This window comes from Paenibacillus canaveralius, assembly GCF_047238265.1.
Classification (GTDB): domain Bacteria; phylum Bacillota; class Bacilli; order Paenibacillales; family NBRC-103111; genus Paenibacillus_F.
Genome location: NZ_JBDFMM010000001.1, coordinates 4,675,001 through 4,905,686, shown reverse-complemented (window position 1 = coordinate 4,905,686; position 230,686 = coordinate 4,675,001). Strand labels below are relative to the sequence as shown.

The 230,686-nt window shown below is 53.7% G+C and carries 191 protein-coding genes, 1 rRNA gene and 6 pseudogenes (2 of these 198 cut by a window edge); 140 read left to right on the top strand and 58 right to left on the bottom strand.

Translation table 11 applies throughout. The features are described from left to right. The 15 genes from ABC395_RS22195 to ABC395_RS22125 all read left to right on the top strand — a co-directional run. Positions 1-1,151 carry the 3' portion of an amino acid permease gene (locus ABC395_RS22195; protein ID WP_413006013.1) on the top strand. Its footprint begins 229 nt before the window's first position, so the window shows 1,151 of its 1,380 coding nt (coding positions 230-1,380); its start codon lies off the left edge, out of view; the stop codon is at positions 1,149-1,151. 210 nt (positions 1,152-1,361) lie between these two features. Continuing rightward, positions 1,362-1,793, top strand: a complete 432-nt coding sequence (locus ABC395_RS22190; protein ID WP_413006785.1) for a hypothetical protein — start codon at positions 1,362-1,364, stop codon at positions 1,791-1,793. A 176-nt stretch (positions 1,794-1,969) separates the two neighbouring features. Next, complete coding sequence (locus tag ABC395_RS22185) at positions 1,970-2,632, top strand: TetR/AcrR family transcriptional regulator (protein WP_413006012.1); 663 nt, start codon at positions 1,970-1,972, stop codon at positions 2,630-2,632. Further along, entirely contained in the window at positions 2,622-3,158 is a 537-nt protein-coding gene (locus ABC395_RS22180; RefSeq protein WP_413006011.1) for a GNAT family N-acetyltransferase, read from the top strand. The genes ABC395_RS22185 and ABC395_RS22180 overlap by 11 nt, the downstream gene beginning before the upstream one ends. A 92-nt stretch (positions 3,159-3,250) precedes the next feature. Then, positions 3,251-3,517 (top strand): YxiJ family protein, encoded by a 267-nt coding sequence (locus tag ABC395_RS22175; protein ID WP_413006010.1) that lies wholly within the window; start codon positions 3,251-3,253, stop codon positions 3,515-3,517. Between the two features lie 99 nt (positions 3,518-3,616). After that, positions 3,617-4,066, top strand: a complete 450-nt coding sequence (locus tag ABC395_RS22170; protein ID WP_413006009.1) for a hypothetical protein — start codon at positions 3,617-3,619, stop codon at positions 4,064-4,066. 24 nt (positions 4,067-4,090) lie between these two features. Next, positions 4,091-4,654, top strand: a complete 564-nt coding sequence (locus tag ABC395_RS22165; RefSeq protein ID WP_413006008.1) for a shikimate kinase — start codon at positions 4,091-4,093, stop codon at positions 4,652-4,654. Positions 4,655-4,683: 29 nt separating this feature from the next. Further along, positions 4,684-5,049, top strand: coding sequence for a DUF4180 domain-containing protein (locus ABC395_RS22160; RefSeq protein WP_413006007.1), 366 nt, complete (start codon positions 4,684-4,686; stop codon positions 5,047-5,049). Beyond that, on the top strand, positions 5,046-5,564 hold the full coding sequence (locus ABC395_RS22155; protein ID WP_413006006.1) for a hypothetical protein: 519 nt from the start codon (positions 5,046-5,048) through the stop codon (positions 5,562-5,564). The genes ABC395_RS22160 and ABC395_RS22155 overlap by 4 nt, the downstream gene beginning before the upstream one ends. 619 nt (positions 5,565-6,183) lie before the next feature. After that, positions 6,184-7,158: a MarR family winged helix-turn-helix transcriptional regulator gene (locus tag ABC395_RS22150; RefSeq protein ID WP_413006005.1), complete on the top strand. Its 975-nt coding sequence runs from the start codon at positions 6,184-6,186 to the stop codon at positions 7,156-7,158. A 77-nt stretch (positions 7,159-7,235) separates the two neighbouring features. After that, positions 7,236-8,684, top strand: a complete 1,449-nt coding sequence (locus ABC395_RS22145; RefSeq protein WP_413006004.1) for an aryl-sulfate sulfotransferase — start codon at positions 7,236-7,238, stop codon at positions 8,682-8,684. A gap of 342 nt (positions 8,685-9,026) precedes the next feature. After that, positions 9,027-9,992 carry an ABC transporter substrate-binding protein gene (locus ABC395_RS22140; protein ID WP_413006784.1) on the top strand — a complete coding sequence of 322 codons (966 nt, stop codon included), beginning with the start codon at positions 9,027-9,029 and terminating at the stop codon, positions 9,990-9,992. A 268-nt stretch (positions 9,993-10,260) separates the two neighbouring features. After that, positions 10,261-11,043, top strand: coding sequence for an ABC transporter ATP-binding protein (locus tag ABC395_RS22135; protein ID WP_413006003.1), 783 nt, complete (start codon positions 10,261-10,263; stop codon positions 11,041-11,043). Positions 11,044-11,058: 15 nt separating this feature from the next. Then, a complete protein-coding gene (locus ABC395_RS22130) occupies positions 11,059-11,919 on the top strand; it encodes an ABC transporter permease (RefSeq protein ID WP_413006002.1) in 861 nt (286 codons plus the stop codon). 175 nt (positions 11,920-12,094) lie between these two features. After that, on the top strand, positions 12,095-13,066 hold the full coding sequence (locus ABC395_RS22125; protein ID WP_413006001.1) for a hypothetical protein: 972 nt from the start codon (positions 12,095-12,097) through the stop codon (positions 13,064-13,066). Between the two features lie 1,436 nt (positions 13,067-14,502). Here the strand turns inward: ABC395_RS22125 and ABC395_RS22120 are convergent. The 3 genes from ABC395_RS22120 to ABC395_RS22110 all read right to left on the bottom strand — a co-directional run bounded on the left by ABC395_RS22120 (position 14,503) and on the right by ABC395_RS22110 (position 15,761). Continuing rightward, complete coding sequence (locus ABC395_RS22120) at positions 14,503-14,997, bottom strand: hypothetical protein (RefSeq protein ID WP_413006000.1); 495 nt, start codon at positions 14,995-14,997, stop codon at positions 14,503-14,505. 99 nt (positions 14,998-15,096) lie between these two features. Beyond that, on the bottom strand, positions 15,097-15,501 hold the full coding sequence (locus ABC395_RS22115; protein ID WP_413005999.1) for a type II toxin-antitoxin system death-on-curing family toxin: 405 nt from the start codon (positions 15,499-15,501) through the stop codon (positions 15,097-15,099). Next, on the bottom strand, positions 15,498-15,761 hold the full coding sequence (locus tag ABC395_RS22110; protein ID WP_413005998.1) for an AbrB/MazE/SpoVT family DNA-binding domain-containing protein: 264 nt from the start codon (positions 15,759-15,761) through the stop codon (positions 15,498-15,500). Before ABC395_RS22110 ends, ABC395_RS22115 begins: the two co-directional genes overlap by 4 nt. 215 nt (positions 15,762-15,976) lie before the next feature. On the opposite strand from ABC395_RS22110, the gene ABC395_RS22105 reads away from it, so the two are divergent. The 4 genes from ABC395_RS22105 to ABC395_RS22090 all read left to right on the top strand — a co-directional run bounded on the left by ABC395_RS22105 (position 15,977) and on the right by ABC395_RS22090 (position 21,740). Then, complete coding sequence (locus ABC395_RS22105) at positions 15,977-16,402, top strand: hypothetical protein (RefSeq protein WP_413005997.1); 426 nt, start codon at positions 15,977-15,979, stop codon at positions 16,400-16,402. Between the two features lie 140 nt (positions 16,403-16,542). Further along, positions 16,543-16,710, top strand: a complete 168-nt coding sequence (locus ABC395_RS22100) for a hypothetical protein (RefSeq protein WP_413005996.1) — start codon at positions 16,543-16,545, stop codon at positions 16,708-16,710. A 322-nt stretch (positions 16,711-17,032) separates the two neighbouring features. After that, on the top strand, positions 17,033-20,788 hold the full coding sequence (locus ABC395_RS22095) for an nSTAND3 domain-containing NTPase (RefSeq protein WP_413005995.1): 3,756 nt from the start codon (positions 17,033-17,035) through the stop codon (positions 20,786-20,788). 133 nt (positions 20,789-20,921) lie between these two features. Then, positions 20,922-21,740, top strand: coding sequence for a hypothetical protein (locus ABC395_RS22090; RefSeq protein WP_413005994.1), 819 nt, complete (start codon positions 20,922-20,924; stop codon positions 21,738-21,740). Positions 21,741-21,885: 145 nt separating this feature from the next. Here ABC395_RS22090 and ABC395_RS22085 read toward each other — a convergent pair whose 3' ends face one another. Then, positions 21,886-22,110: a helix-turn-helix domain-containing protein gene (locus ABC395_RS22085; protein WP_413005993.1), complete on the bottom strand. Its 225-nt coding sequence runs from the start codon at positions 22,108-22,110 to the stop codon at positions 21,886-21,888. A gap of 106 nt (positions 22,111-22,216) precedes the next feature. Here ABC395_RS22085 and ABC395_RS22080 point away from each other — a divergent pair, with 106 nt between their 5' ends. Continuing rightward, positions 22,217-22,489 (top strand): hypothetical protein, encoded by a 273-nt coding sequence (locus tag ABC395_RS22080; RefSeq protein WP_413005992.1) that lies wholly within the window; start codon positions 22,217-22,219, stop codon positions 22,487-22,489. Positions 22,490-22,498: 9 nt separating this feature from the next. Here the strand turns inward: ABC395_RS22080 and ABC395_RS22075 are convergent, their stop codons facing one another. Further along, positions 22,499-22,726, bottom strand: coding sequence for a helix-turn-helix domain-containing protein (locus ABC395_RS22075; protein ID WP_413005991.1), 228 nt, complete (start codon positions 22,724-22,726; stop codon positions 22,499-22,501). A gap of 278 nt (positions 22,727-23,004) precedes the next feature. On the opposite strand from ABC395_RS22075, the gene ABC395_RS22070 reads away from it, so the two are divergent. The 5 genes from ABC395_RS22070 to ABC395_RS22050 all read left to right on the top strand — a co-directional run bounded on the left by ABC395_RS22070 (position 23,005) and on the right by ABC395_RS22050 (position 30,435). Beyond that, positions 23,005-23,502, top strand: coding sequence for a nuclease-related domain-containing protein (locus tag ABC395_RS22070; RefSeq protein ID WP_413005990.1), 498 nt, complete (start codon positions 23,005-23,007; stop codon positions 23,500-23,502). A 349-nt stretch (positions 23,503-23,851) separates the two neighbouring features. After that, positions 23,852-25,327: a GIY-YIG nuclease family protein gene (locus ABC395_RS22065; protein WP_413005989.1), complete on the top strand. Its 1,476-nt coding sequence runs from the start codon at positions 23,852-23,854 to the stop codon at positions 25,325-25,327. A gap of 73 nt (positions 25,328-25,400) precedes the next feature. Next, positions 25,401-27,707 (top strand): MrcB family domain-containing protein, encoded by a 2,307-nt coding sequence (locus ABC395_RS22060; protein ID WP_413005988.1) that lies wholly within the window; start codon positions 25,401-25,403, stop codon positions 27,705-27,707. After that, positions 27,679-30,105, top strand: a complete 2,427-nt coding sequence (locus tag ABC395_RS22055; RefSeq protein WP_413005987.1) for a DUF2357 domain-containing protein — start codon at positions 27,679-27,681, stop codon at positions 30,103-30,105. The genes ABC395_RS22060 and ABC395_RS22055 overlap by 29 nt, the downstream gene beginning before the upstream one ends. A 48-nt stretch (positions 30,106-30,153) precedes the next feature. Further along, a complete protein-coding gene (locus ABC395_RS22050; RefSeq protein ID WP_413005986.1) occupies positions 30,154-30,435 on the top strand; it encodes a hypothetical protein in 282 nt (93 codons plus the stop codon). 104 nt (positions 30,436-30,539) lie between these two features. On the opposite strand, the gene ABC395_RS22045 is transcribed toward ABC395_RS22050, so the two are convergent. Both ABC395_RS22045 and ABC395_RS22040 read right to left on the bottom strand, forming a co-directional pair. Next, positions 30,540-30,956, bottom strand: a complete 417-nt coding sequence (locus ABC395_RS22045; protein ID WP_413005985.1) for a hypothetical protein — start codon at positions 30,954-30,956, stop codon at positions 30,540-30,542. 60 nt (positions 30,957-31,016) lie between these two features. Further along, positions 31,017-31,256 (bottom strand): hypothetical protein, encoded by a 240-nt coding sequence (locus ABC395_RS22040; protein ID WP_413005984.1) that lies wholly within the window; start codon positions 31,254-31,256, stop codon positions 31,017-31,019. Positions 31,257-31,515: 259 nt separating this feature from the next. Between ABC395_RS22040 and ABC395_RS22035 the strand changes: the two genes are divergently transcribed. Then, positions 31,516-34,920, top strand: coding sequence for an FG-GAP-like repeat-containing protein (locus ABC395_RS22035; protein WP_413005983.1), 3,405 nt, complete (start codon positions 31,516-31,518; stop codon positions 34,918-34,920). Positions 34,921-35,220: 300 nt separating this feature from the next. On the opposite strand, the gene ABC395_RS22030 is transcribed toward ABC395_RS22035, so the two are convergent. The 3 genes from ABC395_RS22030 to ABC395_RS22020 all read right to left on the bottom strand — a co-directional run bounded on the left by ABC395_RS22030 (position 35,221) and on the right by ABC395_RS22020 (position 42,760). After that, entirely contained in the window at positions 35,221-36,114 is an 894-nt protein-coding gene (locus tag ABC395_RS22030; protein ID WP_413005982.1) for an IS3 family transposase, read from the bottom strand. Further along, positions 36,051-36,395, bottom strand: coding sequence for a transposase (locus tag ABC395_RS22025; RefSeq protein WP_413005981.1), 345 nt, complete (start codon positions 36,393-36,395; stop codon positions 36,051-36,053). Before ABC395_RS22025 ends, ABC395_RS22030 begins: the two co-directional genes overlap by 64 nt. Before the next feature lie 155 nt (positions 36,396-36,550). Beyond that, positions 36,551-42,760: an OmpL47-type beta-barrel domain-containing protein gene (locus ABC395_RS22020; protein ID WP_413005980.1), complete on the bottom strand. Its 6,210-nt coding sequence runs from the start codon at positions 42,758-42,760 to the stop codon at positions 36,551-36,553. Positions 42,761-43,110: 350 nt separating this feature from the next. On the opposite strand from ABC395_RS22020, the gene ABC395_RS22015 reads away from it, so the two are divergent. From ABC395_RS22015 to htpG, 7 genes are all read left to right on the top strand, one after another. After that, positions 43,111-43,926: a GNAT family N-acetyltransferase gene (locus ABC395_RS22015; protein WP_413005979.1), complete on the top strand. Its 816-nt coding sequence runs from the start codon at positions 43,111-43,113 to the stop codon at positions 43,924-43,926. A gap of 265 nt (positions 43,927-44,191) precedes the next feature. Then, positions 44,192-44,575 (top strand): response regulator, encoded by a 384-nt coding sequence (locus ABC395_RS22010; protein ID WP_413005978.1) that lies wholly within the window; start codon positions 44,192-44,194, stop codon positions 44,573-44,575. 158 nt (positions 44,576-44,733) lie between these two features. Then, entirely contained in the window at positions 44,734-45,090 is a 357-nt protein-coding gene (locus ABC395_RS22005) for a hypothetical protein (protein WP_413005977.1), read from the top strand. Positions 45,091-45,578: 488 nt separating this feature from the next. Then, positions 45,579-48,716 carry a hybrid sensor histidine kinase/response regulator gene (locus tag ABC395_RS22000; protein ID WP_413005976.1) on the top strand — a complete coding sequence of 1,046 codons (3,138 nt, stop codon included), beginning with the start codon at positions 45,579-45,581 and terminating at the stop codon, positions 48,714-48,716. Beyond that, positions 48,697-49,830 (top strand): response regulator, encoded by a 1,134-nt coding sequence (locus tag ABC395_RS21995; RefSeq protein ID WP_413005975.1) that lies wholly within the window; start codon positions 48,697-48,699, stop codon positions 49,828-49,830. Before ABC395_RS22000 ends, ABC395_RS21995 begins: the two co-directional genes overlap by 20 nt. A 290-nt stretch (positions 49,831-50,120) precedes the next feature. After that, positions 50,121-54,587 carry an S-layer homology domain-containing protein gene (locus ABC395_RS21990; RefSeq protein ID WP_413005974.1) on the top strand — a complete coding sequence of 1,489 codons (4,467 nt, stop codon included), beginning with the start codon at positions 50,121-50,123 and terminating at the stop codon, positions 54,585-54,587. Between the two features lie 200 nt (positions 54,588-54,787). Further along, positions 54,788-56,668, top strand: coding sequence for a molecular chaperone HtpG (htpG, locus tag ABC395_RS21985; protein ID WP_413005973.1), 1,881 nt, complete (start codon positions 54,788-54,790; stop codon positions 56,666-56,668). Between the two features lie 537 nt (positions 56,669-57,205). On the opposite strand, the gene ABC395_RS21980 is transcribed toward htpG, so the two are convergent. Next, positions 57,206-57,739 (bottom strand): LURP-one-related/scramblase family protein, encoded by a 534-nt coding sequence (locus ABC395_RS21980; RefSeq protein ID WP_413005972.1) that lies wholly within the window; start codon positions 57,737-57,739, stop codon positions 57,206-57,208. A 208-nt stretch (positions 57,740-57,947) separates the two neighbouring features. On the opposite strand from ABC395_RS21980, the gene ABC395_RS21975 reads away from it, so the two are divergent. Continuing rightward, positions 57,948-66,860 (top strand): GH36-type glycosyl hydrolase domain-containing protein, encoded by an 8,913-nt coding sequence (locus tag ABC395_RS21975; RefSeq protein ID WP_413005971.1) that lies wholly within the window; start codon positions 57,948-57,950, stop codon positions 66,858-66,860. 91 nt (positions 66,861-66,951) lie between these two features. Beyond that, complete coding sequence (locus tag ABC395_RS21970; protein ID WP_413005970.1) at positions 66,952-67,608, top strand: spore coat protein; 657 nt, start codon at positions 66,952-66,954, stop codon at positions 67,606-67,608. 56 nt (positions 67,609-67,664) lie between these two features. Here the strand turns inward: ABC395_RS21970 and ABC395_RS21965 are convergent, their stop codons facing one another. The 3 genes from ABC395_RS21965 to ABC395_RS21955 all read right to left on the bottom strand — a co-directional run bounded on the left by ABC395_RS21965 (position 67,665) and on the right by ABC395_RS21955 (position 69,823). Continuing rightward, entirely contained in the window at positions 67,665-68,429 is a 765-nt protein-coding gene (locus ABC395_RS21965) for a YqcI/YcgG family protein (RefSeq protein WP_413005969.1), read from the bottom strand. Between the two features lie 94 nt (positions 68,430-68,523). Next, complete coding sequence (locus ABC395_RS21960) at positions 68,524-69,150, bottom strand: LysE family transporter (protein ID WP_413005968.1); 627 nt, start codon at positions 69,148-69,150, stop codon at positions 68,524-68,526. A gap of 82 nt (positions 69,151-69,232) precedes the next feature. Then, on the bottom strand, positions 69,233-69,823 hold the full coding sequence (locus ABC395_RS21955; RefSeq protein ID WP_413005967.1) for a DUF1989 domain-containing protein: 591 nt from the start codon (positions 69,821-69,823) through the stop codon (positions 69,233-69,235). Positions 69,824-70,395: 572 nt separating this feature from the next. On the opposite strand from ABC395_RS21955, the gene ABC395_RS21950 reads away from it, so the two are divergent. From ABC395_RS21950 to ABC395_RS21940, 3 genes are read left to right on the top strand one after another with little or no spacing between them, the layout of a single operon-like run. Further along, positions 70,396-71,775 carry a glycosyltransferase family 2 protein gene (locus ABC395_RS21950; RefSeq protein ID WP_413005966.1) on the top strand — a complete coding sequence of 460 codons (1,380 nt, stop codon included), beginning with the start codon at positions 70,396-70,398 and terminating at the stop codon, positions 71,773-71,775. Between the two features lie 15 nt (positions 71,776-71,790). Continuing rightward, complete coding sequence (locus tag ABC395_RS21945; protein ID WP_413005965.1) at positions 71,791-72,894, top strand: acyltransferase; 1,104 nt, start codon at positions 71,791-71,793, stop codon at positions 72,892-72,894. 2 nt (positions 72,895-72,896) lie between these two features. Beyond that, positions 72,897-74,036: a glycoside hydrolase family 18 protein gene (locus ABC395_RS21940; protein ID WP_413005964.1), complete on the top strand. Its 1,140-nt coding sequence runs from the start codon at positions 72,897-72,899 to the stop codon at positions 74,034-74,036. Positions 74,037-74,313: 277 nt separating this feature from the next. Here the strand turns inward: ABC395_RS21940 and ABC395_RS21935 are convergent, their stop codons facing one another. From ABC395_RS21935 to ABC395_RS21925, 3 genes are all read right to left on the bottom strand, one after another. After that, entirely contained in the window at positions 74,314-75,045 is a 732-nt protein-coding gene (locus ABC395_RS21935) for a class I SAM-dependent methyltransferase (protein ID WP_413005963.1), read from the bottom strand. Between the two features lie 289 nt (positions 75,046-75,334). Beyond that, positions 75,335-76,216, bottom strand: coding sequence for a WYL domain-containing protein (locus ABC395_RS21930; RefSeq protein ID WP_413005962.1), 882 nt, complete (start codon positions 76,214-76,216; stop codon positions 75,335-75,337). After that, a complete protein-coding gene (locus ABC395_RS21925) occupies positions 76,191-77,522 on the bottom strand; it encodes a helix-turn-helix transcriptional regulator (RefSeq protein WP_413005961.1) in 1,332 nt (443 codons plus the stop codon). Before ABC395_RS21925 ends, ABC395_RS21930 begins: the two co-directional genes overlap by 26 nt. A gap of 172 nt (positions 77,523-77,694) precedes the next feature. On the opposite strand from ABC395_RS21925, the pseudogene ABC395_RS21920 reads away from it, so the two are divergent. The 3 genes and pseudogenes from ABC395_RS21920 to ABC395_RS21910 all read left to right on the top strand — a co-directional run bounded on the left by ABC395_RS21920 (position 77,695) and on the right by ABC395_RS21910 (position 83,080). After that, a pseudogene (locus ABC395_RS21920) lies at positions 77,695-78,960 on the top strand (class I SAM-dependent methyltransferase). 3 nt (positions 78,961-78,963) lie between these two features. Beyond that, positions 78,964-81,549 carry a metallophosphoesterase gene (locus ABC395_RS21915; protein WP_413005960.1) on the top strand — a complete coding sequence of 862 codons (2,586 nt, stop codon included), beginning with the start codon at positions 78,964-78,966 and terminating at the stop codon, positions 81,547-81,549. A 262-nt stretch (positions 81,550-81,811) separates the two neighbouring features. Continuing rightward, positions 81,812-83,080, top strand: coding sequence for a hypothetical protein (locus ABC395_RS21910; protein ID WP_413005959.1), 1,269 nt, complete (start codon positions 81,812-81,814; stop codon positions 83,078-83,080). Between the two features lie 36 nt (positions 83,081-83,116). Here ABC395_RS21910 and ABC395_RS21905 read toward each other — a convergent pair whose 3' ends face one another. Further along, entirely contained in the window at positions 83,117-84,172 is a 1,056-nt protein-coding gene (locus ABC395_RS21905) for a hypothetical protein (RefSeq protein ID WP_413005958.1), read from the bottom strand. Beyond that, on the bottom strand, positions 84,169-84,690 hold the full coding sequence (locus ABC395_RS21900; RefSeq protein ID WP_413005957.1) for an RNA polymerase sigma factor: 522 nt from the start codon (positions 84,688-84,690) through the stop codon (positions 84,169-84,171). Before ABC395_RS21900 ends, ABC395_RS21905 begins: the two co-directional genes overlap by 4 nt. Positions 84,691-84,883: 193 nt before the next feature. Between ABC395_RS21900 and ABC395_RS21895 the strand changes: the two are divergent. The 6 genes and pseudogenes from ABC395_RS21895 to ABC395_RS21870 all read left to right on the top strand — a co-directional run bounded on the left by ABC395_RS21895 (position 84,884) and on the right by ABC395_RS21870 (position 90,614). Continuing rightward, a pseudogene (locus ABC395_RS21895) lies at positions 84,884-85,739 on the top strand (manganese catalase family protein). Between the two features lie 219 nt (positions 85,740-85,958). After that, positions 85,959-86,837, top strand: coding sequence for an alpha/beta fold hydrolase (locus tag ABC395_RS21890; protein ID WP_413005956.1), 879 nt, complete (start codon positions 85,959-85,961; stop codon positions 86,835-86,837). Between the two features lie 80 nt (positions 86,838-86,917). Beyond that, positions 86,918-87,475, top strand: coding sequence for an SLOG family protein (locus tag ABC395_RS21885; RefSeq protein ID WP_103997007.1), 558 nt, complete (start codon positions 86,918-86,920; stop codon positions 87,473-87,475). A 285-nt stretch (positions 87,476-87,760) separates the two neighbouring features. Then, positions 87,761-88,816: a Delta(5) desaturase DesA gene (gene desA / locus ABC395_RS21880; protein ID WP_413005955.1), complete on the top strand. Its 1,056-nt coding sequence runs from the start codon at positions 87,761-87,763 to the stop codon at positions 88,814-88,816. A gap of 65 nt (positions 88,817-88,881) precedes the next feature. After that, the gene (locus ABC395_RS21875; protein WP_413005954.1) at positions 88,882-90,018 is read left to right on the top strand and encodes a histidine kinase; all 1,137 of its coding nucleotides are present in this window, start codon (positions 88,882-88,884) and stop codon (positions 90,016-90,018) included. Next, positions 90,015-90,614 carry a response regulator gene (locus ABC395_RS21870; RefSeq protein WP_413005953.1) on the top strand — a complete coding sequence of 200 codons (600 nt, stop codon included), beginning with the start codon at positions 90,015-90,017 and terminating at the stop codon, positions 90,612-90,614. The genes ABC395_RS21875 and ABC395_RS21870 overlap by 4 nt, the downstream gene beginning before the upstream one ends. Before the next feature lie 311 nt (positions 90,615-90,925). On the opposite strand, the gene ABC395_RS21865 is transcribed toward ABC395_RS21870, so the two are convergent. Then, the gene (locus tag ABC395_RS21865; protein WP_413005952.1) at positions 90,926-92,005 is read right to left on the bottom strand and encodes a DNA alkylation repair protein; all 1,080 of its coding nucleotides are present in this window, start codon (positions 92,003-92,005) and stop codon (positions 90,926-90,928) included. Between the two features lie 153 nt (positions 92,006-92,158). Between ABC395_RS21865 and ABC395_RS21860 the strand changes: the two genes are divergently transcribed. The 4 genes from ABC395_RS21860 (at position 92,159) to ABC395_RS21845 (ending at position 96,255) form a co-directional block, all read left to right on the top strand. Then, entirely contained in the window at positions 92,159-93,112 is a 954-nt protein-coding gene (locus tag ABC395_RS21860; RefSeq protein ID WP_413005951.1) for a helix-turn-helix transcriptional regulator, read from the top strand. A 662-nt stretch (positions 93,113-93,774) separates the two neighbouring features. Then, positions 93,775-94,737: an ABC transporter ATP-binding protein gene (locus ABC395_RS21855; protein WP_413005950.1), complete on the top strand. Its 963-nt coding sequence runs from the start codon at positions 93,775-93,777 to the stop codon at positions 94,735-94,737. Continuing rightward, positions 94,734-96,167, top strand: a complete 1,434-nt coding sequence (opuFB, locus tag ABC395_RS21850) for an osmoprotectant update ABC transporter permease/substrate-binding subunit OpuFB (RefSeq protein WP_413005949.1) — start codon at positions 94,734-94,736, stop codon at positions 96,165-96,167. Before ABC395_RS21855 ends, opuFB begins: the two co-directional genes overlap by 4 nt. Further along, complete coding sequence (locus ABC395_RS21845; protein ID WP_413005948.1) at positions 96,160-96,255, top strand: hypothetical protein; 96 nt, start codon at positions 96,160-96,162, stop codon at positions 96,253-96,255. The genes opuFB and ABC395_RS21845 overlap by 8 nt, the downstream gene beginning before the upstream one ends. Positions 96,256-96,405: 150 nt before the next feature. Here the strand turns inward: ABC395_RS21845 and ABC395_RS21840 are convergent, their stop codons facing one another. After that, positions 96,406-96,963, bottom strand: coding sequence for a DJ-1/PfpI family protein (locus ABC395_RS21840; RefSeq protein ID WP_413005947.1), 558 nt, complete (start codon positions 96,961-96,963; stop codon positions 96,406-96,408). Between the two features lie 197 nt (positions 96,964-97,160). Here ABC395_RS21840 and rbsK point away from each other — a divergent pair, with 197 nt between their 5' ends. From rbsK to speD, 5 genes are all read left to right on the top strand, one after another. Further along, positions 97,161-98,123 carry a ribokinase gene (gene rbsK / locus ABC395_RS21835; protein WP_413005946.1) on the top strand — a complete coding sequence of 321 codons (963 nt, stop codon included), beginning with the start codon at positions 97,161-97,163 and terminating at the stop codon, positions 98,121-98,123. Between the two features lie 240 nt (positions 98,124-98,363). Continuing rightward, complete coding sequence (locus ABC395_RS21830; protein ID WP_413005945.1) at positions 98,364-99,281, top strand: AraC family transcriptional regulator; 918 nt, start codon at positions 98,364-98,366, stop codon at positions 99,279-99,281. Between the two features lie 28 nt (positions 99,282-99,309). Next, entirely contained in the window at positions 99,310-99,897 is a 588-nt protein-coding gene (locus ABC395_RS21825) for a GNAT family N-acetyltransferase (protein WP_413005944.1), read from the top strand. A 158-nt stretch (positions 99,898-100,055) separates the two neighbouring features. After that, positions 100,056-101,114, top strand: a complete 1,059-nt coding sequence (locus ABC395_RS21820; RefSeq protein WP_413005943.1) for a site-2 protease family protein — start codon at positions 100,056-100,058, stop codon at positions 101,112-101,114. A gap of 160 nt (positions 101,115-101,274) precedes the next feature. Further along, positions 101,275-102,114 (top strand): adenosylmethionine decarboxylase, encoded by an 840-nt coding sequence (gene speD, locus ABC395_RS21815; protein ID WP_413005942.1) that lies wholly within the window; start codon positions 101,275-101,277, stop codon positions 102,112-102,114. A 327-nt stretch (positions 102,115-102,441) separates the two neighbouring features. On the opposite strand, the gene ABC395_RS21810 is transcribed toward speD, so the two are convergent. Next, entirely contained in the window at positions 102,442-103,167 is a 726-nt protein-coding gene (locus ABC395_RS21810; protein ID WP_413005941.1) for a DsbA family oxidoreductase, read from the bottom strand. Between the two features lie 437 nt (positions 103,168-103,604). On the opposite strand from ABC395_RS21810, the gene ABC395_RS21805 reads away from it, so the two are divergent. Next, entirely contained in the window at positions 103,605-104,723 is a 1,119-nt protein-coding gene (locus tag ABC395_RS21805) for an NADH-dependent flavin oxidoreductase (RefSeq protein ID WP_413005940.1), read from the top strand. A gap of 393 nt (positions 104,724-105,116) precedes the next feature. On the opposite strand, the gene ABC395_RS21800 is transcribed toward ABC395_RS21805, so the two are convergent. The 4 genes from ABC395_RS21800 to ABC395_RS21785 all read right to left on the bottom strand — a co-directional run bounded on the left by ABC395_RS21800 (position 105,117) and on the right by ABC395_RS21785 (position 108,449). Further along, positions 105,117-105,965, bottom strand: coding sequence for a hypothetical protein (locus ABC395_RS21800; RefSeq protein WP_413005939.1), 849 nt, complete (start codon positions 105,963-105,965; stop codon positions 105,117-105,119). Beyond that, a complete protein-coding gene (locus ABC395_RS21795) occupies positions 105,958-106,539 on the bottom strand; it encodes a sigma-70 family RNA polymerase sigma factor (RefSeq protein WP_413005938.1) in 582 nt (193 codons plus the stop codon). Before ABC395_RS21795 ends, ABC395_RS21800 begins: the two co-directional genes overlap by 8 nt. A 381-nt stretch (positions 106,540-106,920) precedes the next feature. Further along, positions 106,921-107,751: a 1,4-dihydroxy-6-naphtoate synthase gene (locus ABC395_RS21790; RefSeq protein WP_413005937.1), complete on the bottom strand. Its 831-nt coding sequence runs from the start codon at positions 107,749-107,751 to the stop codon at positions 106,921-106,923. Further along, positions 107,748-108,449, bottom strand: coding sequence for a futalosine hydrolase (locus ABC395_RS21785; protein WP_413006783.1), 702 nt, complete (start codon positions 108,447-108,449; stop codon positions 107,748-107,750). The genes ABC395_RS21790 and ABC395_RS21785 overlap by 4 nt, the downstream gene beginning before the upstream one ends. 262 nt (positions 108,450-108,711) lie before the next feature. On the opposite strand from ABC395_RS21785, the gene ABC395_RS21780 reads away from it, so the two are divergent. From ABC395_RS21780 to ABC395_RS21740, 9 genes are all read left to right on the top strand, one after another. Then, a complete protein-coding gene (locus tag ABC395_RS21780) occupies positions 108,712-112,251 on the top strand; it encodes a PAS domain-containing sensor histidine kinase (RefSeq protein ID WP_413005936.1) in 3,540 nt (1,179 codons plus the stop codon). After that, a complete protein-coding gene (locus tag ABC395_RS21775; protein WP_103997027.1) occupies positions 112,244-112,912 on the top strand; it encodes a response regulator transcription factor in 669 nt (222 codons plus the stop codon). Before ABC395_RS21780 ends, ABC395_RS21775 begins: the two co-directional genes overlap by 8 nt. Positions 112,913-113,248: 336 nt before the next feature. Next, complete coding sequence (locus ABC395_RS21770) at positions 113,249-113,713, top strand: chemotaxis protein CheX (protein WP_413005935.1); 465 nt, start codon at positions 113,249-113,251, stop codon at positions 113,711-113,713. Positions 113,714-113,757: 44 nt separating this feature from the next. Next, positions 113,758-113,934, top strand: coding sequence for a hypothetical protein (locus ABC395_RS21765; RefSeq protein ID WP_413005934.1), 177 nt, complete (start codon positions 113,758-113,760; stop codon positions 113,932-113,934). Beyond that, a complete protein-coding gene (locus ABC395_RS21760; protein ID WP_413005933.1) occupies positions 113,931-115,535 on the top strand; it encodes a methyl-accepting chemotaxis protein in 1,605 nt (534 codons plus the stop codon). Before ABC395_RS21765 ends, ABC395_RS21760 begins: the two co-directional genes overlap by 4 nt. Positions 115,536-115,599: 64 nt before the next feature. Further along, positions 115,600-116,052: a chemotaxis protein CheW gene (locus ABC395_RS21755; RefSeq protein WP_413005932.1), complete on the top strand. Its 453-nt coding sequence runs from the start codon at positions 115,600-115,602 to the stop codon at positions 116,050-116,052. A gap of 12 nt (positions 116,053-116,064) precedes the next feature. After that, positions 116,065-118,524 (top strand): chemotaxis protein CheW, encoded by a 2,460-nt coding sequence (locus ABC395_RS21750; protein ID WP_413005931.1) that lies wholly within the window; start codon positions 116,065-116,067, stop codon positions 118,522-118,524. Positions 118,525-118,848: 324 nt separating this feature from the next. Further along, positions 118,849-120,825 carry a tetratricopeptide repeat protein gene (locus ABC395_RS21745; protein WP_413005930.1) on the top strand — a complete coding sequence of 659 codons (1,977 nt, stop codon included), beginning with the start codon at positions 118,849-118,851 and terminating at the stop codon, positions 120,823-120,825. Between the two features lie 71 nt (positions 120,826-120,896). Beyond that, positions 120,897-121,463 (top strand): STM3941 family protein, encoded by a 567-nt coding sequence (locus ABC395_RS21740; RefSeq protein ID WP_413005929.1) that lies wholly within the window; start codon positions 120,897-120,899, stop codon positions 121,461-121,463. Positions 121,464-121,554: 91 nt separating this feature from the next. Here ABC395_RS21740 and ABC395_RS21735 read toward each other — a convergent pair whose 3' ends face one another. From ABC395_RS21735 to ABC395_RS21720, 4 genes are all read right to left on the bottom strand, one after another. Then, a complete protein-coding gene (locus tag ABC395_RS21735) occupies positions 121,555-122,346 on the bottom strand; it encodes an SDR family oxidoreductase (RefSeq protein ID WP_413005928.1) in 792 nt (263 codons plus the stop codon). Positions 122,347-122,459: 113 nt separating this feature from the next. Next, a complete protein-coding gene (gene uxuA, locus ABC395_RS21730; protein WP_413005927.1) occupies positions 122,460-123,497 on the bottom strand; it encodes a mannonate dehydratase in 1,038 nt (345 codons plus the stop codon). Between the two features lie 22 nt (positions 123,498-123,519). Further along, positions 123,520-124,227, bottom strand: a complete 708-nt coding sequence (locus ABC395_RS21725; RefSeq protein ID WP_413005926.1) for a GntR family transcriptional regulator — start codon at positions 124,225-124,227, stop codon at positions 123,520-123,522. Positions 124,228-124,455: 228 nt separating this feature from the next. Further along, entirely contained in the window at positions 124,456-125,421 is a 966-nt protein-coding gene (locus ABC395_RS21720) for an acetylxylan esterase (RefSeq protein ID WP_413005925.1), read from the bottom strand. 199 nt (positions 125,422-125,620) lie between these two features. On the opposite strand from ABC395_RS21720, the gene ABC395_RS21715 reads away from it, so the two are divergent. Beyond that, positions 125,621-126,082 (top strand): GNAT family N-acetyltransferase, encoded by a 462-nt coding sequence (locus tag ABC395_RS21715; protein ID WP_413005924.1) that lies wholly within the window; start codon positions 125,621-125,623, stop codon positions 126,080-126,082. Positions 126,083-126,143: 61 nt separating this feature from the next. Here the strand turns inward: ABC395_RS21715 and ABC395_RS21710 are convergent, their stop codons facing one another. Continuing rightward, entirely contained in the window at positions 126,144-127,304 is a 1,161-nt protein-coding gene (locus ABC395_RS21710; RefSeq protein WP_413005923.1) for a Gfo/Idh/MocA family protein, read from the bottom strand. Between the two features lie 141 nt (positions 127,305-127,445). On the opposite strand from ABC395_RS21710, the gene ABC395_RS21705 reads away from it, so the two are divergent. Both ABC395_RS21705 and ybaK read left to right on the top strand, forming a co-directional pair. After that, the gene (locus ABC395_RS21705) at positions 127,446-128,639 is read left to right on the top strand and encodes an AraC family transcriptional regulator (RefSeq protein WP_413005922.1); all 1,194 of its coding nucleotides are present in this window, start codon (positions 127,446-127,448) and stop codon (positions 128,637-128,639) included. A gap of 32 nt (positions 128,640-128,671) precedes the next feature. Continuing rightward, positions 128,672-129,151, top strand: a complete 480-nt coding sequence (ybaK, locus tag ABC395_RS21700; RefSeq protein ID WP_413005921.1) for a Cys-tRNA(Pro) deacylase — start codon at positions 128,672-128,674, stop codon at positions 129,149-129,151. A gap of 155 nt (positions 129,152-129,306) precedes the next feature. On the opposite strand, the gene ABC395_RS21695 is transcribed toward ybaK, so the two are convergent. Next, positions 129,307-130,005 carry a peptidylprolyl isomerase gene (locus ABC395_RS21695; RefSeq protein ID WP_413005920.1) on the bottom strand — a complete coding sequence of 233 codons (699 nt, stop codon included), beginning with the start codon at positions 130,003-130,005 and terminating at the stop codon, positions 129,307-129,309. A gap of 254 nt (positions 130,006-130,259) precedes the next feature. Between ABC395_RS21695 and ABC395_RS21690 the strand changes: the two genes are divergently transcribed. Further along, a complete protein-coding gene (locus ABC395_RS21690; RefSeq protein ID WP_413005919.1) occupies positions 130,260-130,805 on the top strand; it encodes a glutathione peroxidase in 546 nt (181 codons plus the stop codon). Between the two features lie 64 nt (positions 130,806-130,869). Here ABC395_RS21690 and ABC395_RS21685 read toward each other — a convergent pair whose 3' ends face one another. Next, positions 130,870-131,538: a 3'-5' exonuclease gene (locus ABC395_RS21685; protein WP_413005918.1), complete on the bottom strand. Its 669-nt coding sequence runs from the start codon at positions 131,536-131,538 to the stop codon at positions 130,870-130,872. A gap of 13 nt (positions 131,539-131,551) precedes the next feature. Beyond that, complete coding sequence (locus tag ABC395_RS21680; RefSeq protein WP_413005917.1) at positions 131,552-132,301, bottom strand: MBL fold metallo-hydrolase; 750 nt, start codon at positions 132,299-132,301, stop codon at positions 131,552-131,554. 219 nt (positions 132,302-132,520) lie between these two features. Between ABC395_RS21680 and ABC395_RS21675 the strand changes: the two genes are divergently transcribed. Both ABC395_RS21675 and ABC395_RS21670 read left to right on the top strand, forming a co-directional pair. Continuing rightward, positions 132,521-132,853 (top strand): pyrophosphohydrolase domain-containing protein, encoded by a 333-nt coding sequence (locus tag ABC395_RS21675; protein WP_413005916.1) that lies wholly within the window; start codon positions 132,521-132,523, stop codon positions 132,851-132,853. Positions 132,854-133,010: 157 nt separating this feature from the next. Then, a complete protein-coding gene (locus tag ABC395_RS21670) occupies positions 133,011-134,915 on the top strand; it encodes an ATP-binding protein (RefSeq protein ID WP_413005915.1) in 1,905 nt (634 codons plus the stop codon). 16 nt (positions 134,916-134,931) lie between these two features. On the opposite strand, the gene ABC395_RS21665 is transcribed toward ABC395_RS21670, so the two are convergent. Together ABC395_RS21665 and ABC395_RS21660 are read right to left on the bottom strand one after the other, a co-directional pair. Then, entirely contained in the window at positions 134,932-135,180 is a 249-nt protein-coding gene (locus ABC395_RS21665) for an NHLP leader peptide family RiPP precursor (protein ID WP_413005914.1), read from the bottom strand. 62 nt (positions 135,181-135,242) lie between these two features. Further along, positions 135,243-136,187 carry a hypothetical protein gene (locus ABC395_RS21660; protein ID WP_413005913.1) on the bottom strand — a complete coding sequence of 315 codons (945 nt, stop codon included), beginning with the start codon at positions 136,185-136,187 and terminating at the stop codon, positions 135,243-135,245. A 160-nt stretch (positions 136,188-136,347) separates the two neighbouring features. Between ABC395_RS21660 and ABC395_RS21655 the strand changes: the two genes are divergently transcribed. From ABC395_RS21655 to ABC395_RS21615, 9 genes are all read left to right on the top strand, one after another. After that, positions 136,348-138,351: a methyl-accepting chemotaxis protein gene (locus tag ABC395_RS21655; RefSeq protein ID WP_413005912.1), complete on the top strand. Its 2,004-nt coding sequence runs from the start codon at positions 136,348-136,350 to the stop codon at positions 138,349-138,351. 200 nt (positions 138,352-138,551) lie between these two features. Then, a complete protein-coding gene (locus ABC395_RS21650) occupies positions 138,552-140,015 on the top strand; it encodes a sigma-54 interaction domain-containing protein (protein ID WP_413005911.1) in 1,464 nt (487 codons plus the stop codon). Then, on the top strand, positions 139,990-140,265 hold the full coding sequence (locus ABC395_RS21645) for a helix-turn-helix domain-containing protein (protein WP_413005910.1): 276 nt from the start codon (positions 139,990-139,992) through the stop codon (positions 140,263-140,265). The genes ABC395_RS21650 and ABC395_RS21645 overlap by 26 nt, the downstream gene beginning before the upstream one ends. A gap of 205 nt (positions 140,266-140,470) precedes the next feature. Then, entirely contained in the window at positions 140,471-141,385 is a 915-nt protein-coding gene (locus ABC395_RS21640; RefSeq protein ID WP_413005909.1) for a proline dehydrogenase family protein, read from the top strand. 44 nt (positions 141,386-141,429) lie between these two features. Further along, positions 141,430-143,001: an L-glutamate gamma-semialdehyde dehydrogenase gene (gene pruA, locus ABC395_RS21635; protein ID WP_413005908.1), complete on the top strand. Its 1,572-nt coding sequence runs from the start codon at positions 141,430-141,432 to the stop codon at positions 142,999-143,001. A gap of 245 nt (positions 143,002-143,246) precedes the next feature. After that, on the top strand, positions 143,247-145,589 hold the full coding sequence (locus ABC395_RS21630) for a class I SAM-dependent methyltransferase (protein ID WP_413005907.1): 2,343 nt from the start codon (positions 143,247-143,249) through the stop codon (positions 145,587-145,589). A 71-nt stretch (positions 145,590-145,660) separates the two neighbouring features. Further along, positions 145,661-146,431 (top strand): NUDIX domain-containing protein, encoded by a 771-nt coding sequence (locus ABC395_RS21625; protein ID WP_413005906.1) that lies wholly within the window; start codon positions 145,661-145,663, stop codon positions 146,429-146,431. A gap of 66 nt (positions 146,432-146,497) precedes the next feature. Continuing rightward, a complete protein-coding gene (pnuC, locus tag ABC395_RS21620; protein ID WP_413005905.1) occupies positions 146,498-147,196 on the top strand; it encodes a nicotinamide riboside transporter PnuC in 699 nt (232 codons plus the stop codon). Next, positions 147,193-148,251 carry an AAA family ATPase gene (locus tag ABC395_RS21615; RefSeq protein ID WP_413005904.1) on the top strand — a complete coding sequence of 353 codons (1,059 nt, stop codon included), beginning with the start codon at positions 147,193-147,195 and terminating at the stop codon, positions 148,249-148,251. The genes pnuC and ABC395_RS21615 overlap by 4 nt, the downstream gene beginning before the upstream one ends. 159 nt (positions 148,252-148,410) lie before the next feature. Here the strand turns inward: ABC395_RS21615 and ABC395_RS21610 are convergent, their stop codons facing one another. Beyond that, positions 148,411-148,800: a VOC family protein gene (locus tag ABC395_RS21610; RefSeq protein ID WP_413005903.1), complete on the bottom strand. Its 390-nt coding sequence runs from the start codon at positions 148,798-148,800 to the stop codon at positions 148,411-148,413. Positions 148,801-149,043: 243 nt separating this feature from the next. Here ABC395_RS21610 and efeO point away from each other — a divergent pair, with 243 nt between their 5' ends. The 3 genes from efeO to ABC395_RS21595 are packed head-to-tail and all read left to right on the top strand — an operon-like array spanning position 149,044 to position 153,057. Then, a complete protein-coding gene (gene efeO, locus ABC395_RS21605) occupies positions 149,044-149,931 on the top strand; it encodes an iron uptake system protein EfeO (RefSeq protein ID WP_413005902.1) in 888 nt (295 codons plus the stop codon). Further along, positions 149,928-151,226 (top strand): iron uptake transporter deferrochelatase/peroxidase subunit, encoded by a 1,299-nt coding sequence (gene efeB / locus ABC395_RS21600; RefSeq protein ID WP_413005901.1) that lies wholly within the window; start codon positions 149,928-149,930, stop codon positions 151,224-151,226. Before efeO ends, efeB begins: the two co-directional genes overlap by 4 nt. Next, positions 151,207-153,057 carry an FTR1 family iron permease gene (locus ABC395_RS21595; RefSeq protein WP_413005900.1) on the top strand — a complete coding sequence of 617 codons (1,851 nt, stop codon included), beginning with the start codon at positions 151,207-151,209 and terminating at the stop codon, positions 153,055-153,057. Before efeB ends, ABC395_RS21595 begins: the two co-directional genes overlap by 20 nt. 277 nt (positions 153,058-153,334) lie before the next feature. Here ABC395_RS21595 and ABC395_RS21590 read toward each other — a convergent pair whose 3' ends face one another. Next, positions 153,335-154,330 carry an ABC transporter substrate-binding protein gene (locus tag ABC395_RS21590; RefSeq protein WP_413005899.1) on the bottom strand — a complete coding sequence of 332 codons (996 nt, stop codon included), beginning with the start codon at positions 154,328-154,330 and terminating at the stop codon, positions 153,335-153,337. Between the two features lie 249 nt (positions 154,331-154,579). Here ABC395_RS21590 and ABC395_RS21585 point away from each other — a divergent pair, with 249 nt between their 5' ends. From ABC395_RS21585 to deoD, 7 genes are all read left to right on the top strand, one after another. Continuing rightward, positions 154,580-155,968: a phytase gene (locus ABC395_RS21585; protein WP_413005898.1), complete on the top strand. Its 1,389-nt coding sequence runs from the start codon at positions 154,580-154,582 to the stop codon at positions 155,966-155,968. Between the two features lie 49 nt (positions 155,969-156,017). Beyond that, positions 156,018-156,173, top strand: a complete 156-nt coding sequence (locus ABC395_RS21580) for a hypothetical protein (protein WP_413005897.1) — start codon at positions 156,018-156,020, stop codon at positions 156,171-156,173. A 62-nt stretch (positions 156,174-156,235) separates the two neighbouring features. Beyond that, complete coding sequence (locus ABC395_RS21575) at positions 156,236-157,009, top strand: SDR family NAD(P)-dependent oxidoreductase (protein WP_413005896.1); 774 nt, start codon at positions 156,236-156,238, stop codon at positions 157,007-157,009. 25 nt (positions 157,010-157,034) lie between these two features. Continuing rightward, complete coding sequence (locus tag ABC395_RS21570) at positions 157,035-158,087, top strand: LLM class flavin-dependent oxidoreductase (protein ID WP_413005895.1); 1,053 nt, start codon at positions 157,035-157,037, stop codon at positions 158,085-158,087. A gap of 166 nt (positions 158,088-158,253) precedes the next feature. Further along, on the top strand, positions 158,254-158,565 hold the full coding sequence (locus ABC395_RS21565) for a hypothetical protein (RefSeq protein WP_413005894.1): 312 nt from the start codon (positions 158,254-158,256) through the stop codon (positions 158,563-158,565). Between the two features lie 177 nt (positions 158,566-158,742). Continuing rightward, complete coding sequence (gene msrA, locus ABC395_RS21560) at positions 158,743-159,288, top strand: peptide-methionine (S)-S-oxide reductase MsrA (protein ID WP_413005893.1); 546 nt, start codon at positions 158,743-158,745, stop codon at positions 159,286-159,288. 99 nt (positions 159,289-159,387) lie between these two features. Further along, a complete protein-coding gene (deoD, locus tag ABC395_RS21555; protein ID WP_413005892.1) occupies positions 159,388-160,098 on the top strand; it encodes a purine-nucleoside phosphorylase in 711 nt (236 codons plus the stop codon). Between the two features lie 225 nt (positions 160,099-160,323). On the opposite strand, the gene ABC395_RS21550 is transcribed toward deoD, so the two are convergent. The 3 genes from ABC395_RS21550 to ABC395_RS21540 are packed head-to-tail and all read right to left on the bottom strand — an operon-like array spanning position 160,324 to position 162,056. Continuing rightward, complete coding sequence (locus ABC395_RS21550; RefSeq protein ID WP_413005891.1) at positions 160,324-160,830, bottom strand: MarR family winged helix-turn-helix transcriptional regulator; 507 nt, start codon at positions 160,828-160,830, stop codon at positions 160,324-160,326. Between the two features lie 18 nt (positions 160,831-160,848). Beyond that, the gene (locus ABC395_RS21545) at positions 160,849-161,277 is read right to left on the bottom strand and encodes an MFS transporter (protein WP_413005890.1); all 429 of its coding nucleotides are present in this window, start codon (positions 161,275-161,277) and stop codon (positions 160,849-160,851) included. Continuing rightward, complete coding sequence (locus ABC395_RS21540; protein WP_413005889.1) at positions 161,214-162,056, bottom strand: MFS transporter; 843 nt, start codon at positions 162,054-162,056, stop codon at positions 161,214-161,216. Before ABC395_RS21540 ends, ABC395_RS21545 begins: the two co-directional genes overlap by 64 nt. Before the next feature lie 281 nt (positions 162,057-162,337). Between ABC395_RS21540 and ABC395_RS21535 the strand changes: the two genes are divergently transcribed. The 3 genes and pseudogenes from ABC395_RS21535 to map all read left to right on the top strand — a co-directional run bounded on the left by ABC395_RS21535 (position 162,338) and on the right by map (position 165,457). Beyond that, positions 162,338-163,333 (top strand): TRM11 family SAM-dependent methyltransferase, encoded by a 996-nt coding sequence (locus ABC395_RS21535; protein WP_413005888.1) that lies wholly within the window; start codon positions 162,338-162,340, stop codon positions 163,331-163,333. A 478-nt stretch (positions 163,334-163,811) separates the two neighbouring features. Next, complete coding sequence (locus tag ABC395_RS21530; RefSeq protein ID WP_413005887.1) at positions 163,812-164,687, top strand: TetR/AcrR family transcriptional regulator; 876 nt, start codon at positions 163,812-163,814, stop codon at positions 164,685-164,687. A gap of 22 nt (positions 164,688-164,709) precedes the next feature. Then, positions 164,710-165,457, top strand: a pseudogene (map, locus tag ABC395_RS21525) (type I methionyl aminopeptidase). A 128-nt stretch (positions 165,458-165,585) separates the two neighbouring features. Here map and ABC395_RS21520 read toward each other — a convergent pair. After that, the gene (locus ABC395_RS21520) at positions 165,586-165,837 is read right to left on the bottom strand and encodes a glycine zipper domain-containing protein (protein ID WP_413005886.1); all 252 of its coding nucleotides are present in this window, start codon (positions 165,835-165,837) and stop codon (positions 165,586-165,588) included. A gap of 362 nt (positions 165,838-166,199) precedes the next feature. Between ABC395_RS21520 and ABC395_RS21515 the strand changes: the two genes are divergently transcribed. From ABC395_RS21515 to ABC395_RS21495, 5 genes are all read left to right on the top strand, one after another. Next, entirely contained in the window at positions 166,200-167,027 is an 828-nt protein-coding gene (locus tag ABC395_RS21515) for a TIM barrel protein (RefSeq protein ID WP_413005885.1), read from the top strand. Positions 167,028-167,043: 16 nt separating this feature from the next. After that, positions 167,044-168,387 carry an amino acid permease gene (locus ABC395_RS21510; RefSeq protein ID WP_413005884.1) on the top strand — a complete coding sequence of 448 codons (1,344 nt, stop codon included), beginning with the start codon at positions 167,044-167,046 and terminating at the stop codon, positions 168,385-168,387. A 105-nt stretch (positions 168,388-168,492) separates the two neighbouring features. Next, a complete protein-coding gene (locus tag ABC395_RS21505) occupies positions 168,493-169,506 on the top strand; it encodes an SIS domain-containing protein (protein WP_413005883.1) in 1,014 nt (337 codons plus the stop codon). A 60-nt stretch (positions 169,507-169,566) separates the two neighbouring features. Beyond that, positions 169,567-170,349 carry a fructoselysine 6-kinase gene (frlD, locus tag ABC395_RS21500; RefSeq protein WP_413005882.1) on the top strand — a complete coding sequence of 261 codons (783 nt, stop codon included), beginning with the start codon at positions 169,567-169,569 and terminating at the stop codon, positions 170,347-170,349. Between the two features lie 65 nt (positions 170,350-170,414). Beyond that, a complete protein-coding gene (locus tag ABC395_RS21495; protein ID WP_413005881.1) occupies positions 170,415-171,143 on the top strand; it encodes a GntR family transcriptional regulator in 729 nt (242 codons plus the stop codon). Between the two features lie 65 nt (positions 171,144-171,208). On the opposite strand, the gene nfsA is transcribed toward ABC395_RS21495, so the two are convergent. Next, a complete protein-coding gene (gene nfsA, locus ABC395_RS21490) occupies positions 171,209-171,943 on the bottom strand; it encodes an oxygen-insensitive NADPH nitroreductase (RefSeq protein ID WP_413005880.1) in 735 nt (244 codons plus the stop codon). 228 nt (positions 171,944-172,171) lie between these two features. Between nfsA and ABC395_RS21485 the strand changes: the two genes are divergently transcribed. The 3 genes from ABC395_RS21485 (at position 172,172) to ABC395_RS21475 (ending at position 174,910) form a co-directional block, all read left to right on the top strand. Continuing rightward, positions 172,172-172,762, top strand: coding sequence for a hypothetical protein (locus ABC395_RS21485; RefSeq protein ID WP_413005879.1), 591 nt, complete (start codon positions 172,172-172,174; stop codon positions 172,760-172,762). Positions 172,763-172,962: 200 nt separating this feature from the next. Beyond that, on the top strand, positions 172,963-173,508 hold the full coding sequence (locus ABC395_RS21480) for an RNA polymerase sigma factor (RefSeq protein WP_413005878.1): 546 nt from the start codon (positions 172,963-172,965) through the stop codon (positions 173,506-173,508). 247 nt (positions 173,509-173,755) lie between these two features. Further along, entirely contained in the window at positions 173,756-174,910 is a 1,155-nt protein-coding gene (locus ABC395_RS21475) for a hypothetical protein (RefSeq protein WP_413005877.1), read from the top strand. A gap of 104 nt (positions 174,911-175,014) precedes the next feature. Here the strand turns inward: ABC395_RS21475 and ABC395_RS21470 are convergent, their stop codons facing one another. Then, positions 175,015-175,656 (bottom strand): cell wall hydrolase, encoded by a 642-nt coding sequence (locus ABC395_RS21470; protein ID WP_413005876.1) that lies wholly within the window; start codon positions 175,654-175,656, stop codon positions 175,015-175,017. 472 nt (positions 175,657-176,128) lie between these two features. On the opposite strand from ABC395_RS21470, the gene ABC395_RS21465 reads away from it, so the two are divergent. After that, positions 176,129-178,468, top strand: a complete 2,340-nt coding sequence (locus ABC395_RS21465) for a UvrD-helicase domain-containing protein (RefSeq protein ID WP_413005875.1) — start codon at positions 176,129-176,131, stop codon at positions 178,466-178,468. 384 nt (positions 178,469-178,852) lie between these two features. Here ABC395_RS21465 and ABC395_RS21460 read toward each other — a convergent pair whose 3' ends face one another. After that, positions 178,853-179,359 carry a cupin domain-containing protein gene (locus tag ABC395_RS21460; protein ID WP_413005874.1) on the bottom strand — a complete coding sequence of 169 codons (507 nt, stop codon included), beginning with the start codon at positions 179,357-179,359 and terminating at the stop codon, positions 178,853-178,855. 213 nt (positions 179,360-179,572) lie between these two features. Then, positions 179,573-180,292 carry a 3-ketoacyl-ACP reductase gene (locus ABC395_RS21455; RefSeq protein ID WP_413005873.1) on the bottom strand — a complete coding sequence of 240 codons (720 nt, stop codon included), beginning with the start codon at positions 180,290-180,292 and terminating at the stop codon, positions 179,573-179,575. 216 nt (positions 180,293-180,508) lie between these two features. On the opposite strand from ABC395_RS21455, the gene ABC395_RS21450 reads away from it, so the two are divergent. Both ABC395_RS21450 and ABC395_RS21445 read left to right on the top strand, forming a co-directional pair. Next, positions 180,509-181,354, top strand: coding sequence for a glycosyltransferase family 2 protein (locus ABC395_RS21450; protein ID WP_413005872.1), 846 nt, complete (start codon positions 180,509-180,511; stop codon positions 181,352-181,354). Positions 181,355-181,432: 78 nt separating this feature from the next. Next, positions 181,433-185,977 carry an NTTRR-F1 domain gene (locus tag ABC395_RS21445; protein ID WP_413005871.1) on the top strand — a complete coding sequence of 1,515 codons (4,545 nt, stop codon included), beginning with the start codon at positions 181,433-181,435 and terminating at the stop codon, positions 185,975-185,977. A 135-nt stretch (positions 185,978-186,112) separates the two neighbouring features. Here the strand turns inward: ABC395_RS21445 and ABC395_RS21440 are convergent, their stop codons facing one another. Further along, a complete protein-coding gene (locus ABC395_RS21440; protein ID WP_413005870.1) occupies positions 186,113-187,510 on the bottom strand; it encodes a hypothetical protein in 1,398 nt (465 codons plus the stop codon). A gap of 187 nt (positions 187,511-187,697) precedes the next feature. On the opposite strand from ABC395_RS21440, the gene gcvH reads away from it, so the two are divergent. Further along, positions 187,698-188,090 (top strand): glycine cleavage system protein GcvH, encoded by a 393-nt coding sequence (gene gcvH, locus ABC395_RS21435; RefSeq protein ID WP_413005869.1) that lies wholly within the window; start codon positions 187,698-187,700, stop codon positions 188,088-188,090. A 432-nt stretch (positions 188,091-188,522) separates the two neighbouring features. On the opposite strand, the gene ABC395_RS21430 is transcribed toward gcvH, so the two are convergent. Beyond that, complete coding sequence (locus tag ABC395_RS21430) at positions 188,523-189,683, bottom strand: glycosyltransferase (RefSeq protein WP_413005868.1); 1,161 nt, start codon at positions 189,681-189,683, stop codon at positions 188,523-188,525. A 533-nt stretch (positions 189,684-190,216) separates the two neighbouring features. Between ABC395_RS21430 and ABC395_RS21425 the strand changes: the two genes are divergently transcribed. Continuing rightward, positions 190,217-190,960, top strand: coding sequence for a YheC/YheD family protein (locus ABC395_RS21425; RefSeq protein WP_413005867.1), 744 nt, complete (start codon positions 190,217-190,219; stop codon positions 190,958-190,960). Between the two features lie 25 nt (positions 190,961-190,985). Then, complete coding sequence (gene panD / locus ABC395_RS21420) at positions 190,986-191,378, top strand: aspartate 1-decarboxylase (protein ID WP_413005866.1); 393 nt, start codon at positions 190,986-190,988, stop codon at positions 191,376-191,378. A gap of 81 nt (positions 191,379-191,459) precedes the next feature. Here the strand turns inward: panD and ABC395_RS21415 are convergent. Further along, positions 191,460-192,360: pseudogene (locus tag ABC395_RS21415) on the bottom strand (manganese catalase family protein). Between the two features lie 275 nt (positions 192,361-192,635). Between ABC395_RS21415 and ABC395_RS21410 the strand changes: the two are divergent. The 3 genes from ABC395_RS21410 (at position 192,636) to hisJ (ending at position 194,597) form a co-directional block, all read left to right on the top strand. Continuing rightward, positions 192,636-192,821 (top strand): KGG domain-containing protein, encoded by a 186-nt coding sequence (locus ABC395_RS21410; protein ID WP_103998073.1) that lies wholly within the window; start codon positions 192,636-192,638, stop codon positions 192,819-192,821. Positions 192,822-193,053: 232 nt separating this feature from the next. Then, the gene (locus ABC395_RS21405) at positions 193,054-193,542 is read left to right on the top strand and encodes a FixH family protein (protein ID WP_413005865.1); all 489 of its coding nucleotides are present in this window, start codon (positions 193,054-193,056) and stop codon (positions 193,540-193,542) included. A 218-nt stretch (positions 193,543-193,760) separates the two neighbouring features. Continuing rightward, positions 193,761-194,597, top strand: coding sequence for a histidinol-phosphatase HisJ (gene hisJ / locus ABC395_RS21400; protein ID WP_413005864.1), 837 nt, complete (start codon positions 193,761-193,763; stop codon positions 194,595-194,597). A 256-nt stretch (positions 194,598-194,853) separates the two neighbouring features. Here hisJ and ABC395_RS21395 read toward each other — a convergent pair whose 3' ends face one another. Further along, positions 194,854-195,282, bottom strand: coding sequence for an LSm family protein (locus ABC395_RS21395; protein ID WP_413005863.1), 429 nt, complete (start codon positions 195,280-195,282; stop codon positions 194,854-194,856). 307 nt (positions 195,283-195,589) lie between these two features. Here ABC395_RS21395 and ABC395_RS21390 point away from each other — a divergent pair, with 307 nt between their 5' ends. Both ABC395_RS21390 and ABC395_RS21385 read left to right on the top strand, forming a co-directional pair. Continuing rightward, on the top strand, positions 195,590-196,135 hold the full coding sequence (locus tag ABC395_RS21390) for a GNAT family N-acetyltransferase (RefSeq protein ID WP_413005862.1): 546 nt from the start codon (positions 195,590-195,592) through the stop codon (positions 196,133-196,135). 102 nt (positions 196,136-196,237) lie between these two features. Further along, the gene (locus tag ABC395_RS21385) at positions 196,238-196,927 is read left to right on the top strand and encodes a copper homeostasis protein CutC (protein ID WP_413005861.1); all 690 of its coding nucleotides are present in this window, start codon (positions 196,238-196,240) and stop codon (positions 196,925-196,927) included. 675 nt (positions 196,928-197,602) lie between these two features. Here the strand turns inward: ABC395_RS21385 and ABC395_RS21380 are convergent. Beyond that, on the bottom strand, positions 197,603-198,775 hold the full coding sequence (locus ABC395_RS21380; RefSeq protein ID WP_413005860.1) for a glycosyltransferase family 2 protein: 1,173 nt from the start codon (positions 198,773-198,775) through the stop codon (positions 197,603-197,605). Positions 198,776-199,138: 363 nt separating this feature from the next. On the opposite strand from ABC395_RS21380, the gene yyaC reads away from it, so the two are divergent. The 6 genes from yyaC to ABC395_RS21350 all read left to right on the top strand — a co-directional run bounded on the left by yyaC (position 199,139) and on the right by ABC395_RS21350 (position 205,037). Further along, the gene (yyaC, locus tag ABC395_RS21375) at positions 199,139-199,720 is read left to right on the top strand and encodes a spore protease YyaC (protein ID WP_413005859.1); all 582 of its coding nucleotides are present in this window, start codon (positions 199,139-199,141) and stop codon (positions 199,718-199,720) included. A 353-nt stretch (positions 199,721-200,073) separates the two neighbouring features. After that, entirely contained in the window at positions 200,074-201,894 is a 1,821-nt protein-coding gene (locus tag ABC395_RS21370; RefSeq protein ID WP_413005858.1) for an ABC transporter ATP-binding protein, read from the top strand. A 91-nt stretch (positions 201,895-201,985) separates the two neighbouring features. Next, positions 201,986-202,441, top strand: a complete 456-nt coding sequence (locus ABC395_RS21365; protein WP_103998063.1) for a hypothetical protein — start codon at positions 201,986-201,988, stop codon at positions 202,439-202,441. A gap of 113 nt (positions 202,442-202,554) precedes the next feature. Then, complete coding sequence (locus ABC395_RS21360) at positions 202,555-202,839, top strand: hypothetical protein (protein WP_413005857.1); 285 nt, start codon at positions 202,555-202,557, stop codon at positions 202,837-202,839. Between the two features lie 169 nt (positions 202,840-203,008). Beyond that, positions 203,009-204,070: a copper amine oxidase N-terminal domain-containing protein gene (locus tag ABC395_RS21355; RefSeq protein ID WP_413005856.1), complete on the top strand. Its 1,062-nt coding sequence runs from the start codon at positions 203,009-203,011 to the stop codon at positions 204,068-204,070. Positions 204,071-204,323: 253 nt separating this feature from the next. Further along, positions 204,324-205,037: a winged helix-turn-helix domain-containing protein gene (locus ABC395_RS21350; protein WP_413005855.1), complete on the top strand. Its 714-nt coding sequence runs from the start codon at positions 204,324-204,326 to the stop codon at positions 205,035-205,037. 79 nt (positions 205,038-205,116) lie between these two features. Here ABC395_RS21350 and ABC395_RS21345 read toward each other — a convergent pair whose 3' ends face one another. Both ABC395_RS21345 and ABC395_RS21340 read right to left on the bottom strand, forming a co-directional pair. After that, entirely contained in the window at positions 205,117-206,250 is a 1,134-nt protein-coding gene (locus ABC395_RS21345) for an amidase domain-containing protein (protein ID WP_413005854.1), read from the bottom strand. Positions 206,251-206,717: 467 nt separating this feature from the next. Further along, complete coding sequence (locus ABC395_RS21340) at positions 206,718-207,953, bottom strand: DUF2167 domain-containing protein (protein ID WP_413005853.1); 1,236 nt, start codon at positions 207,951-207,953, stop codon at positions 206,718-206,720. 178 nt (positions 207,954-208,131) lie between these two features. On the opposite strand from ABC395_RS21340, the gene ABC395_RS21335 reads away from it, so the two are divergent. Continuing rightward, on the top strand, positions 208,132-208,413 hold the full coding sequence (locus ABC395_RS21335; protein ID WP_413005852.1) for an antibiotic biosynthesis monooxygenase family protein: 282 nt from the start codon (positions 208,132-208,134) through the stop codon (positions 208,411-208,413). 193 nt (positions 208,414-208,606) lie between these two features. Next, on the top strand, positions 208,607-209,266 hold the full coding sequence (locus ABC395_RS21330; protein WP_413005851.1) for an NAD(P)H-binding protein: 660 nt from the start codon (positions 208,607-208,609) through the stop codon (positions 209,264-209,266). Positions 209,267-209,341: 75 nt separating this feature from the next. On the opposite strand, the gene ABC395_RS21325 is transcribed toward ABC395_RS21330, so the two are convergent. The 4 genes from ABC395_RS21325 to ABC395_RS21310 all read right to left on the bottom strand — a co-directional run bounded on the left by ABC395_RS21325 (position 209,342) and on the right by ABC395_RS21310 (position 212,208). Next, positions 209,342-210,109 (bottom strand): TSUP family transporter, encoded by a 768-nt coding sequence (locus ABC395_RS21325; protein ID WP_413005850.1) that lies wholly within the window; start codon positions 210,107-210,109, stop codon positions 209,342-209,344. 87 nt (positions 210,110-210,196) lie between these two features. After that, on the bottom strand, positions 210,197-211,126 hold the full coding sequence (locus tag ABC395_RS21320; protein ID WP_413005849.1) for a polysaccharide deacetylase family protein: 930 nt from the start codon (positions 211,124-211,126) through the stop codon (positions 210,197-210,199). A gap of 130 nt (positions 211,127-211,256) precedes the next feature. Then, positions 211,257-211,571, bottom strand: coding sequence for a dehydrogenase (locus tag ABC395_RS21315; RefSeq protein WP_413005848.1), 315 nt, complete (start codon positions 211,569-211,571; stop codon positions 211,257-211,259). Between the two features lie 181 nt (positions 211,572-211,752). Further along, complete coding sequence (locus ABC395_RS21310; RefSeq protein ID WP_413005847.1) at positions 211,753-212,208, bottom strand: cupredoxin domain-containing protein; 456 nt, start codon at positions 212,206-212,208, stop codon at positions 211,753-211,755. A 342-nt stretch (positions 212,209-212,550) separates the two neighbouring features. Here ABC395_RS21310 and uptA point away from each other — a divergent pair, with 342 nt between their 5' ends. The 17 genes and pseudogenes from uptA (at position 212,551) to ABC395_RS21225 (ending at position 227,836) form a co-directional block, all read left to right on the top strand. Further along, positions 212,551-213,144: an undecaprenyl phosphate transporter UptA gene (gene uptA / locus ABC395_RS21305; protein ID WP_413005846.1), complete on the top strand. Its 594-nt coding sequence runs from the start codon at positions 212,551-212,553 to the stop codon at positions 213,142-213,144. A gap of 32 nt (positions 213,145-213,176) precedes the next feature. Continuing rightward, positions 213,177-213,743, top strand: a complete 567-nt coding sequence (locus ABC395_RS21300; protein WP_413005845.1) for a thioredoxin family protein — start codon at positions 213,177-213,179, stop codon at positions 213,741-213,743. 14 nt (positions 213,744-213,757) lie between these two features. Next, on the top strand, positions 213,758-214,381 hold the full coding sequence (locus tag ABC395_RS21295) for an MBL fold metallo-hydrolase (RefSeq protein WP_413005844.1): 624 nt from the start codon (positions 213,758-213,760) through the stop codon (positions 214,379-214,381). Between the two features lie 290 nt (positions 214,382-214,671). Continuing rightward, positions 214,672-215,049 carry a hypothetical protein gene (locus ABC395_RS21290; protein ID WP_413005843.1) on the top strand — a complete coding sequence of 126 codons (378 nt, stop codon included), beginning with the start codon at positions 214,672-214,674 and terminating at the stop codon, positions 215,047-215,049. Positions 215,050-215,847: 798 nt separating this feature from the next. Next, a pseudogene (locus tag ABC395_RS21285) lies at positions 215,848-217,045 on the top strand (M24 family metallopeptidase). Positions 217,046-217,271: 226 nt separating this feature from the next. Beyond that, positions 217,272-217,649 (top strand): hypothetical protein, encoded by a 378-nt coding sequence (locus tag ABC395_RS21280; RefSeq protein ID WP_009671386.1) that lies wholly within the window; start codon positions 217,272-217,274, stop codon positions 217,647-217,649. Positions 217,650-217,892: 243 nt separating this feature from the next. Beyond that, on the top strand, positions 217,893-218,180 hold the full coding sequence (gene gatC, locus ABC395_RS21275; protein ID WP_413005842.1) for an Asp-tRNA(Asn)/Glu-tRNA(Gln) amidotransferase subunit GatC: 288 nt from the start codon (positions 217,893-217,895) through the stop codon (positions 218,178-218,180). Positions 218,181-218,247: 67 nt separating this feature from the next. Then, positions 218,248-219,706 (top strand): annotated as a pseudogene (gene gatA, locus ABC395_RS21270) (Asp-tRNA(Asn)/Glu-tRNA(Gln) amidotransferase subunit GatA). Between the two features lie 22 nt (positions 219,707-219,728). Beyond that, positions 219,729-221,177, top strand: a complete 1,449-nt coding sequence (gene gatB / locus ABC395_RS21265; RefSeq protein ID WP_413005841.1) for an Asp-tRNA(Asn)/Glu-tRNA(Gln) amidotransferase subunit GatB — start codon at positions 219,729-219,731, stop codon at positions 221,175-221,177. 106 nt (positions 221,178-221,283) lie between these two features. Continuing rightward, positions 221,284-221,760: a GNAT family N-acetyltransferase gene (locus tag ABC395_RS21260; RefSeq protein ID WP_413005840.1), complete on the top strand. Its 477-nt coding sequence runs from the start codon at positions 221,284-221,286 to the stop codon at positions 221,758-221,760. A gap of 48 nt (positions 221,761-221,808) precedes the next feature. Then, positions 221,809-222,510, top strand: a complete 702-nt coding sequence (locus ABC395_RS21255; RefSeq protein WP_413005839.1) for an MgtC/SapB family protein — start codon at positions 221,809-221,811, stop codon at positions 222,508-222,510. Between the two features lie 154 nt (positions 222,511-222,664). Beyond that, positions 222,665-223,276 (top strand): RNA polymerase sigma factor, encoded by a 612-nt coding sequence (locus tag ABC395_RS21250; protein WP_413005838.1) that lies wholly within the window; start codon positions 222,665-222,667, stop codon positions 223,274-223,276. 320 nt (positions 223,277-223,596) lie between these two features. Next, entirely contained in the window at positions 223,597-224,226 is a 630-nt protein-coding gene (locus ABC395_RS21245) for a hypothetical protein (RefSeq protein WP_413005837.1), read from the top strand. A gap of 5 nt (positions 224,227-224,231) precedes the next feature. Further along, a complete protein-coding gene (locus ABC395_RS21240) occupies positions 224,232-225,458 on the top strand; it encodes a DUF4097 family beta strand repeat-containing protein (protein ID WP_413005836.1) in 1,227 nt (408 codons plus the stop codon). Positions 225,459-225,579: 121 nt separating this feature from the next. Further along, on the top strand, positions 225,580-226,014 hold the full coding sequence (locus ABC395_RS21235) for a Fur family transcriptional regulator (RefSeq protein WP_009671384.1): 435 nt from the start codon (positions 225,580-225,582) through the stop codon (positions 226,012-226,014). A 111-nt stretch (positions 226,015-226,125) separates the two neighbouring features. Next, positions 226,126-226,812, top strand: coding sequence for a stalk domain-containing protein (locus ABC395_RS21230; protein WP_413005835.1), 687 nt, complete (start codon positions 226,126-226,128; stop codon positions 226,810-226,812). Continuing rightward, entirely contained in the window at positions 226,790-227,836 is a 1,047-nt protein-coding gene (locus ABC395_RS21225) for a glycosyl hydrolase family 18 protein (RefSeq protein ID WP_413005834.1), read from the top strand. The genes ABC395_RS21230 and ABC395_RS21225 overlap by 23 nt, the downstream gene beginning before the upstream one ends. Positions 227,837-227,965: 129 nt before the next feature. Here the strand turns inward: ABC395_RS21225 and ABC395_RS21220 are convergent, their stop codons facing one another. Continuing rightward, entirely contained in the window at positions 227,966-228,379 is a 414-nt protein-coding gene (locus tag ABC395_RS21220) for a DUF2614 family zinc ribbon-containing protein (protein WP_413005833.1), read from the bottom strand. A 411-nt stretch (positions 228,380-228,790) separates the two neighbouring features. Between ABC395_RS21220 and ABC395_RS21215 the strand changes: the two genes are divergently transcribed. Next, positions 228,791-229,378 (top strand): hypothetical protein, encoded by a 588-nt coding sequence (locus tag ABC395_RS21215; protein WP_413005832.1) that lies wholly within the window; start codon positions 228,791-228,793, stop codon positions 229,376-229,378. Between the two features lie 460 nt (positions 229,379-229,838). After that, positions 229,839-230,686 (top strand): 16S ribosomal RNA (locus tag ABC395_RS21210); it runs 706 nt beyond the window's last position.

The window sequence follows — 230,686 nt, the reverse complement described above, 5'->3', positions numbered from 1 at the left end:
TTGCCCACCGGTATATCGGCCCGCTCGCCGGTTATGTGACCGCCTGGAGCTACTGGTTCTTATGGGTCACGGTCGGCATGGCCGAGGTTACGGCGATCGGAATTTACACGGGATACTGGTTCCCGGACATTCCCCAGTGGATTCCGGCCTTGATAGGCGTGGGAATCATTGCGGCGGCTAATCTGGCGGCGGTAAAATTTTACGGAGAATTCGAGTTCTGGTTTGCCATGATCAAGGTTGTCGCCATCGTGTTCATGCTGGTGATCGGCACGGCCATGATTTTCTTCGGGTTCGGGAACGGCGGGCAGCCTATCGGTCTGTCGCATCTGTACAGCCATGGGGGCTTTTTTGCCGGGGGGCTGAAAGGGTTCCTGTTTGCGCTCTGCATCGTAACGGCCGCCTACCAGGGCATCGAGATGGTCGGTATTACGGCGGGCGAAGCCGAAAATCCGAAACATACGCTGCGCAAAGCGATCAAAAACATCATCTGGCGCATTCTGATCTTTTATGTGGGCGCTATTTTCGTGATCGTGACGATCTATCCGTGGAACCAGGTCGGTGAAATCGGCAGTCCGTTCGTCATGACCTTCGCCAAAGTGGGCATTGTCGCCGCAGCGGGCATTATCAATTTCGTCGTTCTCACAGCGGCGATGTCGGGCTGCAACAGCGGGATATACAGTGCGGGCAGAATGTTGTACACGCTGGCTCAGAACGGGCAGGCCCCCAAATTTTTCGGCAAGGTATCCAAAAGCGGCGTCCCGAGAAACAGCATTATCACGACCATTTCTTTGCTGCTGATCGGTGTGCTTTTCAATTACTTGGCGCCGGATTCCAAGCTGTTCCTGTACATTTACAGCGCCAGCGTTCTGCCGGGGATGATTCCCTGGTTTGCGCTTGCCTTCAGCCAGTTTAAATTCCGGAAAAAGTGGAAGCACGAGATGGCGGATCATCCGTTCAAATCGCGTTTTTTCCCGGTCAGCAACTATATCACCATCGTGTTCCTGTTCCTCGTCATCATCGGCATGTGGTTCAACCCGGATACCCGGGTGTCCCTGATCGTCGGAGCCGTGTTCATTGCGGTCGTCATCGTGGGGTTCTATGTTTTTGGTATCGGGAAGCGGCAGATAGCCGGAGAAAATGAGGAAGCGTAATCGGCTAAAAGAGCCGGGCGAATTCGGGCGAAAGCCTGGATTTGGCCCGGTTTTTTTTGATGTGTACAGTTCATTCTGATCTCATGTGTTATATTCTCTGAATAGTATATATTAATCCACTATCATGGATTTCATATTATATAAATGGTATATTATAGGTGTTTATATAAACATAAACCAAATAATGGAGGATGATCAACTGTGTTCAAAATGAAGAAAATTGTCCCGGCCTTAGTGATAACCGCGTCTCTATTATTGTCGTCCCAGTCCGCGTTAGCCATTTCGGGGTTAGCGGATACAAGAAGCGAGGCCCTAAATGTATACCCAAATACAGACTATGCGTGGACGCTGGATACGGCGGGGGATGAAGATTGGTTCTATTGGACCAATTCTACCAGCAGCACTCAAAGTTTATCCGGCTCTCTACTATCTCCATCAGGAAAAAATTTTAATTTGCAGCTTGTTCTTGTAACTTCGGGAGGATGGGAGCATGTTATCAACACCAACGATAACGGTCCGGGTCAATATGATGGCTTCAGTTCGACTCTTCAACCCGGAGATACAATTTACTTTAAAATTAGAGCGAGCGGTTATGATTACGATAAATCTAACCCGTATAAATTTAATTTTAAAGTAAGTTAACTTGATGAATATTTCCAATATCTGGATCATTTATAGTAACTGAATTTAACAATACAGCACGCTTCCATCTGGTTGCGTGCTGTTTAATTTTGGAATAACTATTGAAAAACGACATGAATGTCGTTTATAATCGAGCTAGCATCATACACACATTTCTTTGAACGGAGCTATAAAAAATGTCTCCCAAAGTGAACGAGGAATACAAAAAGCAAAAGAAAACCGCCTTGCTGCAATCGGCCAAACAGGTGTTTATCCGCAAAGGGTATAACGGAGCGACCATGCAGGACATCATGGAAGAGGCTGGCGTGTCGAGGGGAGCCTTATACGCCTACTTCGATAACATTGAGCATGTTTATCTGGAACTGCTGCGGCATGAGGACCGGAAGCATGAGAACTATTTTCGCAGTGACGACACGGAGAACAGCTGGCAGCAGGTAAAGAATTGGCTTAAAAATCAGCAGGCCGAAATCGGGAGCATGGAGGAGAATTTAGTACTGGCGAACTCGCAGTTTTTCTCATCGGCCCAATACCGGAACAACAAAGACGCCTATCCTTACATCGCGGCACGCTATGAGGGGACCCTGGAAGTGCTGACCGGATTTTTTGAAAAAGGGGCAGCGCTGGGCGAATTTGCACCGCGTCTTCCGGCCGAAACCATTGCACGGTATCTGATTTCGTTTATGGATGGGTTAATCATGGATACGGCCCATATGGGTCCCGGAAAAACGAAAGTGAAGGAGCAGCTGGATGCTCTGCTTTTTACACTGGAAGCTATGCTCGGTCCGGTTGGGAATAAGGCGGAGGCGACGGAAAAGGAGAACAAAGAGGATGATATTTGAATCTTCGAGAGTAGCTTTTCGAAAAATGACAGAAGATGACGCAGTCGTTTACCATACTTGGAGAAACGACATGGAAGTGATGAGAACGACCAATCCTTCCCTGGATTTGGTTACATTTGCGGATACCCGGCAGTTTGTGGAGCAGGTGATTTTGGGATCGGGCACGTCCAAAAGCTATATGATCCTGGATAAGCCGTCCGGGCGGCCCATCGGAATCACCTCTTTGACTGGGCTTGATTTTAAAAATCGCAGCGCAGAGTGCATTCTCGACATCGGTGAGAAAGAATTTTGGGGCAAAGGCTACGGAACCGAATCGTTAAGACTGCTGCTTGATTACGCGTTTCTTGAATTGAATCTGCACCGGGTATCCTTGCGGGTGTTTGCTTTTAACGATAAAGCCGTGGCTTTGTACGAAAAGATAGGGTTCAAACGGGAGGGAATCTCCCGGCAGGCGCTATTCAGGGAGGGGCAGTGGCACGACATTTTACATATGGGGATCCTTCAAGAGGAGTATAAGTGTGGTTGACGGAATGAGGGTGGCCTGGAGGCTGCTAACTCTGCTGAAATATCAGGTCCAATATGAATAAAAGGTGATCGAACATAAAAAGAGAAAAAATCATGGATCGATTGATGCTTTTGTATACGATGGATTTGTCCAGACCTTTTCCCTATAAAGATCTTGAGCTAATCAAGCAAGACTTTGCGCTTGAACTGTCCTTACTTTCTGAGGAAGTTTGTTTAAATGCCGATTTTAATGATTATTGTGCGACTGTCGCGGGAACGATTAGTTCTGTCTTAAGCGGGAGTGAGGAAAGTATTCCTTCACGGCAGATGCATTTAATGAAGATGAACTTTTTTGAAAGATTCCCCACTTATAATTTATAGAAAATAAGGTCTCTGACTATCCAGCCTTTCAGAAAGAACTCAATAGTTTTGAAGAAGCAAGAGTGCTGGTGCTGCGGTATTTTATTAGGTGAGCGGTGAATGAACATGAAATTATGGAAAAAGTCCTCTACGGATGCACATTTTGATGACATAGATTTTCATGACGCGCTAGTGGAGCGGATTGAGGTAAAAGAACGGGAGATTATTGTTGAACTTGAATCAGTTAACATTTTGCCGGGGCACCCGCTCAATCCCTACGATGTTGCTAAAAACACGGACAGATGCAGATTAATTTTCCGGCAGGTCCTTTCAAATCAAGCTGTCATCTACTCCCCAGAGGAGAATGTTTCGCAGCCAATTCCGTGCACAGACTTTAAAAGATTAGAGATTCTTAAATTCGAACATTTCCAATCGGGTGAGTCTCAAATCTTCAAAATTTTTGGAGCAGACGAACAGTTTTGCGAGTGGGAAGTGAGGGCGGAAGGTTTTGTCCTCCAGTGGAACGAGTTTAGGGAAGATGCCTGGTTTGTAGGATGGGAAAAAGATTAATAAATTTGCCAAGCGGTGGTCTAAATGAAGAGAATTCATATTATCGGGTCGGTCGGGAGCGGCAAAACGACTTTGGCCAGAAGGCTGTCATCGGAGATGGGGCTTCCTTTTTATGAGCTGGACAACGTGGTCTGGAAAAGAACGTCAACGGGAGACGTAAGACGAACGGACGAGGAACGCGATGCCTGTCTGGCCGAAATTGTCCAAACTGGCGCTTGGATCACGGAAGGTGCTCATCAAGCCGGCTGGGTCGGACCTTGCCTGGAACGCGCGGAAGTGATCGTTTTTCTGGATACGCCGTATTCCACGCGGCTTAGACGCATCAGCCGGTTTATCCGGCAGAAGACCGGGCGGGAGCAGGCGAATTATAAGCCGACGTGGACCATCCTGTGGAGGATGTTCTGCTGGAATCACCGATTCCAGAGAGAAGGCAGGCTGGAAGCGATGGAGCTGCTACAGCCGTATGAGCACAAACTGCTGATTTTAAAAGACAACTGTTTGCCGTATTCGTCGATTTTAGCTGATGTCAGGAAGGGCAAGCAGATCGACGTTCAGACAGAACGTTCTTCCACGACCCACCATCCATAAAAAATCAATCGAACGAAGGAGAAATGAACATGAATATCACCGTCGATCAGCGGCAGAATTCGAAAATCGCCGTAGTTTCAAGCGAGGACGTGATCATTAGCAGCGTAAACGATGCGCTCGACTTAATGGCCGACATTCGTTACAACTACGAAAGCGATAAAATGCTTCTCAAAAAGGAACAGCTTACGGAAGATTTTTTTGAGCTGAAAACGAAATTGGCCGGAGACATTTTGCAGAAATATATTAACTACCAGTTTAAGATTGCCATCGTGGGGGATTTCAGCGGGTACGACAGCAAGAGCCTTAACGATTTTATTTACGAGTGTAACCAGGGGAACAACGTGTTTTTCAAAGGAACCGAAGCGGAGGCGCTGGATGCGCTGCATGGGGTATGATCGATTTTCTGAAAACAAAAAATAGTGAGGCTTACGCCGAGATTGTGGAGATAGCGGAGCGTCCGGATATGCTTTTCTCCAATGATCCGCTCCAGATGGAAGCGGAAGCCCTTTACAACATGCGCACCATTCAGCGGTTGAACAAAATCATTAAGAATAACAAATTGTCCCTGGGTGAGCTGGAAGATATATTCGCTTTTGTAGAGTCGGCGTGGGCCGCTTACTTGGTGAAATTTTATCGAGAAAAAACATTTATCTTTTACCTGTGGGGAGATTACCAAATTCCTGCGATTCGGTTTTCCGTCATCTCCTATAAGGTGGGGCGGGGGCTGCCTTTCGCAAGTAAGGTGAATCAGGTCAGCGATCGTAAAGAAGTTTTGCTGGCCTATCGGGAGAAAGTTTGTTTCGACGGCATACAAATTTTGCGGCATGAAGAAGATTCGGACACGACTAACGCAAAGGAAGAAGAAGCGGTGTATACGCCCACGGTATACACTAGGATGATCGAATGTTAAGGTGACGACTCCATGAAAAAAAGAATTCGAAAAAAACTGCACAAGCGGTATTTAGGAGAGCTTGTTTATCGTATTAGTACATCCGCGCACTGGCGGAAGAAGCTTATGGAAGAGACAGAGACGAGAATGCTCGTAAACAGCAGCACGTTAAAAATCCCCTGTGAGTTGAGCAGCTTAATTAGACGGTATGATTTAAGCTATTATGTTTCAACCGTTCCGCACTCCAAGACAATCGGATGGGAAGATTGGGGACGGGATTTCATTTATTATAAATTCGAGGCATCCGAATTTCCTTCTGTTCAGTCCTACTCGGTTAATAACCGGAGAGCATAACTAGTCTTTGAAAAGAATCCTTCCACAGGGGTTCTTTTTTTGTGAGCTAAAAAGAAAATTTAAAACCTACTTGACAGGTATGATTAATTGGTTTAATCTTACTTCAAGATTACTAGATGAATTTTAAGCAAATGAATATTCATTAAACGAGTATTCATTATTTTATAACTAAAATAATGAGGACAGCCGATTGGACCGCCAAAGGCTCCTGTAATCTCTTGCCGACACACGGAGGAGATTTCGGGAGCTTTTCTGTTTCCATGGGCCTCATGAAGAAAGGAATGGCATGCACGAAAAAGACTGGGCGTTATACGAAGAGGCTGACTGGCTCTTCCGCAGACTGGTACGCAAATTTGTGAAGGAACGAGACAAAATTTCCGTCGAAGGCATCGCCTTACCGGGCATGCTCATCCTGAACTCGATTCACAGTCAAGGGGAGCAGCGACTGGGTGAGCTGGCGGAGCAGCTGGATTTTACATCTGGCGCCGTAACGGCACTGTGCGACAAGCTGGAGGCGGGCGGCTACGCGGTTCGTAAACGAAGCGAGTCGGACCGGAGATCTATCGCGCTGGATATTACGGACAAAGGCCGGGAGCTGCTTCAGCGCAACGCCGGACTCAGTGCGCATATGATCGGTATTTTGTTCGGCGGGTTTACGCCGGAGGAGCTGGGGCGTCAGATCGTATTTCTCCGGAGCCTGCTGGAAAAGCTGGATGGCTTTGCGGAAGCGGTGCTGGCTTACCCAGGAGAAGACGCGGAGAACACGGAAGTGGCAGGAGTAGCACAAGCAGGGGAAGACGCGGAGAACACGGAAGTGGCGGAAGCAGCGGAGGCAGGAGAGCGTGACATGGTTGCGACAGCTCCGCTAACGGCCGTGAGTGTGGGAGCTGATGCGCTGCGGGTTGCGGCGTCGCATTCGCCGGTGCAACCGGCAGACGCAGCGGTAGCAGCCCCGAGAGTGAAAGGCGATGCATTTGCTGCTTCGCCGTCCCATCCGCCAGCGCAACCGGCAGCCGTAGAGGTGCCGTCTCATTCGCCGGGACTGACGGCAAAGAGAACCGCAGCCGACCAGGTGCCTGCACCCGCAAGCCTGCCCGGCGGGTCCGGGGATGAAAGCCTGGCTGCCGCTTTTACAAACGATGCTGCAACCGACCCGTCAGCGGAATTACGGCCGAAAACGTCATCACAGCCTCCGGCGGATCAGCCGCCTGCTCCAAAATCAAGCAAGACCACGCGCAAGAAAAATTTCATTTCTTATTAGAGGCGGTATCGCACAGGGGTGCCGGCGTTTTTTTACAAACCAAAACATAATCCAAAAAGAGAGAGGACGTTGTACATATGGGACATCCGACGATTTATCCGACAGGAACGACGGTTTATAAACCGGGCAAAAGCTGGAGCGGCTACACGCTGTATCAGGCGGCAGAGACGGGGGCGCTGCTGATCGATATGAACGGGCGGGAGGTTCACCTGTGGAAAGGCCTGCGGGGGTTCCCGAACAAGCTGCTCCCGGGCGGGTACGTTTTTGGCAGTACGGCGGAGCGCGATCCGAAGTACGGGTTTCAAGATGAGGTGAATCTGGTGCAGGTCGACTGGGACGGCAATATCGTGTGGAAGTTTGACCGCTACCAGCACATCGAGGACCCCGGGCATGAGCCCCAGTGGATGGCACGCCAGCACCACGATTACCAGCGAGAAGGCAATCCGGTCGGGTACTATGCGCCGGGGCAGGAGCCGAAAGTCCACTCCGGGAACACAATCGTGCTCGCGCACAAGAACGTGAAACGTCCCGAAATTTCGGATAAAGAGCTGTTGGACGATACGATCCTGGAAGTCGATTGGGAAGGGAATGTCGTCTGGGAGTGGACAACGAGCGATCATTTCGAGGAGCTGGGCTTTGACGAGGATGCCCGGAAGGCGCTGTACAACGATCCGAACACGCGGTTTTTCGGTGCCAATGCCGGCGACTGGATGCACATCAACTCCGCTTCGGTCCTCGGACCCAACAAGCACTACGATGCGGGGGACGAAAGATTCCACCCGGACAACATCATTTGGGACGCGCGGGAGACGAACATCATTGCCATCACGGATAAAAAGACCGGTAAAATCGTCTGGAAGTTCGGTCCCAACTATAATACCGAAGAGACGAAGCATATCGGATGGATCATCGGCCAGCACCACGCGCACCTTATTCCGAGAGGATTGCCGGGTGAAGGCAACATCCTTATTTTCGATAACGGCGGCTGGGGCGGCTACGGCGCACCGAATCCGGAATCGCCCGACGGCATTAAAAATGCCCGCCGTGATCACTCCCGCATCCTGGAGATCAACCCGGTCACGCTCGAAATCGAGTGGCAGTACACGCCGACGGAAGCGGGTTTCCAGGCTCCGCTCGATTCGTACCGTTTCTACAGCCCATACATCAGCTCCGCCCAGCGTCTGCCGAACGGCAACACGCTGATTACCGAAGGCGCGGACGGCCGGATTTTTGAAGTGACGCGTGAGCATGAGCTGGTGTGGGAGTACATATCTCCTTACAAAAACAAGCGCAACTCCAACATGGTCTACCGCGCCTATCGTGTGCCTTACGAGTGGGTGCCGCAACTGGAACTGCCGGAAGAAGTCGAAATCGCACCGATCGACGTAGCGGACTTCCGTCTGCCGGGGGCGGCTGCCCGCGGAGCGGTCACGACAGTGGAAGTGGAAGGAACCGTTTCCTACGGCGAGGGCGCGCTGTGCGTGGCACGGACGGACGAAGGACAGCCGGAACCGGAGAAGGGGTAGGTGGGGATGATGAGAGAGACTGCAGATAAAAGTAAAAAGGCTGCGAGCCATGCTGGTTCCCGGCAGGCTGAATCCTTAGGGATCGCGGCTACACTAAGTCAGGCAACCGCAGGCGACAATGATGCCGCCCACGAGGCACGAGGTGAGAGTGCGCGCGAAGCCTCGCGCAGACAAGGCGAGGGGAGCGGTGCCAATGACGCGATCGCAGACGATCGCGGCCTAAAAGCCCGCAGACTTGCCAACGAGCCCAGCCATGCAGCAACCTACCCGGCAGCTAGCCGACGCCATGTCCATCCCCACCGCTACGCCCGCACGCTGCTCGCGCTGGTGCTTACCGCCGCGATGCTGGCCGTACTGGCCGGCTGCGGCAAAGCGGCCGCCGACCCCAAACAGGGCGGCGCGGCCAAGCTGAAGCTGAAAATCGCAGACATTTCCACCAACTCGATTTTCCGCGTCGCCAAAAGCAAAGGCATCTTCGACAAGCACGGCATCGACGCCGAACTCGTCTCGTTCGCCACACCGGCCGAAGGCGTCAACTCCCTGTTTATTAAACAGGTGGACGTCGCGTTCGGCGCGGATTTTCCACTGCTAAACGCCGTGAGCAAAGGCGATTACGCCATTTTCGCCTCGTCGGGTACGGCAACGGATCTGAGCGCCAGCGAGTGGAAGCTGTTTGTCCGCAAGGACATCAAGAGCGCAGCCGATCTCAAAGGCAAGAAGCTGAGCTTTTCCCGCGGCACTTTTGTCCCTTACCTGTGGGATGTGTATCTGGGTCAGAACGGCGTCAAATTGTCCGAGGTGAAGCTGATCGGCCAAGGCGGTTTTGATGAAGCGTATGTCGCGCTCAAAAAAGGCGAAATCGACGGCGCATGGGTATACGGCGCGGTGCTCAACGAAAAATTCGGCGCGCTGGCCGAAGCCCACGAGCTGACCGACATGTCCAAAACGCCGGTGCGCCTCGGCAACGGCCTCATCGCTCCCACCGAGCTGCTCAAAGCGAACAAAGCCGGGTTCGTCAACTTCCTGAAAGCGATCGACGAGGCTTCCGCTTACGTACAGGCGCACCATGAGGAGACCGCGGACATCATGTACAAGGAAGTCAAGCAGCCGAAAGAGGCGACCCTCAAGGACCTGCCCAAAAACCCGTGGAAAGTCGGATTCACGGATAAAGCGTACAACGGCTACAAGGAGCAGAAAAAATACATGGTCGACAACGCCATCATCGAAAAGGATTTCGACCTGAAAAGCAAGCTGTACCTGGACATTTTGCGGGAAGCCTTCCCGGACCGGGTTATTGAAGTGAAGTAGTATGGATATCGGAAAAAGGGGCGGGGGCTGCGCCGGTCACCACGCAGTATCGCAGCGCAAGCCTGGTAGCTGTCGGTCAAACGCCATCTTGCACCGGCATATGGATCGCTGTCATGCAGCGTGACACCGATCGTAACACCGACCACCGTTATAAACCGAAACACCCAACGTACACCGGTCACTATTTACGCAGCAATGCACCAACCGTTGTCACACAGCGAAACACGGCAAGAACATAACGCAACAAAACTGAACTGGGGGATGAAATATGAGCACTGAGGCAGCGCCGAAACGCAACGAAATCCACATCGAACGCCTGGACAAAAGCTACATGCAGCCTTCCGCGGGCGAGCTGCACTACATCATTCAGGACGTAAATCTGGCGGTCCGGGGCGGCGAGTTTTTCGTCCTGCTGGGGCCGAGCGGCTGCGGCAAATCGACGCTGCTCAGTCTCATCGCGGGCTTCGTCTCCAAGACATCCGGCCAGGTGCGCGTCGGTGACCGCGAGGTCGACCGGCCCGGCCAGGACCGCGCCGTCGTCTTCCAGCAGGCCGATTCGTCCCTGTTCCCCTGGCTAACGGTCAGGGAGAACGTGGAATTCGGCCTGCGCATGAAGCGTGTCCCGGCGGCCGAGCGCCGCGAAATTTCCGACCAGTACATCGAACTGGTCGGTCTCAAGGGACACGAGAGCAAGTTCCCGCGCGAGCTGTCCGGGGGTATGAAGCAGCGCGTGCAGCTGGCCCGCGTGCTGTCGAACGATCCGGCCATCCTGCTTATGGATGAGCCGTTCGGCGCGCTCGACGCGATGACGCGCCGCACCATGCAGAAAGAGCTTCAGCGGATTTGGCAGGAAACCGACAAAACCGTCATTTTTGTCACCCACGATATCCAGGAAGCGCTGCTGCTCGGGGGCCGCATCGGCATAATGTCCGCCGGCCCGTCGTCCAACATCTCGCACATCTACGACGTGCCCCTCGCGTATCCGCGGGACCTCGGGTCGCCGGAGTTTTACGAGCTCTACAACCGCATCCAGGCGCATTTCGACGAATAGGGAGGAGAAGCCGATATGAACACGAACGCCATTACCGCAAAAAAACCGATCACGACTAAGCCGTCCATACCGGCTGTTTCAGCCCGCAAACCGCTCATCCGCAAGCCTTGGTTCAAAAAAACGCTGCTCACCCTCGTCTTCTGGGTCGCGGGACTGCTTCTGTGGCACGGGCTGTCGCTCGTTTACGGTCCGGAAATTCTGCCCGGTCCGATCCTGACCGCCCAGGGCGGCTATGAGCTGCTCGCTGACGGCACCCTGCTGCAGTACATCGGCATCAGCTCGTATCGCGTCCTGCTCGGTTGGACCCTCGGCAGTCTGATCGCCATCCCGGTCGGCCTCGTCATCGGCAAAGTCGACGCCATTCGCGCTTTTGCGGAGCCGTTTTTGAACTTCATCCGCTTCATTCCGCCGATCGCGTTTATTACGCTGTTTCTCGTTTGGTTCGGTATCGGGGAAACGTCGAAAGTTGTGCTCATCCTTTACGCCACTTTCTTCATCGTCGTGCTGAACACCTTGACCGGCGTGCTTGCCGTGGAGGAGGACAAAATCCGCTCCGCCCGCAGCATGGGCGCCTCCGAATGGCAGATCGTCCTGCACGTCATCATCCCGTCTACCGTACCGTACATGTTCACGGGCATCCGTCTCGCCATGGGCACCTCCTTCATGGCCATCATCGGCGCCGAAATGATCGCCTCCAACGAAGGCGTCGGCTATCTCATCTGGAACTCGCGGCTGTTCTTCCGCACGGACTGGATTTTTGTGGGGTTGATCTGCCTCGGGCTGATGGGCTTCATAACAGATCGCGCCGTGGCGCTGCTGGGGCGTAAGCTTTTGGCGCGGTATGGAGTTGTGGGGACAGTGGGGGGACGGCGGTAGGGGAGACAACTAATGTAATAAATTATAGCCTCGCAGAACTAGATTCTGACGAGGTTTTTATATGAAAACTTTATCGAACAAATGAATCAATTTCATTAAATTCCAATTTATTGAAACATTTTAACTAATTGGTTCGTCTGATATACTGAAGTAAAATTTTGGGAGGTATTTTTTTATGTTTAAAAGAAAGATGGCAACACTGATCACGTGTAGTAGTCTTGCTGTAACTTTATTCGGTCCTCTGTCGGTAAATGCATCGGAAAGTGAAATTAATGAGCATATAGTTGATCCTAAAACTATGGTAGTGAAAACGGATAAAGCTATGACAAAAGAAGAAGTCGATCAAATTTTAAAGAGTCTGAATGAGAAGACTAAAAGTAGTCTTTCGAAGTCCCTTGCAAATAATAAAGATGAGTCTGTTGAAGAAAAATCTAAGAAAGGGAAAGAATTCATTGAAAGATACAATAAAATATACAATTCAAATGACAGAGGAATAACTATACAAGGAACCCATGATGATAATACAGCTAAACTTCGCCAAGGAAATTTCATAGAAACAATATTAGATTTAAATGAAGGTATGAATGATCTCCAAATATCCAAAGTTGTTCTTAATGGAAACACTGCAAAATCGGCAGCTAAACAACAATATCCTAACGATTCACAGCTAGAAGATGCTTTTCGTCACTATAGTTGGAATTTCATATCTACTAAAGATTCCATAGTGGGAAAGATCAAAACGAGAACAGCAACAATTAATCATGAATGGGGACTCCGGTTGGTAAATCCTGCGCTAAGTGTTTTTAATGAGGGTTACGAAAAGTACGTGAAGCAAGGTAAACCGTCAGATACAGCAAGTAACGCGGCAATGAATGATGTAATTCAATGGGCTCCCGGCTTCAAAGAAAACTGTATTACAGCCGCTAAATCAAGCTACAGCTTTTTTAAAGGATTTTTCAGTGTTGCAAATATCATGGATTTGAGCAACAATGTATGGGGAAGATCTGGCCCTACTGATTATCCTGGAGCAAGCTATACAAGTGCTTTTTTACAAGACAAGGGGAAAAATAACCTTATTTTAAATGAAGCATATGTAGGAGACTATCAATACAACATGGTATGGCAGAATCAATGGTATACTTACTAAGCAAAAATTTCTTATACCCTAGCTATGCTGGGGTTTTTTTGTTGGGATTCTAATTTGTGTTAAAATAGAGGCGTGTTATCTGCAAAAAGTTTAGAAAGGAGGAAGGACTTTGTCCCTGAAGTTAAAAAAAATTCTCTATTATATCTGGTTAATTGTACCGTCTATTGGAATTATTTATTTATATTTTAAATATGGACGATACTTGGATCCTTCAGACGATGAGTTTCCCTTATTTAATGACGCTATGCTGATTGGAATATATATACCTTTATTATTCGTACTTTTTTATGGGGTCTTAATGCATATCCTATATAAACTCGTTAAACATAGTTACTGGCGTATTTTTCTTTTTGCGGTACTCATTATAACGGTTTTTATTTATTCAGTTTCAATTATAGAGCAGAACTTGACTATTCGTATAGTAGTTAGTGTAATTGGGACTTTTATAGGGTTTGCTTACTTTTTTATAACTACCTATTTCATAGATCCTAAGAAAAGAGTTCGATGACAATTCGAAAGGGTTAGCTAATATCTTTATAAGTCTGAGCATGCAAACTGATAAGCGGTTAATTACATCATAAATCATATTAATGACGATATTTATAAAAAGGTGATCTGACAAAGTCAGATGAGGGGATAGATCGCTTTTTGCTTGAAGAATATTTTGCATAGTGTAGACGACACTGTGGCGCTGCTCGGGCGTAAGCTTTTGGCGCGGTATGGGGTTGTGGGGACAGTGGGGGGAAGGCGGTAGGTTACAGGCTTCCTAACGGAACCGAAAAAAGCAGTCGCACGGGTAAACAATACCCCAATGCGGCTGCTTTGCTATGTCGGTTGAGAAACGCTATGTATGAGTATGGCAAAAGTTAAGTCGCAAGCTGACTCTTGTTTCTTTCCTTTACAATAGTTAAGATCCATACGGCATAATTAAATGTGGTCAAAATAGAAGCCGCGTAAATCCAGTAGGGATATATATTTAAATTCCCATACAATATCAGCGTATATAGAACCCAAATGTAGCATAGAAGTCGGATAACATTTAATATAACGGAATCTTTTCGAATATAAATGATGGATAGTTCTATGAAGCTGAATCTTGCATTCGCCACTACATAATAATACAAAAAAGCATGCAGGGCTAAATGTAAGATGGCGGTTACAAAAAAAACGATAATCAGTACGATAAGCACTCCTAAGCCAGGTGCGAAAGTATTGTCGGTTCCGGCTGTTGTGAACAGACCCGCATCAAGCTTCCCCATATATTTGGAATAAACAGATAGGACGGACAAAACGGAAACAAGCAGGCTGCATACAAAATAAACCTTTTTGGACATATAAAAAGTATCCCCTATCCGTTTATTGTGATAACTAAATCTTGATGTACAATCAAGATCTAAATTATGCTCATTGTACAAGTTTGGAATCACAAACTTATATTACTCCTCCAAAATAACACGATCTATCATTTTATCTTCCCAATCCAGTGTCATTTCGATCTTTGTTCCCTCTTGTTTTACAATATAATTCGTGCATGTAGCTGTTTCGTAACAATCCACTTTCTCAATGGTGTATTTTCCGGTATAGTTTTTTTCTATATCCTTTTTAGTTTTAGGTATGGCGGCTTTACCATCATAAACGGATGGATACCAGGTTGCCTTTACTAGGCCATTTTTTCCTACTAAAAAAGTGGCATTAGGGCCTTTTTCCCCTTTGTAAAAAATCTCCTTAAGGTCATCCTTTGCTTCTTCTGATGTAGGTTTTCCCATCTGACTAATGATCTCTTCTTTTGACATTTTTATTGAAAAAGGACCGAAAGCTAAAGAAGAATTGTTATTCGTAGTCGCAGCAGGACTGCTATCGTTAATAACCGTGTCCGATGTTTTAGAACATCCGCCTATAAGGAGCAAGCTTATCATCAAAGTTAAAACCACAGTTTTATTCAGCTTATAATCCTCCTAACAAAAAAGAGAAGATGAATAGCAAAGCAAGGTTACTCGCTGCTTATTTTTGAAAGTTCTACTGAAAGGTTTTTAATTAATTTTCACCGAATGCCGTTCGATAAGTGAAGCAAGTTCCTCAAAAGTATACTTGTGATTGACCATATCTACAGTAAAATCTTCAGCAGTTTTAGGATTCATTTTGAAATGGTATCCGTTATAGCGCAGGAAAATAAGGAGTGCCGTAAACGCGGTTCTTTTATTGGCGTTCTGAAAAGGATGGTTTTGGCCGAGAGACTCGAACAGCGCGGCAGCTTTATTCCAAATTGCCGGATACGCATCTTCGCCAAATGCCGATGACAAGGGGCGATGTATGGCCGATTCGAGAAGACTGGAGGTCTTGACTCCGATTTGTTCTCCTGGGCTGTACCTCTGAATCATCGCGACGTTGATAGCGATAACCTCTTGGGCGGTTAAATAACGGGTTTTTGTGCTCATCTATCTTTAAGGCCTTTGAGGGTCTCGTCGTACTCACTGATTACCTCGGTCAAATTATCCAAAAAATCTGCGCTGATGCCCTCGGGCAGCGTAACTTTAGTCGCTTTCTTAATGACAATTTCCCCGCTGGCGTGTTTAACATCAATTTGTACCGTGTCCCCTTGGTCCAGGCCAATCTGCTTTAAAGCATCTGTCATGGTAATCCCGAGACTGTTCCCAAACTTCGTCACTTTTCTCTCCATATCGTTCACCTTACCCATCTTGTTTCCTCCTTCATAAGGATATTCAACTGTTATAACAATTATACGTAAATACCTTCTGTGGGGATAGGATAAAAAGGCCCAAAATGACAGCAGGTTCTATAAAAGTTAGAACTACATTTTACACAGGCCGTCAAATACAATTGCTCTATCAGCCAGGTCGGCGCCAGGTCAGCAGATTGACTTCAAATCAACATACAAGGAGCGGCGATAGAATGAAAGTTCTTAAATACCTCTTTCTATCCTTGAATAGTTTGTTGTCTTTTTACGCAGGTTTTTGGGCTTACGAAAAAGTTCTATGGTTAGTTTGGGAGCAAACCGTTAGCGAAGGGGACTTACGAGCCGTTCAGTATTGGGCGGGAATCGCGTATCTCATCATCTTGGTTCCCTCTTATCTGTTGATATGCTCCTATGTTGCATCCAAAATAAAATCGGGAATTATGCGTCTGCTGCTTTATCCTATCGGGTGCGCACTCGTGTTTGTTATTCCCACCTTATTTATATTTGCTGCTTTTGGCGGCGGGAATCTCTTTTCGGCGGAGGCGTTTCTGTTTTATGTGTTTTTTATTTCCTCCGGAGTAGTATTTGGTCTGGGGTATGCTTTAAGTATGTTTTTGACATCAAATGGGTTTGGAAAATAATTCGTAGGTGCACTCCCTTTAATGGCAAAAGAGGGTGCTTTTTTGTTTTAACTTAATGAAGAGAATGAAAATATCGTTTACAATGGAATTATTAACCACCCTTAGCAGTGCATGATTAATTTAGATCAGGAGGGTTTAGAATGGCTATGAAATTAATGCTGTCGGGAATTTTCGTATTCCTTTTGACCGATTTTATGGGAAATACAATGGGGATCAAGCTGTATCTGCTGGAAGCTATTCTTCCTCTGTTAGGGATCGTTTTGTTTGTTTCAGGGCTCTTTGTGAAAAGTGGCCGTGATTCGCGGTGATTTGTATAGCTGAGTTCGTGTTTTTAATAAAAAAATCCAGGGGAGCCTATTAGGCCACCCTGGATTTGTGTTAGTTAAAAAGTTCATAAATGAGCAGTAGCAACATGATAATAACCCGTGGTTGTACTTTTAAAGAAAAAGTTTTGTTTTTATTGTCGTACTCAACTTCCATATCAATTCCTCCTAGTTTAGATGATCGAGGAAGAGTTAATTTTCTCCCCTCATTCTTTAGCGGGGAGGCAGAAGAATTTAGCTTTTTTGTGAGTTTTATTTAATAGATATATAGAGATTATGAGTAAATTCATACACTGGAGGTGTTGACATGTCCAAACTAACCGATATCAAGCAAAAAATCCTGCAGTTCGATGGTGGTGCTTTTCAGGAACTTTGTGATGCATATCTATATAAACTGGGTTACAGAGATGTAACATCGTTAGGTACGAAATCGGGCACTTTAAAAACAACAAAGGGCATTCCAGATACATATTTTCTGGATTCAAACGATAAATATATCTTTGTTATGTATACAGCCCAGCAGACAGAAGTCCCTAAAAAGCTGAAAGAAGATATCTTTGACTGTCTTAACTCCCAGAAAACAGGAATCGAAGTGTCAGATATAAGCGAAATCATTCTCTGTCACACATCTTCTAACATCCCAGCAGGCAAGACTAACAATTTATATGAGGTATGCTCGAACAAAGGAGTATTACTGAAAATATTGGGGATCGATGAGCTTGCTAGTGATATTTATAACCGATTCCATGGAATCGCGCGTGACTTTTTAGGGGTTCCAATTAGCACGGAGCAAATTTTTGATCTTCGTGAATTTGTAATGGCTTATGACTCTAACGGTATGGCAACTCCACTCTCTACCACTTTTCAAATGAGAAAACAAGAAACCGTTGATATTTTAGAAAAGATTGAACAGAGCAAGGTTACAATTCTCACAGGTCCTGCGGGAGTAGGAAAAACACGGCTAGCCTTGGAGTGTTGCGAAAAGTATGCAGAAGAGAATAATTACAGATTGTTTTGTATCCAGAGTAATCGTCTTCCCATTTATGAAGATTTGAAAATCTTTTTAAATAAACCTGATAATTATCTACTATTTATTGATGATGGAAATCAAATCTCTGGCCTCAACCACGTTCTTCAGTACTTAACGAAAGCCAAGCAAGGCTATGAAATAAAAATTGTTATAACGGTCAGAGACTATGCGAAATATAGTATTGTGCAGGAGGCAAGAAATTTCACAAAACCAGAAGTTTATGGGATTGGTGTGTTTAAAGATGATGAAATAAAAGAACTATTAAAAGAAAACTTACAGATCCTAAATACTAATTATTTGGATAAAATTGTGCGTATTGCTGAAGGAAATGCCCGGCTTGCTGTACTTGCAGGAAAATTGGCTGTTGATAAACAAAGACTTGATAGCATCAATGATGCCACTGAACTATACGAAAGCTATTATGGAAATGTTATAAGCCGCTATATTTTGAGTGAGAATAAAGAATTATGCGCTGTAGCGGGTATACTCGCTTTTGTATCTGCTATCCATCTTGAGCATTTAAAAGGATTAGCTTCATTGCTAGAAAGTTTAGACATATCCGAAAGGTCCTTTATTAAATATGTCTATCAGCTCCATGAATTAGAAATAGTAGATATTTATCATGATAAAGCGGCTAAGATCTCTGATCAGTGCTTTGGTAATTATCTGCTGAATTATGTATTCGTTCAAAAGAAGATTGTGCCATTGGCCGTTATGATCAAAGCTTGTTTTATTAGTTACCGACCTCGTGTTGTTAATGCGGTTAGTACGTTAGCTAATATTTTTGCCTCGAATGAAATGCACCAGCAGCTAGAAAAAGAAATCGGTATTGTATGGGATGATTTTCAAAAATCTGGGGAGACGTATTTTTTGGAATATGTCAAAGTTTTTCATAGTATACGGCCAACTGAAACTTTATTACTTGTAAAAGAAAAAATAGATAGTTTACCTTATGAAGCATATGATGTTAGTTCCATTAATTTTGAAGAGGAAAAAAGGCGAGGAAGAAGCGAAGATGACTTTATTCTCCATATTCTCCGTGATTTTTGTGATACAACTGACCTTCCAGATGCACTAGATTTGATGTTCAATTATTACAAAAGGCAACCGAAAAATTTCGTGAGCGTATATCAAGCTATTTGCAATGCTTTTGTAGTGAAGAAAGATTCATATCGTTATGGCTTTTGGACTCAGAAACAACTGATTACTAAATTTGTTGAACACTCGGATATTTGGAGAAACGAAGCAGTAAACATACTATTTTTAAAAATCGCGGCAGAGTTTCTAAAGCTCGTTTCTTCACCAACCGAGGCAGGGAGAGGTAACTCCTTCACATTCTATACGATCCCGATTGAATTAAGCGAAGGATCTGAACAATACCGGGGTTTGATTTGGAACGGCCTTTTGGAGCTATACAGGAATGAGAGTCATCAGCTGGAGATCGAAAAAATACTGAAAGGTTACGGAGAGGGGGAAGGCCAAAAGGTCAGCCATGAGTTAGTACATTATGACTTCAAATATATCCTTAAATTTTTTGATGAGTTCTTTTCGACGCAAAACCTTTTCCATTGTATTATCGCGCAGAAATTGTTGGACCGTTTGAAATTTTTGAACATGCATCCCTTTGATTGTTTATCTCACTATACAAACTCTATGAATTATAAATGGTATAGGATTTTAAAGGGGGAATGCCATCTAGAAGAATACGTTTATTACAAAGAAAAGAAACTAAAGGAAGCAGATATTGAAACATTAGTACAAGATTGCACTGAAACCACAATTCAGACAATCATGGAAATATGCTTATTTAGTGAGACGTACGATACCCATCAAGACCGGGAACTCAGAGAAGGGGTCCAATATGCATTCGAAGTGCTTTCGCGAAATAAGGGAGGATTTTCGAATGCTGTAAATATGTATTTAGTTAACAATACCCCTCTTGATATATTCCCTGACCCGATAGTAGCTAAAATGTTCGAGTTATTTGGGGATCAAGAAACCTATAGCATCATTACTAAAAGGACTTACGATAAAAAGGGAGATTGGCAGTTCTCCTTCTTCAAAAAGTTGCCGCAACATCTAGTTACAGAGCATTATGTGCAGGAATTTTATGATTTTTTGGCTAACGGGGAGACATCTGAGAAAGCAATCTTTTACAGGGATCTAGATTTCTTAGATCATTATGTACCCCATGATCAGGATATTTATATATCAACTTTTAAGCTAATAGCAGCAATATATGAGCACTCGCCTTATACATTTTCCCTTTATACAACCCTACTGTTTATGAACAATAAAATTGAATTTAACGATCTGCTTAAACGTTTTGATAGTGACCCTCCTCTCTTAAAGGATATCTATTTTAAGTTGATTTCTTATAGCGAGAATGTAGATCGTAGTGGTGAATTTCTTATCAATTTAAATAAAGTGGATCCGACCTTCTTGCAAGATTATATCCAGTTTGTTATGAGCAAAAGCAATGATATATGGGCATCTAAGAAAGATGAAGAACGCCTTTCCGCGATATGGGAATGTGATAATTATATTGAACTGGCCAATGAAATTATGGAAACCTACTATTTGGACAGAGAAACTTCAACCTGGTCAATGGTGAGACATCTCACGAATGCACTAGTTTATTCAGATCGAAAAAAGCTTATCGAGAAACGACAAGATGAATGGATCGCGCATTTCGTGGATGAAAATCATCAAAAAGTAAATGTGATGCTTATCATTTATTCGGCTATTGCAGAACTTCCATCTGAAAGAAGGAAGAAGCATGTTCTCTACTTAATTCGTTTGAATCAAAACTATGAGTTATTTGATGAACTTCAATTAGTTCCGAGTATTGTAGGTGGAAGTGGAGATATGATTGCTGACATGGAGAAAAGGATTTCTTTCCTGGAATCCTTGCTTCCTTCTCTTACTGGAATAGCTTTTCTAAAGCACAAGCAAAAAATAGCGAGAGATATTGAATATTGGAAGAAACTGATTGAGAGAGAGCAGGTTGAGGAGGTATTTGAGAGGTTGTAACTAAAACGTTCAACGTTTTAAAGCAGACTCTGTTGAATTTAGAATGCTATCAAGATGCTTTATCAAAAGGCAATACAAAATTTACTAAAAACGTAGCTTCATTACTATAAACTTATTAGACATGGGTGTGAATATGGAAATTAATTATTCAACTTATTTACCGTTTGCTGTTGCAGTTGTATCTGCGACGCTTGGTTATTTTTTTGGATCAAGAACAAAAAAGAACGATAGGATAATTCTCTACACGCAAGAAAATCTAAAAGACGTGGTGAGCCCATTTTATCACGAAATGATACGTATTATGAATCGGTCGTTACAACCTAAACAGAGAGAAGATTTACTGGATAATTTTTTTGAAATGTATATGTCTAACAATACCTTTGTGTATAAATTAGGAAATTTAAACGTATTAGATTCATTTTATGATTTAAATTTGAAGTACTTAGAATTTAAGCAAAATCGTGATGTGACAAAGTGGAATGAGTTCTGGCATTCTTTAGAAGAAAATTTCTTTAATACTATAAAGAAAGAATATAGAGGTTCAATAAGTCTTGTTTATCATCAATTTAAATGGCAGCAATATATACATGTACAAACGTATTGGAAGAGAATATATTTTGAACTTGTTAAATTCTTGTACGATACTGCAATAGGAATGATCGCCGTTTCACTGATATTGATTTATTTCTCTGGTCTATTTAAATTTTTTGGTTTGGGTGTTTTTGCAAAAGAATTTTTAGTAGATAGTTTACTTTTTTTTGGATTTAGTGTTGTGTTGGCTGCTTTTTTAACAATTATAAATACTCAATACTCAAATATGTCATCTAATACTAAACAAATCGATTGGTTGGACAAAAAGTTATCAAAAATTTTAAATTGGAGAAAGTTCTCGGTTGAAAAAAAAGATTTCAGCGATGTACCAAATATGTATGAAAAAAAATTGCTAGATTAAATCGAGATTTTTTATCAAATAAGAATCTGATAACTTATAGGAAGCTGATCATTAAAATTGTAGGGGGATTATACCTATGATTATCTAAAGTAGTAATGCTCGAAAAATTTAAGAGACAATAGATAAAAGCCAATTTCACAATGTTTTATTTATCGTCTATACAATCCAAATCAATAATCTCCCGTATATCGCTGATGCCAAGTGCATCGGCGATTCTTTCTATATGACTAAAATTAATGTTTGTACGTTTGCCGTTGGAAAGTTCGCTTAGCGCGGCATGTCTTATATCCGATAAACGGGACAGTTCTCGTAAAGAGATGCCTCTTTTCTGGATGAGTTCAGGAATCTTTATCACAATTTTCTTAGACAAAAAAATCCCTCCTTAAAGCCTTGCTATACGCAAAAACGTAACATATAATAAAAATTGAACTGGTACGCTATTGCGTATAATATGAGCTACTGGAGGTAATTTATTCATGTCCTCACTTCACTGGCGTAATAACTCTCTAATTCACCGTTTCGATAAGCTTTCGGATGAGGCCGATACCTCAATGGTTTTTCAACCTATGACGGAGCAGCTTAGTGTCTTAGAAGTGGAATTGCTGCAATCTCTTGAGCCTGATCAGCAAATGCTTTTCCGGGAGTGGCAGGACAAGGAACTGGCTCTGGAATACATGAAAAAAGAATGGATTTACGTCAGAGGTGTGCAGGACGGCATCAAGATTTTATCCCAGCTTTACAGCGAATGATTGTCGAATTTAATCTTTGTCGGATGTTTCAACCAAATCAATAATTTCCCGTATATCGCTGATGCCAAGTGCGTCGGCGATTCTTTCTATATGACTGAAGTTAATGTTGGTACGTTTGCCGTTGGAAAGTTCACTTAGCGCGGCATGTCTTACATCGGACAAACGAGACAATTCTCGTAAAGAAATGCCTCTTTTCTTGGTGAGTGAGGCAATTTTGATCACGACTTTCTTAGACATAAAAAGTCCCTCCTTAAAGCCTGTGTATACGCAAAAACGTAACATAAAATAAATCTTGATCTGGCACGCTATCGCGTATAGTTTGAGGTGAAGGAGGTAATTATTCATGATCTACTTGTGCAACAACTCCCTAATCTATCGTTTCGATAAGCCTCGTTCTCATTACCTTATAGGTATCGAGACCTAGGCTTTTTTTGTTTTGTGCCCTCCAAGAAAGGAAATCCATGGAATTTTAGCGAATGATGTCTTATATCGTTTTATGAATGAGGAGAAGACGTATGTTTGCTAAATTACGGGCGCTTTTTGCCAAGCCCGCATCAGAACCACCCCAACAGAAAGCTAAACAGGCACCTGCCGCGAGACGCCCCAAAGTGGAAGCCACCCGGATTGGGGAACTGGGGGAGCACAAAATCAACATTCAATTGGATCAGCTTCCAAAGGAATGCCGTTATCTGAGCGATCTGCTGATTCCGAATCCAAAGTCACGGTCAGGATACTCTCAAATTGATCATTTGGTCATTTCCCCCTTTGGGCTTTTTGTCATTGAAACGAAGAATTACAACGGGGAAATCAAGGGTGCGCGTAAGGACCGCTACTGGCGTGTAAGCAACCGGTTCAACATGTACAATCCGCTGATGCAGAACTACGGGCATATCAAAGCGGTAGAGCTGCAAATTCCGGCTTACAAGCGGGTCAAATTCATTTCGATGATTTCGTTTACGATGCGGTGCCGTTTTAGCATAGATCCGGAGACTGCGGAAAATTCAGTCCGATGAACTTATCGTGTACGATGTCGAGCTTTCGGAATTTATCGGGCGCAAGATGGTTCGCATGCAGGCAGAAAATCCGGAACCATCGCTTTCGGAAAAGGATATTAGGGGGATTTACGAGCTGATCGCGGCAGCGAATATTACAGACACTAGGATCAGAGCCGAGCATATCGCGAAAAGCAAAAAAGCGTAGCGTTCGTTACATGCGAGAGGCTGCATTTTACAAAAGGCGGTATAGGGTGTAACGAGACAGGATGAAGAAACGAGCCTTTTTTTGGGCGACATGACACTAAGGACAGAAATTGACGCTGCTTAAATGATCTACTCACTTTTTTATGCTAAAGGAGACTTACCCATGTTTAAAAAGATTTTGGAAATGTTGAATTTGAATAAGTCGATTGCGGAGAAAACCTTGCACTTGGAAAGAATCAATAAGCAGATCCAGGGGAAAGAGGATGTAATCCAGGCTACGATACACCAAGCGAGAGAGTCCGTCAGGCAGGAAGCTGAACACATCCTGAGAGAGGCTAGAAGGGAAGCGGACGCGAGTCTGGCTATCGCAAAGGGGCACCTGGCAGACATTCAAACCAAGATGGAGCAAGAACTCAGACAATCGGAAAGCGTCTCTGCCGAGCTGGAGTCCAGGCAGAAAGCTCTAACCAAACTAGAGAAGACTCTTGCCAAAACGAAAAGCGAATCTCTCGGAATTAAAAATTTATTGGAGAAGTTTCCGGCCGCCGTTAAGTTTGAAGTGATCGAAGAAGAACTGGCGGTACTTGAAGAGAGTTTGGGTGAGGGCGCTCTAAAGCCGATCGTCGAGCTTCATTTGCATCATCATGATTCCAAGAAGCTCCGGCAGGAGATGTCCGGCATTAATAAAGAGATTAAGGCTTTGCTCAAATCCTATGAAGACCGCTATACGACGAAAGCGAACAAAACAATTTATCACTTGATGGTGATCGGTTTGCAGGCCGAGCTTCAAAATATTTTGCATACCCTGATCTATACGAATTTGGAAAAGGCAGTTACAAACGCAAGCGAACTGATTAACAAGTACCAGGTGATCTGTGCAGGCGGAAACTCGCAAATTTTGCCGACCATTACGAGATTTTTATCTGAGATTGAGCCGCTGTTCAAAAATGCTATTTTAGTGGAATATCAGTATTACATCCAAAAGGAAAAAGAGAAGGAAGAGCAAAAGCTGATCCGGGAGCAAATGCGCCAAGAAGCAGAAGAGCAGCGCTTGCTTAATGAGGAACGGAAGAAGATCGAGCAGGAAGAACAGAAATATTTTAAAGAGATGGAGAAAAACAAAGAAATGCTCAGCAAGGAAACTGATTTGGGTAAAATCGCCGCTCTGGAAGCCAGGTTACGTGAATTGGAAGAACAGGTCCAACGGGTGGAAGAGCAGAAAGAAGAAATTACAAAGCGGGCTAACGGAAGAGCCGGATATGTGTATGTGATTTCGAATTTGGGTTCCTTCGGCGACCGGATGTTCAAAATCGGCATGACGCGTCGCTTGAATCCGCTGGACCGTATCGAAGAACTGGGGGACGCCTCCGTACCGTTTAAATTCGATATTCATGCCATGGTGTTTAGCGAAAATGCGGTCCAGTTGGAGCAGGATTTACACCGAATTTTATCGGATAACCGGGTGAATAAAGTGAACCTGCGGAAGGAATTTTTCTATTCCGATATTGAGGGCCTTCAAGCTACGGTAGAGGAGATTGACCCGACTGTTGAATTTATTACAACCATGGTTGCACAGGAATATCGTCAGAGCCAAAGCCTGGATCTTATAGAGGAGCAAGAGATCGTGGAGGCGGTTTGAGGTACGGGTTAAGTTAGAGCTTAAAAAGTGAAAGCACTCTAAAGGAGTGCTTTCTTTTACGGATATGGGATGCATGAGACTTTCAATCGAAGGAAAACCATGGAACTTATCGAATACTGTCATTACATCTAAATTTAGTTTTCTTTTTGGAGGAACCATCGTGACTTTACCAAGTGAATTGTCCTCGATTTTTCGTCATAAACAAAAGTCTTATAAAATGGTCCTCATTCTCTCTATGTTAGGGGAGTACCGAAATTCTAAACAACGACTCCTACCGTTTGGCCAGGTGGTTGAAAGGTTTTTGAGCTATTACCAAACGAACGAAGACAGAGGGAATAAGGTAGATATTCCTCCTGGCGGTGCTGCGGCGAGATGGAGTAATTTATCGCTGACCCAGACGAATTCTCTGTTGAATACACCTTTGAATGCTCTATCTGCCATTCTAGATTTTAATAACGAGCAGCAGACGATCACGTTCAAGGAATCAGTCTGGGATAAGTTAAACGAGCAAGAGCTGGCGGAGCTTGAGCAATATGCGGAACAAGAACTTGAACAGTACAACCTTCAACTGAGGACAGTTTTTTCGCTAAGACAAGCTTTGGAGGATACGCTTAACACCTATGCAGTGGCTAAAAACGAACCTTTCGCGAATCACGCTTTAGGGACTTTGTTTCGACGAACGATTCCGCAGTATATAAAAGGCCAACCTTTTATGAATGAGAACTACATGGTGGAGGGGTCAATTGGTAAGGGAAAGTGGGTTACGATTCCTTGGATTGCCATATTGGACAAGCGTATTACAGAAAAAATACAATGTGGAGAGTATATTACGTACTTATTTTCCGCTGATATGAGTTCTGTTTATTTGACCTTGATGCAGGGTGTCGATAATCCCCTTAAAGAACGAGGTAGGAAGGAAGGCCATCGTTACTTAGCACAAAAAGTAAAAGAGTTACGGGAGCTACTGCCTTTAGAAGGGATGCAGAAAGACAATAACATGTTTTTAGCCCCAAGCGGATTGGGGCGGGATTACCAGGTTTCAACCGTGGCTTACATTCGCTACGACAAAGATCATTTGCCGGAAGAGGGTCAACTATTAGCTGATCTAGAAAATGTCATGAACAACTATAAGCTATACGTCGATCATGTCGTCGGGCAGACGGCCGAGGTGGGTGAAGAACTAGTGGAAGAGATTGAAAGGCCGATCCCTACGGATACGCTTACGGTTCCTGAGAGAATCGAGCAGATCAAATCTTACATTGAGCAGAAGGGCTTTCACTACCCAGGAGCGCTCATTGAGAATTTGTATTTGTCTTTTAAAACAAAACCATTCGTCATCCTGGCAGGGGTGTCGGGGACAGGGAAGACGAAGCTCGTTAAGTTATTCGCGGAGGCGATTGGGGCTATAAGAGAGAATAACCAGTACACGTTGATTCCGGTACGACCGGATTGGAGCGATCCTTCAGATCTGCTGGGGTATAAAGATCTATCTGGGGCTTTTCGGCCGGGACGTATAGCGAAGGTGTTGGTGGAGGCTTCGAAAGAAGAGAATCGACACAAACCGTACTTCATCTGTTTGGACGAAATGAATCTGGCTCGGGTGGAGCATTATTTCAGCGACCTGCTCAGTATCATAGAGACGCAGAAATGGCAGGAGGAACGGATTGTCACATCGCCTTTAATCCATGCGGAAGAACTAGGCACGGAGGATCAGTCTGTGTACGGTGGCTTGGCTCTACCGGATAATGTGTATCTGGTCGGGACAGTGAATATGGACGAGACGACGCATCCTTTTAGCAAAAAGGTGCTGGACCGCGCCAATACGATCGAATTTAACTACATTAATCTGATGCAGTATCCGGATTATGAGGAGCTGGATGAAGCGGCGTCAGTTGTGCCAGCTTCGAATGGTTTTCTGCGGGCGGATTATTTGCAGTTGGTAGATGCGTATGGGTATTATTCGGAACTGATCCAGAGGACTACGGAGAAACTGGTAACCATCAATGAAATTCTGGAAGACATTCATTCGCATGTTGGATTTAGGATCCGGGATGCCGTGTGTTTTTATATGGTTTATAATCAACGCTTCGAATTGCTTTCCGAGAATGAAGCGTTTGATTGGCAGCTTTTACAAAAGCTTCTGCCTCGGGTTCAGGGAAGTAGCTCATCTGTGAAACGAGCGTTACTAGGTCTCATGCAGGTGGCGGTAGGTAAGCCGCTGAACATAGGGGCGCTGATGGACGACGCGTCGGAGTTGACCCGCAAATGGGGATCGAGGCAGTCGACAGAAGTGGCCCTATATCCGCAAAGCGCGCGGAAGATTGCTTTTATGATCAGGAGGTTAGAGGAAGATGGGTTTACCTCCTTCTGGCTCTCTTAATCAAAGCGCGGTGCTGCTGCATGTGGAGACGAATTGGTTTAATTTCTATATCCGAGGGAAGCCGTTTCATCCGACGGTTGAATCGCTCCAATTGCACCGGGAAGGGCAGGGGGTGGATGCGCATCTCCTGGTGTCGGCTCTGGGTTCATCTGTGACCATTGAAAAGGTGTCTGTGTTTGATTCCGAGATGGGAGAGCTGGCGGAATGGCAGCAGGGAGAGTGGAGAAACCCCTTATTCTATGAAACTCAGGCTTACCAAGTCGTGGTGGAAAAGAAAGAGGATCTTGCCCTGACATTCCATCATGAGAATGTGCATTTGCGTGGGGCAGTGGAGCCACTGGGACAAATGATTTTGGCGGGAGAACTGAACTTTCAGAATGAAGTCGGTTTGACGGAGCTTCAGCTTAGGTTACACGGTGAACCGATTTTCCAGATACAGCTTGAAATCTTTCCAGCTAAAATGGATTACCAAAACGACTACCGACAAATTCTTCTTGATGTGAATCAGCAAATTTATAATTTGTCTTTTGATTTTCTGCGGAAGACATATCACAAGACGGGGCTCAGGGAGACGGGGAACCAGAGCTTGACGGAGTTTTTTACGATTCTGCAAGTGGTATTTGGGCAGCTTGTGCAGGCTGTAGAGCGGATTCAGGCTTCGCCCCATGCCAGCATGAGGATAGAGAACCGCGTCGTGGACGCAGCCCGGGTGCGGAAAGCAGGGAGAGAAACAGCTGCGTACTTGACCAAACGCCCACATCTGCTGGTAGAGGATAAGAAGCAAGGTTTTATCTCGATGAACGAGAGGATGTACACACCGAGTCATGCGCTGGAGGCGAGGCGGCAGGTGGATTACAACACCCAGGAGAACCGTTTTGTCCGGTGGGTGCTGGTACGTGTATCGAAAAAGCTAAACGAGCTGAAAACTCGTCTGACGCAGGGCGGCCGAATGCAGGATCCGCTTCTTGCGAAACGGATTCAAGGAATGCAGGGGCAGCTGCAGCGGCTGCTGGGACTTGATTTTTTGCAGGTGGGGGAGATGAGACAACTCACTGTGACGTTGGTGCTTCAAATGGCACCGGGTTACCGGGAGGTACACCGCCATTATCTGATGCTGATGAAGGGTCTGTCGGTTCAGAGCGATCTGTTTAAGCTGTCGATGAAGGACGTGGCGCAGCTATATGAGTACTGGTGTTTCTTGAAAATTCACGAGCTGCTTCGTCGCAAATACGAATTAGTGTCGCAGGATCTGGTACGGGTGAACCGGACCGGACTGTTCGTGACACTGGACCGGACGCAGAAAGCGAAAATGACCTACCGGAATCCAGCCAGTGGCGAAGTGTTCACGCTCTATTACAACGCACTGCCTCCCCGTGACCATAGCAAGACCCTCGGACAGAAGCCGGATAATGTACTGACACTTAAGAAGAACGATTCGCCTGTGGAGTATAAGTATATTTTTGACGCAAAATACCGCATGAACCCGGCTGTAGAGGGCACCCCTTACTACAATGCCTACAAGTCTCCTGGTCCGGTCGAGGACGATATCAACACGATGCATCGCTATCGAGACGCCATAGTGTATGCCGAGGGATCGGGGCAAGAGCTGGAGCGAGAGTACGAACGGAGCATGTTCGGCGCGTATGTGCTATTCCCATACGGAGACGAGGAGAAGTTTCGTGAGCACAAGTTCTACCGGAGCATCGGGTTAGTCAACGTTGGTGCGTTTCCTTTCTTGCCTAATGCGACTTCTTTGATGGAAGCGTTCTTGGACGAGATCATTCTGGATAGTCCCGAAAAAGCCTACGAGCGTTCTATCCGTCCTCGTGGTACAAAGGATTACTACCGGAACAAGCTTACGGGCAAGAACGTAATCGTCGGGTCCATGAGGAGTGGGCCTGTACAATTGGAAGCCGCGCTAAAGCATGGCTTTTATCATTTGCCTCTTAAAAATTTGACGGAGCAAAAAATATTGACGCAGTTGGAGTACGTCGCACTTTACCAATCGATCAAAGGGTTTGGCAGGAACGGGAAAGTGGGCGTGCATTGGTACGGCCGTATTTCAGCTTGGAAGGTGGTGCGGCGCTGTGAAATTACAGAAATTCCTTATAGACCGGGCACAGCGGATGACCTCTACGTTAAGCTTACCGTCGAAGAGTGGAAGCGGATGGAGCGGCCCATTATGCCTGGCGGTCGGGGAATTCACACCTTATTGCTCACGTCAAAATACATGTTGGATCGTGCTGTAGAAATTGCCGAGCTTAAATTAGAGTCGGAGGCAGATCTTGCGCAGTGGCGCGAGAAACGACGGCAGGGGTCTGTGAGGGTAGAGTTGGACCATCAGGATGTGGATTTGGCGAAACGAGTGTTGGGGGTCGAGATTGAGATTAGTTGGTGATAAGGTGAAATAAACTTTCAATGTAAATAAAAGAAAACGAGGAATTATATGAAGAAGTGGTTTTTTCCAGGTGTTATCTTGATTTTTATTCTTATGGCCCTTACTGTGCCGTCTAAACAAGATTATTTCGATTGGATTAAAGATAAAGTTAAAGAAGAGGCAAACAGCGTTATGGTCAATATAGGTGTGAATTTAGTCGGGGATAGTATACTGGACAATTCATCAAGATGCACGAAGCTACTTGTATATTCCTACTGTAATACTTACATTTCCCAAGAAAATAAAGTTAGGGCTATCGGTATTTTCAATACTTTTATTGCTCTTGAATAGATAAGAAAGCTATGCTATTTCACCCACAAGGGTGATTTTTTTATTCTCCTTTAAATGGACGCCTTTTCAAAAATGGACCGTTATGGACTTGCAAGCAAGCCACCCTACACACTCCGCTCCGACGGACTGACAAGCGCCCTCGAGGAAAACATGGCATAAAGCATGAACCCGATAAAAAGCAGATGTGCCGCAGCCAAAACAACCCCATCTAGGCTTAAAATGGAAGTGCTGGACCAGAAGAAAAAAGGAACCAGATGGACGGTAACCAGCAGAAGGAGTATACATTTTTGCAAGTGAATCGCGAATCTGTTTTTTTGAATGAAATAAAATAAACCGACGAGCGCAAAACAAACAGCTAACACTAGGTTGGTGTTCGACCACTGCTGCAGACTTTTCCGCATGAATTCGATTTCATTGGCCAGAGCACCGATAAGAGGTATTTTCTCCAGAAGGACGGGACTATAGATCAATGAAAATCCCAACAACAACAAGGTTAACAAGAGGGTAAAAGAAAATTTCATAAGAAACCTCCGTGTTTCTTTATTGTCATGTAACTCTGCAAACGCTTGGGCGGGCGGTTTTTAATTGTCTTTTGCCTTATGATCCATATACGTTTTTATCGCGACGATCAGATTCAGGATGCCGGTGAGAAAGGTCATAATCATGACGATCAGTTGAGGGAAGGTGGGACCGATTTTGACGCCGTTTCCGATTGGACCGATTTTGGGCCGGTTCATGTCCCATAACCCGTAAAGTAAGCCGATAACAGGAATGAGAATGACGATGATACTGACCACAATATAGGCGACATATTTGTTCATCAATAGTCTCCTTTCGATAAATGATCCCCTTGGATCGGTCTAAATTCGTTTTGGATGGAATATATTATTAATTTCTCTAAATAAAAGGAAAACCCTTGTTTTATTCCGGTTTATTTGATTTACTTGCTGATTACTCGTTGAAGCTGCGCTGCTTTCCCATTAAGCACTTTTAACCCGAATTCACCCGCAAGGGTGATTTTTTTATGCCCAAAATCCGATATACTTAGTTAGTTAGCAGTTACTAGGGAGCGTGAGAGAGTTGATTCGATCTGCAAAAAAAGGTCATGCGCAAAAATGGCTGGCCCTTGTATTGGGCGCGTCGTTAGTCGCAGTGCCGGTTGGGCCGGTAAAAGCGAACGGGGCGAATCCGGTTTTTGAAAAGGCGGTAGCTTACGAAGCGGGCGGCTGGGCTTATGACGTAACGACCGGAGATGTGAACGGGGACGGGCTGGATGATCTGGTGTCGCTGAATTTTCAAAACAATCAGGTGGCCGTGCTTCTCGGCAAGGGGGACGGAACGTTTGGAGCGCCGGCAGCTTTTGCGGTAGGTAGGAACCCGCGTGCGGTTGCAATTGCGGATTTAGACGGGGATCATCACCCGGATTTGGCAGTGGCCAATTTTATGGAGAGTACGGTGAGTATTCTTAAAGGCAGCGGGGATGGGACGTTCCTTCCATGGGGGAACGTTGCGGGCGTAGGCGGAGAACCTATGGAGATTGCTGTGTCGGATTTGAATGGAGACGGTTATCCGGATTTGGCAGTGGTCAACAACGTATCCGCTACAGTTTCGGTTCTGTTTAATATCGGCGGGAGCGGGAATTTTGTGCTTGGAGCTTCCATCCCTGTCGGGACTTACCCGAGAAGTCTTGCAGCGTGGGATATGGATGGCGATGGAAAAGTGGACCTTGCCGTCGCAAATTCCGGAAGCCATACGGTCAGTATATTGAAAAATGACGGTACCGGCACTCAATTCAGCCGGGTTGATTATGCGGCGGGCTCGTCCCCCAACAAAATGAAAGCAGCCGATCTCAACGGGGACGGCTTGAAGGATATGGTGTTTGCCGCCAACGGAGATCACGGTGTTGCGGTGCTGCTCGGTGCGGCAGGCGGAGGATTTGGGCAAGCGGCCCTGTATCCGGCTGGAAATTACCCGCTTGATGTTGCGCTTGGGGATTTCGACGGCGACGGGCACATAGATATTCTTGGACAAACGCAAGCCCAAGATTTTGCCATTCTAATGGGCAACGGAGACGGGACGTTTCAATCTGCGATAAGTTATCCGTATCCCCCTTATGCGTTTTCTGTGGAGACGGGAGAGTTTAACGGGGACGGCCGATCGGATATTGTTCTGGCGAGCAGTTCTCCTTCCAATACGTCGGTAAACGTGATGAACAGTAGAGTGGAAGGGGCTTTCTCTCTTGCTTCGAATACGTTCGAAACGGCAGAGAACAGCGGAACCGTCAGCGTGACGATACAACGGACAGGCTCCGGCACAGGTCAGACTGCAGTCCGGATCAGGACGGCGGATGGAACGGCGGTGGCGGGAAAAGATTATGCCGCGATCAACGAGGTTGTCGTGCTCCAGGACGGTGAAAAGAGCCGGGATTATCCGGTCACGGTCATGGACAACGGGGTCTATGAAGGGGACAGGACCTTTACGGTCAAGCTGAGCGATCCGGCGAATGGATACGTAATCGGGTCGCCGGACGAAGCGGTCGTGACGATCCGGGAAGACGATACCGTGCCGGATACAACACCGCCTACGGTGGATGCAGCTAAATTTGGAGTGGTAGATAGTTTCGCGGGTACGCAGGATCGCCTGTATGGATCTCCCGGGGCTGTAGGTGAAGCGGGGGCGGCTGTAAAAGCGTATCCGTGGGCGGACACGGACAAGGACGGCAACGTGAGCGCCGGCGAGCTTGGGACGCCGATAGCGCTGGGCAGCAGTGCGGCTGACGGGTCCGTCCCGGAGTCGGACATCGGCGACCTCATCCCGGGCAGCTACGTTTACGTGATAACGGCGATGGATGCGGCCGGGAACGAATCGGTGAAGGGGGGCTCGGCTGCGCTGACGGTGACGCTGGCGAAAGGAGTGTCGCCGGATACGGAAGCGCCGGTTTGGCCTGCGGGCGCAGCACTGGCCTTCTCGGGCGTTACCACTTCCGGCGTGGATGTAAGCTGGCCGGAAGCGGCGGACAACAGAGCCGTTGTTGGATACGACATCTATAGGAACGGTACGCTGCTGACAACGGTCAGCGGGGATACGTACAGCTATAGAGCGGCAGGTCTGACGAGCGACACACTGTACTCGTTTGCTGTGAAGGGCAAGGACGGGGCGGGTAATGCCAGCGTGGAGCTCGCCGGAACGGTCTGGACTCTTGCTGTACCTGCTTCGGGCGGGTCGTCAGGGTCTTCACCGTCGCTGTCGGCGGAGAGCAGGCTGCAGGAGCTGCGTTTTATGACGGGAGAAAAGGAAGCTGCGATGATGCCGAGTTTTCAGCCGGGAGTAAGCGATTATGCGGCCGAGACGAATGTGGACCGTGGCGTTATCCGGTACAAGACGATGGATTCCGCAGCGAGAGCCGGAGTGAACGGGCAGACCACTAGCGCATCTAGTGGGGAATATCCGATTTCGCTGAATGAAGGCGTCAATGTGTTTAAAATAGCCGTTCAGGCGGAAGACGGTTCCACCCGGGAGTATAAGCTGACGGTTACGCGCAAGGCCGCAGAGGGCGGAACAGGTTCCGGAACGAAACCCGATTCCGGGTCAGGTAATGGCACGGGGACAACGCCGAGTCCGGGTACAAAGCCTGAGCCGGGAACGGAGCCTGGAGGGGCCGGCACCAGCCGGTTCGCCGATGTTTCCGGGCACTGGGCGGAAGCGGATATCGGTCGGGCCGTTGCTCTCGGTCTCGTTGACGGCTATGAAGACGGCACATTTCACCCGGAGGCGACAATTAACCGGGCAGAGTGGGTTGTTATGCTGGAGCGGCTGCTGAAAGATGAGGAAGCGGGGAGTGCGGCATCTACGGATGCGGCAGCTGAAACGGCGGTCAGAAGCGGGGCAGAACCAGCGGAGGAAGCGAAAGCGGCAAGCCTGACCGCTAATGTGGCGGAGGTAGCGGGATTGCAATCAGCCTCAGAGATAGTCGTAAAAGCGCCCGCAGCGACATCGGTAAGCGTATCTGCAACTGCCGTCGCGGAAACGACGATGCGATCAAATTCGGAAGAAGAGGCAAAAACACCGGCTGCGACAGCGGCAAGAATTGCAAGGGAGTCTGCGACAAACACCGAGCCGCTTTCCTTCGCCGATGAAGGTGCCATCTCTGCCTGGGCTGCCGGGGCGGTAGCGGAAGTCTCCGCCAAAGGCATCGTAAGCGGCTACGAGGACGGAACGTTCCGTCCCGGGGCGTCCGTCACGCGTGCAGAGTTGGCCGTGATGCTGGCCAAAGCCGTGAACGGCTCTGCGGCCGGAGCCGGGGAAAACGTGGCTTTCGCGGATGAGGCCGATATCCCGGCGTGGGCCCGGCCTTACGTGCAGGCGGCGGCCGAACGCGGCTTGATCGACGGCCGGGGCGGGAACCGCTTCGCGCCGAACGATCAGGCGACACGGGCCGAAGCGGCCGTGTTGCTGGTTCGTTTGGCGAAGCAACTCGGCGTGTAGGTGTGCTGCCAACCGAGACAGCTGATCTGCACGTAGGCAGGCTGCCGCCCAATCGAGGAAACTGACCAAGCACCTTGGCGGTCTTGCTCAATCGAGGCACAGCTGCTGAACTTGTAGCCGTGCTGATACAGCAGTTTTGCGGTGTGTAGGTCGCCTAGTTGAGGCGGCTGTCCGGTACGCAGCCAAGCCGCTCAACAAAGGTATAATTGCAAGAAGCCAAATGACCCACGAATAAACAAAAAAAAGCAGCCTGTGAAGTGAAGTTACCCCCGTCAAGTAGACAGCCTTAAAAAAGCGTCCTTAAGCAACCTTAGTTCGGTATTCTATCGGACTAAGGTTGTTTAGTTTTCCTTGAAAACGTTCGTGGTTGTAAAAATGGATGTACTGTTCTACAGCTTTTACCAGCTGGCCTTCGTTCGAAAAAGTGTGGAGCCGAAGACATTCCGACTTGAAGTGCCCAAAAAAGCTCTCGATACAGGCGTTATCCCAGCAGTTTCCTTTACGCGACATGCTTGCTTTCATCTTCTTGCGCTTCAACAGGGCATGGTACTGCTTATGGGTATATTGAAAGCCCTGGTCGCTGTGAAGCAGCAGATTCGTTACGCGGCGTTTGTGTACGGCTGCTTCTACCGTTTCCAGCACAAGCTTTAGGTTGTTGTGGCGCCCAATTCGGAAGGAAACGACTTCGTTGTTGTACAAGTCATAAATGACCGACAAGTATAGAAAACGAGAGCCGATCGGCAGGTAGGTCACATCCGTAGCCCATTTCGTATTCGGCGCTGTCGCCCCGAACGCCCGGTTCAGTACATTGGCGGATACGACCGTGGCCTCCCGACGACCAAAATACGGTTTTCTGCGTCTGATCCGTGAACGAATCCCTAACTCATTCATCAACCGGTACACACGTTTGTGATTGACGTTTAGTCCGTAGGTTTTTTTCAGCCATACCCGAATCCGGCGATACCCGTAGATTCCTTTGAGCCGTGTGTGACACTCCAAGATTTTTTCCTTCATTGTGTGCTCTTCTGTACGTTTGGGTGAAGGCTTCCGTTTTGCGGTTCTCCACTTGTAGTAGCTACTCCGGACAACGCCTGCCAGCTCACATAGCAGGACGACCGGATAATCGACAGCTAGCGCTTCGATAGCTTGGTAGGTTTGACGCCGCTTTTCTTTTGCCCCCTTTGCAGTTCCCATAGCTTTTTTAGCAGCGCATTTTCTGCTCTTAGCCGCACCAATTCTTCCTCTTGGGACATTGCCTTTTTAGGCCTTCCTTTTCTGGAACCGACCGCGGTTCCTCTTTTTTCTTTGAGCCCTTCCATTCCTTCTTGCTCGTAGTGAGCGACCCATCTTCTCACCATTCTGTCGTTAATACCAAGTTTCTTGGCTATTGTTTTATAGCCAAGTCCCTCTTCCAGGAACATGATGACGGCCCGGCGTTTAAAATCTATATCGTAGGTCTTTCGTATTTGTCCCATAAAAAAATCCCCTCCAAGTTAGACTTTAGTGTGCTTTTTACACTGTGTCTACTTAAAGGGGATCATATCACAAACTCGGCAACCTTTTTTTGTAACTGCCTGCGGCTAGGCGAACATCAAAGCGTCAAACCGCTTTGACGGACAAGCGCCGCCGCTCACTTCGCCTCCAGCATCCGAAGAAGCAGCGTGACCGCTTCCGCACGCGTCGTGTAGCCCTGCGGAGCGAAGACGCCGGGACCGCGTCCCTGCACGAGTCCCTTCTGCTGGGCGGCGGCGATATAGCCTGCGGCCCAGCCGGGGATCTCGTCCGCGTCGGCGTACAGCCCGCGGAGCTCATCGCTCGCAACCGGCTGCAGCTTGGCGGCTTTGGCCGCCAAGGTGAGCATCTCGGCGCGGGTGACCGGCGCATCGGGCCGGAACGTGCCGTCCTCGTATCCGGAGGCGATGCCTGCACGCTGCGCAAGCGCCACGGCTTCGGCGGCCCAGGCCGGGATGTCGCCGCTATCCGCAAAGCCCGAGGCGGAAGCTGGCTTCTCCGGCTGCTTCAGCGCCTCCGCGTAAGCTTGCGTCAGCATCACGGTGAACTGGGCGCGCGTGACCTGCTCTTGAGGACGGAATGTTCCGTTCTCGAAGCCGCTGACGATGCCGCAGTCCGCCGCTTGCGCGACTTCTTTCTCCGCCCAGTGGCCCTTCATATCTGTGAAGGCGGCATGATGCGGAGCAGGGGAAGGACACCCCGGTCCTCCCGGAACTTCCGGCTTACCGGGAACCCCCGGCTCGCCCGGATTACCGGTGCCGACGGGTTCTCCCGGCTGCTGCGGCTTGCCGGGGTCAACCGGCGTCTTGGGCTCCTCGGTGGGAGAAGTTCCTCCGGGTGAAGTGCCCGTATTATCGCCGCCGGAATCCTGCCGGGGCTGACGGGTGATCTGGACGTCGTACGTCCGTACTGTCTGCCGGTCCGGCGCCGTGACGACGATCTGCACCGGGTTGACTCCGACACGTAGCGCAAGCGGCGCCGAAGGTTTTCCGCTGATGAGCGGAATTCCGTTGACCGTCACAAGCGCGTCGGGATCATAGACGGATGCGGTCACGGTCGTCCGGTCGGTCCCGTAATCGACGCTCATTTCGTAGCGGACGGTATCCGTGTCGAAAGCCGGGTTCAACCGGCCGGCCGACAGATCAAGACCGGCCAGACCGGCATTCGTGCTCAGCCTGCGGGTCACGTCCACCACGTATGACTGGGTAGAGACGCCGTCCTGCGCCGTCACGACAATCGTGATCGGATTCACGCCCGGCTTGAGATGGATGACTGTGGATGGCTGTCCGCTGACAACGGTCAAGCCGTTGACGGTGAGCGTCGCGTTCGGCTCGTAGACGGAAGCCGTCACGGACAGACTGGACGTCTCGGGATCGACAGCCGCCCGGTAACGCACCATGCCGCTGTCGAAAGCGGGCTCCAGGCTGCCTTCCGAAAGCGTCAGCCCGCCAAGCAGGACATTGCTGCTCGGAGCGCGGCTCACTTCCAGCTGATAGCTCTGTGTCGTGACGCCATCCTGTGCGGTTACCGTGACGGTGACCGGATTGGAGCCGACCTTCAACTGAAGAGGCAGACTGCCGGCATTTCCGCTAAAAACAGTGCCGTTGATCGTCAAGGTCGCCACGGAACTCGAAGCTTTGGCTCCGACGGTAACGGCATATACATCGTTGGCAACCGTGGTCGAATAAACGGTAGTCGCGCCGTTAAAACTCGGAGTGAGTTCACCCGGCGTCACCGTTAGTTCACTCAGGGTCGCTTCACTAGAAGCCGCCCTTGTTACGGTGACCGTATAGGGAGTAACGGTTACTCCGTCCTGGGCGGTGATCTCAACCGTAAAAGTCTGATCGCCCACTTCCAGGGCAACCGGGTTGGTCACCGGCTGCCCGTTTTGCAGCACGCGTATGAACGCCTGCGCATCTTCCGCCGCCGCCTGGATAGAGGTAACCGTTACCGAATAAGGCACTTGAGCCGTGTACCGGTAAGTGGAGCCGGTTACCGTTTCGTTCAGAACGGCTCCACTAAGGCTCAGCGAATGAAGAGCAGTGTTGGACGAAACAATGGTAATGGCCGTTTCTATCGACAAGGGACTTTCGTTGCCTGCGGCGTCGACCGCAGAAGCGGTGAGCCGGTGCGTCCCGGTGGATAAAGCGGTGCCGGGAGTGAGGCTCCAATCGCCGCCCGAACCGGCTGTTGCCGTGCCGGCCGAAACGCCGTCCACATATACGTTGACGGTTACGCTAGCTTCAGCCGTTCCTTTGATAACAGGCCGGCTGCTGTTCGTGACGGTTCCTGCCGCCGGCTCGGTGATGACCGGCGCGGAAGGCGCCGTGGCGTCGATCCGGAAGGCCGTTTCGGCCGAGTACGGACCGGTGTTGCCTGCGGCGTCGGCCGCAGAGGCTTTCACGGTGTGCGGTCCGTCCGCAAGCGCGGAAGCCGGGATGTACACCCAACTGCCGTCCGGGCCGGCGGTAACGGTTTGAACGATACCTCCGTCAAGCACGATGCGGATGGATGCGTCGGGTTCGGCCTGACCTTCCACTTTAGGTCTCGTTATATTCAAAAGCGCGTCCGCAAGCGGCTTCCGGATAACCGGAGCCGCAGGGGCCTGTGTATCTACAGTGAACTTTAGCGGACCGGAATACGGGCCGACGTTGCCCGCCTTGTCTTCGGCGCTGACCCGGAGGGAATGGACGCCGTCGGCAAGCGGCGCTGCCGGGGTAAAAGTCCACTTTCCGGCTCCATCCGCCGTCACGGGCCCTGCCGCCGGGATGCCGTCCAGCTCGATCCGGATTAAGGCATCGGCTTCGCTTAGGCCGCTAAACACCGGCTGATTCCGGTTCGTGTGCTCACCGCCGGTCGGGGCCGTCACGACAGGCGCGGCAGGCGGCGTGGCGTCGATTGTCCAGGCAAGCGCCTTCGTCGAAGCGCTGCTGTTGCCTGCCCCATCGCTTGCGTATGCCCGGAGGCTGTGCTTGCCGTCCTGCAGCGCTGTGGGACTCGTATAGCTCCAGCGTCCGCTGCCGTCCGCTTTTACGCTTGGTTTCGGCGCCCCGTCCACAAAAAGATAAAGGGTCGAAAAGGGTTCCGCCATCCCCGAGAAAACCGTTCTGACGTCTTTTACAAGCGATCCGTCCGCCGGAGTCAAAATAACAGGCACCGGTGGGGCGGCCGTATCCAGGGTGAAGCTTACCGCACCGCCGGCCGGGCTCGTATTGCCTGCCGCATCCGATGCGGATGCCGTAACGGTGTGCGTTCCGTCCGCCAGCTGGGCGGGCAAGTTGAAAGTAAACTTGCCTGCAGTGTCCGCTTGTACGGCGGGAGATGCCTTACCGTCTACGGTAACGATGACGGAGGAAGAAGGCTCCGCCGTGCCTGTAACGGACGGAACGGTTTTCAACAGCGCCGCGTCCGCAGGCGATGTAATCACCGGAGCGTCCGGAGGCGTACGGTCGATCTTGACAACGGACGAGGACTGCGGACCGGTGTTGCCCGCTTTATCGACCGTTCTGGCCGTGACGGTGGTCTGTCCTTCGGCCTTGACGGCCAGCGGCCCGGCATAAGCGGTCCAGCTGAGCGTTTCCGCTCCGGAAAGGCTGTACTCCGTCCGGTTTACACCCGCACCGCCGCTGTCCGCGCCGTCCGTGATCGTGACCGAAACGGCGACCGCCGACGTCCAGCCTGCCGCGGAAGGCGTGATGCCCGGAGCGGCCGGAGGAGTCCGGTCGATGGAAACGGAAGCCGCTCCGAGTCCGCTGACGTTTCCGGCTCCGTCCTTCGTCCGGGCGGTGACCGCCGTTAGTCCCGGCGCCGTAATGTTGAGCGGCCCGGTGTAGGCGGTCCAGCCGAGCGTCGTCGCGCCGGACAGACTGTACTCCGTGACCTGGACGCCCGACCCGCCCGTATCGGTGCCCGGCTGAATCTCGACCGGTACGCTTGCCGCAGCCGTCCAGCCTATCGTCCCGGGCGTGACCGAAGGAACGGAGGGAGCCGTTTTATCGATTCGAACCGTTGCCGTCGCCGTCTGGCTTACGTTTCCGGCGTTATCGATGCTTCTGGCGTTGAGTGTAGTTTGCCCCTCGGCCGTTACGGACACAGGTCCGGTGTAGGTTTTCCAGCCGGAAGTGACCGCCCCGGACAAGCTGTACTCCATCCGGTTTACGCCCGAACCGCCGTCGGCGGCTGCCGTAAGCGTCACGGAGACGTCCGAGGGTAGCCAGGAGTTTCCGGACGGAGAAATCGAGGGGGCTCCGGGAGCCGTCCGGTCTATTTTCACGTCTGCCGAAATTTCCTGGCTCATATTCCCGACCCGGTCGACGACGCGGGTGTGAATCGTGGTGATTCCTTCCGCAGTGATGGTGAGCGGGCCGGAATACGTAGTCCAGCCGAGCGTCGTCGCACCGGAGAAACTGAATTCGGTCCGGCTCACGCCCGAACCCGTGTCGGTTCCCGGCTTCAGGGTAACCCCGACGCCGCCGGCCGCCGTCCAGGATGAGGACGCCGGCGTCACGGTCGCCGCTCCGGGAGCTGTCTTGTCTATGCTTACGGAAGCCGTCGCGACGAGGCCGATGTTGCCGGCTTCGTCCACGCTTCGCGCGCTGACGGTGGTTTGCCCCTCCGCGCTGACCGTGATCGGATCGGTATAAGCGGTCCAGCCGAGCGTGCTTGCTCCGGACAGGCTGTACTCGGTCCGCTTGACGCCGGACCCGGCGTCCGTGCCCGGAACGACCGTAACGGCCACGTTGTCTTTGCTCCAGCCGGCCGAGGCAGGCTGGACCGAGGGAACGGTCGGCGGTGCTTTATCGATGGACACGTCGGCCGTGCTTTCCGCACTGACGTGGCCTACGTTATCGACCGTCCGCGCGTGCACCGTTGTCAGCCCTTCGCTGCCGACGGCGATCGCTCCCGTGTACGGAGTCCAGTCCTGCACGGTGCTGCCGGTAAGTTTGTACTCGGTCCGCTGTACGCCCGACCCGCCTTTGTCCGTACCGGGAGTAAGCGTAACCGACGCGCTTTGGTTGGTCCACGCCGAACCCGCTCCTTTGATAACGGGAGAAGTCGGGGGCGTTTTGTCGACCTTGGCAACGGCGGTCGTGACGCTGCTCGCGTTGCCCGCTTTGTCCACCGTTCTGGCGCTGATCGTGGTCTCTCCGGAATTCGTGACGGTGATCTGATCACCCGCCGTATACGGAGTCCAGTCCTGCACGGTGGCCCCGGACAAGCTGTATTCCGTCTGCTTGACGCCCGAATCCGTGTCCGTTCCGCCCGTCAGGGTCGCGGTGACATCAGCGGCAGACCAGTCTGCCGCTGACATGGCGATAGCGGGAGCGGTCGGAGCCGTGAAATCAAAAGACAGCTTGTATACGGTCTTGTTAAGCTCGTAGTTGTTATCGTACCCGCCTATCACGTACACCCTGCCGCCGGACAGCGACATTTCGGCGTTCACCAGCCCTTTGAGCAAGGGGGTGTCCTGGGTCCAAGTGTTGCTGACCGGATCGTACAAATAGAAATTGTAATTGCCCATGACCAGCACTTTGCCATTGGGCAAAGTCATTTGAGCATGCCGGAAAAAAATATCCCTGTCTTTATAGGGCATGTTCGCCGCTTTCGTCCAGGTGTCGGAGGCAGGGTCATAAATGTAGGAGGAAAACGAGTACACATATCCGCTCAAGCCTCCCGTTACGAAAATGCGCCCGTCAGTTAAAGTACTCTGCGCGGCCCCGTAAATGCCGATCGGCAGGGGAGCCTTCTCCGTCCATGTGTTGGCTCCCGGATCGTAGATGTACGTATTGTTGTACAGCGTGCTGGTGCTCGGCGAAAAAATGGAATCGGCTCCGCCGACACTGACGACTCTGCCGTCGGGCAGTGTGCTCTGCGAGTTGCCGAGCATATTTTTGGGCAGATTGGACGCCTGGGTCCACGTGTTGGTGTAAGGACTGTAGATGCGCGTCAAATTGTTATAAACGTAGCCGGTCCCGTTTAGAAAAACGTTGCCTCCCGTTACTATAACCTTACCGTCCTTGAGCTCGGACTGGGTATGATAAGCCACGTTCAGCGGAGGCGCATAGGCCGACCAGGTCTGGGACGAGGGCGTGAAGGTGTACGAATTGTTGGCGAACGTATTGTTCCGGGGGTTTTGGCCTCCGGTTACGAGAATATTGCCGCCGTTCACTACTCCGCTTGACGTAACCCCCGACAGATCCCCCGGCAAATCGGCCGAAGCGGGCAGAGCTTCCATGATGACGGCCGCACGTGTATTTTGAGACCAGCCGGCCAATATTCCTCCTATCAGGACTGTCGTCCCCAATAATTTGCGCAGCTTGTTAGACATGATAGAGGTCATTCCTCCTTTGAAAAGTACGGTTGCCGCCGGTCAAGATGGAGCATCTTTTATCCGGAGCAAACAATTGGCAGGGTCCAGTGTAGCAGAAACTTTAGGACTTGAGAATTAACTTTGGTTAATCCCGTGAAATTTCGGTGGGTGGAGGAAGTCCGGGTAACCGGTAGGCCTATTTTTTTAACTTGAGCGAAAAAATGAAGATTGGAAATAGGGGCTTTAGTTGCAAGATGGGAGGAATTTGATTACCTTGGGACTTAGGACCGATACAAAGACAATCGCCTGCACGATCTAGAAACGGTAACGCCGCACAAAAACATGTAAGCGCAAGGAGGGTGTTCTACATGAGTTCCACACTAGGCACGACAGCCCGTTTAACCCGGGAAAATTTCATCGCGAAGGCCGCCTGGTTCGCCGGACGGGCAGATGGCTGCACGCTCAAGCAAACAACCGATTACGTAAGAGCGGATAGCGGCCTCCCTTCGGATACGTTTAACGTGACGGTTCTGCTCAAGCCCCGCCTCTCTGCGGAGAACGAAGCTATTCTCGAAGAGGCGGTTCGTTATTTTACAGACAAAAAATACCCGATGGCGATATGGGCTTGGGAAGACAAGAACAGTGTCACTTTTGAGACTTTAAGGAAGGCGGGGTTGGAAGAGGCGGAAACGAACATCGCGATGTACGCGGATTTGGATGCCTGGAAGCCCGAAAAGCAATTTCCGCCGGATTTTTGTATCCGGGAAGTTACATCTCTCGCGGAAACGGAGCAGTTCGGAGACGTACTGGCTTCGTTATTCGGAGAGTCGGAGGAGGGAGCTAACGTCAGGGCCTTTTACCGGAAAATAGCCCGTCTGCCGCTGAGCGGGCCTTCTCCATTGAAGATGTACACCGGCTTGTACCGGGGACGGCCGGTCAGCACGGGTACGCTGATGTTCACGGACGACAGCGTCGGCGTCTACGATATCGCGACCCTGACAGACTTCCGGGGAAGAGGCTTCGGTTCTGCCATGTTTCACTTTCTGCTGGAGGAAGCACGGAAAGGAAAGTCCCGGCTGTGCGTTCTGCAGGCATCGCCGGACGGAATCGGGATCTACAAGCGCGCGGGATTCGACCCGGTCTGCGAGGTTACGGTTTACGAGAATCGGCACTTGATTGAGTAAATCGGGGTTATTTTGCGTAAGGGGATGAGGCCCCGACCGGCCGCCAGGCAAAGAGAGCGGTGAATACCGTCATGGGACGCTTTCACGCCGGGAAACATGCGATTGTCAGAGACCGCATGCATAAGAATACAAAGCCGCCCGCCGGTTTGCGGAGCCGGCTTTTTTTGTGCTTTTCCGGTCAGTCAATGATCCTTTCCCGGGCATGTTTAGTTTTTGTTCAGTTTGTTTTGATACATTTGGAGAACAGACAGAAGGAGGGGGCACTTTGAACGTACTGATTGCGGATGACGCCGCGTTTATGAGAACGCTGATCCGTTTGTTTCTGGAGCAGATGGGGTATACCGTTATCGGTGAAGCCCGGAACGGGAAGGAAGCGGTCGAGTTATACGGCCTTTTAAAACCGGATCTTGTGACAATGGATATTACCATGCCCGAGATGGACGGGATCGAAGCCGTTAAATCCATCAGGTCCGCGAATCCCGATGCCAAGATCATTATGTGTTCCGCCATGGGACAGCAGCAGGTTGTGATGGAAGCGATCCGGTGCGGAGCGAACGATTTCGTGGTCAAACCGATCCAGAAGGAACGGCTGCAGGAGGCCGTCGAGAAGATTTTTGCCGGGCAGGGGCTGAAGATCGGCCTTTTGTAAAGCGTTTAGCCTTTTTGACAGTAGCAACGAAATAATCAAAGCAAAGGCTTGGCTAAATTAGGCTGAGTCTTTTTTGGCAGGAAGCGGGACTTCACAGGAGTTGTTAATCATGTAAGGTATGGTATATATTTGCATTAAATGCCGAATGGAGATCCGCCATGAAAAAGAATTTGATTCTGCTTATGATCGTTGTGCTGTTAATGAGCTGTTCAGCTGCCGGAATTCCCTACGACGATAAAATATCGGACCGGTTGAAGGCAAGTATCAGTGAGATTGAAGCCGGACAAACCGTCGAACCGGACCATTTCGAAGAATACGATTGGGTTTATATCATTCCGCCCTACACGGCTGGAGATGCGCTCGATAGTTTGGAAGTGGATGAGCAAAGCAAGACATATATTTATAAGCAAGCTTCATCCTATGAAAATTATTTCTGGTCACCTCCAAGGATGGAAAAGCCGTTTCTTACGCCATGCTGGATAAAAATTTTAGCACAGAGGGCGGCAAGCTTTTGACGTATAAAGGTTCCGGTAAGTTGTTGGTCAGAAAGGAAGAGACGGGAGGAAGGCCGTTTTTGTTTTTGCCGAGATAAACGGGCGTATTTTTTTCGGATCCTATCATGCACGCTCAATAATCAGGGCTTTTAATATTAAATGAGGTGAACAAGTCCGCTCTATGACGGGCTTTTTTATTTTTTTGTCGTAGGAAAACAGGCGTCTACCCGAGGCGCTGCCCTCGTATCGTGGAGAAAAGGACGCGGTTTAATTGTTGCGTTGAATCCCTATAAACCAAAGAAAACCCGGCGGGGGCTGTGGTACAATACAACAGCATCGCTACTTTTTTCCGGCAGGTGAAAATCAATGAGGATTTTATATCATAGAAGTTTACAGGAGCGCTATTTGTTTACGGTGGTGTGCACGGATGGCGGCCATAAGCGGTACAGAAGCCGAACGGATGGCTTACAGAGGTTTTGCAAACGGTTTCATGGGTTGTGGAAAAGCCTATGAAAAAACAGGGACTGTTTTTTATTCTCGGGGCTGCGCTTATCCTGCTGCTGCCGGTGTATTCCGTTTTCCAGCACGTTGTGTCGGTCGGCCGGAATCCCGAAGCGGTCCGGGGGGAGCTTGATCTCAGGGGCTGGAACTTTGCGGAACGGGGCACGGTCCGGCTGAGCGGCGAGTGGGAGTTTTACAGGGGGAAGCTGCTCGTTCCCGGAGATTTTCGGTCTTCCGCTGAAGCGGAAAGGACGCCTCCCGTGCCGACCGGCATGGCGCAAATTCCGGGGAAATGGAATGCGTATATGGGCACGGAAGGGGATTCCGGCGCGGAAGGGTACGCCACGTTCCGGCTTAAAGTGCGGCTTGACGAAACCGGCGGGGCTCTGTACGGCATCCGTACCGGCAATATCCGCACGGCTAACCGGGTATTCGTGAACGGCCGGGAAGTGGGAGCGAGCGGAACGCCGGGCCGTACGGCCGCCGAAGAAAGTCCCGACAACGTTCCGTATACGGGGTTTTCTTATCTGCAGGGCAGTGAGGCCGAAATCGTGGTTCAGATTTCCAATCACAGTTATTCCTCCGGCGGTATGTTCACTCCGATTTTGTTCGGAGACGAAAAGTCCGTCATGAAAAGCCGGGAAGCGGCCTTATTTTCCGAGTGGATGACGATGGCGGGTTTTCTGATTCCGGGACTTTATTTTCTGGTTTTGTACAGGATGCGGAGAAAAGATCCAGCTTCGCTGTATTTGGGGCTGTTCTGTCTCGTGGGGCTGTTGTTTGTGCTTACGCACGGGGAGAAGCTGCTTGCCGCCGCCTGGCCGGGGTTTTCCTACACCTGGCTGCTTAAGGTGCAGCTCATGGTGTCTTCATTCGTGTACTTTTTCCTGCTCCGTTATGTAGCCGTTGCCGTACCGGGGGGCGTTCATCCGCTGGCAATGCGTCTGAGCTCCGCCGTGACGGCGGCCGGTCTGCTCGCGGGCCTGCTGCTGCCGCCGGCTGTTTTCTCGCGGCTGGAAGGGCTGATTCTGGCGGTTTCTTTCCTCAGCATGTGCTATATGGCGTTCGTTCTGCTCAGAGACGTGCGCAAGCGCTCCGAGGACACCTTGCTCATGATCGCGGGTGTGATGAGCATTCTGATGGTCATAGCGGCGTATGTGCTGAACCTGGTCGGCTTGTACGAAGGGTTGCTGCTCGTTCCGGCCGAAATGCTGCTGTTCGTGCTTACCCAGGCCGTCCTGCTTGCGCAGCGGTTTAACCGGACTTTCGTGGAAGTGGAACAGCTGTCGCGCAGGCTGCTTTCCCTGGACGGGTTGAAGGATGAATTCATGGCGAACACGTCCCATGAACTCCGCACGCCTCTTCACGGTATGGTCAACATGGCGCAGTCTATGCTGGAGGGCGCATCGGGCGATCTGAACGGCAAGCAGAGGAACGATTTAACCATGATTGTATCGACGGGCCGGAGGCTGACTTATCTCATTAACGATATTCTGGATTTCAGCAAGCTTAAAAACGGCGAAATTGTGCTGAAGCGCCAGCCGGTCGATCTTAAAGCCGCAACGAATGCGGTGCTGGAAGTCATGACGCATGTCGCGAGGCATAAAGAAATCACGTTCCAGCAAAATTGGCCGGACCGGCTTCCCTGGCTGCTTACGGACGAAGACCGGCTCCAGCAGATTTTGTACAATTTGCTCGGAAACGCCGTGAAGTTCACATCCCGTGGCAGCATCACGATCGGTGCGGAAACGAAGAACGGCCATGTGCTGGTCTTCGTCCAAGACACGGGGATCGGGATTGCGGGGGATCGTTTGGAAGACATCTTCCATGCGTATGACCAGGCCGCAGGACCCGAAGACCGTGATTACGAGGGAACCGGTCTCGGACTGAGTATTACGAAAAAGCTGGTCGAGCTGGGGGGAGGGGAAATCGGAGCGGAGTCCCGGCTCGGGGAAGGCTCCGTTTTCCGGTTTACCGTTCCTTCGACTACGGATGTCCCCGTAGCGGCACGGTTGTCGGGCGGGAGTTCCCGGACCCGGACGGCAAGAGACGAAACGGCGGCCGCCGCCCTGCCCGCAAGCCGGGAGGACCGGACGTCCCGCAAGATGGATGCGACCGTCCTGCTCGTCGACGACGATCCGGTCAACCTGCAGGTGCTGTACAACCTGCTGTCGGTTGAAGGATACCGGCTCATTGCGGTGGACGGCGGAGCCAAAGCGATGGCCCATATCGTCTCGGGGCAGTCTATCGACCTGGTCATCGCCGACTGGATGATGCCGGGCATGTCCGGCCTGGAGCTGTGCCGGGCGATCCGCGCCCGTGTCTCGCTGGCCGAACTGCCGGTTCTGTTGCTGACGGCGCGGAGCCTGCCGGAGGATGTGCGTACCGGTTTCCAGGCCGGCGCCAACGATTTTCTGCGCAAGCCGGTCGATGCCGACGAGCTGAGAGCCCGGGTGCGTACCCTGCTTGAGATGCGCAAGTCCGTGCGGAACGCGGTTTCGGCGGAGATGGCGTTTTTGCAGGCGCAGATCAAGCCGCATTTTTTATACAATGCGCTCAATACGATTATCGCGCTCCTGCCCTCCGACCCGGACAAGACGACCAAGCTTCTGCTGGAGCTAAGCCGCTACCTCCGCGGCAGCTTCGATTTTCAGAATCGTGACCAGTTGGTACCTTTACAGAAGGAAATGGCTCTTGTGCAGTCGTATTTATTTCTGGAGAAGGCACGTTTCGAAGAACGGCTGCAGGTAGATTACCATATTCGGGCCGAGCCGAACCGGCTGATCCCCCCGCTCAGCATTCAGCCTGTCGTTGAGAATGCGGTTCGCCACGGCATTATGAGGCGTGCGGAAGGCGGAACGATCGGCATTACCGTTGAAGAGCGGGATGATGGCCTCCTTGTGGAAATCACGGACAACGGAGTCGGGATGGAACCCGGACGCGCGGCTTCCCTTTTGTCCGCGGAAACCGGGAAAGGGGTAGGGTTGATCAATATCCATACCCGTCTCCTGACGATGTTCGGGGAGGGGCTGGACATCCGCACCGAGGAGGGACAGGGAACGACCGTCCGCTTCCGTGTACCGAATAGCGGGGGAGCCGGGGCCTTGCGGGAGGAGAAGAATAACAGTGAAGGCGATTCTGATTGACGATGAAAAGCCCGCTCTGATTCAGATGGAGCGGCTGCTCCTGACGGACGGGCGCATGGAGGTCGGGGGCCTGTATACCCAGGCCCGGCACGGGATTGAGCATATGGCTTCCGAGAAGGCGGATATCGTCTTCCTGGACATAGAGATGCCTGAAATGAACGGTCTCGAAGCGGCGGAGCATTTGTACCGGCTGAACCCGGAAGTTCAGATCGTTTACGTGACCGCCTATAATGACTACGCGATCGAAGCATTCGAGCTTGGCGCGCTCGATTATCTGCTCAAACCCGTCGATCCGGAACGGTTCGCCAAGACCGTCAGCCGCCTGGAAGCGCGTCTTAGCCAGCTTCAGGCCATCCGCCGGGAGGCGGTGCCGTCGGGCGAACCGGCCGTACGGTGTTTCAAGCAGTTATCGCTGGCCGGAAGCGGCGGGGCAGGGGGCGGCTTGAGATGGCGCACGCAGAAAGCGCAGGAGCTGTTCGCCCTCCTCGTTCACCACCGGAGCAAAAGGGTGGCCAAAGACGTCATTCTGGAAACGCTGTGGCCGGAGCTTTCTCTGGACAAAGCCGTAACCCAGCTTCACACCTCGGTCTACCAGGTGCGCAAAATGCTCAAAGCTTGGGGAATGAGCGCAGGCATCGATTACTCTCACGACAGCTACCGCTTCACGGCGGACGATGCCCGCATTGATGTGGACATGTTCTTGGCCGATACCTCCGTCAGCGAGATTACGTCGCGGGAGCAGTGGCGGCGGCTCGACCGCGCGCTGCTTCTGTACCGGGGAGATTATCTGGAAGAGCACGATTATTTCTGGGCCAGGTCGTACCGTACGCAGCTTCTTCAACAGTATGTCCAGGCCAGTATTCTGGCATCTGCTTACGAAGTGTGGGCAGGCCAACCCCAATCCGCTCTCCGGCGGCTGGAGCTGCTTCAGAAAAAGGAACCGTTCTCGGAAGAAATTTGCCGGGCGGGGATGAATGTTTATGCCGGTATGGGAGATAAACTTTCGCTGAAGAAGTATTACGAGGCGTTCGCAAACGCTCTCCGCGATGAGCTGGAATCCGAGCCCGGCCGTGAAACGACCAACCTGTATAAACACTTGATGCAGAGCATCTGAGCGATTCCGGTTGTCCCGGACGAAGCCTTTGCCGCTGTTGGGCGGCGGGGGCTTTTTTTGCGATGTGGAATGACGAGGGAGGGAGATTTGCGGACGGCGAATCCGAAACAGATCTTTTTGGCGAAAAATGACGAATTTTGTCCAGAATCCGTTCAGCGGCGTTTGATACAATTTTCCATGTTAAAAACAGGGGGAAGGGACTGGATTAAGCTCAGATAAAGAGAAAAAATTGTGTGGATAGCCGCTTTGTCAGTACGTGAAAAGTTTTCTACAAATTATGAGGTGAATGTATGCATCAGAGAAAATCCTCTTTCCGATGGATTTCGGTATTGTTGATGAGCGTGATTGTTCTTAATGTTTTGTTCGGTGCGGCGGGGCCGGTTATGGCGACGTCTCCCGGGCTTTCTGCCTATAACGCCGCGGCAACGGCTGCGGAAATGCATCAGGCTATTCTTGATTATCCGGATGATATTTTCGCAACTCAACAGGATAAAGACAGTTTTTACGCGAACAGGAAAGCGGATAACGACTTTATCGTGGATGACCTGATCAGCAAGCGTCCTTTTGCGACGGTTACGGATCTGCGCGATGCTTACGGCAGCGCTTTGGATAACCGGAATTTCTTTTTGTTTCTTCATGAAGCAACGGATAATTCGGGAGTAAGTGCCGCACTTGGCTGGGTTATCGACGGAACCTTCCTCAATCCCGGATTGGATTTGAGTAAGTATTCCGTTCTCGACTATACGGAACAAGCGGTCGTGGACCAGGCGATACTTGACGGCATACCTGCTAACGGGTTTGTCGCCGCGTTCGGGATTCAAGCCATCATAGACTCGACGATCGGCCAGATTGTGTCCGGAGCCCTCCAGGATGACAAAACGGCTCTGGAAATCGGTTATGCCGTCGGAGACAGCGACGCACATGTTACCCAGAACCTATACCTTCCGAATGCGGGTACGCATTTTACACAGATCACTTGGACCGGAGGAAACGGGGTCATCGATCCCGCGACGGGCACAGTGACGCCTTCGGCCGGCGGAGATGTGGTGGCTGTTCTGCAAGCGAAGATCAGCCGAAATAACGAAAGTTTGATCAAGGACTTTACTTTGACCGTTAAAAGCTCGGCGCCGCCTGCGACGCCTCCGGCGATTACGGCGCATCCGCAAAGCACCCCGCCGGTGCTTGAGGGAACGCCCGCTTCTTTTAGCATTACGGCTACGGGAACGGGGCTGACGTACCAGTGGCAGGAAAACAGAGGCATGGGCTACGTCAATATGTCCGGCGAGACGAATGCCACGCTGACCATTCCGGCGGTTTCGCCGAGTATGAACGGCTACATGTACCGTGTAATCGTGTCGGGTACGGGCGGCCAGCCGGTCAAGTCGATGGGAGCGGTGCTAAACGTGATGCCGATGGCTCCGACGTTCCCTCCGGCGATTACGGTACAACCGCAACACGTGTTACCGCCGGTACCGCAAGGAATGCCCGCTTCCTTTAGCGTTACGGCTACGGGCACGGGTTTGACGTATCAGTGGCAGGTAAACATCGGTTCAGGCTACCTGAACCTTCCCGGCGAGACGAACGCCACGCTGACCATTCCGGCCGTTTCGACAAGTATGAACGGCTACATGTACCGTGTCGTCGTGTCGGGCACGGGCGGCCAGCCGGTCACGTCGATCGGAGCGGTGCTGAACGTAATGCCGGTTCCTACATTCCCTCCGGCGATTACGGTACAACCGCAACACGTATTACCGCCGGTACCGCAAGGAATGCCCGCTTCCTTTAGCGTTACGGCTACGGGCACGGGTTTGACGTATCAGTGGCAGGAAGACAGCGGCATGGGCTACCTGAATATGCCCGGCGAGACGAACGCCACGTTGACCATTCCGGCGGTTTCGTCAAGTATGAACGGCTACATGTACCGTGTTGTCGTGTCGGGCACGGGCGGCCAGCCGGTCACGTCGTTCGGCGCGGTGCTGAACGTGCAGGCGCCGATTCCAACACTACCTCCGGCGATTACGGCGCAACCGCAAAACACGCCGCCGCTGCTGCAGGGAATGCCGGCTTCCTTTAGCGTTACGGCCACGGGAACGGGACTGACGTACCAGTGGCAGGTAAACACCGGTTTAGGCTTCCAGAACCTTCCCGGCGAGACGAACGCCACGCTGACCATTCCGGCGATTTCGTCGAGTATGAACGGCTACATGTACCGTGTCGTCGTGTCGGGCACAGGCGGCCAGCCTGTAACGTCGAACGGGGCGGCGCTGAACGTGATGATGGTTCCGACGTTCCCTACGATGATTACGCTGCATCCGCAAAGCCCGCTGCCGGTGTTTGAAGGAAGCCCCGCTTCTTTCAGCGTTATGGCTACAGGAATGGGGCTGACGTATCAGTGGCAGGTGGACACGCAATCAGGCTTCCAAAACCTGCCTGGCGAGACGAACGCCACGCTGAGCATTCCGGCCGTGTCGCTGGGCATGAACGGCTACAAATACCGCGTCGTCGTATCAGGCATGGGCGGCCAGCCGGTGACGTCGAATGAGGCGGTGTTGAACGTGCTGCCGATGATTCCAATCCTGCCGACTGTAATTGTCAGTCCTCCTCTTAACACCTTCGCGGCGGATGGAGGCACAGCAAACTTTGTTGTCGGTGCCTCCGGTACGGCTCTGACCTATCAATGGCAAGTGGATAGTGGAGACGGCAACGGATTCCAGAATATTAGCAGCGCAACAAGCATGACACTCAATCTGCCGGGCGTTTCTTATTCGATGAACGGCTACAAATACCGTGTTATTGTGACAGGCCAATTGGGCCTGCCGGTAACGTCCGCGGAAGCAGTATTGACCGTGCTGCCGACATTCCGGCCACCGGTCATTAAGGAACAGCCTGCGGGCGATGCAGTGGCCGAAGGCGGCAACTTCAAGCTCTCGGTCGAAGCTTCGGGACTCAGCCTGACCTATCAATGGCAGGTGGATACGGGTTCGGGTTTTGTGGGAATCCCTCACGAAACTAACCGCTCTCTCAGTGTGTCTCCCGTAACGAAAGCGATGAACGGCTTTAAGTACCGCGTCGTCATAGCGAATCCGGGGAACCAGCCGGTAACGTCCAAGGAAGCGGTTCTGACGGTGTACACCGTTCCGTCCGCTCCTGTGAACGTAAGCGCCGCAGCGGGCAACGGACAAGCCGTCGTTTCCTTCACGGCACCGGCTACCGACGGCGGCAGCGCCATCACCGGCTACGAAGTCACCGCTTCGCCCGGCGGCAAAGTCGTGAGCGGCACGGAAAGTCCGATCACGGTAACCGGGCTTGCAAACGGAACCGCGTACACGTTTACCGTTAAAGCTCTTAACGCGGCAGGCGGCAGCGCGGCTTCGGCTCCATCGGATTCCGTCACGCCTTATGCTCCGTCAAGCGGCGGAGGCGGTGGTGGTGGCGGAGGTTCCTCGGAACCGAGCACGTCAACGCCGACCGTACCGCCCGTTACGGAAGTACCGGCTAACGAAGGAGCCGATATCCTCGTTAACGGGAAGACGGAACGTGCAGGAACCTTGAAGTCGTCCGAAGTAAACGGTCAATCTGTTCTGACGATCGTAGTCGATCCGAAGAAACTGGACGAGAGACTGGCGTCCGAAGGCCGGCATGCCGTCGTGACCATCCCGCTTGCGAAAGACAAGAAAGCGGATGTGCTCATCGGCGAACTGACGGGCCAAATGGTGAAAGCCATGGAGCAGAAGCAGGCTGTCGTTAAAATCTCCGCCGGAGATATTACGTACACGATTCCCGCGGAGCAGATCAATGTCGGCGCCCTGTCGGGTCAACTCGGCAATCCGGCTTCCCTGGACGATATCAAGGTGCGCATCGAAGTTGCCGCTCCGTCCAAGGAAACGCTGAAAATCGTCGAAAATTCGGCGTCCGCAGGGAATTTCACACTTGTAGCGCCGGCCCTCAACTTTGCGGTTACCGGAACTTACGGCGGCGCAACGGTTGAAGTATCCCGCTTCAACGCTTACGTGGAGCGCACCATTGCCATCCCGGATGGCGTGGATCCCGGTAAGATTACAACCGGCGTTGTCGTGGAAGCGGACGGTACCGTCCGTCACGTGCCGACCCGGATCGTAAACGTGGACGGGCACTATTTTGCGAAAATCAACAGTTTGACGAACAGCACGTACTCCGTGATCTGGCATCCGCTCGAATTCAAGGACGTTGCCGGACACTGGGCTCAGAATGCGGTTAACGATATGGGCTCGCGCATGGTTATCAATGGCGTCGAAGACGGCACGTTTAACCCCGATACGGCGATTACGCGTGCGGAGTTTGCGGCCATCATGGTACGTGCGCTGGGACTTAAACAGGAAAAAGCGTCCGCGCCTTTCTCGGACGTGAAAGCAGCGGATTGGTACAGCTCTGCGGTACAGACCGCTTACGCGTACAAGCTTATCGGCGGTTTTGAAGACGGAACGTTCCGTCCGTCCGACAAGATCACCCGTGAACAAGCTATGGTCATCATGGCAAAAGCGATGAAGACTACCGGCCTCCGGGACAAGCTGCCGACTAAAGAAGCGGCGGAATCGCTGGCTCCTTATGCGGATGCCGCAGCGACTGCCGAATGGGCGAAAAGCGGCGTGGCCGATTGCCTGCAGGGCGCAATCTTTGCGGGCAGAACCGCCACGGAGCTGGCTCCGAAAGCTTCGATTACAAGAGCGGAAGTCGCCGCCATCGTGCAGAGACTTCTTCAGAAATCCGAACTGATTTAAGAAGAGGAGAGTTATTCCTTCGGCGGTCTTGCAGACAGCCGGGGGATGGCTCTTTTTTTTATGCAAAAAGATAGAAGACAAGGACAGGTATTTTTAACGGAGCGGTTGACTTCAAAAAATGGAATAGGTACTATAAAACTAGGAATTAGCACTCAAGTCAACGGAGTGCTAACTATGATCTTACGGAAGGGGATTCACTCATGGCCAAGAAGCAGTTTAAAGCGGAATCCAAGCGTTTGCTGGAAATGATGATTAACTCGATCTACACCCAGAGGGAAATCTTTTTAAGAGAGCTGATTTCGAATGCCAGTGACGCGATCGACAAAATTTACTACAAAGCTCTCACGGACGACAGTCTGGAGTTTAACGCCGACCATTACTTCATTAAATTGAATGCTGACAAGGCGAGCCGCACGCTGACGATTACCGATACGGGAATCGGCATGACCAAAGAGGATCTTGAAAATAACCTGGGCGTAATCGCCAAAAGCGGGTCGCTTGCGTTCAAGAAAGAAAACGAAGCCAAAGACGGCCATAACATTATCGGGCAGTTCGGCGTCGGGTTTTATTCGGCTTTCATGGTGGCGGACGTCGTTACGGTGATTTCCCGGGCGCTGGGCAGCGAGGAAGCGTTCAAATGGGAGTCCAAAGGCGCGGACGGCTATACGATTGTGCCTGCCGACAAAGAATCGGTCGGAACCGAAATCATTTTGAAGATTAAAGAAAACACCGAAGATGACAGCTACGACGAGTATTTGGAAGAGTACCGTCTCAAGGCGATTATCAAAAAATACTCCGATTTTATCCGCTATCCAATCAAGATGGACGTATCCGGACGCAGGCCCAAAGAAGGCAGCGACGACGAATTCGAAGAATATCAGGAAGAGCAAACGATCAACAGCATGGTTCCGATCTGGCGCAAAAACAAAAATGAGCTGACGACGGAAGACTATGAAAACTTTTATACGGAAAAACGGTACGGATTCGACAAGCCGCTCAAACATATTCATATCAGCGCGGACGGGGCCGTCGTATACAAGGCAATCCTGTTTATCCCGGAAAGTACCCCTTTCGATTATTACACGAAGGAGTATGAGAAGGGCCTGGAGCTGTATTCCAACGGCGTGCTGATTATGAACAAGTGCGGGGATCTGCTGCCGGATTATTTCGGTTTCGTAAAAGGGATGGTCGATTCGGAGGATCTGTCCCTGAACATTTCCAGGGAAATGCTTCAGCATGACCGCCAGCTTACGCTGATCGCCAAAAATATCAAAAACAAAATCAAGAGCCAACTGCAAAGCATGCTCAAGGATGAGAGAGAGAAGTACGAGCAGTTTTACAATTCTTTCGGCCGCCAGCTCAAGTTCGGTGTCTACAACGACTATGGCACCCATAAGGACGATCTTCAGGACCTGCTCATGTTCACCTCTTCCAAAGAGAAAAAGCTCGTCACACTCGATGAGTACGTATCGGCCATGCCGGAAGACCAGAAGTACATTTACTACGCGTCCGGGGAGTCGATTGAGCGCATCGAGAAGCTTCCGCAAACCGAGATGGTCCTTGACAAAGGCTACGAAATTCTGTACTTCACCGACGATGTCGACGAATTTGCCATTAAAATGCTGATGGCCTACAAGGAGAAAGAATTCAAATCCGTTTCCAGCGGCGACCTCGGAATCGAGCCGGACGCGGCGGACAAGCAGACGGAAGAAGAGGAAAACGACAGCAAAGATCTGTTCGAGGCGATGAAAACGATCCTGTCGGATAAAGTGAAGAACGTTAAAGCGTCCAAACGTCTGAAATCCCACCCGGTCTGCCTGTCCACCGAAGGCGAGTTGACGATCGAAATGGAGAAAATTTTGAAGGCCATGCCGAACGGACAAGAAGTCCAGGCCGACAAAGTGCTGGAAATCAACGTTAACCACGACGTTTTCCGCTCCCTTAAAGAGGCGTATGCGAACGATAAAGACAAGCTGAACCTGTACACGAATCTGCTGTACAACCAGGCTCTTCTTATCGAAGGTCTTCAAGTGAACGACCCGGTCGAATTTACGAACAATATTTGCAAAATCATGGTCTAAGCCGCATCCGGTTTAGACAAAAAGGCCCGTTCAAACCGGAACGAGGCCTTTTTTTGTGCGTTTTGAGCGGGAGGGAAACGGTACAGGTAAACGCAAGAATAAAGACAAGTGCCAAGTACAGGCAAGTGAAAGCATAAATGCAGGTATAAGCATAAGTCCAAACGTGAGTTCAAGTACAAGCGTGAGTACAAGTACCAGTGCAAGTACAAGTACAAGTGCAAGTACAAGTGAAAGTGCAAGTGCAGGTGCAAGTGCAGGTGCAAGTGCAAGTACAAGTGAAAGTGCAAGTGCAGGTGCAAGTGCAGGTGCAAGTGCAAGTGCAAGTGCAAGTGCAAGTACCAGTGCAAGTGCAAGTACCAGTGCAAGTACCAGTGCAGGTGTAGGTGCAGGTACAAGTACAAGTACAAGTACAAGTACAAGTGCAATTACCAGTGCAAAGATAAGTATGTCTAAGCATGGGGTAACGCAAGCTGCCCGTATCTTTGAAGTGTAAAAAAGGGGGGGCGCGTCTGCCTGAGGTTTCCGGTACCTTGCCCGTTAAAATTGATTCGGCGTGTATGTCTGGCTCTCTGTCGTGCTGCCCGTCATATGATTCCTGCGTTGGAACTCGTGGACGCCCATTACGACGGCGATCAGCTCGAAGCCGTCCAGCAAGGGCGAGTCGCAGCTCAGACGGAAAGCGCCGGATTGGAGCCATCCGTTCACCTGGCGGAACTCGGCAGCGAGAGCGCCCGATGCGTCCCGGATCGTGTACTGTTTGGACAGGAGCGGCGATTCAATGTGAAATAATCCGCGCCTCCCGGCATCGTATTCGTATTTCTTGGCCAGCAGCGTAAAACGCGGACGCAGAACACCGAGCATGTTTCCTTGGCTGTCCGTAACTTCCCATTTGCGTCCCAGGGATAAGAAGCGGAATGAGCCGGAACATACCTTGCGCCCGCTGTTATCCAGCACGGATAGAGACGAACTTAACATGTGCTTCAAGTCCAGCGTACCGGTAGGAAGACCGCTTGCCTCCAGAATAGGGCTTTTACCCGAACTGAAAAAATTGTCTTTGAAGTAAAGTTCCATTTTTCATTCACTCCTTCCAAAAACAAGAATTTCCTTTATTTACTGCATACGGCATGAAGGCGAAAAGGTTCCGTTCAAGGCCGATCCTTCGAAGGAGGCTTACGGCTCATAAAACGAGCCAAAGCTGGGAATAATTTAGTTGTCCCGGACTGTTTAGTTACACCGGACGAACAGTACACCTTTGAATAACTGATCTCCGGAGGAACCGATGACCTATACGAACGAACAACTTTGCCAGAAAGCGCGGGAGCTTGCGCTGCAGCACGTAACGACTCTGCCGCGTACACGGCCTGCTTATATCGAAGAACATTTTACGAAAGACATAGAAAGCTTGAGGGAATTTGTACGTTCCCTCCAGAGGGTTCATGCGGGCTGTACCCAACCGGCCGAGCAATGGCTGCTGGATAACGCCGAATTTATCGAAGAGCAGGCCCAGGAAGTCAGGGCTCTGCTGCTTGAGGATGCGCCGGGCCGGATGCCAAGACTTCGCGGGAACGGAATTCTCCGAATTCAGTCCATGATGGAAGATTATTTGACGCATGTCGAAGGGATTTTGAGTGAGGAAACGATTCTCGCTTATATCCACGCATACCAGGAAGTGAGCGCCCTAACGCTGACCGAAGCCCGTTCGGTTCCGCTCATTCTGCGCGTGGTTCTGGTGAAAAAGCTGGCGGAGACGATGGCTTTCGTCCGGGAACGCCGTGAAGTCTGCATAGACGTCGGACGTGTCCTCTCCCGGATCGAGCCAGCCGACTTAAGCCCCGAAACGGTTCATGCCGGCTTGGAGACAACGGGATTAACGCTTCCTCTGCCGGGCCCGTGGATTGTCCATTTAATCGGCCACCTGCGGGAATGGGCCGGAGATACCGCTTCCGTCCGGGAATGGCTGATTTGCAGCTATGAGAACGGGGCGGAGGACCTGGACCGCGTCGTTTCTTACGAGCATCAGCTTCAAGCGGCCTACCAGGTCCGGGCGGGTAGTGTCATCACGAGCCTGCGCAAAAACGAGCGCTGGGACTGGAACGATCTGTTCGAGCGGATCAGCTTGCCTGACCGGACGCTCCGGCTTGAGTATACGGGCGTGTACCCGCTGCTCGACGCATACAGCCGGAACCGGATTCTCACCGAAGTGGAGCGGCTCGCCCGCCGTCTCCGGGTGCCTGAGAATCTGGTTGCCGGCCAGGCGGTAGCGCTGGCCAGGGAAGCGGCGGCAAAGGCCGAAGCCGCACTCGCCGGTTCCGGCGGGCCGCATACGCCGGGGCCGGGCGCCGCATCGCCTGAGGCGGACCGGCGGGCTGCGGGGGCTGGCTCTGCGCCCATAGAGGCGTCTGCGCCGGCACGAGAAGCCGCCGGGCCGCATACGCCGGGGCCGGGCGTCGCATCGCCTGAGGTGGACCGCCCGACTGCGGGGGCTGGCTCTGCGCCCGTGGAGCAGTCTGCTCAGGCACGAGCAGCCGATGCGGCAGCCTCAGGCGTTACGGACGCAAAGGCAGCCGCGTTCCTCCGGCAGCCGCAAGCCGCCGGACCAGCGGGTGCTTCCGCCTCAAGCGGAGTCCTTATTCTCCATGAGAATGGAGAAGTTACAGCGCCTCTGGCCGCGGGGGAGCGTTCCCGCCCGCAGTTTCCTTCCTATTATTTGTTCGAAGCGGAAGGCGTACAAAAGCTGATTGCCTCGCTGCGGACATGCAGTTCCCCCCGGACAATGCCGGAGAAGGCCCTGGCCAAGCGCCCGGCCGGCACTTATTTCGCCTCGATGCTCGGCTTGTTCGCCGTTCTCTGGCTTATCGCGGCCGCGTGGATCGGAAGCGGGTACGGTTTATCCGCTCCCGCCTGGGCAGCCGTTCTAGCCGCATTGCTCTTGCCCGTGAGCGAATGGGGAATGACCTGGCTGCATTTCGGCATCGAGCGGATTTGCCGGCCGCGTCCTCTGCTCCGGTACGATTTCTCCGCCGGTGTGCCGGCGGAAGCCGCCACGATGGTGGTTATACCGGCCATCTGGTCCTCGCCCGATGAGGTGGCCGAGCTTGCCGACCGCCTGGAAGTTCATTATCTGGCAAACCGCGATCCCAATATTCACTACGCTCTGTTGGGCGATTTTACGGATGCACCGGAAGAAAAGCTTCCCGGGGATGACCGGCTGGTCCGTTTTGCCCAGGATAAAATTCGTGCGCTTAACGAAAAGTACTCCCCGTCAGGCGGAACGACGTTTCATTTGTACCAGCGCCGCAGGCTTTGGAACCCCCGTGAGGGTGTGTATATGGGCTGGGAGCGAAAACGCGGCAAACTGGTGGAATTCGTGGAGCTGCTGAAAGGCAGCGGTGAGACCAGTTATGAGGTGAAAGCCGGCGATGCGTCCGTTCTTCCGCATATCCGGTATCTGATTACGCTGGATGCGGATACGCAGCTTCCGATGGGCAGCGCGCAGCGGATGATCGGCACTCTGCATCTGCCGTACAACCGTCCGCGCTTGAACGAGGCCCGGACACGGGTCGTGGAAGGCTACGGGGTACTTCAGCCCCGCATCGGGATCAGCCACGATTCGGCGATGCGCTCGCGGCTCGCGTATTTCTGGTCGGAGCCGGGCATGGACCCCTATGCGTTCGCGGCTTCCGACCCTTACCAGGATGCGCTGGGCCAAGGCATTTTTACGGGAAAAGGCATCTTCGATGTGGATGTATTCGCCGAACTTCTGTGCGAACGGATTCCGGACAACACTGTACTCAGCCACGATCTGCTGGAAGGCGGTTTTATGCGTGCCGCATTGTTGTCTGATATCGAGCTGATCGATGATCATCCGGCCAAGTTTGTTTCCTACCAGAAGCGGCTGCACCGGTGGGTACGCGGGGACTGGCAGCTGTTGTGCTGGCTTTTCGCAAGCATATGCGACCGCCGTGGAGTGCTGCGGCCCATTGATTTATCTTTTCTGACCCGCTGGCAAATGCTCGATAACTTGAGACGAAGCCTGCTTCCGCCCGCGATTTTCATCCTGTTCGTTCTTGCCTGGACCGTTCTCCCGGGTTCTCCGTGGCGCTGGGCCGCCGTACTGCTGGCGACGATGTTTTTGCCGCTGCTGCGGCAGCTGTTTATGCTTCACCGGGTTTACGGGCAGCGGAGGCGGCTGCTGGCAACGGCCCTGCATGTCCTTGTACAGATTTGGACGCTGCCTTTTCAAGCGGCTGTTCTGCTGGACGCGATCGGCCGGACGCTGTATCGGATGTTCGTCAGCAAGCGCAGGCTTCTGGAATGGACAAGCTCGTCCCACATCGAGCGAAAAAGCCGGGAACAGCAGCGCACACCGCTTCTTCAAGCGGGCTGGGGCTATGCGTTCATTATCGTGTTTGCGCTTGCTTCGGCTGTGCAGGACTCGGCCTCCCTGCTGTGGGCGGGCCTTGCGCTAAGCCTGTTCTGGGCGCTGGCTCCTCTTGCCGTTTCGTGGCTGGACCGGCCTGTGGCGCGGGAGGAAGCACCGCTGGGAGCGGAGGAACAAGAGAAGCTCCGGGTGCTGGCGAGACAAATCTGGTCTTTTTATGAAGACTATGCCGGCCCCAAAGACCATTACCTGCCTCCGGATAATGTCCAGGTAGACCCGCCGAACGGAGTGGCTCACAGGACGTCCCCGACCAATATCGGCTTTTTGCTGACTTCGGTACTTGCGGCACGCGAATTCGGTTTTATCGATACACCGACGCTGGTTGAAAAGCTGGAAAATACGATCGGCACGGTCGAAAACCTCGATAAATGGCACGGTCATTTATACAACTGGTACGATACGCTGACGCTCCAAACTCTGCCGCCGGCCTATGTATCCACCGTCGATTCCGGGAATTTCGTCGCAAGCCTCATGACCGTTAAGCAGGGGCTGGCAAGCTGGCTGAAGCAAGAAGCGGAAAAGCAAGGCGGTTTTCCGGGGATTAAGCCGTCTGCCGCAGGAGCTTACGGCACGGAATTTGCCGTTGATCTGGAGCAGACTCCGTCGGGAGAATCCCCACTAAATTGCAGCCGCCAGGCAGTTCTCGCGGCTGGCGGAAGCAAGCCCGGGCATGCTGTTCATGCGGCTCCGGTGAACCTTCCGAATTGGCTGCAACGCGGGGAGCAGCTCCTCCGGCGAATCGAAACGCTCATAACGGCGACCGATTTTACGCAGCTTTACGATCACAAAGCGAAGTTGTTTGTTCTCGGTTACCATGCCGCGACAGGGGAGCGGGACAGCATTTTGTACGATCTGCTGGCGTCTGAAGCGAGGCAGACGAGTTTTGTCGCTATCGCGCTGGGTCAGGTGTCTGTATCCCACTGGATGGCGCTGGGCCGCACGGTGAAGCTCCAGGGAAACAACACTACGCTGATTTCGTGGTCCGGCACGATGTTTGAATACATGATGCCGTGGCTCATTATGCGGACTTACCGCAATACGCTCTGGGACAGCACCTACCGGGGCGTCGTCAAGCGCCAGATGGAATACGCCCATGAGCGGGGCGTCCCGTTCGGAATTTCGGAATCGGGCTATTACGCGTTCGATTACCAGATGAACTACCAGTACCGGGCTTTCGGCGTGCCGGGCCTCGGCTTCAAGCGGGGGCTGGAAGAGGATCTGGTCGTCGCGCCTTATGCGGCGGTTATGGCGCTTCCGTTTGCCCTCCGGGAAGGACTGAAGGACCTGGACCGGATGGAAGAGCTCGGAGCGAGGGGGAAGTACGGCTTCTACGAAGCGATCGATTTTACGGCGGACAGAATGCCGCAGGGAGAGGACTGCAAAATTATCCGCAGTTTTATGGCCCATCACCAAGGCATGAGCCTGCTGACGATCGCGAACCTGCTGCTTCCCGTTAAAATATTCGACTATTTTCACAGCGACAAACGCGTGCAGGCGGCCGAGCTGCTCCTGATTGAGCGCATTCCGCCGCGCGAGTCGGTACTGTCCCGGGAACTGACCGGAAAGTCGCGGATTCAAAAGCCGGAAGCGGAACGCGCCCATTCCTCATCGGAGAGCGTAGCGGCCGACACGCCGGCCCCGGAAGTGGGCATCCACTCCAACGGGACGTTCACGACGGCCGTTACCAACAGCGGAAGCGGATTTATCCGCTGGAACGGACTGGCCGTTTCCCGCTGGCGGGAAGATCCGGTGGGGGACCCGTGGGGCGTATACCTCTACGTCCGCGACGTTACCCGGGAGAAAGTATGGTCCCCGACTTTCCAGCCCTGCCGCGTTCCTTCGGCCTCTCAGAGCATACGCTTCTCGCAGGAGCGGACAACCTTCCGGCGCGAAGATGACGGCGTGGAGACCGTTCTTGAAATTACGGTCTCGCCCGAAATGAACGCCGAGGTGCGGCGTCTGACGCTGGAGAATAAAAGCAGCGAGGCCCGCATCGTCGAAGTGACGACGTTTCTTGAAATCGCTCTGGCCCTGCCCGATGCGGATAAAGCTCACCCGGCTTTCACGAAGCTGTTTGTCGAAACGCAGCTCGAGGAGGAAACGGGCTGCCTGCTTGCCCGCAAACGCCCGCGGAATGCGGGGGACAAGTCGCTTTGGGCCTTTCACAACTTGGCGGCCTTCGGCGCTGACTTGGGCCCGGCCGAATTCGAGACGGACCGGGCGGCTTTTATCGGCCGCGGCCATTCTCTTGCAAGGCCGAAAGGGCTCTCCGCACGTCTGGAGGGCACGGTCGGTTCCGTCGCCGATCCGGCCTTCGTCATGCGCCGCCGCCTTCGGCTTAACCCTGGCGAGAGCGTCCGGCTCTGCGCGGTTACGGGTGTCGCGGATTCCAGGGAACAGAGCCTGGAGACGGTCCGGCGGCTTTCCGATGTCCGGCAGGTCGACAGAACCTTCCAGCTCGCCTGGACCCGCAGCCAGATCGATTTGCAGCATCTGCATATCACGCAGGCGGAGGCCTCTGTCTACCGGGCGCTGGCGGGCCGGGTACTCTACACGGGGCCGCTCCGGCCCGAACAGGCGGAGAGCATAGCGGCCAACGGCAAAGGACAGCAGGGCCTCTGGGCTTACGGAGTTTCCGGGGACAGGCCCATCGTGCTGGCGAGAATTGCCGAAAGCGCAAATCTGCCGTTTGTGCAGAAGCTGCTCGGAGGCTTTGAGTATTTGCGGCGGCACGGGCTGTTTTTCGATCTCGTGCTGTTTAACGAATCACCGGGCGGGTATCAGCAGGAGTTGAGGGATGCCCTCGTCCGCCTGTCGGAGCAGGCAGCCGGGAACCCGGGCGCCGCCGGCCAGGGCGGCATTCACGTCGTTCCCGCTTCCACCATGCCCGAAGAGGATAAGACGCTTCTGCTTGCGGCGGCGCGGGTCGTCCTCCGTGCGGACGGGCCGAGCCTGCGGGCTCAGCTGAAGATCTGGCCGCGCAAGGAAGCCTACGATGTGCCGCTGCCGGTTTCGGCTGAAACGGTGCCGAATCCGCTCATTCCGGATGTGTCAGCAGACTACGGTTCGGCTGAGGCCGTCGGCACAGCGGGCACAACCGCCGTCTCCGGTGCGGACGGAGTTTCGGCGGAAGCTGCCGGCATAGACCCGGGTACCGCCGCTTCGGGCACAACCGGTAATCCCGGCACGGCAACCGCAACCGGCGCGGAATCAACTACAGCGACCGGTAAAGCCGCGTCGTCCGATGAAACGAAAGGTAGCGCAGCGGACACAACCGGAGTCTCCGGCATTATCGGAAAGGCCGCCGGGGCGGAAGCTGCCGCCGACACCGTGTTTTTCAACGGGTGGGGAGGCTTTTCTCCGGATGGCCGGGAGTACCGGATCACGCTTAAAAACGGGGAGCATCTTCCGGCTCCGTGGATTAACGTGATGGCGAATCCGCGCTTCGGCTGTCTGGCCTCCGAGCTGTATACGGGATACACGTGGTGGCGCAACAGCCGGGAATGCAAGCTGACCCCGTGGTCGAACGATCCCGCCCTGGATCCGCCGGGCGAAGTCTTTTATATGCGCGATGAAAAAAACGGCGACTATTGGCAGATGACGCCTTCCCGGCGAAAAGACGACCCGTCCGTATACCGGGTGGCTCACGGCAGGGGATATTCGCGTTATGAGCATGAAAGCCGGGGAATACGGCAGCAAATGACGGTGTTCGTTCCTCTGGAGGATCCCGTCAAGATTATCGAAGTGAAGCTGCGCAACACAACCTCCCATAGTAAATCTTTATCCGCTACCTACTATGCGGAATGGGTGCTGGGCGTCCAGAGGGAAGGGAACGCCTCCTTCGTTTTGACCGGCTGGGACGACGAGGCGGTCAGTCTGATCGCCCGCAACGCGTATCAGGAAAACTTCCGGAATGCCACCGCCTTCCTTACGGTGCATGCCGGGGGAAGCCATGTATCCTGGACGGGAGACAGGCTCGAATTTATCGGCCGCAACCGGACGATAGAAGATCCGGCCGCGATGAGCCGGCTCGATCTGTCGGGCGTGACCGGTCCCGTTTATGACGGATGCGGCGCCGTGCGGACGAAGTTTGAGCTGGAACCGGGCGCCGAGCGGACGGTCTATATTCTTCTGGGCTGCGGGGATTCCCGCGCAGAAGCGGTGAGGCTGGCCCGCAAGTACGGGGAGCCTGAGGCTTGCAGGGCCGCATATGAGGAGGTTCATGCGTTCTGGGACGATCTGCTTGGAACCGTGACCGTTTCCACTCCCGTGCCGGAAATGGATATGATGCTGAACAACTGGCTCCTGTACCAGACTTTGGCCTGCCGCATGTGGGCCCGTACCGCATTCTATCAGGCGGGCGGAGCTTACGGGTTCCGGGATCAGCTTCAGGATTCGCTGGCCCTGCTCAACAGCCGGCCGGACTTGACCCGGGCCCAGATTCTGCTTCACGCGTCCCATCAGTACGAAGAAGGGGACGTCCAGCACTGGTGGCACGAGGAGACGCACCGCGGTATCCGCACCCGTTTTTCGGATGACCTGCTCTGGCTGCCTTACGCCGTATCCCGGTATATCGATCATACGGAGGACCGGAGTATTCTCGATGAAACGGTGCCGTTCCTGACCAGCCAGCTTTTGGGACCGGAGGAACACGAACGCTACGAGGAAACCGTCCTGTCCGCCAGCAGCGGCACGATCTTCGATCACTGCCTGCGGGCGGTGGACCGGGCTCTGAAGTTCGGGGAGCACGGGCTGCCTCTGATCGGCATCGGCGACTGGAACGACGGCATGAGCATGATCGGTCCCGAGGGCCGGGGAGAGAGCGTCTGGCTCGGCTGGTTCCTTGGAGATGTGCTCCAGGGCATGGCCGAAATTTGCATAATCCGCGGAGAAAAAGAGCTTGCCGAACGTTTCCGGAGCGGACGGGAGAAACTGGCCGCGGCGCTGAACAAAAGCGCCTGGGACGGCCAGTGGTACCGCCGCGCCTTCACGGATGCCGGCCAGTGGCTGGGGTCGATCCACAATGCGGAATGCCGCATTGACTCTATCGCCCAGTCATGGTCGGTTATCTCCGGCATGGCTCCGGACGACAGAGCCCGGCAGGCGATGAATTCATTCGACCGGGAACTGGTTGACCGGAACCTGTCCGTCGCTCATATTTTGACCCCTCCTTTCGATAAGACCGATCCGAGTCCCGGCTATATTCAGGGCTATCCTCCGGGTATACGGGAAAATGGCGGACAGTACACGCACGGCGTGATCTGGAGCATTGTCGCCTGGTGCGGACTGGGGAACGGGGAGAAGGCGCTGGAACTGTTCCAGATGTTCAACCCTATCATGCATACCAAGACGGCGGCGGAGGTCCGGAAGTATGTCGGCGAACCGTATGCCATGGCCGCCGACGTATACACGGAGCCGCCGCATCGAGGTCATGCGGGCTGGACCTGGTATACGGGCGCTTCCGGATGGATGTATCAGGCGGGGCTGGAGTGGATTCTCGGCATCCGGCGCCGGGGAGCGAAGCTGTATATCCGCCCCTGTATTCCTCCGGAATGGCCGGAGTTCAGGGCCGTCTATCGTTTCGGGAAATCCGAATACCGGATTACGGTCCTTAATCCGTCGCGGAAATCAAGCGGGTATACGCGGCTGACGCTTGACGGACAGGAAGCGGACGGAGATTTTTCGGCCGGCGGCCCGTTCGTTCCGCTGGCGGACGACAATCGTATCCACGAGGCTGTCTTGACTTTGTGAACGTCGGGGGAGAAAGTCCTCCTCATAAAAAGACGATTCGAAACCTAAACTATTCAAGTTGTTAACCATCAACCTAGTGGAGGGATTTCACATGCAGCAGCAAAATTATTTCAACAATCAAAACCAGCAAGGATTGCCTAACTTTAATCACGGCGGCCACGAATTTTTCGACATGCATGAGGTGCTTTCCGGCACGATCAACGTCCTCGACCAGTTTATGCTGTTCCGGACTTTCGTCAAAGATCCGGAGCTTCTGGACATCATTGACCGCCAGTACAGCTTTATCCTTTCCCAGTACAACCTCACCGCGGAATGTTTCGCGACAGGCCGCAAGCCGAGCCACGAGACGTCCACGTATATGATGCAGCAGCCGACCAACATTCAGTACGGCATCAAGCCGAGCCAGCCCAAGAAGCCGAACCAGTCTCTGGCGGACGTGAAGGACGCGGGAATCAGCGGCCATATGCTCGGACTGATCAAAACGCATGCGGCACTTCTGACCATGTCCGCTCTGGAGGTCACGAACCCGGTCGTCCGCCGCGTGCTTGCTTCCCAGGTTCAGAATTTCGTCGAACTGGCTTACGAGATTTTCCTGTATCAAAACAAGCATGCGTACTATCAGGTGCCTCAGCTTCAACAAAACGATATGCAGAGTATGCTGAACACGTTCGTACCGACGCCGGGCTACCCGCAATCGCCTATCGGCAATCAAGGCATTCCGGCGAATTTCGCTCCGCGCTACCAGTAAAAATACAGAAGAAACCCGGTTGCGGTTCTTTGAACCTTACCGGGTTTCTTTTTTGTTCAGGAGGGGTCATTTTTTTGGAGCTTATTTTTCATCGCCATAAACGGGCACCGGGAAGGGGACGTCTCATCGTCCCGCAGGAAATACTGTTTCCACTCCTGATTGTCCGGCTGGCCGTACCATTTTAAGGAAGCATGCACAGGTACATCGTCGTAGGCCGCAAGTTTTTGGCGGATCATTTTGCTGATATTCCGGCCAAATGCGGTCGTTTCGTTAATTTCGTCGAAAATCCAGCGGGGCTGGAAAGCGATGAGGAAAGAAGAAAAATGCCGGCTTCTGCGTCGTCCGTGCGCAGGTGTCGCGCAGAAGGCGAAATAAGGCTGACCCGCGAAACAAAATTCCCACGTGGACATTCGGGGGTCCTGCGGGATATCTCCGGGCCAAGGGGCCGGATCTTTGTCATGCAGCCGGTTGAGTAGGGACCAGAAAAGGAGCTCATACTCCCGGACGTCCGCCGTATTCTTCAAGTCCTCGGACGTCTCATAGAAGATAACGAGCGAGGCATATCTCCCCGTTTCACGCGCACATTCTCCGTATGCGTTAAGAAGCTCAGCCGTATCCGAAACGGCCCGGTCGGACCGGGGATCGGGTGCAAAGCCGTACCGGAGATTGTTCGAGACGAAGCCTCTGTGTCCGGGTACACACGGATACTCGCTGCCGGGCCCGGCAATCATCGCGGCGAATTCCCCGAACGCCGTCCGCTGCCATTCCGGAAGCTCCGCCCCGTGTTCCTCGAACCAGATCTTGCTGCGAAGCTCTGCCATCTTCACACCCTCCCTCTTTACACAAACCAGTGTATGAAGACAGACGGGAATAGGTGTATGCCCTCCGGACCGTGTTATCCGAGACGGCTTGAGGTCAGCCCGCAAGCATCAGAAGAGCCTGATAGCCGAAATAAAGTCCGAACAGGATGAGCGAGATCCCTGCGAGCAGGGAAATGATCTGAAGAATCAGGCGGTTGCCGAACCGGTGGAAAGAACTTGCGATGAGGGCCATCGAGACGTCCCAGACCATAATGCCGACAAATATGCCGAGGCTGTGCCAAAGCGCTTGTCCGGCGCCGTGGCTCTGGGAGCTCTGGGCAAGGATGGAGCCGTATATACCCAGCCAGAAAAGAATGGTCAGCGGGCTCGTAAGCGCCATAAAAAAACCGGACCGGAAAGAACTCATTTCGGAAGGAGACTCGCGCATCTCGCTGTTTTCCCTGATTTTGAGGTTTTTGAGGGTAACGATTCCCGTATAGAGAAGAACAAAACAGCCGAACAGCCAGAGGAAGGTTTTCATAAAGGGGGTATCGAGGAAATGGGCAACGCCGAAATAAATTAGCAGCATGTAAAAAAGATCGGCAAACATCGCGCCCACTCCGACCAGCCAGGCGTGAAGAAAGCCGAAACGGACCCCTTTTTCGAGCTGGGCGGCATTGATGGGGCCTACGGGCGCGGACAGCGATATGCCAAGCACGATGTAGGTCAAGAAGGCATTCAAAAAGCAACACTCCCCTTAGAAATGGATGACAGGTACAAGCGTACAAGTCATTGTATTCAGGGGATGTCCCGCTTAGAAGAATTTACAAAATTTCCACATCGATCGGCGTGCAGACGTAACCGTTGCAGACGCTTTCCGACGCCGGACAAGCCGACATTGCGACAAATAGGTCGGTTTCCGCGCGCAGGTCGATGTAATCGCCGGGCTTGGAGAGCGGCCGTTTAACCTCGATGGAGCCGTCCGGCTGAATCACCGTGTGCATAAACAAATTAAACGGATAATGCTGTTCCGGAGGTTCGATGCCGAACCGGGCGATGGCCCCGTTCAAGTTGTGGTAACAGCACGCATGATCTTTTTTCTGATACGTGAATTCGTACATTTCCGGCCGGCAGGCGGAATTGATAAAATCATGCTGGCCTACGGTATCGGCCACAATGGTGAGCAGCGGCGTATACCGGGTGGAATACAGAATATCGCCGGGGGCCACTTTCATTTTGCGCAGGGCATCCATTGTGACGGTCGGGTCAAACTTCTCCGCGGGATCGTCCGCACGGAAGGCTACGATATCGGCCACCTGCTCGCCTTCAACGTCCGTAATCCGCACGGTCTGGCCTTTGCGCATCCGGAACCCGAGCCCTTCGGTTGCGGGAATCCGCCATTTTTGCGTGGACAAAACAGATCCTCCTCCTTTGTATGGAAAGATTTTATTAGTATGGCTTAGGTCCCGCGGAGGTATTCGCCGTTTTTTCCCCAATCTGCGGTATGAAAAAGCCGCCTGAAGGTTGAAACGGGCCCCTTTTTTCGCCTATAGAGCGAGGGGGCGCGCCCCGTTTATCAGATGGTCGCTTTGAGGAGTTGACATATATGTAGATTTTTTGAACGTCCGAACAGAATACTAAATTTTATTTATAATTATAATAAAAAATCCAATAAATACCTTAAAAGACTCAAAGTAAGCGCTTTTGAGTCTTTTTTTCTTTACAAATAGCGAAAATTTTAAAACATCGTCTTATTAGGGTTAGAAAATCGAAGCAAAACGGAGGAAAATTTTAGTAAACGTGTGATGTATTCGCTTTATCGGTTCTTGTAAGAGTTTTACACTACTACTAGATTAGACTAAATTAGATAAAAAGAACTACATTTCCAGAAGAAAGGAGATTATCGGATAAATCCTTTAACGCTGTAATGCGTGCCTTAACCGGAGGAAACCTATAGACAAAGAGAAAAGATAGGAGGAGTAGAGAGATGCAGATACTGTTATACGTAACGACCCTCGTTTTTCTGGCGTTTCAGCTCTTGTATACCTTTATTCCGCTGCTGTTCAGCAAGGTAAAGAAGCTGGAGGAAGGTCTGGAGGAAAAATCGATTTCCGTCCTTGTGCCGGCCTACAACGAGGAACTGACGATCCGCAATTGTATCGAAGCGATGGAGGGCCTGAAGTACCGGAACCATGAAATCATCATTATCAACGACGGGTCGAAAGACGCCACTCTCCGGAAGCTGCACGAGCTGCTGGATCTGCAGGAAGACGACCGCCAGGTCATGCAGGAATTAACCTATCAGCCGGTCAGAGCCTTCTACCGTTCCCGGCAGTATCCCCATATGTATGTCATCGATAAGCACAACGGCGGCAAAGCCGACTCTCTCAACGCCGGAATCGATTACGCTCTTTCGGATATCGTCATTACACTGGATGCCGATTCGATGCTGGAAGCGAGCTCCCTTCAATACGTCAACCAGTATTTCCACGATCCCGACGTGATGGCGCTTGGCGGTACCGTCAAGATTGTCCAGGGCGCGGAAAGAAAAGACGGGCAAATCCAGGAGAGATTCACCGGCAAAGGTCTCATCAAGAGTCAGATCATCTCTTATATTCACGGTTTTTACGTCAGAAAACTTACCCAATCCGCGCTTAACTCGATCGTGGTCATCTCCGGCGCTTTCGGCGCTTTTTACAAAGAAGTGCTCATCCAGGTGGACGGGTTCAGGAGCACAGTCGGCGAGGATATCGACATCACGCTGAAAATCCACGAATACATCAAAGCGAACGGGCTTTCGAAGAAGCTCGTGTACGCCCCCGAGGCCGTTTGTTATACGGAATGCCCCGAGAATATGCCGAACTTTTACAAACAGCGGATCCGCTGGCAGAAAGCTTTTGTCGACTGCATCCTCATTTATTGGTCGGACCTGCCCCGCAAGTTCAATCTGGGCGTCCGGCTGTTTTTCGCCATTGACGGTTTTGTGCTGGGAACGCTGACGGCGTTCACGACGTTCGTGTATTTGTTCCAGCTCCTTATAGCGGGGGACGGTATATGGATGGCGCTGCTTATCCTGTCGGCGACGCTGCTCATTAACGCCGTTCAGATTGTCATCGCGCTTGCGCTATGCAAGAAATACGGGAGCACCTACACGCTCAAAGACTACATCCGCATGTTTATTTTCAGCCAGCTCGAACTGCTGACGTACCGGAACGTGCTGCTCTATATCAACATTGTGGGGACATTCAAATACTTCGATAACGACGAAGGCTGGGGGTATGTCGAGAGAAAAGGAATCGCGTCTATCTCCCGCAACGTAACCGCCGCGCCTGCCGCACCCGCTGCAGCCCCACTATCCCAGAGCTAACGGAGGAAACCTTATATGAACAACGCAGTGCTCAAAACGAACCGGATCATTTACATCGATCTCCTGCGGATTCTTTCGATTCTCGCCGTGATCATTTTACATATTACCGCCACCCTGCTGACCAGCACGAACGATTTCGATACCGCCTCCTGGTGGGTGAGCAACTTGTTTAATTCCGCCGCGCGTTTCGCGGTGCCCGTCTTTTTTATGATCAGCGGAGCGATGATTCTGCGGTCGGAAGTCAAATCCTACAAAACTTTCTTCCTGAAGCGCATCATGCCGCTTGTCGTCTCGCTCGTAAGCTGGTCCCTCATTTACAGCATTTTCACCCAGTATTATTTGCAGAAAAGCACGATGGGAGCGGGGGAATTCCTGCTCAGCTTCGCTTACAAATTCATGCTGGACCGCAACTATATCCACCTGTGGTTTCTTTATGCGATCATCGCCATCTACCTGACGGTGCCGCTCATCAGCCGCTTGGTCAAGGCATGCACCGAGAAGGAGCTGCGGTATTACCTGCTGCTCTGGTTTACCGTCAGCATCGCGTACCGCTTCATTACGGACAGCGTGCTGCGGATTACATCGGAAAGCCTGTACGTGCCCATCATGAACATTCCGTTGTTTATGGGGTACCTCGGCTATTTTATCCTCGGCTATTATTTGTTCCATTACGAAATATCGCCCAAGCTGAAAAACATCCTGTTCAATCTGGGAATCGTCTCCTTCTTTCTCACGCCGGTGGCCACGTATTTCGCTTCCGTGTACAGCGGGGTGCTGGACGAAATGTTCTACGGCAATTACTCCGTCACGACTTTCTTTATGGCGGCCGGTCTCTTTATTCTTTTCAAAGAAAAGGATGCCGCAATCAACGCGAGAGTCAACGATAAAGTCAAGCGGCTCGTGGGCTCCATTTCCAAAGCGAGCTTCAGCATCTACCTGATTCACCTGCTTATCGAAATTATGGTCTCCCGGAGAACGGAGGTCGAAGGAAGTCTGGTCGAGACGACCGTCACGCTTTTGTTTAACCTCGGCGCGGTTTTTGTGGTCAGCTATCTGCTCGTCAAAATCCTCAATCTTAACAAACTGGTGACGAATGTCTTATTCGGAGGGAAAGGGTAACGATGAAAATACACCTGTATACGAAGCTGTTCGTCGCGCTGCTGATTTCCGGAATGGGCCTTTACTTTTATAACACCACTCAGGCCAAAGACCATAAAATCAATTCCGTCTACGTCATCCCGACGGGGGACAATATGGCCGAAATCAACTTTGAGGAGAAAAAGATCGACATCGCGTTCCTGGCTTTCGCCCAAATAGGGGACAAGTACAAGGTAGCGTTCCACAAAGACGAAGCCGCGGATGCCGAAATCAAGGAGAATATCAAAAAACTCAAAAAAAACAACCCCAAAACGAGCCTAGTGCTCGCGGTAGGAGGATACGGGGCGGACGGTTTTTCCGACGCCAGCCTGCAGGAGAACCGCCAGACGTTTACCGACAACATAGTCGCCCTGGTCAAAGAGCTTGGTCTGGACGGCGTCGATATCGACTGGGAATATCCGGCCTCCGATGCCTGGGGCACGCAGAAATCCCGCAGCGAAGATACACAGAACTTCACCTACCTGATGAAGGAACTGAGAGAGAAGCTGAACCGGCTTCCGCATAAGAACAAGAAGTATATCCTCACCTTCGCGTCGGGGACGCAGGACTGGTACTTCAAGAACGTCGAGGTTAAGAAAGTGGAAAAATACGTCGATTACATCAACGTCATGAGCTATGACCTGACCGGCAAATGGTCGGATACGACGGGGCTCAACTCCAATCTGTACAAAGATGCGGAGAACAAATCCATAGACAGCGTGGACAGCATTGTCCAGCTCTATCTCAGCCACCATATCGATCCGGCCAAGCTGCTGCTCGGCGTTCCCGCGTATTCGTACGGATGGGAAGACGTCAAGAGCGACAGCGACGGGGCGTTCTCGCCCGGCAAGCCGATCGACATCGACAAGACCGATCTCAGCTACAAGACCATCGAGGAGAAATACATGGACAAGAACGGGTTCAAACGGTATTTCGACGAGAAGGCCAAGGCCGCTTATTTGTACGACGGCAAAACGTTCATCTCTTACGAGGATAAAGAAGCGCTCCGGGAAAAAATCGCCTATATCAAGGCGCATAATCTGGGCGGCGCCATGGTCTGGGAATATTCCCAGGATGCGGACGACGGGCTTGTGAAGTTCCTGGGCGACCATTTGAACGAGTAGGGAAAGTGGGAACAACGGGGCTTCCGGGCGGCTGCGTTCCATTAAGAGGACATGGACCGCCGTCATGGCCGGGCACCGCACGCTGGGAGACTGCGCGTGGCGCGGAATCTCCCGTGCGGCAAGTCCGTACGGCGGGTAAGGCAGGCTCCTTCGCTATAGCGATCAGAAACACCCGCCGGGGCGGATCGGAGTTCCGCCCGCCAGGCTAAGGCTGTCTCTTAGGAGGCAGCCTTTTTTTGTGCGGGAGCCCGTGCTGAGGGTGAAGGGAAACCGGAGGCTATATCCGGGGAGTAAATTTCCGGCCGGTAATACAGCCGTCCTTGTACCCGTCGTCTCCGAAGAAATCTTTTGCCAGATACATGTACAAGCGGGGATGAACAAGCGATAACTGATCCGATTTTGAAGGGCGGTAATCTTGAAGGGAAGCATACCGGCTCAGAGCTTCTTCTCTCACGTAGAGCAGCGTGTTTTGCGCGTACCACCACTGGACGTGAGCGTTTTCCCAGATGCGCCCGCGGATACAGTCGATGGCGGCAAATCCTTTTTTGTGGAAAAGCCCGGCCCAGTAGTCCGGCCACTGCTCGTTGATATGATTCTTGCCTCCCTGGTAAGGAATGGCGGCCGAGAACAAGACGGCATCGCCGTGGGTAACGAGCGTATTGACGAAGGTTTCGGCGCAAGCGGGAGGCAGATGCTCACCCACCTCCAGGGAAACGACAAGATCAAACTGCTTCCCGGAAGAGAAAAACGTGGTAAGATCATGTTTTCTAAAATTCTCTTTAGGTATTTGGAGCATGTCCTCGTTCACATAATCACCGTCTACCCCCAGGATTTCCCGGACTCCGCCGTCTTTAAATACGGAAAGCCAGGCGCCCGTGCCGCATCCGATGTCGATGACGGATTCCGGATTAATAAGGTCCAAGAGAATAGGAACTACCTCCATGGCCGATTTTCTTGACCCGTCCTGCTGTGATTTGAAAAAGTCCGGGTTGTATACGGTTTCGTTCATTTTCTCACCTATCCTTTTATCGCTTGGAATCATGTCGGCCGTCCTCGATGAATCCCTACTTTTTTCAACTTTTTGCGTATAATTGAATCGGTAAAAGTATTTTATGGTAAATTATACCTTAAATTGTTCTTTGCTTACAATCGTTTAAAAAAAGTTACTTGGGAGGGGGGATGCATGGCACTCCGTTCGGAGAAATAGGCTTTTTTCTAAAGCGGCAGGTAGTCGATGAGATTCTCTTCTTGACCGGCTGCCGAAAGGAATAACCGCAATAGCGCACACAAAAAAAGCGTCAGCTCCCAGGAGCCGGCGCTTTTGGCGCTTCGGTATGCTGTTCCGTCGTTTCGGGGGGCGCTATTCCGCCGGGTTCCGCCGGTTCATCCGCGTAGCGTGCGAGCGCCCGCGCGGCCGAATCGGCCATCCGCCACCGCAGATGCCGCCCTTCCACGACTTTTACTCTCATTCCGAGAAATCGGATTTTCGATAAAATGTACTCCGCGTCTTCGCTCATATAGGTCAGCCGGATCCGGTACAAATCGTTCTCGTCATCGTAGTTCACTTCTTTCTCGAAGCAGGAGAAAGCGTACAAAATCCGGGACAGCTCACGGTTATACGTGCGGACGACCTCGATGACCGAGCTTTCTTTGCGCAGCAGGGTGTTTTGATCCAGCTTGGCGGTAATCTCCTCATACACGCCGTCCGCCGGAGCCTCAGCCTCCAGCTCAAGGATGCTGCCGAGCTTGGTCGCCATATACATGCGGTTCCGCAATTGGTACCAGAGCAGGTACCATTCTTTCTTCACCATGGAGTATTCCAGCTTGTAAGGGATGCCAGACTGGCTTTCCATCGTGCGGCCGTTCCGGATCCGGTAGCTGAGCCGGATTCCCTGCCGTTCCCGCATCAGGCGGCGCAGAGGGCGCAGAAGCGTATGGTACACCTGCCTGTCGGGGCTTTTGGCCTTCTCCGTAACGAGGGAAGCCGTCCCCAGATCCGGCTCCTCTTCGAGAAGGCTGCGCAGCTTCGCCAGCGTTTCGGCTGCAAAAGCTTCTTCCGCAGCGGGATGCTTCAGAGCGGACTTTAACCAGGTGCGCTCATGGGAGGTCAGCGCCACGACACCGGATTCCTCCAGCCGGGAAATCATCTGGTAGTTAAAGATTTTCTCGAACAGGTTCATAGTAGGCTTGAATCTCCTTCCATTCCGCGATGAATTCCTTTCTAAGCTGCCGGGGTGCCAGCACTTCACAGCTGGACCCGAAGCTGCGGAGCCAGGGTTTGATCTCGGTGCATCCGTTGACTGTGATTTCGTAGACGAACGATTCCTCGTTCTCTTCGGTAATCGTTCCCCACTGTCCCTGAAGCAGCACCCTCTCCTTGATAAAATCGGCCGGCGCATCCAGGGGCCTGTAGAAACGCGCCCGGACCTTGACGGGTTCGGAAGTATCGATGAGCCAGCTGTAGCGCGTTTTCTCCTCCAGTTCCGCGAGCTTGCGCCTGAACTCTTCTTCCGGGACGGGGTTCTGTTCCTCGATCTGGGTGAGCCCTTCGATCCGGAACTTCATGATCCCCTGCCGGGCGTCACTTGCAAGCAGATACCATCTGCCGTATTGATGGTCATATACAACCTTTAGCGGGAGCACATGCGACTGCTTCCCGTTCGTTTCCCGTTCAAAGAGCGGATTCGTGTTGCGGGAGGCATAGCTTTTGTGCGTTTTCGGCGAAAAATACAGAAACCGCAGCTTCCTCCGCTGCCGGATAGCCTGAAAGAGGGGGAACAGATGCGCTTCGTCCAGAATGCGCGAGTAATAGTGATATTTGTATAAAAAAGGCTCGGCAATCGCCGCTTCCAGCCCCTGCTGCCGGATCGCTTTTTTGAGGCTGTCCCGGAGGAGATAGCCCTGTACGGAGGGGAGCCGTGTATTGGCCATCACGTCGGCGAAATCGTACAGATCCAGAAGCTCCTCCGGGCTCAGCCGCCGGATCAGATCGTTGTGCAGGCGGTACCGGTAAGGTCGGCTTCCGCCTTCTTTGCGGATCACGCCGACTTCCTCCAAATATTTGAGGTCGGAGCGGATCGTTTTCTCGTCGGGGAGAGGAACATCGTCCGGCATTCCTCCGCAGCATGCGTCGATCAGCTCCCCGGCCGACATGGCCCCGTCCCGATCCTGCATGGCCGCCAGCAGGAAGGGCAGACGCCGGCTCTCGGATTCCTTCATCGATTTCGCCCGGTAGAGGAAGAGGAGCAGAGGATCGGAAGACTCGTAGTAATTGAAGCGGAGCATCTCCGCGAATTCCCGGTCCTGTCCTTCGGCCAGGGGATAAGAGACGGTACTCGCTATTTCTTTCAGCCGCCGTAACGTTTTATCGAAAGTATGTACGGAAATGCCCAGCCGCTCGGCAAACTGCTGCCGGCTGTAGGCGCCGCTTGTCAGAACAAGCAGGCGAAGGAATTGGATCTCTTTATCGAAGCTTTCGCGGGCCATGGTCTTCCCCCGTTTCTATGCCCTAAAATCTGTCATCTTTTCATTGTATCAAAGGCGCGAGGCGGGGGGAACGGAAAACTTTTCTCCGGCGTCGTAATACTTTCGCCATGTTCCGAGGCCGCCGGATGAGCGATAATGAAGGTATAAAGAATCAGGCAGGGAGAAGATGGTTATGGCTATCGTACAGCTGAGCTCGACAAATCCGCAGTTTTCATATCTCATCCGTAAAAACCCCTAATCCGGGATGCTGATTAGACCGGTCCGCAAAGGCACGGCTTACGGCTGGTACACCGGCGAATCCGCCTTTAACGTGTATTTCAAGGACGCCGACAACGAAATCTCGTACAAACAGCATGACAAAGAAGAGTTTGAATATCTCAACGTTTCCCGCTACAATACGCCGCTGTTTCCGCTGAACGCGTGGAACGAATTTTTTACGGCACCGCTTAAAATCAGAGACGAACGGGATTCAGCAGGATATACGCATACCGTCCGGATTCCGATGATTCATATCGAGCTGGTCCGTTACATTCATTTTTTTGAAAAGCATTTGCCGGATTTTTCATTCGAAATCGTCCATCAGGCACACAAAACCTACTCCCTGACGGTGACGACCGGTCTCAGCCTGTATCACCTGCTGCATGCCGTCAGCGTGCTCTGCCTCTTTCTGTCCACCTTCGGCAACGAATATATCGATATTTCCGATCTTCTGCTCGAGAAATATATCCGGAGTGTTCAAGTGATCGACGCGCCGTTTTATATCCGGAGCCTGTTTGTGCGGAATTTCCTGAATTCGCGTGAGCGTTTTAAGAAGTATAAGGGAGAACTGGAAAAAACGGACCGCTACGCCATCGATTTCGATTTCGGAGGGACCGGTCACCAGAGACGGTCCTTTATCCGCGGGCGGCTTCCTTTTGATAAAGCGATTCTCGATATCGGGTGCGGGGAAGGTTTCTATGCCATTCCTTTCGCGGCCAAACTGGAGGACACTTACTACGCGGTGGATATTCATGAAGAAACGCTGGAAACGGTCCGCCGCAAGGCCCGGGCCAAGGAGCTGGATAATCTCGTTACCCTGCCTTCGATCGGGCATTTCCTCGACCAGTACAACGGAGAAAAAGTCGATGTGATTATGACGGAGGTCATTGAGCACATGAGTCGCGAGGAAGCGCGGGAGCTGATTTTGCAAGTTTGTACGGAAGTGGATTTCGACCGGTTTATCATTACGACGCCTAATGCCGATTTCAATCCCTTCTATGAACTGGACGGTTACAGGCATCCCGATCATAAATGGGAGATGGGCGAGAAAGAATTCGGGCAGTGGATCGGCGGTTTTATCGGGACGACAGGCTGTCAGGCCGAACCGGCAGCTATCGGGGACGGAGTCAATTCGATCCGTACGACACAGGGCGTTATTTTAACGAAAAAGGAGGCATAACCCGTGCACATTCAAACCCGCATCCATACCATTTTCATGCTGGTCGGTTCGACCGAGTGCGGCAAGACGACTTTTGCCAAAGAAGTTCTCATTCCCGGGCTTCAATTCGAAGCTTCCGGCAAAGCCGTGAGAGCCAACATCCAATATTTGTCCTCGGACCGTATCCGGCAGGAAATTCTCGGATTCGATTACGATAAATACGACCAGATTATGCTGGAATCCAGCGGCCAGGCTTTTCAGTTTTTGTTCGAACGGCTGAAGATGGCGACCTCTTTTCCCGTCAATGCCGAATTTGTGGTGGTCGATACGACGGGGCTGGCCGAGGATTTCCGCGAGAAAGTCCGCGCGGTGGCGAAGGAGAACAACTACAACCTGGAAGTCATCCTCTTCGATTACCGGAAACGGCACGATTATTACGCCTCGGAACGCTCCAAAAAGCTGATTACATCTCATATCAACCGGTTGAAACAAGACGTGATGGGCTCGCTCTCCCGTGAAGGGTATACGAAAATCCATAAGGTGCGCGCCAAAGACTTCTACTTTCCGGAGGAAGGGAAGGCTAACGAAGCCTACACGGTTGAAATTGCGGACCTTGAGGAATATTTAGCCGCCGTACTTCCGCAGGAAGACGACTACATCATTGTCGGGGATGTGCACGAATGCGTGGACGATTTGAAAGGACTCCTGCTTGATTACGGCTTCAAGTTCAGCGGCAATTCACTGGAACTCCCGGATAAGCTGGGTCATACGAAAATCGTGCTGACGGGAGACTGGATCGATAAAGGCCGTCAGACGAGAGCCACCGTGGAGTTCCTTTATGAAAACCGCGAACACTTCTTGTTTGTCCTCGGCAACCACGAAAACTTCGTGTACAAGTATTTGAAGGGCGAAATCGGCGGCGTCGAGGAAGAGCTTTTTCAATCGTACTTCACGTCCGTGGAGACGTTGAGAAAGGATACCGAGCTGCTGCGGAAATTCAATGAGCTCGTCGAAATGTCGAAGCCGTTTTACCGGAAGGTAGGTACCCGGGGTCCCTCTTTCTATGTGACACATTCGCCTTGCCGCAATAAATATATCGGGAAGCTGGACGGGAATTCGGCACGTCATCAGCGCAATTTCAGGCTGGACCGTGGAGAGCCTTTCGAGGAGCAGCTCGCTTTCCTCAAAGAAGAGGCCGTGAAGAATCATCCGTTTCACGTGTTCGGACACGTTGCGGCGAAGAACGCGTTCTGGATCGGAAACAAGGTCCATGTGGACACCGGCTGCGTAAACGGCAATAAGCTGACGGCGGTAAGCCTTTCGTTCAAGCCGTTTTTCAAATCGCGCGCCGCCGGAGAGGCGGTCCTGCCGGAGGAGCTGCCGGTTCTGTTCCGGGAAGAGCGCAAAGTGACTCTCGGGGACTTGGACGCCGAGGAACTGAGAAGGCTGCATTACTGCTCCAGGAACCGGATCAACACCATTTCCGGAACCATGTCTCCCGCGGACAAAGACGAAGCTGCCGGCGAACTGGAATCACTGAGGCAGGGTCTGCGCTACTTTGCGGATCATGGAGTGGATGAAGTGGTGCTTCAGCCCAAATATATGGGCTCCCGATGCCAGATCTACTTGCACCGCGACCCCGATCATTGCTATGGCGTCAGTCGGAACGGCTACAAGATCAAGGGAGCCGATTTAAGCGGTATTTTCAGAAGCTTGCTGGACAAATTCGGTTCTTATATGGAAGAAAATAAAATAGCCGTGCTTCTGCTGGACGGCGAGCTGCTTCCTTGGCATGCGCTGGGCGAAGGGCTTATCGAGCGCCAGTTCAGACCGATCGAGAAGGCGCTGGAAGCGGAGCTGGATTTTTTGAAGGCGAACGGATTCGAGGAGGCGTTTGGCAAACTAGCGGAAACCTATGCGGCAAGCGGCTTTGAAAAAGACCAGTTCACGATGCCAAAGGCCCGCTTAAGCGAAAAATACGGGGCGAGCGTCTACCAGAACTACAAGCACATGCGCGGTCTTCTGGAGAAGAGAGTCCCGCTGGAGGAGCACGAGGCTGCATACCGCACGTATAAAAGGCAGTTGGAGCTTTACGGAGAACCCGGCGAGCCGGAATACAAGCCGTTTGCGATCCTCAAAATAATCCACGAAAACGGCGAGGAGGAAATCCCGCAGCTTGCGACGTCGGAGATGTACGCCTTTTTGTCCGAAGATAAATTTCTGCTGCTGAATTTGAGTGATCCGGAAAGCTATCCGAAAGCGGAAGCGTACTTCGAGAGCCTGACGACCGGTCTTCATATGGAAGGAGTCGTCATCAAACCGGAGCTGCCCGGCACTGAGACCGTGCCTTACATGAAAGTGCGCAGCCGGGATTATTTGACCCTAGTTTACGGATACGACTACCGCTTTCCGCACAAATACGCCAAACTTATGAAGCAGAAAAACATCAGGCTTAAGCTGCGGACTTCGCTGAACGAATACCTGCTGGGTCAGAAGATGCTTGCCGTGAAATACGGCGATATCGCACCGGACCATGAGGGATATAAGGAAGCGGCGGCCAATGTGCTGTTTGAGGTAGCGAAGGAGAAAGAGATCGACCCGAGGCTGTAGAGCGCCTGCTCGGCGCCCAGAGCACCGGTAGCGCACATAGGCACTTAAACCGTCCTGACATTTACGTTAGGGCGGTTTTTGGTATGGGGGGAAGGGGCATGAGAAACCAAATTAAAGCGACCAAATCAACTTACGTCTAGAAAGACTAGCTAGAAATAAGGATTCAAAGAATAGGAGAAGAGTGTGTTTTATTTGACAAAAATGTAAAATATTACTATATTATTTGTGTGGTCTACTTTTAAAATATTGGAGGGTGTAATTGATGAAAAAACAATTAATTAGTCTAGCTAGCATTTGTATGATAGCAGGAGCTTCTGGTACTAGTGTATCAGCCAATTCGTATTACTGTGATAATGATGCTTCTTCCACTTACAGTTGTACAAATAATTTTAATGGATCTTGGGTTAGAAATACAGGGGCTGGTAATTGGAATAATGACTATAGAATTATTTCTGCCAATGGCGATAGTGGATATTATGATTGGAACTTTACTACCGATTTGAATGATCAATATCCGTCTGTTTATGTATGGCTTGCGAATTCCAAATTTACCAATACTAATGCGCGATATTATATTGGCTATACAAATTATTCAACCCTCGAGATAGTTGGCTCTATTAATCAAAATACTGCTAGTAGCGGTTGGAATTATGTTGGAGGCGGAAAAAAGGTCTTTTTAAATAATGCAACGTTGAGTATAAATCAAAAAGACTACAATGGTAATACTAATACATCTACAGGAGCAGATTACATTCGTTTTGACACTTCAGTGAATACGTTAGCATCTCAAGAAATTACTGACTCCCAAGTTGCAGCTGATGAAACGTATCATACTAATCCTGAAATCCAAAAGATTCAAGAAAAAATGCTTAATGCTACTGATAATTTTCAAAATGCCAAAGGTTCATTTGATATTGTTTTTTCAAATATTAAACAAGAACAAAATGTTCAATTTGATGTACAACTGGGCAATCAACCTAATAGCTATGTTAAAATCAACTCTAAAAATGGACTTGTGAATGAAACAATTTCAGATGGTAAAAGTATTTTGGATTTAGATCATAATAAAAAGCAATATGAAAAAAGTCTTTTACCAATAGATAAAGTGACAAAGATAGAAGGGGCGAGACATTTTAAAAATAAGGACAAAGAAAATGTTTACCTCCACCGGCAAGATCTTATATCGGCTCATGCAGCAAGTGAAGTACTATTGCCGCAGAATTATGCATTTTGGCTAAAAAATGAAAATACGAAAATAACTGGTTATGATAAATATTTAGGTCGAGATGCCACTATTATTAGTGGTACACATGATCAATACGTGGCAGATAAACTTCTTTCAAAAACATTTACTTTATGGATTGATTCAAAAACAGGTATTCTGCTTAAACTTTTGGATAATGACCAAAATGGAAAATTGGTTAACAGTATAGTAGTCAAAGATATACAGTTAGATAAAGAAAGTGACAAAAAAATGATAAAACTCAATATACCAAGCGGTTGGAATGAAGTTTCACCAAAAAAATTTTAATAACAGGATAAGAGAGGGAGGCGAGGCGCCTCTCTCTTATTTTTGAGGTTTAAAATACTGAAGCAAATCTTTCAAAAGCTGTTCGGAAAAATTCCCCTGAGTTTGAACCTCATAAAAAGTATCTTCCTTTGTTCCCCTTAATAATTGATCCGAATAGTAATTCCATTCGATACCATTCATCACAAATGTCTCAGTCGCCTTAGGCGGGATATACTTCGGATCATCCATAGTTTGGATTTTGTTTCCTCCATCAAGCGGTACTTTAATTTGACTGGGATTAAACTTCGACTGAGAGATTTTGGTTTGGTTTTGCTTTCCATATTGATAAATAAACAAGCTTCCTTCTACATGGATATTGTTTATTGAAGTGTCTGCTTCAGGGACCAAATAATAAGTAATGTTTCCAACATCCTTAATAAGGTCTGCTTTATTAACCTTTATCCGTGAATCGATACCTTGAAAGGTATAAAACAAAGGTGATGTTTTCGTTATATTATCTACGACTGTACCTACTTCGTCCGGGCTATTTTTAGAGGAGAGAATCTTGTCGGGAGCTTGTGTCTGAACGGCTTCCCCTTGCTGAAGCTCAATATATGCGGAAAGATAATCCATATTTTTGATGGAAGTTTTAACAAGTAATTTGTTCTCATTTTCTTTCATCTCAAAAACGGGAGAAGAGGGGACAAACTCGTTGGAATCTCCTGTTTGTTTAACAGTCCAATCACCTACCCGCTTAACTTCTCCAATCCGGTTTCCGATCAAAGACGGATCTACATGTTTTCCTGTTGAGTAGTAATAATGATCGTTCCAAATAATGTAGGCCTTGTGATTTACCGCTTGCTGAGCCAGATAGGACGCGGCCAAGGCTGGTGAAGAAACAACTACAGTAACGGCCACGGCAGCGGCGGCAATCCCTGAAATCCATCTTTTTGAGTAAGAGGAATTTCTATTTTTAAGAGGTGTTGATTCATAAACGGTTGAACCAGCTTTAAGTAATTCTAAGGTTTCATCCAAGCGTTCACTAACAATAGAAGGAACTATAGTAGGATGTTGCTCTACGAATGTTCGTATTTTCGCATCTAATTCATTCATTTTACTTTTCTCCCTTCCATGGGCTTTATTGATTTAGATAATTTTTCTCGTCCCCTGTACAATCTCGATTTAACTGTACCTTCCGGCAGGTCCAATAAATTTGCAATTTCTTTTATTGAGATGTTTTCGACATAGAAGAGGGTGAGCGGAATCTTTAAATCATCCTCTAAAATATTAAAAAGCTCGATCCATTCAAAACGTTCCTGTTCTCCTTCCACATAAAGTAAATGTTCAGGCAAATCATGAAATAGAATAACTTGTTTTTTTCTGGACTTGATTCGCTTGCTCTCGTTTATGACAATCCGGATTATCCATGTTTTGAAATAGCTTGGTTCACGCAGGTCATGTATGGATTTAAAAGCTTTTAGGATAGATTCCTGAATAGCATCGGCACAATCCGCGTCATCCTGCAGAATGGCCTTGGCTGTATAATACATAGTGGTTTCGCTGGCCTTTACGATTCGAACGAATGCATCTTTATTACCTGATATGGCCAGTTTGGCATCTTCTATAAGCATTTTTTACTCCTCTCTCCAACACTTTCTCATACATTAGACCTTCGGGAGGCAGGAAAGGTTCACAACCTTATAAAATTAATTTTATAATCGGAAGCTCTTTTGGCGATTGACTGGATAGCGGCAGAGTGGAATAAATCTCCTTCCTCCGAACCAAACTAAACCGTACCTACTTATCTGGACCAGGAGGCAGACGATGTACTTCTATAAAGAAGATTTAATCAATATGATCGTTCCCGACAAGCCCGACCCGGCGGCTGCCAAAGTGATCCAGGAAATTCTGGGCGGCCGTTTCGGTGAAATGCGCACGATGATGCAGTTCTTTTTCCAGAGCAACAATTTCCGCGGAAAGGCAACTCAGTTCCGCGATTTGATCCGCGGCGTTTTCCTGGAGGAGCTCAGCCACGTGGAACTCGTCCAGCATACGATCAATCAAGCTGCTCACGGGATCGGGCGAAGAAATGCCCGGTGATTCCGGCGTGGACGGGGCTCCGCTGAACGAAGCGGTCAAGCATGCCAATCCGCACCATTTTATTATCGGCGCCCAAAGTTCGCTCCCCGTCGATGCGGCAGGAAACCCGTGGATGGGCAATTACGTTTACGATCACGGAAATCTGATCAGCGACCTGCTGGATAATCTGGTGCTGGAATCGACCGGCGTTCTCCAGAAATCCCGGATTTACGAGATGAGCTCGAACAAAACGTTCCGTGAAACGCTGGCGTTCCTGATCGTCCGCGACAATGCCCATCAGAACGCTTTCGCCAAAGCGCTGGAGTCGCTCGGCGTGAACTGGGGCAAGCTGTTCCCGGTCCCGAATTATGACATCAACAAATATCCGGAATGCCGCAAATATGTCGATATGGGCTTCCATAACGCCCAGTTTAACTTCCGGCTGGATAACACCCGGATCGGCGAGATTTACAGCGGCCAGTCGCCGAGCCGAAACGGAGGCACCCTGGAAGTTGTACCGCCGCCGGAAGGGTTCCCGCTGCCCTATCTGCCGGAACTGCCCAACGAGCACAGCCCCGGCCTGTACGATCTTAACGCGTAAGTCCGTCAGACCGGAGGCCGCTTGCTCCGCCTCGATCCCGTACTGTTTACAGGATTAGGGGGATGCATTATGATGAAGGTAACACGCGTTACGGAAGATTCATAATAACCTGTATGACCCCGGAGGAGCCTGTCATCAAGGGTTAACTGTGTCTGCACACGGTTGCCGTTGATGGCGGGTTCTTTTTCTTATTTAGGATTCGGAGGCGGGAGAGGCGGAATGCTTGTGAACACCATCTATCAAAGCAACCGAGGGAAAAATATATTGCTCAACAGCTACGAGCTTTACCTGTCGCTCCTTCAAACAGAGACGAAGCGGACCTATGTCCCGACACGCTACGGTTCAACGCATGTTCTGGAAATAGGATCTTCCGAGTTGAAGCCTCTGGTAATATTGCAGGGCGGGAACTGTATCAACCCGATGACGCTGGCCTGGTTCCGTCCTTTGTTTGAGGAATACCGAATTATTGCTCCGGATACAATAGGGCACCCGGGTTTAAGCGACGAGACGCGAATATCGGCTCAGGATGACAGCTTCGCTCACTGGATAGCGGATTTGTTACAGCATTTTGGTCTTGAAAAATGTGCGTTTATCGGTCCCTCGTACGGGGGCGGGATTATTTTGCGTTTGGCCGCCTATATACCGGAGCGGATCGCCTGTGCGGTTCTCGTAAACCCCGCAGGAATAAAAACGGGACCCAAAATGCCCATGATTCTCAAAGTACTGCTTCCGCTCCTCGACTTTAAGCTGCGTGCTTCGTCCGGAGCACTGCGGCGGGTAGCGGATGCCTTATCGTCAGGCTCCATGGATGAAGAAGATAGGCGGATACTTGGGGAAATTTTTCGATATGTCAAGCTTGAACGAAATATGCCTAAAATCGCGGAGAAGGAAGAGTTAGAGGGTTATTCCGCGCCTACCCTGATCTTGGCGGGCAAGCGGGATATCTTTTTTCCGGGTGAAGAAGTCGTGCATCGGGCACGAGAGATCCTTCCGCATCTTACCTTTGCCCATGTATATAACTGCGGACACTTTCCGGCAGCGGAAGAAAAGAAAAAAATGAACGGTGATATCCGGCGGTTTTTATCCGAATTCTATTAACGAACGGATGTCCGCCCATCCGCCATTTCGTGTATATTGGAAGATGTATGTCATCACCAGCATCAAAGGAGTGTCCGCAGTTGAAAAACCTTCTCGTGACCGGCTACCGGGCGCATGAGTTGAACATTTTTAACGAAAAGCACGAAGGCATTGAATATATCAAAAAAGCGATAGCGGGCCGTTTGATCCCGCTCATCGAAGACGGGCTGGAGTGGGTGATCACGCCGGGGCAGTACGGGGTCGATCTCTGGGCATGCGAGGTTGTGATTGAACTCAAGAAGCAGTATCCGCAGCTGAAGCTGTCGATTCTGACCGCCTATGCCAATCCGGAAGAGAAGTGGAAGGAAGACAAGCAGGAGTTTTACCGCGGCATCCTGAAGGACGTGGATTTCTACGGAGCCGTCAGCAAACAGCCGTATGCCGGCGTGTGGCAGCTTCAGGCCCGGGACGACCTTCTCCTGCGCAAAACGGACGGCCTTCTTCTTTTTTATGACGAAGAAGCGGGCGAGGGGAGTCCCCGTTTTATGAAAGAGCGGGCTCTCAAAAAGCAGAACGAAGACGGATACGCCGTCATGATTATCACGCCCGAAGAGGTTCAGGACATAGCGGATGAAGAGAACCGGGCCGATTTTTACTGACCGCATCGCTCCGTAATTTCCGCCCGTTTCGCCACTTATTCCGCTGAAATCCCAGGCATCCCTGGCGGCATCTTCCGCCTCTTGCCGAATCGGCGACTTTTCCCTGAGACCGGCTGTCAGGCCGGTTCCGCCGACCTTTTTCCCTCCGTCCTATATGACATTTGTCATGTGCTCTCATGACGTTTATGACTACTGCGCCCAAACGGTTCTCTCTATAATGGAGTTAGAATAGCGCGCTGATGCCCGGAATCTAACCCCGCGTCAGAACGAGGAGGACACATACTAATGTCTCAGACGAAAGTTATGAATTTGAAAAAAGATGTCGCCCCCTACGAAAAAACCGATACAAGATCAAGCATCCGGCAGGTTTTCAACACGATTGTGCCTCTCCTCCTGCTGTGGTACGCGGCTTATGCAAGCCTTGCCGTCTCGTACTGGCTCACGCTCCCTCTCGCTTTAATCACAGCCGGATTTGTTATCCGGACGTTCATTATATTCCACGACTGCTGTCACCAGTCTTTCTTTAAAAGCCGCCGGGCCAACGATATTCTCGGCACCATCACCGGCATTCTGACGCTGTGTCCTTACGAGCAGTGGAAATACAGCCACTCCGTTCATCACGCGACCAGCAGCAATCTCGACAAGCGCGGCACCGGGGACATGTGGGTGCTGACCGTAGAAGAATATGCCGCGGCTCCATGGTTCCGCAAGGCCGCTTACCGCATCTACCGCAATCCGCTGGTCATGTTCGGCCTCGGGCCGATCGCCGTCTTCCTGATCCAGTACCGTTTCAACCGCAAGAAAGCGAAGCGCAAGGAACGCATCAACACGTATGTGATCAACGTATCCATCGTCCTGTTGTACGCGCTGATGTGCTGGCTGATCGGCTGGCAGGCGTTCGTGCTTGTGCAGGCGCCGGTATTCTTCGTATCGGGACTGCTGGGCATCTGGCTCTTCTATGTGCAGCATCAGTTCGAGGATTCCTACTTCGAGAAAGAAGACGAGTGGAGCTACGTGAAAGCGGCCGTTGACGGCAGCTCTTACTACCAGCTTCCGAAAGTTTTGCAGTGGATCACAGGCAACATCGGCTACCATCATGTTCATCATCTGAGCCCGAGAGTGCCGAATTACAACTTGGAGAAGGCTCATAACTCTACGCCTCCTTTGCAAAAAGCGACGACCATTACGCTCCGCACGAGCCTGCAGTCTCTCCGTTTCCGTCTGTGGGACGAAAAAGGGAAGACATTTGTAAGCTTTAAAGATGTCAAACATGTGCTCCGCAGGCCGGGAGCCGCAAGCGATGTCCTGAAAAATCCGAAACCGGGTTTCCAGGGCGAATAGTCCCAAACTTAACGGTTTATGCTAAAATGGATGTAAAACGGCTCCGCAGAAAAGGTGAAGAGACCATGCAGAATTGGATTCGAATTTTTCAGAAAAACACCGGTCTCAGTCCTTACGTGTGGGTAGTCTTTTACATCCTTCCTTTTTATTTCATATTCAGTTCGGGCTCCACCCTCAAGAACGTCTTCGGCATCGGCATGATTATTATATTTTTCTGCTGTTATGTGCTGTCCGTCGTATCGAAGGGGTGGCTTGTGTATTTCTGGACAAGCGTGCAGATCGTCGTTTCGATCGCGATGACGCTGCTGTTCGGGTATGTGTACTTCTCGCTGTTTCTCGCTTTTTTTATCGGGAATATCCATAATAAGATCGGCTTCTTTACCTTCTATACCATTCATCTGGTAAGTACGATCGCCACGATCAATTTCGGCTTCGTCACGCAAAATCCGATCTTCATTACGCAGCTTCCGTTCGTGCTGATTTCCCTGATCGGGGTCATTCTGCTTCCGGTCAATACGTACACGAAGAACAAGCGGGATAAGCTGCAGGAGCAGCTGGAAGACGCAAACAAACGGATTGACGAGCTGGTCAAACTGGAGGAGCGCCAGCGCATCGCCCGGGATCTGCACGACACGCTCGGGCAGAAGCTTTCCCTCATCGGACTCAAGAGCGATCTTGCGGGCAAGCTTATCGCCAAGAATCCGAACCAGGCGCGGGCCGAGATTAACGATGTCCGGCAGACGGCACGGAGCGCGCTGAAGGAAGTGCGTGAAATGGTGACCAACATGCGCAGCACGCGGGTCGCCGAGGAAATGTTCCGGGTCAAGCAGATTTTGAAAGCGGCGCAGATAACGTTCAAGCTCGAGGGCGACCCGAAGCAGATCGATACTTCGCTGATGACGGAGAATGTCGTCAGCATGTGCCTCAAAGAAGCGGTCACGAACGTGGTTAAGCACAGCGGCGCAACGGCCTGCACGGTCGTGATCGAACCGTCGCGGACGGACCTCGTCGTCAAGGTGAAGGACAACGGGAACGGCCGGGCGGAGCAGTTCGATTATTTCCGCGGGAACGGGCTGCGCGGTATGAAGGAGCGCCTGGAATTTATTAACGGCACGCTGGATATCGTCTCCGACGGAGGGACCACGGTCGTTATTAAAATTCCGATCGTCTTGAAACAACCGGCAAAGGAGGCGGGAGAATGATTCGCATTGTGATCGCCGAGGATCAGCGGATGCTGCTGGGCGCGCTTGCTTCCCTGCTGAATCTGGAAGAAGATATGACCGTTGTCGGCGTTGCGGGCAACGGGGAAGACGCGCTTAAGCTTGTGCAGGAGCACAAGCCGGACGTCTGCATCATGGATATCGAGATGCCGGCCAAAAGCGGGCTGGACGCGGCCGAGGAGCTGAAAGGCTCCGGCTGCAAGGTCATCATCCTGACGACGTTCGCCCGCTCCGGTTATTTCGAGCGCGCCTTGAAAGCCGGGGTTAACGGCTATCTGCTCAAGGACAGCCCCAGCGAGGAGCTGGCGGCTTCCATCCGCAGTGTGATGGCAGGCCGGCGGCTCTACGCCTCGGAGCTGGTGGACGAAGCCTACAGCGAGGAGAATCCGCTGACGGAGCGGGAGAAGGAAGTGCTGCTTCTCATCGCCGACGGCAAGAATACGAAAGAGATCGCCAGCCAAATGTACATTACGACCGGGACGGTCCGCAATTACATCTCGGTGATCCTCGACAAACTCGACGTGAGCAACCGGATCGAAGCCATCACCCGCTTCAAGGAGAAGGGCTGGTTCAAATAAACAGGAACGCAGAGCCGCAGCCGTTCCGATTCCGGAGCAGCACCATTCATGTGTGCCGGGACGCGCTCATCCACTACCCATACAAAACGATCCTTTCCGTAACGTGTGCCTCGTGAAAATGGCGCAAATGCCGCGGAAAGGTTTTTTGCATTCCGGCGCCAAAGCGGAAATAAAGGCTCAAGCCGCCTACGGAGGAGAGGGCCCGGGTCTTTTTGCTAATCGGAATAACTACCGGCAAACGGCAGCACAGACCGGCCGGAAAAGGAAAAAGCGGACTGCAGGCGAATCAGGCGGGAAGCAGCCGTATCGCGTTACCCTGTAAATTCAAACGATACGGCGGCCATAGGGGTCCCGTTCACGAGAATGCGGACCTCATGTTGTCCGGCGTAATAGGTGCGGGTAGTAAGAAGCTTGAACGAGTGCCGTTTGACGAGGGGGCGGGTCCCCGGTCCAAACGGTTTCTCGGTCAGCTTGAAGCGTTTCGGCGCAAGCGTCCCGTTTTTCTTCCGGTACCCGATTTCATAATCCACCCGCAGGGCCTGTACGTCTTCCGATTCGTTCACAAGCCGGAAAGAAAATTCAAGATTTTCTCCCGCCGCTATGCTTCCGGTTTTCACGTCCAGACCATGAACCGAGACGCTTCGGATCTCTTCGTAACCGAACAGGGAGAGCGCGCGGGAATCGCCTTTTCTTAGCAATGAACGGCACCCGTGCTTCACGATCCAGTTGGTGGCCGCGGTTTTACCGTACCATCCCTTGGCAAGCTCCAGCACGAGCTCGGGGTGGTCCTTGGATATGTCGTTGAGGTTGTTCGCCACGCTCTTTCTGACGTATTCCGACGGGTCTTCCTTTAGAGTTTCAAGGATCGGAAGAATCGGACGGGGATCTTTCCGCAGAGCCGGCAGATTGGAAGCCCACGGAAGACGGGGTCTGCAGCCTTCGCTGGCCAGACGCCGGATATGCTCGTTCTCATGGCGCGCCCACTGCTTCATATGTTCCAGGGTACGCCCGAGTTCTTGCAGAAGAAAAGGACGGACGGCATATTCGGAGCTGGAGTACGGAGTGAACAACTGCAAAAACTGCATAGACAACTCGTATGAACCGAGGCCGTTAAGCTCTATGAAGTCGGGGAAGAACAAATACTCCACTCCCCGGCACTGTGGCGCGACTGCGGCCAAAACTTCCAACGCTTCGGGATAAGAGGAAGGCAGCGTCTCCGTAAGCGAACGGGTAATATGCCGCATCCGCTGTTTGAATGCCTCCTGATCCCAGTTGTCGTCATAAATGGAGGAACGGAAACGTTCCCCGTCAAATGCGGGATACTTCTCATTAACGTAGTGAATAAAACGTTCGAAAAAAGTCGGACTATATAAATCTTTAAGCAGCTCCATGACTTGCCCCTTTCCTGAATCAGCGGTTGTAAACAACTTATCATGGAATGGTGACAAGGATTGTCAACGTTTGTGAGGTATACTGGAAGCAGTTCCGGAAGCAATTATTAAAGCAGTGCCTGAAATCAAATCGACGGCAAGGAGCCCCTGACATTGTCCAAATCCCGAAGACAGATTGAACTGATGATTACGCTCAATACGAAGCGGAGGTTTACGGCAGGCGAACTGGCACAGGAGTTCGGTGTTTCCAAAAGAACTATCCTCCGGGACTTGCAGGAACTGGCTGAAGCCGGTCTTCCCTTATATTCCGAGCCGGGGGCGGCCGGAGGATATCAGATGCTGAGAGAGAAGACACTGCCGCCTATTTTATTTTCGGAAAATGAAGCGGTCGCGATGTTTTTCGCTTACCAGTCGCTGCGCGACTATCCCGACCTGCCTTTTCAGCCGGAGTCGATCTCCGCGCTTAAAAAGTTTTACCACTATCTCCCGGAGGAAACCCGACAGCGGATTAACGGGCTCCAAACGCGTTTTACGTTCTGGACCCCGCAGCGCCATGTGGAAGCTCCCCATCTGGCCGGTTTGCTGGAGCAGGCGCTTGAACAGCGGATCATCCGGATCGGATATGACGCGAATACGAATGTCGTCTCTAGAAAAATCCAGCCCATCGGCATCTATGCGACGAACGGGTTATGGTACTGCCCGGCCTACTGCTTCGAACGCTCCGCGGTCCGTGTGTTCCGCGTGGACCGGATTACCTCCATCGAGCCGGTGGAGGATCAGAGCGGCAGACGGAACTATGACAAGTTTACCGTTCAGGATTATTTGGAGGTATCCGATGAAGAGGGGGCCTCGCCTCTGCACGTGAAGCTGGATAAGGAAGGTGTCCGGCGGTGCAGGACGGAAACCTGGATGGCCGAAGGGCTGACCGTTTACGGGGACGGCACCGGGACGATCAGCCGGATGATCCGGCCGGACTTCATTCCCTGGGCAGCCCGCTTTTTTGTGAGCTTCGGCAGGGAAGCGCGCGTGGAGCAGCCGGCGGCTCTGGTAGCCGCCATCCGGGAGCTCATTGCGGAACTAAGCGTGCAGTACCCCGGTCCCGTCTGATGGCGGCCGCACGTCGCAGGCCGTCGGCAGCGGAACGCGGCAGCCGTTTTCGCTGCGTCTGCATTCGGCGCCATCGCGAGGGCTATGCAGGAGCTGAACGGCAGTCTCGCGAGCCTGGAGCGCTCGTGCAGGCAGATGCTGTCCGACGTGGCGCATGAGCTGAAAACGCTTCTTATGATTAATTAGAAGACAACGGAAGCGGAGTAGCGCCCGAAGATCTTCGGCACATTTTTAACCGGTTCTATACCATGCCGACCATTCCAGAACCCGTCCGAGCGGCGACTCGGGTCTCGGTCTTGCTATCGCCCGCAGAATGTTCCGCTGCACGGAGGAAGCATCCGGGTGCGGGTGAGCTCGGTCTGGGCACCGTCTTCACCGTTCTTCTTCCCATGTAAAAATCGTCCGTTTCTCTTGTGAAAAGAGGGCGGCGATTTTTCGTTTTTGGGGGAATAAACAGCCTGCGCCGTAAGCCGGAGGATGTCCGAGCCCTGGCTCAAGACGTGAAGTCTTAACTGTCTGCCGGATAGCCTCTTTTAAAACCTTGACGGGTCTCCGCGCCTATCAAGGTTTTTTCGCAGATTCATTTTTTGCCCGTAAGGCTATTATAAAGAGAGATAGGTACACAAGGGCCAATAAAAGTCAGTGCCGCAGAGGAGAAAAATATGATCCGTTTCGAGAACGTCTCTAAACGTTACGCGGACGATACGGTAGCCGTAAACGATCTGAATCTGGAAATCAGCGAAGGGGAATTTTTCGTCTTTATCGGGCCCAGCGGGTGCGGAAAAACGACGACGCTGAAAATGATCAACCGGCTTATCCCGCTGTCCGGGGGAACGCTGTGGATCAACGGGCGCAAAGTGAGCGAGTACGACATCCACGAGCTGCGCTGGAATATCGGCTATGTGCTCCAGCAGATCGCGCTCTTTCCGCATATGACGATCGAAGAGAACATTGCCGTCGTGCCGGAAATGCGCAAATGGGACCGCGCGAAAATACGGGCGCGTGTGGACGAACTGCTCGATATGGTGGGACTCGAGCCGAAGACCTACCGATCCCGCAAGCCGCAGGAGCTGTCCGGCGGACAGCAGCAGCGGGTAGGGGTTGTCCGCGCTCTGGCTGCGGACCCGCAGATCGTGCTGATGGACGAACCGTTCAGCGCGCTCGATCCGCTCAGCCGGGAGAAGCTGCAGAACGAGCTTCTGGAGCTTCAGCAGCGGATCAAGAAGACCATCGTGTTCGTCACGCACGATATGCAGGAAGCGATGAAGCTGGGGGACCGGATCTGCCTCATGAACGAAGGCGGAATCGTCCAGCTGGACACCCCGCAGGGGTTTCTACAAAATCCCGCCAGCGAGTTCGTGGAACAGTTCGTCGGCGGGCAGAAGCCGCTCTTCGGCGGACGGCTGACGCTGGAAGACGTGCTGCTGGAAATCGGCCCGTCCGATTTCCCTCCACGTCCCGCGGCCATCGCCAAGGCGGAAGTGCCGCTGGAAGCGGCCCTGCAGCTGCTTGCCGATGAAGAAGTGCTCGCCGTCGAGAAGGCGGGCGTGATCGTGGGCTCCGTCTCGCGGCAAGCCTTGCTTAAGTTCATGGCCGGGCGGCTGAAGGAGGGGGCGCGGACATGAATACGCTGGCCGAAGTTTTCCGCGAGAGGCAGTCCCAGCTTCTCGGCGCCGTGGCGGACCATATTCTGTTGTCCGTCATCGCCTTGTTCTTCGCCGTTCTCATTTCGGTCCCGCTCGGCATTTACCTGACCCGGAAGACACGCGGAGCGGAAGGCATTATCGGCATCGCGGCCGTCCTGCAGACGATTCCGTCGCTGGCGCTGCTCGGCATGCTCATTCCGCTGTTCGGGATCGGGCGGCTGCCGGCGGTCATCGCGCTCGTCATCTACGCGCTGCTTCCCATTCTGCGCAACACGTACACGGGGATCAAAGAGGTCGACGCCTCGCTGATCGAAGCGTCCAGAGCGATGGGCATGAATAGCCGCAGGCGTCTGTTCAAGGTGGAACTGCCGCTCGCGCTGCCCGTCATTCTGGCCGGCATCCGCACGGCCACCGTGCTTATCATCAGTACGGCGACGCTGGCCGCTCTCATCGGAGCGGGCGGTCTCGGCGATCTCATCCTGCTCGGTATCGACCGCAACGATTCCGCGCTCATCATTCTAGGCGCGGTTCCGGCGGCGCTGCTCGCGATCTTGTTCGACCTGCTGCTGAGGGCGTTCGAGCGGATGTCTTTCCGTCGCTTCGTGCCTGCAGCCGGGGCGGCCGTCCTGGTTGTGCTTCTGCTTCTGCTTGTCCCGTACTTTACGGGCGGCAAGGACAAAAATCTCGTGATCGCGGGCAAGCTCGGTTCCGAACCGGAAATTCTGATCCAGATGTACAAGCAGCTCATCGAGCAGGACACGGATTTGAAGGTCGAGCTTAAGCCGGGCTTAGGGAAAACGTCGTTCGTTTTCAACGCGCTGAAGGCCGGCGAAATCGACATTTATCCCGAGTTTACGGGTACCGCCATCTCCGAGTTTCTGAAGGAGACGCCGGTCAGCACCGACCGCACGCAGGTGTACGAACAGGCGAAAACCGGCATGCTGAACAAATTCGGCATGGAGATGCTGACGCCGATGGCGTACAACAACACCTATGCGCTGGCGGTGCCCGCGCAGCTTGCCGGAGAGCGGGGGCTGAAGACCATTTCCGATCTGAAAAACGTGCGGCAGACGATTAAGCCCGGCTTTACGCTGGAATTTTCCGACCGCGAAGACGGGTATAGAGGCATCCAGAAGCTGTACGGTCTCCAGTTTGCGGACGTCAAAAAGATGGAGCCGAAAATCCGCTATCAGGCCGTACAGTCCGGCGATATTAATCTTGTGGACGCCTACTCCACCGACAGTGAACTGAAGCAGTATAATTTGACGATGCTGGAGGACGACAAGCATTTGTTCCCGCCGTATCAGGGCGCGCCCGTGCTGCTCGCAAAGACGCTGGAAGAGCATCCGGGGACTGCGGGAAATCCTGAACAAGCTGGGCGGCAAGATTACCGACGACGAGATGCGTGAAATGAACTATAAGGTAAACGTTCAGGGAGTTTCGGCCGAACAGACCGCAAAGGATTATTTGATGCAGGCGGGACTGCTGCGGAAATAAGCGGAGGACTGCCGAGTCGAAGCCGCTTTCCGCCTGCCTTCCCGCTGTCTGTAGGAACGTCCCTCCATACCTAAAAAAACCTGCCGGAGCTGAAGCTTCGGCAGGTTTTTGTTATATCACATAAATGATAAGAGTTGTTACTAAGTCCGGTCAGCTTCTCACCAGCTTCAAAAATTCACGCATAAAACCCGGCAGGTCCGGCCAGGCATGCCCCGAGACGAGGTTTCCGTCCACGTGCAGCGTTTCTTCCGTATAGGTCGCTCCAAGGCTTTCCACGTCGTACCGGCAGGCTGTGTAAGCGGTCAGAGTGCGTCCTTCGAAGTATTTGTTGGTTTTCAGCGCGGCAAGCACGAGAGCGGCATGACAGATAGCGCCGACAGGTTTGCCTTCCTCGAAAAAGTGCCCCACGATGCGGGGGATGTCGGGATCGAGCCGGATATATTCGGGCGCACGGCCGCCGGGAATGATCAGGGCGTCGAATTCGGCCGGATTTACGTCGGCGAACGAAACGTGGGATTCGAGAAGGTATCCGGGCTTCTCCGTATAGGTGTCCCAGCCTTCGAAGTCGTGAATGACGGTTTTAAGCACTTTTTGCTTGGGAGACGCGAGAACCGCTTCATAGCCTTCCTCCAGCACGCGGTAGTATGGGTAGTACACTTCTAAAGCCTCGACTGCATCGCCTGTAATGATCAGGATCTTCTTGGACATTCGATCACTCCTACAAGGATTTTAGGCTTGGATCACCTATATCCATATTTTGCATCGGGGGCAACTATATGTAAAGAGGATGGACTTCGGTTTTTGCGGGAGCGGGGGTGGAAAACGCCGTAATACCGTTAAGCAGAACTTCGGGCAGACATGTTACACTGTACCTGATAAGTCTTGTGAGAAAGGGGAGCTTTAACGTGAACAGTCACAAACAGGCCAAAATAGCGGTAGTAGGAAGCATCAATATGGATTTGGTCGTGACGGCCGAGCGTGCCCCCGTTCCAGGTGAAACCGTAATGGGCCGCGAGTTTCGGACGATTCCGGGCGGAAAAGGGGCCAATCAGGCGGTGGCCGCAGCGAGACTTGGCGCGCAGGTGTCGATGATCGGCTGTGTGGGCGGCGACACGTTCGGCGCCCAGATGCTTGAAGGCTTGCGCCGGGAAGGCATCGATACCGCCTTCGTCAGTACGGCGGAGGAGACTTCATCGGGCGTCGCGCTGATCCAGGTGCAGGGCGGCGGAGACAACAGCATTGTCGTTGTGCCCGGAGCCAATGCCGCTCTGACCCCTGAGCGTGTATCGCAGGCCGAAGAAGCGATCCGCCGTGCGGACGTTCTGCTCGTCCAGCTGGAGATTCCGCCGGAAGCCGTCCGCAGAGCGGTAGAAATCGCGCGCCTTCACGGCGTGAAAGTCATTCTCAATCCGGCGCCCGCCACGGAGCTTCCGCTCTCTCTTCTGCGGCAGATCGATCTCATCACGCCTAACGAGACGGAAGCGCTTATTCTGACCGGCGGTACTGCCGATGACTCGGGACAGGACGGGACGTCCGTCTTTGACAGCATGAGGCGGCTTAAAGAGATGACGGACGGGGCGGACATCGTCGTAACGTACGGCGGGAAGGGCGTGCTCTACGACTTGCACGGGAAGCAGGGGGCACATCCGGCCTACCGGGTGGATGTGGCCGATACGACCGCTGCGGGCGACTCGTTCAACGCGGGACTGGCTGTCCGGTGGAGCGAGGGGGCACCGCTGGAGGAAGCGGTCCGGTTCGCCTCGAAGGTGGGGGCTCTGACGGTGACGCGGTTCGGCGCGCAGACCTCTCTTCCCGCCCGAGACGAAGTCGAGGCGTTCGAGGCGCCGTTCCGGGACGGCACGGACTGATACGTTGCGGGCCTTGTCCGTGTGGCCCGGCTGACGCGAAGCGGGCCTTGTGCCGTCAATCCCGTGCTGACACGGGCGCGTCCCGTGCCGGACAGTGCATTCTTGGCGGGGCGGCTCGCCGTGCGGGGACGGCTCACCCGGCGGGATGGTCCTGCCTGACGGTCGCCCTGCCGCATCGAGACGGCCCTGCCGAACCGCACGCGTATGCCAAGATTCCCGCCCGAAAGGACGAACTCTACCATGAAGCACGAATATGCCGACCGCATCGGCAAAGTAAAGGCCTACATCGAGGAAAACAGCTCGCGCAAGCTCGATCTGGACACGCTGGCGGGCGTATCGAACTTTTCCAAATATCATTTTTCCCGTATTTTTGCCGCCGTGACAGGCGTTACTCCGGCGGCTTACGTGACCCGAAAGCGGCTGGAGAACGCCGTCCGGCTTCTGGAAGATACCGACAGGACGGTACTGGATATCGCAAATTCCTGCGGGTTCGAATCGTTATCGACATTTAACGGTGTTTTTAAAAGGCAGTACGGAAAGTCTCCGAGCGAACTCCGCAAAGAGTTACACAACCGCAATTTTTCGTTAGGAGACCGCAAGATGCGGGAAGAATCCTCTTCCTCCGGAGCGTATGATGAAAGTGCCGGTAACGTAAATCACTTTCTGAGGAGGATTTGGAGTATGAATGTCACGCTAAAGGAACTGCCGGATTTGGAAGCAGCCTTCGTTCGCCATACGGGAAGCTATCTGGAAACGGGCCGGGCCTGGGAGAAGCTCGGGAGCTGGGCCGCCCGGAACGGCATCACCCCGGAGCGCCAGCAATTCATCGGGATTTCACTGGACGACCCGTCTCTCGTGGGCGAATTTTCCTGCCGCTACGACGCCTGCGTCACGCTGCCGCCCGGTTTCGACCGGGAAGGCCACACCGAGGTGAGCTTCAAAACGCTGGAGGGCGGTCTGTACGGCCGGTACGCTTTTTACGATACCGTGGACAAGCTGGCCCTCGCTTACGCAAACTTGTACGGTAACTGGCTGCCGGGAAGCGGGTACGAAGCGGACGACAGGTACGGTCTGGAGTTCTGCATGAACGACCCGCTCCGGGACCCGGAAGGCAAAGCGAAGGTGGATCTGTATATTCCCGTTCGGCCCAAAGACTGACTTATTCCGCTGCGAGAAGGTGCAACATTTGAACATTGAAGCTGTTTTTGCACAAGTTCCTGTTCTGGAGTCATCCGGGATCGTGCTGAAAAAAATCGGAGAAGACAACCTCGACGAGGTGTTCGACATATACGACAACGAGGAAGTATTCCGGTATTGCGGCATTATCCCCAAGCATAACAAAGAGACGGTCCGCTCGATGATCGGCCACTTCGACAGAGATTTCGGCAAAAAATCGAGAATCAAGTGGGGGATCTTCCGGAAAGAGGACGGCAGGATGACGGGAATCGCCGAGGCTTTCGATTTCAACCGGAAAGTCGATATGGTGACGATCGGCTATTTCCTGGCCGAAGATTACTGGGGCATGGGAATTGCCTCCGAAGCCGTCCGGACTTTGACTTCCTATCTGTTCGAGACAGCGGAGGTAAACCGGATTCAGGCCGAGGTGATGCCGGCGAACGAAGCTTCCAAGAAGGTGCTTCTCAAGAACGGCTTCCGCAAAGAAGGAACGCTCCGTCAGGCCGCATTGTGGTCGGGCAAAGGAATCGTGGACCTGGAAATCTACGGGATGCTAAAAGAAGATTACTACCACGCACCGGATAAACCGGATAAGTAGAGGCCATTCCGGCATGTCAGGCACATTCGCTCAGGCGGATGTGCCTCTTTAATATTTTTAACTTTTTATTTTATGAGGTAAAATAAACCTGACACGACTTTTTAACAAACGGCAGGGAGCGTTCGGCGCAAATCTGCCGGTCTTCAAAGGAGAGAGAAATGAAGGGAAAAGTAAAGTTTCTGATCGGCTGTTTGGTTGTGCTGACGGCAGTTGCCGTTGCGAGCCCCGGGATGGCTCTGAATATCGTCATTTTCCTCCTGTCTTTCGCGGCCGCGGGCGGAGCCGCCCTTTTTGTCCACGAGCTGGGTCATGTTCTGGGAGCGTTTATTACGCGGAGGAAAGTAATCAAATTCAGTCTGGGGCCGGTAACCCTGTCCGTTCCGCAGAAAAAATTGTTTTTTTCGTGGAAAAACTTCTATTACGTCGGGAATGTACTTGTAGATGTGGCCGATTTCCGGGACGAGGCTTCCTACGAAAGAAATAATAAGAAGCAGTCGGTCATTTTTATTCTGGGACCTGTGATGAGCCTGGCGACGGGCATTCTGGCCTTGACGCTGCTTAAAAGCAGCTTTGACTACCTCGTGGTGACGCTGTTCGGCATTTTATCGCTGGCGATGGGGCTGGGAACGCTGATCTTCTCGGACGGCAGGCTCGCCAAAACGATTTCCGATCCGTACGAATCGCTCTATTATTACTGGAATATTTTATTCACGATCCCGAACGTTAAAGAAGAAAGCCTCAAATTTCTGCTGCTGAAGTCGGAAACGTATTTGTTCGATAAATATATCGGCAACAAGAAAGGGATTACGGAAAAGTTTACGGATCTGTTTGTGCTCTATTACGCGAAATATTTCAGTCAGGTAATCGGCAGGGACCGGATCAACGCGATAGATTTTATGCCGTTTCTTATGGATGCCCTCAGCAGTGAAACCGGGAGCAGACACAACAAAATGATTATTTCCCACATCTTGTGCGAAGAAGCGATGGGCTGGAGTATGGCGGGCAGGCAGGAAGAAGCGGAGTCTCTGTACGCGTTTGTCCAGGAACACGGCGTTACGGAGCCGATCACTAGGCTTAAAGTCGAATCGGTTCTGAAACGGTCCGTGGAGCTGGGCCGTGAATATGCCGCACAGCGGAGAGCGCTCGCCCAGAATAACGTGTTTGATTATTACGAGGAAAAATGGTTAAAGGAACGGGGTCTTCCCGGGTTCAAATAGGCTGTATAAAGCTTGTGACAGAGGCTGCCCGCAAGGGCGGTCTTTTTGTATTCCGATGTTTACACTTTCCTTATTTTTCGACATGTTTTTTATTGGGCTGAGTGGGTAAAAATAAAAATAGTCTTTTTTTAACCTGAACTGGGATAGGGGGAAATCAAACATGGCACTGACACCCGAGCAGCGGATCACCCTTCATGGCTTTAATAATCTTACAAAGTCATTGAGTTTTAATATGTACGATATTTGCTACACCCGTACCCGGGAAGAGCGGCAGGCGTATCTCGAATATATCGACGAGCAGTATAACGCGGAGAGGCTGACGAAGATTTTAAATACCGTCTCCGACATCATCGGCGCCCATGTTCTGAATGTCGCCAAGCAGGACTACGAGCCGCAGGGCTCCAGCGTTACGATGCTCGTATCGGAAGGGCCGGTCGATACGGCGTCCACGGAATCTTTCGAGGAATCCCCGGGGCCTCTGCCGGAGGTTGTCGTCGCTCATCTCGACAAAAGCCATATCACGGTCCATACGTATCCGGAATACCACCCTGACGAGGGCATTTCCACGTTCCGGGCCGATATCGACGTCTCCACCTGCGGCGAAATTTCCCCGCTGAAGGCGCTCAACTACTTGATCCATTCGTTCGATACGGATATCTTTACGATGGATTACCGGGTCCGCGGCTTTACGCGGGACATTCATGGGCATAAATTATTTATCGACCATGAAATCAGCTCCATTCAGAATTACATTCCCCAGTCCGTCAAGGATAAGTACCATATGATCGACGTGAACGTGTATCAGGAAAATATTTTCCACACGAAATGTAAACTGCGTGAATTCGATTTGAACAACTATTTGTTCGGGTATACGAAGGACAAGCTGACAGCCGAAGAGCAGGAAGAAATTACGGAAAGCCTGACGCTGGAAATGGACGAAATTTTTTACGGCAAAAATATTTATTCGGCGACGATTGAAGAGGAAGACCGGAAAGATTGAGACAGGCGGAAGGGGAAAAGAGGCACAAAAAACAGGCACGGAAAACAGTCGTTCCGTGCCTCTTTTGTGTGAAAGCGGGAGGCGGGAGCCGGTCTTCTTCTTCTCGCGCTTGCTTCCGCGCTGCTAAGCATACGGCCTTCCTGCTGTAAAGGAAGGCCCGGCGCGGTTTGCGTACCCGGTGAGAACAGGGTGCGTTGTCTCCCGTGTTTAGCCAGGACCGGTCCGCTGCGGGCCGAGAGCGGCCGCCGCGGACCGCAGCGGCAATAACGCCAAAAGGCCGTCCCTTGCGGGACAGCCTTTTGGCGTTCAATCTGAAGCGGGGCAGCGTTACTTGTCCCGCGAAGGAGGCGTACATACGCCGTCGGCGCAGGCTCCGTCAGCCGGACCGTCTTCCGCACCGTTCAAAATCGTAAGAGGCTTGGATTCGCCGTATGCTTTCTCCAGAGACTGCACGAAAACTTCAAGAGGCTGGGCGCCCGAAATGCCGTACTTGCGGTCGATCACGAAGAACGGAACGCCGGTAATGCCCAGCTCTGCGCCCTCCTGCTCGTCGGCACGCACTTCGCTTGCATAGGCGTCACCCGCAAGAATCCGTTCGGCCTCGGCTTTATCCAAGCCGATTTCTTCGGCAAGAGAAGCCAGCACGGCATGATCGCCGAGATGGAGGGAATCGGTGAAATAAGCCTTCAGCAGCCGCTCGGTCATCTCGTGCATTTTGCCGTGTGTGCCTGCGAAATGAGCCAGACGGTGCGCGTCGAACGTGTTGGTCAGGACTATCGTATCCATACGATAGTCGAGCCCGACGGATTCCGCCTGCGCGACCACGTTGGCATTCATCGTTTTGGCCTGCTCCACGCTCATGCCGTATTTCCGGGAAAGCATTTCATGGACGCCGTGGCCGATATCCCGGGGAGAATTCGGGTCCAGCTCGAAACTGCGGTACACGATCTCAAGCTCGTCCTTGCGCGGAAATTGTTCAAGCGCCTGCTCGAACCGGCGTTTGCCGATATAACAGAACGGACAGGCGAAGTCGGACCAAATCTCAATTTTCATCTTAATAAACCTCCACATTTCTATTTCGGGCCGTTTGTTAGAAGCAAACAGAAAGTTTTTTCATGTTATCTTGTAATCATTATAGTTACAGTTTCTCCGGAAAGCAAGGCTGCTTTGGAAAAGCCGGCATACCAGGTTCTATGCGGCAATAAAATTTCCGCCGCCAAATTCCTAGAGAAACAGGCGGAATAGACAGAAAAAAACGGTCGAGTCGGGATGTACCGATGCATCGGCGCTTGACAACGAGTAACTGTTACCAATAAAATAACAGTCAGGCGCCGGAAAGCCTCCTGAACTAGTCGGCTTTTACAGGCGTCAGAACATAGGCTGGAGAAGTCGACGGGCAGAGTTACGCCGCAAGACGTTTTATATCTCCGGACAAATTGGAGCAAGCTAATTGTGTACGTGTGAACGGATATAGAGGAGGAAGAAACCAGATGAACAGCAAGTATAAAGCTATGTTTGAACCTTTTACGTTCCCGAGCGGTGTGGAACTGGATAACCGGATCGTGCTGGCTCCGATGACGAACTATTCGTCTAACGAGGACGGAACCGTCTCGGATGCGGAAATCGCGTACTATGAACGCCGTTCCAATGGAGCGGGTCTCGTAATTACCGCTTGTACGTACGTGACGCCTAACGGCAAAGGGTTCCCTGGGGAGTTCGCCGGAGACCGTGATGAAATGATTCCGAGCCTTGCCCGCCTAGCCTTGGCAATCAAGGGGCAGGGAGCCAAAGCCATTCTGCAGATCTTCCATGGCGGCCGCAGCTGCCCGCCGGAACTGGTGCCGAACGGTGAAACCGTCAGCGCAAGCGCAGTAGCGGAGGAGAAAGCGGGAAGCGTCGTGCCCAGAGCGCTGACGGATGCCGAAATCGAAGACATTATCCGCGGCTTCGGCGAAACGACCCGCCGTGCCATCGAAGCGGGGTATGATGGTGTGGAGATCCACGGAGCGAACGGGTATCTCATTCAGCAGTTCTTCTCCCCGCATTCCAACCGCCGCGATGACCGGTGGGGCGGAGACGTGAACAAGCGGATGACTTTCCCCCTTGCGATCGTGGACGAAGTGCAGCGTGTCGTGGCGGAGCATGCGAAGCAGCCGTTTGCCGTCGGCTACCGCTTCTCGCCGGAAGAGCCGGAGACACCCGGAATCACCATGGACGATTCCGTTCAGCTCGTAAATACGCTGGCCGACAAAGGACTGGACTATATCCACGTCTCCCTGATGGATTTCTGGTCGGCTCCGAGAACGCAGGACGATAATCGTCCGCGGATCGAGATTATTCTCGAGACCGTCGGCGGCAGAACGCCCGTAATGGGAGTAGGCTCCATTCATACGGCCGACGACGCCCTGAAGGCGCTGGAAACCGGCGTGCCTCTGATTGCCCTGGGCCGCGAGCTGATCGTGGAACCGGACTGGGTCGGTAAAGTCGCGGACGGACGTGAATCCGAAATCAAGACGACCTTGACCCGGAACGATCAGGAGCGTCTGGTCATTCCCGACCCGCTGTGGAACGCGATCATAAATACACCGGGCTGGTTCCCGGTCGTCTAAACCGCGTCCGCACCTGCTTCTCGGCGACAACGGCGGGCAAGCTGCCGCATCGCGGCAGCGGGGCAGGTAAGCTGAAAGCCGAATGGCGTTAGCCTAATGTCACGTTGTGCGGACCGTGCCTGTTACCACCGTCATGTGAAGCCGGGCATCACGCGCCGGAAGCTTCGCGTTAGAAGGAAGAAGAAAGAAGAAGCCCGTGTATAATGCGGGCTTCTTCTTTTTGAATCATGTTGACGGAATGACAAACGAGTCCGCACCTCGCAGCCCGCACTGGATTCAGCCGCCGTAATTCCGGACTTCACGGTATAAAAGAGAAAAGAAAGACGCCCCGCAACCCGTAAGGGTTGTGGAGCGTCACTTGTCCCGGAGAAGCTGCTGCGATTGAATTCCCTGTCAGTTCGAAGCCGGAGCCGGAGCGGGTCCCGTTTTTTCCGAGTTCAAGCCCTTGTCCAAGACGGATTTCGCTTTGTCGATTTCGTCCTGCGTCAACGGCTTTCCGACGGCAAAGCTTTTGATGATTTTTTCGAGCGAGGCCGTGTCGAAATCTTCCTGTGCGTACAGCTCTACGGTGAAGCCATTATCTTCCCAGAGTACAATCCCGTTCGCAAAATAGACTTTCTTCCCGGCGATAACCTCCGTTTTAACCTCGCCAGTTGTCTCAATGCCGTTCTCGCCTCCCTTAGAGATCAGGAAGTTAACGGTTTTTTCGCCTTGGCTGTACTGCACTTCTACCATGGTTTTAGCTTGAATAACCGTGTTGGAGTATTCAAATCCGGCTGTCCAGGCAGGCACAGGGAAATTCATGCCTGTTGCGGCACGGGCTTCCTGCACAGTCAGCTTCGGCTGCTCCGGAAGCTTGATCTCTCCGGATTCGGCGGCTTTATCCTGCCGGGCCGGTACGTTAGTTTCAGGAGCCGGCCGTTCCTTGTCGGTTTGGACAATTTTCATATTGCCCACTTGGAAACGTGCAAGGATGGATTCGAACATCCCCTGTGCGTACGAGGTGGTCGAAAGAGCGCCTCCAATGATAATTACAGCAGCCGCCGTCGCGGCAGCGGTTTTCCATTTTTTATTCAACATAGCGATCGCATCCTTTTTCGTGTTTTCGGGTTGAATGGTTCCCGTCTCCATTTTGTTTGCCACACGCTTGAAAATACGTTCTTTGGTCAAGGGATCGACCTCCATGTTTTCAAGCAGATCAACGACTTTTTCATATGCTTCCGGATTCTGTTTTTCACTCATTCCTGAACCTACCCGCCTCCAAAATTTTTTGCAGCTTTTTTAAACTTCTGAAGACTACGACGCCGATATTGGACTCGCTAACCCCCATCAATTCGGCGATTTCCGAATTTTTCAGACCGGCCGCGAACTTCATTGCGATGATATTGCGTTCCTTGTCACGCAGTTTTTCCAGCGCTTTAAACAGGGCCTGATGTTCATCGCCCCGGATAGCGAGCTCTTCGGGTGACGGCTTAGGCAGGATGTGGCCGGTAATGGAATCCAGTGAGAAATGGAATCTTTTTTTCCGGGCGCGAAAGTAATCGGTCACCGCGTTTCTTACAATCGCGAACAGCCACACATCAAATTTGGCTTTTTCTTCCGAAAAGCTGTTGTACTTGGAAATGACCGTCTCAAAAACCTTACTGCAAATATCTTCCGTCTCGTAAGAATTGTGAATCCGGTAGTAGATGTACTTGTAAACGCGGTCGATGTACATTTCATACAGCTCTGAAAATTGTTCGGAGGTTAAAATAGTTTCACGCGTTGTCTCATCTTGATTGCGGTAAATTTCCCTATTTATTGAAACGCTCTCCAACTCCTTTCCTCCTTTCTTTCTTCGGGTAAGTATTCTGGTCGAGGAAATTTACGTATGTTAATACGCGGATAAGGGAAAAGCATTAACAAAACGGTTTGAAAATTGTTGATACCAGCATAGAACAAGGACCCGCGGCAGAAAAGCAAATCAATGAAAAAAGTCCGGGGACGGCGGAACGGCCGGGAAATTCCCGGGACTTGGAGAACTTTTGTTTATAAAAAACAAAACAGCCTTGGTCCGGTCAACTACCGAATCAAGGCTGTTTTTGGGCTGTCTTATTAAGAAGGAAAACTTTCATGTACCGGCTTCATATCGGCATGCTCCACCGTCAGCCGGTGAAACCTTTGGACGCGTTCCGATGAGGGAGGAGCAGCCCGAAGGCTAGGCGCGAAGCAGCTTCAGATCGAATTCGGGCACAAGCCCTTCCTTCGCGGCCCGTCCGAGCAGCGCTTCGACCGCTCCGTAGCCGTCCTCGCCGAGATCGGCAGTGAACGAATTCACGTACAGGTCGATATGCGCCTTGGCAACCTCGGGAGACATCTCCTGCGCATGCTGGAGCACGTATGCCTGGGACGCTTCGGGATGGGCCCACGCATACTCCACGGAAGAGCGGATCCATCCCGCCACCGCTTTCAGGTCCATCGAACGCCTTGCGATAATGGCGCCGAGCGGAATGGGGAGTCCCGTGTCGGACTCCCACCAGCTGCCGAGATCGGCCAGCAGGCTGAGCCCGTAGGACGGGTAGGTGAAGCGCGCCTCGTGAATGACGAGGCCCGCGTCAATCTTCCCGTCCCGGACGGCCGGCATGATCTCGTGAAAAGGCATCACGACGATCTCGCCGACGCCCCCGGGGATCTGCTGGGCGGCCCACAGCCGGAACAGCAGGTACGCGGTCGAGCGCTCGCTCGGAACGGCGACGCGCTTACCCGAGAGGGACGCCGGATCGGCGGAGCCGTTCGACAGCACGAGCGGTCCGCAACCTCTGCCCAGAGCGCCGCCGCAAGGGAGCAGGGCATAGTCGCGGAGAACCCACGGCAGAGCCGCGTAGGAGATTTTCATTACTTCGGGACCGCCGGAACCGGCGGCCAGGCCGTTGGTAATATCGATGTCGGCATACAGGACATCAAGCTCGGGAGCGACGGGGATAAGCCCGTGCACCCAGGCATGGAAGACGAACGTGTCGTTCGGACACGGGGAAAACGCGATGTTCATAACAGCACCTCCGGTAAGACTGAACTGGCTTTCTCCAGCATGGCGAGCGCTTCGGGAATTCGCCATGCCGCTTTGTTGCGCGGACCTACCGCGTTGGAGACCGAGCGGAGCTCCAGGCACGGGATGCCGCGGGCGAGGGCGGCGCTAGCCGCGCCGAAGCCCTCCATGCCCTCGGCGGCGGCGCCGGGCACCCGCCGGGCAAGCTCCAGGGCATGCTCCGCCGTGCCGGTCACGGTGGAGACCGTAAGCACAGGACCTGTGCTTACGGGCAGCCCGGCGGCCGCCAGGGCTTCGGCGACGCGGCCGGCAAGCGCCGCGTCGACAGGCACGCGGGCCGAGCCGAAGCCGAGCTCGTCCAGGCTGAGGAAGCCCCCGGGCGTCTCGGCGCCCAGATCGGCGGCGAGTATTTCGCTCGACACGACGAGCGAGCCGACCTCGGCCCGGCCTTCGAAGCCGCCTGCGATTCCGGCGGCCAGGACGAGGTCGTATTCCGCAGCGGCGAGCGCCGCCGTCGTGGAGACAGCCGCGGCCACGGGACCGACGCCCGCTAGCTCCACCCGGAAGCCGGGCGCTCCGGCGAGACCGCGGAGCACGGCGTCCCGCTCGGCTTCGACAGGCGTCATGATCAGGACGCGCTTGATGGGAGGCGTTTCACCCGCAGGAAGCGGGGAAGAGGCCGAATAAAAATCAGGGCTCATTTGTAAGATCTCCTTTAAATGCTGATCCGGATAAGCTATATTATAAACCAATGCTTCGCAGTATAAAAACTTTAGGGCTAAACAAATTTTCCCCATTGTCAAATTTATCCGCCTATACGCACGGATCGGGAAGGACTGGAACGCGCTTTTTCCGAACTAATAGCTATCTGAATCCATTTCGTGCCTTTCTTGTTCCGCGGCAGCCTCATCTGCCGCACAGCATCCCCGGGCTCACTCTTCACGCATAAAGGAGACACACACCTTGAATGAATTTATCATCGGCGCTGCTGTATGCATCCTTCTTCTGACCGTCCAAATCCTTCTTATTGTTTACAAAAGAAATCTGGAAAAATGGAAACATCATGAACAGCTCGTCAAAAAGCACGGCCTGCTGGTCAATATTATGCATACCGTGGATGTGGGCACCTGGTCGTACGATTATTCGTCCCGGCGCGTTCCTTTTACATCGGAAGCCCTGCTCAAGATTACCGGCTACCGGCCCGAATATTTCGCTACCCGGGAAGCCTGGGAAAGAATTATCCACCCGGACGATTTTCAGCGGTACCGGGCATCGGGCGTTAACGTCAAAGAGGGGATTTCCGATTTCAGCGAATACCGGATCGTTCACGCCTGCGGCGATGTCCGGTGGGTGCAGGTCCGGATGATTCCCACGCGGGATGAGACGAGCGGCGCGTTACTCCGTCTGGACGGGGTGGTGCTGGACATTACGGCCCGGAAAGCGGCGGAGGAGGCTCTGCAGAGAAGCGAACAGCGCTACCGTTCTCTCTTCGAACATCATTCGGATGTGATCGTGGAGCTGGATCTGCACGGGAAGGCAGTGGATATCAATTCGGCCGCCCTGGAAATTACGGGAAGCCGGCACAGTATCGTGAACCCGCTGTCGCTTATCGAACTGTTCGGCGTGGACAGTCTGAAACGGATGTCGGTGTATTTCGACGAAGTGGTGCAGGGTACGACCCAGACGTTCGAGATGACTTCTTACCATAATGAAGGCCGCCTGTATCACTGGGATATAAAAATGGTGCCCGTGTATGTAAACGGCGCGGTGACGGGAGTTTTCGTGCTGTGCAGGGACATTACTTCGAAGAAACTGACGGAGCGGTCGTTACAAAAAAGCGAGGCCACCTACCGTCTGATCGCGGAAAATATGACGGACCTCGTGGCCGTGGTAGGCAGGGACGGAAAGTTCCAATACACGTCCCCTTCCTATAAAGCGAGGCTGGGATTGGACGATTCCACCGCGGCCGGCCTGTCGCTGTACGATATGATGCATCCCGAAGACGGGAAGCTGATCCGGCTCAAGCTGGAAGGAATGCCGGAATCGGCTTGCGTATGGACGGCGCGCTGCCGGCTTATCCATGCGAACGGCTCCCAGCTGCATTTCGATTGTGTAGCCAACCCTGTCCGGGGAGCCGACGGGAAAACGGAGAGCATCATCATCGTATCCCGGAACATCACGGAGAAAGTACTGATCGAGCGGGAGCTGATGGAGAGTGAAGAGCGGTACAGGCATCTGATCGAGCTGCTGCCCCAGCCTTTGACGATGATCCGCGACGAGCGGTTTATTTACGCGAACCCCGCGGGGCTGGAACTGTTCGGCGCCGCGCTGCCCTGCGATGTCATCGGCCGGAGCATCTACGAGTTCATGCATCCGGATTATGTGGAGCAGGCCCGGGGCCGCGCTCTTGCGGTGGCCCAGGAGAGGTATGCTCCCCCGCTGGAGTACAAGATGGTCCGTACCGACGGGAGCGTCATCGACGTGGAAGTGACGGGCATCTACGACAGGCTGTCGCTTTCCTCCCTTCATGTGCATACGGACATTACGGTACGCAAGCAGATGGAGCAGGCGCTCCGGGACAGTGAAGAACGCTACCGCAGTCTTGTGGAGCTGTCCCCGGTTTCGATCGCGCTCTATAAAGACGGGCAGGTCATCTACGCGAATCCAGCCGCGGTGCGGGTGCTGGGTGCGGGAAGCGCGGAGGAAATCATCGGGACGACGCCGCAGGACTGGATTCAGCCGGATGCGCGGTTCGAAGGAGAGCAGGCTATCCGTGAACGCGGAGCCAGCGCCCCTATCGATCTGGCCATTACCCGGCGCGACGGCAATGTGGTCGATATGCTGGCGACGGCGATCTATGACGCGCGTTCCGAAGCGTTCCTCGTTTTCTTCGAGGATATTACGACGCGTAAACAGGCCGAAACCGCCCTGCTGGAAAGCGAGAGGCTGAGCCGCCACCTGGTGGAGCTGTCGCCGATTCCGACGATTCTGACCCGGGACCACAAATTCGATTACGTCAATCCGGCGGGCCTGGATCTGTTCGGAGCGGGAACGACCTGCAGCCTGATCGGCCGCTCGATCTATGACACGGTTCACCCGAATTCCAAGGACAAGGTGCGCGCCCGTCTGAACGCGGTTTACGAGAACAAGGAAGCCACCCGCATCGCCGAACACAAAATCGTCCGGCTGGACGGCCGGATCATCGACGCCGAAGTCGTTTCCATTCCCATTCCGTATATCGGCAGGGATGTCGCCATGACCATCATCCGGGATATAAGCGAACAGAAGAAGGCGGAGAAGGACCGGGACTATGCGGAACAGATCGTCCGCGAGAGCAAGGACCGCTACTATGTGCTCCAGACAAGCCTGGACCGCTTCTCAAGCGATTTATTCGGGCTGATGAACGTGCAGGAGCTGGACCGGAGGCTTATTCAGGAAGTGCGGGAAATGATCCGCACGGAGAAAATCAGTCTCGTTGAGGTGGACAAGCAGAACAAGATTACCGTTAAAAACGGCAGTTCGGATATTCCCCAGCACGTCTGGGAGGAAATTGTGGAGGGCTGTTCCGACCCGCTGCCCGTCTGCGAAATTATCGATACGCCGGACGGCCATCTGATCCGCATCGGGGATATTAAAGGGAAAAGCTACCTGCTGTGCATCGGAGAGAAGTCCCCTTCTCTCGTGTTACAATCCAAAAGGGTATGGATTAAAACGATCGCCCGCTACGCGAGTGTCCTGTACGATAATTTCAGAGTCATCGAAGATCTGACTCAGGAGCTGCGTGAGCTGGCGACCCGGCAAAAGACGCCTTCCTGGCTGATCCGGCTTTTATTCGCTCTATCCGAGAATGAAAGCAAGCGTCTTTCCCAGGATCTGCACGACGGGGCTCTGCAGGAGCAGATTATCTGGTACCGCAAGCTTGACGAGATATCATCCGATGACGAGGTTCCGCCGGATCTGCGGGAGAAACTGGCCCAGATCACGCAGGGGCTGCTCGATGTCATCTACCAGATCCGCATCACGTGCAACGAGCTGAGGCCGCCGATGCTCAAGGAAGAGGGCCTGGTGGCTTCTCTGGAGGCCCTGTTCGAATTTACGCAGCTGCGGACCGACTATTCCATTGCTTTTGACTACACAGACTTTCACGGCTCCCTGCACGACGACGATTTGTTGATCGGCTTATATCGAATTGTACAGGAGCTTCTGGCCAACGCGACGAAACATTCTAACGCAGCGAAAGTTCAATTCAAGTTGTCGGCTCACTCCGACCGGATTCATTTGAGTTATGAGGACAACGGAATCGGTATGGATGTTAGTGGAATGGTGGAGTCCTTTAACAGTATGGGAGTTTATGGCATTAAAGAAAGGGTTCGCAGTATGGATGGCGACGTTGAGTTTTACTCCTCCCCGAACAATGGGCTCGCCGTTTTCATTAACGTACCGGTGAAACAGAATCAGAAATTCGAAATCAGAAATTGGAGTGTTAGGGATAACGATGATTGAGATCTTATTGGTCGACGACCATCCTTCCGTCATGGAGGGGACGAAAATGCTGCTGGAGCAGGATACCAATATGAAAGTTTCCTTGGCCCATACGGCCAAAGAAGCGCTGGAGCTGGCGGTTGCCCAGCATTTTGACGTGATGCTGATCGATCTGCATATGCCTACGATGAACGGGATCGATCTGGCCAAACAAATTCTGCACCTTATTCCGGACGCGGTCATCCTGATCTACACGGGCTTTGAATTCAATAACCATTTCAATCTGATGATTGAAGCCGGAATTGCCGGGTTTGTTCTCAAAACGGCAAACAAGGAACAGCTCGTAACGGCTGTGAGGTGCGCTCTCAGGGGGGAAGCCGTACTGCCTTTGTCCCTGGTCAAGCAGTTGAGGCGCACGACGGGCAGCCAGTTTGCGGAATCCGCAGGCGGGAGTCCCGAAACGCAGGCGGTAAGTTCCAAGGAATACGAGATTTTGAAAGAGATCGCGAAAGGGAGAAGCAACAAGGAAATCGCCGCATCCGTCCTGATGAGCCAGCGCTCGCTGGAGTACTGCCTGACGAACCTCTTTCACAAGCTTAACGTAAAATCACGGATTGAAGCGGCCATGAAAGCGAAGCAGCTGGGCCTGCTGTCCGATGAAGATTTTCCGAAAATGGCATGATAAAAAATTTATCAAGTTCGACATAAAACCGACCGTACACAGTTGTGATACGGTTTTTTTTGTCTATTTATTACCATTAATCCGACAGGAATTTACAAGTTTCCGCAATATTTTTGCGTGTTCCCGCAAAGCTTTTTCGGTTACCACCGCTCTTTTGCGGTTTATGATTAAAACAGCTTCTAGGTCTTTTAACCTAAGCCGGATTGCTCAGATTCTTCATGCTCCCGAAAGGGAGGAAGCGAGTTTGCGGGTAAATGCCTGCCCTTATCCGCGGCCGGATGGCAACGAAGGTAAGGGCAGAGAACATTTTATACACATAAAGGGTGGTTGATTGAAGTGCAGAATCCCAACGGAGTTAAAGATTTGCTGAACAGCACCATTGCATCGATGAGCCAGGTTTTTCCCATCCCTATCGACACGAAGCCTCCCAGCATGCTGCAAAATGCGGTCATCCAGGGCGAAATCGGAGTGTTGATCGGAATCGTCGGGGATGTTGAAGGAAGGCTTGTTATCGAAGGTGATATCGAAACGTTCGGTAAACTGGGACAATCCATGTTTGGCATGCCTCTTGAAGGTGAAATGCTCCATAGTTTTGTAGGGGAAATGGCGAATATGATTGCCGGAAATACGTCGGCGATTATTTATCAGAAAGGACACAAAATCGATATTACCCCGCCGACGGTCATGGTAGGACAAATGAAGCTTTACGGATTCGAAAAAGGGATTTCAATAGCGGTTTCCCTTGCGGAAGTCGGGACGATCCATATGATCCTGCTTCTTCAGAAGTCCGAAGCCGCATAAAAAACATCGCAGCACATCAACAATTTTAAGGTGGGGAAGCACACATGGAAAAAACGAGATTTATAAGAGCGCTGTGGGACAATTCCAGAGGAAGAAGCGATTATCATCCGGAAAGAAATGAGGGAGAATTAACGAGCGAAGAAATAGACGACATTCTGCACGACCTGGAAGCCGAGCTCAAAGTGATTGAAGGACGCAAAGGCAGGAGGTACGGACAATGAAATGGTACCGCAATTTAAAAACATCCGCAAAGCTCGTATCGGCTTTTGTATTTATCGCCATTTTGCTGGTATTCACGGGTTTTTTCGGGCTTGTCAACATGAGCAGGCTCAACAACAGCCTGAGCAGCATGTATGAAAATAATCTGGTTCCGCTCCGGGTCGTTTCGGACGCTTCCTTCTATTATCAGGTCATAAGAACGGATCTCCGGGACTTGAACGATCTTGCGGATACTCCGGCCCAGAAAGACGAGTACAAGAAGAAAATCGACGAGAACGTGAAGAAAATCGGCGAAAAAATAGGAGCTTACGAGAAAACGGACGTTACCCAGGGGGAAAAAGATCTGCTTCAAGCTTTTCATCCCGTATGGGAGAGTTATCAGAAGCAGTTGGAGGAAGCCGTTAAAATCGGCTACGGCGATGACCGTGAAGCGTTTAAAGCCCTGCTCGCGAGCGGCAGCTTGAAAACTAAAGGCGATGAAGTCATGAAGGCTTTCGACGACATGTTCGAGATTAACGTGAAACTGGCGGAAGAACGCAACGCCGAAGGCGCCGCCTTGTACAAAAGCTCCAGCAATGTGACTTTTGCGGTTATGATTGCGGCCTTCCTGATTTCCATCGGATTGGGCTACGCGATCGCGCGGATCATTTCCCGGCCTCTTAACAAGGTGGTCGGCCTGGTTGGTAAAGTTTCCGCAGGCGATCTGACCGAAGTCACCGATATCGACACCCGTGACGAAATCGGCCAGCTGGCCAAATCCGTGAACGAAATGGTCTACAGCTTGCGAAGCACGGTAGGCGGCATCCTGACGTCGGCCGAAAGCGTGTCGGCGGCGGCCGAGCAGATTTCGGCGAGCACGCAGGAAATCGCGAGCGGAAGCGTCAGCCAAGCTAACGCCGCGCAGACCATCCACGAGCTGTTCACGGAGCTGTCGACCGCGATTACGTCGGTCGCGACGAGCGCCGAGCAGGCTTCGGAGGTTTCGACAGATGCGCTGGATATCGCCCAGCAGGGCGGCAAGATCGTGAACTCTTCCATTGAGAGCATGAACCAGGTCAATGAGCAAGTATCCAGACTGGAACAGGATTCCAACAAAATCGGAGAGATTATCGAAGTGATTGACGATATCGCCGAGCAGACCAATCTGCTTGCCCTGAATGCGGCGATCGAAGCGGCACGCGCCGGGGACCAGGGACGAGGATTCGCGGTCGTTGCGGACGAAGTACGCAAGCTCGCCGAACGGAGCGGGGAAGCGACGAAACAGATTACCGCGATTATCAAGGGCATGCAGGAGAATACGCGCCAGAGCGTCAAAGCGGTCGGCGACGGCGTGATCCTGTCCCGCCAGACGGGCGAATCGTTCCATCACATTATCGGCATGGTGAACGAGTCCGCCAACAAGGTGATGGAGATCGCCGCGGCAAGCGAAGAGCAGGCGGCGCAGTCCTCCGAGGTCATGTCGTCGATCGAAAGCATTTCCGCCGTAACCGAGCAGTCGGCGGCAAGCAGCGAAGAGACGGCCTCCACGGCCCAGTCGCTCGCCGGATTGGCGGAAGAGCTTAACCGGACGGTAGCGGTTTTCAAAATCAGCAAATCCGCCTAGCGAGGCAGGGACCCCAGTCAGCCTGATTGGGGTTATTCTTTTAACGGCGGGAGCCGGATTCCTTATGAACGAGAGGGAGGACCTTTTTATGCAGGGAAGCGGGCACGAGCAGTATGTGGCGTTCGGCATCGACCGGGAACAGTACGCCATCCGGATTTACGATATTCATGAGATTATTAAAATGCAGGCCGTTACGGCTATTCCGAACGTTAAGCCTTACGTCAAAGGGGTGATCAACCTGAGAGGGCGGATCGTCCCGGTAATTTCCCTCCGGACCTTGTTCGGAATGGAGGAGGCGGAGCCGACGAAGGCGTCCCGGATTGTCGTGGTTCATCACCTGGAAGACACCGTCGGAATTATGGTGGATTATGTGAGCAAAGTGACGACCTTCACGGATATACAGCCTCCGCCGGAGCGGGTGGGCGGCGTACAGGGCGGGTTTTTTACGGGAATTGGGCTTGCGGACAGCGGCCTGGCGGGGATTTTAAAACTGGACGAAGTTCTGCTTCACGAATAGGAGTTGACTGGCATGTTGTCCGAGTACAGGGAAATCTTTCTGGAGGAGCTGGAAGAACAGCTTCAGGTCATGGACGGGGAGATTCTGAAGCTGGAGCAGTCCGGTCAGTCAGGAACCGTCATTCAAAGCCTGTTCCGGGCCGCTCATACGATCAAAGGATCGTCGGCGGCAATGGGCTTCGAAGAGATGAAGCAGTTAACCCACGAGATGGAACATTTGCTGGACCGGGTCAGAAGCGGGCAGCTTGGCGTGTCCGGCGCTTTGGTCGATCTCCTGTTCACCGCGCTGGATATTCTCAAGCAGCTTAAGCAGGACATCGTTGGCGGGGAGCCGCCTTCCGCGGATATTTCGGACTGTGTCCGCGCGTTGAGGAGTTTCGGCAGCGAAAATCCCGGTCTCCCTGGAGACAGGGCGGAGACAGCGGAAATGCCCGTTCACCGCGGCAAACCGTCTCTTTCGCTTGATTTGGAGCTGAGGGTGCAGGAGCGGATGGAACAAGGGCAAGAGCTGTTCTGGGTGGATATCCGGATCGCTCCCGAATGCCTCATCCGCGGAGCCCGCGCATACGTTATCCATTCCGCGCTGAATGAGTGCGGCGACGTGCTTTTGGCCGATCCGGAGCCGGAAGGTCTGGACGAGGAGGGTCCCGGGGATCTGCTTTTCCTGTATGCGGGAAAGCAGTCCCGGGAAGAACTGCAAGCGTTCGCCGACGGCCTCATGGAAGTCGAGCGGGCCGTGGTGGAGCCGCTGGCGCACGAAGAAGCGGCGGTACCCGGGGCCGCGCGGGATGCGGCGGGCGCCGGAGACCGGGCAGGCGGCGCCCCGGCGCAAGCGGCGGGCCAAGCGGGCAGCCCTGCGGGCGTGAGCGGCAGCGCAGACGCCCCGGCGCAAGCGGCAGGCCAAGCCGGCAGCCCCGCGAGCGTGAGCGGCGGCGCAGACGCCCCGGCGCAAGCGGCGGGCCAAGCGGGTAGCCCCGCGGTCGTGAGCGGCGGCGCAGGCGCCCCGGCGCAAGCGGCGGGCCAAGCGGGCAGCCCCGCGGGCGTGAGCGGCGGCGCAGGCGCCCCGGCGCAAGCGGCGGGCCAAGCGGGCAGCCCCGCGGGCGTGAGCGGCGGCGCAGGCGCCCCGGCGCAAGCGGCGGGCCAAGCGGGCAGCCCTGCGGGCGTGAGCGGCAGCGCAGGCGCCCCGGCGCAAGCGGCGGGCAGCGCCATGGCCCCCGCGACAACGCCGCAAGCCGCCGCACCGGCCTCCAGGCCGGCGGCCGCGGATGCTCCGGCCAAGGCCAAGTCTCCGACGATCCGCGTGAGCGTCGAGCGGCTGGAGCACCTGATGAACCTGGTCGGGGAACTCGTGATCGACCAGACCCGCATTCATCAGGTGGAGCGCACGCAGAGGCGGCGTTTCGCCGATGAGAGCGTTGATGAGCTGGGCCAGATCGCCGACCATCTGTCGAGGATCATCGGCGATCTGCAGGAAAGCGTCATGAAGACGCGGATGCTGCCGATCGAACAGCTCTTCAACCGCTTCCCGCGCATGATCCGGGATCTTTCCCGCATGCTGGGCAAGGAGATCGAGCTCGTGCTCGAAGGAAAAGATACCGAACTGGACCGTACGCTCATCGAGGAGATCGCCGACCCGCTTATCCACTTGATCCGCAACGCGGTGGATCACGGAATCGAGAAGCCGGAGATCCGGACGCTGTCCGGCAAAAGCGCCGGAGGCGTCCTCACCATCCGGGCCGCCCACGAAGACAACCAGGTCGTCATCTACGTGCAGGACGATGGAGCGGGGATCGATCCCGCCCGGATGATCCGTTCCGCGCTGGAGAAGGGGGTAATCTCCCGGGAAGAAGCGGAGCAACTGAGCGAAAGGGAAGCCGTGGAGCTTATTTTCCGCCCGGGCTTTTCAACCGCCAGCACGGTAAGCGACGTATCCGGCAGGGGTGTCGGAATGGACATCGTCCGCAGCCACATCGAGAAGCTGAACGGGCTGATCGACATCGAAACCCGCCTGGGCCACGGAACCTGCTTCAAGATCAAGCTTCCTCTGACGCTGGCCATTATCGTAGGGCTTCAGGTCAAGCTCGGCGGGCGCACCTTTATCGTCCCGATGAGCAATATAGCCGAGATTGTCCGTGTGAGCCCGGACGACATTCGGAGTATCCGGGGACAATCGGTCATTGTGCTTCGCAACCAGGTGATTCCGGTGGCCCGGCTGCATGATTATCTCCGTATCCCGTACATGGAAAATACGCGGAGCCACATCCCGCTCGTTATCGTGGGATCGGCCGAGAAACGTCTCGCTCTGGTGGTCGACGAACTGATCGGCAACCAGGAGATCGTCATCAAGTCGCTCGGGCCTTATATCGGCAAAGTCGACGGCATCGCCGGGGCGACAATTCTGGGCGACGGTAACGTGGCCCTTATCCTGGAGATCGCCTCCATCATCGGCCGCAGCGGCGTCCGTCCGCATTAATCCGGCATTTCCCTGCAATCCTTCTTTCTTGATAGTCTTAATAGTCCTTGCCGGCCTCCTGCCGGTTAAAGGGCTATTTTTATTTTCTTTTATCGCCCCGTCGTAAAAACGTATACCTCCCCCGAGTAAAAATTTGTATAATAAAAGGATAGCTGTACCGGAAGAGCGTACGAAGGCGGGTTCCTTTGACGTTCTTTTCCTGCATCGGGGCTTCCGGGCTTTTGAAACGGGCCGGGACAGCCGACGTATGAAACCGTGTTTCATTTTAACGGTTTCAGGTATACTTACTTACTGCCGGAGGACAGAACAGAGGGAGGGAAGACCGTGAAGCTTTTTAACGGCTATTACATAAAAAAGGGCAGACAGTACATAAAAGAAGGAAATTTCGCGAAAGCGCTCCAGTATTACGAAAAAGCCGATTACGGCAAGCTGGACACCACCGAAAAGATTCGGGTCGCGGAGGTTTATCACGAGTGCGGGCATACGGAACACGCCCTGTCTCTCCTGGGGGACATTATCGGACGGGTGAGCTCGGATAAGGCCCATGAGCGGCGGGCGCATATTTTGCAGGAAATCGGCCGGGAAGAAGAGGCCATGCGGGATATGGACGAGGCCATCCGGCTCAATCCCGAGCCTTACATGTACTGGTATACGAGAGGAATATGGCGCAAGGATTTTCAGGATTACGAGGCGGCGGCCGCAGATCTGGAAGAATGCGTCAAGCGCGAGCCCGAAGATTCCGTCGTATCGACGTACTACGAGCTGGGCATGTGCTATTGGCGGATGGATGAATACGAACGGGCGGAGCAAACGTTCCGCAAAGTGCTGTCGTACCCCGAACGGGATATTCCCATTTTCCATTACAGGATGGGAAAGACGCTGGAAATTTTGGGCCGCCCGGAAGAAGCCGTCGGTTACATGCGCAAAGCCGTCGATCAGGTGATCGAATGGGAATACATTTCGGATAAAGGGCAGCGGCTCGTGCTCAACCGGACCGGATACGGTCCGGGAGCTTTCCGTGTTTTCATGGATGAGACGGAGCGTACGTGCGGATTCCGCAAAGACCTGGCGGGCCTGTATACGAGTCTGAAGCGGTACGAGGAAGCTCTGGAAGAGATCGACCGTGCTCTTGAAGCCTATCCGGACAACGACGGTCTGTACCTGCAGCGCGTGGCGGTCTACCGCAGCCTGGGGCGCTGGGAGGACGCGGAACGCGAGCTGGATGTTCTGGAGAAGGAGCGGGACGTGGAAGAGCGGGTGCTCTGGATGGAAAGAGTTCTTCTCTACCGGGCGCAGAACCGGGATTCGGAAGCGGTGCCTCTGCTGCTTAAACTTTACGGGCAGGATTCGGCGAACCCAATCGTCTGCTACTGGCTGGCGGATGCTTACCTGGATCTGGGCCAGACAGAGAAAGCGCTGGAGTTCAACAAGCGTCTGCTGGAACTGGAGGACGACGATCCTCTCAACGAACAGCAGCGGGGGCTGATTCTGGAAGAAACCGGCGCCTACGGGCAGGCGGCGTCCGCTTACGGCAGGGCGATCGCGATGCAGGACCGGTCGGATTTCCGCATGAAGCGCAGCTACGCTTATTTTATGGACTCCCGCTTTGACGAAGCCCTGATGGATCTGCATCATGCGGCGGAGCTGGAGCCCGCCATTTCCGAAGGAGCCGGTTACCATCATGCGATGGGCCGGGTGCTGGAGGAGATGGGCCATCTGGACATGGCCATCGCTTCTTTTACGAAAGCGATCGACATACAGCCGGAGCATGCGGCCTATTACGAGAGCCGGGCGAAATGCTACCTCACGCTGCGCGAGCTGGAGAAAGCGGAGCTGGACTGCATCGTCGGCTACGATAAGGACGCCTCCTATACGGATCTGATCAGCCTCCGGGGCAATGTGCTGTATTTGAAAAAAGAATACGCCGAGGCCCGCAACCTCGCCAGCCAGTTTTCCAGACTTCATCCGGACAGCCCGTCGGCTTTTTTCAATCTGGGCATCGTCTGCTTCAAATTGGAAGGGGAAGAAGATGCGGCACGCAACGCTTTCGACCAGGCTTTGGCTCTGGACCCGTCCTACGGCGCCTGTTATATTTACAAGGCTTATCTGGATTACGGCCGGCTGGATTTCCCGGAGGCGATCGAGAATCTGGCCAACTGGAGCTTGTTCACGTTCCCGGAGCTTTCGCTGGAAGAAAGACTTCAACATCTGGAAGAGCTTGACGGGCTGAACGAGACGGTACTGGAAGGAGCGGCACGGCGCATTACCGAGCTGTATCAGGGACACGTATATCTGTCTTAAATGTGTCTTTGTGTTTCAACTTGCGGACGGCTTGTTATATAACGGATAGAGAAAAATTAGGAGGGATTGCATTGCTGCCGGTTCATCAGCCTAATGATTTGATCATTTATCCGAGTATCAAAAAAACGATCGGGCTTGTTTTGGCCGCACTTGTTTTTGTCGTTCTGGGCGTCGTATTCATAGGAGTCGGACAGACGGGAGAGGAGGGTTCCCTGGGACTAGTGGTGATCGGGGGCATCAGCGTTGTCTTTTTCGGGGCGTGTCTGGTGTATCTGGTTTACCGGCTCTTCAACCGGAAGCCTTCTCTTATCGTAAGCGATGAGGGAATTGTGGACCATTCGTCGGCTATCGGCGGAGGTGAGCTGAAATGGGCCGATATCGGGGAAATTATGCTGTACGACTACATGGGCCAGCGGTTTATCGGCATCCGTCTTCACGACACGGAAACGTTCCTCGCCCGGCAGAGCGGGTTCAAGAAAACGCTTATGAAAGCGAACCATGGGCTGGTGCAGGCTACGGTTAACATTACGCAGGTTGCCGTGAAGATGCCTTTGGAGGACTTGTACGTGCTGATGATGGAAAAATGGGAGCGCGACCGCGCCTATGAAGGCCGGCCGCATCCGTCAGACAATACATAGGGCACGGATGATGGCGGATATACGCGCCTTCCGTCCGGCAAATGTCAAAAAAGGCGCTCTCCATATTTCGTGGAGAGCGCCCTTCGTCTGATCAGCCGCGCAGAAGCGACTCCGCCCCGTCGACGTAGATTTCCGTCCCCGTGACATGGGAGGACTCGTCGGAAGCGAGGAAGAGCACGAGATCGGCCACCTGCTCGGGTTTTCCCGGCGCGCCCTTGAGCGGGTGATCGCCTTCGGGGAATTCAACCGGGATTTGAACTTCCTTCAAATCGTCGGTCGGATACGTGTTCTCGTCGATATTGGTGTCGATTGCGCCCGGACAGATGGCATTCACCCGGATTTTGTACCGGGCCAGCTCCAGGGCCGCCATTTTCATAAAGGCTACCTGGCCGGCTTTTGTCGTCGCATACGTGGAAAATCCGATATTGGAAAAAACGCGGTTGCCGTTAATGGAACTGGTGATAATAATGCTTCCGCCTTTTTCTTTCAGATGAGGGATCGCGTATTTGACGGTGGCGAACGTTCCGCGCAGATTAATGTTAATCGTCTGCTCCCATTCGTCGATTTTCAGCGTTTCGATCGGAGCTTTGGTTCCGTTGATGCCCGCATTGGCGAACACGATATCGATGCGCCCGAACTTGCCGGCCGCCTGCCGCAATCCCTGTTCGATCATCTCCGGCTTGGAAATATCGCACTCGATCACGAGAGCTTCTCCGCCTGCGCTTTCGATCGTCTTTTTCGTTTGCTCCGCTTTATCCGGGGTGCGGTCAAGCATAACGACCTTAGCTCCCTGCTGGGCCAAGCGGATGGCCGAAGCTTTACCGATTCCGGAGCCGCCGCCGGAGACGACGGCCACTTTACCTTCCAAACGTTTATCCGGCATGTGTATGCCCTCCTTGTCAGCGTGAGTTCCACCCGTTTGCAAAATCCGAACGGGATAGCGGAACGAGATAAGTCCTTCAAGGAATTACCCTTACGCCGGGCGGAGTGAACCAGTTAATGGTTCAGGGCTTCGCGGATGCCGTTCAGGTAGACGATGCCGAGGGCGCGGTCGTAAAGCCCGTAGCCGGGTTTTCCCGTTTCGCCCCAGATCATGCGGCCGTGGTCGGGACGCAGAGGACCGTCGAAGCCGACTTCTTTGAGCGCCTTCATCACTTCCACCATGTCGACGGAACCGTGCTCCGAGAGATGGGAGGTTTCGCAGAAGCTTTTCTCCCCGATCCGCTTGATATTGCGGGCATGAACGAAGTGGATGCGCTTCTGGTGTCCGAAATGACGGAGCATGGCCGGGAAATCGTTGTCTCTATGGGCGCCCAGCGAACCGCTGCACATGCACAGGCCGTGATTTTGACTGTCATAGAGCCCAAGGAAACGGTCCAGGTTTTCCCGGTTGGTAATAATGCGGGGAAGCCCGAAGATCGGCCAGGGCGGGTCGTCCGGATGAATGGCCATTTTGATGCCTTCCTCGTCCGCGACCGGCATGATTTCCCGGATAAAATAAGCGAGATGCGTCCAGAGCTTCTCTTCGTCGACGTTTTTATAATGGTCGAAAAGGGTTTTGAGCTGGTCGTCCGTATAGCTCGTATCCCAGCCGGGTAGTTTAAGCTCACCTGTAAGCGGATTCATTTTCTGCGCGACTTCTTCCTCGTAGATAAGGGCGTTGGAACCGTCTTCGAGCTCGTAATGAAGAGAGGTCCGGGTCCAGTCGAAGATCGGCATGAAATTGTAGCAGACGGTATCGATGCCGGCTTTGGCCAGATTACGCAGCGTGGTTTTGTAATTGTCGATATAGGTCTCTCGCGAAGGAAGACCGAGCTTGATATCCTCGTGAATGGGGACGCTTTCAATGACGTCCAGCCGGAGGCCGTGATCTTCGATCGTCCGCTTCAAGCGGGTAACTTTGTCGAGCGGCCACGCTTCTCCGACGGGAACGTCGTAAATGGCCGATACGATTCCGGTTACGCCGGGGATTTGCCGGATGTTCGATAAAGTGACGGGATCGTTCTCGCCGAACCAGCGAAAAGTCATTTTCATGGTTTTCATCCTTCCTGTGTTATCAGTCGGTGAAATAGTGGGGAAACTGCTCCCGGAGCTGCGGGATTTCATGATCCAGGTTGCCGAGATGACGCTCCAGCAGCCGAACAGTGCCCGTTTCGTCGTTCTTTTTCAAGCTGTCGAACAGCTCCAGATGCTCTTCGACGAGTTTCCGCGTCAGCACCAGTTCTTTCATCGCAAGGTATCTGAGACGGTTCAGATGGCCCCGCATGTGATAGACCACTTCCAGCAGAGTCGTGTTTCCGGTCAGTTCGAGGATACATTTGTGAAAAGCCTCGTCGAGCTGCAGAAACTGAACGACATCCTGATGCTCCGCCGCTTCGCTCTGCTCCCGGAGAATACGCCCGATCTGCCTCTCCGCGTGCACGAACTTCTCGGAGCTGTCCCAGCCTCCTGCCGCGAGCTTGAAAGCGCTGCTCTCCAGACTGAGCCGCACGAAGCTGCTTTCCTTTACTTTGGATTCCGAAATAAGGGCAATCTTCTTATGTCTCTGGGGAAGCACCTCGATCAGATGTTCCGTTACAAGAAGCTGGAACGCGTCCCGTATCGGAGTCCGGCTGATCTTGAACGTATCGGCGATTTCACTTTCGAAAATCGTTTGGCCGGGTTCCAGCTTTAACGTAACGATGGAATCGCGCAATGCTTCATACGCTTGTTCGCCCAACGACTTGCCGCTTGTTATGCGGGGGACCTGCCGGGTAGATGGCATACGACTCACCTCCTTGAATCAGTTTGTGTTTAAAATAAGTATACGTGTATACACGTATACGCGTCAATGAAAAACAAGCCAGATGCTGGAAGATTTCATGCTGACGGCATCTGTCGGATCCAGAAAGAACAGGGGGCCGTTGTGCAAAAAACAAGCCCCGAGTTATCCCGTCGCACATATGCTGCCGACGGATAAATCGGGGCCTTGCCGGCCGAGCGGCGGAACGGCTTACGCCTGCTCCTCGCGTGCCCACTCGGCGAGATATTTCCTGTGCTCCTGCTGCTGCCGCTCGCTGACTTCATGGCCGGAGAAAGGATGCACGTCGATGTGCTTATCCCCTTCGATCCGGTTGTAAGCCGCGAAGATGGCCTCCGGCCAGCACACCATGTCCTTGAGCCCGACGGTCATCCGGACAGGCACGCGAATGCGGTGGGCCAGGTTCATCATATCGAAATGGGCGAGCGTTTCGAATACCGGCTCCAGCCGATCGGGGTTCCGCTTGATGAAATCGGCGGCTTCTTTCAGAGAACCGACCGAGTTCAGCACGCCGAAATCCATGTGGCACATATTCGGGATGTCCGCAACGATCAGCGACACCTTCTCGTGAAGCGCGCCCGTGATCAGCGAGAGGCCGCCGCCTTGGCTGCCGCCCGCTACCGCGATTTTGGACGTCTGCACTTCCGGCCGTCCGGCGGCCCAGTCGACCGCTTTGTACGCATCCATCGTAACCGCCATGTAATAGCAGCGGTCCTTGTCGAGGATATTCTGCGTTATCCAGCCGGTGCTGGTTCCCGCATCGTAGTCGAGCCGGTTGCCGGTTTCGCCTCCCTGGCCCCTCACATCGACGGCAAAAACGGCAAAACCTTGAAGCAGCCAGGCCGCATATCGTTCCGGCAAGCCTTTGTCGGCCGTATACCCCGGGAACATAACGAGACAGGGGTAGCTCTTCTTTTGCAGAAAAGAGGGAACCAGAAACCATCCGTAGACAGGAGTTTCGTCGAAGCCTTCGTAGGCAACGTGATACGTATCGACTCCGTTCATGAGCGAGTCTCTCCGCTCGACACGGGCGTTCAGGGGTTTGTTTTTGAAAAGGTCCAGCTTCTTGTCCCAGAATTGATCGGCTGCGGACGGGTCAAGCGTCAGCGCGGGCTTGTACTGATGAAGAGTATGAATTCTTTTCTCGACGGCATTCATTTCCTAATCCTCCAGCAACTATGAAGTTTTATTCCATTTATTATAAACTTGTGAAGCGGAAAACACACGATGTTTTTGTGCGCGGAAGGACAGGAAGAAACGGACCGGTTCGCAAAATAAGGTTGTAACCCGAGTCCGTCGTAACTAAAATGATAGAAAAGCCTAAACCCGATACCCTCTATGAAGGAGAACGCCTGCCATGACTACGGACCCGGTCCTCATCAGACCCGCTTCGGCGGATGATACCCGCCAGCTTTACGATCTTATGATCCAATATATCGTCGATTTCTATAAAAGACCGCGTCCGGACGAACGCGAACTGGTGAAGCTCATTGATCATCTGCGGGAGAACCCGTCCGCCGGTCTGCAGTTTGTAGCGGAAAAAGACGGCACGCTAGTCGGCTTCGCGACGCTGTATTTTTCGTTCAGCACGCTTCAAGTCAAAAGGACGGCCGTGCTGAACGATCTCTTCGTCGATGCTTCGGCCCGCGGGCATAAAGTCGGAGAGCGGCTGTTCCGCTCCTGCCTCTCCTATATCCGGGAGCACGGCTTCGCCTATATGACGTGGGAGACGGCCAAGGACAATACGGCCGCCCAGTCGCTGTACGACAAAATGGGAGGGCATGTCTCTACGGACTGGCTCGTATACGAGATGGAGTAAAAGGGCGGCAGCCCGTCCGGAGGCGGACGGGCTGCTTCAGGGGCACGATGCGCGCTCCGATTTATCGTTTCGGCGTACATTCCGCGGGCGTATCGTACCGGACGGGCCGGAACTTTCCCGATGCGGCGGACTCACGGGCCTGGACGCACATCAAGGCGCTTAACAGGCCGTCGTCCATTGTAGCGACCGGGGAAGCAGCACCCCGCATAATCGCGGCGAAATTGGCCGCAAGGGCGGAGTCGCCGCCGAAATGATTGTCGCCCGCTCCGATCTCGTAAGTCTCCACGCGGGGCGTGTGATGCATGAACACTTTCACCTGGCTCGTGTAGAAATCGAACTCGACGGTGCCTTTGTACCCGAGGAAACGCGCTCCTCTGGAAGCGGCCGCACGCCGGGCGAAGAAGTTTTGCGAATACGACACGTGCATGCCCGATTCGTAGCGGATCAGCGCGCTCCCGGAATCCTCGTTGCCGGTGTCCTCGGCGTATACGCAGTATTCCCATGTCTCCGGGATATCCTTGGAGGGGAACGCGGTGCTGTCCGGGCAAGTCCGCTTCTCTTCGCAATCGGCGCATTTCAGTCCCGCAGGCTTCGTGCCCTTGAAAATCTGCTTGGACGTCATGGCGGCCACGTCCGCCGGAGCGAGGCGGAGAACCGAATTGATATAGTCGAAGTCGTGTGTCGCCTTCTGGAGAAACAGTCCGCCCGTTTCGGCTTCGTCCCGGTACCAGTTCTGGTAGTACACAGCTCCGTACGGCACGTTATTGACGGCCTGCACGTGCTCGACGGTGCCGATTTTGCCGGAATCGATGATTTCCCGGACCATATTGACGATAGACGTGACACGCAGGGGGAACGATACTACAACCGGCGAACGGGATGCCTCGTAGCCCTGTTTCAGCGTCAGCAGATCCTCCATCGTTGTCGCGACGGGCTTTTCCAGATACAACGGAAGATTGCGGGAAAGCACCTTGAGCGCCATAGGCGTGTGCAGGGAGCAGCGCGTTCCGATCAGAACGCCGTCCAGCCCTTCGTTGTCCAGCATCTCGTCGGCGGATTCGTAGAAAGAGATGTCCTCCCGGCCCTTTTCACGAAACTGTTCCCGCAGTTCTCCGAGGCGGATATCCGTGACGGCCGTTATTTTGCAGTCGGGGTCCTCCTTCATGATCTCCGACGCAACGTGGCGGATGCGGTCGCCATAGCCGATTATTCCCAGGTTCATAGAAGCTCCTCTTTTCTGAAAGCGCATTTGGATAAAGTTAACGTCCTTTACGTTCAGTATAAAAAGGGAAGCCTTCTTTTTCTTTGTCCGAAGGGCCGGATTTTTTGTCCCTTTTAGATGAAAACGGTGGGGGGTGTCAGAATGGGGAAGAAGGAATCACGGAACAAAAACGGTGTCCGGGAAGTTCTGACTGCCGGGAAAAAGCAGGAAAACCGGAAAATTCGGGATGACCAGGTGAAGCTGGAGGAGCAAGAGGTGCAAAAGGGAAACTTGGAAGCACAAGAAGCGCAAGAAGTACAAGAAGCACAAGAAGCACAGGAAGCGCAAGAATCACAAGAAGCTCGCACCCGGGAATTTCAAGAAGCTAGGGAGAGCGGAGAAAACCGGGAGGCTCGCGAAGCTTGGGAAGCCCGGGAAACCCGGGAAACCCGGCTTAACCGGATGCAGAGGACGCATCTGGAGCAGGTAATCGAGATACGCAGCCTTATCACGATGTACTATTTCGAGCATGGGAAGGACTATGTGTTCCGGGGAGAGCGGCATAACTTCTGGGAACTTCTGTACGTGGATAAGGGAGAGATCGAGGTAGTGACCGATGACGCGGGGCACGTTCTGAAGCAGGGCATGGCCATCTTCCACGAACCGAACGAATTTCACAGCTTTCGTGCCGCCCCGGGCAGAGCGCCCAATGTTATCGTGCTCACCTTTGACTGCGATTCCCCCGCTATGAACGCCTTCGCGGGCGGGGTGCTGAGGCTGAAGGACGAAGAAAGGGAGCTGCTGGCCCGGATTGTCGAGGAGGGGGAGAACGCGTTCGAATTTCCGTTCGAGTATCCGCTGAAGCGAAGAGAGAAGGCTCTGCCGGGCTCCGAGCAGCTGCTCCGCTGCTATTTCGAAGCGTTCCTGATCCGGCTGCTGAGGCGGGCGCCGTTTGACCGGGAGGTTTCGCGGGCTCAGATGTCCTCTCCGGCACGACAGAAAAATCAGGAAGAGCTGGCGGCGAGAGTGATCGCCTATTTGGAAGCGAATGTGGAATTACCCGTCACGCTGGATGAAATTTCGCGTCATTTTCATATCGGCAAAACGGTGCTTAAAGAGACTTTTAAAGCGCAGACCGGAACCACCGTCATGAAATATTGGAGCCGGATCAAGATGAGTCAGGCCAAGCTCCTTATCCGGGAAGAAACGTGCAACTTTACGGAAATAGCCGGGAGGCTCGGATTCGGGAGCGTGCATCACTTTTCCAAAACGTTCAAGAAAGCGTCCGGCATGAGTCCGTCCGAATATGCCCGTTCCGTGAAAGCGAGAATGGGGCCGGAAGACGGCCGGGTGTAATCAAGATCGAACAAGGCAAGGAGGACGAAACGGTGGGAACACAAGCCAAAACTAACGCGTGCCGGATGCTCGACAAACTTGCTGTCCCGTATACCCTTCACGAATACGAGTGGGACGAAGATCAGCTTGATGCCGGAACCGTGGCGGGTAAAGTCGGCATCGGAATCGGAAGCCTGTATAAAACCCTCGTTCTGCGCGGGGACAAAACCGGGGTTCTGCTGGCGTGCATACCGGGGGACAAAGAGCTTCACTTGAAGGCGCTCGCTTCGGTAAGCGGCAACAAGAAGGTGGATATGGTCCCGGTGAAGGAGCTGCAGGCGCTGACCGGGTACATACGGGGAGGGGTATCTCCTCTCGGCGCAAAAAAGAACTACCCGCTGTATCTGGAGCGGGCGGCCCTGGACACCGAGCCGGTCAGCATTTCGGCCGGCCGGCGCGGGCTGCAGATTTTCCTCAGCGGGAGGGATCTTGCGGCGGCGGCGGACGCCATTCCGGCCGACATCACGCACTAAGGGGCGCGAATAGCCTTCACGTCGTCAGGCTCCGCCGGAGGTCCCGCGCATACAAAAGCCCGCCAGCGTATATGCTGGCGGGCTTTTCCGGTCCCCACGCAAGATGCGGGCCGGACGGTTTCGCTGCCGGAAACGAGCAGCCTGTGCCGCGGAGATTACTTAACCGTTTTCGGCTCCGGGTAGTCGACTCCGAGCGTATCCACCGTGACCTTCTTCATGGCCGGCGGAGTTTTCGGACGGTCGTTGGCTTCCGTAGGCTGGTTGACGATCTCATCGACCGCCTCCATGCCTTCGGTTACTTTACCGAAGGAAGCGTACTGGCCGTCGAGATGAGCAGAGTCCGCTACCATGATGAAGAATTGGGAGCCGGCCGAATCCGGATCTTGGGCGCGGGCCATCGAAAGGACGCCGCGGGTATGCTTCAGCTCGTTCTTGAAGCCGTTTGAGGTGAACTCGCCCTTGATGCCGTAGCCCGGACCGCCGGCGCCGGTTCCTTCGGGGTCGCCGCCCTGGACCATGAAACCGGGGATGACCCGGTGAAAGATTTTGCCGTCGTAAAATCCTTTTTTGATAAGTGAAATGAAATTGTTCACCGTATTCGGAGCCACCTCGGGATAAAGCTCCGCTTTGATGATTTTGCCGTTGTCCATTTCGATGGTCACGACGGGGTTTTTACCGTCCGTCTTCGGCGGTTCCGAACCGCCCGCGGAGCCGGCTGTCGTCGGGGACGGTGTCGGAGCCGGAGTTGCCGTACCGCTGCTGTCCGTCTTCGCTTTCCCGCATCCCGCGGCGATGACGAGAAGAGCCATCACGAGAAGCAGAAGACCTGTAAAACCTTTACGCTTGCCTGTCATGTCATTTCTACCACCTTATCTGCATGTTTTCGTTTCTATCATACCGCGTTTGGATGCCGGATGGAAATTTTGGGAACCGCAAAAACGTATGTATCCAAGTTTTTGACTTGGTTCCCGGACTATGCTACATTTAATTCGTACATAAATTGTGGACAATTCAATTTTTGCAAATCAAATAAAAGCGGGGTACCTGTACCGCCGCCGGGCAGCCGCCCCTGCAGTGCGGGACCGCGAGATCATGGAGGAAGTTGACGATGAGCGTATATCCTTATTCGGCCAGAAACATTCGAGGAACGGAAACGAAGCTTGAAGAGTACACAGGCAAGGTGCTGGTGATCGTCAATACCGCAAGCCAATGCGGGTTTACGTCGCAGTATGCCGATCTGCAGAAGCTGTATGAAAAATACCGCGACCGGGGACTGGTCGTTCTCGGATTTCCGTGCAACCAGTTCGGCGGGCAGGAGCCTGGCACGAATGAGGAAGTCAACACCTTCTGCCAGCTCAACTACGGCGTTACGTTCCCCCTGTTCGAGAAAATCGACGTGCGCGGTGAAGAGAAGCACCCGCTTTTCGCTTACTTGACGGAACAAGCTCCTTTCGAAGGCTTTGACCTGAATCATCCGAGCGGTAAAATGCTGAACGCGTTTCTGTCCGAAAAGCAGCCGCATCTGCTCGAAGGCAACGATGTGAAGTGGAATTTCACCAAATTCCTCATCGACCGCGAGGGAAGCGTCGTGAAGCGCTTCGAGTCGGGTGTCGATCCTCTGGATATGCAGCCCGCCGTCGAAGCGGTCCTGTAACAAAACTCGGAAGCAAGAGCAGCATGTCTGCCGGAGAACCTTATCCGCCCAAAAGAAAAGGAACCTACGTCGTAGGTTCCTTTTGTGCGAACAGGGCCAGCTTTTCGAACGGGTTGTTCGTGAAGCTGTCGCCGGTTTTGTACACGACCTCCGTCGTATACAGGGGAAGATCCCCCGCCTGGTTGCGCTCCAGCGCGAGCCGGTCATGCAGATGGATGAACAGCTTGGCGGTATTCATCGCATCGTCCAGGGCCCGGTGATGGGAGCCGTCGAACGGGATATTCCAGTATTCGAGGGCGGTTTTGAGGCCCATCTGCTGCTGCTTTTCCTGCTGGACGAGTCCGGCCATGAGCTTTTGCAGGTTGTTATGGTTGCAGATCCAATCCGTCTTGACTCCGTGCATCCGGCAGTCGCTGCCAAGCTGGATCAGGTCGTCGGGACCCCACGCGCACAGATAGTATTCTCCGTCTCCGATCCACTCCAGCAGACGTTCCAGTACGAGCGGCCAGGACTCCGCCGATTGCAGATCGCTTTGCTTAATGCCGGTCAGGGCCTGGGTAGAAGCGGAAACAACCGGGGACCGGTCCGGTTTTACGAAAGACTGGAACGTGCCGGTTACGGCAGGTTTGCCGTCCGTGAATTCAACGGCCGCCGCTCCGATTTCGATAATTTCCGAAACGTGGATCTTTTTGCGGGTAACGGTCATCTCCAGATCATACACAATTACTTTCAAAGAAACTCACCTCCTAGAGAGAAACCCTCATCATATCGTGTGCCAGCTTCACACCGGGTGTGCCGGTTTTTTTATATTGGGCTAAAACCTCTTCATAAGGCTCGTCATCCGTAAGATGAATGGCGATCACTTGAGGGATCCGGTCGACCGGATAGTAGGTCAGGATGCCTTCCAGGCTGGTATGGATGCTCATATCGCCCCGTGCCTGTGTCGCTTCATGAATCAGAACGTCTATCCGGGGCTGGCTGCGTATCCATTCGCTCGGCGCCGTGTCCGCCGAATAGATAAGCACTTTGTCTCCGGATTCGACCCGGATGCCGGACGTGGAGCCCGCATGCAGACTCGTAAAGGCGGAGACGGTCATATCGCCCTGCTCGAACAGGGTTCCGGGCTCTGCGCAGTCGAACGGCTGCACCGTGATCTCGAAGCCGATCGGCCATTCGTCCGTCCGGTAGGCGCGGAGAATGTCGCCTAGCTGGTCCCGGTGATCCTGCGGGCAGCAGATGATGAGCGGCTCTTTTCTTTTGCCGAGCCACATGCCCCAGAGCAGGGAAGGGAGACCGAAAATATGGTCGATATGAAAGTGAGTAAGAATGACCCCCCGGATGGACGGCAGCGGAATTTCAGCCTGCTTCAGTTTGCCGAGCGGATTGCCGCCCACGTCTATCATCCAATTGCCTTCCTCATGCTGAAGAAGCAGGTAAGTGTTGTCCCTCTCTCTGCTTCCCGAAGCGCTGGCACTTCCTAATATAAGAACGTCCATGGTGTTTTCCTCCGATCTGTTTGTCCCAAGTACTTATAAATGTATCGGCAATCGGCGGAATGTGCAAGAAAATCCTTGAAGGGGCGCCGTTTTCGGCCGTTCGGTCCCCACGGCGGTTCTTAAGAAAGAAAATTTGCGCTTTCTGCCCTCGGATGTTTTGACGTCACTTGCAAAATGGTAAGCTTAGAACAAACGGAACCGTTAGGACGGAGGCTGCGTATGACCATTTATAATAAACTCGTTCGGGATCGAATACCGGCCATCATCCGGGAAAACGGACAGAGCTGCCGCACGCGTGTGCTCGGCGAAAGAGAATACGGACTTGAACTGAGGCGGAAGCTCGGGGAAGAATGGAACGAATATCTGGAAGCCGGGGATGACGCCCATGCCGTGGAGGAGCTGGCCGATCTGCTGGAGCTTCTGCATGCCCTGGCGGATGTGCACGGTACTTCTCCGGAAGAATTGGAGGCTGTACGCAGGCGGAAAGCGGACAAGCGCGGAGGGTTCCGCGACAGGATTTATCTGCTGGAAACCGTAGAGAAGGAGAAATAGAGTGCGGTAAAGCGATGTTTGTCGAATAAAATCACGCTTTGTCATTTATTTTTCCGAATAGGCAGGAAATATAAGTGGATTTGGCGAATTTTGTCATCTTAGGTAAACCTGCATAAAGACTGTTCTTTTTCTAATTCTCTTCAGAGGTGCATACATAATGATTAAATCAAGAGCAACGTCGTTCCTGGCGTCCATGTATATCGGGATCGTGCTGCTTACCCTGCTGTTCGTCCCGGCCACGGCGCGGGGGCAATCTCCGCTGGATACATTCAAGATTACCGAATGGGCCTATAAATGGGACAGTCAGGGGACTGGCTCTGGTGAGACACAGGCTCCTGCCGGCACTGACGGATGGATGCCCGCCAACGAGAAGGGAGACATGCCGGTCAAGCCGGAAGGCGTTTCCGCACTCTGGGTGAAAATCGAGCTGCCCCGCCTGGACTGGGACGAGCCGGGCATGCTGATCGGAAAACTGTACGGCCACCGCATCGAAGTTTTTACGGATGAACGTAAAATCTATAAAGCGGGACACACGTACGTGTACGATAAGAACCGGCTGTTGATTCCGCTCAGTGCCAAAGAATCGGGCAAAACGGTTTATATTCATATCGAAACGAACAGCGACCGGATCGGGCTTCAGAAAAACGTGAAAATCGGAGATTATCAGGCGCTGCTTCCCGGCTATGTCAAAGCGAATCTGTCCGATGTTTTATTGGGCTGCGCCTTCGTGTTCATTGCCGTTCTGATGCTGATCTGCACCGTTTTTCTGAACCGGGGGCAGCTTGCCAAATGGCTCTCGCTCAGTCTCGTCATTTTGACCATCGGGATGCTCATGATCGGGTCATCCCAGTTTACGTATACGTTTTTTGAAGATCAGGGCAAGTGGGTCGAAAGCTTGTTCGACCTGGCGCTGCTTGTGTTTTTGCCGACTCTGACGGTATATTTCGAACAAATATTGGGTCACGGAACCTGGTCGATGCTGACGAAGTACCGCTGGTTCCAGATCGGATTCTCGGCTATCTGTATTTTGTTCCAGCTGGTTAACCACCTGGCCTCCTACCGGTATGACAAAGCTTATTATTTCGTAACGGTTACGCTTCTGGGGGTTACGATGCTGATTCAATTCGTGCTGCTGATCGGAATGGCCATTACCCACGCGGCCAAGGGCAGCAAGGACGGGGTGACTTTAACGACGGGAATCGGTCTGTTCGCGGCATCCGGAATCGTCGACCTGCTCGTATTCTATGCCAAGAACGAACAGTACGAATTTGTTTACTGGAAGTTTGGGATCGTGTGCTTCGTGACATCACTGATCATTATTCTCGGCAGGGGATTTGCCCGCGATCACGAGAAAATCGTGAGATATTCCAAGGAACTGGTCATGTACAACAATGAGCTTCAGCGGGCGGAGAAAATGGAGATCATAAGCGACCTCGCCGCCTCCGTGGCTCACGAAGTGCGCAACCCTCTGCAGGTGACGAGAGGTTTCCTTCAATTGGCCGCGGAGAAGCTGGATCAGAAGGAAAAAGGGTACATGAACATGGCGATCGAGGAACTTGACCGGGCCTCCAACATTATTACGGACTTTCTTACGTTCGCAAAGCCGCAGCTGGAGCATATCACGTCTCTTAACGTCTGTCAGGAATTGAAGCAAATCGAGGGCATCCTGGTTCCGCTGGCTAATCTGCAAGGCGGTGAAATCACGCTGGAGGTGCCGGAGGACCTGTACATTGAGGGCAATTCTTCGAAATTCAAGCAGGCGTTTATTAATATCATTAAGAATAGTATCGAGGCTTTGGACGGGCAGGGGCAGATCCGGATCTGGGCGTACAAAGAGAAGAATGAAGTGTGGATTCATATCCGGGATAACGGGGAGGGGATGGAAGCAAAAGAGCTCTCCAAACTTGGAGAGCCTTACTTCTCAACGAAAACCAAGGGGACTGGCCTGGGTCTTATGGTCACTTTCCGGATCATCGAGGTTATGCATGGCCGTCTGGAATTTAAGAGCGAGAAAGGTGTCGGCACTGAAGCGGTCGTCCGGTTTCCATCGATTCTAGGCTAGTCGTTTTGTAGGGGGATTACCAGACGCTGTTCGGGTCGGATTCGGCGCTGAGCACTTCAGCCGGATTAGGAGGAATCACGAGAAAGTACCGGCCCGGTGCTTCATCCAAGACTTTGACGTCCGCCGTTTCCGGCAGCTCGATGTCAAAGGCTTGTTTCAAGGCTCCTTTGGGATCGTTCAGCAACGCTTTCTTGAATTCAGGGTCCGCCCAAGCTTTCTCAATGATTTGATTTTTCAAAATCTCTTCTGCTGACACAAGGCTCATCCTTTCAAAGTAAAGGGATCACATTCCGCCCTGAGTATAGCATGGGTATAGGTCTAATGTCATTATGGTTTGTTTCTTTTTGACAGCAGATAGGTAAATCCTCCTAGTTCCAAAAGTCCCCTTTCTTTGTCGATCCGCGCAGCCTCCGTCAGGAGATCATCCAGCAGGGATTGATGAAAGGCATCCATATGCGGGGTATGGAACGAGCCGGTCCGGGCACCGGCGGAGTAGGCCGCAGCGGCCTCGGCATAATCGCGCAGGCAGCCGTGGGTGAACACGGCTTGTTTGACGTTGTCTTCCGTAAGCGGCTCATCCGGCTTCAAACCTTTTCGTGTCCGGATCAGAGAGAGGAGGCAGTTGTAGCTGCCCATCTCCAGATCTTCCCGCCAGTCGGCCCAGTCATCGGCCATTTGCAGGGCCAGCAGCGTATGATCGGTCTGCCGCGAGAACGGCCGGATCAGCTCTTCCTGACCGCTTAACAACAGGACGCCCGTACTTGCCAGCTTAACGGGAGCGGCTTTATGTGCGATGCGGAGGGGATCTACGCGGAAATAATCCGCTTCGTTCTCCCGGACCGCACATTCCGCCCACTGCCGAAGACAGGTGTCCGCGTACGCCCAGAACGGGGAATCGGAAGGGAAGTACCCACGGTAGAGAAGGGAATATTCGGCCTGGAACAGATTCGAGAGGGGCAGCATCATCCGGCGCTCTTCCGCTCCCGTATCGGTGTCCATGAGATCGTCCTGGACGAAAAAATGAAGCATGACGAACACATTGGCTAACGAAAGCGTTCTGTACGTACCGGCGGGGAGTTTGGTCTGTTCCCTCAGCCAGAACGGCAGCAGATAGCAGATGTAGTTCTTCGTGCTGTTTTTTTTCAGGGGATGAAACTTGTCCAGATAGTCCAGACCGGCCGTGTTCAGCGGGACGGGAAAGGAGGAAATCCGGCGGACCGCCTCATCGAAAACAAGCTCCAGTTCTTCTCTATAGTCCGTGAACCATTTCATGCGGGCACCTGCCTCCTCTTTGTTCTTTTCCAAGTATAGGCCACAGGAACTAGACCGGCAAGATACGCGAGGTTCTCTTTTGTGCAAAAAATGAACTCAACTCTTACCCGTCTTCCTCCGATAAATAAAAGGCTGACATACATAACTGGAGGAGAAGCAGATGAATCAGGTGTGGAAGAAAATGAAGCCGAAAAATTCCCTGAAAACAAAGCTGATCGCCGCTTTTCTGCTGCTTTCGCTTGTGCCGCTGGTCGTGACATCCGTCGTTCTTCTGAATATGGCGAAAACCAACACGGAGAACGAGATTGCCTACAACATGAAAAACCTGGCGAAGTCCAATGCCGATAGCGTAGATTACTGGGTGCGCCAGCGAATATCGCTGGTCGAAGAGATGATACAGAAGCATCCCGAGATGGCTAAAGGGGAAAAGACCCAAATTTTGAGCGTGCTCAAGACGGTAGGGGAAATCGACAAAGAATTCGAGTACTACGCCTACGTGGAGAAGGATGGTACCAGTACAAACACCGCGGGCCTCGTATCGAAAGTCGGGGAACGCGATTATTTCAAAAAAATGGCCGAGACCAAAAAAACGGTCGTCAGCGACATGCTGATCAATTCCAAAACGGGAAAACCGGTTATCGTCATCGCCGTGCCGATCGTGGAGGGAGGCGAGTTCCTCGGCGCCATTCATGCGGTCATTAACCCGGACATTCTTCAAAAGCTCATAGCAGGAGTCAAGGTGGGTGAGAGCGGCTTCGGTTACCTGATCTCGGGTAATGGGACGTATTTGACTCATCCGGAAAAAGAACGGATCGGGAAGAAGCTTGATGAGGTCATGCAGCCGACCGAGCTGAAGAAGTTCAAAGAACAGGTACTGGTGCAAAATGACGGGGAAGTCGAGTACAAGTCGGTCGAAAACATAGCCCGCACGGCTTCCTATCATACCGTATCGGCCACCGGCTGGAAGATGATTGTCCTGACCAATGACGTCGAGGTTCTGGAGACACTCCAGAAGTTTGTCCGGACGACTACCCTCATCATTCTGATCGTGTGCATCCTGGTTCTGCTCATATCCTGGCAGATCGGCAGGGTGGCCGTTGCGCCTATGCTGCATCTTTCGGAAGTGTTGAAGAAAGTTGCCGGAGGAGATCTGACTCCCCGCTTGAAGGTAACTTCGAAAGACGAAATCGGAGATATCGCTCAAAATACGAACAAGATGCTCGAATCGGTGAGTGCGATCATCGGGGACGTGAGCCTCATGGCGGAGCAGGTTGCCGCTTCTTCGGAAGAGCTGACGGCTTCGTCGGCCGAATCGGTCGAAGCATCCAAGCACGTGGGCCAGTCGATCGAAGAAATCGTCCGGGGCTCGGAAACGCAGGTGCAGAGCGCCGAGCAAAGTTCGCAGGCGATGGAGGAGATGGCCGGAGGCATCCAGCGGATTGCGGAGTCTTCGTCGACGGTTGCCGATACGACCAACCGGACAGCCGCCGAAGCGAAGCAGGGAAACAACGCTATCCAAATGGCCGTCCGTCAGATGGATTCTATCCGCGATTCCGTAACCGCGACTTCCGGAGAGCTTAAGACGCTCGGCGAGCATTCGCGGCAAATCGGCGACATCGTCGAGGCGATCACGCAAATCGCGAGCCAGACCCAGATGCTTTCGCTCAATGCCTCTATCGAGGCGGCCAGAGCGGGCGAGCATGGGCGGGGCTTTGCGGTCGTCGCGGGCGAAGTGAAGAAGCTCGCGGAGCAGTCCGCTAAATCGGCCGCGCATATTACGGAGCTGATCGCGCACATTCGCACGTCCACGGATAATGCCATCACGACGATGGACCGGGGCGTCGCGGAAGTCGGCAAAGGTGCGGAAATTATCCATATTGCCGGGATTGTCTTCCAGGATATTTACACGGCCGTTCAGAACGTATCGGATCAGATCCGTGAGGTTTCCGCGGCAACGGAGCAAATGTCCGCAGGCTCCGAGGAAGTGAGCGCATCTATGATGGAAATGCTGCAAATCTCTCAAGGGGCGGCCGACAATGCCCAGATGATTTCGGCGGCATCCGAACAGCAGCTTGCTTCTATGGAGGAAGTTTCCTCCGCAAGCGAGTCTTTGAGCCGGATGGCTCAGAATTTGCAGGAGAGCCTCTCCAAATTCAAAATTTGACCGTATTTAGAATGAGACCTGCTTTCTCTCCGGAGAAGCGGGTCTTTTCCTTATGCGGTGAGACCGTGCGGTGAGACCGGCTGCTGACCGGCGGCGCAGCGCGCCTCGGATTGACGCGCCAAATTAACCCGACCAGATGGATTTGGTTATGTAACTGTGTTAATTTTATATAGAGATTATTAACGAGAGGACACACATTCATGTTCGGTCTTGAACACCTTGAACCGGATACCTCTTTCCTTACTTTGGAAGGGGATTGTCCGGTATCGCAAGCCAAGGCTCTGCTGGAACAGGTCCGTTTTGTGATCGTGGACACGGCCCCCGGCGCAGCTTATATTATTTCCTATCAGGAAGCCAAATTTCTGGATGTGTTTCATCCGGATATGACTATAGAGGAGTGGGTCCGCCGTACAGGCTGGCCCTGCTCGGCCGTTCTGCCGATGTCCAGGCTGGGCGGGCTTCAAACCGATTGGCAGAAGCCTGTTCTGGTTCTCGGTGATGATTCGGAAAAGCTCGGCATCGTTACGGCCGAAGCGATGATGAATTGTTTGCAGCAGGAGAAAAGGCAGTTGGTGTCTTATTTGGACACCCTTGTGGAAACCGTTAACGACGCGGTGACGGCCGTGGACCGGGAAGGCCGCGTGATTTACTGGAACCGGACGGCGGAACAAGTATACGGGATCGGCAAGCAGGACATTATCGGCCGGACGATCGGCGAGCATTTTGAGAAAGAATCGATCATGCTTCATCAAATATTAGACGAGGGCCGTACGATCCGCCAAGTCTATCATCAGCCGGCTCCGGACACTCATGTCCTGATCAGCGCTTCCCCGATTGTGGAAAATAATCAGATTATCGGCGGAATAGCCACGGAGCAGGATATTACGAGGATCGTTCGTTTGAACGAAGAGTTGTATTCGGCCATACCGCTGCGGATCGAGCAGGACAAACCCTTCTCGTCCATTATCGGAATGGGCCACGACATCAAGCGTTCCCTGGAGGTCGCCCGTAAATTCGCCCGTTTCAGCACCCCGGTGCTGCTTGTCGGGGAACCCGGCTCGGGCAAGGAGATGCTCGCCCAGGCCATACACTACAGCAGCGAACGCAAAGACGCCGCTTTCGTCTCTCTGCACTGTGGAGCCATTCCGGGCGGTCTGCTGGAAACGGAGCTTTTCGGCTACCAGGGAGGCGCTTTTACAAGCGGGGAAGATCACGGCAAGGAAGGGAAGCTGGAGCTTGCCGACGGCGGCACTCTTTTTCTGGAGGAAGTAGGGGAAATGCCTCTGGATATCCAGCTCAAGCTTTCCCAGTACTTAAGAGACAAGTCCTTCCATCGCTCAGGCGGGGAAGAGAGCATCCGTACGGATGCGCGGATTATCGCCACGACGCATACTTCGCTGCAGCCGCTTATGGAGCAGGGGCTTTTTCTGGAAGATTTGTTTTATCAGCTCAATGTGATGAGCATCGAAATCCCGCCTCTGCGCGAACGGAGAGAAGATATCCCGGAGCTGGTGCAGGCTTTTATCCGGGAATTTACCGAGCACTATCACAAGCCTGTTCCCAGGATCGATCCGGACGTGCTGAACGTACTTATGAACCATGACTGGCCCGGCAATATCCGGGAGACTGCGGAATGTCATGGAGCGCGCGGTCATCCTTTGTGAGGGGGATACGATTACGGGCATCCACCTGCCGCCGGGTCTTTCCTCCAAAATGCAGCATGCCGGGAATTTCCCGGAAAGAGAGGAAACGGGTGCGGGGAAGCCTCATTCCTCTTTTCAGCAGGAGGATCATCTGATCGAAGAAGCTCTGCGCAGGGCGTACGGCAACAAAAGCGCGGCCGCCAAGCTGCTAGGTATTTCCCGGGGAACTCTCTATAAGAAAATGAGAGAATACGATATTCAGACGGAGTAGCGGCAGTTACCGGAATACGGACACATGTATCTTGTTTTAAGCACCTCAGGACAGAAAACTGTTCAGAGGTGTTTTTTTGTTGGCTGAAATTAGAAGAAAGTGTATACAAGTGATGAACATTATTGTATTATTGGACATATATTAAACATATGTGTTCATTTATGTGAACACATTATTCTATAATTTGGAATATGGAGGCATCTTTATGGAAGCCATCATGAGAAATATGTTCCAAGCGCTGGGCAAAAGCCATTCGGCAAACAAAATGGCCAAAAGGTTCGGCCTCCGGTTTGGCGCCGCCCGGTTCGTAGCGGGAGAATCCATTCAACAGGCGATTGAAGCTGTCCGCGGATTGAACAGCGACGGCCGTCTGGCCACGCTGGATCATTTGGGCGAGTTTGTATTCAGCGAGGAAGAGGCCAACGAATCGGCCGAGATGTGTATCAGGACTTTGGAAGCGATTGCAGCGTCCGGTGTCAACTCGAATCTTTCGCTTAAAATGACATCGCTGGGGCTGGATATCAGCAAGGATCTGTGTCTGCAGAACATGCGCCGGATTCTGGACTGCGCCAAGAAGCACGGGAATTTCGTCCGCATCGATATGGAGGATTACGAGCACTGCCAGATCACGCTCGATATTCTGCACGAGCTGCGCGACGAATACGATAACGTCGGTACCGTCATCCAAGCCTACTTGTACCGCTCCGAGCAGGATATCCGCGATCTGAACAGCATTCGCGCGAATCTGCGTCTGGTCAAAGGCGCCTACAAGGAATCGCCGAAGGTTGCTTTTCCCGAGAAGAAAGACGTCGACGACAATTATAAAAAGATCATTAAACAGCACTTGTTAAACGGCAATTATGCCGCTATCGCCAGCCACGACGAAGCGGTCATTAATGAAATGAAAGCTTTTATCCGCGATATGAAGATTTCGGGGGATCGATTCGAGTTTCAGATGCTTTACGGAATCCGCGAGGATCTCCAGAAGCAGCTGGTTGCGGAAGGATACCGGGTACGCGCTTACGTGCCTTACGGAATCGACTGGTTCGGGTACTTTATGAGGCGGCTTGCCGAGCGCCCGGCCAACGTCTGGTTTGTGTTGAAAAACTTTTTTAAATAATTTTTTAGATAACCTACATTATTCCTTAGGAAGAGGTGCCTACTATGTCTACGAACCAAACGACAATTGCCCCATTCAAAAACGAGCCGTTTACGGATTTCACGCAAGAGGATAACAAAAAAGCGATGCGGGAAGCACTGGCTAAAGTTAAGCAGGAACTTGGCCGGGAGTACCCTCTTCACATCGGCGCGGATAAAGTAACGACCGAGGACAAAATTGTCTCGATCAATCCCGGAAACATCGACCAGGTAATCGGCCGTGTCAGCAAAGCCACCCAGGAGCTCGCCGAGCGCGCTATGCAGACGGCTTTGACTACCTTTGAAACGTGGAAAAGAGTACCTGCCCGCGAACGCGCCGAGTATTTGCTGAAAGCGGCGGAATTGATGCGCCAGCGCAAACATGAATTTTCGGCCTGGATGATCCTGGAGTCCGGAAAGAACTGGGCGGAAGCGGATGCCGATACGGCGGAAGCGATCGATTTTATGGAATTTTACGCGAGAGAAGCGATCCGTCTGAGCGAGACGAACACGCATCAGCCGCTCACGAAGCTCGACGGTGAAGATAATCGCGTGACGTACATCCCGCTGGGAGTCGGCGTGGTGATTCCACCGTGGAACTTCCCGCTGGCGATTTGCGCCGGTATGGCTACGGCGGCTGTCGTGTCGGGGAACACGGTGCTTGTGAAGCCGGCATCCACTACTCCCGTCATCGCCCACAAGTTCGTGGCTCTTATGGAAGAAGTCGGCCTGCCTGCCGGCGTAATCAATTACATTCCGGGCAGCGGCGCCGAAGTCGGCGACTACTTGACGACGCATCCGAAAACCCGTTTCGTCAGCTTTACCGGTTCCAAGGAAATCGGTCTCCGCATCAACCGTCTTGCCGCCGAAACGGCGGAGGGTCAGATCTGGATCAAGCGCGTTATCGCCGAAATGGGCGGCAAGGACGGAATCGTCGTCGATGAAACCGCCGATTTAGATGCGGCTGCCGCAGCCATTACCGCTTCGGCTTTCGGCTTCCAAGGCCAGAAATGCTCGGCCGGTTCCCGTGCCGTTATTGTGGAATCCGTCTACGACGAGATCGTGGAGAAGGTTGCGGAGCTGACCAAGAAGCTGGAGATCGGTGTCCAGGATGACAACTACGCCGCAGGTCCCGTAATCGACGAGAACTCGTACAATAAAATTCTCGAATATATTGAAATCGGCAAAAAAGAAGGCCGTCTCGTTACGGGCGGCGGCAAAGCCGAAGGAAACGGCTATTATATCCAGCCGACGGTGTTTGCCGATGTGGACGGGAAGGCGCGCATCATGCAGGAGGAAATTTTCGGTCCCGTTCTGGCCATCGCGAAAGCGAAAGACTGGAAAGAAGCGATTGCCATGTACAACGATACCGAATTCGGCTTGACCGGCGCTTTCTTCTCCAAAGACGAAAGCCGTATCGAGACGGCACTGCAAGATATGCACTGCGGCAATCTTTACATCAACCGCAAATGTACGGGTGCGCTGGTCGGCGTACATCCTTTCGGAGGCTTCAATATGTCCGGCACGGATTCCAAAGCGGGCGGCTACGACTATCTGCTTCTGTTCACACAGGCTAAACTGACTTCCAGAAAACTGTAAGACTGCTTGGAAAAGCTTATGGAAGCGGAAGATTTACGTCCAACGATCCGGTTCAGCCGAATCGCGAAGAGTGTAAGTGCTCTTCCATAGCAAGCTGCTTTAAAGATACAGGGCGGAAAGGAACGAAAGTTCCTTTCCGTCTTTTTGTTATTCATGAGGTGAATTAAATCTTTCCCCTTTGGGTTAAACATCATATGATTGCTGTAACGCCTATTATGTTTTTGCAGGAAGAGAGGACCTTATTTATGCTTAATTCACTAAAAGCTATCGAAGCATACCGCCGGGGTGAAGAAACTTCGGTTTCTGCGTATACGTGGCTCCGGCTTCTCGTTTCGGCGGAAGAGCGGATCGTCAATCTGGAACGAATCCGTTCCATTCATGAGCTGGCCGAAGCCAACCCGGTACTCGATTATGTGGAAAGAACGCTGCGCATTCTGGACGGGATCGGGCTTTCTTTTTGGGTAAAAGAAATTTTGGAAACCGTGCTCGTCTGGTCCGAAACGGCCAAGGGCGGAACGGTCCGACAGCGGATGCAGTGGCAGGCTGACGGGATCAATTTGTTCGTACATAATATCGGGTCTGCGCAGCTCTTTGACCGTCTTAACGAAATGGGTGAGACGGAGGCGGATAAGCTTCGCGTAATCCGTACCCTGATCGAAACGCACGGCTTGATCGGCCAGTACATACGGGGTGAAGTTCCGTTCGAAGGAAACGAACCTTTGACGGAAATCGTCAAGGAAGGGCTTCTGACTCCGGAAGAGCTCCAAAGTCTTCTGCTTCCTTTAAATCATTGTGTCATCGGCGCCGTTTCGCCCGAATTGTGGAACACGGTGCACAGCGATGTGGAGGAGCTGGCCGGGCATATCTCAAAGGGACAGCGCCCTGGAGAATGGTCGGTCCGTGAACGGCTGCGTAAACTGAGAAGCGGCTCCATCCGGCAGGGGGAGAACTTCGAAGCCGAATACGAGCGGGTAGCGGAAGCGCTGGAAGCGGCTGAACTCGCCCGGAGGGAAACACCGGGAGAAGGGGAATCCCGGAACCTGGACGTATTGAGCGGTGTAGTGCTTGACGCTGGGATTGGACAGACCGGACAGACCGGGCATGCTGCGGAGACTGGACAAGCCGTGAACGGGCAGACCGGGCATGCTGCGAAGAGTGGACAAGCCGTGAACGGGCAGACCGGGCATGCTGCGGAGACTGCCCGGCACACCGAACACATCCTCGAAAAAGCGCTGCAACCGCTGGCCGGGAAAACACTGTGGTATGTGGAATCCGCGCTTCAGGACTTCAGCCTGGAGGAAGTTGTGAAGATCTTTATGCTCGCATTGCAGACGAGAACAACAACTACCGCCATGCCGGAGGAGCCGGTCCACCATATCAGCTTCGAGAAGCTGATGAACGCCATGTATTACGATTACAAAGGCGTAAAGAAAATCAATGTTTACAAGAAGCGTATCATCGAGAAGTTTCTGCGGGAGTTTGCCTTTGAACATATTGGAACCAATCGGGCGCCTGTAAATCCCCACCTGGCTTATAAGGTGGAACGCAGCCCTTCGTCTGCGGACACGGTCTTCTTCACCTTCGAATTTTCGGCCGCCGCCGAAAAACTAATTGAATTTTGTATGGAAGCGGAAAAGTCTCCGCTCTACGAGAAAGCGGTATTGCTTTTGTTCGATCTTTTCGAGCTGCGACGCGACGCGTACGACCGGTTTCATAACGAGGACGAATATCTGGAGACGATGAACCGGACCGCAGACTACAAGAGCGTGATGCTGGAATTTATAACGGGGGAAAAAGTGCTCGATATCGGGCCGGGCGGCGGAGTTATGCTGGACCTGATCGAGCAAAGGCTGCCGGATAAACAGCCGGTCGGGATTGACATTTCCACCAATGTCATTGAGGCGTTAAACCGCAAAAAGCAGTTGGAAGGACACCGCTGGGAGGTTCTGAAAGGCGACGCGCTCAACCTGAAAGATTATGTGCATCCGGGAACCGTCGGAACCGTCATTTTCTCCTCCATCCTGCATGAATTGTATTCTTATATCGAATGGAACGGGTCCAAGTTCAACCGGGATACGATTGCAGCCGCTCTGCGCAGTGCTTACGACGTCCTGGCCGTGGGAGGGAGAATCATTATCCGTGACGGTATCATGACGGAACCCGTAGAAACAAAACGGCGCATCCGGTTTCTGGCCCGAGAAGACAAGGAATGGCTGGAGCGGTATGCGGGCGATTTTGCCGGCAGACGGATACAAGTCGAGTATACGGCAGATGGCGATGCGGTAATGCCGGTGAATGATGCGATGGAATTTCTCTATACGTATACATGGGGAGAGGAAGCCTACGTTCACGAAGTGCAGGAGCAGTTCGGTTATTTTACGCCCTCTGACTATGCCGATTTTATCGGAAAGGTGCTGGGCCCGGAAGCCGTTATTATGGAGTTCCGGCACTTCCTGCAGGAAGGTTACACGGACGCGCTTGCGGACAAAGTCGTTTTCATGGACGAGACCGGCGATCCGGTTCCCCTTCCGGACAGCACTTGTCTCATTGTTATAGAAAAAAGAGGAGAAACCCATCTTGACAATTAGTTTTAATATGTCATAATGATAATATCAAATTGATAATATATTATTTTCTCTAGGAAACGGCAGGTGAAAACATGGACCCGAATTCCGAAGCCCGGAACTACTCAGCGGACAAATACAGAACCCCGGACGGAGCTCCCGCGGATATCGTGATTTTTACGATCACTTCGACCGAACGCGGCACGATCAAAAAATCTCTCCCTCACCGGGAGCTGCAGGTTCTGCTTATCCAGCGCAAAGGCTGGCCTTTCGCCGGCCAGTGGGCGCTTCCCGGCGGCTTCTGCAAGGAGACGGAGACGGTCTACGATTGCGCAAAACGTGAGCTGCAGGAGGAAACAGGAGTCGGGGAGGTGCACATTCAATACTTCAATGTGTACAGCACGCCCGGCCGTGATCCGCGGGGTTGGATCATCTCGCATGCTTTTTTCGCGCTGGTGCATGAACAGTACTTGGCCGGCAGGCAGGCGGCGGACGATGCAGCCGACGTTAAGCTTTTTTCCGTGGAAGAGGCGCTGGAGATGGAGCTGGCTTTCGATCACAAGCAGATTCTCCAGGATGCCTTGGATCAGGTTCGCAGGCAGATGCTGACAACGATTATCGCCAAGGAATTTCTGCCCGATGAATTCACGATCAGCGAATTGTATCAGGTTATCCGGACGCTGGTGCCGGAGTTTGAGGAGAAAAATTTTATCCGGAAAATTACTTCCACTCAAAGCCGCAAAGGCATTATAGAGGAAGTGAGGGATTCACGGGGTGAGCTCAAGTTCTCTAACCGCTACTCCCAGCGTGCGGCCCAGCTTTACCGGTTTACCGGTGATGTGCCTCAGCTGTCCTTGTACAGCTAGGCTTTTCTTTTAAGTTTTGATATTGTCTATTTAATATTATTAAAATAATTATTTGGAGGGATTGAAATGAAGAAGACGGGAACTATGCTCGTGCTGCTGGCCGCTATGCTGACGGTCGCATGGTTGACATCATCGTCGGCGCTGGAAATCGCAGCTACTACGACAGGACTGCTTTGCGTCTGGCTGACGGCCAGGGAAAATATATGGTCGTGGCCGATTTCCCTGATTAATGTGGCCTGTTTTTTCTATATGTTCTGGGAAGTAAAGCTCTACGCGGATATGGCGCTTCAAGTTTTCTTTTTCCTGCTGAGCATATACGGCTGGATCGTCTGGCTGACAAAAAGGGGAGGCGCGGAAGTGCGTCCCACGAAGAAAATAGTGCCGTGGCTGATCCTTCCTCTAATTTTGTTTCTGGTCGGCGCGACGGCAGGCTGGGGATATGTTCTGCACACGTATACCGACGCTTCCATCCCTTATGCTGATGCGTTTATCGCTACACTCAGCATCATTGCCCAACTGCTTTTATCCGCTAAGATTCTGGAAAACTGGACGGTCTGGATAGCGGTGGATGTGCTGTCGATCGGCATGTACGCCTATAAGGGGCTGGATGCGATCGCGTTCTTGTATTTGATCTACCTGGGCATCGCGATATCCGGACTGATTACGTGGAGAAGAAACTATGCCGCAGCGGGACAGAACGGACTTCGGCTCACGCAGGAACCTGCGGGAGATCCTCATAACACGGAGGGAGGTACATGGAAATGAAGACGGAAAAGAGGAACACACACGATACGGAATTGAAAAAGGGACCAGTAACCACGGGCCTTACTCTGGGCAAATTCGCACCGCTTCATAAAGGGCATCAATTGATGATCGAGACGGCGATAGAGGAAAACGACGAAGTGATCGTGCTCATCTATGACAGCCCGGAAGTCACGGATGTTCCGCTCCCCGTAAGGGCGGGGTGGATACGAAAGCTGTATCCCGGCGTAGAAGTGATCGAAGCCTGGGACGGACCGGCGGAAAACGGATATACACCCGAAATTCAGAAAATGCACGAAGAACACATTCTCGCCATGCTTGGCGGAAAGAAGATTACCCGCTTCTATTCGAGCGAAAGATACGGAGAGCATGTAAGCGCGGCGCTGGGGGCGCAGAACAGGCAGGTAGATCCCGGTCGTCTGAAGGTTCCGGTCTCCGGTACCCGGGTCCGTCACGATCCGTACGGCCGGCGCGGATATGTAGATCCTGTCGTCTATCGGGACTTGATCACGAAGGTTGTGTTCCTAGGAGCCCCTTCCACCGGAAAAACGACGCTTGCCAGTTACTTGGCGGATCTTCACGGAACGAGCTGGATGCCTGAATACGGAAGAGAATATTGGGCGGAGCACCAGATCGGCCGCCGTTTGTCGAAGGAACAGCTCCTGGAAATCGCCGAGGGCCACGTGCAGAGGGAGGAGAGGCTGACGGAAGAAGCCGACAAGGTTGTATTCGTTGATACCGACGCCCGCACAACGCTGCGGTTCTCGATGTATTATCACGGCGAGGCGCTGCCGCGGCTTCACGAATTGGCGGAGGCTGCCGCGGCACGCTACGATTTAGTGTTCGTATGCGACATCGACATCCCTTACGATGACACGTGGGACCGGTCGGGCGACGCTCAGAGGAATCTGTTTCAGAAACAGATTCTGGCGGATCTGAACATGCGCCGTATCCCTTATTTTGTGCTCAAGGGCACGCTGGAGGAACGGGCGGCCCGGGTTAATGCCGTCTTGGCCCGGTACCGGAAATACCGCAGCCTCGCCGAAATGCTGGTATAAATCCGCAGCAGCAGAAGAGGGAGCAGCAGAGGGAGAGGGGGAAGTGAGAGGAAGTGGGAGAGTCCTGCCGGGGCTCTCTTTTTTCGCGGGTAAGACAAGACTTTCCTTCTTGTAAATCCGTGAGAAACGCTCGCAATGCCTAACAGTGAGGGCACCCCTCTAAACGCCGGGAGCAACCACTTCCACCTTGATCCGGTCGGGATCTTCGAAATAGACGGCATAATGCCCCGGGCCGCCCGCATGGGGATGCTCTTCCCGGTACAAGACACGGACGCCTCTTGCAGTCAGCGCTTCCGTCAGCTTGTCCACCTGTTCCCGGGATTCCGCGTGAAAGGCAAGATGATTCAAGCCGGTATGCCGCCTGTGGTAAGGAAGGTCCAGAAAACGGTCTTCGGTCTGGACAAATACGAGATACGTGTCCCCGTGCTTCCAGCTGATCCCTTTGTCCCAGCGCTGGAATCTCTCGTATCCGAGCTGACTCAGCAGCCATTCCCAGAACAGCGCCGATTCGTTCAAATCGGATACATTGATTTCGACGTGATGAAGCATAAAAACCTCCTGGAATCTCTTGTAAAAAAGTATAATTAGGAACGCATGTTCTTGTCAATTTTTTTTTAGGCGGAAATAAAATGATTGCAAGAAAACGTTCGTTTTTCCAAAAAAAGATATTGATAATGATTCTCAATGTTGTTATACTCGTTTTGGGATTTTGTGATGAACGGACATGAGAACCATGCTTTTATCATCCTGTTTTCAGCTAAATCAGCCAAAAGAACTCGAGGAGTTGTCTTTATGAAGATTCGTTATGTCGCGCTGTTTGCAGCCTGTACGGTGCTTTTTACGGGATGTGGTTCCAAAAACAATGAAAAAGCGGGTGCTCCTGCAACTCCGGATACCAAAGCGGCTCCGGTCGCGGCTTCGGCTTCCCCGGCTCCGGCAGGCGACGAATCGTGGAAACCGATTCTCGACGCTTACCGCACGTACGCCACGGAACAATCCGATCTGTTCGTCAAAGAGATGGAGAAGTTCGTGAACGCCGTTAAATCGGGTAAGGTTGAAGAAGCCAAGAAACTGTACGCGCCGACCCGGATGTATTATGAAAGAATCGAACCGATCGCCGAGGCACTCGGTGACCTGGACCCGAATATCGATGCCCGCGAGAACGACGTGGAAGAGAAAGACTGGCGCGGATTTCACCGTATCGAACAAGCGCTCTGGCAGAAAAACACGACGAAAGGCCAGGAAGAATATGCGGACCGTCTGTTGAACGACGCGAAGCAGCTTCGTGCCCTGATAGAAACGGTCGAGGTGGATTCGGCTCTGCTCGTAACGGGTGCGGTTGAACTTCTGAACGAAGTTTCCGCCTCCAAAGTGACGGGGGAAGAGGAGCGTTATTCGCACACCGACCTGTATGATTTCGTGGCGAATGTCGAGGGAGCCAAAAAGATTTATACCCTTCTGCAGCCTAAGCTCAAGAGCAAGGACGCGGCGCTTGAAGAAACGATCGGCGCTAAGTTCAAAGACCTGGAACAAGCGCTTGCCGATTACAAAGAAGGAGACGGATACGTCTCTTACGAGAATTTGAAACAGGATGATACGAAAAAATTGAGCCGTCTGCTGGACGCGCTGGCCGAGCCTCTTTCTCAAATGGGAACGATTCTGGGAGCGGCTGCGAAATGAGCGGGAACGACAGCGAGCGGAAAAAAGGAATTTTCGATAAACCGGTCAGCCGCAGAGATATTCTGAAGCTGGCCGGAGTTGGCGGCGCCGGGCTTCTGCTTGGCGCCGGCGGCGTCCGCGGCCTCGTTGCGGCGCAGGCTTCCAAAACGGAAAAGGCATTTTCCGCCTCGGGGGCCGAAACGGATCCCCAGGGCGCGGTGCCTTTCTACGGCGGCCACCAGGCGGGGATCGTTACGCCGGTGCAGGATTTTATCTGCTTTGCGGCGTTTGATGTGACGGCTTCTTCCGTTGCGGAGGTACGCAAGCTGTTTCAGGCGTGGACGGCCGCCGCGGCTAATATGGCCCAGGGCAAAATGGTCGGCCTTGACGACGGCAATGAGCTGCTGCCTCCCGCGGATACGGGTGAGGCGGCAGGGCTTACGCCGTCCCGGACGACCATTACCTTCGGGGCGGGTCCGTCGTTGTTCGACGGCCGCTTCGGTCTCGGGGGCAAGAAGCCCGAGGCGCTCCAGGATCTTCCCGCTTTCGGCGGCGACGAGCTGCGGCCGGAATGGTGCGGGGGCGATCTGTGCGTGCAGGTGTGCGCCAACGATATGCAGATCGCGTTCCACGCGATCCGCAATCTGGCCCGCATCGCACGGGGCAAGGCCGTTCTGCGCTGGACGCAGGAAGGTTTCCAGCGCACGGGCTATTCGGACCCGGCCAAGGCGACTCCGCGCAACCTGATGGGCTTCAAGGACGGCACCGGCAATCCGGATGTGAAGGATGAGCGGGAGATGAAGCAGGTCGTGTGGGCGGACGGCTCGGACGGAAGCGGCTGGATGCACGGGGGGAGCTATATGGTCGTCCGCCGGATCCGGATGCGTATCGAGGTGTGGGACCGGTCGAGTCTGGCGGATCAGGAGGCGACTTTCGGCCGCCACAGGAGCAGCGGCGCCCCGCTTGGCGCGGCGGGCGAGTTCGATCCGCCCGATATGGAGAAGAAGGATGCCTCCGGCAAGCCGGTTATTCCGGACACTTCCCATATGAAACTGGCCCGTGGGGACGGCACCGCCAAAATTCTCCGCCGCTCTTACTCCTATTCAAGCGGAATCGATCACAAAACAGGCCAGTTGGATGCGGGTCTTTTATTCGTTTGCTACCAGCGCGATCCGCGCAAGCAGTTCGTTCCCATTCAGAAGGCGCTGGGCAAGAGCGATAAGCTTAACGAATATATCGTGCACATCGGCAGTGCGGTTTTTGCCTGCTTTCCCGGCGTGAAGGAGGGCGGTTATATTGGCGACACCCTTTTTTAAACGGAAAAAAAGCCGTCTTTCTTCGGCCGCAAGCCGGAGCCTTTACAAAATCGGCCTGGCCGCGCTTCTGCTGCTGATCAGCGTAACGGCCGGCCCGGCAGGGTACACTCCCGCTTATGCAGCCGGTGAAAGCAAGGCGTCCGGCGCCGACGCTATGCTTCCCGTTGTAGGGGGAGCGCTCGTGGAGGCCGGCCAGGGAAGCTGGGCCAAAGCGGCCGGGCATCTGGCGGAGGCCGACCGGCTTTGGCAGGCTGACGCCGCCAAGTCCTCCGCTGCCGCGGCGGACGTCAATTCGGCCTTGGCGCATGCGAAGAAAGCGGTGGCCGGCGGGGAGAAGGACCCCAAGGCCGCAACTGCGGCCCTGTCCGAACTTGCCAAGGCCGTGAATAAGTATGCGAAGGAAGGCCGGCAGGACGCAAAAACGGGCAAGTCCGGGCAGGATACCGCGGCAAGTCTTCTTCCCGTCATGACCAAGCTTGCCGAGAGCATCCGGTCGGGAGACTTGAACCGGGCTTACAATGATTACAAAACGTTGAACAACGGCTGGCTCAAAGTCGAGCAGGCCATCCGGAGCGATAATTTTACCGTATACAGCGGGATGGAGACGCAGATGAGCATGATCCGCGTGGCGCTGCAGGCCGAACCCAAACAGCCCGAGCAGGCGGCGGAGGAAACCGCGGCTCTCATTCAGCTCGTGAACGATTATACGGCAGGCAAAATCGTATCCGAAACCCCGGAACCTGCCGATATGTCCGTTGCGGAGCTTATCGGGATTCTCGACCAGGCTTCTTCGGACATTGCGGCCGGGCACCATACGGAAGCCGCCGGGCAGATGCAGGCGTTTATTCGGAAGTGGCCTTCGGCCGAAGGCCAGGTCAGAATCCGTTCCGCGGACGTCTACACACAGATCGAGAACCAGATGACGGAAGCTTCACGTTATCTGCTGTCGGTTCCGCCCGCCGGCGATAAAGCGGAGCAAGTTATCACGGCCATGCGGGAACAACTGCAGCCGATGACAGGCGAGAAGCGGTACACGGCCGTAGACGCCGGGCTTATCCTGCTGCGCGAGGGCCTCGAAGCGATTCTCGTCATCTCGGCGCTGCTCGCTTATTTGAAGCGCACCGGCAACGGGGATAAGCGCGGATGGATCTGGTCGGGCGTCGGAAGCGGACTGCTTCTGAGCGGAGCGATGGCATTCCTGCTTTCCTATACGATTTCCCAGGCTGCCTCGGGCAGTACACGGGAATTCATAGAAGGCGGAACGGGGCTGCTTTCCGTCGTGCTTATGCTGACCGTAGGCAACTGGCTTCACGCCAAGTCTAATGTGAAAGCGTGGAACAGCTACATTGACCGGCAGATGGGCAGCGCTCTGGCCGGCGGAAGCTTATGGTCGCTGTTTGCGGTCTCTCTTCTCGCTATTTTGCGGGAAGGGGCGGAAACGACGATCTTTTACGCGGGTATGGCGCCTTCGATTGCACCGTCTCAGCTTTTTCTCGGTATCGGAGTGACGCTGCTACTGCTGATCGGTATCGGTTTCGCCATTATCCGGCTGAGTGTCAGAATGCCGATCCGGCCCTTTTTTATGACGGCGTCCGCGCTTATTTATTACCTCGTTTTCCGCTTCCTCGGAGAAAGTATTCACTCCCTCCAGGTGGCATCGGTGATACCCGCTCACTCGGCTTCCGGCCTCCCTTCCGTGGGCTGGCTTGGAATTTATCCGACTTGGGAAACGCTGCTCCCTCAATCGGCCCTGCTTGCCTATATAGCGGCCAGGCTGATCAGAAAAAGATCCGGTAAGGCGGCTTCAGAGCCTGCTTTTACCGAACGCTAACCTTCTGTAAAGAACCTTGCTCCATTTTAATGGGGAAGGTTCTTTTTTTCGGCGTTTGGAGCTGCTATGCAGTGCGGGAGCACGCACCGGAAAACGAGGGCGAGCTGAGCGTGCGGAAGCACCCGGTTCCCGCTTAGGGCAGACAAAAAACTCCCCTGTACACGGGGCCGCTGTAAGGCGGCGCTCGTATAGAGGAGAGTTACGGGGCGGGACCTTGGCAGGTCCTGCGGATGCGGATCAAACGGCACAATCGTGAAAAGGCCGGAGCCTTTCCCGCTTAGAGCTTATCCGCGTACTTGACCAAATCATCCAGCAACAGGTTGGCGGCTTTGATCCCGCCTGAAGTATTCCAGATGATTTCATCGATTTGGAACGCTTTGTTGTTTTTGGCCGCGTTAAGATTTTTGTAGAGCGGGTCCGACATCCATTCCTGCTGGGTTTTCGTGCCGCCTTTGGAATCATCGTAATCGGAATTGAAGTAGAAGAGGATATCCCCATCCATGTCGACCATGCGTTCTTTTGTAATGACTTCCATGAAGGCGTTCTTGTTCTGGGCCGCTGGCCGTGCGAAGCCCAAATCCTTCAGGATAATACCGGAGAACGTATCGTTCTGGTAAATACGGACGGCTCCCGGGAGGAAGCGGACGATGGATACTTTGGCCGATGTTTTGGTGCCGAATTTCGCTTTCACATCCGCCACATGCTTGTCGTAAGCGGCGAGGGCTTTTTCACCTTCCGCTTTTTTATTCAAGGCTTCGGCATAGAGCTTGAAGTTTTGTTTCCACTGCCCGGTTAACGTTTCGGCGAAAACGGTCGGGGCGATCTGCTGGAGCTGGCTGTATATTTTCTCGTGTCTGACTTTGTTTCCGATGATGAGATCGGGTTTAAGAGTCACGATCAGTTCCAGATTCGGCTGGACTTCTTCTCCAAGCTCCGTGACGCCCTGCATCGCATCTTTAATGTGGGGATACCACGTTTTGCCGACACCGGATTTAACCGCGCCGACAGGTTTGACACCGAGTTCCAGAAGAGCTTCGGTTCCTTCGTTGGTCAGAATCACGACGCGCTGCGGAGTGCCTTTGATCTCGGTGTCTCCCATCGCATGCTTTACTTTACGCGCGGTATCCGCCGCGGCAGGCGCAGGTGACGACGTGTTCGGTGCCGCTGAACCGGCGGGTGCCGTTTGCGTTTTGCCGCACCCGGATGCAGCAAGGGCAAAAATGGTGAAAATCAAAAGAGCCAGTGTAGACAAGGACCGTTTACGACGGTTCATTTCATGGTTCCCCCTCAAGGATTATGTAGGTACAGAGAATGTTTGTATGTTCTAAATTGATTATGATTCTCATTCTCATCGTTATTAAAAAGCATTTCACGCTCTCTGTCAATACTTTCCTCCGGCAATCGGCTTTATAAATGAAACGCGTTTTAACAAAACGTTAATGCCTTCCGTGATTTCCCCTAATATTCAATCTTCATAATAAGGGCAGAAGCTTATTCGGGTAACGCCGGGAGGACCTTAACGATGAAACTGTTCAAAAGCTTTAGCGTACTGCTGATCGCCGCAAGTTTTTACAGCCAGGCTGCCTGGGCTTCGGTCGAGGAAGGCTATGAACCGCTGAGGGATATGCTGGAGCAGGCAGGGGCACGCGTGTCGTGGAATCAGAGCACACAAACGGCCGATTTTGCTCTGCAGAACGGTCCGGAAGGTTCGGTCACCATCGGGAACGACGGATATAAGCTAAACGGAACGGATGGAAAATTGAACGGGCGCGTGAAGCTGATCGGGGACAAAACCTATGTGCCGCCGGGCTTCGTTGAGCTCGTGCTCAGCAAGCTGCGCAGCGGGGGCGGGGATCAGACGGCTGCCGGCGGGGAGCTTGTCCGGGTAACGGCGGACGGTGAAACGGAAGCGGTCGACACGGGGGAGGATGCGGCCGATGATCCCGCTATCTGGGTCCATCCGGACGATCCTGCCAAGAGCAAGCTGATGGCCACCAACAAGGGCGGCGGCATTCTGGTCTATGACCTGAACGGCAAGCAGGTCCAGTCCTACAAGCTCGGCAAAATGAACAATATTGACGTGCGCTACGGATATGAGCTCGGCGGCAAGCGAATGGACATTGCGGCGGCGACGAACCGGTCGAGTAATACGATCGACGTTTTCTCGATCTCCCCGGAGACGGGTGCGCTCACGAATATCGCGGCCAAGCCGATCAAGCCGGACATGGGCGAGGTGTACGGCTTCAGCCTGTATCACAGCCTTAAAACCGGCAAGTACTACGCGCTTGTGCTCGGCAAAGAGGGGGAATTCGAACAAATCGAGCTGATACCCGGACCGGCCGGTGTGGAAGGCAAGCTTGTACGCCACTTCAAACTGGCGTCCCAAGCGGAAGGAATTGTAGCGGACGACGAGTACGGGACGATCTATATTGCGGAAGAAGATAAGGCCATCTGGAAAATCGGTGCCGAACCGGACAGCGGCCTGAAGCCTTACGCCAAGGTGGATGAGGCAGGGAAAGGGCATTTAACCGCCGACATTGAAGGATTAACACTGTATTACGGGTCCGACGGCAAAGGCTATCTGCTGGCTTCCAGCCAGGGAGACAGCACTTACGCGGTTTACAACCGCCAGGGCACAAACCGCTATTTGGGCAGCTTCGCCGTTAAGGACGGTCTCATCGACGGAACAACGGAGACGGACGGAATCGATGTCGCCGGATTCGGTCTGGGCCCGGCTTATCCTAACGGAATTTTCGTGGCGCAGGACGATGAAAATGCGGATAACGGAAACAAACGCAACCAGAACTTTAAAATCGTATCGTGGGATAAGCTGGCGAAGTCGTTCCACGCTCCTCTCCGTATCGATAACGGCATGGACCCCCGCAAGCTCACCACGCGTAAAGACGGTTGACGGTTTAGACAGACAGACACGCAGACAGGTTCGGAAGGCGCAGGAAAGCATGGGCCGTCCGAAACCTGTCTGTTTTTTACGTCCGGCGTTTGTCCGTCCGCACCGTTCCGGTCTTTTCCCGCTTATCCGCTTCATGCAATCAATTCCTGATTTTGAAAAGCTGGCCTTTGCTTTCTGGCGGTTAATCTTTTATCATGAAAACTAAATTTAGTTTACTGTTCTGTTCCCGTATGGACGGGTGCGGTTATATAAAAGGAGTGGATAGGAATGTATTTGCCGTCTTTTCAGCTGGAAGGCAAAACGGCTCTGGTGACCGGAGCGGGAAGAGGCATCGGCAGAGCGCTGGCGATCGGTCTGGCGGAAGCCGGAGCGGATGTCGTGCTGCTTTCGCGGACACAGAGCGATCTGGACGCGGTAGCGGCCGAAATTGCCGAAGCGACCGGACGCAAAGCCTACGCGATAGCGGCCGATGCGGGAACGCGCGAAGGCGTGACGGAGGCTGTCGGCCGTGCCGTACGCGAAGCGGGACGCCTCGATATTCTCGTCAATAACGCGGGTATGAACATCCGCACGCCGGCGCTCGAAGTAACGGATGAAGAGTGGGACGCGATCGTGCAGACGAATCTCAAGTCCGCTTTTCTGATGTCACAGACCGTCGGGCGCCATATGAAGGATAACGGGGGCGGACGGATCGTGAATGTCGCCTCCGTTGCGGGCCATATGGCGCTGCGCACGGGAGTCGTATACGGCTCGACCAAAGCGGCACTTATTCAAATGACCAAAATCCTGGCGCTGGAATGGGCGAAATACGATATCCTGGTCAACGCCATCGGTCCCTGGTATTTCCCGACGCCGCTTACGGAGAAGCTGCTGGCCGACGAATCTTTCGTGGCCGAAGTGACGGGCCGCACGCCACTGAAACGGGTGGGCAGGCTGGAGGAGCTGGTCGGGCCGGTCGTGTTCCTCTCTTCGGATGCGGCCAGCTATGTGACGGGACAGACGCTTTATGTGGACGGCGGCATGACCATTTACGGGTTCTGACGACAGACGCGAAGGAGGAAGACAGATGAAACCGTTACCGCTGCGTCTCAGCGTGCTGGATCTCGTGCCGGTCATGCAAAAAGCGGATTCCTACACGGCGCTTGGACAGGCCGTCACGCTGGCGCGGACAGCCGAGAAGCTCGGCTACACGCGCTACTGGGTATCCGAGCACCACGATATGAAGCAGCTCGCCTCCGCGTGTCCGGAAGTGCTTCTGGCCCACATCGGGGCCCACACGGAGCATATCCGGATCGGATCGGGCGCCGTTCTGCTGCCGCACTACCAGCCGGTTAAAGTCGCGGAGGCGTTCCACCTTCTGGCGACGCTGCACCCGGGGCGCATAGACCTCGGCATCGGCCGGGCTCCGGGCGGCTCCGCGCATGTCACACTTGCCCTGAGCGGCAATTTCCTGGAGAATGTGCGGCAGATGCCGGACAAAATCCGCGATCTGACGGCGCTGATCGAAGGCGAATTTACCGTGGAAGGAGAGCGGGTCACGGCCCGCCCGGTTCCCGCCGATTCGCCGGAGCTGTGGCTGCTCGGAACGAATGCCAAAAGCGCCGCTTACGCGGCCGAATACGGGACAGGCTACGTATTCGGCCGGTTCATGAGCGACAACGACGGCGCCGCCGTGCTCGAAGAGTACCGCAGCGCTTTCCGGCCCTCCCGCCTGCTGGCGGAGCCGAAAGCCATCGTCGCCGTCGGCGCGGTCTGCGCCGAGACGGAGGAGCAGGCCCGCGAGCTGGCCGCAGAAGCGGCGGACTGGATGAGCGCCGGGCTTCCCGCCGCGGAGGAGGCAGCCGGAAGCGAAGCCGCTCATGCGCCGGGCCGGGAAGGGCAGCGGGATGCCGCCCCGGCGGAGGACGAGGCCGCTGCGGCCGGCACTCGGCCCGAGAAAGCGGCAGCGCACGACAGGCGCACGCTGATCGGAACGGCCGGCCAGATCAAGGAGCAGCTGCACGAGCTGCAGAAAGCCTGCGGGGCGGATGAGTTCCTCATCGTGACCCAGGTGCCGGATTACGCGCAGCGTCTGAAATCTTACGAGCTGCTTGCATCCGGCATCATCGGGCGGGAATAAAGGGACGACGCTCCGGATAACATGGAGACGGGCGGCGGGGCATTTTCGGCTTCTATCCATGAGACCTCCGCTCTATCCCGCAGACGATTCTTCCTGTACAATATAAACCAACACATAGGAACAAGCCGTTTTTTTATAACGAAATCTAATTTAAGCAGGTGACATAATGGGTGAAATGGACGGACAAACGATTCAAGTGCTGAACGCAAGCATGATTCACGATGCGGAGAACGGATATATCGGCAAAGTGGAATTTAAACTGGCGGAAGGCAAGACCGCTTACGAGGTGGCCCTTTTCAGCAAAAAGGGGAAAGAATGGATGTACAGTTTGAACTTTACCGCCGAATCCGGCACGGAAGAAGAGATTGTCGCTATCGAGCAGCAGTTGGAGGAAGATGACGATCTTTTTGATTTTCTTGTGGAGACAGCGCTCAGCCGTATGGAACAAGATTCTTCCGGAGGTGTGGAGGGGGAGTAGTCTCCTTCACGCGGTCCGGCTTTTGCTTCCGAATACATGTGATGCCCGCAATTCCGGTTGCGGGTATTTATGCTGGACCGACCCGGCGGGAAACTTGCCATAGGGGTGGAAGCCGTGCTATTTTTAGGCCATGCGGCACACATTTTAACCTGGACGGTTAGACGGGAGGGGATATAGATGACAGAGACCGGGAAAAAGGCGCCTGCAGAAGAGCTGGCCACCTTTGCGGGAGGCTGCTTCTGGTGCATGGTGACTCCTTTCGAGGAACTGCCGGGCATTCACGGCATCGTATCGGGATATACCGGCGGCAGCGAGGTCAATCCGACTTACGAACAGGTGAAGGCGGGAGAGACCGGCCATGCGGAAGCGGTACAAATCCGGTTCGACCCTGACGTTTTTCCTTATGAAAAGCTGTTGGAGCTGTTCTGGCAGCAGATCGATCCGACGGATGCGTTCGGGCAGTTTCAGGACCGGGGGCTTTCCTACCGGGCGGCTATTTTTACTCATACGGAAAAACAGCGGGAGCTTGCGGAGCAGTCCAAGCTTGAGCTGGCGCAAAGCGGCCGTTTCGACAAGCCGGTCGTGACGGAAATCGTTCCGGCGGGGCCTTTTTACGAAGCCGAGGAGTATCATCAGAATTACCACCGTAAAAATCCGAAGCATTACAAAGAAGACCGGGCCCAATCCGGGCGGGACGAATTTATCGGCAGCCACTGGAAATAACTATGGCACCGTACCGTGAAAAGGAGGCCGGAAGCCGGCGGAAGTGCCGGTACCGGCCGGATGAACAATAATGCGGAAGTTGAGAGGAGCCTACCCATCATGAGTGTACATATCGGAGCGAAGGAAAACGAAATCGCGGAACGAATTTTGCTGCCGGGAGACCCGCTGCGGGCAAAGTTCATCGCCGAGAATTTTTTGGAGGATGTCGTCTGCTATAACGAAGTGCGGGGGATGTACGGGTTTACCGGAACCTATAAAGGCCAGCGCGTATCCGTTCAAGGGACCGGGATGGGCGTGCCGACCATTTCGATCTACGTGCATGAGCTGCTGGAAAGCTACGGCGTGAAGACGCTGGTGCGCGTCGGTACGTGCGGAGCCTTTCATGAAGACGTGAAGGTGCGCGATCTTGTGCTTGCGATGACTTCGCACACGGATTCCGCGGTTAACCGCATCCGCTTCAACGGGCTGGATTTCGCCCCGGCCGCCGATTTCGGGCTGCTGAAGAGCGCATACGAAGCCGCCGAAGCCGCAGGCATGCCCGTACACGTGGGCAGCGTCTTCACAAGCGACACGTTCTACCGCGACGACGAGGGGGCGACGGCGGCCCTGCTGACGAAGTACGGCACTTTGGCGGTAGAGATGGAAACCACCGCGCTGTACACGCTGGCCGCCAAGCACAAAGCCCGCGCCCTCTCCATTCTGACCGTCAGCGATCACCTCGTGACCGGCGAGGAAACGACGGCGGAAGAGCGCCAGACAACGTTCCGCCAGATGATCGAAGTCGCACTTGATACGGTGATCCGGTATTAAAGGGAAGGAGCGGGTCCGTTAAGCAAGGCCCGCATCGTCCGGCAGTTGTGTAAGTAAAAAATCCCTGACTTGTGTCGGGGATTTTTTGTTGCGGCAAGAGCCGGAAGGCAGCCGCAGCCGTATATCGCAATGACTGAGAAAGGCGCATGCGTCTATTGAATAGGAGTTGTTGTGCGTAAACGACGCTAAACGACGTTTACACGACGCTTAACGTGATACATTTTATTATAGAGGCTCTTCGTTCAACCGGGTAAGATCGTCCAGAAACCTTGTGATGACGGAAAGCTCTTCCCCCGAATAAGTGCAGTACAGTCCGAAATGTTTCTCTTCCAGAAGCCGGTGAAGCTTATCGTGCACATGCGCGATTTGTTCGCCTTGAGGCGTGACGAGATAATGAATCTCCCGTTTGTTTCCGTGCCGTGGAGCTTCTGCCGCCAGTCCCGACTGGATCAGTTTGGCTACGGCTTTGGAGACGCCCCCTTTGGTCACGCCGATGCGGTTCGCGATTTGGGTGACGTTCGCGTTCTCACCGCCCGCTATTTCGTGGAGCACGTGCATTTGTGTCAAGGTGAGCTGGCTCAGGTCCGCAGCCGGTCCCGTTTCTTCCGTCCGCAGGTCTCCGATCATGTCGAACGCTTTCTGTTTCTTGAGCTCAGCCGCCTTATCTCTCGAATGAAGATACTGGAGAAGCTTGGCTTGTAAAAGTTCATGTTCGGCGGTGCCTTCGTTCATGTGGAGCGCCTCCTGTTTTTAAGTGGAACGGACCGGTTTTCCGGTTCTTTCCCATTTTAACAGGACAAATACGGCTGTGGCAAAGGCGCATCCGAGCAATGCGAACAGCAAGGCGGGATGAATATGAGCCTGGAGAAATCCGAAAGCGACGGGGCCTGCCGCCATGCCCGCATAGCGGATAAAGTTGTACAATCCGACTGCCGTGCCCCGGATGGACGGGAATTCCCCGGTAAGCAGTGTCGTATGGACCGGGAGGGTGAATCCGGATGAAATTCCATAGAAAACAAGCGCCGCGGATAATCCCGCCAGGGACACCATACCGGTCAGGGCGAACAGGATGACAAATCCGGAAATGAACAGACTGCCCCAAAAAAGCAGCGCCGTCATAGCGGTGCGGTGCTGAATTTTTTTGAACAGCCAGCTTCCCGCAATAGTGCTGACCGCCATCGGAAGAAAGGCAGCCCGACCCGTTCGAGGCTGAGTCCGTAATGATCGGTAAGCAGAACCGGAAGATACACAAGCAGGGCGAAATAGATGAAGAAATGCAGGAACCCGGTAATCATAACGGTAAGGCCGATTTTGCTGCCGAATATTGTCCGGTAGGCGGAGGAAGCTGAAAGAGGCTTCATCCCGGGAGACAGATTTTCCTTTTCATCACGGCCTGAAGGAAAATAACGGGCATGAACGAACAGCATAAGGAGCGCGATCCCCGTCAAAAGCCAGAAAATGCCGGGGTAACCGGCCCGGCTTCCGATAAAACCCCCGAGTACGGGAGCGACGGCCGGTGCGAAGGACAGCAGGGTCTGATACGTTCCCATCGCTCTGCCGCGGTCATGCCCGGAAAACAGGCTTCCGATAGTCATCGCCGCGATAAGCGGGACGGCTGCCGTGCCCAGCGCCTGCAGCGCCCTGAAAAACAGGAAGCCTTCGAAGCGGGTCGCAAGCGAGCAGCCAACCGATCCGATTACGGTCAGGAAGAGGCCGGGAAGCAAAATTTTACGCGCTCCGACAGAGTCGATCAAAGGGCCGAGCAGAAGCTGCATGACCGCTAAAATCAGCATAAAAAGGGAGACTGACGCGTTAACCCAGGCGAGGGAAACGTGAAAGGAATCCCTCAGCAGAGGCAGGATGGGGGAATAAATATTTTGCGTCAGCGAGGCCAGAAAAGCACTGATAGAGAGTAAATACAGGAGAAAATCAGTTTGTTTGCGATTGGCATCCGGCATAAAGGACACCTCCTGAATGATTTTGTTTCCGGGAAACTGTTTCCTGGAAACAATTAAACCATTCTGTTCGTTAAAAGTCAATTCCTTAACGGAACAGTGCCGGCACGGAAAGCTTGAAGGCTGCTTTGAAACAGAGAGTCTAATGTTAACCCGACCCCCGTCCTGCAAGAGCGCTTCAATGATGATGCCTCACGCGGAAGCAAAGCCGCTTGTAGACGCGGATCCGGGTATCCGATAAAATACGGGGATACCAGTCACTTAACAGCAAGGAAGGGATTTTGATGAATTCATCCGCAGACGACCGGTCTGTGCCGTCTTTTGTATACAGTTTTGCCTGCCACGAGGACGAAAAGGAGCTCTGCCTGCTGGAGCTTCGCACCATGCTGGGCGTCCGGCCGCAGGAAGGCTGGGCCGAGAGCCCGCTGGAGCTGGACCCGAGCCGGAGCCCGTTTATCCGGCACCGGCTGGAGGTACGGCTCCAGGCAGCCAGCCTGGACGAGCTGGCCGAGGAGGCCGAAACGCTCGATTTGAACGGGGACACGTTCAAGCTTCTCTACGTGGAGGCCGAAGAGAAGGCCTCCTACGACGAGCGGCGCGCCATCGAGCGCCGGATCGGCCGGCATGTCCGGGGCAAAGCGGACATGAAGCAGCCCCGGCACCTGCTCGGCGCGGCTTACGCCGGCGGCCGCTGGGTGCTGGGCCCGTGCCGCCGGAGCGAAGCCGTCTGGCTGGCGCACAACAGCAAGCCGCGGCATTACTCCACGGCGCTGAGTACACGCGTGGCCCGCGCCGCGGTCAACATCGCGGTGCCGGACCCGGCCGGCATCCGCGCGGTCGATCCGTGCTGCGGCATCGGCACGGTGCTGGTGGAGGCCTTGTCGATGGGCATCGACATCGTCGGCCGCGATCTCAACCCGCTTGCCGTCCGCGGCGCGAGGGAAAATCTTGCCCACTTCGGGTATCCCGATGTGGTGAAGATCTGCGACATCCGTGAGCTGGATGGCACTTACGATGCGCTGCTTCTCGATATGCCGTACAATTTGTGCTCGGTCCTGAGCACGGAGGAGCAGCTCGAGATGCTGCGCAGCGCCCTCAGGCTGTCTCCGCGGGCGGTCGTCATTTCGGCGGAGCCGGTAGACGCCGCTCTGGAGCAGGCGGGCTTCGCCGTGAAGGACCGCTGCGTCGTCCGCAAAGGAAGCTTCGAGCGGCAGATTATCGTGTGCGAGCGGCGGGAGGACGGGGCGGAACGGGACGACGCCAGGGAGGCGGATATCTAAAAAGCTGCGTAATACGCAGTTAAAACGGTATGTCAGCGGCAAAAAAGAATCCCAAGGTGCGCGGACCATTTAAGGACTCTGGCTTTGGCGCACAACATCGGCATAAAGAGTGGTCAGCTCCGGTAAAATCTTTAAACCATGATAATAAAAAGGGATGGATCCTGCCTTGGCGGGCGGTCTATCGCTTTTTTTATTTACCGTTCAACAGTTCAATATGATAGCAACAGTCAGGCCCCATCATACAATTAGCAGTAAGGTCCTGAGCTAACATCTTAAGCCCCGGCTTGGGGGTTAACAGGAACCGTTACCGCAGCAAGTTTCCAAACGGGACGCTCGTTCGAGATTAACCCGTCGGTCAAGCACGGTTTTCAGGTATAGGTTTGAGCCGGAAATCCTCCGGCTTACTCTTGTTATTCGCAAGCTGATGTTTTATATTGACATAATAGCAGGTCAAAAATAAAAGAGGTGAACGGACGGAATGACTCCGCGCACGAAGGAACAAAACGAAGAGATCCGGCTGCGGCGTCTGGCACAAATCCGGAAAGCCGCTGCCGATGTGTTTTTGAATAAAGGACCTTTACTGGAAATCCGCGATGTGGCCGCGCAGGCGGGGCTGGGCTATGGCACGGTATACCATTATTACAGCAATAAGGGTGATTTGCTCCACGATCTGCTGTGGGACGCGTTGGAGCGGGCCGGTGGGTGGCTGGAGACCACGTTGGAGGCCCTGCCGAAGGTTACGCTGGAGGCCTGGTCGAACATCTCGCCGGAGGCCGGGCCAAAGGTCTCTCTTGAGGCTCTGCCGAAGGCTCCGCTGGAACCACGGCCGAAGGTTTCGCTGGAGGCCCAACTGAAGGCCCCGCCCGGTGTCCCCCGCGCTTCGGCCTCGGGGCAGGAGCCTGCAGGCGGGCTTTTCGGCTCCGCTGCAGAGGCGGACGCCGGGAACTCGGCTGCCGCGGATTCCACGAGCGGAACCCGCAAAACGGCCGCTGCCGCAGAGCTTGGCCCTGCCGCCGCCTGTGTCCGGCTGCTGCAGCTTTGGGCGGAGGACCACGCCCTGTACCTGCTGCATAAGCAGGCCGGTGAGGGCTTTGCCTGGCTGCCTGAAGCACGCTCGGCCCCTCTCACGGCCGCCTTTCGCCGGGAAGTGCTCGCGCCGCTTGCCGAGCTGCTGGAAACCGGGCGTGCGGCGGACGGGATCGCCGCTTCCGGCGAAAACGCGGCGGAAGCGCCTTACCGGGAGCGGCACGCGGAAATGCTGCTGGCCGCCTTGGTCGGCTGCGCCTCGGTTTCGCTTCGCAGCGGAAAGCTTCACGAGGAGGCGGAGGATATCGCCCGGTTTTTAAAATTATAAAAGAAGGAAGGAATAAACATAGATGATCATTTTAAAATCACCCAGGGAAATCGAAGAAATGAAGCCGGCGAGCCAAATCGTTGCGGACTGTTACCGCGAAGTGGGCAAACTGATCGAGCCTGGAATTACTACCCGCGAAATCAATGACTTTGTGGCCAGACATATCACCAAGCTGGGCGGCAGGCAGTTTACGAAAGGATACAACGGTTTTCCCGCCGAAACCTGCACTTCGGTCAACGATGTGGTGGCCCATGGTATTCCTTCCAACCTGGCACTTAAGGACGGCGACTTGCTGAAGCTGGACATCGTCGTGGAATACGGAGGATGGTTCGGCGATTCGTGCCATTGCTATGCGGTGGGCAATATCCGGCCGGAGGCCCAAAAATTAATGAAGGTAACCAAAGAATGTTTGGATTTGGGGATTGCCCGGGCGATCCCCGGGGGGCGGCTCGGAGACATAACGTCGGCGATTCAGAAGCATGCGGAAGCGAACGGGTTTTCGGTCGTACGCGATCTGCTGGCGCACGGGATCGGGCGGAGCCTGCACGAGGAACCGAGACTACGAGCATATCGGCGCAGCCGGCAAAGGCATTCGGTTAAAGGAAGGTATGGTATTTACGATTGAACCGATGCTCAACGAAGGTACGTTCCGTATCACGATCGACGACGATCAGTGGACGGCGAGAACGGCCGACGGCAAATTGTCGGCGCAATATGAGCATACGGTTGCAATCACACCGGATGGACCGCTGGTTTTAACGGCCCAGTAAGGATAAAGGAAGAACGGACGGGAAGGCGTCATTTTAGGAAATGAACCGTCGCTTTGAGTGGAGAAAGTTACAAAGTCAAGAAGGAGAACAGTGAATCCTGTTCTCCTTTTTTTGTTCTGGCGTGGAGGTTATTCTTGGCCTGAGGATGATCTGTTTCTACCCTCATGGCCCGACTGCTTATCGTTTTCGCCTAATCCTTCACCGGCTTTGTTGCCTAATGCGGCGCCCGCAACCCCGCCTGCCAAAGTGCCCAACGGGCCTAGAATGGAGCCCACGGCAGCGCCTGCCGCGGCACCTCCGACGGTTCCAACGGCTTCACCGGCATTAATGCCGTCTTGGCCATTGCGGCCGCGGTTCTGTTTATCGTTATTCTCGGACATGTTGTTTCCCTCCTTGTACGTGGTATGGAAGCACAGCTTGTTTGGAGCGGCGCTGGTCCCAACCTAGTGTACCCGTCCTCGAGAAAAGGCATCCCTTGCTTTCTGTTACGGTTTACCTTAGATCGATAAGCCGGGGCAGACGTATTGACTCGGATTTATTCCGAAAAGAGCAGGCACAGCGGGCAGCACCGCCATGCTTGCTCTTTTGTGCTCTGTTAAACGAACTGCAAGTCAAGTCGTATTTTTAAGACGCCAACCAGGAATTTTTGCCTCTTAAAAAAAGCATTGAAATATATGTAACTACTAGTTATAATACAAAGCATAACAAATAATAAAACGTTTTCATTAAGAGAGGTGAAGCCATGAACCTAGCCGGAATGAACATTACGTACAAGCATTTTCCTTTCGAGCACTTCCTGGATTCCATGTCGGAGCTCGGCATCCGCCATATCGAACTGTGGGCGGGTGAGCCCCATCTGTATGTTTACCGGAATGTCCTCGGCAACTTAAGGCAGATCAGGCGGCAGCTGAAGTCCAAAGACATTCAGGTTGTCTGTTACACGCCGGAGCAGTGCGTTTATCCGTTCAACATCGCGGCCTCAGACGCGCATTTGCGGCAGAAGAGCGTCGATTATTTTATCGATAATCTGTACGCCGCGCTGGAGCTGGGGACCGATAAGATGCTAATGACTTCGGGAAACGGGGACTTCTCGGTATCCTTGGCGGAATCGTGGAAATATGCAACCGATTCGATCTATCAGGTATCGCGGGTGGCTGAGAAGGAGGGGGTGACGCTTGCATTGGAACCTCTGACCCGGTTCGAATCGAATCTTTTGACCGGCGTGGAGGGAATACTGAGGGTGATGAGGGACATCCATTCCCCTTCGTTACAAGGAATGATCGATTCCGTAGCGATGGAGCTTGCAGGAGAGACACCGGAGGATTACTTTACGAAACTGCCGGAGCTTTGTCATTTCCATCTGATTGATGGAGACGGTTCGTCCGATGCGCATCTGGCTTTAGATGACGGGGTGCTGAATTGGAGAGAATATGTAACGGCCCTTCAAAGCCGCGGTTATAAAGGAGCTTGCACCTTAGAGATTATGGGAGCCGGTTATTACGAGAATCCGCATGAGGCACTTAAGAAATCAATCGGGAAAATAAGGGATATGAAAGTCTACTCATCTTGATTTGGAGGAACTCGCTATGAGTAAAGACACACTTACACGAAAACTGGGTTTCTGGTCGGCCCTGGCTATCGCAGTCGGAACTACGGTAGGTTCCGGAATATTTGTTTCTTCCGGGGATGTGGCAAAAGCGGCGGGTCTTCCCTCGATTTCAATCCTGGCCTGGATTATCGGCGGGATCATCGCGATTCCGCAGGTCATGGTGCTGGCTGAATTATCAACGGCTTACCCGCAAAATGGAAGCGGTTACGTATACCTGAATAAGGCGGGCTGGAGGCCACTGGCCTTCCTGTACGGCTGGGCGACATTCTGGGCGCTCGATCCGCCGTCCATTTCCATTATGGCTTTGGCCATCGTGGCTTACTTGGCAAGCTTCTTCCCGTTCTTTGCCGGGTTTGCGGGCAAGCTCCTCGGGGTGGCGATTATTCTGATTATCACATCCATCCATTACCGCAGCGTTAAGGGGGGCGGAAGCTTTCAAGTCATTATTACCGCCGTTAAAATCATTCCTTTCCTGATTGTTATTGTGCTCGGACTTATGTATATGAATGTGGATAACTTCGCTTACACCCCGGCGGCGGGAGCCGGAAGCTCAAGTCTTATCGGAGGCGTATCCGCTACGACCTGGGCGTACACCGGAATGGCCGCCATCTGTTTTATGGCCGGAGAATTCAAAAATCCGGGGAAAGTTCTCCCTAAGGCGTTAATCAGTTCCGTGCTGATTATACTTGGCCTGTATACCCTGCTTGCGGTGTGTGTCACCGGCTTGATGCCTTTCGACAAGCTGATGGGTTCCAGCGCTGCCGTGTCCGACGCCGTGAAATACATTCCGGGACTATCGGGTATGGCTTCATCCTTCGTGGCCGTTACGGCAATCATTGTTATTCTGGGTTCCTTGAGCTCGTGTATTATGTTTCAGCCGCGCCTGGAGTATGCCATGGCGAAGGACGGACTGTTCTTCCAACGCTTTGGGAAAGTCCATCCTAAATTCGAAACACCCAGCTTCTCGATTATCGCCCAGGTTACCTTTGCCTGTATTCTTGTGTTCTTCAGCAATCTAACGGAATTGCTGGGTTACTTTACACTCATTCAGCTGGTTATTAACATTCTCGACTTTGCCGCCGTCTATAAATGCCGGAAGAGAGACGATTATAACCCGATTTACCGGATGCCCATGTGGAGAGTAACGACCATCCTGGCGATCGCCGGGGCGGCATGGCTGGCATGGGGAACCTTTACGTGGGCCCCGATTCAAGGCATGATTGCGGCAGCCATTGTTATCGCGACAGGCCTGCCCGTGTACTATTACTGGGAGAAGAAATACGGCTCCAAAAAGACGGGGGACAGCGGAGTCGTTGTGTAGTCAAAAAAAACGTTGTTTAAATTGTAATGTTATTTTATAATACAAGACATAACAAATAAAATGGATCATATTGGGGATCGCCTCTAATATGGGGAGGGAACGAACATGTTGAACTTTGATGAGCAGTTATTCCTTAAGCTTGTGGAACAAGAGGGCCTTGCCTTTAGAGGGCAGATTGAAGAGATTGTGGACGGAATTTGCAAGAAAGGGTACAGCAACCTCTTTCTGATCGGTGCGGGCGGCACGATCGCGATGATGTATCCTTACGAATATATTTTGAAATCGAATTCGACGATCGACGTTCATGCGGAGATCGCCGCTGAGTTCATGGTGATGAACAACCGCCATTTCAGCAAAGATTCCGTATGTATCTTCACCTCGGTATCGGGGACCACTCAGGAGACTGTGGCCGCAGCCGAATTCTGTAAGGAACGCGGGGCCACTACCATCGCGCTTGTGGCCGAACCGGATACGCCGCTGACGAAGATTGTGGATCACTGCATTACTACGGGCTCGGAGAAACATTCCTTCGATACGTTCTTCATGCTGCTGCATATGGTCGTGTTCCGTTTCATGTATAACAATAACGAGTTCCCTCAATACGATCAGTTCGTCAAGGAAGTCTCCCTGCTGCCGCGTGCGATTCTGGATGCGGTTAAGAATTTCGATCCGAAAGCGGAAGCCTTCGCTAAGGAACATAAGGAGACGGACTACCACATGATGGTGGGTTCCGGCAATCTGTGGGGGAATACGTACTCCTATGCGATGTGCATTCTGGAAGAGATGCAGTGGATTCATGCGAAATCGATCCATGCGGCGGAATTCTTCCACGGCACGCTTGAGCTGGTGCTTGAGGATACCAGTGTGATTTTGCTCAAAGGTGAAGACGAAACCCGTCCGCTCATGGATCGTGTAGAGCGTTTTGCCGAGAAAATCACGAAGAAATTGACCCTTATAGATACCAAGGAATTCAAAATGGAAGGCATCAGCGAAGAGTTCAGAAAACACTTTTCCGTCAATATCAACTGGTCCGTGCTCAGCCGTATCAGCGTCCACCTGGAGCGCGAGAGAAATCATCCGTTAACGCTTAGAAGATACTATCGTCAAATGGAATATTAAGATGTCGTGAGCACTACTTTGTAGTGCTCCTCTTTTAATCGCAGGGAAGGCGGGAACAAGATGAGAATCGTTACAGTCGGAGATAACTGCATGGATGTCTATCAGGCCAGCGGCAAAGCCTACCCGGGAGGCAATCCGGTGAATGTGGCCGTTTATTTGACGGAACTGGGTGCACAGACCGCTTATATAGGCTGGGTAGGCACCGACATCTATGGGGAGATTATGATCCGGGCTATTAAGGACAAAGGCGTGGATACTTCCCGAATATCCAAAAAGGAAGGGAAAACAGCGGTAACCCGGGTCGAGATGATCGGCAATGACCGCAAGTTCGGCGATTATGACGAAGGGGTTATGGCGCGGTTCTCTCTTACTCCGGAGGAAATCAGCTTTGCAGGAAATTATCAGCTTGTACATTCGGGAATATGGGGGCATGCCGATACGTATTTTGCCGCGTTTAAGGAAAAGGGGCTGGTCACCTCCTTTGATTTCTCGGATCAGCTTGGCGACGAGCTCGTACAGACTTTAACGCCCCATGTGGATTATCCGTTCTTTTCGTATACCCGGGACGATGACTATATCCGGGGACTGCTGACCGAAGTGAAGCAGAGAGGTTCCCGGATTGCCGTGGCTACCTTGGGTGAGAACGGTTCACTTGCCTATGACGGAGAGCGGTTCTATACGTGCGGGGTCGGAAAAGTGAATGTGGTGGATACGATGGGTGCGGGGGATTCATTCATTGCCGGGTTCATCTATGGCCGATTGAGTGGACTTTCGATTGAGGCTTGTCTGGAGCAGGGCGCGTCGACGGCGGCGAAGACCATAGGATATTTCGGGGCATGGTGACTGTAGTAGGCCATCAATGTATAATACGTAGTATATAATCATTGATGGATAAGGATGAATGAACGATGAATTTAAATCCTTCAACCCCCCAGCCGCTGTATATGCAGATCCGGCAAATGTTGAAGAATGATATCCAGGACGGAAGATATAAACCGGATGAACAGATTCCAACCGAAGCGGAGCTCTGCGATACGTATAAGGTAAGCCGGATTACGATCAGGAAAGCGATCGAGGAATTGGTGCGGGACGGCACGCTGACGCGGATTCCCCGCAGAGGAACCTTTGTGGCCTCAAACAAGTTCCACAATGAACTGTTATCTGTAAGCGGATTCTCGGAGTTCAGCCATCAGCTCGGCATGATCCCGAACTCCCGTATTCTCCGGAGTGAGGTCATTCAGGCCCCGGAGGAGGTAGCCGGGCATCTTCAAATTGAGGAAGGCAGTCCCGTGCTGGAGCTGGAGCGGCTGATGTACGTGGATGACCGCCCTCTTTTCTATGATATTGCCCATTATTCACTCACCCGGTTCCCCGATCTGGAGAAGAAGATTGCGATGAACGAATCGACCTACAAGATTTTGTCGGAAGAGTATCATACCGAAATTGTAAGCAATGATAAGATTATCGATGTCATTGGGGCGACCAAAGATTACGCGAAGCTGCTTGAATGTGATATCGGGGCGAATCTGTTCCGGATCTTAAAAATCGCTTTCGACGCGAATGATGAGCCGGTTCACCTCTCCAGCTTCATGTGTGAGACCAACCGGGTCAACTTGACCGTCCATCGAGCCAAATAAGACATGCCTAGCCGCATGAAGACCCCAAAAGAAGGGGTCTTTTTGTTTTTGCCGGGAGGGCTGGACTATTCCAATTTAAACCCCTGCTTTTCCAGAAACGGCTTCAAATGAGCGCGTACCGGCTGGCGGTACTTGTCCGCCATGCTCCGGGACCAGGTAACGCTTTGTTTGCCTCCGGTCCGTTCCTCGTAATATTTCCGCGTCGTTTCGTCATACTGGCGGACACCTTCGTCCGAGCGTCCGCTCTGATAGCCGTTCTCGTGAAGAACGGCCGTTTGAGGAAGCCGGGGGCGGAGAGAAGGCTCCTGATCCGGCACGCCGACGCACATTCCGAACACCGGATAAACGAGCTCCGGAAGGTTCAGCGCTTCGGCGACACCGTCCGGGTTATTGCGGATGCCTCCGATATAGCAGATGCCGAGGCCGAGAGATTCGGCCCCTATTGCGGCATTCTGGGCGGCCAGCGCGGCGTCCATTGAAGCGACGAGAAAGCTTTCGGTGTTCTGGTGGAACACTTCCCCGGACTGCTCGGTCGCTTTGCGGAGCCGGTTCAGGTCGGCGCAGAACACGAGGAAGAGTCCGCACTGCTCGACGTAGGCCTGGTTGCCGGCGAGCCGGGCCAGTTCTTTTTTGAGCGCGGGATCGGTGGCGGCAATGATGGTATAGGCTTGAACGCTGCTTGAAGTGGAGGCCATTTGTGCGGAAGCGATGATCGCTTGCAATTGATCGCCGGGAATGGGATCCGGTTTAAACTTGCGGATGGAGCGGTGCCGGGTCAGCAGATCGATAACGGAATTCATGGTCGCAGTCTCCTTTTTCTCAGAACATAAGATAAATGTTGATCGTGTTGTTACAGTTGGTTCTATTATAAGCGAAAACTTGGTAAGATCGTACTTGTAGAAGGAAATATAAGGAAGACCTAATGGCCGGAAAAGACGGGCCGCACAGCAGCGGTAAATGCCGGTGTACCAAGGCGGCGGGCGGGACGGGAAGCGGGAACGGACGTTAAAAGACGAGGGGGGCCGAATATGGACGAACGGATAGAACGGATGGAAGGGACCGAACGAACCGAACGAACCGAAGAGACCCGACGGGATGTTGTCCCGCCGATTCCCGGGAAAAGTCCGCTGAAAAAGCGGTCTTTTATACAACGGAACGTCTTCGTGTTGCCGCTTGTCGCGGCGCTGTCCGCATGCAGTGTGACGCACGGTGTGAAAACGGAAACCATCCGGGCTGCCGCCAAGTCCATGAAAAAGAACCTGAAGGGGTATAAAGGGCTCTATTGTACGTTTACCCGGCCCGATGTGACCTGCAGGATCGACTGGAAAGGGGAGCCGGACCCGGATACGCATGCGGCCGTGATTAATACCGTCAAGGCTTTCGTCACGCCCGAGCATATGCGGGAAATCGCCCGCAGCGTAAACTGGAATCTGGAGATTTCCGAATTCCACTTACGGCTCAATACGGATGACAACAAAACGGACGCGGAGCACGCGTATTCCGCCCGTTATTATAAAACGTCGGATGCGAGCGACGATTCCGAAGCCAACATAGACGCTTACAGAACCTGGACGGAAGAAGGAACGAAAGCCGTTCCTAGCAAAACGGAATCTGACTGAAAAGGCTGCCTTGGCGGCTTTTTTTTTGCGGATCAGCGGGCACGGACGGTTAAGCCCCATAGGGGTGACTGCCGTTACGCAACGCCACACCGGATTCTTTAAGCTGATCGGATACGGACGAATCGGACTTTTTTCGGGAAAATTTCTAAAACGGGAACGGTTTCGCGGTTTCTGTTGTCTAATGGGTGGAGGTGAAGGCGTTGGGGGCTCAGCAGGTGAACGAAGAGGGAAAACCGGCCAAAGAACAGTTTCGGACGATGATGCTGGAGTACGGGCAGGACGTGTGGAACTACGCCTTCTTTCTGACCGGACGCAGGGAACTGGCGGACGATATTTCTCAGGATGTTTTTTTGAGTGTCTTCCGCCACCTCGATACGTTCGAAGGAAAAGCTTCCGTCAAAACGTGGCTGTTCGCCATAACCCGCAACACGGCGCGCAATCATATGCGGACGGCTTTCATGCGCAGGGTGATTCTGGTCGGCCGTGCGAGGTCCGGCAGCACCCATCCGTCGGCGGAAAGCGAAGTGATGGAAGCGGCTTTCACGGACGAGATTTGGGAAGTGGTGATGAAGCTTTCCCCTAAATTCAGAGAAGTGCTCGTGCTGGACGCCAAATACGACATGACGATGGGGGAAATCGCTCAGGTGCTCGGCGTGTCGGAGGGGACCGTAAAATCGCGGTTGTCGCGCGCACGCAAGAAAGTGTCGGCAGTATGGAAGGAGGAGTCTGCTTATGAACGGGCCTAAACCCGAATGGTACGACAAGCTGAAATCGGGACCTTTTCCGAGAAAAACCTTCACGATGGACGATATTTACCGCATCGAGCAAAAGGCGTCGGAATCCGCTCGGGGCGGCCGTGTCCGTAAGCCGGGCATCCCAAGACGAAAGAAAACGCTGCCTGTACTGGCGGCAGTGCTCTTGTGCCTGGCGGCGGCTGCGTTCCTGTTCCGCGGAGAATTGGCGCCCGCCGTTACCAAAGCATGGTCCGGGTTCATGAAGCCCACGGAGCCGCCGCAGGCGACCGCTCCTCCTTTGCAGCAGGAGAAAATGAGTTTTTTTTACCTTAAAGGGGATACTTACTCCTTACCAGGACCTGGCGAAACATCGAACTATGGTTCGGGCCCATTTTTGGTCTTGTCGAATCATCCGGTTAAAATTTTGGATAAACAAAACGGGTTTATTAAGGTTAATAATGACCGCTGGATTCCCCAGTGGTTTGTGCTTAAAGAAACGGATAAATTTTTGGAAGGTATTGAGCTTGATGAATTTCTTAATAAAAGGCCTGTCGTTAATGTAAATTCTAATTATATGCTTGTTGAGAGTTCATTAAATTTTTCTTTATATCCGGGAGAGGAAAAACCATCAGGATTTCTTCTTAAACAAGGAAGGGTGGTTAAGGTAATACGCGAATATGAAAATTGGCTGTGTGTCAGAGTTATGTACACGGATGGTTTGGAGTACAACGGGGACGTTTGGATACCTAAAAACAAATTGACTGCATACAACTCCTCCGAAGCCACGGAAGGACTCCTAAAAAGCAGAGCTATCGGCACTGATCCCACAGGTCAAAATGTTTACGTAACAGAAGGTTCACCGATAATGATTGAAAATTTTTCGGAGAAAAAATATACGTTTACAGCTTTTCAAGGCATTCGAGGAACGTTATTTAAGTCCGATTTTATTCCGAATCCCTTTGAAGGGAAAGATCAAGTGCCCCAAGTCGACCATCAATGGTACTTTTCGAAAGGAGAAACCTTCGACAAGTATGAAGACTTCGCCAAAACCCGGACGGACGACTCCCTCCAAGGGCTGGAGCCGATCGATATTTTCCGCTATTACGTGATGGCTTCGGAAAAAGGGGACTGGGAGACGGTCTATGCCCTTCTGGCAAAAGGCAGCGATTACGCCACGCCGAGCCGGGAACAATACTTGGCCGACATCGGCAGGGAACCGGAAGCGGATAAACAGGCGAAACAGAAATGGGACACTTTACGCAAGGACTACACGCTGTACCAGGAAATCAGCGGAGATTCCGCTTATATTGTCATGACGAAGCGGGGCTCCGTTTCAGCGGAGGACAAGAAAGGCTTCAGCCTGATCCGGAATAAAGCCGGGATCTGGAAAGTGAGCTGGCTGCCTATGCAGTAAAGCCGGCTGGAAAGGAAAGAGCCAACTTTGCGTGGTCGGGGCAAAGTTGGCTTTTTAGCGTGCGGGGACCTTTGTAGGTGATGCCCTGTATGATGAAAGTTCGGTTAGTTCGTGAAAACGTGGTTCCCGATCACGCCCGTTCTCGGACGCGACTTGCTCCAGGACGAAGTGGCGACGTCCGGATTGTAGTAAAACAGCGCGCCTCCGGTCGGATCGGAGCCGTTAAGAGCGGCACGTGCCGCTTTGTAAGCCGTTTCGTTAGGCTTCAGCCAGTACTGGCCGTCACGGATGGCGGAAAACTGTCCCGGCTGGTGAATGACGCCCGGAATGGAGTCCGGGAACTGGTTGGACTGCACGCGGTTGATAACGACGGCGCCGATCGCAACCTGCCCCTGGTAAGACTCGCCGCGGGCTTCGGAATAAATGATGCGTGCCATTTGATCCAGAGCGTTCTGCTTCGGAACCGCCGCTTTCTCCAGCTTCCCGAGGGTCTTGGAGTCGGCTTCGCCGTCGACGGGAAGGCCGTAGGCGCGCTGGAACTTTTTCACGGACTCCGCCGTTTTCATTCCGAAATAGCCGGTGACGCCCGCGTCAAAGTACCCTAGCGCGTCAAGCCGCTCCTGAAGGTCCAGAACGTGCTCGCTCTGGGTTCCCGTGGACAGGGACATGGCCGAGGCCGAAGGGGCCGCGCTGACAAGGCCGATGGCGCATGCGGCGGCAGATAGAAATATAGGCATTTTTTTCATGGTTAAAGGAAAACCTCCTCTTGTTTTTATGACCACGTTTTGTGTACGTGCGATAGGGACTTGAGGGCCTACGATGGTCATCAAAAGCTTCCGCCCACGCTTATCGGCGGCTGCAGGGGAGTGACGGGGACCGGCTCGATTCCGGCTCGTCTTTTATACTGTTCGGAAAGCCCCGCCGAATTGTTTCCGTAGGAACGAAAAAAATGGATAGGCGATCCAGTTTTGAACAGAAAGAGACCCGCAGCAACGGGCTGCGGGCCTTAAGATTTATTTATTAAAAGGGGGTCGAGTTTTAGTATAGGGCTTTTATATTAAAGGAAGATGAAAACTGGATTGCAGTTATGTTACAAATTGTTATCGGAATGTATTCTCTTCGTCCCCGGAGTGGTATAGTTCTAAGGTGAGCTTACAAACCAGGCTTACAAAGGGCAGCACAGAGATAAAAAAAGACAGAAGTTGAAGGTGAACGGTTTTGAGTCAGGCCCCTTTTTACACCGTGCCTCCGGGTACGGGTCATACGAACATTCCGCAAGCCGTCATGGCTTCCGCACATACAAGCAGGGAACTGGTTCCGGACGGAGACCGGGACGCTTTTTACTTCCGCCGGCTGGAGGAACGGGGCATCGCCCTGAACGAGCCTCAAATCCGGGCGGTCAGACATTTCGAAGGACCGCTGCTGACGCTCGCGGGCGCGGGTTCGGGCAAAACGTCCGTGCTCGTCTGCCGGACGGGTTATCTGCTCGCGGTGCGCGGGATCCGGGCGGCGAGCATTCTGCTTGTCACGTTTTCCAGCAAAGCCGCCGCCGAAATGAGAGAACGCATCGCCGCGCTGCCGGGAATAACGGCCCAGGAAGCCTCCCGGCTTCAAGCGCGGACGTTTCATTCTTTTTTTCTGCGGATCATCAGGAGTCAGGGCGTTCAGGAAGAGATTTTTAACGAGACGCGCAGGCAGCATATCCTGCTTAAACAGATTATGAGGGAGCTGGGCATTCCCGATACGTATCAGCCCGAAACGCTTTTAACGCTGCTTTCCTCCTATAAAATGAACCGGACGGAGCTGCAGGATCTCCCGCAGCAGACGAAGGAAGAGAAAGAAATCCGGAGTATTCTGATCCGCTATGAAGACTGGAAACGGGCCAACGCCAAAATCGATTTCGACGACGTGCTTCTCCGGGCGTACCGGATGCTCAAGGAGAACGAGAGCCTGCTGCGCTCGCTGCAAAACCGTTTCCAGTACGTCATGGTGGATGAGTTCCAGGATACGAACGGCATCCAGTACGAGCTAATCCGCATGATTGCGGCGCCGCAGAACCATTTGATGGTGGTCGGGGATGACGACCAGACGATCTACTCGTTTAACGGGGCGCGCAGCGAATTTATTCTTCATTTTGAAAAAGAGTTCCCGTCCGCCAAGGTGATCACGCTGGCGATTAATTACCGCTCGGGAGCGGCCATCGTCGGACTCGGGAACGAAATCATCCGGCATAACAAAATGCGGCGCGTGAAGACGCTGAAAGCCGCGAACGCGGACAGCGTCCGGCCCCAGTATATCCGGCCGCTGACGACCGACGAAGAGGCGGAAATCGTCCTCTCCCGTATCCGTCAGGATGTGGAGCGGGGGAAGCGGAGTTACGGGGATTTCGCCGTGCTTTACCGGTCCGCAAGCAACAACCGCGCTCTGCTGGAGCAGCTCGTTCTGCGGGAAATTCCCTATATCGATTACGGAGACGGGCAGCTGTTGTACGAACATTGGCTGATTAAACCCGTTCTCGATCATATGCGCCTGTCGCTGAACCGCCGCGACTTCGAGGCGATGGAGGGAGTGCTGCCGTCGCTGTACATCAACCGCGAGCACGGGATGGCGTATATCCGCCAGCAGGAGGCCCGGCAGCCGAAGAAAGGGCCGCTGGTCCATTTGCTGATGATGCCGGACCGGAAGGACTTTCAGAAAGAGAAGATCCAGGCCAGACTGGAACTGATCCGTGAGCTGAAAAAGCTGAAGCCCTTGGATGCGATCCGCAAAATGAGGGTGCATTTCTACGATGCCTACGTCGAGACGGACGGGCGCAAACAACCCACCCAGCACAAGGAAATGCTGAAGGAGATGCTGGACGAGCTGGAAACGTCGGCGCAGCGGTTCCACACCACGGCAGAGTTCGTGCTGTTCGTGGACGATGTGCTGTCCCGGAGCAGACAGAGCGGCCGCCATCTCTCCGAAGAGCAGGGCAACCGGGTCGCTTTGATGACCATTCACCGCTCCAAAGGGCTGGAGTTTCCGGTAGTCGTCCTGCTCGGTGCCTGCGAAGGGAGCCTGCCCCACAGCTCCGCTCTGGACCCGAAAGCGGAGGGTGGCGCCGCCGATCTGGAAGAGGAGCGGCGCCTCGCCTACGTGGCCGTGACCCGGGCCCGCGAGGAGCTTATCGTAAGCTCGCCTTCCCTTTACCGGGGAAGAAAAGCGGGCGTCTCGCGGTTCGTCGTGTCCGCTTTTACGGGGCGGAGCGGCGATTCCCCGGTCTCCGGGCGCCGCGCGCAGCCGGCCTCCGGCAAGCGGACGGTGACGGCGGTGGCCCGCACCGCACCGGCATCCGGCAGGGCACCGGAGCGGTGCGCACCGGCCGCGCCGGTACGCACGGAGACGGTGCCCGCGTGGCTCTGCACCGGACCCGGCTGCAACGCCTGGGTGCGGATCGCGGCCGGCGAACCCGCCGCCCGCGGCAAAGCCTCCGGTGCCCCGGCCAAGGCGTGCCCGCTGTGCGGGGCGCCGATGACGGCGGGCCGCCGGGAAGCGGCCGTGCGCGCGGCAGGCCGGTGAGGGCCCGGCGCGAGGGCCGCAGAGGGCCGGCTTGCCGGCGGCGGTCGCCGGCTGCGCGGGCCGAAGGCTGCGCTCCCGCGGTCGGCGTCCCGCCCGGACAGCTGGGAAGCGGCCATGCGGGCTGCGGGCACCGGAGACGCGGCTTGAAGCGCGCCGCGAACTAGGCCGGCGGCCGGGGAACCGGCTCCGAAGCGCGTGTACGAGGCTTTTTCCGCTCCGGCGGCCGCTGTACAAGCCGCTCGCTCGGACGGGACATCTCATAGCGGGGGGCCGCCAGTACGCTTCGGCGTCCCGACCGCTTCAGGTATTCAGCCGTTATGCACATGCCCGCATACCAGTCTAAAAAAAGAACGGACCGGCATCTCCTTGCCCGGTCCGTTCTTTTTATTTCCACAAGCGGAGCAGCGGCCCGTCCTCACCGAATACGGGATCGGTGTCCGGCACGGGAACGCTGCCGATTTTTTCCCGGCTGGCGGGAGTTACGCTTTCGCTCTCCTTGTGGAGGTCAGGCTCCATGCCGTCCGGATAGGCCCCTACGATCTTAAAGTCGGAGCTGGCGGACAGCTTTTTGTGTCCGGTTCCGGCAGGAAGCACGACGACATCGCCGGTCTTCAGCTCTATCTGTTCCCCGTGCTCGCCTCCGAGCAGGACTACCGCGCTTCCGCTGATGACGCCGAGCACTTCGTGCGCGTTGCTGTGGTAATGATGGTAGTCGAACACGCCGTTGGTCCAGCTGTTCAGCCAGTTGTGCCGGTTAAACAGCTTTTCCGTCCGCTCCGTATTATCCGAAAAAGCTCCCTTGTAAAGAAGCACGGGCAAACGGGGGTGGTTCGGAATTCCGCCGTCTTCCTTGAAAAACCATGTTTTCACGTTCGCTTCTGCCGAACTCATTTTAAATCCCTCCTAAATCAACCGCCAAAATAAACGTTTAAAACTTTTGAGAATAAATGTTGACTCTATACATAGTTAACCTTCCTGATATTTTTTTAATAAGAGAAAAACGGACAAAAGACCCCTCCGTTGTGGACGAAAGAGGTCTTGTCAGGGGTTCCGCTTCTGAAAGCCGACCCGTGAAAAATTCGGAAAAATTTTTAAAAACGGACGTTACTGGGGATTGGTCGTCCAGATTCCGGCGGTCTTAATGAACACGCGCGGCGGAAGCTTCAGCGTAGTCGTAATGAGCTCCGCTACGTCTTCCGGCTGCATCATCCGGTCTTCGTCGCCGATTTTGAGGCCCGCATTGCTTGCCAGTTCCGTATTGACTGTGCTTGGCGTCAGCGCCGTTACGCGGATATTGGATTTACGCACTTCCTGCATGAGCGCTTCGGTCAGGCCGAGAACCCCGAATTTGGAGGCACAATAAGCGGAACCGGTCGCAAAGCCGCGTTCTCCGGCCGTGGAGGCCACATTAATGATATTTCCGCTGTTTTGGCTGATCATTCCGGGAAGAACGGCGCGTGTCACATGGTAGGTTCCCATAAGGTTGACCTGAATGATACGCTCCCACTGGTCGGGGTCCATATCCGCCACCGTGCCGAACTGGGCGATTCCCGCATTGTTGATCAAAATATCGACATGGCTGAGCTCTCCGGTTAAGGAGGAGATAGCCTGCTGCACGTCGGACGGTTTCGAAACATCGGCCGAGGCGTGGAAAACTTTAACTCCGTATGTACCGGCAAGCTCTTTTTGGAGGGCTTCCAGGTCAGCCGTGCTTCTGGCGAGCAGTCCGAGGTTAACGCCTTCTTTGGCCAGCGCGACGGCGGCGGCTTTGCCGATGCCTTTGCCGGCTCCGGTAATGATGGCCGTTTTATTTTTAAGTTCCATGATTGTCGCTCCTTTATTCCCTTGAGGGATCATTGGTTACTCTGTTAAGTTACCATAATGGTTACAGTTTATCAAAACAGTCGAGATTATTTCCCCGGCTAAGAAGACGGCTTCTTTAGGGGGCTTTTTTTGTACGGGTGTTTATTTTTTTTAAGACCCACGCTGTCTCTTATCCGCATACATATTCTAGCAGGAATCCAAAAAAGGAGTGATAGAATGGCAGCTTTAACTTCGATTATTATACTGACCCGGAACGGGCTGGAGCATACCCGGGCTTGTGTGGAAAGTGTGCAAAAGCATACGTCTTTGCCGTACGAATTTATTTTTGTGGATAACGGATCGACCGACGGGACTCTGACCTATTTATCGAACGTCCGGAATGCGACAGTGCTGGCCAACTCTGTGAACAAAGGCTTTGCGGGAGGCTGCAACCAGGGGATTCGGGCGGCCAAAGGCGACTATCTGCTGCTCCTGAACAACGATGTCGTCGTTACGGAAGGCTGGCTGGAAGGGCTGCGCGGCTGGCTCGATTGGGATCAGACCATCGGCATCGTCGGACCTGTCTCCTGCAACGTGGCGCCGATTCAGCGGATCAAACCGGACCCTTACCGGACTATGGACGAAATGCAGCAGTTTGCGCGCAAGTGGAGACAGCAGAACATAGGGATGGGATTTTATCCGCACCGGCTGATCGGTTTTTGTATGCTTTTCCATAAAAAACTGATCGAAACCATCGGAGGCTTGGATGAGCGTTTTTATCCAGGAGGGTATGAGGATGACGATTTTTGCCTTCGTGCCCGCCTCAGCGGAAAAATATTGTGGGCGGCCTGCGACGTTTATGTGCATCATCACGGCCACGCGACCTTTACGGCCAACGGACTCGCCTGGAACGAGCAGGGGCTGTACAATGCGGAAAAATTCCGGAACAAATGGAATTTGGAAGTTTCTGCGATTGAATTGGAAAAAACGGGATACAACCCGAGTCGTGTCGTAGAAAAGGTTAAAACGTTCTGCCCCGAAAAGCATTTCGTACCTTTGAGTGAAGAAGGAAGCTCGGCGTGAGCCCGATTTTTTTTGCTAAGGCTAACTCTACAAACCAACTCTTCCTGCTGTTAATAGATTAATAGAGGAGGTGAGGGTATGACTGTTTCATTTAACAATCTGATTCAAAACGGCGGCTTCGAACTGGGAACCATGGAATCCTGGGGAGCCTATAATGCCGTTGTAACGAGTACAAATCCTAAAGTCGGCGTGTATGCCTCTCGGATGACGGGAGGAAATGTCGGAGCCGGGATCGTTCAAGCGGTTTTTGCCCTGCCGGGAGAAAGTTACTCGGTTTCCGCTTCTTTTGCCAAAACCGGAACCGGACCGAGTCCCGAAGTTAACGTGACGCTGGCTTACTACGATTCCTCGTATTTGTTCATTTCGAATGGAATAGCGAGCACAATCCAGCAGGGCACCCTTCCCGACGTATCCACCGGGTCGTGGAAAATGCTTTACGAGATAACCGATCCGGTACCGGCCAATGCGGTGTATGCTTCTTTTCTGGTGACCCTCTCGCCTTTGCCGAATTCATCGAATGTCCTGGTGGACGAAGTCGTTGTCATGAATGCAAACTCCAGTGCATCGGGCGCCACAGGGGCGACGGGAGCAACCGGTCCTGCAGGACCGACGGGGCCGACAGGCCCTGCCGGAACCACAGGTGCAGCGGGGCTGACAGGAGCGACAGGTGCAGCGGGGCTGACAGGAGCGACAGGTGCAACGGGAGCCGATGGAGCGACGGGTGCTACGGGAGCTGACGGAGCGACAGGTGCAACGGGGCCGACAGGAGCAACAGGAGCCGATGGAGCAACAGGAGCAACCGGGCCGACAGGAGCGACAGGTGCTACGGGAGTCGATGGAGCCACAGGTGCAACGGGAGCTGATGGAGCGACAGGAGCAACTGGCGCTGCCGGAGCAACGGGTGCTACCGGGGCTGATGGAGCGACAGGTGCTACGGGAGCCGATGGAGCAACAGGTGCGACCGGAGCTGATGGAGCGACGGGTGCTACGGGAGCCGATGGAGTGACAGGTGCAACGGGCGCTGATGGAGCAACAGGTGCGACCGGAGCTGATGGAGCGACGGGTGCTACGGGAGCTGATGGAGCGACAGGTGCAACTGGCGCTGACGGAGCGACAGGGGCAACGGGAGCTGATGGAGCGACAGGTGCAACTGGCGCTGACGGAGCCATAGGTGCAACGGGAGCTGATGGAGCGACAGGTGCTACCGGAGCCGATGGAGCAACAGGTGCGACCGGAGCTGATGGAGCAACAGGTGCGACCGGAGCTGATGGAGCGACGGGTGCTACGGGAGCCGACGGAGCCACAGGAGCAACTGGCGCTGCCGGAGCGACAGGTGCAACGGGGCCGACAGGAGCAACAGGAGCTACCGGAGCTGATGGAGCAACGGGTGCCACGGGAGCTGATGGAGCCACAGGAGCTACCGGAGCTGACGGAGCGACAGGTGCTACGGGAGCAGATGGAGCGACAGGAGCTACGGGGGCTAATGGAGCGACAGGGGCAACGGGCGCTGATGGAGCAACGGGTGCAACCGGAGCTGATGGAGCGACAGGTCCTACCGGGGCAGATGGAGCGACAGGTGCTACGGGAGCCGACGGAGCAACGGGAGCAACGGGTGCGACAGGCGCAACGGGGCCGACAGGAGCAACGGGAGCCGACGGAGAGACAGGTGCAACGGGAGCCGATGGGGCAACAGGAGCTACGGGAGCCGATGGAGCGACAGGTGCAACTGGAGCTGATGGAGCAACGGGTGCTACCGGGCCGACAGGAGCGACAGGTGCTACCGGGGCCGATGGAGCGACAGGTGCGACCGGAGCTGATGGAGCGACAGGTGCTACGGGAGCCGACGGAGCAACAGGAGCAACCGGGGCCGATGGGGTGATAGGTGCTACGGGAGCTGATGGAGCGACAGGTGCTACCGGGGCCGATGGAGCGACAGGCGCAACGGGAGCTAACGGAGCAACGGGTGCAACAGGAGCTGACGGAGCGACGGGTGCAACGGGAGCTGACGGAGCGACAGGTGCTACGGGAGCTGATGGAGCGACAGGAGCACCTGGTGCTGACGGAGCGACAGGAGCAACCGGGGCCGATGGAGCGACAGGTGCGACCGGAGCTGATGGAGCGACAGGTGCCACGGGAGCTGATGGAGCGACAGGAGCTACCGGGGCCGATGGAGCAACAGGTGCAACGGGAGCTGACGGAGCGACAGGTGCAACGGGGCCGACAGGAGCAACAGGTGCCACGGGAGTCGATGGAGCCACAGGTGCAACGGGAGCTGATGGAGCGACAGGAGCAACTGGCGCTGACGGAGCAACGGGGGCTACCGGAGCTGATGGAGCAACGGGGGCTACCGGAGCTGATGGAGCAACGGGTGCTACCGGAGCTGATGGAGCAACGGGTGCAACGGGAGCCGACGGGGCAACAGGTGCCACGGGAGCCGACGGAGCCACAGGTGCTACCGGAGCTGATGGAGCGACGGGTGCCACGGGAGCCGACGGAGCCACAGGTGCTACCGGAGCTGATGGAGCGACGGGTGCCACGGGAGCCGACGGAGCAACAGGTGCGACCGGAGCCGATGGAGCGACGGGTGCCACGGGAGCTGACGGAGCAACGGGTGCTACGGGAGCCGACGGAGCGACAGGAGCCACGGGAGCTGACGGAGCAACAGGAGCTACCGGAGCTGACGGAGCCACAGGGGCAACGGGAGCAGATGGAGCGACAGGTGCAACTGGCGCTGACGGAGCCACAGGTGCAACGGGAGCTGATGGAGCGACAGGTGCCACGGGAGCTGATGGAACGACAGGAGCTACCGGGGCCGATGGGGCAACAGGAGCAACCGGGGCCGATGGAGCGACAGGTGCTACCGGAGCTGATGGAGCGACAGGAGCAACAGGAGCTGACGGAGCAACAGGAGCAGATGGAGCAACAGGAGCGACCGGAGCCGATGGAGTGACGGGTGCTACGGGAGCTGACGGAGCGACGGGTGCTACCGGGGCCGATGGAGCCACAGGAGCAACCGGGGCCACAGGGGCAACGGGAGCTGACGGAGCAACAGGTGCTACCGGAGCAGATGGAGCAACGGGTGCGATCGGGCCGACAGGTGCAACAGGAGCTGATGGAGCGACTGGTGCAACGGGAGCCGACGGAGCAACAGGTGCAACGGGAGCCGATGGAGCAACAGGTGCTACGGGAGCAGATGGAGCAACAGGTGCGACCGGGGCCGATGGAGCGACAGGAGCCACAGGAGCTGACGGAGCGACAGGTGCAACGGGAGCTGATGGAGCGACAGGTGCGACCGGAGCCGATGGGGCAACAGGAGCTACCGGAGCTGATGGAGCCACAGGTGCCACGGGAGCTGACGGAGCGACAGGAGCCACGGGAGCTGACGGAGCGACAGGCGCAACGGGGCCGACAGGAGCGACAGGGGCAACGGGAGCCACAGGAGCCACGGGAGCTGATGGAGCCACGGGAGCCGACGGGGCAACAGGTGCTACGGGAGCTGACGGAGCAACAGGTACAACCGGAGCTGATGGAGCGACAGGTGCCACGGGAGCCGATGGAGCCACAGGTGCTACGGGAGCTGATGGAGCCACAGGTACAACCGGAGCTGACGGAGCAACAGGAGCAACGGGAGCTGATGGAGCAACGGGTGCTACCGGAGCGACAGGTGCCACGGGAGCCGATGGAGCCACAGGTGCTACCGGAGCTGATGGAGCGACAGGTGCCACGGGAGCCGATGGAGCCACAGGTGCTACCGGAGCTGATGGAGCGACGGGTGCCACGGGAGCCGACGGAGCAACAGGTGCAACCGGAGCTGATGGAGCGACGGGTGCCACGGGAGCCGACGGAGCAACAGGTGCGACCGGAGCTGATGGAGCGACAGGAGCTACCGGGGCCGACGGAGCAACAGGTGCAACCGGAGCTGATGGAGCAACAGGAGCCACGGGAGCCGATGGAGCTACCGGAGCTGACGGAGCAACGGGCGCTACCGGAGCAACGGGCGCTACCGGAGCTGATGGAGCGACAGGCGCAACGGGGCCGACAGGAGCGACAGGCGCAACGGGGCCGACAGGAGCGACAGGCGCAACCGGAGCCGATGGAGCAACAGGCGCAACAGGACCGACAGGAGCCACAGGAGCAACGGGGGCTGACGGAACGGCAGGATTAATCGGGCCGACAGGAGCCACCGGAGCCGATGGTGTGGCAGGAACCGGCCTCACTTCGTTCGCCAGCCGGAGAAATACGGGAGGAACAACGGTCACCGCAGGCGGATTGGTGCCGTTCAACACGGCCGGCGTCCAGTACGGTACGGCCATTACGTTTAGTCCGGCTGCACCGACGACGACTTTCCTGGTCAACGAACCGGGGTATTACCGGGTAAGCTTTGACATCTACACGGGTACTCTGAGCTTGCTGTCTTCGGTGGCCGTAAACTTCAGCGGTACGGCGGTGCCGCAGCCTAGTGCCTCGGTCTTTTCACTGGCTTTGGCAGGAGGCGTACTGACCGGCAGTCTGCTCTTCCAGGCGGTAACGACGGGGAGCCTTACGGTATCCGTGTCCGGGTTGACGTTGACGCTCAGCGGCACGGGCACGAACGCTCAGATCACGATAGAAAAACTGGATTAACCCGCGCTCGTCATGTTTTTCGGGCTCTCTGTCTTGCGGCAGAGGGCTTTTTTTTACCACAAAAAAAGAAAGAGAATGGGCTCTCTGCCCTTTCTCCTTCTTCACGGATAAAACCTGATGTATCCGGATGATTTTTTACTTGTATTCCCCGATCAAATAGTTGTAAAAAGGCTCGTCGACCCAGAACCGGTAGGACTCGATCTCTGTTGCGGGGCTGATTTTACGGATGCCCTCCGCTATTGCCGCAGACTTGTCGGTAAGAGAAAAAGTCTGTGCATAGTAGTGGCCCTTAGCGATTTTGTTGTTGGCGATGACCTTGTAATCCGTCAGCTCGGTCCGGGAATAATAAAGCGGTTGCCACCAGGAATGGGCCAGAAGGCCGCTCTGGTCTTCGCTGTTCTTCTTGGCGTACTTCAGGACGATCTCCTGAAACCGGTCTTTTTGCCCGACTGTCGCGAATTCGAATGAAAGGTCGTATTCCTTGGCATACGCAATGTAGTTTCCGTTCTCGATCTGCACAACTTTGTAATCGTCGGTTTGAACCGGCTCGCCCCATTCTTTCAAGTAAATGAAAGCGGAGGTTTTCGGCTCCAGTTGGACGCTTGCATCGATATTTTCGCTCCGGAGCAGTCCGATCAGTTGAAGGGCGTGATCAATTTCGCTGTGTCCGTATGTAAGGGAACGCTCGCTGTCAAAGTGAGGCGTATACCGGTCGTCTTTTACGTTGTAGCCGGTAATGAGATCGGCTTGCAGCGCTTTGTCCACGATGTTTTGCAGATCGGGCTGCTGGATCAGGTTCTGGACATTCCAGGCGTCGCGTACCTTGCGGAGTATGTCGGGATCGGACACCCGGCCCAGCTCATGCTTGTACAGGCCCTGCAATTCCAGCACGCGTCCGAGCAAAATTTCGGCGTAAGAGGCGGACGCAGGTTCGTTACGCTGAAAAGCGCCGTGCAGTCCGGAGGGCAGAAGCTCCGTATCCGCGGCTGCGGCGAGTTCCTGGGCGGCCTGCGGCGACAGTTGGGAGATTTCATCGTCCGCATGAAGCTTGACGAGCGAACGCGCCGTTTTTTCGGCGGGATAAGTATAGGCGAGCTCTTTTAAACCGGCCGCTTTCACGGCCATGTACACGGCAGTGCTCTGGGTGAGAGGCTGATCGCCATCGAGCCGGTCTTGGGTGAGGATTCCTTTTTCATACAACGCCAGAGCGGACTTGTAATAAGGACTGCTTTCCTTAAGATCCTGAAAAGGATTCGGTTTGCCTGACGGCTCCAGTTTAAGAACCGCGGCCAGAGCTTTGACGAAGTCGCCCTTTGTCGGTGCGGAAGGAAGCGTGTAGCCGAAACGGTCTTTCAAAAACTGCCGGTATTCCCCGGACAAAAGATGGATTTGCTCTGCCGTCAGCGGAGCGGCAGCCGCCGCAGTTTGGGTTCCCTGACCGTAAGCCTGGCCGGACCACAAGGTCAGAAGCAGAGCGCTGGCGGCAAGGACGGAGCCGAAGCGGGTGGCGTTAAGCCGTAAAGATGCGTTCATGGAATGAACCCCTTTCTCAAACATATTTATTCCAATCAGAAAAGTGGGAATTTATCAGGATGGTATCACCCTTTAAATAAGCTGTCAATACAAGGTAAGAACTTTGCCCGTTCCCGGCTTGACTTCGCCGTTTTCATTCGGGTAAGCTAAATTTATTAACGGTAGTCAAAAGTGAGGCGGTAATAACGTGAGCGAAGTAAAATCCGGATTGTTATACTCCAAAGAACACGAATGGGTCGAAGTGCTTTCCGACACGAAAATCCGTGTAGGCATGACCCCTTTTGCACAAGAGCAGCTTGGCGACATTGTATTCGTCGAACTGCCGAAAACGGGCGCTTCCGTCAAAGCCGACGATATGCTGGGCAGTGTGGAATCGGTGAAAACGGTCTCCGACCTGATTAGCCCCGTTATCGGAACGGTTGCTGGAATCAACGGCACTCTGGAGGAATCTCCCGAGCTGGTGAATACGGACCCGTACGGCGCGGGCTGGGTCGCCGAAATCGACATTTCCGGCAAAGAAGCCTTGGACGGGCTTATGACCGCCGAACAGTATCAGGCTTATATCGTTTCGGGGCAGTAATCGACTGCCGCTCCGGGCTGCGGCACCCTGCGGGAAATATTCCGGCAGGGTGCTTTTTTTCGCAGGACGAGTGAAGCCGCTCATAAAAAACGTTCCGGATCGTTTTCGAATCCGGAACGTTTTTTGCTGCGGCACGTGGCTTTTACCGGGGCTTCCCGGCACAATTCATTAAACGAACGTTTCCCGTTCGTTAATCCGGCCTATCGGCATATCCAAAGGCACTTTTGTAAGTTTTCCTTTCCTCAGTAGAATCCCCCACCCCTTGCTTGCCGCTTGTTCCACAGTCGTTCTCTATCAGCGGAACGTATGTTACGGATTGCTTTTCACAAATGGCTCCGTTTGTCGTTTATCGTTAACATAACTGTTCTCCCTCAATCTTCATGCGTTTCCCAAGCATCCATGCGCCATCAGGGCCTTAACGTCATTCCGGCCTCAACGCCGTTTGGAAGCGATCGTTTTTTCGATGGCTCTTTTCATCGCGCGTCCGGCGCGTGTCCATGTCCATCGGCTCATATCTCTGCGTCCCCGGAGTCCCTTCCGCCTGCACAGCCCGGGGTGCTCGTAAGCGTGTCTCATCCGCCTTTTCAGCGAGCCGAGATCGGGCTCCGCCCACAGCTGACCCTTCTGTGCGAACAAATAGCGGAAAGAGCGGGAGATCGCTCTCTTCATACCGGCCGCGGGCGGTTTCAGCTTATACGGGACGAGAAAAGAATTGGCCTTTGTCACAAAATCCATGTGACCGCCCCAGCCTGTCGCGATGACCGGGGTTCCGCTGGCCAGCGATTCCAGGAAGGGCAGACCGACGCCTTCGCCGCGCGTGGGAAGCACGAACGCATCGCCGGCGGTATAAATCCCCCGCACCGTACGGGGGCTGGCAGGTCCGGTCAGGAGATGAAGGGGGGCCGTCTTGTGCCGGATTCCCAGCCTTCTTTTGTAAGAGGCAATGCGGCCGCGAATCCATGTGCCCGATTCTTTGGCGCTGAATCCGCTTGTTTTGATCAGCAGCGCCGCGCGGTCCCGGGCGGAAAATTCCTCCCAGAAAGCCCTGAGCAGGGTTTCGGGGTTTTTGCGGTGCTGGAAAGTGAAGACGGAGACGAACAGGAAAGAGCCCTTTTTTTTCACGGACAGCTTCTTATTCCGGGGATGAAACGCGCGTGAGTTTACTCCGTGCGGAACGATGTATACGGGTACGCGGACCCCGCTTCTTCTCATGGCGGCCCGGTTCTGAACGGAAGGCACGCAAACGGCATCGAACCGGTTGATGTTCGGGAGCCAGTTCCGGGGGATTTTCGTCGTTTCCCAGACCGCATTCAAGATGAGATAATCGTACTTCTTTCTCGCTTGGGCGATGTTCAGGGTATGCGGCAGGCGATGGTAAACCAGCACTTTCGGCTTGCTGCGGACCAGAGGTCTGCGCGCCAAGGCAAGCATGAGCCTTTTGGACGGGGTGTAGAGGGCCGAACGCCTGCGCTTGGGAGTTACTTTGACGTTGACGCCCAGCCGGTGCAGCGCAAGCACATATTCACGGCCGGCGGTTCCGATTCCGTTGTCGCCCAGTAAGGGCCCGTTCCATATGACTTGATAATGACTCACCGTTATCCATCCTTTTTCGCAATATAGGCAGAAAATCTTTCATCCGTTCTTACTCTCTTTAAGGAGATACGCGCTTTGCGGCTACACATGGAAAGCATTACTTTAGTTTACGGAGGCTCTTCGGGGTTTGAAACGGATAAGCAACTATTTTGGTCTATCACCCGGAGGTACAAAGTCCCGTATACGAAACGGACGAAATAAGCGGAATTGTAGTTGACCGCCGCCATGTGACGTCAAGCAACGCGTGGTGCGGAAGGGCTTGACCACAACGTGTTCACGAGCGTGTTCACGGCATCACAAGAATACCCAGCGTATGCATCACAAGATCTGAAAATGCGGAAGGGAGAAAATGCGCAGCCGCGCTTCTTTGAAAAAGGGACGAATGAAGGCTGTTTCCCGATCTTTGTAAAAATAGGAACGGCTGCACACCGCGGCTAGAACAGACGCCTTTTCCATCCGGTGTCCGCTCTCATATATATAAAGGAGCGGTCTATGAAAGAAAATCTATCCGGATCCGAAAGGTGGCCGATAGCATGGCGGTACCCGCGAGGTTTAACAAGTGGTCCAAATATAAGTTTATGAGAAAAACCGCCGGGCTTGTCCCCCATCTGCCGGCAACGAGCCCGCTGTCGGAAAGTGCCTTCCGGGAAATGGCGGAGCGTTACGGCAGGGTCGTTGTGAAACCCGTTGGCGGGATGCAGGGGCAGGGCATTTTTCATGTATCGAGCCTGCCGGACGGCCAGTACGAAGTGCAGCATGAAAACCGCAAGATCAAGCTGGCGGGCAGGAGGAAGACTTACGCTTTTCTGAGTAAGAAAGTCGGCTCCCAAAGCTATATCGTCCAGCAGAGTATCGACCGTGCGACAGTCGGGGAGAGAGCTTTCGATCTGCGTATTATCGTTCAGCGGAAAAAAAATTCAAGCCGCTGGATCGTCACCGGGCGGGTGGCGAAAGTCGTGGGCAGCGGCTATTTCGTCTCCAACACATCCAGGAAGGGCAAACTCCTGCTTCTGGACGAGGCGCTCGGCCGCTCCTCGCTTTACAGGTTGTCCCGGAGAGTACTTCAGGAGCGGATCGATGAGGTCGCCCTAGCGTGCGCGAAGACACTGACGGAACATTTTCCGAGGCAGGTCATTTACGGCATTGATATCGGGCTGGATAGGCGCGGGAATGTGTGGATTTTCGAAGGCAATTTGTACCCGGCCATGTCTCATTTCGTGAAGCTCAAAGACAAGACGATGTACCGCCGCATCAAGGCTTACGGCGAAGGCCAGTAAAGAACGAGGAAAGGGGACGCGCGGCATGTTCAGAACGATGATGAAATCCAAGCTCCACCGGGCCACCGTTACGGAGGCCAATCTGAATTATGTAGGAAGCATCACGATCGACGAAGACCTGATGGAGCTTGCGGATCTTCTGCCTAACGAAAAGGTACAGATCGTGAACCTCAACAACGGATCGCGGATGGAGACCTACACGATAACGGGTCCCAGGGGATCGGGATGCGTCTGTCTGAACGGGGCGGCGGCAAGGCTTGTACAGCCGGGAGATGTCGTCATCATTATTTCCTACGCTTTAATGAGTGAGGAAACGGCGGCGGACTACGTGCCCAAAGTGGTTATTTTGGAAGAAGGAAACAAAGTCGCACAAGACCGTTACGAGGAAAAGCACTCCACCGTGCTGGATCCTTCCTGACGGTTCCTCCCTTAAGGCACAGCAGTAAAAGACCCGAAGACCCTCCCGGAGCAATTTGACGGAAGGGTCTTCGGGCTGCCGTTATAACCCTGCGGAGCGCTGAAGGCGCTGGGCGATTTTCATGAAATCTTCCATGGAAATGCCGGGCGCAAATTCTTCGGGAACCTCCTCGAAATCGGGAACGGGCCCCGTATGCTCCGGTATTCCCTCGATGACTTCAAGAGGCTGGCCGTCTTCGGGATGCTCGCCTTTCCATATGTAGCGGATATCCTGGTAGTCGGTATCGCTGAATGTGTACAGCTTCCGGTGAATGCCCTGCGCTTCGAACTTGCGCGTCGTTTCGAAAGCACTGTTGCTGAGATTGGGTACCGGGAGCATCTTCGTGACGTCCACGCCCGTGGCCACCTCGAGAGCTTTGGCGTAAGCGACAATATGCACGCCTCCCCGGACGAGCAGATAGCCGATCATTTCCCGGGCGACGGGATGACTGGTCATCTCGTACACGCGCATTTTGTGCGTCCGTGCGCCGCACTCCAGGAAGAAATTATGCAGCAGGTCGAGAATAAGATTGCCGCTGGTAAACACATAATCCCCGTTCCAGGGCTTGCCCATGGAATCGACGGGCATGGAATTTTGGGCGGCGAAAATAAAGTGCTGGGTATTCCGTTTGTCGACGGCATCCCGCATGGGGGTAATATCCGGGTCGCCCGGAAAGGTCGAGCCCGTCAGCACCAGATTGATCGTATTGGCGACAAGCTCGACGTGGCCGAATTCTTCCGCGGTAATGCTTGAGACAAGATCGTAAAAGGGCTTCAGTTTCTTTTTGTTGCGGAAATTAAAGGACTGGTACATATAATTGTTCAGCGTGGACATTTCACCGAAACGTCCCCCGAGGAGTTCCTGAACGGCGGCAGCGGCATTGGCATCGGGCTTATCCGGCTTCGGCAGTCTCGATGGCCAGACGGTTAAAGCGTTTAATCAAGACAGTTTCCTCCAAACCGCGTAATGTAGATAACGTTACGGTTAGACATATGTGGCAAGGCTTGGCAAATATGCTCCGCTTCCGGACGGGTTTGACACGTTCTCAAAGCGGGTGGACCCGTCTCTCTTTTCACCGCACCGATCAATGAATTTAACCAGTAAATTACCAGATGTCTGTTTAGGAATCTCTCAACCGGGTAAGTAATAGGCGTAGGCGGCAGTTAAACAAGACTTTCCAAGAAGCCTGCAAATTTACCGTTTGAGGAGTGGATCATCATGGCTGACAAAATGTCTCGAGAAGAAGCAGGACGCAAAGGCGGAGAAGAAACCGCACGCACGCACGACAAAGATTTCTACCAGGAAATCGGCCGTAAAGGCGGCGAATCCCGTGGAAACGACAGCGGCAGCAATGACGGCAAGATGAGCCGCGAGGAAGCGGGAAGAAAAGGCGGCCGCAGTTAAGACGATGAATAGACACTCGACATATAAAAAGACTTGCAGCCCCGCGCTGTAAGTCTTTTTGCCGTGCCGATGAAAACGGGCGCAGAGGATTGTTCACGGAATCGTTACAAATAGGGCCCAGGTGAGCTATCCCTCTTTTACGGGCTTCCCGGTATAATAGGTTGGGTCAGCGGGAAAAGATGAAAGCAGCCGTAAGGCATAAGGCTATGCGATTTAGGGGGATTGAACATATATGAAGGCTTATAAACGGGAATATAGCGCCGGTTCCTCCGGCTTTAAGTTCATGGGGCGAAGAGGGATCGGCACGGCCATTCTTCTGCTGGCGCTGACGGCGGCGCTCGCCGGCTGCGGCTCGGGAGGCGGCGGACATGAAGGGCACGGCGGTCAAGGCGCGGGCCAAGGGACAATCGACACGCTGAATCCGATCGAGGCTAAAGTAAAACTGCCGGCTGAACCGGTCAAAACGGGGACGGAAGCGTCGGTTGAAGTGACCGTCACGCAGGACGGCAAGCCCGTGGACGATGCGGACGAGGTTCTTTTCGAAGTATGGAAAGAAGGAACGGCGGACGACAAACATGAGAAAATCAAAGGAATTCACGGCAAAGACGGCTTATATACGCTAAAAAAGAAATTTGAGGAGCCGGGAACGTATTTGATTATTTCCCACGTCACGGCAAGAACGATGCACACGATGCCGCAGGTGAAGCTCCAGGTGGAATAGGCTCAAGCCGGATGCCTCTATCAACCCGGTGTGACGCCGGGCGTCGCGTGCCGGGAGCTTCGCGCGGTGCGGTGCGAAGAGCATGGGCGGGCAGGTCCGGATGAAGATCATCCGGGCTTTTTTTGCAGGCCGGTGAGAAGACCGGCGTTGCCGTGTTTACGGGGCCGCGCTATACTCAAGTCAGACAAACCGTACAGGCTGAGGAGGATGAGGACGTCATGACATTCAAATGGGACGGTCATACGCACACGAAGTTTTGCTATCACGGAAATCCCGCCGAAGAACCGGCGTATTTGGACCGTGCGGTGGAGCTCGGATTTGAGCGCTACACGATCAGCGAGCATCCGCCGCTGCCGGATAAGTGGCTGGATGATCCGAAGCTGATGGCGGAGATGGCCATGCCGATGGCGGAGCTGCCGGACTATTTGGCATACGCCGAAGAGATGAAGGCCAGATATGCCGGCAGAATCGAAGTAACCGTGGGCCTTGAAATGGATTACCTGCACGGCAGGGAAGACTTCTCCGACGCGCTGCTGGAGCAGTACGGAAGCCGGCTTGAAGACGTCGTCGTATCCGTCCATTTCCTTCCCGGCTCGGGCGGCATGCGCTGCATCGACTACACCGCGGACGATTTCCGCGAAGGCCTGCTCGCTCACTACGGAAGTATGGATGCCGTAGCGGAAGAGTACTACAACCACGTCGAGAAGGCGATCGAGTGGGCGGCCAAGCTGCCCATGCGCAAGCGTCTCGGCCATGTGCAGCTCATCGAGAAGTTCCGGCAGGCGCTCCCGCCGATCAGCCCGGAACTGATCGAGCGCAGGCTGAACGCGCTGCTGCCCAAGCTCCAGGAGGCCGGCGTCGGCATCGACGTGAACGTCGCCGGTCTGCGGGTGCCGACCTGCGGGCAGACCTATGTGCCGCAGTGGTTCTTTGCCGCCTGCGCAAGCCGGGGCATTCCGCTCGTTTACGGCTCCGACACGCATAGGCCGGAGCATGTGGGCGCGGACTGGGCCTGGTTCGAGACCGCTTCGGGCGGGGGCCGCGCCGAAAGCTGAGAGAAGCGGGCTTGTGAATCCGCGCACGGAGCCGGGGCTTCGAAGCCCGCTTAAAGCTTTAGGCCGTAAGGGAAGTTTGCCCTTACGGCCTCCTATCCCCGCGGAAAGCCGCCGGAAATAACAAAGCACCGCCACGGAAGTTGCCGCATAAACGGGCTGTTTCCGGAGGCGGTGCTTTGTTGCGGCAGGCGGTTTCCGTGCGCGCGACAGCCCGCGGAGCAGGCTCCTCTCTCCGCGGCTGCGGCCCTCCCTTGTTCTACATCAGAAGAACAAGGGTCAGCAGATCGAACAGGGCCAGCGTCAGGATCGCGTCGTTGGCTCCGGAACCGGGATAACCCGGAGGGTTTCCGGGAAAACCGGGGTATCCCGGGAATCCGGGAAATGGGGGCCTCGGGGGATAGAAGTAGCCTCTTTCTTCGGTTTGCTCCGGCGTCGGCGTCTGGCCGTTCTCCCGGGTCTTTCCGTATCCGTTGACGTGGCCGGAAATATACCCCTGCCCGTATTCCGGATACGGCGTGTAACCGTGCCCCTCGCCTTGGCCTTGAGGGCCGGATACTCTAAGCCGGACATAATTCGGGTCCACTCCGATAATCACTCCGTCATACGTGCGGCCCGATTTGGTCTGCACCCGGACGTGACGGTTCAGATACGATTTGCACAAACAATAGAAATCCTCTTTATACATAGCGAACATCCCTCCGTTTTCCGTACTCTTCCCCCCAGCATATGTGCGGGCGCCCTTCCGGGCGTGGGCATCCGGCTGTTTTTGGGCCCTGCTTTACCGGGCGGAAAGCATCAGCAAAATTCGGGCCGCTTTAAGAACCACTGTTTTTTCTCGCCGACGAGCGAAGATTGCCCGGCCGTGTACAAATTCTAGCGGGATTGTTTTCATAAAGGAGGGAATGGCCCCGTGCGCGGCATCCTTCCTTTTTCTCTTGACAAGAAGAAGGCCAGCCCCTAAAGTAAATAAAAATTTATAGGGAGGCGCCGAGATGAGAATATGCCGTGCCGACGAAGAAATCAGTCTTGAATTACTGGAGCTTAAGCATGCGGAAGCCCTGTTCCGCCTGACGGACGAGAACCGGGAGCAGCTGGGACAGTGGCTGTTCTGGGCGAACGATACGAAAGAAGCCGGAGATTCCGCCGTCTTTATCCGGTCTACGCTGCAGGCGTTCGCGGAAGGCAAAACGCTGGCCGCCGCCATCATGGTCCGGGGTGAACTGGCCGGAGTGATCGATTATCATGCGATCGTTTCCCCTCACGGAAGGGCCGAGATCGGGTATTGGCTCGGGCAGGCCCATCAAGGACAAGGAATTATGACCCGCGCGTGCCGGGCGTTCATCGGTTACGGTTGGTCCGAAATGAACCTCAACCGCATCGTCATTATGGCGGATGTCGAGAACGCGGCAAGCCGGGCTATTCCGGAGCGGCTTGGGTTTACTCTCGAAGGTGTGATGAGAGAGTGGGAGATCAAAGAGAGCGGGAAGCGCGATATGGCGCTTTATTCGATTCTGCGGAGTGAGTGGCCGGAAGATTGAATTTTTTGGATAAAAAGAAGAATCCCGCCCGTTCCCGTGCTAAAATAAGAGTCGACCGGCGTTATTGCGCCTGAAAATCAGAACGGATCAGGAGGAGATTGTATGCTATTGGAAGTGATCGCAACGACAGTCGGCGACGCAATCGCGGCCGAGAAAGCCGGAGCGGACAGGCTGGAACTGGTGACCGGCATGAAGGAGGGCGGATTGACCCCGAGCGCGGGCCTTATCGAGGGCACGGTGCGCAGCGTGAAAATTCCTTCCGCCGTCATGGTGCGTCCTCACAGCAAATCGTTTGTTTACGACGAGGACGATGTGCGCGCGATGCGCAGGGATATCCGGCTTATCCGCGAAGCCGGGGCCGCCGGTATCGTGATCGGCACGCTTACGCCGGAGAACGAGATCGACGTTCCGGTGCTCGAAGCGCTGCTGGAGGAAGCCGATGGGCTGGAAGTGGTCTTCCACCGGGCGTTCGACGCCGTGCCGGATCAGATTGCGGCCTTCCGGCTGCTCTCCGGTTATAAGCAGATCAGCCGCATTCTGACATCGGGCGGTAAACCGAGCGCGCTGGATGCCGTGGACCGGATGAAAGAACTGGTGGAGCTGAGCCGCGATTCTCACATCACGATTTTGGCAGGCAGCGGACTGAATGCGGAATCCCTCGAATCTTTCGTAAAAGATACCGGCGTGACGGAAGTTCACTTCGGCGGCGCCGTCCGCGGTCCTAAAGGCGTGGAAGACGATATCGCCGCCGAGAAAATCGGGGAGATCCGCGATATACTGGCGCGTTGTTAGCAGACAAGCCCCGTGAGACGGGAAAGGTGCGGGACGGACGGGACCGATTTTTTTAAAAGAACCGGCCGCCCCCTGACAGCGGGAGCCGCCCGCCTTTCAGCGGCCCCCGAAAAGGTCTTACAGGCAGGCCGGTTTTTCCTTAACGGGGAGAAACCGGCTTGTTTGCCGGTTGCGGCTGTCGGCCCCTAGGGATCGAGCGGCGTGCTGAGCTTAAAAGTGATGCCCTGCGCATGCTGAGCCTAAGTTGAGCGGTGCCGCTTCCGGAACGGGCCTTGCCTGCCGGACCTGATATGTTCTGAGCCTTGCTCGAAAAGGCGGATTCCCGTTAACCCGTCCGCCAGACGGATAGGCAAAAAAGGCTGTCCCACTTAAAGTGAGGCAGCCTTTTTTGCATATTCGATCATGGGGGGTAGAAACTCAGGTTAAGCCGGGCAGCTGTTGCAGGAAGACCGAATCGTCGTCTTAATCCCGCTTTTCCCATTTACGGCTGGATGTTTGTGTAAGCCGTAAGCAGACTGACCGTAAGGAGCAGCGCGCCAAAGGCGTACTTGTACATTCTTGTCGGCACAGTGGACATGGAAGACTCTCCTCCTCTTATTTATTCCTCTTCATTATACAATAAACAAAATGCTTCAGTTGTAAACATTCTGTAATGGTTTCTTTCACAAATGATCGTTATTTCATTTTTTTAAGATCGGTCAAGGAATAAAACGTTCCGCGCCAGTAGACACCGCCTTGCTTGAGCGCCAGTCCTACGGACCGGACAAGCACGTAGACGAGCAGAGCCGCACTCGCCGGAATCGCAAGGATATCGAGGCCCGGTGTACCTGCCATCATCCGGATCTGCTTCCGGTAAAGAGCCGTCATAATTAATACGCTGGCCAGATGGACGAGACTGCGCCAGTCGCCGTAGAGAAGCATGCCGAGCCAGGGAAACGTAAACAGCAGGAGCTGGCCGGCTCCTGCGGCGGCGGCCAGAGAAACCTTGTAGCCGAAACCGGAGAACAAGTTTTTCTCCAGCCCCCGGATTGCCGCTATCATGCTCGGATACCATTCGACCTGGAGCCTGCTGCGCCCCGATGCCAGCCTCTGGCGGAGACCGGCCAGCTTCACCCGCGCGCCGAGCTGGAGATCGTCGTCCGGCCGGAGGGCGATCGCTTCGTGTGTCCCGATCGCTTCATAAGCCCGCCGGTGAATGAGATTGAACGCGCCGATGCCCATGCCGCCTTTACGTTCCCCGTCCAGATTCGCGCGCCACGGCCGGATGAACAGGCTCAGGGAGAAGAGGAAGTGGCGGATAAAGCTGCGCAGCCAGAAGGTGGGCGCCGTCATGCGGGGCGTAAGCGTCAGATGGTCCGCATGCTCGCTCAGCGCAAAGCCTACCGCTTCCATCACCGTATCCGGGTGAAAGCGGATGTCGGCGTCCGTAAACAGCAGCCACTGACCGCGGGCCTGACGGTAGCCCTGGTACAGGGCGTGGTTTTTGCCGAGCCATCCGCCCGGCAGGCGGGTCACGTGGATTACCCGCATGGGAATGCGGACATCCCCGCGCTCCTCGGACCAGCGTTTGAGCTCGTCCAGCGTGCGCCCGGTCCCGTCCTGCGAGCGGTCGTTTACAACGACCAGCTCCAGCCGGGGATACGTTTGCGCGAGCAGATGCCGCACAGTATCGCGGATCGTCGTTTCTTCCTCTTTGGCCGCGATAATAACCGAAACGAGAGGAGGAGGTTCCGGGAGCGGACCGGAAGGGGGCAGTTCGCGGAACAGCTTCACGCTCCGCAGGTGATCCGCCAGCACGGCCAGCCAGTAGAGCAGAATAACCAGAGCGAATATTCCGGCTATGGACATGAGCAGCCTCCTTATGGAACAATAATAGGGAACTAGGGATAAAAGAGTGGCCGGAGCTTGCGGCGAAATTCAGGTGAGTAGAAGCCGTCCGCACATCCGGCCTTGTATAAACAAGGCTCTTCCTTTTTTGGTGTTCGGATATCGCAAGATATCGGCGCACACGGCACCGTATAATTGCAGGGTACATGATAACGGCAGACCATGGCACCACATAACGGGGTGTTTTGCGGCGCCCTTGCCGATTCGTTCTCACAGTACTCCTGCCGATACGTCACGACCGTGACATACAGCTGTTCCTGACAATTTGCCCAAACAACGTAACCTGATGCCCAAACAACGTAACCTGAGAAAGGAGGCCCTCGCATGGACATTTCCCGGAACGACGCGGAAGCCGCAAGCCTCGCCAAACCATCGGCTCCCAAAGCCTCCAAAGACGGCTACTGGAAGAAAGTAGCCGGAAGACAGCTCCCCGCCTTCTTCTCGGAAATCCGGGAAGAAGCGGGCGCCGGGCTTCCGTGCGTGTTCGTCTGCATCGGCACCGACCGCTCGACGGGAGACGCCCTCGGTCCGCTCGTCGGTTCCATGCTGGCCGAAGCCGGCTACAGCGTCATCGGCACCCTGGAGCATCCCTGCGATGCGAGCAATCTCGTGCGGCGCCTGGCGGAGATCCCGGCGGGAGCCGCGGTCATCGGCATCGACGCGTGTCTGGGACAGCCGTCTTCCGTCGGGCTGTACCAGGTGTCGAACCGGCCGATTTTCCCGGGCAAGTTGCTCGGCAAGAACCTTCCGCTCGTCGGCGACTACACCGTCGCCGCCATCGTGAACGCCGACGGCCCCAGGCAGTACGCCGTGCTTCAGACGACCTCGCTGAACCGGGTCATCGGCATGGCCCGGGAGATCGCCGGCGCCGTCCAAGCGGCATTCCCGCCGCCTGCCCGCGTCTAAGCCTGCCGGGGCCGTGAGCAGCGGCGCTACGGGTTCTTCCGGCGGATGATAGCCCCGCCGCCGTGCGGAATTCCGGCCCGCGCCGGTCGTACAAGCTCCTAACGCCGCCGCGCCCGCTGCGCCAAAAGCGGCTGCCTCTAGGCTGCGCCCCCAGTGGAAATCTGCAGCGGTTTTGCCCCGGCGGGTGAAGGCCCCCTCAATATGCTATCATTATACAATTGCGCCGCTAAGTTGCGAAGCCTGCGTCCCTGAGTCCGCCCGATGAACCCGCGGACAACCAGCCGCAGGCTTGTATGCTTTTGTAAACTTTCTTCGCCGCACACACGAATAAAACAGGGAGATGAACCATACACATGAGAAACGGATTTGGCGGAGGACTGGGTGATCGGAACGGGGGAAGAATGCCCAAAGCGACCCTCAAAGAAGTATCCCTGCGCCGCATTTTGGGACTGTTCCGGCCTTACCGGGGACAATTGACGGTGATCGTCCTGCTTGCTCTCGGAGGAGCCGTACTCGGCCTCGTTCCTCCGCTCGTTATGAAAGAAATCATCGACATCGCCATCCCGCAGCAGAGTTTCCGGCTGCTTGCCGTCTTTGCCGTACTGCTTGTCGCTCTGCCGCTGCTCAGCGGCATGCTCGGAGTGGCGCAGAATCACTTGAACACGAAAGTCGCCCAAGGCGTCATGAGAGACCTGCGGATGACCCTTTTCCGCAATCTCCAGCGGCAGTCCATGTCTTTCTTTACCGCAGCCCGGGCCGGGGAAGTGGTCCAGAGGCTGACGGAGGATATCCAGGCGGTCCAGACCGTCGTCACCAGCCTCGTCGTGTCGTCGATTACCCAGATCGTCGTCGTCGTCACGACCGTCGGCATCCTTTTCGCCCTCGACTGGCGTCTGGCCATCGTGGCGCTGATCATCCTGCCCGCCTTCATTTTGCCCGTACGCAAAGTTTCCGGCGTCCGCAAACGCCTGCGCGGAGAAACGCAAAAAGTCCGCGCCGATATGTCGGCGCAGCTCGGAGAGATTTTCGGCGTTTCCGGCGCTATGCTCACCCGGATTTTCACGCGGGAGAAAGAGCAGGAGGAGCGGTTTAACGGTATGAACCAGCAGGTGATGGATCTGGAGCTCCGTCTTAACCTGATCGGCCGCTGGTATATGATGTTTCTCGGAGTGCTGGGCCCGCTCGGCACCGCCGTCATTTATATGTACGGAGGCTACTCCGTCATCCAGGGGAGTATGAGCATAGGCGGTATCGTGGCCTTTGCGGCTTATCTCGGACGGCTGTACAGTCCCGTCGGGACCCTGCTTAACCTGCATGTGGAAGTCGCGACCGCGCTCGGCGTATTCCAGCGCATTTTCGATTATCAGGATATGAAGGCCGAAGTGGAGGAGAAGGAGGGAGCGCCCGGGCTTCCTCCGGTGCGCGGAAGCATAGCCGTACGCGATGTTTCATTTGCCTACTCGCCGGGTAATACGGTTCTATCCGATATTTCCTTCCAAGCGGAAGCGGGTGAAGTTGTTGCACTGGTCGGTCCCAGCGGAGCGGGCAAATCGACCCTTATCAGTCTGATGGCAAGACTCCATGATCCGACGGAGGGCACTATAGAGATAGACGGATTCGATGTGAAAAAGGTTAGTCTGTCGTCGCTCCGCCGTCAGATTGCCTACGTGACGCAGGAATCGTTCCTCTTTCATGCCACCGTGCGGGAAAATCTGCTCTTCGCCAAAGAAGACGCCACGGAGGAAGAGCTTGCGAATGCCTGCAGGCAAGCGTATATTTACGACTTCGTGCAGTCTCTGCCGCAGGGATTCGACACCATGGTCGGCGAACGCGGACACCGTCTTTCGGGCGGTGAACGGCAGCGTCTGGCAATCGCCAGAGCCCTGCTCAAAAACCCGCGCATCCTGATTCTGGACGAAGCGACTTCCCACCTGGATTCGGAATCCGAAGCTTTCGTTCAGGCTGCCCTGGAGCAGCTGATGAAAGAACGGACGACGCTGGTCATTGCGCACCGCCTCTCGACGATTCTTCATGCGGACCGTATTCTGGTTCTGCAGAAAGGAAGAATTGTGGAGTCGGGCACCCACAAGGAAATGATGGAAGTTGACGGTCTCTACGCACGTCTGTACCGGACGCAGTTTCGCGGACAGACAAATGACACAATGGCCCCTTGAATCTAAACAAAGAACACCGATGGTTCCAATCGGATATTTCGGAGTACGGCGGGAGATGCGTACTGTAACGAATTCAAAGGAGGAATTTCCAATGAAGGAGTTCAGTAAGACGCTGGCAACGATGACGAGGCCCTTTTCATTTGTTCACAAGACGTTAAGCGAGTTTGGTTTCGTGCGTCCCCGGACCCATGAGAACCAACTATATGTCACTACCTTTGCGGATTCCATTACGCAGCGGATCTACACGCTGGCCGTACCGACCCGGCTTCTGGAGAACGGGCATACGGAAGTATACCTGGGCCACACCCGTTTCGATACGGAGGAGCAGCCGCCTTCCCGTGTCGTGGAAGCGGCCATCTGCCGCATGAAAGAGCTTGCCGACTATTTGAACCAGCCGAACAAACGCCCTCACACCGTCGAGACGGCCAGCAACGGGTACATGGCGACGGATTCTTACGATCTCCGCAGGCTGGGCAACGAAATGAAAAAAATGAAAACCAACAGCGAGTTGAAGCAAACCGGACTGATTCCCGATCCCATTCAGTAGCTCCCATAGAAAGGGTCAGGAGACCCCGCTGCGGCGCGGGTCTTTTCTGATTGCGTTTTTTCCGGCAGCTTCAGCTCCGCTGTTTCCATATACGAACAAAAGGAGTGTTGACGATGACACCGATTCATCATATAAACTACCGGAACGAACATAATGAGGTATACTGCTGCTTGAGAAATAAAGTCGTGGAGCTGGACGAGCGGCAGAAGAGCGATTTCTGCAGCGGCTGTCAGATGTTTGCGGGCTTTGCGGGAGGCAAAGGCGTGGAATGCGAGTGGGAGGACATGAGGGATGTGCCGAATCCGATGCAGGTGCTCGATCCCGTGAAGGAATTTATGAGCAACCAGATCCGCAAGATCGAACTGGACGATCTGACCGTCATGGCACATGGAAACTAAATCCTATAAAGTGTGTATGCCCGCATGGGACATACACTTTTTTTATTTTTACGCTTTTAAATATCCATTACATCCCTTATAACTTTGCATCTTTATGCAACAATTATGCATGATTTACGTCTGAAATTAAGTAAGTCACTTTCATCACACACAGAAGGGAAAGAACAGCATGAACAATGGAATGAAAAAAGGACTGGCCGTTCTGGCCGTATCCATGGCCATGACAACGGGGGCGGCATACGCATCGCCGGCTGTCGTTACGAAGGCGGACAACATCGTCCCGATCAGTGCGGCAGTTTCGGAGTCCGTACAAGTGACCGTCAACAATCAGGTTCTGGAAGCGGAAGGATACGTGAAAGCGGGTGCTCAGGAGGCAATGATTCCGCTTCGCGCCGTGGCCGAAGCAATCGGTATGGAACTGAAATGGAACCAGGAGGATTACTCCGTCGAACTGTCCAAGGACCGTATCTGGACGCTCGTGAAAACCGGTGAAGACCGTTATGTGTTGAACAAAATGTACAAGACGCTCGGCACCGCTCCCGAGCTTGTAAACAGCAAGCTTTACGTACCGGCTTCGTTTGCCGGCGAAATTCTTCATGGAACGGTAACGGCGAAAGGCAATTCCGTTTCCATTTCTTTTGACGAGAAGAAGGAGAACGTCATGACTAAAGGCGTTGTAACGTCCATCCGCAACGCGGAAGGCTATAAAGCCGTTCAAATCCAAGGCTTCGGTACGGCCGGAATCGTACTCAACGTGGGCGACGACACGGTATTTGCCACTGACAAAGGAGACAAGCTTACGTTCGATCAGCTTGCGCTCGGTCAAATCGTCGAAGCGGAGCACGCCATGGTCATGACAATGAGTCTGCCGCCTCAAACGCCTACATACAAGATTACCGTATCCGGCTACTCGGCGGATGCCGAGAAGTTGCTTGGCACTTCCGGCACTGTAGAAGAAGTGCGTACGGGGGATGACGGCAGCCAAAGCTTGACCATTAAAGGTCAAGGGCTTACCGAGCAGTCCCAGAACGAAATCGTTCTGCGTCTTTCCGATAACACGGAAGTGATTGATAGACAAGGCGCCAAAGCGGACAAGAAGGCGCTCGTGAAAGGCGCGAAAGTCATCGGCTTCTACAACGGCGTCATGACGAAAAGCCTGCCTCCTATCGGCGGAGCGGTGAAGATCGTCGTAGACTCTGAGCCGGAAGCGGCTGCGGCCCAAGCGGAGTAAAGACAAGTTAGCGGAATCCGCACTCGAATGAAATAAGGCAGTTCCCGTCTTAAAGCGGGGGCTGCCTTTTTTATTCAGGTATAATCTTTCTTTTTCAATCTATGAAAAGGAATTATTTTTTAAAAATAATTGAAAACTATGGCTAATTCTGGTATCTATAGGATAAGACTATTCTGCTAGGTTTACTGTGTTAACCTGAAACGCCGTTAAAACCGGCTTGTTTTATACATTACGCAAGGGGGAGGCTCCGCTGATGACAATCTCGATCTACACGGATGACCCGGATATGGCCCACGTACTTTCCTATTTGTTTAATGAAACGGCTTGTTCCGTTTACGCGAGATCCCGGCTCGGCAGCCTCCCGGAACCGGACAGCGGGCAGGCGATACTGGCTGTGGACAGCCCGGACGAGTCCGACTGGCTCCGGCTTAAACGGTCCGTCAAGCAGGGAACGGCGACTTTCTTGATGATCCGTGAGCCCATGACTCCGCTGGAAGCGGTCTATGCCAGAGAAATCGGCATAAGCGAAATATTAATGGACCCCGTCGCCCGTCTCAAAAGCAAGGCTGCCGAAACGCCGGATAAGCTGATCTCCGTGCTGGCCTGTCCCGGTATGTATGAATCCGCGGCAGGTTCCGAGCTTGTCTATCTCGGAGAAGGGACCTATTTTCATCCGAAACAGTTCTGCATCAAACACGGTCATGCAAGGACCGAGCTTTCGGAGAAAGAAGCGGCGCTGCTTTCGTTTTTTGTGGAAAACGAAGGGATTGTCGTGACCAAACACACGATCGCGGAAAAATTGTGGGACGGGTACATCCAGCCGGACGGGATTTCCAAAGTGATCGCCAGAATGAAGAACAAGCTGGGGCCTGCCCGCATATTGATTTCCTCCAGGCAGCTGGGCGGATTTATGTATGTAAAAGAGCGCGAGCCGGCGGAGTACGCCGTTACCCGGCGTCTAGAATAAACCCCTGCCCCGCTTGGGTGCGGGACAGGGGTCGAGATTAAGCCGTCAGCGAGGCAATTGCCCCGGCCCGATACGTCTTTTATTTTAAATAAGCCGATTTAATATAGTAGAATTCATAGTCCGAAGCGGAGAAGTTGGCGAAGGAAGCTTTAAGTCTGTCGTTGGTGTGAGCGCTGAACTGCATCGTGACCGTATCGTTGGCAACCACAAACATGACATGCGAGTATTTCAAGGCGCTGATGAAGCCGCCTGCGGGAGTCGTCGTTTTGGTGGTCTTATAGAAGTAGCCTTTCTTGTCGACCATATACTGCTTCAATCCGTTGGAGATGTTACGGCCGGTGTTTACCCAAGCCAGGCTTTCGGGTTTCCAGGTGCTGTCCGTCGGGATTCCGCCGGCAAAAATCGCTTGGGAAACGTAGTTGGCGCAGTCCACCCCGCCGTTTTCGGTATGCTTGGCATATTTCGGATTCCATTTGCTCGTGTCATAGCCGGATGCGTTCGTTGTGTTCGAGGTCCACTTGTTGGCATAATCCCTGGCGGCAATCCGGTCGTAGGTAACGGCCGCAAGCGGCTGGACCAGAGAAGCTTCGGCGGGATTCTTCACAAGGAAGTTTTTGTTGGTCGTTACGGCTTCCGTGACAAATTCTTCGCCGTTTTCGATCATGTCGGACTCATTGGAAGGAATAAAATAATCCGCGGGAATCCAGTCGACCAGACCGTTCAAAAATTCCAGATTGGCGTTGTTAAGGTCGGGGCTGCCGTTTACGATAGGAGCCGTAATCCGGAAGGAATCGTTCTGTTCCGTCGAAGTTCCGATATACTCCTGGAGATCTTTCATCCGGTCGTTGACGACCTGTTCCGCATCCGCGGAGCTTGCGTCTTTGCGCAATTTCAAGACATTAAGCTTGCTCTTCAATCCTTTCACGTAAGGCAGCTCGTCGACCGATTTCGCTTTGAGCGTTTTATTCAAGGAAATGTTCACACGGGCCGTCAACCGGTTGTCTTTAACCGCATAATCCGACGTGGATAATTCAATGGAATTAATCGTGTAATAAGGGCTATAGGCTTTTTTGACGAAATTTTCGACTTCCGTTTGAACGGCCTTCCGGTAAAGGTCGTCTTTGGCGTTTAAAGGGGAGGTTTGGGCAAAAGCGGAAGACGTCGTAAAAGCGGAAATCAGCAGCAGAGAAGTGACCATTTTTTTAAGCATCATAAATAAATTCCCTCCTAAATTAAGTGGATGTAATGGCGGCGGATTCCGTCCGGATAAAATAAAGTGCTTTCGGGCTTTTATACGTTTTGCACCGTCACCTCCGTTTGAGTCTGATGTCTGGCATTGGGCAAATCCTTTACACTCTAAAAGATATACCAGGCGGAATATCGCGGATATAGCCAGAACGGGGATAACGGACCGGCATTACGGGGACAAACCGGAGGCATACCTGGGACAGCATTTTGAAAAAGTGTATCGAGAGAGTGTATCGAGAGAGCACGACGAGTGCGCGTACGTGAGGGCGTTCTGAGAGCGCACCAAGAGTGCATAGCGTGAGAGCACACCGAGAGCGTGCCAAGAGTACATACCGCAGCATATCGCGTCTCCGCATTGAAAAAGGCAGCTCCCGTCATCATACGGGAACTGCCTTTTATACTTCTGCGCCGCGCGGCGATTACAGCCGCCGGCTACTTGCTCTTGTCCGGATCTTCGGGCCGGCCGGACTTACGGAGAGAATCCTCCTCCGCAAGAGGCGTGCGGCCGGTTCCGGCTCCGTCTGCGGGAGCCGCCTCGGATACGGACCGTTCCGGCGCCGGGTCAGTCCCGGCGTCGCCGTCAGCCCGGGCGTCTGCGGGAGCACCGAGGCCCGCCGGAGCTTCGCCGCCGGACAGCATCCGCATCACCGGGCGCCCGTTTGCGCCGTCAGCCTGCAGCGCCGGCGTTTCCGCCGAAGGCCCGGAAGCGGGGTCCGCGTTCTGCGCGGGAAGCGCCGTATCGGCCGCGGCTGCGGTGCTTCCGGCTGCCGTCAGTCCAGCTGCCCGCGCTTCGGCGGCACGCGCCTCGGCTGCCTGCTCGGCCGCCGCTTTCTTTTTCTTGCCGCGGAGGAACCGCCACAAGGCAGCGAGGCCGGCGACAAGGATGACGCCGAACTTTTTCAGGAAGACGAGCAGCAGGCCGATCAGACCGACTTTTTTGGCGACCGCCAGGCCCGCGCCTCCGAGAATCAAGCCCGACAGACCGTATTCGGCCAGCTTGTCCGTTTTGGAGTTGTATTCTTCGTACCGCTCTCCGGCCTTAACCTGCAGCTTGGGCAGGATGGAGGAGGTCAAGACCTTGCGGTCCGCGGCGAGATTTTTCGGGTCGGACACGAGAACGACGGAGATCACGCCCTCCCGGGTAAGTACGTTGACGTTATAGTTGACGAATTTTTCGTCCTTGGAGTCATGGCCCAGCAGGGACCAGGAAAGGCTATGTATGTCATTGTCGTAAAAAGGCTTCACATCCCAGCCGTCGACGAACAGGCGGTTGGATACATCCCCTCTTTTGTTCGCTTCTTCCGTTCCGGTCTTGTAGCTTTCAAGAAGCTCGTCCGCATCGATTTTATCTTTCTCGTCATCTTTGACGTGACCGGTGTCGTCGTATTCGAAAATAACCGCCCAGTTCTGATTTTCGTCCTTCGGGAAGATCGATCCGATTTCACGGTTGTTTACGTGGGAACCGTTCTGCTGCTCAAACTTTTTGGTGTCGGTATCGTTTAAAAACACAAAATCTTTGGCCAGGTCCAGCTCGGCGATTTGGCCGAGTTCCACTTTTTTCGGCCCTTCCACCCAGTTTAAGGTTTCTTCAGCCGAGACGGGAGCCGTCCATAAAGAGACGCAGAGGGCTGCGCCGGTTACCAGGGATATTAACTTGGGAAGCTTCAAAATTTTCTCTCCTTTGTTTATAAATCCTTTATTTATTAAATATTGTTCATTATATATCTTATTAATTATTTTACAAGGTAAATAATGGTTAATATCCGCGTTTATTTGTTTCTCCGCTCTCGATGGTCTACACTATACATAAGTTTCGTACCCTAAATAAGAAATGAGGATGTCCAAGATGTACATTGCCGTAAATACCATCGAAGTTCCCAATCCTGCGCAAATGGTCGAAATGTTCCGCAAGCAGGCGCCCAACATGAAAGAACTCCAAGGCTTTCTCGGACTGGAAGTCTGGACCGACGAACAGTCGATTAAAGTGATCACGAAGTGGGAGAATAAAGATGCGTTCGAGGCGTACACCCAAAGCGAGGTTTTCAAACGTTCTCACGGCGGGCACGGAGGCCAGGAGATGAAACCGAAAGCGCGTCTATCGTATTTTGAAGGCGAGACGCTCATTTAAGGCAAAGCATCCGAAACTTTAACCCGCATCTATTCGTTTATAGAATAACGGCCCCGCTTCGGGGCTGTTTATATTTGTAGAGGTGCCTTTTAGGCCTAAGTTCCGCACTTCCCGTGGAATGACAAAGCGCCGGATGGCAAAATCTTCATGTATTTAACCCGTTTTTACGTTTTTAAACCAGGAGTGCTGCTTAATGAAAAAAACTGCCATAATAGCCGGAGCTTCGGGACTCATAGGCAGAGAGTTGATCTCTGTTCTTATCGCCGATCCCGGTTACGAGAAAATTATCGTTTTAGTCCGTAATCCTATCGAGGGGCGGGACAGTGAAAGCAAGTTTCATCAGATCGTGACGGATTGGAACCCGGAGGAGCTGGAGGAAGCTTTGCGCGGGGAATTAAAGCAGGCGGATGTCTTCTGCGCGCTGGGCACCACGATTAAGAAAGCCGGGACGCGGGAACAGTTCCGCCAAGTCGACTACGAATACCCGATGCTGCTGGGCAAGCTGGCCAAGAAGTACGGGGCCCGCCAATTTCTCGTCGTTTCCGCCATGGGAGCGAAGCGGGATTCCAAATTTTTTTACAGCCGGGTCAAAGGAGATCTGGAGCATGGTTTATCCGGATTGGGACTTCGTAAACTGCGAATATTCAGACCGTCCCTTCTGCTGGGAGACAGGGAGGAATTCCGTTTCGGCGAGAAAGCGGGAGCCGTTGCCGCGAAAGCCTTCTCTTTCCTGATGGCGGGGGGTCTTCGTAAATATAGGCCGATTACGGCTCAGCGGGTCGCCGCGGGAATGGCGGAAGCCGCCAAGCAAAAAGGGGAAAGTATCCGCATCTACGAATCGCACCAGATATAATGCGAAAGAGCCTTGCCGTTCACGATTGAACGGCAAGGCTCTTTTCGGTTTGCGCGGCATCCGGAAGGCTGCCGGTCACGACACGATCAGCGTCCACAGCTGCTTGCCGATCAGCACCGTGGTCATGATCAGAAAAAGCGGCTTAACGAAGGAGGCTCCCTTTCGGATCGCGAAACGGGTTCCGACCAGCGCACCTCCGATCATGGCGATTCCCATGGGAATTCCGTAAGTCAGGTTTACGGAGTCCAGCATCAGAAAGGTGACCAGGGCCCCGACATTACTGGCGAAATTAAGCACTTTCGAATTAGCGGAGGCTCCCACGAAATCAAAGCCGAGCAGCAGAAACAGAAAAATAAGGAACGAACCCGTTCCGGGTCCGAAAAAGCCGTCGTAAAAGCCGATTACGAAAGCACCGGCCGCCAGCCATAACCTGCTGCGCGGAGTGAGTCCGCTGAAGGTGGACGCCGCTCCCCAGTTTTTTTTGAGCAGGGTATAGACCGTCACGGCAATGAGCAGCACCACGACCAGCGGTTTAAGGAACTCGGACGGGATCCGGTGCACCAGCATCGCCCCGAGCATCGAGCCGGCCAGGGCCAGGGGAAAAAGAGCCGCCGCCAGCCGGAAATGGATTTTTCCCGAAAGCAGGAACGAGGTCATGCTGGTCAGCGAACACATCGTTCCCGACAGCTTGTTGGTTCCGAGAACTAGCGCGGGCGGCAGGCCCGTGAACAGCAGCGCCGGAACCGTAATCAAACCGCCTCCGCCGACAACCGAATCCACGAAAGCGGCCAGAAACCCGGTTACGATCAGAAAAAGCAGCATCTCCCAGCTTAAAACGTCCATATGTAAAGCCACCGTCCTCCAGCCGTAATCCTTTTACCCATTGTACATCGGAAGAAGGGGGGAGGACAGATGAAATTGCGGGCCGACCTATTCCGTTTTGGAATCGGAAGGCTTGCTCACTCCGCTGGTTGAACCCCGCAGTTTCAGCAGTTCCGAAACCGTTACGAAATGATAGCCGCGCTTTGACAGCACCGGCAGAATTTTACGGAGCGCGTCTACCGTGTTCGAAGAACCCTGGACATGATCGTGGAACAGGACAATGTCACCCTTGCGGGCGTTGTTCAGCACCTTGTTCACGATCCGGCTCACGCCGGGAGCTTTCCAGTCCTCCGTATCCTGGTGCCAGGACCATAAAATCGGCAGACACCCTTCCGCCAGGGAGACATGAACGAGCCTTTCATGGTAATAGCCTCCCGGCGGGCGGAACAGGACAGGTGCGCTTCCGGTTATGGATTTAATCACCTTCTGCCCCGCCGCAATCTCGGCGCGTATGCTTTCCGTGGACCGGCTGCTGGTCAGGAAAGGATGGCTGTACGTATGGTTGCCGATCTCATGCCCCTCGGCCGCTTCTCGTTTGAGCAGTTCCGGAAACTTCTCGGCCCGCTTGCCGACCACGAAAAAAGTGGCTTTGGCCCCGTACTTTTTCAGCTCGTCCAAAATTTGCGCCGTCTGATCCGGATTCGGCCCGTCGTCGAACGTCAGCGCGATCACTTTGCCCGCGGACGGAACCTCCCATACGATTTCTCCGCGCTGCTCGTAATAATCCCGGTCTCTGGGCTTAGCGGCGGCATGCGAACTTTCACCCGCAGGTATCGAATCCGCTGAAGCGGTTGAACTCAGCCGCTGTTCGTTTGCGTCCGCCGTACCGGACGCCGCCGGCGATAACCCGCTTGAGGCAGGAAGCCTGCCGGATGCGAGCGCGGGTGCGGGGGCCAGGGAGAAGAAAGCGAAAATCGCGCAGGCCGCGGCCGTACGCCGTAAAGGAAGGGCCTTGGCGGGCCCGGAACTGATGCTCATGCTGATTGAATCCTCCTGTCGTTTGCATATCCGATATGGTTATCCTGCCCTTCCATTCCCGTTTCATCCGGCTGCCGGATCCGCTCTGCCGCAAAAAAAACCGGCTCCGCAAACGCGGACCGGCCCATTCTTAACCCCCATACGCACTGCGGAACGCTTTGGACAGCGTATCGGCGTTCACGTCCCACAGAGCGGCTATCTCGGGAGCGACGTGCTCTTCCCACCAGTCCGCCTGGACTTTGCGGTTATCCGAATGCTCGACGATAAACGCGATGTGCTGGGCTACTTTCCGGGTGTATATCTTCTCCGCTTCCTCGATTTTTTCCGGAGCGACATACATTTTCAGCCTTTTAACGGTTCGGTAAAGCTCGCGGCTGCACGAACGGCGTATTCCCCGGGCGCTCGGAATTTGCGGCTTGTGCTTTTCGTTTGTTTTATTTTTCAACCGGATCGCCTCCTGACTCTGTTTCATTGTATGCGGCCGGCCCGCCTGAAGTGAGAAGGGAAGAGAGGCAGCGGACCGGCCCGAAGAGTAAGGGAAAGTAGGGATGAGGAGGGAACCGGAGGTGACGAGCCCGGTGAACGGACCGGCGGACAATAAAAAAAAGGAAGCCTGAGGCTCCCTGTCAGTCAATGACGTTAATATAAGCGATCATCGGCCCGCTGTGGGCGATATCCGTGTGAGTCGTACAGATGAGCCGGTAAGTTCCCGCTTTTTCCGCTTTAAAGCTGACGACCGTTTCCTTGCCTTTTTTAACTTCACCCTTGATATTCAAACCTTCGATAATAAAAGGATGGCTGGCTCCGTTGACTCCGTAAATGCTGAGCCGGATATTTTCGCCTTTGCGGACGACAATCGTGCCGGGGTCCCACCGGTAAGCCTCGATTTCTTTGCCGTTATCCAGCTTTGTGGAAAATTCCCCCGTAACGAGCTGGATTGTCCGTTCCGTAGTCGCTGCAGGCTCCGCCGCCGTAGACAAGATTTGCGGATTACGGAAAAACAGAACCGCCGCAAACGCTACGCAAAGAAATCCGAGAAACATGACGAAGTGATATTTTTTAAGCACAAAAGATTTGAACATGAGCTTTCCCCCCAGACCAGTTTGTACACTATATGCACGGGCTTGTAAGGTCATGATGAAAATAACCGGACAAGTAAAATTTGTCCGTCCGGCCTTCTGCGTCCGGCACGGTTTACACCCGGCGACCCGGTTACGCCGCAAACAAGAGACGCGCCGGGGAAGGCCGGATAAGCCGGCGGCTTTATCGGCCTACGGGCGGGAGGTTTACGTCTCTTTACAAAACCCGGGAGTATAGGAAGTGGTTGACGGCCTTTCTCTATGGTAGAATAGGGGAGATTATACGAGAAGAAAGCGCGGAAACAACCGCGAATCGACAATCATGCTGGGGAAAGTGGGTTGGAGATGGGAGAGATTATTCATTCGCTTTTGGTATTTTTTGAAGGCCTCGGGTACTGGGGGGTCATGCTCGGGCTGATGATCGAAGTCATTCCGAGTGAAATCGTACTCTCGTATGCGGGCTATCTGGTAGCCAAAGGCGAGATCGGTTTTGCGGGCGCCGTCTTTTTCGGCACCGTGGGCGGAGTTATCGCCCAGATTTTCGTCTACTGGGTCGGCCGTTACGGCGGACGTCCTATTTTGGAAAGGTACGGCAAATACATATTCATCAATAAGCATCACATCGACGTTGCGGAGACCTGGTTCAACAAATACGGAACAGGCGTTATTTTTACGGCCCGTTTCATACCGGTTGTCCGGCATGCGATCTCGGTACCGGCGGGGCTTGCCAAAATGCCGCTGGGACTGTTCACGTTCTATACGACGCTGGCGGTTATTCCGTGGTCCATGCTGTTTGTCTATCTGGGGATGACTCTGAAAGACAATTGGGAGAACATCGACGACATTGCAGGCAAATACACAGTTCCGATTCTAATCGCAGCTATCGGTCTTATGATCATTTATCTGGTAGCCAAAAAAATGCGGGCAAAGCGTAAATAACGCCGTTTGCCGCCAAGGAAGGGATGGATTTTATGAGCACCAACTTATCCGCCGTTATCGGCAAAGGCTTGACGCCTCAACAGTTTATCGACAGCATGCAGCGCAATCAGGAAGCGTTTCTTGACTGGTCCGGCAAGTTCCAGTGGGAGACGGAGGAAGACCGTGAATTTTTCGAATCCCTCAACAATCGCGACGACCTGCGCTGTGCGATCATTGCGGCAGAGTGGTGCGGCGATGTCGTACGCAACATTCCGGTCGTATTCAAGGCGCTGGAAAACAGCGGAATACCGGTGGAAGTCCTGATTATGGAGGAACATACCGATGTTATGGACCAGTTCCTGACCTTCGGCGGACGCTCCATTCCGGTCGTGATTTTCACGGATACGGGCGGGCACGTGCTTGGCAAATGGGGACCGCGTCCTGAACGGGTACAGGCTGTCATGAGAGCTTTCAAAGAAGAGAATCCGGACCGCGAAGCGCCCGACTATAACGATAAAATCCAGGCGGTACGCGCGGAAATGCTCCGCCAGTACGGCGAAGGTGTCGGCTACCAGTCCGTCATCGTAAGCGAGCTCCGCCAGCTGCTTTCCACGTTCTGACAGGAGGGGTAGACATGATCCGAATCGAAACTTTTACGCTCGGCCCCATGGGAACGAACGCTTACCTGCTGACCGACGAAAGCGGGCGCAAGGGTGCTGTCATCGATCCCGGCATGAAGCCCGGACCGCTGCTCAAGCGCGTTAAGGACATGGAGATCGAAGCCATCCTGCTTACGCATGCGCATCTCGATCATATCGGAGGCGTGCAGGAGCTCCGGGAGCTGAAGAAGTGCCCGGTCTATCTCCACGACGCCGAAAGCGACTGGCTGGGCAGCCCTAAGCTGAACGGCTCCGCGCGCTGGCCGGACGTTACGGACCCGATCGTGGTCGAGCCGGCCGAATATGCGCTTGACGAGGGACAAGTGCTCGAATTTTTCGGCACCAAGATCAAAGTGTTTCACACCCCGGGCCACTCGCCGGGCAGCGTCAGCTTCCTGTTCGACAACCACCTGATCGGCGGAGACGTGCTGTTCCGCTTGTCCGTCGGCCGTACGGATCTTCCTGGCGGCGATTGGAACACGCTTCTTGACTCCATCCACGGCAAGCTCTTTGAGCTTGGCGACGACGTTACGGTCTATCCGGGCCACGGTCCGAAGACGACGATCGGTTACGAAAAACAGAACAATCCTTATATTTAAGGGCAGTAAATTTTTACTGCTTCAAAAAGCTTCCGGAATGCAAGCCGGGCGAACACCTTTTTTGCTGACCAGCGGATCCTGCGTGACAACCGGCGTCAGCGGACGGGCATTTGCCGGGGCACGGCATCCGGAGGCTTTTTTTCATACAGGAGGCCTAATTTTGAGGGGCTGGGTATATACCGTGTTCCGGGCGGGAACAAACCCATAGACTGTTGGTGTAAGGCTGTAAGCCTACTTTCCGCGTAATGTCATCCAAATACGGAACGGTAACATACAGGAGGGAATAACTAATGGAATATGTTAAAAAAACGTACACCGGTCCCGTCTACACACCCAAAAAGACGGCGCCCATGCCCCAGGCCGTAACACCCCCGCCGATGCCGGCACCTATGCCAGCACCTATGCCGCCTATGCCTATTCAAACGATGCCCATGCAGCCGACTCCGCTGCCTTATCCCGGACCGCTGCCTTCTCCGGTCATTCATACGCCGCCTATGCCTATCGTAAAACCGGTGTATGTGGCAAGCTGTAAACCGCATTATCCTGTCTGTCATCCCGTCAAGCCGGTCGCGAAAAAGTGTTGGACCGACAATTCCGCCTATATTCTTGTTCTTTTTATCCTCCTCGTCATCATTTCCAGCGGTTTCGGTTACGTCAAAAAATGTTAGTTGAACGGCAGTCCGAAACAAATACCGGTTAAGAACAACACGAAGAATCCAGATGCGAAAGCGTCCGGGTTCTTATTTTGACGAGGCTGTATCCGCACGGGGCGCCGGTTTGAAGATGATTTAATTAAGCCGAAATAAAAAGCTTGCCTGTATGACACAAATGTGATATTTTGGAAAAAGAAGTCACGAAACGAATACGTTTGTTTGCGAAGAACGCAAGCTTTCGGCAGATGCCGCGGGTTTGCGTTTTTTTATTTTCGTTTTGTGGATTCATAATCCCCCCGTTTAAAAAAAGCCCGCTTGAAGCGGTGCTTCGGCGGCTCCCGTTTTTAAATTTCAGTTATCCGCTTCATCCCTCGCACCAACATACGCTTATCGGTCCGGCTTAAAGGCTGCATGCAGTGTGCTCCTGCAGCCCCGGACCAGCCCCGCAACATTTTGCCGGCTAACCTGGGAGTGTCCCCCGCGGCATTCCAATGAACTTGAATCAATGCCGAACCGCCTTTATCGTTACCGGCTCATTCCCGGCAGCAGCCTAGACGATTCCACAAATGGAGCCAGTTATGGATGAGCATAAGTAAGGCAGAACCCGTGACTGAACCATGACCATCCCATGACCATCCCATGACCGTCCCCATGGCCGTCCCAATGAACGTTCCCGCGACCTTGCCCATGACCGCCCCGTAGCTCCCGACGGCGCTTTCAGTCCGTGTTTTGCCGCCCCGAATCTGTTTGCGCCCCCATGCCGGAGCGGGGTATGATGACGGTATAAGAACCGTAGGAAGGGATGGATAATTAATGAAAACAACGGATCATCCGTACGCGGAAAGACAGCGGAGGCTGCAGAAGGCGATGCAGGCGGGCGGAATCGACGGTTTCCTGGTCAATCACCATATGGACTTGTACTATTTTAACGGCTCCATGCAGAACGGGTACTTGTTCGTGCCCGCCGAAGGCGATGCCCTGTTCGTTGTGCGCCGCAGCATCACGAGAGCGCGGCAGGAGTCGCTCGCGGAAGTGGAGGAACTCGGCTCCCTCCGTACGCTCAAAGACAGGCTCGCCGGTCGTTACCCCGACGTATTCGGGTCCGGGAAAGAACCCGTTATCGCCACGGAGTTCGACGTGCTCCCCGTCCAGCAGTTCCAGCGTCTAGAAGGAGCCTTCCCGGGCGTGAAGTGGAAGGACGGCTCGCTGCTCGTCGAAGGAGCTGCGGATGATCAAGTCCGCCGATGAGATCGCGCTCATCCGCAAGGCCGCGGCCGTTATCGACCGGACGCTGGAGAAGGCGCTGGCCGGTATCCGTGAAGGGATGCCCGAGTTCGAGCTGATGAGTATCATCGAGCGGGAGAACCGCCTGCAAGGCCACCTTGGGCTTATGCGCATGCGCGCGTATAACTCCGAGCTTATTACGGGCTGCGTGGCGGCGGGCGCGGCTGCGGCCGAGCCGACATATTTTGACGGTCCCGCGGGAGGAAGGGGGCTCAGCCCGGCAAGTCCGCAAAGCGCGGGCAGCCGGCCCATCGGCCGGAACGAGCCTATCCTTATCGATATCGGCTGCAACATCGAAGGCTACGTGATCGATCAGACGCGGACCGCGGTGATCGGCATTTTGCCAGATGAGCTTCAGCGCGCTTACGAAATATCGGAGAAAATTTTGAAGGAAGCCGAGGCGATGATGAAGCCCGGTACCGTTGCGGAGCATCTCTACCTGCAAGCGCTGGACACGGCTTCCGCCGAAGGGCTGGGCGGCCATTTTATGGGGTACGGCATGGATCAGGTTAAGTTCCTCGGGCACGGGATAGGGCTTGAAATCGACGAGTTTCCTGTATTGGCGAAAGGGTTTAAATACAAACTCGAGCCCGGCATGGTAATCGCCGTAGAACCGAAATTCACATTCCCCGGCCAGGGCGTTGTCGGAATCGAGAACACATATGCAATTACGGAAACCGGCTTTGAGAAGTTGACCGTATCCCGTGAGGGCGTTCTAGTCCTTTAAGATCAGCCCCGTTTCCGCGGCAGAGGTTCAACCGGAGGTCAATAAAAACTCTCACAATCCTTCCCGAAAACAGGGATACGTTTATGGACAGCTTCTTCTTTTTTTAGTACGATGTTACTAATCCATGCTAGATTCGATAGTAGAGCCGCAGCTTAACCGCATCGCTTTTCAGAAGAATCGGAACAGGGCAGCTCAGCCCGCTCTGCATGGGAAAGGGGGAATCCGGATGCTGTCTTTGGGAGCGCGCGTCATCATCGTGGAAGACCGGCTGGAGCAGAATCTGCCGATCGGCGATTACGCCTACATCATCGCTTATGACCGCAACAACGACAACTTGTTCGACTACGTCATCCGAGTGCCGAAGCTGAATAAACATTTTTTCGTGCCCGCCTCAGATATCGAACTGGAAGAAGTCCTGCTTCGTCAGGAAGTCGACCGTTTGGAGAAGGAAGCCTTGATCGACTTCGCGCTGGCGACGCGCAATGAAGAACTGTTTAACCGAGTGATGAACGGCGAACCGGTTGAAATCGTTGCAGAGAAGAGCAAAGAAGTTCAAAGCGCCGAGGATTTCATCAAACAGGTGAACCTTCGCGCTTGGATATAGATGACCGTTTGAGCTTTTCGGGGCATGTTCCCGTACAAAAGAATGCAAAGAGAGCCTTTCCGTCTTCGATGACCCGGGAGAGGCTCTTTTTGCGATAGAACGGATGCGCTGCGGGAAAGCCGCGAAATTCCGGCGCTTATTTCTGCGTTTTCGGCCGGGAATCAATTGAGATCAAAAAATAACTAGGCTATAATAGGTAGAATGAATTTGGCGTGTACATACAAAGAGAGGTGCGAATCGTCTGTGAGCATTACTATTAAGGATGTCGAACACGTGGCCAAGCTGGCCCGCCTTGATCTTTCTGCCGATGAGAAGGAACAATTTACGGAGCAGCTTAACGCTATTTTGAAATACGCCGAGCAGCTTGGAAAGCTGGATACGGAACATGTGGAGCCGACGAGTCATGCGATGTCCGTCAAGAACGTGACGCGGGAGGACGAAGTGCGTCCGTCCCTGCCTTTGGACAAAGTGATGCTGAACGCTCCGGAAGAAGAAGACGGGCAGTTCAAAGTGCCTGCCGTTATGGAATAAATACGAATCATTAACCTGACTTTTGATTTTGCACGGTTGTCTGTTATTTGAAGGGAGGCACCTTACGTTGTCGCTATTTGAGTTGAGATTACAAGAATTACATACCCAACTGCTGGATAAAAAGGTATCCGTCACGGAGCTGGTCGATCAGTCTTACCGGCGGATCGCCGAAGTGGACGGCAAAGTAAAAGCATTCCTTAAGCTCGACGAGGAGAATGCCCGCCGCTCCGCCAAAGCTCTGGACGAGCGGATTGCCGCTGGAGAATCCCGGGGAATCCTGTTCGGTCTTCCGGCCGGAATCAAGGATAACATCGTGACCGAAGGCGTCACGACCACCTGCGCGAGCAAGTTCCTGTCGAACTACACGCCCGTCTACGACGCGACGGTAATGCGCAAGCTGAAGGAAGCTCAGGCGCTTCCGGTCGGCAAGCTGAACATGGACGAGTTCGCCATGGGCGGCTCCAACGAGAACTCCGCGTTCCATGCGACACGCAACCCGTGGGATCTCGACCGCGTACCCGGCGGTTCCAGCGGCGGTTCCGCGGCTTCCGTAGCCGCCGGCGAGGTGTATTTCTCGCTGGGCTCGGATACCGGCGGCTCGATCCGCCAGCCGGTCTGCCTACTGCGGCGTGGTCGGCCTGAAGCCGACCTATGGGCTCGTGTCCCGGTTCGGACTTGTCGCATTCGCTTCTTCGCTGGACCAGATCGGTCCCCTGACGAAGAACGTCGAAGATTCCGCTTACGTCCTCCAGTCGATTGCGGGCCACGATCCGCAGGACTCCACGTCGGCGAACGTGGAGATTCCCGACTACGTCTCCGCATTGACCGGCGACGTGAAAGGGCTCCGCATCGCGGTGCCGAAAGAATACCTGGGTGCCGGCGTCGACCCGCAGGTGAAGGAGAAGATCCAGGAAGCGCTCCGCGTGCTGGAAGGTCTGGGAGCGGTCGTCGAGGAAGTTTCCCTGCCGCATTCCGAGTATGCCGTCGCGGCGTACTACCTGCTCGCTTCCTCGGAGGCGTCCTCCAACCTCGCGCGTTACGACGGCGTCCGTTACGGCGTCCGCACGGACAACGCGAACAACCTGCTGGAAATGTACCATATGTCCAGAAGCGAAGGCTTCGGTCCGGAAGTGAAGCGCCGGATCATGCTCGGTACTTATGCGCTCAGCTCCGGCTACTATGATGCCTATTACTTGAAGGCGCAGAAAGTCCGCACGCTGATCAAACAGGATTTCGATCAAGTTTTCGCCAACTACGATGTCGTGATCGGTCCTACGGCTCCGACGACGGCGTTCCGTCTGGGAGAGCAGGTAGGCGACCCGCTTACGATGTATTTGAACGATATTTTGACCATTCCGGTCAACCTGGCAGGTATTCCGGCCATCAGCGTACCGTGTGGTCTGGCCTCTGGCCTGCCTGTAGGACTGCAGATTATCGGGAAGGCGCTGGACGAGTCCACCGTGCTGCGCGTAGCTCACGCTTTCGAGCAGAACACCGATCATCACAAGCAGCGTCCGCAGCTATAACGCGTAACAGGAGGGATCTTTTTTGTCAGCGACTGAAACGAAATACGAAACCGTGATCGGGCTTGAAGTTCACGTTGAACTGCATACAAATTCCAAAATCTTCTGCGGCTGCTCAACCTCGTTCGGCGCGCCTCCGAACACGCATACGTGTCCGGTCTGTCTCGGACATCCGGGCGTTCTGCCGGTGCTTAACCGGCAGGCGGTCGAATATGCGATGAAAGCCGCCATGGCTTTGAACTGCGAAATCGCGGACGTGACGAAATTCGACCGCAAGAACTATTTCTATCCGGATTCGCCCAAGGCGTATCAGATTTCCCAATTCGACAAGCCGATCGGCGAGAACGGCTGGATCGACATTGAAGTGGATGGGAAGACGAAGCGCATCGGCATCACCCGGCTGCATCTTGAAGAGGATGCGGGCAAGCTGACTCACGTCGACGGCGGATACGCTTCACTGGTTGACTTCAACCGGGTCGGCACGCCGCTGGTCGAGATCGTTTCGGAGCCGGATCTCCGCTCTCCGGAAGAGGCCCGCGCGTATTTGGAGAAGCTTCGCGCCATCATGCTTTACTGTGACGTTTCGGACGTCAAGATGGAAGAAGGCTCCCTGCGCTGCGACGCCAACATCTCTATCCGTCCGGCAGGTCAGGAGAAATTCGGCACGCGCGCGGAGCTTAAGAACATGAACTCGTTCCGCGGCGTACAGCGCGGTCTTGAATATGAAGAAATCCGCCAGGCCGAAGTCCTGAACGGCGGGGGCGAAGTCGTCCAGGAAACGCGCCGCTGGGACGAAGGCCAAGGCAAAACCATTTCCATGCGGGGCAAGGAAGAATCGCATGATTACCGCTATTTCCCGGATCCGGACCTTGTGAACCTGCATATCGATGCCGCCTGGAAAGAGCGGGTCAAATCGTCGATTCCGGAGCTTCCGGATGCCCGTAAAGCACGCTACGTAAGCGAGTATGGACTTCCGAGCTACGATGCCGAGGTTATTACCGCTTCCATGAAAATGGCTGATTTCTTTGAGGAAAGCCTTCAGTACACGGCCGATGCGAAAGCCGTTTCCAACTGGATCATGGGTGACCTTCTCGGTTATCTCAATGCCGGAGGACTGGACTTTGGTGATATCCGGATAACCGGTCAAGGTCTCGGTGAAATGATCGGTCTGATCGAGAAAGGCACCATTTCGAACAAAATCGCCAAAACCGTGTTTAAAGAAATGATCGAGAGCGGAAAAGCTCCGCAGCAGATTGTTGAAGAGAAGGGCCTCGTACAAATCAGTGACGAAGGTGCCATTAAATCCGTAGTCGAGCAGGTTGTAGCGGGTAATCCGCAGTCTGTAGCCGACTATAAAGCGGGCAAAGAGAAGGCGGTCGGCTTCCTTGTCGGCCAGGTTATGAAGGAAACGAAAGGCAAAGCCAATCCCGGATTGGTCAACAAGCTGATCGTGGAGACTCTGCAGGCGCAATAAGCCGAACAGCTAAAGAATGTTAAGCACACCCAACGGCATGTCCATCAGGATATGCCGTTTTTTTACAATAAGAATGGCATAAAACGGGTAGGAGGAGATGAAAACGATGATAAGACAAATTCCCTTGGAAGATGTTCAGGCCGTGCTTGAGCTGCTTGCACTGCAGACATCCGCTTATCTCGTGGAAGCGGAGCTGATCGGGTACAAAGACATTCCGCCCCTAAAGGACAGCCCGTTAACTCTGAAATGTTCCAAAGAGACGTTTACGGGGTATTATCTCAATGACCCGGAGGAGCGGGAAGAACTTGCGGGCGCTATCGCATGGGAAGAGAACGGAACAGAGCTGACGATAACGCGAATGATGGTCCATCCCCGTCATTTCCGTCAAGGAATTGCTTCCGCACTGATTCGGCATGCGCTTGCGGCTAACCCGCAGGCCGGCAGATTTGTCGTGTCTACGGGAGAAGCTAACCTGCCCGCCGTCTCTCTCTATGAGAAATTCGGCTTTCACCGTACCGGTAAACGCACGATTTCCCCTTCCGTCGCTTTGGTGACATTTGAGAAGATGCGGGGCATACAATGAAACAGAGGCGGGACAGGTCACGACGAGATAAGGAGCGTGGGAACGAAGTTGAATGATCCTTGGGTAATCGGGCAGTTGGATTTGACGATTAGACTGATTTTGGCGTTAGTGCTTGGAGGCTTGATCGGCTTCGAGCGGGAACTGAGCAACCAGGCGGCCGGATTCCGGACACATATCCTGGTCTGTGTCGGTTCCGCTTTAATCATGCTGCTTTCCATCTACGGGTTCAGCGAGTTTTCCAAGGAGTTGAATGTGCGGATGGACCCTTCCCGGCTGGCGGCTCAAGTAGTCAGCGGAATCGGTTTCCTTGGTGCCGGGACGATTATACGCAACGGCTTTTCCGTATCCGGGCTTACGACGGCAGCCTCCCTGTGGGTCGTTGCCGCGATCGGTCTCGCAGCGGGCGCCGGTTTTTATTACGCGGCCATCCTGTCCACGATTATGGTCATTCTTTCTTTGTGGATTTTAAATAAAATCGAGCATAAATATTTCGGCGCCAAGAAGCGCCATCTGATCCGGGTTCATGCACTGGACCGGCCCGGCAACCTGGGCAAAATCTCCGGCATCCTCGAAAATAATAAAGTGGAGATACGCAAATTCGGTGTGGATGAAGAAGAAAGAGGAGAGAGGGACGACCGGCAGACGGTCATGATCTATCTGAATGTCGTCATTCCGGACTATCACATGATTCCTCTCCTGCTGGACGATATCCGGCATTTGGACGGCGTGGTAGGGGTAACGATGGAATAGTTGGAAATGTGGAGCGGGGCGGAAGCCCTGCTTTTTCTTTTTTTAATGAGTTTGAAGGGGTGTATGTATCCGCATCGTCAAAAGATATGTAAATCGGATGTTAAGCGCGTTATAGTTATAGTAAAGAGGGCACAAGAGAAAGGGCGGTGAAGCAATGGAGCACCTGACAGACGAACAGCTGGTGGATCAGATTAACCGGGGGCAGGCGGAAGCGTACCGCGTTTTGGTTGACCGCCACAAAAGCTACGTGTATACGCTGATTTACCGGATGGTGAACCATCGCGAAACCGCCGAAGACTTGTCCCAGGAAGTGTTTCTTAAACTGTACCGCTCTTTATCCCATTTCAGAGGGGAGAGCAAATTCACGACTTGGTTATACCGGATGACGGTTAACCTCGTTACGGATTACCGCCGTGCCCAGCGCAGGCGTCCCGTAGTCCCCTTGCTCGACAAGCTCAAAACCTGGTTGGCCGACCGCAGGACAGAGCCCGAACAGCAGGCGATCCGTCATGAAGAGAGCGACTCCGTTCACCGGTTGATCGCCGAAATGCCGGAGAAATACAAACTGGTGATGTATCTCTATCACTTCAAACAATTGTCTTACCAGGAAATATCGGATGTGACCGATCTTCCTCTGAAGACGATCGAGACGCGCTTATATCGCGGCAAAGCCATGCTTAAAGAAAAATGGTTGGAGGTGTATCCAGATGCCCGAACGAACTCCCAGACGTCCCAGTCAGCCCCGGCTTCACGCGCTTCACAATAGCCCGGAACTTCCGCCCGCACTCCAAGCCGAACTTAACGGCATGAAGGTGCTCCACCCTTCCGCGAATTTCACCGATCGTGTGATGAAGGATGTTGCCGCGGGAAATACCGTGCCTGGATTTCGGCCCGTAGCGCCGAAGAAACGCAGACATTCGGAACTCGTCAATCTTTTCGTCGCCACAGCGGCTACTTATATATTTATCAACACCGGTCTTTTGAAGCTTTTGAATTCGCATGTGGCCGATTGGTCCGAATTTGTTCAACATTTGTCCAGCAGGATAGGATAACGTGCATGACGATCATGCAGCAAGGAGGTACGGAATGTCTCAACAATTTTCTTACACCCCAGGAGGCTCGCCCGAGATGGATGACTTGAAAGACCCGCACTTTTATGAGGAGCAGCAGCGGAATTATCCGCCCGGCCCCCCTTACGGCATACCGCCATATCCCCCGTATTTTCAGCAGCCGCCCAAGAAGAAATGGCTGGCTATGCTTCTTTCTCTGATGATGCCGGGAACCGGCCAGTTCTATGTGGGGATGATGCAGCGCGGATTGTTTATCATGATGCTCGTCATTATGGATATTTTCGCGATTGTGCTCTTCGCAACGAGAGATGAGGGGTCGAACGTGGCCATGATCACGTTGTTCTCGCTCATTCTGCCGGTTATTTACTTCTATAACGTATTTGAAGCTTTACAGCTTACGGATATCGTTAACAGGCGTCGTTTTTACGGAGAATCCGAAGAATTGACCGACCCTCTGCAAAAGCTGGCTAAAGGGGGTAACCTGGGTATTCTGCTGATTGCGGCCGGCGGATTCCTTTTTCTCGCCAGCAGCAAGCCCGTATGGCTGGAATCTTTCTTTAAGCTGTTCGGTTCCTATTTCGGAGCCATCGTTCTGATTATCGGCGGAATTGCTCTTTTTGTCTGGGAAACCAAAAGAAAACAATAGATTGGGTGATCGGGTTGATAAAAGCGGGCAGATTCACCGCGGCTGTGCTGTTCGTCACGGTTGGCGTGTCGATGCTTCTGGACCGGGCCGCAGGTACCCATATGCTGGGGCAGCTGATAAAATGGTGGCCCCTTTTGTTTGTGGCCGCAGGTCTGGAACTGATTTTGCTGCAATTCCTGTCCAATTCCAAGGGAACTGCCGTCAAACTCGACCCCGTGGCCATTTTCTTCTCGGTCATAATCTGTGCCGTCGTCGTCGGTTCCCAGGGAGCGAGCCAACTGCTCTCAGGAATTAACCTTCAGATCGGCTCGGTACAGGGGCAGAGCTTTGACAAAGAACCGGAGGAGTTCGCGCTGGCTCCGGCGATAACCAAAGTTCATGCGGTCAACACGAACGGACGCATTGAACTGGCAGCCGGAGACACGGATACCGTCCGGATACAGGCAACGGTCTGGGTGAATGCCTCCGATGAACAGGAAGCCCGCAAAATCGCGGATGCTTCACATGTCGAGCAGAGCGTTCAAGGAACTGAATTAACGCTTAAAGCGGTTGGAGAAGAATATACGAAGGCTTGGTTTGTCAAAAATAAAGCGAGGATAGACTTTACCGTTACGCTGCCGCGTACGGCCTCTCTGGATTACCTGGCCGAAACCGAAAACGGTGCCGTCCACGCGGCGGGCCTGGGGACCGTGAACCTGCTATCCGCCCATACGAGCAACGGATCGGTGGAATTAACGGATATCCGGGGGCATGTAGAAGCGGTTACGTCAAACGGCAAAATCAGTGCCGCCTCCATCTCGGGAGCCGTCAAGGCGCAAACCGTCAACGGCGAAGTCGTTATCCGGGAAGCCGGAGCGGGCGTACAAGCGGCCGCCTCCAATGGTAAAGTCACCCTTTCTTCTGTGAAGGGAGACGCGGTGGCGCGTACCGATAACGGCAGCGTCAAAATCAAAGATGTCTCCGGACGCGTTCAAGCGGAGACGGAGAACGGATCGGTCCGGCTCGAATCCGCCGAAATGGCCGGAGACTGGCAGGCCAGCACAAGCAACGGCCGGATTACAGTCCGCCTTCCGGCGGGTGCGGGCTTTAAGGTCCAAGGCTCCGCGAGAGCGCTCCGGACGGGACTTCCTGTCGAACTCGTGGAGGAAAATTTGAGCGGTACTGTGGGAAGCGGTGAACATGTTCTTACGATCCGGACGGATGGCGAGATTTCCCTGGAAACCGTAAATTAAACGCATTACGCCCTCAACAGGCGTTGACAAGTGCAATTTCTCACACGTACAATAGAAGAAAGGTTGTATCTGTGTCCACAGAGTACACAGTACTGCCCCTTACTAACAGGTGGTGAGAATCATGTCCGAACATTTGGAAGAAGCGCTTGCCAAACTTAAAACGACAGGTGTTCGCATGACTCCGCAGCGGTACGCGATTTTGACGTACTTGTTCGACTCCTTCAACCACCCTACGGCTGATGAGATTTACAAGGCGTTGGAATCCAAATTTCCGAATATGAGCGTGGCCACGGTTTACAACAACCTGAAAGTGTTCATAGACGCGGGGTTAGTACGGGAATTGACCTACGGGGACGATTCCAGCCGTTTCGATGCCGATTTGTCCGATCATTATCATGCCCGCTGCCAAAGCTGCGGCAAGATATCCGATTTTGATTACTCGCCGATCGTTGACGTTGAGCACGTTGCGGCTCAGCAAACCGGCTTTAGGGTAGGCGGACACCGGCTTGAAGTCGTCGGACTTTGTCCGGATTGTGCAGGAAAGGCGACGCATTGATTCGTCGTTTTCAAACTTCCATACACGTTATTACGCGAACGTATTAGCCGCTCTTCGTTATCGGGCGTGCCGATACGTTTTTCTTTTTTTCGAAAGGATGTGCAAAAGCTTTTGAAGCAGCCTCACATGAGCGGCTCGAAGCGCAAAAAGAGCCGGTTCCGTTCGTTTATTCTCTTGCTTATCCTATTGGCGGCCATCGCTTATCTGATCATGAACCGGCTGCCTAATAATACCCATATAACGCCGTTCTACGCCAAGCTGGACAAGCCGGTTTTCTATCAGGGAGAAGCTTACAAAGTCTCCGCCTTGGGGGCCAAAGACGCCATGAAGCTCCCCCTCGGACTCATATCTGAATGGATCGACCCGGCCGTTATCAGCGAGCCCTCCGCTAATTCCGTTATTTTGACGACGGAACAGGCTGTAGTGCGGCTCCAGACCGACAAAGCTTATGCGTCCCGCAATCTCAAAGAAATCCCGCTGACATCGCCTATGATCAAGCAGGGAAAAGAGTTTTATGTACCCGTTTCGATCCTTAAGGAGCTTTACGGCATAGAACTCAGGGAAGATGCGGAAACAGGCGCCGTATCGCTTTTTAAACCCGGTGAGAAAATACGCTGGGGGACGTTTCGCGGAAAAGAAGGAGGCGAACTGCGCAGCGGCGGTTCGGTTACCAGCCCGATCATGGGCAGCCTGGCGGATGGCGAGCGTCTCATGATTTGGGGCGAACAGAACGGCTGGTACAAAGTTCAGACTGACCGGCGGGCGGGCCGGTTACGTGAAGACGCCGCTGGTGGTTGAAGAAAAGGGGGAGGAGATTCCCTCTTTTCAGCCTCCCGCCGCGAAGCCGCGCTGGAAACCTCAAGGCAAGCTCAATATGACATGGGAACATGTTGTTACGGCGACGCCCAAAACGGCCTCTATTCCCGAAATGCCCGGCCTCAATGTCGTGAGCCCCACGTGGTTCCATCTCGCAGACGAGAAGGGGAGCATCAAGAATCAGGCGGACCCCGCCTACATCAAATGGGCGCACAGCCGCAATTATCAGATTTGGGCGCTTTTCGATAACTCGTTTGAACCGAACATGACAGGCAAGGCGCTGGGAAGCTACGAAACCAGATTGAATATGATCAACCAGCTTCTTTCTTTTACAAAGCAGTATAATTTGCAGGGCATCAATATTGATTTTGAGAACATGAACAAATCCGACGGACCCCATCTGGTCCAGTTCGTGAGAGAAATGGCTCCGCTGCTCCATGAGCAGGGACTGGTTCTGTCTATCGACGTTACGGCAAAATCGGGCAGTGATGCGTGGAGCCGCGTATATGACCGGCCCGCACTGGCGGCGGCAGTGGACTATATGATGCTTATGGCATATGACGAACACTGGGCAACCAGTCCGAAGTCGGGATCGGTCGCATCCCTTCCTTGGGTGGAGCGTTCTCTCAAACAGATACTGGATGAAGACAAAGTGCCGCCTTCCAAACTTGTGCTGGGGATTCCTTTTTATACGCGGATATGGACGGAAGAACAGAAGGATGAAGGGACCAAAGTGAGCTCGAAAGCCGTATTTATGGAGAAACCCCGCAAGATCATACAGGAAAAAGGGCTCACTCCCGAATTCCGCGAGGACACCGGTCAAAATTACGTCGAGTACAAAGAAGACGGCAAACTTAACCGGATCTGGCTGGAGGACGAAACTTCCGTTAAAGCCCGTCTGGAGATCGTAAGCAAATACAAATTGGCAGGGGTCGCCTCATGGCGGCGCGGTTTTGAAGAACCGGCCATATGGCAGGTCATTGCCGATGCCCTGCAATCGAAATAAACCTTAACGGCTTTGCGGTCAAACAGATCTGGACAAATGAAAGATGGCTGCTTTTTGGAACGCGCCGTCCGGAATCATTAAATTCCTACAAAAAAAGCTGTCATCCGTAATGGATGGCAGCTTTTTGCATTAACTTTTAGAAGAGTCGATGGCGGACGGAGCGGAACCGGTTTCCGCTTTGCGGATATTGTCTTCATCTACGATCTCGGCCTCCGCGGGTGCCATGGAAGGGTCAACCGTCAAAATCGTCTTGCAGAACATGCAGCGGTCCGTTTTACCGATCATCTTCGTCCTTTTGCCGCACTCGGGACAATCGAGCGCTACGGCGGAGGTTGACATCATGCCCGCCCAGAAATAAATGGCCATACTTCCTAGCATGCTGATCATTCCCAGAATCAAGAAGATGACGGCAATGATCCGTCCGGCGGCGCCCCAGTCGAACACGACCCCGGCCAGGCCGATGATCATAATAAGCATGCCGCCCATAGTCAACAGCAGGCCCCATAAGCGGAATTCATTGATTTTACTTGATTTCAGAAGCAACGGTGTTCCCCTCTTTTCTACAAGCATTTTCGGAATTTAAACACAATATGTTCTCATGTAAGCAGGAAACGGCTGAGGAAAGTAGAATTACATTTCTAACGAACGTATGACGGCTGCGGGAGCCGGATGTACACGCTGCGGGAAAGATAATTCCGCCGGCATTTACCGGAGCCCGTTAAGCGCGGCCATTTCGTCTCGTGATCCGCAGCAGGTTGCTTTCATCACAGAGGGATTTGTAATCCTTCTGCTGGTTTACTACCAATCATCCGGACACTTACAACTCCATACATCATTATATAGAAGACAATCATGGTATACAAGGAAGATGGTTGAATTCGTCCGTACTTGAACAGGGCTGCTGCAGCGATTAGATCGAATATCGTTAACGGTCTTTTGAAAGGGGAGATCCGATTGGATCGTCAATTGTATTTGGAAGACTCTCGGGAGCGGGCGCTTTCCATGCCGGAAGAGCTGCGCGACCGCCAGCTGCTGTCGGAATTTTCGCTTTTTCTGAACAAGTATTTGAAGAGCAAGTCCTACATACTTGAGGAACATCTGCTCGATGCTTACCAGAACGTGCTGGAAGCTTTGAAACATTGGGCGCGCATTGTCATCATAGAAGAAGGGGAAACTGTCCAGGACGCGGTCTGGAATCAGGTTCGTCCGATAAACACCGGTGTGTACAAATTATATGAAGAACTGACTACGAGCAAAGAAACGCTGAAGCAAAGAATCCAGCTTGTTCTTCTGGCATGCGAATTTTCCGTGATGTCCAAAATGGAACGCTGCTGCAAGCCGCTTATTCAGCTTCTGGATTCGAGACCTGAGCCGTGGAGTACGGACGAACTTCTGGAGCGGCCCGAAATTCAAATCCTGGGCAACAATCTTCAGCAGCTCCTGAATAAGCTCGTCAAAAAAACGTTGGTAAAAGAAGTCGCGATTCCTGCCGACGCCGAATGTTCCCGGCTCTTGCTGCGCTATACCTTGTTCAAACATTAAGCTCATCCGAAACGGATTGAGAAAGTCAGGCGGCCTGCATAGGCTGCCTTTTCTCTTTCTTCTAAGCTTCAAACCCTTGTTAAATAAGGAGACAGCATTAGTCATGTTTTTCCATTGCCCAAAAGGGTTGACTTCATAACAGGTTTCATGGTAAATTAATTTTCGCCCCTTCGAAAGGCAAGTCGCTAACTAAGGACAAGCCGCTAACTTCGAACGGAGTGCTCAAAAAAAGTTCTTGCATTACTAACACCGAATGTGGTATAGTAGTCAAGTCGCCGCCAAACGAGGCAAAGCGACAAGGAACGATAAGAACTTACAAATTGTCCTTTGAAAACTGAACAACGAGTGATTGAAGTGTCTCAGTAATGAGACATTAAAATGAGAAGAAATTCTCGTCAGCAACGAATGTTTGAGCTTAATCAGCTTGAGATAAACCGCTGGCCTTAGGGCTAGCACAACTTTATCGGAGAGTTTGATCCTGGCTCAGGACGAACGCTGGCGGCGTGCCTAATACATGCAAGTCGAGCGGACTTGAAGAGAAGCTTGCTTCTCCGATGGTTAGCGGCGGACGGGTGAGTAACACGTAGGCAACCTGCCTGTAAGATCGGGATAACTACCGGAAACGGTAGCTAAGACCGGATAACCGGTTTCTCCGCATGGAGAGACTGTGAAACACGGAGCAATCTGTGGCTTACGGATGGGCCTGCGGCGCATTAGCTAGTTGGTGAGGTAACGGCTCACCAAGGCGACGATGCGTAGCCGACCTGAGAGGGTGAACGGCCACACTGGGACTGAGACACGGCCCAGACTCCTACGGGAGGCAGCAGTAGGGAATCTTCCGCAATGGACGAAAGTCTGACGGAGCAACGCCGCGTGAGTGATGAAGGTTTTCGGATCGTAAAGCTCTGTTGCCAGGGAAGAACGCCAAGGAGAGTAACTGCTCTTTGGGTGACGGTACCTGAGAAGAAAGCCCCGGCTAACTACGTGCCAGCAGCCGCGGTAATACGTAGGGGGCAAGCGTTGTCCGGAATTATTGGGCGTAAAGCGCGCGCAGGCGGTTTTTTAAGTCTGGTGTTTAATCCCGAGGCTCAACCTCGGTTCGCACCGGAAACTGGGAGACTGGAGTGCAGGAGAGGAAAGTGGAATTCCACGTGTAGCGGTGAAATGCGTAGAGATGTGGAGGAACACCAGTGGCGAAGGCGACTTTCTGGCCTGTAACTGACGCTGAGGCGCGAAAGCGTGGGGAGCAAACAGGATTAGATACCCTGGTAGTCCACGCCGTAAACGATGCATGCTAGGTGTTAGGGG

Excerpts from the sequence above, each read along its gene's own strand:
- ABC395_RS22190 (WP_413006785.1), top strand. The coding sequence starts at position 1,362 with ATGAAGAAAATTGTCCCGGCCTTAGTGATAACCGCGTCTCTATTATTG.
- ABC395_RS22185 (WP_413006012.1), top strand. The coding sequence starts at position 1,970 with ATGTCTCCCAAAGTGAACGAGGAATACAAAAAGCAAAAGAAAACCGCC.
- ABC395_RS22180 (WP_413006011.1), top strand. The coding sequence starts at position 2,622 with ATGATATTTGAATCTTCGAGAGTAGCTTTTCGAAAAATGACAGAAGAT.
- ABC395_RS22175 (WP_413006010.1), top strand. The coding sequence starts at position 3,251 with ATGGATCGATTGATGCTTTTGTATACGATGGATTTGTCCAGACCTTTT.
- ABC395_RS22170 (WP_413006009.1), top strand. The coding sequence starts at position 3,617 with ATGAACATGAAATTATGGAAAAAGTCCTCTACGGATGCACATTTTGAT.
- ABC395_RS22165 (WP_413006008.1), top strand. The coding sequence starts at position 4,091 with ATGAAGAGAATTCATATTATCGGGTCGGTCGGGAGCGGCAAAACGACT.
- ABC395_RS22160 (WP_413006007.1), top strand. The coding sequence starts at position 4,684 with ATGAATATCACCGTCGATCAGCGGCAGAATTCGAAAATCGCCGTAGTT.
- ABC395_RS22155 (WP_413006006.1), top strand. The coding sequence starts at position 5,046 with ATGATCGATTTTCTGAAAACAAAAAATAGTGAGGCTTACGCCGAGATT.
- ABC395_RS22150 (WP_413006005.1), top strand. The coding sequence starts at position 6,184 with ATGCACGAAAAAGACTGGGCGTTATACGAAGAGGCTGACTGGCTCTTC.
- ABC395_RS22145 (WP_413006004.1), top strand. The coding sequence starts at position 7,236 with ATGGGACATCCGACGATTTATCCGACAGGAACGACGGTTTATAAACCG.
- ABC395_RS22140 (WP_413006784.1), top strand. The coding sequence starts at position 9,027 with ATGCTGGCCGTACTGGCCGGCTGCGGCAAAGCGGCCGCCGACCCCAAA.
- ABC395_RS22135 (WP_413006003.1), top strand. The coding sequence starts at position 10,261 with ATGAGCACTGAGGCAGCGCCGAAACGCAACGAAATCCACATCGAACGC.
- ABC395_RS22130 (WP_413006002.1), top strand. The coding sequence starts at position 11,059 with ATGAACACGAACGCCATTACCGCAAAAAAACCGATCACGACTAAGCCG.
- ABC395_RS22125 (WP_413006001.1), top strand. The coding sequence starts at position 12,095 with ATGTTTAAAAGAAAGATGGCAACACTGATCACGTGTAGTAGTCTTGCT.
- ABC395_RS22115 (WP_413005999.1), bottom strand. The coding sequence starts at position 15,501 with ATGAGCACAAAAACCCGTTATTTAACCGCCCAAGAGGTTATCGCTATC.
- ABC395_RS22110 (WP_413005998.1), bottom strand. The coding sequence starts at position 15,761 with ATGGGTAAGGTGAACGATATGGAGAGAAAAGTGACGAAGTTTGGGAAC.
- ABC395_RS22105 (WP_413005997.1), top strand. The coding sequence starts at position 15,977 with ATGAAAGTTCTTAAATACCTCTTTCTATCCTTGAATAGTTTGTTGTCT.
- ABC395_RS22100 (WP_413005996.1), top strand. The coding sequence starts at position 16,543 with ATGGCTATGAAATTAATGCTGTCGGGAATTTTCGTATTCCTTTTGACC.
- ABC395_RS22095 (WP_413005995.1), top strand. The coding sequence starts at position 17,033 with ATGTCCAAACTAACCGATATCAAGCAAAAAATCCTGCAGTTCGATGGT.
- ABC395_RS22090 (WP_413005994.1), top strand. The coding sequence starts at position 20,922 with ATGGAAATTAATTATTCAACTTATTTACCGTTTGCTGTTGCAGTTGTA.
- ABC395_RS22080 (WP_413005992.1), top strand. The coding sequence starts at position 22,217 with ATGTCCTCACTTCACTGGCGTAATAACTCTCTAATTCACCGTTTCGAT.
- ABC395_RS22075 (WP_413005991.1), bottom strand. The coding sequence starts at position 22,726 with ATGTCTAAGAAAGTCGTGATCAAAATTGCCTCACTCACCAAGAAAAGA.
- ABC395_RS22070 (WP_413005990.1), top strand. The coding sequence starts at position 23,005 with ATGTTTGCTAAATTACGGGCGCTTTTTGCCAAGCCCGCATCAGAACCA.
- ABC395_RS22065 (WP_413005989.1), top strand. The coding sequence starts at position 23,852 with ATGTTTAAAAAGATTTTGGAAATGTTGAATTTGAATAAGTCGATTGCG.
- ABC395_RS22060 (WP_413005988.1), top strand. The coding sequence starts at position 25,401 with ATGAGACTTTCAATCGAAGGAAAACCATGGAACTTATCGAATACTGTC.
- ABC395_RS22055 (WP_413005987.1), top strand. The coding sequence starts at position 27,679 with ATGGGTTTACCTCCTTCTGGCTCTCTTAATCAAAGCGCGGTGCTGCTG.
- ABC395_RS22050 (WP_413005986.1), top strand. The coding sequence starts at position 30,154 with ATGAAGAAGTGGTTTTTTCCAGGTGTTATCTTGATTTTTATTCTTATG.
- ABC395_RS22045 (WP_413005985.1), bottom strand. The coding sequence starts at position 30,956 with ATGAAATTTTCTTTTACCCTCTTGTTAACCTTGTTGTTGTTGGGATTT.
- ABC395_RS22040 (WP_413005984.1), bottom strand. The coding sequence starts at position 31,256 with ATGAACAAATATGTCGCCTATATTGTGGTCAGTATCATCGTCATTCTC.
- ABC395_RS22030 (WP_413005982.1), bottom strand. The coding sequence starts at position 36,114 with ATGGGAACTGCAAAGGGGGCAAAAGAAAAGCGGCGTCAAACCTACCAA.
- ABC395_RS22025 (WP_413005981.1), bottom strand. The coding sequence starts at position 36,395 with ATGGGACAAATACGAAAGACCTACGATATAGATTTTAAACGCCGGGCC.
- ABC395_RS22020 (WP_413005980.1), bottom strand. The coding sequence starts at position 42,760 with ATGTCTAACAAGCTGCGCAAATTATTGGGGACGACAGTCCTGATAGGA.
- ABC395_RS22015 (WP_413005979.1), top strand. The coding sequence starts at position 43,111 with ATGAGTTCCACACTAGGCACGACAGCCCGTTTAACCCGGGAAAATTTC.
- ABC395_RS22005 (WP_413005977.1), top strand. The coding sequence starts at position 44,734 with ATGAAAAAGAATTTGATTCTGCTTATGATCGTTGTGCTGTTAATGAGC.
- ABC395_RS22000 (WP_413005976.1), top strand. The coding sequence starts at position 45,579 with ATGAAAAAACAGGGACTGTTTTTTATTCTCGGGGCTGCGCTTATCCTG.
- ABC395_RS21990 (WP_413005974.1), top strand. The coding sequence starts at position 50,121 with ATGCATCAGAGAAAATCCTCTTTCCGATGGATTTCGGTATTGTTGATG.
- htpG (WP_413005973.1), top strand. The coding sequence starts at position 54,788 with ATGGCCAAGAAGCAGTTTAAAGCGGAATCCAAGCGTTTGCTGGAAATG.
- ABC395_RS21980 (WP_413005972.1), bottom strand. The coding sequence starts at position 57,739 with ATGGAACTTTACTTCAAAGACAATTTTTTCAGTTCGGGTAAAAGCCCT.
- ABC395_RS21975 (WP_413005971.1), top strand. The coding sequence starts at position 57,948 with ATGACCTATACGAACGAACAACTTTGCCAGAAAGCGCGGGAGCTTGCG.
- ABC395_RS21970 (WP_413005970.1), top strand. The coding sequence starts at position 66,952 with ATGCAGCAGCAAAATTATTTCAACAATCAAAACCAGCAAGGATTGCCT.
- ABC395_RS21965 (WP_413005969.1), bottom strand. The coding sequence starts at position 68,429 with ATGGCAGAGCTTCGCAGCAAGATCTGGTTCGAGGAACACGGGGCGGAG.
- ABC395_RS21950 (WP_413005966.1), top strand. The coding sequence starts at position 70,396 with ATGCAGATACTGTTATACGTAACGACCCTCGTTTTTCTGGCGTTTCAG.
- ABC395_RS21945 (WP_413005965.1), top strand. The coding sequence starts at position 71,791 with ATGAACAACGCAGTGCTCAAAACGAACCGGATCATTTACATCGATCTC.
- ABC395_RS21940 (WP_413005964.1), top strand. The coding sequence starts at position 72,897 with ATGAAAATACACCTGTATACGAAGCTGTTCGTCGCGCTGCTGATTTCC.
- ABC395_RS21935 (WP_413005963.1), bottom strand. The coding sequence starts at position 75,045 with ATGAACGAAACCGTATACAACCCGGACTTTTTCAAATCACAGCAGGAC.
- ABC395_RS21930 (WP_413005962.1), bottom strand. The coding sequence starts at position 76,216 with ATGAACCTGTTCGAGAAAATCTTTAACTACCAGATGATTTCCCGGCTG.
- ABC395_RS21925 (WP_413005961.1), bottom strand. The coding sequence starts at position 77,522 with ATGGCCCGCGAAAGCTTCGATAAAGAGATCCAATTCCTTCGCCTGCTT.
- ABC395_RS21910 (WP_413005959.1), top strand. The coding sequence starts at position 81,812 with ATGAAAAAACAATTAATTAGTCTAGCTAGCATTTGTATGATAGCAGGA.
- ABC395_RS21905 (WP_413005958.1), bottom strand. The coding sequence starts at position 84,172 with ATGAATGAATTAGATGCGAAAATACGAACATTCGTAGAGCAACATCCT.
- ABC395_RS21900 (WP_413005957.1), bottom strand. The coding sequence starts at position 84,690 with ATGCTTATAGAAGATGCCAAACTGGCCATATCAGGTAATAAAGATGCA.
- ABC395_RS21890 (WP_413005956.1), top strand. The coding sequence starts at position 85,959 with ATGCTTGTGAACACCATCTATCAAAGCAACCGAGGGAAAAATATATTG.
- desA (WP_413005955.1), top strand. The coding sequence starts at position 87,761 with ATGTCTCAGACGAAAGTTATGAATTTGAAAAAAGATGTCGCCCCCTAC.
- ABC395_RS21875 (WP_413005954.1), top strand. The coding sequence starts at position 88,882 with ATGCAGAATTGGATTCGAATTTTTCAGAAAAACACCGGTCTCAGTCCT.
- ABC395_RS21870 (WP_413005953.1), top strand. The coding sequence starts at position 90,015 with ATGATTCGCATTGTGATCGCCGAGGATCAGCGGATGCTGCTGGGCGCG.
- ABC395_RS21865 (WP_413005952.1), bottom strand. The coding sequence starts at position 92,005 with ATGGAGCTGCTTAAAGATTTATATAGTCCGACTTTTTTCGAACGTTTT.
- ABC395_RS21855 (WP_413005950.1), top strand. The coding sequence starts at position 93,775 with ATGATCCGTTTCGAGAACGTCTCTAAACGTTACGCGGACGATACGGTA.
- opuFB (WP_413005949.1), top strand. The coding sequence starts at position 94,734 with ATGAATACGCTGGCCGAAGTTTTCCGCGAGAGGCAGTCCCAGCTTCTC.
- ABC395_RS21845 (WP_413005948.1), top strand. The coding sequence starts at position 96,160 with ATGCGTGAAATGAACTATAAGGTAAACGTTCAGGGAGTTTCGGCCGAA.
- ABC395_RS21840 (WP_413005947.1), bottom strand. The coding sequence starts at position 96,963 with ATGTCCAAGAAGATCCTGATCATTACAGGCGATGCAGTCGAGGCTTTA.
- ABC395_RS21830 (WP_413005945.1), top strand. The coding sequence starts at position 98,364 with ATGAAGCACGAATATGCCGACCGCATCGGCAAAGTAAAGGCCTACATC.
- ABC395_RS21820 (WP_413005943.1), top strand. The coding sequence starts at position 100,056 with ATGAAGGGAAAAGTAAAGTTTCTGATCGGCTGTTTGGTTGTGCTGACG.
- speD (WP_413005942.1), top strand. The coding sequence starts at position 101,275 with ATGGCACTGACACCCGAGCAGCGGATCACCCTTCATGGCTTTAATAAT.
- ABC395_RS21810 (WP_413005941.1), bottom strand. The coding sequence starts at position 103,167 with ATGAAAATTGAGATTTGGTCCGACTTCGCCTGTCCGTTCTGTTATATC.
- ABC395_RS21805 (WP_413005940.1), top strand. The coding sequence starts at position 103,605 with ATGAACAGCAAGTATAAAGCTATGTTTGAACCTTTTACGTTCCCGAGC.
- ABC395_RS21800 (WP_413005939.1), bottom strand. The coding sequence starts at position 105,965 with ATGAGTGAAAAACAGAATCCGGAAGCATATGAAAAAGTCGTTGATCTG.
- ABC395_RS21790 (WP_413005937.1), bottom strand. The coding sequence starts at position 107,751 with ATGAACATCGCGTTTTCCCCGTGTCCGAACGACACGTTCGTCTTCCAT.
- ABC395_RS21785 (WP_413006783.1), bottom strand. The coding sequence starts at position 108,449 with ATGAGCCCTGATTTTTATTCGGCCTCTTCCCCGCTTCCTGCGGGTGAA.
- ABC395_RS21775 (WP_103997027.1), top strand. The coding sequence starts at position 112,244 with ATGATTGAGATCTTATTGGTCGACGACCATCCTTCCGTCATGGAGGGG.
- ABC395_RS21765 (WP_413005934.1), top strand. The coding sequence starts at position 113,758 with ATGGAAAAAACGAGATTTATAAGAGCGCTGTGGGACAATTCCAGAGGA.
- ABC395_RS21760 (WP_413005933.1), top strand. The coding sequence starts at position 113,931 with ATGAAATGGTACCGCAATTTAAAAACATCCGCAAAGCTCGTATCGGCT.
- ABC395_RS21755 (WP_413005932.1), top strand. The coding sequence starts at position 115,600 with ATGAACGAGAGGGAGGACCTTTTTATGCAGGGAAGCGGGCACGAGCAG.
- ABC395_RS21750 (WP_413005931.1), top strand. The coding sequence starts at position 116,065 with ATGTTGTCCGAGTACAGGGAAATCTTTCTGGAGGAGCTGGAAGAACAG.
- ABC395_RS21735 (WP_413005928.1), bottom strand. The coding sequence starts at position 122,346 with ATGCCGGATAAACGTTTGGAAGGTAAAGTGGCCGTCGTCTCCGGCGGC.
- uxuA (WP_413005927.1), bottom strand. The coding sequence starts at position 123,497 with ATGAAAATGACTTTTCGCTGGTTCGGCGAGAACGATCCCGTCACTTTA.
- ABC395_RS21725 (WP_413005926.1), bottom strand. The coding sequence starts at position 124,227 with ATGCCATCTACCCGGCAGGTCCCCCGCATAACAAGCGGCAAGTCGTTG.
- ABC395_RS21720 (WP_413005925.1), bottom strand. The coding sequence starts at position 125,421 with ATGAATGCCGTCGAGAAAAGAATTCATACTCTTCATCAGTACAAGCCC.
- ABC395_RS21715 (WP_413005924.1), top strand. The coding sequence starts at position 125,621 with ATGACTACGGACCCGGTCCTCATCAGACCCGCTTCGGCGGATGATACC.
- ABC395_RS21710 (WP_413005923.1), bottom strand. The coding sequence starts at position 127,304 with ATGAACCTGGGAATAATCGGCTATGGCGACCGCATCCGCCACGTTGCG.
- ABC395_RS21705 (WP_413005922.1), top strand. The coding sequence starts at position 127,446 with ATGGGGAAGAAGGAATCACGGAACAAAAACGGTGTCCGGGAAGTTCTG.
- ABC395_RS21695 (WP_413005920.1), bottom strand. The coding sequence starts at position 130,005 with ATGACAGGCAAGCGTAAAGGTTTTACAGGTCTTCTGCTTCTCGTGATG.
- ABC395_RS21690 (WP_413005919.1), top strand. The coding sequence starts at position 130,260 with ATGAGCGTATATCCTTATTCGGCCAGAAACATTCGAGGAACGGAAACG.
- ABC395_RS21680 (WP_413005917.1), bottom strand. The coding sequence starts at position 132,301 with ATGGACGTTCTTATATTAGGAAGTGCCAGCGCTTCGGGAAGCAGAGAG.
- ABC395_RS21675 (WP_413005916.1), top strand. The coding sequence starts at position 132,521 with ATGACCATTTATAATAAACTCGTTCGGGATCGAATACCGGCCATCATC.
- ABC395_RS21670 (WP_413005915.1), top strand. The coding sequence starts at position 133,011 with ATGATTAAATCAAGAGCAACGTCGTTCCTGGCGTCCATGTATATCGGG.
- ABC395_RS21665 (WP_413005914.1), bottom strand. The coding sequence starts at position 135,180 with ATGAGCCTTGTGTCAGCAGAAGAGATTTTGAAAAATCAAATCATTGAG.
- ABC395_RS21660 (WP_413005913.1), bottom strand. The coding sequence starts at position 136,187 with ATGAAATGGTTCACGGACTATAGAGAAGAACTGGAGCTTGTTTTCGAT.
- ABC395_RS21655 (WP_413005912.1), top strand. The coding sequence starts at position 136,348 with ATGAATCAGGTGTGGAAGAAAATGAAGCCGAAAAATTCCCTGAAAACA.
- ABC395_RS21650 (WP_413005911.1), top strand. The coding sequence starts at position 138,552 with ATGTTCGGTCTTGAACACCTTGAACCGGATACCTCTTTCCTTACTTTG.
- ABC395_RS21645 (WP_413005910.1), top strand. The coding sequence starts at position 139,990 with ATGGAGCGCGCGGTCATCCTTTGTGAGGGGGATACGATTACGGGCATC.
- ABC395_RS21640 (WP_413005909.1), top strand. The coding sequence starts at position 140,471 with ATGGAAGCCATCATGAGAAATATGTTCCAAGCGCTGGGCAAAAGCCAT.
- pruA (WP_413005908.1), top strand. The coding sequence starts at position 141,430 with ATGTCTACGAACCAAACGACAATTGCCCCATTCAAAAACGAGCCGTTT.
- ABC395_RS21630 (WP_413005907.1), top strand. The coding sequence starts at position 143,247 with ATGCTTAATTCACTAAAAGCTATCGAAGCATACCGCCGGGGTGAAGAA.
- ABC395_RS21625 (WP_413005906.1), top strand. The coding sequence starts at position 145,661 with ATGGACCCGAATTCCGAAGCCCGGAACTACTCAGCGGACAAATACAGA.
- pnuC (WP_413005905.1), top strand. The coding sequence starts at position 146,498 with ATGAAGAAGACGGGAACTATGCTCGTGCTGCTGGCCGCTATGCTGACG.
- ABC395_RS21615 (WP_413005904.1), top strand. The coding sequence starts at position 147,193 with ATGAAGACGGAAAAGAGGAACACACACGATACGGAATTGAAAAAGGGA.
- ABC395_RS21610 (WP_413005903.1), bottom strand. The coding sequence starts at position 148,800 with ATGCTTCATCACGTCGAAATCAATGTATCCGATTTGAACGAATCGGCG.
- efeO (WP_413005902.1), top strand. The coding sequence starts at position 149,044 with ATGAAGATTCGTTATGTCGCGCTGTTTGCAGCCTGTACGGTGCTTTTT.
- efeB (WP_413005901.1), top strand. The coding sequence starts at position 149,928 with ATGAGCGGGAACGACAGCGAGCGGAAAAAAGGAATTTTCGATAAACCG.
- ABC395_RS21590 (WP_413005899.1), bottom strand. The coding sequence starts at position 154,330 with ATGAACCGTCGTAAACGGTCCTTGTCTACACTGGCTCTTTTGATTTTC.
- ABC395_RS21585 (WP_413005898.1), top strand. The coding sequence starts at position 154,580 with ATGAAACTGTTCAAAAGCTTTAGCGTACTGCTGATCGCCGCAAGTTTT.
- ABC395_RS21580 (WP_413005897.1), top strand. The coding sequence starts at position 156,018 with ATGGGCCGTCCGAAACCTGTCTGTTTTTTACGTCCGGCGTTTGTCCGT.
- ABC395_RS21575 (WP_413005896.1), top strand. The coding sequence starts at position 156,236 with ATGTATTTGCCGTCTTTTCAGCTGGAAGGCAAAACGGCTCTGGTGACC.
- ABC395_RS21570 (WP_413005895.1), top strand. The coding sequence starts at position 157,035 with ATGAAACCGTTACCGCTGCGTCTCAGCGTGCTGGATCTCGTGCCGGTC.
- ABC395_RS21565 (WP_413005894.1), top strand. The coding sequence starts at position 158,254 with ATGGGTGAAATGGACGGACAAACGATTCAAGTGCTGAACGCAAGCATG.
- msrA (WP_413005893.1), top strand. The coding sequence starts at position 158,743 with ATGACAGAGACCGGGAAAAAGGCGCCTGCAGAAGAGCTGGCCACCTTT.
- deoD (WP_413005892.1), top strand. The coding sequence starts at position 159,388 with ATGAGTGTACATATCGGAGCGAAGGAAAACGAAATCGCGGAACGAATT.
- ABC395_RS21550 (WP_413005891.1), bottom strand. The coding sequence starts at position 160,830 with ATGAACGAAGGCACCGCCGAACATGAACTTTTACAAGCCAAGCTTCTC.
- ABC395_RS21545 (WP_413005890.1), bottom strand. The coding sequence starts at position 161,277 with ATGGCGGTCAGCACTATTGCGGGAAGCTGGCTGTTCAAAAAAATTCAG.
- ABC395_RS21540 (WP_413005889.1), bottom strand. The coding sequence starts at position 162,056 with ATGCCGGATGCCAATCGCAAACAAACTGATTTTCTCCTGTATTTACTC.
- ABC395_RS21535 (WP_413005888.1), top strand. The coding sequence starts at position 162,338 with ATGAATTCATCCGCAGACGACCGGTCTGTGCCGTCTTTTGTATACAGT.
- ABC395_RS21530 (WP_413005887.1), top strand. The coding sequence starts at position 163,812 with ATGACTCCGCGCACGAAGGAACAAAACGAAGAGATCCGGCTGCGGCGT.
- ABC395_RS21520 (WP_413005886.1), bottom strand. The coding sequence starts at position 165,837 with ATGTCCGAGAATAACGATAAACAGAACCGCGGCCGCAATGGCCAAGAC.
- ABC395_RS21515 (WP_413005885.1), top strand. The coding sequence starts at position 166,200 with ATGAACCTAGCCGGAATGAACATTACGTACAAGCATTTTCCTTTCGAG.
- ABC395_RS21510 (WP_413005884.1), top strand. The coding sequence starts at position 167,044 with ATGAGTAAAGACACACTTACACGAAAACTGGGTTTCTGGTCGGCCCTG.
- ABC395_RS21505 (WP_413005883.1), top strand. The coding sequence starts at position 168,493 with ATGTTGAACTTTGATGAGCAGTTATTCCTTAAGCTTGTGGAACAAGAG.
- frlD (WP_413005882.1), top strand. The coding sequence starts at position 169,567 with ATGAGAATCGTTACAGTCGGAGATAACTGCATGGATGTCTATCAGGCC.
- ABC395_RS21495 (WP_413005881.1), top strand. The coding sequence starts at position 170,415 with ATGAATTTAAATCCTTCAACCCCCCAGCCGCTGTATATGCAGATCCGG.
- nfsA (WP_413005880.1), bottom strand. The coding sequence starts at position 171,943 with ATGAATTCCGTTATCGATCTGCTGACCCGGCACCGCTCCATCCGCAAG.
- ABC395_RS21485 (WP_413005879.1), top strand. The coding sequence starts at position 172,172 with ATGGACGAACGGATAGAACGGATGGAAGGGACCGAACGAACCGAACGA.
- ABC395_RS21475 (WP_413005877.1), top strand. The coding sequence starts at position 173,756 with ATGAAGCCCACGGAGCCGCCGCAGGCGACCGCTCCTCCTTTGCAGCAG.
- ABC395_RS21470 (WP_413005876.1), bottom strand. The coding sequence starts at position 175,656 with ATGAAAAAAATGCCTATATTTCTATCTGCCGCCGCATGCGCCATCGGC.
- ABC395_RS21460 (WP_413005874.1), bottom strand. The coding sequence starts at position 179,359 with ATGAGTTCGGCAGAAGCGAACGTGAAAACATGGTTTTTCAAGGAAGAC.
- ABC395_RS21455 (WP_413005873.1), bottom strand. The coding sequence starts at position 180,292 with ATGGAACTTAAAAATAAAACGGCCATCATTACCGGAGCCGGCAAAGGC.
- ABC395_RS21450 (WP_413005872.1), top strand. The coding sequence starts at position 180,509 with ATGGCAGCTTTAACTTCGATTATTATACTGACCCGGAACGGGCTGGAG.
- ABC395_RS21445 (WP_413005871.1), top strand. The coding sequence starts at position 181,433 with ATGACTGTTTCATTTAACAATCTGATTCAAAACGGCGGCTTCGAACTG.
- ABC395_RS21440 (WP_413005870.1), bottom strand. The coding sequence starts at position 187,510 with ATGAACGCATCTTTACGGCTTAACGCCACCCGCTTCGGCTCCGTCCTT.
- ABC395_RS21425 (WP_413005867.1), top strand. The coding sequence starts at position 190,217 with ATGGCGGTACCCGCGAGGTTTAACAAGTGGTCCAAATATAAGTTTATG.
- panD (WP_413005866.1), top strand. The coding sequence starts at position 190,986 with ATGTTCAGAACGATGATGAAATCCAAGCTCCACCGGGCCACCGTTACG.
- ABC395_RS21410 (WP_103998073.1), top strand. The coding sequence starts at position 192,636 with ATGGCTGACAAAATGTCTCGAGAAGAAGCAGGACGCAAAGGCGGAGAA.
- ABC395_RS21405 (WP_413005865.1), top strand. The coding sequence starts at position 193,054 with ATGAAGGCTTATAAACGGGAATATAGCGCCGGTTCCTCCGGCTTTAAG.
- hisJ (WP_413005864.1), top strand. The coding sequence starts at position 193,761 with ATGACATTCAAATGGGACGGTCATACGCACACGAAGTTTTGCTATCAC.
- ABC395_RS21395 (WP_413005863.1), bottom strand. The coding sequence starts at position 195,282 with ATGTATAAAGAGGATTTCTATTGTTTGTGCAAATCGTATCTGAACCGT.
- ABC395_RS21390 (WP_413005862.1), top strand. The coding sequence starts at position 195,590 with ATGAGAATATGCCGTGCCGACGAAGAAATCAGTCTTGAATTACTGGAG.
- ABC395_RS21385 (WP_413005861.1), top strand. The coding sequence starts at position 196,238 with ATGCTATTGGAAGTGATCGCAACGACAGTCGGCGACGCAATCGCGGCC.
- ABC395_RS21380 (WP_413005860.1), bottom strand. The coding sequence starts at position 198,775 with ATGTCCATAGCCGGAATATTCGCTCTGGTTATTCTGCTCTACTGGCTG.
- yyaC (WP_413005859.1), top strand. The coding sequence starts at position 199,139 with ATGGACATTTCCCGGAACGACGCGGAAGCCGCAAGCCTCGCCAAACCA.
- ABC395_RS21370 (WP_413005858.1), top strand. The coding sequence starts at position 200,074 with ATGAGAAACGGATTTGGCGGAGGACTGGGTGATCGGAACGGGGGAAGA.
- ABC395_RS21365 (WP_103998063.1), top strand. The coding sequence starts at position 201,986 with ATGAAGGAGTTCAGTAAGACGCTGGCAACGATGACGAGGCCCTTTTCA.
- ABC395_RS21360 (WP_413005857.1), top strand. The coding sequence starts at position 202,555 with ATGACACCGATTCATCATATAAACTACCGGAACGAACATAATGAGGTA.
- ABC395_RS21355 (WP_413005856.1), top strand. The coding sequence starts at position 203,009 with ATGAACAATGGAATGAAAAAAGGACTGGCCGTTCTGGCCGTATCCATG.
- ABC395_RS21350 (WP_413005855.1), top strand. The coding sequence starts at position 204,324 with ATGACAATCTCGATCTACACGGATGACCCGGATATGGCCCACGTACTT.
- ABC395_RS21345 (WP_413005854.1), bottom strand. The coding sequence starts at position 206,250 with ATGATGCTTAAAAAAATGGTCACTTCTCTGCTGCTGATTTCCGCTTTT.
- ABC395_RS21335 (WP_413005852.1), top strand. The coding sequence starts at position 208,132 with ATGTACATTGCCGTAAATACCATCGAAGTTCCCAATCCTGCGCAAATG.
- ABC395_RS21330 (WP_413005851.1), top strand. The coding sequence starts at position 208,607 with ATGAAAAAAACTGCCATAATAGCCGGAGCTTCGGGACTCATAGGCAGA.
- ABC395_RS21325 (WP_413005850.1), bottom strand. The coding sequence starts at position 210,109 with ATGGACGTTTTAAGCTGGGAGATGCTGCTTTTTCTGATCGTAACCGGG.
- ABC395_RS21320 (WP_413005849.1), bottom strand. The coding sequence starts at position 211,126 with ATGAGCATCAGTTCCGGGCCCGCCAAGGCCCTTCCTTTACGGCGTACG.
- ABC395_RS21310 (WP_413005847.1), bottom strand. The coding sequence starts at position 212,208 with ATGTTCAAATCTTTTGTGCTTAAAAAATATCACTTCGTCATGTTTCTC.
- uptA (WP_413005846.1), top strand. The coding sequence starts at position 212,551 with ATGGGAGAGATTATTCATTCGCTTTTGGTATTTTTTGAAGGCCTCGGG.
- ABC395_RS21300 (WP_413005845.1), top strand. The coding sequence starts at position 213,177 with ATGAGCACCAACTTATCCGCCGTTATCGGCAAAGGCTTGACGCCTCAA.
- ABC395_RS21295 (WP_413005844.1), top strand. The coding sequence starts at position 213,758 with ATGATCCGAATCGAAACTTTTACGCTCGGCCCCATGGGAACGAACGCT.
- ABC395_RS21290 (WP_413005843.1), top strand. The coding sequence starts at position 214,672 with ATGGAATATGTTAAAAAAACGTACACCGGTCCCGTCTACACACCCAAA.
- ABC395_RS21280 (WP_009671386.1), top strand. The coding sequence starts at position 217,272 with ATGCTGTCTTTGGGAGCGCGCGTCATCATCGTGGAAGACCGGCTGGAG.
- ABC395_RS21260 (WP_413005840.1), top strand. The coding sequence starts at position 221,284 with ATGATAAGACAAATTCCCTTGGAAGATGTTCAGGCCGTGCTTGAGCTG.
- ABC395_RS21250 (WP_413005838.1), top strand. The coding sequence starts at position 222,665 with ATGGAGCACCTGACAGACGAACAGCTGGTGGATCAGATTAACCGGGGG.
- ABC395_RS21245 (WP_413005837.1), top strand. The coding sequence starts at position 223,597 with ATGTCTCAACAATTTTCTTACACCCCAGGAGGCTCGCCCGAGATGGAT.
- ABC395_RS21235 (WP_009671384.1), top strand. The coding sequence starts at position 225,580 with ATGTCCGAACATTTGGAAGAAGCGCTTGCCAAACTTAAAACGACAGGT.